Below are 228193 nucleotides of genomic sequence, written 5' to 3' on the forward strand. Positions count from 1 at the left end.
GGTCCCGGACTGTTCCTGGTGTACGCGGTGTGTGGCATCTTCGTGTTCTTCATCCTGCGGGCGCTGGGCGAGCTGGTGCTGCATCGTCCGTCCTCGGGATCGTTTGTTTCCTATGCGCGTGAGTTCTATGGCGAGAAGCTGGCTTTCGCGGTCGGGTGGATGTACTTCTTCCACTGGTGCATGAGCGGGATCGTGGATATCACCGCGATCGCGACCTATGTCCACTACTGGGGAACGTTCCACGTAGTTCCCCAGTGGTTCATCGCGTTCATCGCCTTGGCGGTCGTTGTCGCGATCAACCTGATCTCGGTGCGCTGGTTCGGTGAGCTCGAGTTCTGGGCGGCATTGATCAAGGTGGTCGCGTTGGTCGCCTTCCTGATCATCGGAACCGTCTTCCTCACCGGCAGATTCACCATCCAAGGGCAGTCCACGGGGTTCGGCGTGCTCACCGACCACGGCGGCCTGTTCCCGACCGGTCTGCTGCCACTGGTCACCGTCACCACGGGCGTCGTATTCGCTTACTCCGCAGTGGAATTGGTCGGTACGGCGGCGGGTGAGGCGGAGAGTCCGGAAAAGATCATGCCGCGGGCCATCAATTCGGTCATCGCCCGCATCGCGCTGTTCTACGTCGGCTCGCTGGTGCTGCTCGGCCTGCTGCTGCCCTACACCGCTTTCAAGTCCGGCGAGAGCCCGTTCGTCACCTTCTTCTCGAAACTCGGTGTGGGGGGCGCTGACTCGGTCATGAACCTGGTGGTGTTGACGGCGGCTTTCTCCAGCCTCAACGCAGGCCTGTACTCGACCGGTCGGATCCTGCGGTCGATGTCGATGAACGGCAGTGCGCCCCAGGCGGCCGCGCGAATGTCGAGTGGTGGTGTGCCCTACGTCGGCATTCTCGCCACCGGTGCCATCGCGCTGATCGGTGTCGGATTGAACGCGGTGGTACCCGAGCATGCCTACGAGATCGTGCTCAACATGTCCGCGCTCGGCACCATCACCGCCTGGGCGGCGATCATCCTGTGTCAGCTGAAACTGTGGCATTGGTGGCGCAAGGGCCTGGCCGAGCGTCCGTCGTTCCGGTTGATCGGTGCGCCGTACACGAGTATCGCGACGCTGGTATTCCTCGCCGGGGTGGTCGCGTTGATGGCATCCAGCGACGACAGCGTGCAACGCGGCGCGGTGATCGCGGCGGGGGTGATCATGATTCCAGCCTTGGTCGGCGGATGGTTCCTGACCCGTGGCCGAGTACTCGCCATCGTGAAAGAACGTGAGGTACGCCATGATTCCCGATAGCACTGCGCTCGTCACGGCCGAAAGGATCCGACGGATGAGCCCTGGGGCGCGAGTACGTTTTGTACTCGAATTGTCCGCCATCGTCGGAAAGGCTCACGTCTTCACCCATCCCGATATGACCGCTCGCTATGTCATCGACTGGACCGGCCGTTGGCACGGTGGCACCACAGCGGTGGTGCGTCCCGGCAGCACCGAAGAAGTAGTCCGGATCATGCGACTGTGCCGCGAGTTCGAAGTAGGGGTTGTCGCCCAAGGCGGTAATACCGGACTGGTGGGTGGTTCTATCCCGATGCACGGCGAGATCGTCTTGAGCTCGGAACGTCTCGACTCGATCGAGGCAGTCGATCCGATCGCCCGCACCCTCGCGGCCGGGGCGGGCGCCACCGTCGCCGAGGCACATACGGCGGCACGGAGGGTGGGCCTGACTTTCGGTGTCGACCTAGCCTCCCGCGACTCGGCCACGCTGGGCGGAATCGTGGCAACGAATGCGGGGGGCGTCCGCGTGATCAAGTACGGCGACACCCGCGCCCAGTTGCTCGGCATCGAGGCCGTGATGTCGGACGGCAGTGTGCTCACCCGGTGGAAGAACTTCACCAAGGACAATGTGGGCTACCACCTGCCGGGGCTGCTCGCGGGATCGGAGGGCACGCTGGCGATCATTACCAAGGTCCTGATGAAGCTGCATGTGCCGCCGACACACACCGAGGTGGTGCTGGCCGGGGTCGAAACCGTCGAATCGGCACTGGCTTTGACGGATGCGTTCCGACGGGCGGGGCTCACCATCGAAGCGGCGGAGCTCATGACCGACGACGGGATGACGCTGGTCCTACAGCACCGAAAACTCCGCCACCCCCTCGGCGACAGCGCGCCGTACTATCTGCTCGTCGAAGCATCCGGATCGCCGGATGTCGCCACGGTGCTGCTCGAAACACTGGAGCAGGCAGGCGATCTCGTTGTGGATGCGACGCTCGGGCGCGGCCAGCGGCTCTGGGAATTCCGGGAAAGCCATACCGAATCCGTCAACGCCGCCTCCGCAACGCCTCCGGTCAAACTGGATGTCGCGATGCCGGTTGCGGAGTTGGAATCCTTCATAGATGTTCTCCGTCGTGAGATCGGCTCGGTATTTCCGTCGGTCCGGCTGATCGTTTTCGGCCATCTCGCCGATGGCAACGTGCATGTGAATCTGCTGGATGTGGATCCCGCAGCCGCCCAGCGGATTACCGAGTTCGTATTCGAGCTGGTCGTGGCCCACAACGGAAGTATCAGCGCGGAGCACGGAGTCGGCCGTTCGAAGGCCCCATGGATCCATCTCGGCAGATCCGCGGTTGATATCGACCTGATGAAAGCGATTCGGCACGGCGTGGATCCCGCGCTCATACTCAACCCTCATATCCTGCCAGCGAACAGGCCGGATGCGCCGTCGAGCGCCACCGCTCGCTCGTAGGCTCGACTGCGGCCGTCCACGGTTCGGCGATGCGGAAGGTGCCGTATTGCAAACCTGTTCAGAGGATGCCTTGGCGCGCAGACCGCCACAGATCGACTTCGCCGTCGTTGTCGAGGAGGGTATCGATGTCGGCGAGTTCGGCGGCGTCGAAATCGAGATTGTCCAGCGCTGCGACGTTCTGATCGAGTTGGTCGATGGTGGACGCGCCGATCACCAGCGAGGTCATGCGGTCGTCGCGCAGCGCCCACGACAGGGCCAGTTGCGCCAGCGTTTGTCCACGCTGATCCGCGATCGCGTTCAGCTTGCGCAGCCGCGCGATCATATCGGGGGTGAGCAATTCGGTCTGGAACGACTTGCCTTGTGTGGCACGCGATTTCGCGGGAACGCCATCGAGGTACTTCGAGGTGAGCAGGCCCTGTGCGAGTGCGGTGAACCCGATGACGCCGAACCCTGCTGCCGCGGCGGCGTCGAGCAGCCCTTCGGTCTCGATCCAGCGGTTGAGCATGGAGTACGACGGCTGGTGGATCAGTAGCGGTGTGCCGAGTTCACGCAAGATCGTTGCCATCGCGATGGAATCCTTCGCGTCGTACGACGAAATTCCCACGTATAGCGCTTTCCCTTGGCGGACAGCGGTATTCAGTGCCGCCGCGGTTTCCTCGAGCGGGGTCGTCGGGTCGAATCGGTGCGAGTAGAAGATGTCGACGTAGTCGAGCCCGAGTCGGGTCAGTGACTGATCGAGTGAGGCGAGCAGGTATTTGCGCGACCCGCCACCCTGCCCGTACGGCCCGGGCCACATGTCCCATCCCGCTTTGGTGGAGATGACGAGTTCGTCGCGATACCGCGCGAGATCCTTGCTCAGGATTCGTCCGGCGTTGATCTCGGCCGACCCATACGGAGGGCCGTAGTTGTTGGCCAGGTCGAAATGGGTGATGCCGAGGTCGAAGGCGTGCAGGGCGATCTCGCGCTGGAGGAGGTAGGGACGATCGTCGCCGAAGTTGTGCCAGAAGCCGAGAGAGAGCAGGGGCAGATCCAGGCCGGACCTGCCTGAGCGGCGGTAGCGCATTGCGCCGTCGTACCTGGTGGGCTCGGGAATGTATGTCATTCGGATCTCCTCGTCACCTGTCTCAACCGTCCCATAGTGCCTGATGATCGGCGTCGACTCGGGACAGCGATCGAATCACCGCTGTCGCGGTGGTGCTCGCGGTAGCCGCGACTGTAGTTCTGAGCCGCGGCGTCTCGTAGCTGTCGAACTGCTCGGATTGCTGAGGGCAGGAGCCGAAGCTCACCGGTGGGGATCCGAACTCGGTGATATCGCGGCCCTCATTAGCATGGATGCGGCGAATAGATCGAGGAAATCCGAGGACCTGTGTTGACTACCGAACAACTTGACCGCTGGAACGCTCAGGAAGCCGCCGCGGAGGCGATGATTCCCATTATCGGCAGGTTGTATCGGGCGAAGGGTGTGACGATCCTGCTGCACAGTCGGCCGCTGGTGAACAAGTCGGTGATCAGCATCCTGCGGACGCACCGCTTCGCGAGGCAGATCGAGGGCGAAGAGCTGTCGGTGGACGAGACCCTGCCCTTTCTGCAGGTGCTCGGGGGGCTGGATCTAGGGCCCTGCAAGATCGATCTCGGTCAGTTGGTGATGGCCTATCGCGCCGACGATCGCGGACTGTCGATCAGCGAGTTCACCGCAGCGGTCCTGGCCGAGGTGACCGATGGCAACAAGGCTCGGTCACGGGGCCCGCGGGATGTTGTCCTGTATGGCTTCGGCCGCATCGGTCGTCTGGTCACTCGCCTGCTCATCGAGAAGGCCGGATCCGGCAATGGACTGAACCTGCGTGCCGTTGTGGTGCGCAAAGGCGGCGAGGACGATCTGACCAAGCGTGCGTCGCTGCTGCGCAGGGATTCGGTGCACGGCCATTTCAACGGCACGATCAAGGTCGATACCGACAATGACACGATCACCGCGAACGGGAACGTGATCAAGTTCATCTACAGCAATGATCCGACCGCGATCGACTACACCGAGTACGGGATCGAAGATGCGATCCTGATCGACAACACCGGTAAGTGGCGTGATCGTGACGGCCTGTCGCAGCATCTGCGTCCCGGCATTGCGAAGGTCGTGCTCACCGCCCCCGGTAAGGGCGACGTTCCGAATATCGTGCACGGCGTCAACCACCGCAGCCTGGACCTGTCGCAGCAGATCTTCTCGTGTGCCTCGTGCACGACCAACGCGATCGTGCCGCCGCTCAAGGCCATGGACGACGAGTACGGCATCATCCGCGGTCACGTGGAAACGGTGCACTCGTTCACCAATGACCAGAACCTGCTGGACAACTATCACAAGGCGGACCGTCGCGGCCGGTCCGCGCCGTTCAATCTCGTGCTCACCGAAACCGGTGCCGCGTCCGCGGTTGCGAAGGCGATGCCGGACTTCAAGGCCAAGATCACCGGCAACTCGATTCGTGTCCCCACCCCCGACGTATCGGTGGCGATTCTGAATCTGCAGCTCGAGCGGGAGACGACGAAGGCCGATGTACTCGCGTACCTGCGTCAGGTTTCGCTCGCCGGGCCGTTGAGCCGAAACCTCGATTACACCGCCGCCACCGACGTGGTTTCCAGCGATTTCATCGGATCGCGCGCAGCCTCGATCATCGATGCCAATGCCACGATCGTCGAGGGCGACACCGCGATTCTGTATGTCTGGTACGACAACGAATTCGGCTATTCGTGCCAGGTGGTGCGGACGGTGCAGTACATCTCGGGCATCGAGTATCCGACCCACCCGCAGGTCGGCGCACAGCTGGACCGTGCCGCCGACGCTCGCGTGCTGACGGCGACCGACGCGCGGTAACTCGCGCGGCCGAGATCGATGGCTGCGCGGCACGCCGAAAATCCCCGGTGGGATGCACGCTGATCCAGTTGTGTCGGTGGGTGCCGCTAGTCTGCTGACATGGTCGGACCGGATTCGGCGGTGCGCCGACTGACGCGCGATGCGGGAAAGCTGCTGCAGCCGTACGGCTTTCACGGCTCGGAGGCTACGTGGGTGCGAGTCGTGCCGGGTGGTGTGGCATCGGTCGGCCGCACCCGGACTCTGCGTACCTGGACCGACGGGCAGCAGGTACTCAGATTCGGACTGAGCCTGAGTGCGACACCCACCGCCTGGTGGGAGTTCCGTAACTGGCGCAATGCGCAGCTGGGGCTCCCGGTCACGCCGCTCGAGCAGGCGACCGGCCCCGGGCTGATCAACGACCACGGCATGCCCGAGGAGCTGACCGAGCTGTGGTCGCTGCACCTCGACCCGACACAACCGGGCCGGGTGTTGCAGGCAGACGTCGATGCCATCCGCGCCGAGTTGCCCCGACGCGTGCACGCCTATGCGCGTCGGGCGCTGCGGCTGCTGGAGCCGGACCGCTATCTCGACGAACTGCTGGCTGCCCCGGACCGGCAGATCGCGACCTGGGAAGCGATCGTCGTCCTGCTCGCCGACCGCGGACCAGGACCGCAACTCGACGACGCGTTGATCCAGCTCCGGACGTGCCTTGCGGAGCGGGGCGAGTCGGCTTATGCAGAGGACGTCGTCGCCTACGCACGCGGTCGCGCTGCCCTGGTCTGAGCAGCTACCGGGGCGTGGCGACCTTGCTTCTTGTCCACTCGGCTACGCCACGACATATTCGATGCTTGCGTGATCGAACCGCTGAAAGTCACCCGGTCGGCGCCGCATCCATCGTGGCACTGCTGCTCGATCGTGGCAGAGATCATGGTGGACCCAGGCTCGATCCGCTCCGGTTTCGGTGCTCGGGGCGAGGGCCTCGCGTTCGGCCCTCCGGCACCTACTGACTGTCCAACAATGAGATATTGGCAACGATCAGCGCCCGACAACAGCGGGAGTCGGGCTGTGTCGCGTAGCCCGACCTACCTTCAGGAGGCAGGCAATGATCTTCATCGTCGTGAAATTCAAGACCAAGCCCGAATGGACCGACCGCTGGCTCGACTTCGTCGCACCGTTCACCGCGGCGACCCGTGCCGAGGAGGGCAACCTCTGGTTCGACTGGTCGCGCAGTGTCGACGACCCCACCGAATTCGTTCTCGTAGAGGCCTTTCGAGACCAGGCCGCGGGCGCGGCCCATGTCGGCAGTCCCCACTTCGAGACCGCGATGAAGGAATTGCCGCAGGCGCTCGCGTCGACTCCCCAGATCATCAGCCAGACCATCGACGCCACCGGCTGGTCCGAAATGGGGGAGATGACCGTCGAATAACCGTTGCTCGCGTGGCCTATTCGATCAGGCGCAACGCGTGGGGACCGCGGTAGGGCTCATCTGCCACGCCTGTGCCAGGGCGTCCCGCAAATCATGCTTCAGCCCGCGCACCTCGACGCTGTCGGTCGGTCGTGGGTGCAGCGCCTCGTCCGCCATGTGCAGAAACCGCTGACGGGTCACACCAAAGGTCACGAGCAGTTCGGCGGCCGTGGCGCCGCCGAACGGCGCCCACCGGATCGCGAAGCTGATCAGGGACTGCGCGGTCGTATCGAGGGCCTGCGCGCCCGCCATCCGTTCACACTGGCGAAGCGATGTCCGCACCCACTGCGCGTCGCAGCGACGCTCGACTGCGCGACGATGCGCGTTCGAAGCGCTTGCGCGCCGTGTCGTGGAACGATCGCCACCATCCGAATCGGGCGTCGCGGGGCAGACAGCGAACACCGGAAAGCGATCCACCCGTGGACGCGGCTCGAATTGGACCCGGACCGGCGGATCCGAAACGGGTGCGACATCACCTTCGATCGTCGCGTACACCCACGGACCCTCGTCGAGTTCCACGATGGCGATCGTCAATGGCTCCACCTGGGCCTGCGGACGGCTCACACGACGGTGTACGAGCCGCGACGACACGATCGAACCGAGACCGGACGAAGGCGACCACTCGAGATCCCAGGACCGACACGACGAACATTCGGCGGTCAGCGGCGCGAACAACTTGTCACAGCGCCCACAACGTCGAATCATCATGACGGTTGCGTTCCCCGTGGGGGTGTAGTTGTGCTCGGACATGGAAGACCTCGGTGTGATAGCGATGCATGCTGTCCTCACCGAGCGTCTCCCTCTCGACGCCCGACCGCGACCGTAGAACTACCGAGAGACATACCCATTTCTGCCGAGCGCGCTACGTAGAGACCGCTCCGACAGCCGTCGCGTGCCCAGGTCGAGTGCTATTGCGCTCGGTGTGAACGCGCGGTCAAGGCGGCGATCTGCGCCCGGGTGGAATAGCCGAGTTTGCAGAGGGGACCAGCGCAAGGATTCTGTACAACACGATCCGGCCGCACCGGGCGCTCAGCGACCGAGCACGGCCGACACTGGTGGGATCGCTCGAAGCCGAGGCCACCTCGATAAGCGAGCACCGCCATCACGAGCCGGGGCGGGTCGCCTGATGGACGGCGAGGTCGACCTTGTACCACGTCACTCGGTGGTGCGGTCGTGAACAGAGACGGCGAGGCCGTGCGTTCATGTATTCCTACGACTTGCCGGTGGCCAACCCGCTCAGGAGGTCGTGTACGAGGCTGGCTGCCTGGATGTGCGCCTGTTGCGGATCGTCGGTATCCGCGATTGTCAGTGATAGTTCGGTGAGGGCGCCATAGAAGGCGCTGGCGATCAGTTCGGCGGGATGTGGCTGGATGAGCGCGGCGTCCAGCAGGTTCCGTACCGCTTCGAGGACCAGGCCGCCGAGGTGCTGCTGGTCGAGTTCGCGCCAGCGCTGCCAGCCGAGGGCGATCGGGCCCTGCTGGAGTACGACATGTCGAAAGTCTTGTTCGGCGCACACCGCGAGAAACTCCGCGACGCCGCGGTCGACCCGGTCGAAGGGGTCCGAGACCGATTCGATCGCGGTCCTGATGCGTTGCGCCGCTTGCCTTTCGAGTTCGTCGAAAATCGCTTCGAACAGTCCGCGCTTGCCGTCGAAGTGGTGATACAGCGCGCCGCGGGTGAGGCCCGCGCCACGCACCAGCTCTTCTGCCGAGATGCCCGCGTAGTCACGGGCCGCGAAAAGGCTCAGTGCGGTATCGAGCAGCGTCCGGCGGGTGTTTTCCGCGTACTTGTCGCGCAACGCTTCCATACGTCATGAATATCACATACAGTATGTATGTCAGATACAGAGTGTATGAAGGCGGGTTGTGATGGACAGGTCAGTGGATGTCGTTGTCATCGGGGCCGGGATCGCGGGTCTGGTGGCCGCACGTGACCTGGTGCAGAGCGGTGCCGAGGTGTTGGTGCTCGAGGCGCGCGACCGGGTCGGCGGGCGGCTGCTGAACGACGAACTACCCGGCGGTGCCCCCATCGAGGTGGGCGGCCAATGGGTCGGGCCGGGTCAACATCACGTGCACGCCCTGATCGAGGAACTGGGACTGAGCACCTTCCCCACGTACACCGCTGGTCGCCATATTGCCGAAATCGGGACGGCGCGCTCGGAGTACATCGGTCGGATCCCCAAGGTGAACCCGCTGGCGCTGGCCGATATTGCGCAGATCCAGTGGCGGCTGGACCGCGTGGCGCGCCGGGTCGCGGCCGCAGAGCCGTGGCGAGCCGACCGGGCCGAGGAGCTGGATGCGCAGACCTTCGCCACCTGGCTACGGCGCACCGCCCGGACCGGCGTCGGCCGGTCGTTCTTCCAGATGATCACCGAGGCCGTGTTCGCCACCGAGCCGGAGGACATGTCCGCGCTGTGGGCCGCGTTCTACGTCGGTGCCGCCGGTGGCGTCGACGCATTGATCAATGTCGAGGGAGGTGCGCAACAGGACCGCGTCGTCGGCGGTTCACAGCGCATCGCATCGGCCTTGGCCGAGGAACTCGGTGACCGTGTCGTCCTCGGCGCGGCGGTGACCGAAATCGAATGGGACGCCTCGGGCGTGCGGGTCGTGGCGGGTGGCACAACAGTTCACGCCCGCCGCGCGGTGGTGGCGGTGCCGCCGCCGCTGGTCGCGCGAATCCGTTTCAGCCCGGGTTTGCCCGGTGATCGCAGTCAGCTCGTCCAGCGGATGCCGATGGGGCGGGTGATCAAGGTCAATGTCGCTTACGACGAGCCCTTCTGGCGCACAGCGGGTTCGAGCGGTCAGGCCAACAGTGATCACCGCCCGTTGGGTACCGTCTTCGACAACACCCCGCCCGAAGGTTCGCCCGGCGTGCTCGTCGGCTTCCTCGAAGGACGGCACGCCGATCACGCGGCGCGCCTGGACCTCGCCGACCGTCGCGCCCGGGTGATAGATGACCTCGTCGGCTACTTCGGACCGCAGGCCCGCAACCCCATCGCCTACATCGAACGTGACTGGGCCGCAGAGGAATTCACCCGCGGCTGTTACGGTGCTTTCACCGCACCGAGCACCCTCACCCGCTTCGGTCCGGCCCTGCGCACACCCGTCGGCCCGCTGCATTGGGCAGGCGCCGAAACCGCCATCCGGTGGGCCGGATACATGGACGGAGCCGCCGAATCCGGCCACCGCGTCGCCCGCGAAATTGCCCCAGCCCTTGTTCGTAGCGGTACTCGGTAGCCAGCTGCGACTCCGGCGGTCGGCGGCGAGATCCGAACGATTTCGAGCCGCCGTCACGCGGAGAACTTCAGGTCAGGTAGCGGTCGGCGGCTTTCGCGATTTCGTCGATGGCGTGCAGTGTCTCCGATTCTGGGAGGGTCGGCACGCTGAGGATCAATCGTTGCACCCCGGCCTCGGCGTAGCTGTCGAGTAGGGCCGGATCGGCTGCGGCGAATGCGACTGTGATCGGCAGGTCGTGTCCGTCGAGCAGGGCCAGTTGGGCCGGTATCGCGGCGGGATCGGCCACTGCGGTGGGGATCCAGCCGACACCGTGGCGGATCGCGCGTTCGGCCGCCGACTCGCCGCCGCCGATCAAGATCGGCGGGTGCGGTTGTTGTACGGGTTTCGGCCAGGCGTACATCGGGTCGAAATCGATGAAGCGACCGTGGTATTCGGCGAGGTCCTCGGTCCAGATCTTGCGGATGGCGACTAGTTGCTCGTCGAGTAGCGCGCCGCGGGTGCGGGGGTCGGTGCCGTGATCGGCCATCTCCTCGCGATTCCAGCCAGTGCCGACGCCGAATACGAAGCGTCCGTGTGAGATTCGGTCGAGCGTGGCGACCTGTTTGGCGGTGTGGATGACGTCGCGTTGGATCAGCAGGGTGACCCCGGTACCGAGGAGCAACCGCTCGGTGACGGCCGCAACGGCGCCGAGGGTGACGAACGGATCCAGCGCGCGGTAGTACTCCCGCGGCAGCTCACCTCCGCCCGGGGCGGGGGATTTCCGACTCGCGGGGATATGCGAATGTTCGGGCAGGAACAGCGATTCGAAACCCCGATCCTCCAGTGCCACACCGAGTTTCGGACCGCTGATGCCCTCGTCGGTAACGAAGGTGGTGATGCCTATCTTCATGAACAGAATGTTGAAACCTTCACATGTATGTGATGGTCAAGGCGCGTGTGAGTAGGAGCACAGCCGTTGGTGTCGCGGCCGAGTCGGTGCAGCGCAATATGGCCGATGTGCCCGAGAAATAGCCGCACTGTCGGAGAATGGTTGCGGTTCGTTGATCACGCCCCCGGTCCGATGGGAGCCAGCGTTATGCACGATGACCGTCGGTTGGTCGAGAATCGCCTCGGCCGGGTTCTCGCGGAGCGGATCACTCCGGCGATCTATCCGGAGTCGGTGCCGCTGAAAGCGTCCATCTGGGTTGCACCGGATGAGCCGGTGCCGGTCGCCGAGGGCTTGGCCGCGCCCCGGACGCCGATCGGATCCGGTGCCAGATGGGGTGCACCGTGGGGGACCAGTTGGCTCACGGTCGAGGCGACGGTACCTGCCGCGTGGGCGGGTAAGACCGTCGAGGCGATCATCGATCTCGGTTTCGACCAGAACATGACGGGTTTTCAGTGCGAGGGCCTGGTCTATCGGTCGGATGGATCGCCGGTCAAGGGTTTGCATCCGCGTAACCAGTGGGTGCGGGTTGCGTCTGCGGCGGTCGGCGGCGAGCACGTGGTGTTGCACGTCGAGGCGGCTTCGAACCCGATCATTCCCTTCTCGCCGACCATGCTCGGCGACAAATCCACCGCCGGCGACGAGCCGCAGTATCGACTGGGTCGGCTGGACCTGGCGGTCTTCGACGAAGAGGTCTGGTTGCTGGTCCAGGATCTGGAGGTACTCGGCGAGCTGATGCACGAGATGCCCGAGGATCCCGCCCGCCGCTATGACATCGTGCGGGCGATCGAGCGCGCGCTCGACGCCGTCGATCTGCAGCACGTGAACTCCACGGCTGCTGCGGCGCGCGCGTATTTGGTCGACGTGCTGGCCGCGCCAGCGGTCGTGTCCGCGCACAAGATATCCGCGGTCGGGCACGCGCACATCGACACGGCATGGCTGTGGCCGCTGCGCGAGACGGTGCGCAAGGTAGCGCGCACCACCGCGAATATGACCGCGCTGCTGGCCGAGGAGCCCGAGTTCATCTTTGCGATGTCCCAAGCCGCGCAGTACGACTTCATCAAGCGGCATCGCCCCGAGGTGTATGCGAAGGTCAAGAGTGCGGTATCGGAGGGACGATTCGTGCCGACCGGCGGCATGTGGGTCGAGTCGGATACGAATATGCCGGGCTCCGAAGCGATGGCACGGCAGTTCGTGCACGGCAAGCGGTTCTTCCTGGCGGAGTTCGGTGTCGAGAGCGCGGAGGTATGGCTGCCCGATACGTTCGGATTCGCCGCCGGGCTGCCGCAGATCATTCGGGCCGCCGGGTGCAAATGGCTACTGACACAGAAGATCTCGTGGAGTCAGATCAACCAGTTTCCGCACCACACCTTCCTGTGGGAGGGCATCGACGGAAGCCGGATCTTCACCCATTTTCCGCCGGTCGACACCTACAACTGCTCGCTGCAGGGCCGCGAGATCGCGCACGCCGCAAGGAATTTCAAGGATAAGGGCCGGGCGTCCATGTCGCTGGCACCCACCGGCTGGGGCGACGGTGGTGGCGGGCCGACGCGGGAGATGGTCGCCAAGGCTGCCCGGATGCGGAACCTGGAGGGCTCGCCGAAGGTGGTGTGGGACAAGCCCGCCGACTTCTTCGCCGAGGCCGAGGCCGAATATCAGAACCCGCCGGTGTGGGTGGGGGAATTGTACCTGGAACTACACCGCGGCACGCTGACCAGTCAGGCCAGGACCAAGCAGGGGAACCGGCGCAGTGAGCACCTGCTGCGGGAAGCCGAGCTATGGGCCGCGACGGCGGCGGTGCGGAAGAACCGCGAATACCCCTATGCGGCACTGGACCGGATCTGGAAGACGGTGCTGCTGAACCAGTTTCACGACATCCTGCCGGGTTCGTCTATCGCATGGGTGCACCGAGAGGCGGAGCAGACCTACGCGGCGGTGGCCGCGGAGCTGACGACGGTCATCGAACGGGCCCAATGGGTGCTCGGCGGTGAGCGGACCGGACCGAATATCTTCAACCCGGCGCCGCACACCTGGCGATCGGTCCCGGCCGGTGGGGCGGCCGCGATGGCGGCGGGGCACCCGTGCTCGGTGGCCGAGCGAGCGGGTGGCGGGTTCGTCCTCGACAACAGGCTGTTGCGGGTCGAAGTAGATGACCGCGGCCTTGTCGTGTCGGTATTCGACCTGGAGGCGCGGCGCGAGACGCTTGCGCCGGGTTCGGTCGCGAACCTGCTACAGCTGCACCCGGACTTCCCGAACGCGTGGGATGCGTGGGATGTCGATCTCTTCTATCGAAACCAGGTCACCGACCTCACCGACGCGGATTTCGTTGCGGTGGACACGGATTCGTCAGGTGCAGCGGTGGTGCGGGTGGGGCGCTCGTTCGGGTCCTCCAAGGTAGAGCAGACCTTGGCGCTGCGGCCGGGCGTGCGCGGCCTCGACATCGACACCGGCGTCGAGTGGTGGGAGACGGAGAAGTTCCTGAAACTGGCCTTTCCCCTGGACATCCACGCCGACCGCTATGCCTCCGAAACTCAGTTCGGGCATATGTTCCGGCCCACCCACACCAACACCAGCTGGGAATACGCGAAGTTCGAGGCATGTAACCACCGTTTCGTCCACTTCGCCGAGCCGGGTTGGGGTGTGGCGCTCGTCAACGACTCCACCTACGGACACGACGTCACCCGCACGGTCCGAGCCGATGGCGGGACGACAACAACACTGCGGGTTTCGCTCTTGCGGGCACCGCGCTTTCCCGATCCGGAGACCGACCACGGTGCACACCACTTCCGGCACTCGCTGATCCCGGGCGCATCGATCGGGGACGCGGTACGCGAGGGCTACCGCATCAACCTCACGCCGTTGCGGCCGGGCGTTGCCGAGGCCGTCGAACCGCTGTTCACCATCGACAATGCCGCCGTGGTGACCAGCGCTGTCAAACTCGCCGACGACGGAAGCGGCGATGTAGTGCTACGGGTCTATGAGGCGCACGGTGGTCGTGCCTCGGCGCTGGTGGCCGTCGGCTTCGGATTCGCCGGGTTCCAGGTCTGCGATCTGCTGGAGCGGCCGCTGCCAGGGGACACCCCCGCGAGCCGGGAGGGCACGGGAGTTCGCTTGCGGCTGCGGCCATTTCAGCTTGTCACGCTGAGATTTACCCGTGCCCAGGATCGGACCTCGTCGGAGATCTGAGATGCAGCGGCAGGCATCAGTCGGGTTTGGTCATAGCCAGAGCCGCTGACAAGGCAGGGGCTGTAGCGCTTCGCGCATATCGTGATCGATTTGAATTGTCGCCAATCTCAGTGCATACATTGCTTTTGCGAAAGTGTGCGCTGCTATGGAGTCGGCCCAGTAGTGCATCGGCGGCCAACCCGGAAATCGGACCGTGACATGGCATGACATGGCATTACCTTGATTGTCCGGCGCAATCGACTCAGGACTTCCCTGCACTGCCATTGTCTCAGCGACCGAGCCGGAGCATCTGCTCGAGCCGGCGGTATTCGCCTATTCGCGCTTCGGGATGCGGTTTGGACCGCGCAATCGCGCTGGTCATCGCGGTTCTCCAGTCGGCCCCGCCTACGGGCCACTTGGCTTCGAAATCGGGCGTAGGGGCCAAGTACATCGTTTTCGACGATGGTGCAGCTAGGAACAAGAAGTCCAAAGATCGACCCAGTTGGCGTGTATATCTTTGTACCTTCCTCCAATTTGACGCACGAACCTTCCTGTTCGCCGATTGCTCCGACCCCGGTACGACCGTGGATCCGCGGATAGTCGAAGAATGGAATCGATGTACTGGCGGGCGCGATGAATCTCGGTATCGCGCAGCCTGGTTCGTTGCAATTCAAGTTGATTCTTGAACCTCTGCTCGATGACGCCATCGTAGCGGTTACCACCCGGCGGCCTATTCGGAATTCACCGCGAGCGGGCGGCAGGGACGGCTGGTCCCCGATCGCATCCGGCCGGTGTCCATGCCGCACGACCAGTTGCGCGATGCACCCTGGATCCGACGGCTGTGACCCACCAGCGGCGACGGTGTGGTCGAGATGTCGAAGGACGGTGCCTGGGGCGCCCTATGTCCGCGGCCGAACTCGATTGCGGCCGAGTGGCTGTCGAGATCTGGTCGAAGACGAACCTTCGACATCCGATCACCCAGGCCGTACGTTGGGTGCAAAGACGGTGTAATGGGAGGAATCGCGATGCGTGTCGATATCGAATTCACTAGTGGCGCAGCGACATTACGGGGTTGGCTCTATCGGCCCGAGCAGGCGTCTGGACGCGCGCCGCTGGTGGTGATGACGCACGGCTTCGCGGGCGTCAAGGAGTGGGTTGCGCCGTTCGCCGAGGTGTTCAGCGCTGCCGGTTTGGCCTGTCTCGTCTACGACCACCCTGGATTCGGGACCTCCGATGGTGAACCGCGCTACGAGGTCGACCCCACCGCGCAGATCGAGGGTTACCGCGATGCGATCACCTTCGCGCAGACGCTGGACGGTATCGATCCGGAGCGGATCGGCATCTGGGGAACCAGTTTCGCGGGCGGCCATGTCCTGGTCGTCGCGGCGACCGACCGGCGGGTCCGCGCCGTGGTATCGCAGGTGCCACTTACCAACGGTTGGGCCAACTTTCGCAGTTTGGTGCCCACCATCATGCTGCCCGCCGTGCACGGGGCCATTGCCGCCGACCGCCTGGCTCGCGCTGCCGGGAAACCGTACGAGACGATCAAGGCGGCCTCCGATGACCCGACCGAACTCGTCGCCATGCCCGGTATCGAGGTCTACCACTGGTTGATGGCCAATGGCCCGCAGGTCCCCACCTGGCGCAACGAGGTCACCCTGTCGAGTGTCGACAAGTTCCAGTCCTATGCCCCGGAGGCGTTCCTGCGCCGCGTATCTCCGACGCCCCTGCTGATGGTGATCGCCGATCAGGACACCCTGACACCCACCGATATCGCCCTGCAGAGCTATGCCGAGGCGCTGGAACCCAAACAACTGGCGCTGATCCCCGGCACGCACTTCGCCGTGTACGAGGAGCAGTTCGACCGGGCATCCGGCGCCGCCCGCGACTTCCTGCTCGCCAACCTGAGTCGATAGCGCGTCCGTGGTAGGTGGCGGCCGGGGTGATCGCTACCCCCATCCGATCGCACAGATTCAAACCCTCCTGTCGGTCGGCTTGCGGTGCTGGAGTGGAAGGAGCGCGCGCCGACACCGAATGGAGCAAGCATGACCACAGAGCAGATCGCCGATCGGATCCGGTTCGCCTACCGCGCACGCACACCCTGCACGATCCGGTGCGGTGGAAAGTATCAGCACATCGGCAGGGCATTGCTGCACGACATCGCGCCACCGCCGCACGGCGTGATCTGAGCTGAGCGAGAAGAGGATACGGAAGTGACAGTTACCGTCGTCGTCGGCAATCCGAAGCCCGCCTCCCGTACGCTGACCGCGGCAACGCTGGTCGCCAAGGGTTTGCGCTCGGACGTGGCACCGGAGGTGATCGATTTGGTCTCCTTCGGCGCTGGCCTGCTGTCCTGGGGTGACCCGGATGTCGCCGCTGCTGTGCGCACGGTGGCCGGTTCACAGCTGGTGGTCTTCGCCAGTCCGACCTTCAAGGCCACCTACACCGGTCTGCTGAAGCTGTTCCTCGAACAATTCGACGGCGGTACCGGCCTGGCCGATGTCGTGGCGGTGCCGCTCATGCTCGGCGCGGGCCCGACGCACGCACTCGCGCCGGACCTGCTGCTGAAGCCGGTGTTGGTCGAGCTCGGCGCGACGGCCGCATTGCCCGGTCTTTATCTATCGGACCGCACATTTCCGGAAGACGGCGCGATAGAGCGCTATACCACCCGCTGGCGGCCCGTCGCCGCGGCACTGGGTTCGAAGGCGGCCGACCATGTATGAGCTATTCGAGTTTCCGTCCGATGGCGCCGGACTGCGTCGCGTATTCGCCAGCTTTCCCAGTGGGGTGGTCGCGGTATGCGCCGAAATCGAGGGCACACCACACGGTTTGGCGGTGAGTACGTTCGTGCCGGTCTCGCTGGATCCGCCACTGGTGTCATTCTGCGTGCAGAACAGTTCGGCGACCTGGCCGAAGCTGGATACCGCCACGCACCTCGGTCTGAGTCTGCTCGGCACCGATCAGGAGGATGCGGCTCGGGCACTGAGCAACCGCAACGGCAACCGTTTCCATAATGTGGATGTGCAGCGCGGCGCGGCCGACGCGATCTTCATCGAGGGTGCGACGGCGTGGATCGAAGGCGCGGTCGAAGCCCGCATCCCCGCGGGCGACCACACGGTGGTCATCCTGCGGATCAACCGCCTCGCGGCCCGGGCCGACGCCGAGCCGCTGATCTTCCACGGCAGTAAATTCCGCAGCCTGCACCCACATCGCGAGATCACCGAGATCGCCAGCTGAAAGGTCGGGTCGGCGGGTCCGGTCGCGGCACTTCGCATGATCTCGCGGATGGTGTCAGGGTGTGCTGAGCTGGTCCCACTGCATGCGCGGATCTTCGTTTCCGAAATCGTCGCGAATGGTCACGTAGGACGTGCCCGCGGCATAGGGCACACTGAGTCGGCGACTATCCACTGCGGCCTTGTAGACGGTACTGCCCGTGCCATCTGGGAACAGGACATATTCGAGGGTGAAGTCCTGACGGTAGTTCCCGGTGTTGCAGATGGCCAGGAAGGCCAAACCCCAACCACCCGAGGCATTTTCGATGCATCGGTGTTGCCCCTTCGAATTCTGTTCATAGGTGCTGAACGCAACCGTGTCCGGACTGGTTGTCGCGCGCAGCCACCACTGGCGCCGATCATTGGCATCACAGGGGGCGAACCGAGCAGTGCCACTGATGCCGTTGTTCGGATCGTCCTGGGTGGTCATGCACAGGCCATTCCCCCGGTTGTACATCAGCCAGTAGGCGAATTCGGCGTGCGCGGCCCCGGCCGTACCGACCATGCTGGTGACGGCGGATGCGGCCAAGGCCACGGCGGCCATCCGGACTGCGGCGAAAGTGGTGATCGAGCGTTTCATTGTGTTTCTCCTTGCAGGGTTATCGGATTCGGATCAGTCGGCGAGCAGCCACGCGCGGTGGCCGCCGTCGCGGAGTCGGAGTAGGAATTCGACCCAGCCCGCGATTCCGACCGCGTAGTCGGCGGCGTAGCTCTGAAGCGTTTCGTCGGCGGCCAGGAGTCGACCGCACCGGATGCCGCCCTTTGCGGCCAGGGCGAGCGCAATATCGTTGGCGCGGTCGAGGTATCGGTGGTTGCCGGTGTAGGCGGCAAGGTCGAGTAGTAGTTCACCGGCGCCAGCCAGGCCGTGGCACTGCGATGGTCCGGCGGACCAGCGGCGCGCCCACACGGCTTCGGCCGCGCGGTCGGCCCAGTGCAGCGCGGTGTCATCGCCGCTCGTATGCCATTGGCGGACAAGGAATGTGCCGATCCCCGCGGAGCCGCTGCACCAGTAGTCGTACAACGCGGGGTTCGCGTTCGGTCTGGCCGGCCACCGGGCTCCGGCTTCGGTATCGACTCCGGCGGCGCAGAGGGTGTGTGCGGCTGCCGCCGCGAGTTCGATCCATTCGGGGCGGTTCAGCTGGCGGCCCGCGTCGAGGAGGAAGGTCGCGATTCCCGCTGTGCCATGCGCGAAGCCGTATTCGGTGCGGCCGGTGAGGCGATCGTCGAAACCGGTTGGCATGGGCCACAGCAGTTCTCCGTTGCGACGCTCGGCTCGTTCGGTGAGATGGCTGGCGTACTCGGCGGCTCGATCGCGGTAGGAAGGGACTCCCGTGGTGGACCAGAGCATCAAGGCGGCGTATCCGGCTCCGGCCAGGCCGTGGGTGATATCCGGATTGGTCCAGTCCGACGGGATACGGTCGAACAAATCGGCCCCCGCCTGCTGGATTGTCTTGTCCTCCAGCAGTTTTCCGGCCTCGATCAGCGCAATGGCGGTGCCGGATCTGCCGAAATACAAACCCGGTCGGCTGGGCGCGTCCGGATTCAACCTGTCGATGATCCATGCGGCGGCGGTCGCGACCGCCGCCGTTACGCTGGCCCTCGTGTGGGCAGCCCGAGTGAGGGTGTGCAGCACACCGGCGGCACCGTGGTAGACGCTGAGCGGGTCGCTACGCGTGCCGTATTTGCTCGGTGGCCAGAGGTGTTGGGGATCGTCCGGCGTCATGGTGTCGATGAGATGGTCGATCCCGGCGTCGAGGCGGCGGTCGAGATCCGGGTGCCGCGGAGCGGGTCGTTTCGGTTGCGGGACAGTGCGCTCGGTGAGGAAGCGGCGCACGCGATCGAGATCCCATCGAATATCCGGGTCGTCGTGCAGTAGGCCGAGGAGCATCGGTTTCGCCTGTGCGACAACGTCGTTGTCGGCGGCGATATCGTCGAGCAGATCGGCGAGCCGGGTGCGCATCGGTCGAGCGGGGTGATCATCGGGCGGCAGATCCGGGTCCGCGCCGGTGCACAGCAGGAACAGCAGCGCGCCGAGGGCGAAGCGGTCGGTGGTGTGGTCGGTGATCGCGTGGTGGATCTGTTCGGGGGCGGCATAGCCGGGAGTAAATACCGGAGCAGTCGCCGCGCCCGGTTCGGCGGCGTACTCCAGATCGACCACGGTCATTGTCAGGTCGGGGCGGACCATCACATTCATCGGTGATATGTCCCGCAGCAGCACACCCGCGGTGTGTACGGATGCGACCAGGTCGGTGAGCCGCAGGGCGAGGGAGCGCCACTGTCGAACGCGATGCTGCTCGCTGCGCCAGTCGCGCAGCGTCGATCCGGCGATCCGTTCGGTGACAAGGAACAGGTCGCCGCCCTTCTCGAACACCTCGATTCGGCGCGGCGCAACGCCGAGCGGCGCGAGACGGTCGAGCATTTCGGCCTCATTGCGCAGGGCGACTTGGACATTCCATCCGTTCGGGCCGTCGCCGACCGCCGCGCGAGCCTGTTTGACGATCACCTCGGCATGGGTGGTGATATCCGTGGCCTCGAATACCCCGCCCTTATTGGCATGCCGAATTGCGCGCCGGACCAGGAAACGGTCGCCGAGCAGGACGCTGTCGACATCGGCGGTATCGGTCTCGGGGCCGTCGAACGGATCGCGAGCCCACTCGGGCGCGACGAACCAGGCCTCGCGCCGGTCCTCGACTTTGCTGCCATCGGGCGCGGTGATCACATCGGTGTACTGGCCGTCATTGCCGAGCACGGTATCGCTGGTGAATCCACCGTATCGGTAGTGCACCAGACTTCCCGGCGCATATCGGCGATCCGACAGAATCGCGGGGCCGGACAGTCCGGACGTCACCTCGTGCAGTTGTCGCGCGAGTAAGCGCAACTGGTCGTCATCGGCGGGATAGACCGTCATGAACTTTCCCGCACCACCGCGGGGGTAGCGGGCCGAATTCAGTTCGCGCACACGGTCGATCGAGTGCGCGAATTTGCAGGCGCAGGCCGCGCCGAGTACCACCTCGAGCGCGCGGTCGAGCACATCCGGTGCGGATACGACAGTGGCGGAAACGTGTAACTTCCAGCCTTGTCCGCGGATTGCGTGGTTCTTGGGGCTGAGATGGCACCAGAATTCGTCGGTCCGCAGTGTCCATTCACCGCGCTCGCGCACCCGAGCCTCGATGTGCTCGACCAAGGATTGATTCGATGTCATTTCCTTCTCCTCCCGTGAAGTCGCATCGAATGCGCCCGTGACGGGCGGTGGTTCGCCCGCCACGGGTATCGGTCAGTTCTGCAGGCTGGTGCGGCTGCTGCAGGTACCGGCGTCACAGGTGACGCGCATGGACAGCAATTCCGTGCTGATATTCATTTCCGGAAGTCGTTGCAGCGCGGCCACATCCGTGGTGGTCCGGTCGCCGCGATTTCCCGATGTCGTTGTGCTCATTTTCTTTTCGCCCTTCGGTCTAGTTCTGAATGCTTATCCGGGTGTTGCAGGTATAGCGAAGCTCGAGTGGATCCGACTTCGCATTCAGCTCCGGAAGCTTCTGGAGTGCGGCCACATCCGTGCTGGTCCGTACTTCCGTTGTGCTCGTCGTCATTTCACCTCCTACCATCTATCCGGTGATTCGGTCGGGCCGAGTGATTTCGACGGAACCCCCTTCCTGTCCGCTGCCCGAATACGCCTCCTTCGTCATCGGTTGCGGACAGCATGAATCTTTTCTCCCGCGCGTTTCACGGCGATTTCACCGGCATCTCACCGGATCAGGTGGTGCGGGAGCGGGCGCTATAGCGGTGGGCACGGCCGAGCCGGCGCGCTCGATGCAATAGTCGCGCGATTGGCTGCGCTGAGAGCAACCCGTGTCTGTGAGATCGACACCGGACTGGCCGGTGGATCAGGCGTGAACCGGGAGGAGGCGAATTCTCTACCGCGAGAGTCGAACTGGTCCCGTCGCTGCCGAACAGGGACGGGTACGGCAACGGCACTGGTCCGAGGTGATCGGAACAGTGCCGTTGTGGGAGGCTTACTAAAAGATCAGGCGGCCGGGGAATTGCGTAGTGCGTGGGCGATCGATGCGAATTCGGTCGCGACGCCATTGGCGACGCCGCTGCGCCACCCTTCGGCCAAGACCGCGGACACGGGATCGGGGAAGATATCGTCCTCGTCCGCTTCGAAACCGTCGAAGATGGCTCGCGCCACGTGCGCCGCGGTGGCCTTCAGCGCGTCGAACTCCCGGGACATCTCGGTGTCGGTCGGACCGGTCAACGCGGCGTGTACCCGTATGCCCTGGTCGGCGAGCTGGGCGCGCAGCGATTGCGTCATCGAGAACGCCGCCGCCTTCGAGACCGAATAGCCGGGAACGAGCGGAAAGGCGGCGATTCCGTTCATCGAAATGTTGTTGACGATGGCACCTTGCGAACGGGTCAGCAATGGCAGGAATGCGTGGGCTACGGTGAGTGGGCCGAACAGATTCACATCGAGGTGCTGCTGGATTACCGCCCGGTCGGTCAGATCGTCGTAGATCGCCACGCCCGCGTTATTGACCAGGATATCCAGCGACTCGACCGCATCGACCGCGCGCTGAATCTGGTCCGCGTCGGTGATGTCGAGAGTCAGCGGCGTGACGCGCTCATCCGCGTGCGGCACCGGCACGCGCATCGCGGCGTAAACCCGCCGGGCACCGCGGCGCAGGGCCTCATCGACCAATGCTTTTCCAATGCCACGATTGGCACCGGTGATGAGAATTTCGCTGTCGGAGACTTTTGTCATGATGATGATTCCTTTCTTGCCAACGGCTATTGCAGATGTCGGCGCAGTGCCGCGAGCGGGTCGTCCCAATCGCGGGCCAGCGCGGCCAGGAACTGCTGGGCGACCTGCATGGGACCGGACTGGAGGCGATAGCGGATCCGGCGCCGCTCACCGGGTTCGGCTGCCACCAGACCTGCATCGGCGAGCAGCGCAAGGTGTTTGGCTATGCCCTGCCGGGTGATCGGCAGTTTGGCGGCCAGATCCGTCGCGGTGGTCGGACCGGCCTCCGCCAACGCGGCGAGAATACCGCGCCGGTTCGGATCCGCCAGGGCCGCGAATACAGCTTCCGCGACGGCTTCGGACGCGCGGTCAGCCATGGAGATAGGTGACCAACTTGGCGAATTCCTTCGCCCATCCGTCGGTATTGCCGTCGAATGCCTTGCGGTGGTCGTCCGGCTCGAGCTGTGCGAAGCCGGTTTCGACCACGGTGACGGTGGTGCCGGTGTCGTTCGGTGTCAGCGTGAACTCGACATACGTGCGGCGCGGGTCGCTATCGGGAAGTCCGTGGATGGGCCAGGTGTAGCCGAAGGTCGTCTGCGGTTCGAGTCGTTCGATGCGAAGCTCCGCTGCGTAGCCACCCTCCCAGGCCAGTTTCGCGGTGCCGCCGACGCGCATGTCGACCTCCGCGCTGTCGCCGAACCAACTGCCGAGCCCTTCGGCTGTGGTGATGGCGGCCCACACCCGCTCCAGCGGCTGATCAATGTGCACACTGCGTTCGATTCGATCCGGGAATCCCATCGGGGCACCTCCTTATGTCGCAACCATTCGGTTGCCATAAATCTATAGCAACCGAATGGTTGCGTCAATGTGGTCGTTGACGCAGTGCAGCGCTAGGTGCGGCTGGGCGCAGTTCCGCCGGGGAAGGTGGCTTGGCCGGCGGCGGCGTATTCGGCCTGGATCTTGTAGTAGCGGGTGTCCGGGCCGTAGGCGGCGTAGAAGACGAATCCTCGGGTGTCGGGGTCGGCGAATGGTGCTCCGTCGACGAAACGGGTCAGGACCGGGGCGAGGTGGGTCGGGAAGCTCGATGGCTCGCAGCGCACCGGGAAGCAAATCCGTTGCATGCGTGGGGATGTCCAGGAAAACGTGCGGTAGAGGTTGAAGGTGCGCCCGAGGAGTGCCAGTTCGGCGTCGTCGGCCGGGATGAAGTCGAGTTCGGCCAGAATTCCGGCGATATCCGCGGGAGCGAGGGTGCCCGGCGCGAAGACGTTCGAGTAGAGATTCATTGTGCGGGCGTCGAAATCGACTGCCAATATGCCGATTTGGCCGCCATATCGGGTCAGGTGCTCGGCGCTGGCGCGGGCCGAGTCGGGGATCCCGGCGAATCCGAGAATCTGCTCCACCTCGAGTAGTTCGGGGAAAACCAGCCAGATCTTCTGCACACCACCGGCGAGTGCGAGATCGACACCCGAACGGACCGGCACGGCGGCCGATATCTCGGCGAGCAACTGCTCCATCGGATGTCCGGTGTAGGTGAGAAGTCCGGCGTCACAGAGTCTTTCGATCAGATCGGTGGGGGCACCCGGATGCATCACCCGAGCGTTGACCTCGCGTTCGGGCACCGGATGCGTCGTCGTGCGCACACCGACGACGGAGTTGGTCCACAGATCGGCGAGTGTTTCCAGCACCGGGTCCACGATCGCAGGGTCATAGCGGGCCTCGGCTAGGCGCGCATACTCCTGCAGATCCCTCCGGAGCCGATCGAGCGTGCGTGTGGCGGATTCGGTCATGGCCTTCATCGTCCCGCAGATGGCTGGCCGACGTAGCGGTTTGACCCTGACGCTGCGTCAGGCTCGACGATGTCGTGGTGAGCGAAACCTACCCCGCATTCGATATCAGTCCGGTTCCCGTGCCCGCCCTCGACGCCGTGGCTCCGGAGCTTTTCCGCGGCATCTATGGGATGCCGATGTTCGTCACGGTGCCGACGCCCGATGTGGCTGCGTCGGTGGACTTCTGGGTTCGCGGACTCGGCTTCTTCGACCTGTTCACCGCCCCCGGGCAGGTGACGCATCTGCGGCGCTGGGCGTTCCAGGACGTCTTGCTCGTGCCGGACCAGCGGCCGGCCGAGCCGACGGCGCGGAGCGTGAGCTTCGCGTGCGTGTTGAGTCAGCTCGACGAGATCGCGGCGGCGTGTGAGCGGGTGTTGCCCGGTTGTACGACGGGACCGCGGACGATGCCGTGGAACTCGGTGGAACTGGAGGTCCGCACACCGGACAACACCCGGGTGATCATGACGGCGGCGCGGCCCTACGACCCGAACAGCGCCGAGGCCGGGTGGCTGCGGTCCATCGGAATCGAAGGGCCGAAGCAATGAGGTCGGTGGCATCGCCCGGCGCGAATGTCAGACTGGATGGTGTGAATCTCGATGACGCCGCCGGTCTCACCGTCGGTGCCGCCGCATCCCGGGTGGGCGTCACCATCCGGACGCTGCATCATTGGGATGCCATCGGGCTGGTCTGCCCGTCCGAGCGCACCGCCGCCGGATACCGGCTCTATACGGATGCGGACCTGTCCCGGATCCAACGGGTGCTCACCTACCGTGAGCTGGGCCTACCTCTCGACGACATCAAGTCGATACTGGACGATCCGGCCATCGATGCGTCGGCATCGCTACGTGCGCAGCGCGATTCGCTTCGCGAGCGCGCTGCCCGCCTGCACCGAATGGCGGACGCCATGGACCGCATGATCGAGGCCAGAAAGTCCGGGATCCTGCTCTCGGCCGATGAGCAGGTCGCGATCTTCGGCGAGCAATGGCAACCCGGCTGGGCCGCGCAAGCACACGACCGCTGGGGCGAGACTCACCAGTGGGCCCAGTACGCCGAACGCGCCGCGGGCAGAACCGCCGAAGACTGGCAGCAGATCGCCGACGGCGTGGAGGCATTGAACGCTGATCTGGCCGCGGCCCAGCGCGCGGGAGTGCGCCCCGGAAGCGATCGGGCCAACGCTTTGGCCGAGCGGCACCGCGCATCGATCGACACCTACTTCGACTGCACCCACTCGATGCACGTCTGCATAGCCCGGACATACACCGCCGACCCGGAATTCGCCGCTTTCTACGATGCCATCGAGCCCGGACTGACCACCTGGCTCCGCGACATCATCGATGCCAATGCCCGCGCCAACGGGGTCATCCCGGAATCGGCGAGCTGGGTCTGAGTGCGGACCGGATCCAGTCCCGATAGTCGTCGTGGCCGGGGATCTCGATGGCGGGCTGCCACAAGCGATCCCACTCTGCTGCGGTTCGGCGTGGGCGGCGGCGAAACAACTCCCGCTTCCCACACGCTGCATCATCGGTCGGCGTATACACCTGCATCCACGCATGCGGAACCGATGGCAAACACACCGGTCGATCGGCGCCGGGATGCGCTGCCCCGACGGATCAGCTCGGCCTGACGGTGCATTCGAAACTGGTGTGAGTACTCGGCTGCGCAATCGTCGAGACCCGTCGATCGGCGTGCCACGATGAGGTGAGAAGACCAGTCGCAGGGAGGTGACGAAGTTGTCGGAGCGATCGGGAACCCGCGCCGATGATCCGTTCGGTGGTCGGCATCCGACCAGTCACGAACGGATGACCGGGCTGCCCTGGGATGCGTCGTACCACGACGGTCCAGCGCCTTGGGATATCGACCGGCCGCAACCAGCGATAGTGCGGGTGGCATCCGCAGGCGGATTCGTCGGAGCCGTGCTCGATGCGGGTTGCGGGACCGGCGAGAACGCTTTGTACGTTGCCTCGCTCGGCTTGTCGGTGTTCGGGTTCGATATAGCCGAGACGGCACTGGCGATCGCCCGGCAGAAGGCCCGGGACCGTGGGATCGAGGTCGAGTTCGCCGCGGCCGATGCGTTTCGGCTGGAGCGATTGGGGCGCAGGTTCGACACGGTGCTGGACTGTGGACTGTTCCACACCTTCGACGGGGACGAGCGAGCACGGTACGTGGCGAGTCTGGCGTCGGTGACCGAGCACGGTGGAACGCTGTATGTGTTGTGCTTCAGTGACATTGGTCCCGATACCGGCCCGCACCCGGTCGGTCGGGAAGAGCTGAGTGCGGCGTTCGGCTCCGGCGCTGGTTGGCAGGTCGCCGCCATCGAGCCGGACCGGATTCAGACGCGATTCCACGACGATGGTGCACCGGCCTGGCTCGCAACCATCCAACGGATCTAGACCGCGGAGCTGGTCGGCGAGGTGTGCGATCCCGTTCCGTCACTGACGCATTGGCGGTCCGGGTAGCAGGGATCCGATTGCGTTGATGTTGCTGGAGCAGTCTCGCGGTGCCAGCAAACTTTGGCGAAACAGTCGGCGGCGGTGGCGCGATCTGCTGAGTATGGCCACCGACACCCTGAACCTCGCCGAGCGACGTCAAGCGATCCGCAGACTCGTTGCGCTCTGTCACCAAGTGAATCGGCTGGTGGAGCTGGCCGAGACCGAAGCGTCCGAACCCTTGATCGCACAGGCTCATACCACGCGCCGGGTTTTGCAGGATCTGGTGCTCGATATGGTCGCGGTCGACCGGCGCTCCCAGATCTGAACCGGAATCGTCAGTGCCGCACGGAAATCCAACTCGCTGCACACCGATTCCCATCGGGGTGAGCACGCTGGCCGCACCGGGGCGCAGGCGAACGGTTAGCTGGATGCGCCGCCACCGATGTGCTGCGTTCGCCATCGATGCGCCGGGGATGGTCAGCGATCACGACCTGGCACCGGGCAGGCGTCGGCTGCCTCGGTGACCACCTGTGGTTCGCTCGACGCCACCGGACGCGCACCGTGCTCCCAGCCCGCACCGGTCACGGGCTCGGTCCGGGCCAGCGCAACCAGCTCGGCGTCCTCGAAAACCCGTCCACGACTGAGGAATCGGAGTCCTTCGGGTGATTCCAAACTGAATCCGGAGCCGCGGCCCGGCACCACATCGAGGATGAGCTGAGTGTGCTGCCACGCCGCGAACTGCGGACCCGAAATCCACACCGGCGCACAGTCATCCGGCTCCGGCTCGGTCGTGGGCAGTTCATCGGCGCGCAGGCGCAGATCGAGCAGGCCGAGCAGCACATCGCGATCGCCGACCACGAATTCACCTGCGGGATAACACATCGGCGCCGAACCGTCGCAGCAGCCGCCGGACTGGTGCAGCATCAGCGGCCCGTGCTGCCCGCGGAGGCGACGGAGCAGATCCATCGCCGCCGCGGTGGCACGCACGCGCCGGGGGACTGCGGCCATCAGAAGAAGCCTTGCGCCTTCGATGCGTAACCGACCAGCAGGTTCTTCGTCTGCTGGTAATGCTCGAGCATCATGCGGTGGTTCTCACGTCCGATGCCGGACTGCTTGTAGCCGCCGAACGCGGCGTGTGCGGGGTACTGGTGGTAGGTGTTGGTCCACACCCGACCGGCCTGGATATCACGCCCGGCCCGGTAGGCGACCGCGCCGTCGCGCGACCATACGCCAGCGCCGAGTCCGTAGAGCGTGTCGTTGGCGATCTTGATGGCATCGTCGTAGTCGGCGAACGAGGTCACCGAGACGACCGGCCCGAAGATCTCCTCCTGGAAGATCCGCATCGAATTGCTGCCCGCGAAAACCGTCGGCTGCACGTAGTAGCCGCCCGCCAGATCGCCGCCGAGGTCGGCGCGCTCGCCGCCGGTGAGCAAGGTGGCGCCCTCGGCCTTGCCGATCTCGATGTAGGACAGGATCTTTTCGAACTGATCGTTGCTGGCCTGCGCGCCGATCATGGTATCGGTATCGAGCGGATCGCCCTGCCGCACGGCCTTGGTCCGCACCACGGCCGCGGCCAGGAATTCGTCGTAGATATCGGCCTGGATGAGCGCCCGCGACGGGCAGGTGCAGACCTCGCCCTGGTTGAGCGCAAACATGGTGAAACCTTCCAGGGCCTTGTCCTGGAAGTCGTCGTTCGCGGCGAGGACATCGGAGAAGAAGATATTGGGGCTCTTGCCGCCGAGTTCCAGGGTGACCGGAATCAGATTCTGCGAGGCGTACTGCATGATCAGGCGACCGGTGGTGGTTTCGCCGGTGAACGCGATCTTCTTGATCCGCGGGCTGGCGGCCAGCGGCTTGCCCGCCTCGACGCCGAAACCGTTGACAATATTGACCACGCCGGGCGGCAGCAGATCACCGATCAGGCCGATCAGGAACAGGATCGAGGCCGGAGTCTGCTCGGCGGGCTTGAGTACCACGGCATTACCGGCGGCGAGCGCGGGCGCGAGCTTCCAGGTGGCCATCAGGATCGGGAAGTTCCACGGAATGATCTGGCCGACAACGCCGAGCGGCTCGTGGAAGTGGTATGCGACGGTATCGACATCGATCTCCGACAGCGAACCCTCCTGGGCGCGGATCGCACCGGCGAAGTAGCGGAAGTGATCGATGGCCAGGGGAATATCGGCGGCCAGGGTTTCCCGGATCGGCTTGCCGTTGTCCCAGGACTCCGCAAGGGCGATCGCGTCGAGGTTTTCTTCGATCCGGTCGGCGATCTTATTGAGGATGATGGCGCGCTCGGCAACCGAGGTCCTACCCCACGCGGGCGCGGCGGCGTGCGCGGCATCGAGGGCGAGTTCGATGTCCTCGGCGGTGCCGCGGGCGACCTCGCAGAACGTTTGACCCGTTATCGGAGTGGGGTTTTCGAAGTACTGCCCCTTGACGGGCGCGACCCATTCACCGCCGATCCAGTTGTCGTAGCGGGCCTGGAACGACATGGCGGCATCGGGTGTTCCCGGGCGGGCGAATACGGTCATCGAATCCTCCTCGATCTGCTGACTAAGGTGTGATCCAGAACACTATGAGTGTCCATGTTGCACCACGGTTGCAACAAACTGGTCAGATGCCCAATTTGCGATCGAGCAGTCGCAGCTGTGCCTCTACCTGGGCATACATCGAGGATCGGCGGTCGAGCGAGGAGAGATAGGCGGTCCACGCGGCAATGTCGTCGCGGCCGTCGACCGAACCGGTCCAGCGGGCGAGCAGGCGGCGATCGCCCGCCGTCAACAGGGCCGCGCGCAGCCGGCCACGCAACTCGGCACGCAGTTCATCGATGCCGGGTGCGAGTGAGCGGGGCAGGATCGGACCCGGATAGGCGCGCAATGCGGCCGAGGTATCGCCGCGAGCGAGTGCGCGTCGAACCTCGGCGACATCGGTATCGAGATCCAGCAGCAGCCGATAGGGACGGGAGCCGAGGCCGTTGGCGCCCAGCATCTTTCGCACCCGCGACATTTCCGCCCGCACCGTCACCGGATCCAGCTCCGATTCGTCGAGCAGCATGGCGAGGTGGTCGGCACTGAGGCCCTCGGGATACTCGGCCAGCAGCAATAGGATTTCGGCATGCCGCTGAGACAGGCGGATCGGCTCGCCGTCGCGGGTCAGGGTCGGCCGGTTCGAGCCGAGCACTCGCAGCCGTGCTGCCGGGAGAGCGAGCGGTCGCGGCGAATCGAGCATGAGCAGCCGCAGTTCGGATTCCACGGCCAGCACCGTTGCCCGGATCAGCGACAACATCTCCGGCGCCGCGACTCGCGGGCCGCCGGTGATATCGATGGCGCCGATGATCTGGCCGCCGCGCGGATCGTGCACGGGCGCGGCCGAACAACTCCATTCGTGCACCACCCGGCTGAAATGTTCGGCCCCGAAAATCTGCACATGATGGTCGAGGGCGAGTGCGGTGCCCGGCGCATTGGTGCCGACCCGCTCCTCACTCCAGTCGGCGCCCTCCATGAAATTCATTGCCAGCGCCCGATCTTTGACCTTCGAATCGCCCTCGACCCAGAGCAATCGGCCCCCCGCATCGCTGATCGCGACCAGCAGTCCGGCCTCGGCGGCATCTTCGACCAGCAACTTCCGCACTATCGGCCGAATCAGCGCGGTGGGATGGTTGGCCCGATAGCGCTGCAGTTCCAGATCGTCGATGCCCACCGCATCGCCGAAGCCGTCCGGGTCCACGCCGCAATTGCGGCTGCGCCGCCAGGAATCCAGGACCACCGGACGCACCGAATCACCGTCGGGGCGCACGGTCGGCAGCCGGTCGACGCCGTCGAGGAAGGAGCGGTGCGCCGACGACATCCGCAGTGCCAACTGCGTGAGGTCGTCATCGGGTCGAACGGCCACCCAGGGGTTGCCGTGCGCTGCTGTGCTCAATCGGTTTCCTTCGTGTCTGCCCATAACCACTGTAATGCCGGTCACATATGGCATGGCCAGGGATGGTGACTGCGACGGGCGACGCAGTGACGGTTGCACGTACGCTGACTGTTGCTCTGGGCGGGCCGCATCGATGCACGCCGCTCACCGTCTCTGCTCATCGACTGGAGTTACGTCACTTGACCACGCCAGATTCGGCAACGCACACCCGTTCCTACCCGGTCGCACACGGTTCACCGATCGATACCGACGGTCCCCGAATTGCGCTGTACTCAGCGGAATTCGCCGCGGATCCGCATGCCGCGTACCGCGATATGCGCAGTAGATACGGATCCCTGGTGCCGGTGGAACTGTCGCCCGGCGTGCCAGCCACTCTGGTGATCGGCTACTACACGGCGCTGCGCATCCTCAATGATCCCGATCATTTTCCGGCCGATTCACGGACCTGGCAGAAGAGCGTCCCCGATGACTGCCCGATTCGGCCGATGCTCGAATGGCGTCCGGCCGCAATTCGCAGCACCGGTCTCGAGCACACCCGCTACCGCGAGGCGACCGTTGCCGCACTCGTCGAAATCGACCTGTTCGCTTTGCATTCCACAGTGGAGCAGATCGCCATTCCGCTGATCAACTCCTTCTGCGAGGTCGGCACGGCGGATCTGATCAGCCAGTACGCCTTCCCGCTATCCTTCGCGGTGATCAATGCGATGCTCGGTTGCCCACCGGAAATCGGTCAGCGTGCCGCCGCCGGTATGGCCGCGCTGATCGAGGGCGTAGATGCCGCAGCGGGCAATAAGATGGTCGGCGATGCCATGTTCGACCTGGTCTGCCTCAAACGTGCAGAGCCGGGCGACGATATCGTCTCGCGGCTGCTGGCCCATCCGGCGCAGCTCGATGACGCCGAGATGATCCACCAGGTGCTCAGCTTCTATGGCGCGGGCATCGAACCGACCCAGAATCTGATCATCAATACGCTGCGGTTGATGCTGACCGATACTCGAATCGCGGGCGGCATTCACGGCGGGAGCCTGTCCACCCGCGATGCGTTGGACGAGGTGCTGTTCACCGACCCGCCCCTGTCGAACTACTGCGTCACCTTCCCGAGGCAGCCGATCCTGATCGATGGCGCGTGGCTGCCCGCCCACCAGCCGGTGGTCATCAGCATGACCGGCTGCAATAACGATCCCGCAATCAATACCGGGGTGTACACCGACAATCGCTCACATTTGGCGTGGAGCGCCGGTCCGCATGCCTGTCCGGCCCGATCGCTCGCATCGCTGATCGTCCAGGACGCCATCGATCAACTACTCGACGCCCTCCCGGAAATACACCTCGCCGTCCCCGTCGAGGACCTGAGCTGGCGCCCGGGCCCATTCCAGCGCGCGTTGGTCTCCCTCCCCGTCAGCTTCTCCAAATCCCCTCCGCTGCAAATCCACTGAATCGGTAATCCGGCGCAGCGGCTTCGGCCGCTGCGCCGGGCTAGCGCGCGGGCGACCACCGCTGACAGACTGCAAGCCTCGCTCGACCGGCTCGCCGAGCTCGTCGAGAACTAAGCCCTGGGGCGGACGATCATTCGCGAGCCGCGCGGGGACGCAGCGTCAAATCAGCTCGGCCAAGGTGGCTCGGGATCCTCTGGTGTGCAGTGAACTCAGGGCCGCGGTATAGGCATCGACGAAGCGTGGCTCATCGATCAGATCGCCGAATATCGACCGATCGGTAAGGAATGCGGTGGGATCGTCGCGCTGGCGACGGGCCAGCGGTACCAGGCGCTCGCGCAGCGCGTCGACCACCTCGATCGGTGCGCCGTCTTCGTCGATCCCCTCGGCATAACGCGCCCAGCCCGCGACTACCGTTGCGGCACAGGTGATCTCGCCGCCCGTGGCGAGTTGCCGACGGACCACCGGTAGCAGCCACTTGGGGATCCGGTCCGAGGATTCGGCGCACAGTCTGGCGATGGTATCGCCGATCGCGGGGTTGGCGAAGCGCTCGATCAGGGTGTGCTTGTATCGATCCAGGTCGACCCCGGGCACCGGGTGCAGGGTCGGGGTCGCTTCGCGGTCCATGTAGCGCATCAGGAATCGCCGGAACACCGGATCCTGCGCTGCCTCATCGACCAGCCGGTAGCCGCTCAGATATCCGAGATAGCCGAGTGCCTGGTGGCTCGCGTTCAGCAGACGCAGTTTCATCAGCTCATAGGGCGCGACGTCGCTGACGAATTGCACGCCGACCTCGTCGAGTGCCGGTCGGCCCAGCGAGAACGAATCCTCGATGACCCATTGGGTGAACGGCTCGGTTACCACCGGCCAGCGATCGGTCACGCTGTAGCGCCGCGCGAGCTCCGCCGATGTCCCCGGTGGGGTGACCGGGGTGATGCGGTCTACCATCGAATTCGGGAATTGCACCGCGCGCTCGACCCAGTCGCCCAGTTCGGGATCGCGCAGCCGTGCGAAGGCGCCGAATGTGCGGCGCGCGACGTGGCCGTTGCCCTCGATATTGTCACAGGACAGCACGGTGAACGGTGTGATGCCGCGCGCGCGACGCCGCCTCAGCCCTTCGGTGATCAGCCCGAATACCGTGGCGGGCAAGGCATTCGGGATGAGATCGGCGCGGATCTCCGGATTGTCGGCGATGAATTCGCCGGTGGTCGCCGCGAAGTTGTAGCCGCCCTCGGTAATGGTGAGTGAGACGATCCGGGTCGCCGGGGCGGCCAGTTTCTCGATGACGGCCTCGGGGTCGTCCGGGGCAAAGAGATATTCGATGATCGAGCCGACCACGCGGGTCGTCCGGTCGCCGTCGGGTGCGACGACCGACAGCGTGTACAAGCCGTCCTGTGCCGCGAGCACATCGCGCATGCGCCGATCTTCCTGGCGCACCCCGACCCCGCAGATTCCCCAGTCGCGCGCTCCACCACGCCGCAGCAACTCGTCGAGATAGTTCGCCTGATGCGCCCGATGGAACCCGCCGACGCCGAAATGCACTATGCCGCTGGTGATTCGGGAGCGGTCGTAGTTCGGTGCCGACAGGTCGGCAGGTAGGTCGCCGACGGTCGCGGCACGCAATGTGATCGATGTGGCCTCGCTCATGACACCCCTCCGACTGTTGTGTACGTCACATTCCAATGGTAACCTCTGTGAGCAATAGATCACATGCTGAGCAGATGATCAGAGTCAATGAGGAGCTCGTGTGGCCACCGAACCATCCCGGCCCGGCACGGCGGACGATGTCCGGCTGGCATTGCGGGCCGCGCAGCTCTATCACCTGGAAGGTGCGACGCAGGCCGAAATCGCGGCCAAGCTGGGTGTTTCGCGGCCGACCGCCGGGCGGCTCATCGCCCGTGCGCGAGCGCAGGGACTGGTGCGCATCGAAATCAGCGTCCCCGACGACCTGCGCTCGTCCGTGCACACGGATATCGAAAGCGAGATCGAGGCGGCATTCGGGCTCACCGAGGCGGTGGTGCTCGGAGATATTCCGGACGGCTCGCCATCGGGCCTGCAGCCCCTGGCCCGCGCTGCGGTCGGCGTACTGACCCGGCGGCTGCAGCCGACGCATACGCTCGGATTCACTTGGGGTCCGGAGACGATCGCCGTCGCGCACGAACTGCGCACCAAATCCGCGCACTGCGCGCGCGTCGTCCAACTCGACGGGTCGATGACCTCATTCGACTACCAGACCGGCGTGGACTACACGCTGGGTCGATGTGCGATGCAACTGCAGGCGACACCGGTTCGCCTGCACGCCCCGCTGTACGCCGATCCGGCGACGGTTACCGCGCTGGAACAGGATTCGGTGCTCGGGCGCGCGATCGCGCTCGGCCGCACCGCCGATGTGATGATGTTCGGCGTCGGCCCGGTCTCCACCGCCACCACCCTGTTCGAGGGCAGCTATCTGGACACGGCGATCCTCGACGAACTGCGCGGGCTCGGGGCGGTCGGCGAGATCGGCGGCCGGTTCTTCCACGCCGACGGCAGCGATATCGGGGGATCGCTTGCGCAGCGGACGGTTTCGGTCGGTCTCGACGCGATCCGGCGGTGCCCCGCCACGGTGCTGATCTCCGGCGGGCCGGTGAAACATGAAGCCGTTCTCGGTGCGTTGCGCGGGGGACTGGCCAAGATCCTCGTCACCGACGTCGAGTGCGCGCGGTGGCTGTTGGAAAGGAAGGAGGGCCTGTCCGATGCCTAGACCGAGCCCGATGAGCAGGCGGACCCGATTCGCGAAACCCGCAGTGGCGCTGGCTGTTACGGCCCTACTCGGGGTGTCCGGTTGTGCGGGGGCCGGTTCGTTCACCTCCGGCGGCCGGGACACCGTCACCATCGCCATGGTCTCCAATTCGCAGATGCGCGACGCCATCGCGCTCTCCGGTGAGTTCGAGCGCGAAAATCCCGGCACCAAGCTGAAATTCGTCTCCCTATCGGAGAACGAGGCCCGCGCCAAGATCACCGCATCGGTCGCGACGGGCGGCGGCGAATTCGACGTCGTCATGATCAGCAATTACGAGACGCCGCAATGGGCCGCGAACGGGTGGCTGGTCGATCTGTCGAGCTACGCGCGCCGGACCCCGGGCTATGACGAGCAGGATTTCATTCCGTCGTTGCAAAAGTCGCTGTCCTACAACGGCGATATGTACTCGGTGCCGTTCTATGGCGAATCGTCGTTCCTGATGTACCGCAAGGATCTGTTCGAGCAGGCCGGGCTGACCATGCCCGCCGAACCGACCTGGGATCAGATCGCGCAGGCCGCGGCGAAGCTCGACGATCCGGCCAGCGGGCGCTCCGGCATCTGCCTGCGCGGCAAACCGGGCTGGGGTGAATCACTCGCCCCGCTGAATACGGTCATCAATACCTTCGGCGGCCGCTGGTTCGACGAGAACTGGCACGCCCAGCTCACCAGCCCGGAGGTGGTCGCGGCCGTCGAGTTCTATATCGGCCTGGTCCGCGCGCACGGCGAACCCGGTGCGGCCACCAGTGGATTCGGTGAATGCGCGACACAGCTGTCCCAGGGCAATACCGCGATGTGGTACGACGCGACCTCGGCCGTCGGTGTGCTCGAGGATCCGGCATCGAGCAAGGTGGTCGGCAAGATCGGCTACGTGCTCGCGCCGACGGTGCGCAAACCCAATTCCGGCTGGCTCTATACCTGGTCGCTCGGCATTCCGAAATCCAGCGACAAACCCGACGCCGCATGGAAATTCATCTCCTGGATGACCGGCAAACCCTATATCCAGATGGTCGGTCAGCGACTCGGCTGGTCACATGTGCCGCCCGGCAGCCGCCGGTCCACCTACGAGATCCCCGAGTACAAGGAGGCTTCGAGGGCCTATGGGCCGCTGACCCTGGCGGCGATGTCGGGTGTCGATCCGGAACATCCCACCGTGCAACCGGTTCCGTACACCGGTATCCAGTTCATCACCATTCCGGAGTTCCAGGATCTGGGAACCCGGGTGAGCCAGCAGATCAGCGCCGCGGTCGCGGGCCGGATCAGCGTGCGGGCCGCACTCGACCAAGCACAGCAGTATGCCGAGACCGTCGGCAGGTCGTATCGAGGGAACCAGTAGTCATGTCCGAAACAATCACTGCCCCTGCGGTATCGTCGTCCGCCGGATCCCCGCCCGTGACCGAGCTATCGCATCGGATTTCACGCGCCGAGGCCTGGCGACGCCGCGGACCGCTACTGCCCGCGCTGATCTTCATGATCGTCGTCACCCAGGTGCCGTTCGTCTTCACGCTGTACTACTCGACGCAGTCCTGGAATCTGGTCCGGCCCGGATCCCGGCACTTCACCGGATTGCAGAACTACGCGGATGTGTTCCGCGACAGTCAGTTCCGGCAGGTCGCGTTCAACACCGTGATCCTGATCGTCGGCACCGTCATCATCTCGGTGGTGCTGGGGTTGCTGCTGGCATTGCTGCTGGATCGGGCCTTCTTCGGCCGCGGCGTGGTGCGCACCTTGCTGATCACCCCGTTCCTCGTGACACCCGTTGCGGCGGCGCTGATCTGGAAGACGACGATGCTCGATCCGGTCTTCGGGCTGGTCAATTTCGTATTGAAACCGTTCGGCGTCGGTCAGACCGACTGGGTGAGCAAATATCCGCTGCCCGCGGTGATGGCGGATCTGGTCTGGCAGTGGACGCCGTTCATGATGCTGCTGATCCTGGCGGGGCTGCAATCGATGCCCCGCGACATCGTGGAGGCCGCCAGGGTGGACGGCGCGAATTCCTTTGCGGTCTTCCGAGAACTCACGCTGCCGCATCTACGCCGGTTCATCGAACTCGGTGCGGTACTTGGTGCGATCTATCTGGTCAACACCTTCGACGCGGTGTACATGATGACCTCGGGCGGACCCGGCATCGCCAGTTCCAATCTGCCCTTCTACATCTACCAGCGCGCATTCCTCGGCTTCGATATCGGCCAGGCCGCCGCGATGGGTGTGGTCACCGTCATCGCCACCACCGTGGTCGCAACCTTCGCGCTGCGACTGCTGTTCAAGACATTCACCGGGAAGGAGGCGGCGGCATGAACGCGCGCAAACGGTCCGGCCTGATCTGGAGCGTCCTCGCCTGGGTAGTCGGCATCGGCATGTTCTTCCCGGTGCTGTGGATGGTGCTGACGGCGTTCAAACAGGAGGGCGACGCCTATACCGACCCGCCGAAGCTGTTGTTCACCCCGACGCTGGACCAGTTCTCCGCCGTACTCGACAGTGGCATCGGCACCAGCCTGTTGAACTCCACCTTCGCGACCGTGGTGTCGACGGCGCTGGTACTGGCGCTGGGCATTCCGGCCGCCTTCGCACTGTCGCTGCGACCGGTGCGCAAGACGCGCGACGCGCTGTTCTTCTTCATCGGCACCAAGATGCTGCCGGTGGTCGCGGCGATCGTGCCACTGTATGTGATCGTCGGCGATATCGGACTGCTCGACAATATCTGGGCGCTCGTCATCCTATACACGGCAATGAATCTGCCGATCGCGGTGTGGATGATGCGCTCGTTCTTCCTGGAGGTGCCCGGCGAACTGCTCGAGGCCGCGAGCATGGACGGTGCCAGCCTGGTGACCTCGGTGCGCGAGGTGATCTTGCCGCTGGTCTCACCCGGTATTGCGGCCACCGCGCTGATCTGCGTCATCTTCTCCTGGAACGAATTCTTCTTCGCCGTGAATCTCACCGCGGTGCAGGCCCAGACCATGCCGGTGTTCCTGGTCGGATTCATCACCGGTGAGGGCCTGTACTGGGCGCGGTTGTCCGCGGCCGCCGTACTCGCCGCGCTGCCGGTCGTACTCGCCGGTTGGCTCGCGCAGAACAAGCTGGTGCGCGGGCTGTCCTTCGGCGCCATCAAGTAAGGAAAAGTCAATGGCCACAATCCGTTACGACTCGGCATCCTGCGTCTACCCGGGCGCCGACACGCTCGCGGTCGATGCGCTGGATCTGGATATCGCCGACGGCGAATTCATTGTCCTGGTTGGACCTTCGGGCTCGGGCAAGTCGACCGCCCTGCGCATGCTCGCCGGGCTGGAGGAGATCGACGCCGGATCGATCCGGATCGATGGCGCCGATATGGTCGGTGTGCCGTCCAAGGACCGCGATATCGCCATGGTGTTCCAGAACTACGCGCTCTACCCGAACAAGACCGTCGGGGAGAATATGGGTTTCGCGCTGAAGATGATGAAGGTGCCGTTGGCCGAACGCAAGAAGCGCGTCGCCGATGCCGCCGAATTGCTTGGCCTGACACCATATCTCGACCGCAAGCCCGCCAAACTGTCCGGCGGACAGCGTCAGCGGGTCGCGATGGGCCGCGCCATCGTGCGCGAGCCACGCGTGTTCTGCATGGACGAGCCGCTGAGCAACCTCGACGCCAAGTTGCGCGTACAGACCCGCACCCAGATCGCCGCACTGCAGCGCCGCCTCGGCACCACCACCGTCTATGTCACCCACGACCAGGTCGAGGCGATGACCATGGGTGATCGCGTTGCCGTACTGCGCGATGGCAAGCTGCAGCAGTTCAGCACCCCGGCCGAACTCTACGATCGGCCCGCCAACGCCTTCGTCGCCGGATTCATCGGCTCGCCATCGATGAATCTGTGCACGGTGCCCGTCGTGGCAGACGGTGTCCGGCTCGCCGACACCACCGTCGAACTGCCACGCACCCGACTGGCCCGCCTCGCCGAGGCCGGACTCGACACCGTGACCATCGGCATCCGGCCCGAGCAGCTCGAACTGCGCCGCGACGGAACCGGTTTCGGCGTCACCGTCGAGCTGATCGAGGAGTTGGGCAGCGAATCCTATGTCTACGCCCGCGTCCCCGACTCCCCGCTCACCGGTCTCGACGGTGAACAGCTCACCTTCGTGGCTCGCTCCGCCGACCGGGCGCCCGCCGCGCTGGGTGAATCGGTGACGATGCGCGTGCGTGACACCGCCTCGGTGCACCTGTTCCACCCCGTGCACGGAACCCGGATCCCGGGCTGAGAGGTTATTCACCGACGAATAGCCCCGATCGCCGCGGCCGAATGTTTCGGCGCAATGACATTCGGCGCTCCGGATCGCGTGCACCACAGGGAGTTGCATCACCATCTCGGGCGAGCTCGCGCACAATCGTGGCGACGGGAATATCCTCGAAGTAACTGGTTGATTGTTGTATCGAGGTCGTCGTGGCGCACATCGATCCGCTTTCCACGCAACGCGAGCTGACCTCAGGGTTCGCGGCGGAATTGGACGCTGCCGGGTTCACCGACGCCGTCGAGATCGGACGCGGCGGTTTCGGGGTGGTGTATCGCTGCGCCCAGCCCGCACTCGATCGCACGGTGGCCATCAAGGTGCTCACCGCCGATCTGGAGTCGGAGAATCTCGAACGATTCGTCCGCGAACAACTCGCCATGGGCAAACTCTCCGGACATCCGAATATCGTCAGCGTCTTCGAGGTCGGCTCCACCGCGACCGGACGGCCCTACATCGTGATGCCCTATCACTCGCACGGTTCACTGGACGCCCGCATCCAGCAGCACGGTCCGGTCGGCTGGCAGGAGGCGCTGCATATCGGGGTGAAGATCGCCGGTGCCCTGGAAACCGCGCACCGGCGCGGCATGCTGCACCGCGATGTGAAACCCGGCAATATCCTGCTGACCGAATACGGTGAGCCGCAGTTGGCCGATTTCGGCATTGCCCGGCTGGTCGGTGGTTTCGAGACAACAGCAGGCACCATCACCGGCTCACCCGCCTTCACCGCACCCGAGGTGCTGCAGGGACACGTCCCGGATGTGACCGCCGACATCTACAGCCTGGCCTCGACCCTGTTCTGCGCCAGCACCGGCCACGCGGTCTTCGAACGACGCAGCGGCGAACAATTGGTCGCACAGTTCCTCCGCATCACCAAGCATCCGATTCCGGACCTCGGCGACGCGGGTCTGCCCGCCGATGTGACCGCCGCGATCGAAGGCGCGATGTCCCGCGAGCGCGACGAACGGCCGTCCAGCGCAGCCGATTTCGGTGAACAGCTGCGCGAGATCCAGGAACGGCACGGTCTGCCGCCCGACGAGATGCCGATCCCGCTGCCCGCCGCCGAACCCGTCGGACAACGCCCGACACCCACACCGCCCGCGACCGGTCGCCGCCGCACTTCCGGAATGCGCTCGACCATCACGCCGCCCGTGCCGGCCACGCGATTGCGGCCGCCGGTGGCCAACCGCCCGCTGGTCGACCGGCAGCGGCTCATCGCACTGCTGCAACAGGGACGCAACCGCAGGCTCGCGGTCATCCACGGCGCCACCGGATTCGGCAAGACCACCCTCGCCGCGCAATGGTGCCAGGCGCTGAGCGCGGACGACGTGGCGGTGGCCTGGCTGACCGTCGACAATGACGACAACAACGTGGTCTGGTTCCTCTCCCACCTGATCGAAGCCATCCGCGCCGAACGGCCGTCGCTGGCGCGCGAACTCGGCGAACTGCTCGAAGAACACGGCGACGAATGCGAACGCTATGTGTTGACCTCGCTGATCAACGATATCGACCGGCGCGGTGAACAACTCGTCGTTGTCATCGACGACTGGCACCGCGCCACCGATCCCGCGACCACCCGCGCGCTGCGGTATCTGATCGAAGGCTGTAGTCCGACACTGCATGTGGTGATCACCAGCCGCAATCGGACCGGGCTGCCGATGAGCTCGATGCGAGCCCGCGACGAGCTGGTCGAAATCGGCCCTGACGCACTGCGTTTCGATGTCGAGGAGGCGTACCTTTTCCTGGTGGAGCTGGGCGGGCTGGAGCTGGATCGCGGTGATGTCGAGGATCTCACCGAATCCACCGAGGGCTGGGTCGCGGCACTGCAACTGGCGGCACTGTCGCTGCGCGGCAGCGATGATCCCGGCGAGCTGATCAGCCATCTGACCGGACGCCATCACGCCATCAGTGAATTCCTGGTCGAGAACGTCCTGGACACGCTGGAACCCGGCATGCTCGACTTCATGGTGGCGACCTCGATCACGCCGCGGATCTGCGGTGAACTCGCCTCGGCGCTCACCGGCGAAGTGGATGGGCAGGCCATGCTGGAGCAGATCGAACTCCAGGATCTGTTCCTGCGCAAACTCGATGACGGCAACTGGTTCCGATACCACCACCTGTTCCAGGACTTCCTGCAGCAGCGGCTGGAACGTGATCGTCCCGAACGGATCACCGAACTGCACCGGGCGGCGTCACGGTGGTTGGCCGAGCATAGGCATGTCAGCGAGGCGGTCGATCACGCCCTGCTGGCCGAGGATGAGCAGCGGGCCATCGAGATCGTCGAACGCGACGGTATGTCACTGCTCGAGTACGGGCAGTTCGCCACCCTTATCGGTCTGGTCAACAAACTGCCCGCCAGTATTATCGAAACCCATCCTCGGCTGCAATTGGATCTGGCGTGGGCGAATATCCTGCTGCACCGTGCCGGACCGGCCGCACGCGCACTGCGGCTGGCCGAATCGAATGTGGACAGCGGTGAATTCGACGGGGAAACAACGGCGCGACTGCGTGCCGAGGCCGGTGTGGTGCATGCGGTGGTACAGGTGCGCGCGGATGTGCTCGCCGGTGTCGACGATATGCTGGCCGCCTGCTTCTTCCGGGCCGAAGAACTGTCACCGTATGTGGTCGCGATCGGGGCGAATGTCGCGACCTTCGCCGCCGGCTATCGATACGACTTCGACGAGGCGTTGCGCATTCAGGAGTGGTCCGCGCCGTATATGCGGCAGAACAAGGGTTTCTACAACAACGTCAACGGTTTGTGCTTTCTCGGACTCGCCGCGAGCCTGCAGCTCGATATCACCAGGGCCGAGCAGTACTTCCGCAGGGCGATGAAGGTGGCCAAACAATCCGGCGGAAGTCACTCCTACGGCGCGCGCCTGGCCGGATCCCTGTTGGGCGAATTGCTGTACGAACGTGGGGAAGTCGCGGAGGCGGAACGGTTGCTCGATGAGGGGTACAAACTGGGCCCCGAGGCGGGCGTTGTCGATTTCAAGTTGGCGCGCTACGTCGTCGGGGCCCGCATCAAAGCGTTGCGCGGAGATCGCGCGGCCGCCATTCGCAGGTTGAACGAGGGTGCCCGCGTTGCCCGTTCGATGTCATTGCCGCGATTGGGCGCGGAGGTGGAGAACGAGCGGCTGCGGCTCGGTCTACCGCCGCATCCGGAATTCGGCCCGCTGCCCGTCGTCGAATATGGGAATCGCCGCAAGCCGGTGGACCCGATCGACGAATTCACCATACTGTATGAGGAATTCACCGCGATCCGGCTGCTGCTCACCGCGGGATCGCCGGAAAAGACCGAACTCGCCTGCACCTGGGCGCAGGAGTGGGTCGACCTGCTCGAATCGGTCGAGCGTCCGAGGGAACTGCTGAAGGCGCGCCGATTGCTGATCGCCTGCCTGGCCGCCGCGGGCCGCACCGATGCGGCCAAGACCCTGCTGGTAACGGTGGCCGCCCAGTGTGCCGAACTCGGGTCGGTCCGCTATCTGCTCGACGGGGGACCGTATGTCGTGGCCACGATCGCCGCGGTGCGCGAAGATCAGCTCGCGGACCGCTGGCGTCCCGAATGGCCGGACGTACCAGCCGAATTCCTGCTCGCATTGGTCAATGCCGATGCGGCCCAAACGATCTGACGCAAATATCGTCGGCCCGAATCACTCGCCCGCGGGGACACTGGTCGCGGCGAGCAGATCGGTGACCCGATGGGCGGGCATCGGCCGGTGGAACAGCCAACCCTGCGCGGTATCGCAGCCGAGTGCGGCGAGCCGGTCGGCCTGATACCGCGTTTCGACGCATTCGGCGGTCAGGGTGTAGCCGAGGGCGTGGGTGAGTTCGACGATCGATTCGAGTACGAGCAGATCGGTGGCGCCGGGGGATTCCGGGGTGCGGATGCAGCGGATGAACGGGCCGGCGAGTTTGACGCGTCGAGCATGGTCTGCGCGACCTCGGCCGTCCGGTCGGATGTGTTGACCTGGGGGACCAGGATGACGAATTCATCGCCGTCCATGCGGGCGACGAGCTGGCCGGGACGGGCCCGGGCGCGCAGCCGGGCCGCGGCCTGGATGAGCAGTTCGTCGCCGACCGCGTGCCCGAAGGTGTCGTTGACGAGTTTGAAGTGGTCGAGGTCGATATAGCAGAGGCCGAATGCGGCGCTGGGATCGGCGAAGGCGGCGGTGAGTGCGTCGATGAACTTCGTTCGGTTCGGCAGGCCGGTCAGCCCGACGATATTGATTCCGCGCCCGAACAATCCGGCGCCTACGGTGGTGTCGCCCGCAAGAACTCAGTCGAGGCAGCGCCGTAGCGCAGCAACCACGAAAGGCCATGCGGCGGAAGCGGGATCGATGAGTTCGAAGTGCCCGGTATCCGGCAGTTCGACGAGTTCCGCACCGGATTTCGCGCAGTATTCTCGGGCCATCTCGATCGGCAGGCGCTGGTCCTTATCACCGTGTACGACGACGACCGGGATGTCAGCGGTGCCGAGCAGCGCGGGATCGGTCGCGGCGTAACGCTCGGGCAATTCGTCGGGGCCGCCACCGAGCAATTCGGCCACCGCACCTTCGCCATTGGCGCGGTGATAGGCGTCGACCAGGTTCGCCGCCGGGGCCAAGGCGACGACACCGGCGACTCGCGGTGCGGTCTCGGTGCGCCAGCTCGCGCCGGTCGGCAGGTGATGGCGTAATGCTGCCCAGAGGGCCAGGTGGCCGCCTGCCGAATGTCCGACGTATGCAATGCGGTCCTGGTCGATTCGGCCCGGACGGGCGTCTTCGATCAACGTGGGCAGTACATCGAGCGCCCGCGCCGCATCGTCGAATGTGCCCGGCCATCCGCCGCCGTTGCCGACCCGCCGGTACTCGATACTCGCGACCACATATCCGAGCGCGGCGAACGCCTGTGCCTCCGGGCGGGCATGGGTGCGGTCGATCGCCGCGCGCCAGAATCCGCCGTGCAGGACGAATACCAGGGGTGCCGGATCGTTCGTTGCGGGCAGGTACAGGTCGGCCACCTGGTCGGGGTGGGAGCCGTAGGCGATGGTGGTGTCGATGGTCATCGATCCATCAAACGCCTCGCGGGCGGTGCTACAGGCTGAAGGCGATGGCGCGCAGGACGAGCACGACAATGAAGACCACGGTGAAGGCCAGGTCGATCGATAGCCCGCCCATGCGGATCGGCCGCAGATACCGGCGGACCGGCGCGATCACCGGTTCGGTCCAGGTATGGGTCAGGTCGCGGGCGCGGTTCACCCAGCTGGGGTGGTTCCCATCGGCCAGCACCCCGATCCAATCGAATACCAGCCGGGCGAGTAGCAGCAGGATGAATAGCGTCAGGGCTAACCCGAGCAAAGTTCCGATAAGGTGCATGTCGAACTCCTTCGTGGGTGGCCTTCTACCAGTATCAACGTGCGAGACCGACTGGGAAGTGTCCCATTCGTCGGGTTCTCAGCCGACTATCAGGTCGGTTAGCCTGTCTCGATGCGCCGACCGCTCCGATATCTGCCGATAGCCGTCCTGTTGACCATGAGCTGGTTGCTCGCCACCGGGCCCATCGCGACGGCGCAGGAGGCGTCCCGGTTGTTCACCGTGCAGCAGTCGGGCGTGTTACGGGTGTGCACAACCGGCGACTACCCGCCCTACACCCTGCGCGAAGAGGACGGCACCTACCGCGGCGTCGACATCGCACTCGCGACCGACCTCGCCGCCACCCTTCATGTTGTTCCACAATGGATCTCGACGACCTGGTCCACCCTGACCGACGATTTCCTCGCGCAGTGCGATATCGCCGTCGGCGGCATCTCCGATACCGCGGCCCGCCGCCGCGTCGCCGACTTCTCCATCGCCACATCCATCGACGGCAAGACCCCGGTCACCCGGCGCGCCGATGCCGATTCCTACGCGACCATCGAGCAGATCAACCGTCCGGAGGTTCGGGTGATCGTCAATCGCGGCGGCACCAACGAAGCCTTCGCCCGCGCCAATTTTCCCGCGGCCCAACTCACCATCTGGCCCGATAACCTCACCATTTACGACCAGATCGAACAGCGCAACGCCGATGTATTCGTCACCGATTCGGTCGAGGGCCGTTATCGCCAACGTACCCACCCCACCCTCCAAGTCCTGCACCCGGACGCCCCCTTCGACTCGGCCCCGAAGGCGTACCTCCTGCCGAAGGGCGACACCCTCTTCAACGCCGTCGTCAACACCTGGCTCGAGTCCGAAATCCGCAGTGGCAGAAGCAATCAGCTGCTGACCGACTGGATCGGCTGATACCGGGCTAGGTGTGCGCCGGCAGCACCGGCCCGTTGGCACGCACCCGCAGCTTCTCACCCTGCGGTCCGAAGAGATGCAGGATCTCGACCGTCCGGTCATCGGCGGGACCGAACCAGTGCGGCTCGTTGGTGTCGAACTCGGCGACCTCACCCGGGCGTAGCACAATGTCGCTGTCGCCGAGGATCAGCCGTAGCTCGCCCGCGAGCACATAGAGCCATTCGTATCCGGCATGGGTGACGAGCTTCGGTGGTCGCGGTGCAATGACCTGTTTGAAAACCTGCAGGCGGCCGGGATATTGGGTCAGCGGCACGACAATGCTGCCGCTGCGGCGGTGTCGGCGCGGCGCTAGATGGACGCGCGGATCGCCGGTGGCCGGTGCGGCGATGAGCTGGTCGAGTGCGACGCGGTGTGCCTTGGCGAGTGGCAGCAGTAGCTCGAGGGTTGGGCGTCGCTTGCCGGATTCGAGGCGAGACAGCGCGGTCACCGAGATGCCGGTCACGGCGGACAGGGCCTCGAGAGTCATGCCGCGATCCCGGCGCAGCGTGCGCAGCCGCGGGCCGATGGCGTCGAGTAGCTGAGCCAGGTCATCATCCACTCGACCATTTTGCGGTTTCCGCAAATTAACTGCCAGTTAGACGATCGCTGCCGCGATCATCGGGTGCCCGATTCCGAATCGTCGACCGGAGATGACCATGCCTGTGCACGCCCCACGCCCGCCCATCAGTGCACGCAGGCGGTGGACCCTGCTGGCCGTCTGCTGCCTGAGCCTGTTCCTGGTCGGGCTCGATACGACGATCGTCAATATCGCGCTGCCCTCGATCGGATCCGGATTACGCGTGGGGACACGCGATCTGGAGTGGACGGTGGACGCCTACACCCTGGTGCTGGCGGGTCTGCTGATCTCGTCGGGGGCGATCGCCGATCGTTTCGGACGACGACGAGTGTTCCGATGCGGACTGGTCGTCTTCGGCGTGGCCTCGGTTGCGTGCGCAGTGGCACCGTCGATTGGTGTGCTCATCGCGGCCCGTGTTGTCCAGGGCATCGGTGGTTCGATGCTCAGCCCGGTGGCGCTCGCGATCGTGATCAATGCGATCACCGAACCCAAGGAACGGGCGCGGGCGATCGGGGTGTGGGCGGCGATCTTCGGTCTGAGCATGGCCGTCGGGCCCACGCTGGGTGGTGCGCTCATCGCGGCTCTCGGTTGGCGATCCGTATTCTGGATCAATGTGCCGGTCGTCCTGGTGGCCCTGGTACTGACCACGGTATTCGTGCCGGAATCTCGTGCGGTGCAAGCGCGTCGGCTCGACGGTCCCGGCCAGGTGCTGCTGATCACCGTTGTCGGCGGCTCGGTGGCGGTGCTGATCGAGGGGCCGCGGTTCGGGTGGGGGTCCGGTGCGGCGTTGGTTGGATACAGCTGCGTGGTGGCGGCGACGCTCGGTTTCGTGTGGTTCGAGTCGCGGCGGGACGAGCCGCTGATGGATCTGCACCTGTTTCAGCGGGTTCAGTTCACTGCGGCTGTCGTCGGCGCGGTAGTGCTGTTCGTCGCATTCAGCGCGACGTTGCTGCTGAATACCCTCTATCTGCAGCATGCGCGAGGCATGAGCGCGGTCGCGGCCGGTGTGGTCACCTTGCCACTGGCAGTGGCCGCCACCGTCTGCGCGCCGTTGTCGGGAGTTCTCGTCGGGCGGGTCGGTCCGCGGCTGCCGCTGCTGTTGGCGGGCGGCTTCATCACCGTCGGTGGTCTCTGCCTGGTACGCCTCGATGACCACACCAGTCTTGCCTTACTACTGCTGGCCTACTTCCTGATCGGTGTCGGCTTCGGCTTCGCGAACGCGCCGATCACCAACACCGCGGTGAGCGGTCTGCCCGCCGACCGGGCGGGTGTGGCGGGTGGGATCACCTCCTCCGCAAGGCAATTCGGTGCGGCACTCGGTATCGCCATCGCGGGCGGCATTGTCACCGGCGCGGCGGATAGCGCGCTTGCGCACGCGTCTCGACCGGGGTGGATCGTTGTCGCGGTGTGTGGGCTGCTCGTCGTTGGTGTCGGGAGAGTGTCTGCCCAGCGCGCCGCTGTGCGAACGCCGCGTCAGGTCTCGGTCGCCGGGACACCCGATTGACAGCACCAGGTCGAGCTGCCAACGTATCGAAGGACATCGGGGTCCTGATTCGGCTTGGTGCCTCGGTATCGGCGAATCGGAGAGTGCTTGATGGGGTTTTTCCAACCCGACCTGCCCGTGGTCGATATGGCGGAGTGGAGCAAGGGCACTCGCAGCGAGCGGATCCGCCCGATGGCCCGGCACTGGGCCGAGGTGGGGTTCGGGACGCCCGTCGTGCTGCATCTGTTCTACGTCGGCAAGATCTGTCTCTATATCCTCGGTGGCTGGCTGATCTCCCTGTGCACCAGAGGGATCGATGGATTCACCGGTGTCGGTGACTGGTGGTCCGAGCCGATCGTCTTCGAAAAGGTGGTGCTGTACACGCTGCTGTTCGAGGTGGTCGGGCTCGGTTGCGGCTTCGGTCCGCTGAATAATAGGTACTTTCCGCCGCTGGGATCGATGCTGTATTGGTTGCGGCCCAGGACCATTCGGCTTCCGCCGTGGCCGTCGGTGGTTCCGCTGACCAAGGGGACCGGCCGCACTCCGGTGGATATCGTGCTGTACGCGGCATTGCTGGTGATGACCGCGGTCGCATTGTTCTCCGATGGCACCGGTCCAGTACCGGAGTTGGATACGGCCGTCGGACTGCTGCCGGTGTGGCAGATCGCGGCGATTCTCGGTCTGTTGGCAGTGATCGGGCTGCGCGATAAGGTGATTTTCCTGGCGGCGCGGGGCGAGGTCTATGCGACGCTGGCGGTCACCTTTCTCTTCGCCGCCGATATGGTCGTCGCGGCGAAGTTGGTCTTCGTGGTGATCTGGATGGGTGCGGCGACCTCGAAGCTGAACAAGCACTTTCCGTTCGTGGTCTCCACAATGATGTCGAACAGTCCGGTATTCCGGCGAAAGTCGCTCAAGCGCAAGTTCTTCGAGAATTTTCCCGATGACCTGCGGCCCGGACGCTTGTCGCGCATCTTCGCCCACGGCGGCACGGCCGTCGAGATGGGCATTCCGTTGGTGCTGTTCTTCTCCCATGGTGGCTGGTTGACCGCGGTCGCCGCAATCGTGATGGTGTGCTTCCACCTGACGATCCTGACGGCGATTCCGATGGGTGTGCCGCTGGAGTGGAATGTCTTCATGATCTTCGGCGTGCTGGTGTTATTCGTCGCGCACGCCGATCTCGGTCTCGGCAGTCTGCAGCACCCGGTGCCGGTGCTGCTGCTGTTCCTCGTGATCGTCGGCATCGTGATCGCCGGAAACCTTTTCCCACACCAGATTTCGTTCCTGCCCGGTATGCGCTACTACGCGGGCAACTGGGACACCACGATGTGGTGCATCAAACCCTCGGCCGCCGAGAAGATCAACAAGGGCATTGTCGCGATCGCCAGCATGCCGCAGGCCCAATTGGAACGGTTCTACGGCAAGGACCGAGCGGCGATCCCGATATTCATGGGCTACGCCTTCCGCGCCATGAACACTCACGGCCGAGCCCTGTTCACCCTGGTCCACCGCGCCATGCCAGCGGGCCGCGAGGACGAATACACCATCACCGACGGCGAACGCATCTGCAGCACCGCGGTCGGCTGGAACTTCGGTGACGGCCATATGCACAACGAACAACTCATCGCCGCCATGCACGAACGCTGCCACTTCGCCCCCGGCGAAGTCCGCGTTGTCCTCCTCGACGCCCAACCCATCCACAAACAAACCCAGTCCTACCGCCTCGTCGACGCCGCCACCGGCGAATTCGAGCGCGGCACAGTGCATGTCGCCGATATGGTGACCCGCCAACCCTGGGCCGACGACGTCCCCGTCCACGTCCTGGAGGGCTCCGATGAGCCCTGACCCGCTGGTCCTGTCGCCCGAGGCGACGACGTCCGGACAGACGTGGGATCCGTTGCTACCGCGCCCCGCCCGAGCGCTATCCACTGGCCGCGCCGACGCCGCTGGGGCCACCGTGGTGCCGTACCCGATCGTCGAGAATGCGCTGGTGCAGGTTCGTTCTCGACGTTTACCTGCGTGAGCGCATGGTGATCGCTCGTCCAGGGCGATCCGGCGCGGTTCACCTGCCACGGTGACACCATCCGCGACAGCGGTCTGCCCATTCTCGAATACGGTCGGTCGTTCCGCTCGGGGGAACTGATCTGTGCGAGCCGGACCACCGGCATGAAGTGCGCGAATACCCGCACCGGCCACTGGTTCGAACTCGCGCGAGCGGAGTATCGGCTGGGCTGACCACGCGGCGGCGGGGCCGGAGCGTGTACCGGGTCTCGGTCCTGGCTGGCAGATCCCGGGTAGCGCACGCCGGTCAGTTTTTCGGATACTTCCCACGGCACGGCACGGCACGGCACGGCACGGCACGGCACGGCACGGCACGGCGCGGCACGGCACGGCACGGCACGGCACGGCACGGCACCTTCGATGGGTGGCGTCGGCGCGTCGCGCACGCACATCCGCGACTGGGCGGTGGTGACACGATTGGCGCCCGTCCGTGGCACGGTGGGCGGCGCATATATGTTCGTAGGTGCCGGTCGACGAGAGAGGGCAAGATGCGATGCACTGGGATCAGATGAGTGCCACGCCCGATGATCTGCTCGAGCGGGCGACGCGGGGGCGGCGCAGTGTCGGGCAGCTCGGGGTGCTCGCGTCGATTATCGAGGCGGCGGACGGTCCGTGGCTCGGTGCGCTGGATGCCGATGGGCGGGGTGCGGCGGAGCTGCGGATGCATCTGGCCGGGCGATATCGGCTCACGGCGGTGGTGACCAGTGCCGGGAAGTTCGACCTCGTGCAGCTGAACTCCGCGCAGGGCGGGGAGCGGGTGCTTTCGTCGAAGCCTTCGGTCCGCCGCGGTTGGGATTCCGATGAGCCCATGCCGAAGCAGCCCGGGTGGCTCGATTATGTCGTGAAATGGGTCGGGATCGCGAGTTCGGAGGTCGACCGTCGCGCGGTCGTGGAGTGGCGGCTGCAGGGCGCCGACCGGAAGTTGGCGGCCATGCACGATACGGTCGAGAATCTGCGCGCCAGCCTGCGGGAACGCGAACAGCTGCGCGATGAACTGGCCGCCGAGGTCGCGGCATTGCGCACCGAGCTGGAAGCTCTCACCAGGGGTGAATGAGCGTCATTTGTTCCTGGCGCGATAGGCGGCGACGGCATTGCGGTTGCCGCATGCGGTGCTGCAGTAGCGACGGGATCGGTTGCGCGACAGGTCCAGCACGATGCCGTCGCAGTCGTCGTCGGCGCAGCGGGACAGGCGGCTGAGCTCGTCGGAGCGGATCACATCGATCATGGCCATCGCGGTCTCGACAGCGATGCGGACCGGCAGCGCGGCGTCCAGGGGTACCGCGTGGATGTGGTAGTCGACATCGCCGTGCCGGACCAGCTGCGGCAGGGCTCGATGCTGCGCCAGGGTCTCGTTGATCAGCCGCACCGTCGTATCGCGATCGCTGGTCAGCATCCGGCGTAGGGGCGCGCGGATGGCGCGTACCGCAGCCAGCTCCGCGGCGTCGCGGGAGTGCACGCCGGCGTAGGCGTGTTTGACAAAAAACTCGGTGAGCTGGTCGATTTCGGTCAGCGTATCCGGTGCCTCCGCCGAATTCACCAGCTCGACCGCGGCGACCAGCGACGCTTCGGTGTCATGAGCAAAGACCATATTGACATATTACGCGACCGATTTTAGCGTCATTAGCCATGGCGATTATGACTCATGACAGAGCCGGGCGGCGGCTGAGATCCGGACTGATTCTCGCGGTGCTGTCCGCATCCTCGTTCGGGCTGTCCGGACCGCTGGCCCGGGGCTTGATGAACGCGGGCTGGAGTTCGGCGGCGGTGGTGGCGGTGCGGGTGCTGGTCGCCGCCGCGGTACTTTTGCCGTTCGCGGTGCTGCGGCTGCGCGGTGATTGGGAGCTGTTGCGTCGCAATGCATCCCTGATCGTCGCGTATGGCATGCTCGCCGTGGCCGGTACCCAGCTGGCTTATTTCAATGCCGTGGCGCGTATGCAGGTCGGGGTGGCACTGCTCATCGAATACACCGCGCCGGTTGCCGTGGTGGGCTGGCTGTGGCTGCGTCATCGCCAACGTCCCGGTACCACAACGGTTTTCGGCGCACTGCTGGGGATGATCGGCCTGGTGCTCGTCATCGATCTGCGCTCGGGGCTGAGTGCCAGTGGGGCGGGCGTCGTATGGGCGCTGGCCGCGATGGTCGGGGCCGCTGCCTATTTCGTGCTCTCCGCCCATGGCGATGGCACGCTACCGGGCACGGTGCTCGCGGCCGGTGGTCTGCTCGTCGGCGGACTCGCCCTGCTGGCGGCGGGCGCGGTCGGCATCGTCCCCCTGCACGCCAGCACCGATCCCGTTGTCTTCCAAGACTTCACCGTCTCATGGTGGCTTCCGGTGCTGGCGCTGGGCACGGTATGCGCAGCCATCGCCTATGTCACCGGAATCGCCGCCACCCGCCTGCTCGGCTCCCGCCTTGCCTCGTTCGTCGCCCTGTTCGAAGTCCTTGCCGCGCTGGCCTTCGCCTGGACCCTGCTCGGCGAGGCTCCTCGTCCCGTCCAGTTGCTGGGCGGTGCGCTCATCCTCATCGGAGTCGTCATCGTCCGCCAAGGGGAGACCGATCCCGATACCGCGGTAATCGATAGGTGAACGCCCCCGGCGGGCATCCGCCGAGGGCGATACGGAACTACTGAGCGGCGCTCTGGCGCTTCGGCAGCTTCCAACCCGCCCGCGGGAAGTGGCAGGTGTAGCCGTCCGGGTAGCGCTCCAGGTAATCCTGGTGCTCGGGCTCGGCCTCCCAGAACGCACTTGCCGGGGTTACCTCGGTGACCACCGGGCCCGGCCACAGCCCCGATACGTCGACATCGGCAATGGTGTCCAGCGCGATCCGCTTCTGCTCGTCATCGAGGTAGAAGATCGCCGAACGGTAGCTGGTACCGATATCGTTGCCCTGGCGGTCCTTCGTCGTCGGATCGTGGATCTGGAAGAAGAACTCCAGCAGCGCCCGGTAGTCGGTCAGTGCCGGGTCATAGACGATTTCGATGGCCTCGGCATGCCCCGGGTGATTGCGATAGGTCGGGCGATCGTTGCGCCCGCCGGTGTAGCCGACGCGCGTGGACAGCACTCCCGGCTGCCTACGAATCAGATCCTGCATGCCCCAGAAGCATCCGCCCGCGAGAATCGCCTTCCGCGTGTCGCTCACGCGTCCTCCTTCGTGAAAAGAGTTCGGTACTGCCCATAACCTTCCGCCTCGAGATCGTCGAGGTGGATGAACCGCAGCGCCGCCGAATTGATGCAGTAGCGCAGCCCGCCCGCCGCACGCGGCCCATCGGTGAACACATGCCCGAGATGGCTGTCACCGTGCGCCGAACGCACCTCGGTGCGGATCATCAGATGACTGAGGTCCCGCTTCTCTACCACATTCTCGGTATCGATCGGCTTGGTGAAACTCGGCCACCCGCTGCCACTGTCGAACTTGTCGACCGAGGCGAACAACGGCTCACCGGACACCACATCCACGTAGATACCCGGCTCGTGATTGTCCCAGTATTCGCCGGTGAATGCCCGCTCGGTCCCGTTCGCCTGCGTGACCTGGTACTGCTCAGGCGACAGCGCGGCGATCGCCGCAGGATTCCGGTTGTATTCCCGTGCCACATGACCTCCTCATATCGGCCCCACGTACAACCGGCGTCGAGGCTCGGAAAGTCCCCGCCCGGCCGCGCGTCACACTTCGGTCATAAATCCGGCCGTGCGCGGTTCGAACTGCCATTTTCCGCAGCTCTGATCATCGTTCCATTATCGCCGGATGTGCGGTGCGAGCCGACCGATCCTGTTGTCGGGCCGGGCGCCGGCTGTATCGGGAGGCGTTGTCGACGCAGTCGACACCTTCGACACGACGCGCCCGAACATTCGGGAATCGGCCTGATCGCGCGCCGTGGCCGAGTGGCCTCGCGATGGTTCGGAGGCGTGCGGGAGCGGCGGCGGGCGGCGCCGAAGGGTGGCGTGCCGCGATTCGGCGTGAACGGCCGCCGCCGGGGCGCGGCCGCGGCATAGGGTTCACTCATGACGAGCAACCCGTTCTTCGAGCGCAGTGCGCTGCCGTATGAACTGCCGACGTTCGCCGAGATCGGTGAGGAGCACTATCTGCCTGCGTTCGAACGGGGGATGGCGGAGCAATTGGCCGAGGTGGCCGCCGTCACCTCGGTCGATGCGGCGCCGACATTCGCGAATACGATTGTGGCACTGGAACGTTCGGGGGCAGTGCTGACTCGGGTGTCCAATGTGTTCTTCAATATCGTCGGCTCGGATTCCACGGCGGGGACCGATGCGATCGAGGCCGAGGTGTCGCCGCGCTTGGCGGCGCATTGGGATGCGATCTATCTCGATCCCGCGCTTTTCGGGCGCGTCGATGACCTCTACCAACGCAGGGACGAGCTGGGATTGGATCCCGAAGAGGCGCGGCTGTTGGAGCGATACCACATTCGGTTCGTGCGGGCAGGGGCCCGCCTGGATGCGGCTGGACAGGCGCGGCTGCGTGAGCTGAATGCGGAACTCGCCACGGCGGCAACGGAATTCGGTCAGAACGTGCTGACGGCAACCAATGGTGCGACGGTGCTGGTCGAGCGGGCCGAGGAACTGGCGGGGCTGGGACCGGCCGCGGTCGCGGCGGCCGCCGAAAATGCACGGTCGCTGGGGCAGGGCGGAGTGTGGGCGCTGCGTCTGCAGAACGTTTCCAATCAACCCGTTTTGGCCGAGTTGGCCGATCGGGAGGTGCGGCGGCGGGTGATGGCGGCTTCGCTGGGGCGTGGGCTGGACGACAACGGCCCGCTCGCGGTGCGGATGGCAGCGCTGCGGGCCGAGCGGGCGGCATTGCTCGGGTATTCCGATCACGCGGCGTATGTGGTGGCGGATCAGACCGCGAAAACCGCTGCGGCGGTGGAGGAGATGCTGGGGCGTTTGGTGTCGCCCGCGGTGGCCAATGCCGAGCGGGAGGCGGCCGAACTCGCGGAGACGATGCGGGCCAGCGGCAACGATGGCGAGCTCGAATCCTGGGATTGGCAGTTCTGGTCGGAAAAGGTTCGGGCCGAGCGGTTTTCGGTGGATGGGGAGGCATTGCGTCCCTATTTCGAGCTCGAGCGGGTCTTGCGCGATGGCGTATTCTTCGCCGCCGAGCAGGTGTACGGGATCACCTTCCGTGAGCGTGCGGATCTGGTCGGGTACCACCCGGAGGTCCGGATCTTCGAGGTGTTCGATGCGGACGGCACCGCTCTCGGGCTGTTCCTCGCCGACTTCTTCGCGCGCCCGTCCAAGCGCGGTGGCGCGTGGATGAACGAATTGGTCAGTCAGTCAAGGCTTTTGGGGACGCAGCCGGTGGTGGTCAACAACCTCAATATCGTCAAGCCACCCGCGGGTGAACCCGCGCTGCTCACCTGGGACAACGTCCGGACGCTCTTCCATGAGTTCGGGCATGCGCTGCACGGTCTGTTCTCGAATGTGCGATACCCGTTCTTCGCCGGAACCGCAGTGCCGCGAGATTTCGTCGAATTCCCCTCGCAGGTGAACGAGATGTGGATGTCGCGACCGGAAGTGCTGGCCAACTACGCCAGGCATATCGAAACCGGCGAACCGATGCCCGCCGAACTCGTCGAACGCATGGAGGCCGCGGAGCGATTCGGCAAAGGCTTCAAAACCGTCGAGTACCTCGGCGCGACGCTGCTGGACTGGGCCTGGCACCGCATACCCGCACCCGAGGCGCTGGCCGGGACCGATGCCGAGACCTTCGAGGAGCAGGCACTGCGCAAGGCGGGGCTGGCCATCGATGCGATTCCACCGCGATACCGCACCGGCTACTTCCAGCACATCTTCTCCGGCGGCTACGCCGCGGGCTACTACTCCTATATCTGGAGCGAGGTCCTCGACGCCGACACCGTCGAATGGTTCAACGAAGGCGACGCATCGATCCGCGAAAAGGGCGAACTGTTCCGCCGCGAACTGCTCTCCCGGGGTGGCTCGGTGGACCCCATCGAGGCCTTCGAATCCTTCCGCGGCCGCACCCCGGAAATCGCCCCTCTCCTCATCCGCCGCGGCCTGCTCAACTGACGCCACCAGGCGAATATCGATGCGGCGCGAGGAATCCTGACGCTGGAACCGGCTGTGCTGCAGCCGGTTCCAGCGCCGGTCGGCTATCCGAACAAGCCGCCGAGGACGCCGCCGCTCTGACCGGCCTCCTGGCCGCCGCCGGTGCCGCCGATGAGACCGCCCGGGGGCAGTTCGGAGGGCTGGACGATGACGAAGCCGCGACCGGAGAAGGACAGGGTCAGGCCCTCGCCGGTGCTGCGGCCGATGAGGCGGCCGAGGCCGAAGGAGTCGTTGCGTTTGATGCCGGTGGACAGGCTTGACGACCAGGCGACCGCGGCTTGCGGGTCGGCGTAGGTGGGCTGGTCGACATTGAGGACGACCGGCGAGCCGTGGGTGGTGATGGCGATGCGTCCACGCCCGGTGAAGACGCAGTTGAAGAAGCCCGCGTTGCTGGCGAAACCGGCTGCGCCCTGGACCCTTTGGATGTTGTAGGACAGCGACGTATCGAAGGCGAGCACATTCGCGCCATTGATGGTCAGACCGTCGGTGCCGTCGAGGTCGACGGTGTGCACATCGGCGGCGGCATTGGCGAGGAACAGATCGCCGCGGCCGGAGACCTGCATCAGCGGGACACCCTCGCCGGTGAGGCGCTGTTGGATGGCGCGGCCGATGCCGCCCGAGCCGAGCGCCTTGAAGTGCAGATCGCCCTGGTAGGCGACCATCGACCCGGCCCGCGCCATGGTCTCCCCATTGACGGCGACCTTGATCATCTTGCCGCCCTGCTTCTGGATGCCGATGCCGTTCACTTCGGCGTGGGTCGGATTGAACAGTTCGCTCTGCATCGGCAGCGCTCCTTGCTGGGGTGAAGACATCGGTGGGGGCGGCGGCGCGGCGGGCGGGGAATAGGCGGGCGGCGCGGAATACCCGGCCACGGGCTGAGCCGGAGCAGATGGCGGCATTGTGGGCGCGGGCGGCGTCTCGGGTTCATCGTCGATATTCACACCGAACGCCGTCGCGATCCCGGCCAGCCCATTGTCATAGCCCTGCCCGACCGCGCGCACCTTCCAGGCATCGCCGCGCCGGTAGATCTCCACGCACACCACGGCGGTCTCGGTGCTGAGCCCGGTCATCGGAAAGGACAGTGTCCCGGTATCGGATCCGATCGTCGCGGTCAGCGAACTCGCGCCGGCGAAGGTCGGCGGGCCATTGCCGTCGAGGCTGGCCGTGACCACCACCTTGTCGACATTTGCGGGCAGCGCGGAGGTCACCACATCCACCATGTCGCCCGCGCCGCGCCCGTGTCGGTAGGTGACACCGGGTCCGACCGGCTGATTGAAGAAGACGAAGTCGGCATCGGAGCGGACCCGCCCGTCGGCCCCGAGCAGCAGCGCCGACACATCGACCGGTGCGGCACAGGTGACGGTCACGGTCATCCGATCGCCGGGCGCGGGTCGATTCTCCCCGCGAGCGAGTGCGGTCACGGCGGACCGCCCCGGTCGATATGTCCGAGTGGCATGCGATTCACGGGATCAAGTGTGTCCCGAGTCCGGTCCGCGCGCCACTATCCCGGGCGCGTTCGGTGATGTCGTGGTCACCGCCGCAGCGGGGGGTAGCCCTTCAGGTCCGGCCATGGCGGCCTGCGCAGCACCGCGAGTGTGGCGATGACCGCGGTCAGCAGGCCGATCAGCGCGATTCGCGTCACATCGACCGCGGGCGTCCACACGACCTGCCCGCCATGAACGACGAATACGCCGAGCGGGTACGTGCCGCGCAGTAAACTGCCGGTCCGGGCGACGGTGATGACGGTTGCGCCATCGGAAGTGTCGTATGGCTGGCCGAAGACAAGCGCATCATCCTCGACCGCCGGATGTCGACTCAGCGGGTTTCGAAGCATCTATATCCACTCCTCTGCTCTGGAATCGGCTGGTGCACAACCCCCTTGGAGTATCGACGTGACGGCGAGACGTGGCAAGCCGTGGCACGACATATGTCCAGCTGTGGGGCTAGGTGTGAGTTCGGATGTGGTACCAAGTTGCGGGATCGAGGGTGCGAGGCGAATGGGTTCGGTGGCGAGGCTTATGCGGTGGTTGGTGCTGATAGCGGTCGGGGCCGCGCTGATCATCGTGCCGGGGGCACAGGTCGACCCGGCCCTGCGGTTCGCGCACCAGCGGCTGCACTGGAAGCCTTGCGGTATCGAGGATTTGGACAAGGCGGGGGCCGAATGCGCCGATGTGCTCGTACCGCTGGACTATCTCCGGCCCTACGATCGCACGCTGACGGTGGCGATCTCCCGGGTCAGGGCCACCGATCCGGGCCAGCGCCAAGGGATCCTGCTTGCCAATCCGGGCGGTCCGGGCGCATCGGGTTTGGACAGTGTGGATCTGCTGGGTGACGTGCTTTCACCGCAGGTGCGGGCGCGTTTCGATCTGATCGGCATGGATCCGCGCGGCGTCGGCGAGTCCGGGCGAACTCCGCGCTGCGGGTGGCCCGTCGGCGAAATGATCCATTCGGCGGGACTGGATCCTGCGGGCTTCGCGCGCGAAACCACGCTGGCGGCGAATATGGCCGCGAGCTGTGTTGCCGATGATCCGGCGAAATTACGCCAGCTCACCACCCGCAATACCGCCCGCGATATGGACATCATCCGAGCCGCCCTTGGCGAACCGAAGATCAGCTACTTCGGCGTCTCCTATGGCACCTATCTCGGCGCGGTGTTCACTCAGATGTTCCCGGAGCGCAGCGATCGGATCGTGCTGGACAGCGCGATCGATCCGGACCGGTATTGGGAAGGCCTCGTTCAGGATTGGGGTGCCTCGGATGAGCAGGGGTTCGATGACTGGTCGAACTGGGTTGCAGGACAGGATGATACGTATCACTTCGGCCCGACGCCGACCGAGGTGCGTGCCACGGTGTCGGAGCTCTTGGCCGCGGCGGCACGTCAGCCGATTGTGATCGACGATTTCCCGATCGACGATCATTGGCTGCCATTTCTATTGCACAACATGGTGACCGACTTCCGGCGCAACCAAGCACTGGCCGAGACGATTCGGGAGATCGCGGACGCGGTGGGCGGTCCGCCCGTGGCGGCGCGAGCGCCGCGGCTGCACATCATGCTGCAGGCATTGCGATCCGAGGAGAACTCGGCGCTGGCCCAGATCGCCTGCGGCGATGCCGCGGCGCCAACCGATCCGGCCTGGTACTCGAGAAATATCGAAGCCAGCCGCGCCAGCCAACCGATCTTCGGGGCGTTCGCCAACAATATTCAGCCGTGCGCGTACTGGCCGAGACCCGTCGAACCCGCCACCACCGTTCGGAATTCGGTCCCCGTGCTCATCCTGCAGGCGACCGGAGACGCCAGGACACCGTACGCCCACGGTGTTGGGCTACATCAGCACCTGTCCGGATCTCGCCTGGTCACCCTGCAGGATGTCCGCATCCACATGACATTCCGGCCCGAACTGAGTGCCTGCGTGAACAACGCGATCAATAACTACTACGACACGGGTGTCCTGCCACCCGCCGATATCACCTGCTACGCCGATCGACCAGCCGAATAGGAATCAACCGGGCACCACCGCCCACGAGTGATACGTCGATGCCGCATTCCACAGGAAGAAGCTATTGGTTCCGGCGGCGGCCGCGGCATCGATCTGCGCCTTGACCTCGCCATCGCCGTAATTCACCCCGAGGCTGAAATCCTGCAGCCACGGAATGACCTTGGCCCCGGTGCCTTTGGTCTGCTCGAAGAAGTCGGCCAATGACCGGAACACGATGTCATACGGCTGCGAGTTGGGGTTCCCGACACCGTACTCACCCGGATTCCAGTGCGAGGGATAGAGCATCGGCGCCACATAGTCCACGTACCGAGCGATCGACGGAATGTCCTGTGCGATCTCATCCGGCCGGGTCGCGGCGATACCGAATACCGCGGCGCTGAGGTTGGCGCCATTATCGCGCACCGGATCCCGGCTCTCGTGCAGGAACTCCGCGATCGATGCGCTCGGAGTCTCGGTCAACCCGGGGAACTGCATCTGCGACAGCGGACCGTCTGGTCGCCGGACATAGTCGTACATAATGCCGTCGAATCCGAGCCCGGCCGCCTCGCTCGCGAGATCGATATTGTATTTGCGGATTTCCGGATTGGCGAAGTTGGTGAACGCGATCGCACCGTACTTACTGGCATACGGCTGGCCGGACGGATTCTGAATGACCCAGTCCGGATGTCCTTCGCGCCAAGCCCATCCGGCCATGGTCGGGTCACGGAATGCGACGATCCGGCCGACCACGCGCAGATTCATATCGTGCAGTTGCCGCAGTGCGGCGCGCACATCGTAGATCCCGGCGGCGGCACCGGCTTGCCGTGCCAGCGGCACCTGCGAGTCGTAGCCGATAATGCCGTCCTCGTCCTTGATATCGAGCTGAACGGTGTCGATGCGTCCCTCCCGCGCCATATCCAGCACGGGTTCGCGCAAGCCCGCATAGGCCCATCCGTAGGCGGTCACATGCACGGCTTTGACCCTGGGTGCGTCGACCGATGTCGTAATGGCCTGCGTCGCCTTATTTCCCGCGGCGTCGACCGCGACCACCTCGCCGCCGACCGGCGCGCGCGGCAGTGTGATCTCGAACGAACCGTCCGCGGCCGGCGTCACCGACTGAGTGCCGACCGACACCCGAATCGCACCGGATTCCTTGCCGCGCAACGTGATCGACTGACGATAGGATGCGACGTTGCCCGGCTGGGTCAGTTCGAGTTTCGGCGCTTCGGTATCCACGGTGAAGGTTGCGGTGGCCCCCGGACCGGTGCTCAACAGGCCGAGTATGCCCCCGCGCGGGATCTCGGCGGTGAACCTGTGGTCGCCGTCGGTGAGGTGTCCGGGCCGGAATACCACGGTGTCACCGTCAGCGGTGCCGGTCACCGCTTTGCCGTCGAGTTCGAGTCGCATGGCGTGGGGGTCGTGGCCGTGCGCGTCCACCCGCAACGCCAGACCGGCCAGTGCGTTCGCGTTCACCACCCCATCCGGTAGTCCGGACAGTGCCAGACCCGTGGGTTCGGCCCGATTGGCGCCGATGATCACGGAGGCGATGAGAATTGATAGAGCCGCGATAACCGCTACTGCGGCCAGTCGCCATCGTCCGGTAATTCGGACCAATTTGTCCAACGCGCACACCAACTTTCATCTGTTGCTATCGCCTAACTATCTACCTCGGACAGCGCTGATGGGCGGGCATATTCCGATTCGCAACCGAGATTCCCTGCCGCCGCGTACCGTTCGAACCGTGGTGCGACGCGCGGCTATCGGAGCTCGGGTCGTCCTGTCCGCCTTGATGTTCGCGACCGTCAGCGCATGTGGTTCGGCGGCCGACCCTGTCCCCGCAGCGGTCGAAATCGTGTCCGCTTCGGCGACGACACCGACACCGATGCCGGACCCGGCTTCGGTCGGTGCCAATGAGCTCGGGCTCGTGCCCATCCTCATGTACCACCAGGTCACACCGGCACCGGCTGGCGAATACGACCAGACGCCGGAGAAGTTTCGCGCCGAACTCGAACGGCTGTATCGCGAGAACTATCGTCCGGTGACCGTCGCCGACTACATCGCCGGTCGCATCAATATCCCCGCGGGCACCCACCCGGTGGTGCTGACCTTCGACGACTCCACTGTCACGCAGCTCCGCTTCGCCGAGGACGGAAAGGTGGCCCCCGATACCGCGATCGGAATTCTCGAGGAGTTCCGCGCGCGCCATCCGGACTTCGCACCCACCGCGACCCTCTATGTCAACAACGACCCGTTCGCCGATGACGGGCGCGCACTGCCCTGGCTGGCCGCGCACGGCTACGAGATCGGCGCCCACACCGCGAACCACGCGAACCTCGCCAGCCTGGACAGCACCGGCGTCCAACGGGAACTGGCCGCGAACGTGCGCGCGATCGAGTCCGCGGTGCCCGGCTATCGGGTGCGCACCATGGCGTTACCGCTCGGCATCTTCCCGCGCGAGCGCGGACTCGCCACCGCGGGCAGTTGGGACGGCGAGCCCTACACCTTCGAGGCGGTGCTGCTGGTCGGCGCCGAGCCGGCGCCGTCCCCATTCGGCCGGGTCGATCCCGCCGGTATCCCGCGCATCCGATCCGGGAGGAATGAGGTCGACTTCGCCGCGGCCTACTGGCTCGATCGCCTCGACCAGCATCCGGACCAGCGCTTCACCTCCGACGGCAACCCGAATAAGATCTCGGTCCCCGAACAGCTTGCCGATGAACTGAATCCACGCTGGCGCGATCAGCTCAATCCGTATTGACAAACATCGACTAGCCGATTTGCTGCTGGCTGGGTGTCGGTCGTCCGGCAACCGGTCACCAGCCCGTTTCGAGCTGCGCGGCCATATGTATATTAGCCACCGCAACGAGTTACAGGGGATCAGCGAGTGGGGGCAGATCGCTTGTGGCGCAGTATGCCATCGCTCGACCGGCTCGACTCAGGTTTCGAGAGAACTTCCACCACGGATAGCCGATCAGAACTAGGGCTCAAAATATGACGAATGCGACCACCCAGGCACCGGCAACGCCGCCGGACCTGGATGCCGGTGAGGGTACGTCACTGTCGCACCGGCAGATCCTGACCATCCTGTCCGGTCTGTTGCTCGGCATGTTCCTCGCCGCGCTGGATCAGAACATTGTGAGCGTCGCCATTGTGCGGATTGCCAACAGCCTGGACGGATTCGATGAACAGGCCTGGGCGACCACGGCGTATCTGATCACCGCGACGATCACCACGCCGCTCTACGGCAAACTGGCCGATATCTACGGCCGAAAGCCGTTCTACCTCACCGCGATCGGACTGTTCGTCATCGGCTCGGTGGCCTGCACCTTCGCCACCTCGATGTACGAACTCGCCGGATTCCGCGCCTTCCAGGGTCTCGGCGCCGGCGGGCTGATGTCGCTGGCCTTCACCATCATCGGCGATATCGTGCCCGCCCGGGAGCGGGTGCGCTACCAGGGCTATTTCATGATGGTCTTCGGTACCGCCACCGTGCTCGGGCCGGTGCTCGGCGGCTTCTTCTCCAACTACGACCAGCTCTGGGGTGTCGAGGGCTGGCGCTGGGTCTTCCTGGTCAATGTGCCGATCGGTGTGCTCGCGCTCGGTGTGGTCGCCAAGGTGCTGAATGTGCCGCATCAGCGTCAGCAGCACCGCATCGACTGGTTTGGCGCGGTCGCGTTGACGACCTGCGTGGTGCCGCTGCTGATCGTCGCCGAACAGGGCCGGGACTGGGGATGGGGTTCGCAGCGCGCGCTGATCTGCTACGGGATCGGTGCTGCCGGGTTGCTGCTGTTCCTGCTCGTCGAATTCCTGATGAAGGATGCGGCGCTGATTCCGTTGCGGCTGTTCAAGAATTCGACCTTCAGTGTGACCATTGCGGGCGGGTTCATCGTCGGTGTCGCGATGTTCGGCGCGATTGTCATGGTGCCGCAGTACTTCCAGGTGGTGCGCGGGTATTCTCCGACCAAATCGGGTCTGCTGATGCTGCCGCTGGTGCTCGGCATCATGTTCGGCTCGCAGCTCGCCGGGCTGATCACCAAATTGACCGGGCGCTACAAGGTGCTGCCGGTGATCGGAACCTTCGTCATCGCGGTCGGGTCGGCCCTGTACGGACAGGTGCACTACGACAGCCCGCTGTGGCAGCCGCTGGTCTACGGCGGTGTCATCGGCTTCGGCCTCGGTGGCTGCATGCAGACGCTGATCATCGCGGCGCAGAATGCGGGCCCGCGCTCGGATATGGGTGTTTCGACCGCGTCGGCGACCTTCTTCCGGCAGATGGGCGGCACCCTTGGCGTCGCGGTATTCCTGACCATCCTGTTCAATCTGTTGCCGCACCGGATCATCGATGCGTTCGGCGGAGCGCTGCCCGCCGGATTCGACGCTGCGCAACTGAGCACCATGCAGAGCAATACCAGTGGGATCGCGGCGCTGCCGGACGAACTGAGGGTGCCCATCCTGATCGGGTTCACCGATGCCATGCACGGCGTCTTCTATGTCGCCTCGGGTGTGGCACTGCTTGCCTGTCTGGTGCTGATGTTCATGAAAGAGATTCCGCTGCAGGACAATCCGGTGCCCGCACCGGAGCCGGTCACCTTGGATGCCGAATCGAGCTGGGACGAGGCGCAGGTCTGGGAGGGGGCCGCGGAGGTGGTCTCCGAGCCCGAACCGGTGCTTGTGGGTGCGGTCAGCAGACATGTTTCGGTGGCGCACGACGGCAATGGTGTGTATGTGGCCGCGGTTGTGCCGCAGTCGTTTTCGAGCAGCGAGTACGAAGGCCGCACGATCGGCGGGCGGATCGGGCGTGCGGACGGCAGACCGGTGCCGGGGGCGGTGCTGACCCTCATCGACCAACGCGGCAAACAGGTTTCGCGGACGACCGGCGATGCCGACGGCGGCTACCTCATCGGTGCGCCCGCGGCGGGCAACTATGTCTTGATCGCCTCGGCGACCGGACATCGACCGGAGGCGGTCAGCGTCGCCGTTGGACAGCGGTCACAGCTGCTCGACCTGACCCTCACCGGTTCCGGTGAATTGTCGGGCGTGGTCCGGTCGGCCGGTCGCGGCACTCCGCTATCCGGCGCCACCGTCACATTGACCGATGTACACGGCGAGGTCGTCGGGGCCGCCATTACCGCGGGCGATGGCACCTACGCCTGTCACGGCGTCGTCTCGGGCACCTACACCCTGGTGGCCGTCGCTGAGCACATGCGCCCGAGCGCGATCACACTTACCGTGCCCGACAGCGGTCTGCTGCGCCACGATATCGATATGGCATCGATGGCCGTACTCGCGGGATCAGCCTGGGCCGACGGCGACCGAGCCGTCCCGGATATCCAGATCACGGTGCTGGATGCGGCAGGAGATCTGACCGCCACCGCCCGCACCGATGCCAATGGCCGCTATCTGGTCACCGACCTGGCCGAGGGCCAGTACACGGTGATCGCCCGCGGTTACCCAGCGATCAGCAGCCGAGTCACGGTGTCCGGCGGCGAAGTCACCCACGACGTCCGTCTCGCCTACGAGCCCGACGACGCCGATCAGCACTGACGCAACGCTCGGTCCGCCGCCGCCAGCTGCACGATGCTGCGCATCAGGTCGAGGTTGTCGACGGCGGCCAGGTGCGTCAGCAGCGGTGCGGGCTCGGTGTTATCAGTCGACGTGCGGCAGCACCTCCGCGGCGATCCGCTCCATCTGCGCGGCCTCGTCGAAGAGTGGATTGATCAGGATCATTTCGGCACCGGCCGCGGCCACCTCGCGCAGGCCCCGCACGCAGTCCTTGGGCGTTCCGTGCACCGCGACCGGCAGCAGGGTCTTGCCGAATTCGCCGTAGAAATCGATCAGGGCGGCGGCCATGCGCTGTTCGGCCCGCACGGGGTCGTCGTCCACCGCGATGTAGACGCGCTTGGCGATGCGGAAATCCGCTGGGGCGCCGGAGGTTTCGGCAAGGGTTTCGTGCACGAACCGCACCTGCTCGGCGAACTTCGCCGTCGTGGTCGAGCCCGCGCCGAAGAATCCGTTGCCCTGCCGGACCGCACGCCGCAGCGCGGCGGGCGTGCTGCCGCCGAACCACAGTGGGGGATAGGGCTTCTGGAACGGTTTGGGCTCCATGGTGGCGTCCGACAGCTGCCAGAACCGGCCGTCGATATCGATCCGCGGCTGGGTCCACAGCGCCTTCATGACCCGCAGGTGTTCGTTGAAGCGGGTGACCAGGTTGTCGGCGGGGTCGACGTCGAAGGCGGAGAACATCCGGTTGCGGCCGCCGATGCCGACGCCGATCTCCAGCCGTCCGCGGGTGAGCTGGTCCAGTGTGCTGATGCGTTTGGCCAGGTGGACCGGGTTGTGCAGCGGCGTCACGAACACCGCGCAACCGAAGCGCAGGCGGTCGTTGAGGGCAGCGGCGAAGGTCAGCAGTTCGATCGGACTCAGATTGGGCGCCGAGCCGAGCAGCTGCTCGGTCGTCCACGCGCTTTCGAAGCCGAGCGCTTCGGCTCGGTCCAGATATTCCCGCAGGTAGGCCGGTTGGAAGGTGCCGTCGGGGAGCAGCTGCGGCACCGAGATGGCGTATCGCATCATCTGAGCCTAGCCCGTGTCCGCACCATCCGGACGGGCGATCTTGATGGAGACTTGAACACGCCGGTAACTCGACTGTAACCGCCCGGCGAGCCGAAACCGCGCCGGTGTGGATAATTGTCTGAAAGTCGTTATCCCAGAGAGGAAATCACCGCCGTGCGGCAGTTCTGCAGAGCCGTCTTCTTGGACGCTGACCACGAGCTGATCGGGTATTTGGAACCCAAGGTCGGGTTCATGAAACAGGCCTGGATCGGCGACGATTTCGTCCAGGGGGTGGAGCGCCTGTTGACCGTGCCGACCCGTGTGGTGTGGGCCGGACCGCAGCCCCATCCACAGGGCGTACCGACCGATAAGAGTCTGTACGACAAGGCCGTCTCCGTGGCCCCGCTCGTGGCGCCGCGATACGGCTTCATCGGCCGCTACATCCTCAACCACGACAAACGCACCTATGTCGACAAGGCAGCCGTGCTGGGCGGCGACGGTGAGCGCATCCACCCGCTGCCGATGCTGACCGCCGAGGGCGCGGGTTGCGACGGCGGCCGCACCGGCGGTGATGCCGCGCTGGTCGGTGCGTGGGCGGGAGACCGGATCTCGCTGAGCGCCACGGTGCCCGCCGGATTCGAGCCGCTGAACTACGACCTCGTGCCGAACTAGCCCATGGTCGACGACGGTCGACCATAACCGCTCGACGCGTGGTACGGAGGCATCCCATGCAGGTGCGTTACAGCCCTTACGATTTCGATGTGCACGGAGGGCCCGTACCCGTACTACGCCCGGCTGCGTGACCAGGCGCCGGTCTTCCGCAACGAGACCGACGACTTCTGGACGCTTTTGCGGCACGCGGATGTGCGTGCCGCACTGCGGAATTCGGATCGATTCGGCCAACAACCATGGCTTCGCCGCGCTGCCCACCCCGGTGACGCCGCGCCGACTCACCCTCGCCCGCGCGCCAACCGCGTGAGCTCGACGATCATCCGGTCGATTTCATCGCAGGTGTTGTAGAACGCGAAGGACGGCCGCACGGTCGCTTCCAGCCCGAAGCGCCGCAGGATCGGCTGCGCACAGTGATGTCCGGCGCGCACCGCGATACCCTTCTCGTTCAGCGCCTTTCCGACCTCGAGCGGCTCGTATCCATCCAGCACGAATGAGATCACACTCGCCTTGTCGGCTGCGGTCCCGATCAAACGCAGACCCGGTATCGCGGCCAGGCGCGGCGTGGCATATTCGAGCAGTCCGTGTTCGTAGCGCGAAATATTGTCGATACCGATTCGCTCGACGTACTCGATCGTGCTGCCCAATCCGACCGCGTCCGCGATATTCCCGGTGCCCGCCTCGAATCGGCCGGGCGGTGGCTGGAACAGCGAACGCTCCAGGGTGACATCGCAGATCATATTCCCGCCACCCTGCCACGGCGGCATATCCCGCAGCACGTCGTACTTGCCGAAGACGGCACCGATTCCGGTGGGGCCGTACAGCTTATGGCCGGAGAAGACGAAGAAGTCGGCGTCGATCGACTGGACGTCGATCTTGGTGTGCGGCACCGATTGTGCGCCGTCGATCAGCGCGAGCGCACCCGCTCGATGTGCCTGTGCGACGATCTCGCGCACCGGGGTGATGGTGCCGAGCGCATTGGAGACATGCGCCACGGAGACGAGTTTCGTGCGGTCCGACAACATCCGGGTGTACTCGTCCATCCGCAGCTGGCCGTAGTCATCGGTCGGGATGACCTTCAGCAGTGCGCCCGTTTCCGCGACGAGCATCTGCCACGGCACGATATTGGCATGATGTTCGAGGTGGGAGATGAGGATCTCGTCGCCTTCGCGAATGTTCTTGCGGCCCCAGGTCTGTGCGATCAGGTTGATGCCCTCGGTGGTGCCGCGCACGAAGACGATCTCTTCCGCGGCCGACGCACCGAGGAAGCGTGCCACCGTATCGCGGGCACGCTCATAGGCATCGGTCGAGAGGGCGGCCAGATGGTGTGCGGCCCGATGGATATTCGAATTCTCGTGTTCGTAGAAGTAGGCGATGCGTTCGATGACCGGTCGGGGCTTCTGTGTGGTGGCGGCATTGTCGAACCACACCAGGGGCTGGCCGTTTACCCGTTCCCGCAGGATCGGGAAGTCATTGCGCACGGCGTGCACGTCGAAGGGCGGATGCCGATCGGGCTGGCGCCGATTCGCGGCGTCGAGGAAATAGAACTGCGAATTCGGCTGTGTGTCAGGAGATTCCTGGCGGTCGAGGAAGTTGAACGTCGGAGTTCCGGCGGTCATAGTGTCCATGACACGTGGCGGTGACAGCAGGCCGTCCATCGGTGGCAGTGCTACCAGGAACGGATCGGCGTAGACATCGGCGTTGCGCGCCGCGGAGGTCGGCGGCGGACCGGCCGGAGTGGACATCGCGACGTCCGATCCCCATGTGGGAACCTCGACATCCGGCGTCGGTCCACCGGGCGGCACCGCGCCCTGGGGCGCCGAGCCGTATTGTGACCCGACCCCCTGTTGTGTGCGCGCCGTCGGTAGGTCCAGTGCGGGCGTGAACGTATTGGGAAGTGACACCGGCGAACTCGGCTGCGCGGCACCGAGCGAGGCGATACCTGGCGATGCCGGCAACGCCGAAAAGAACTCGCCCGCCAATCGATTCAGCGTCGCCTCGTCGGGCAGCAGCCAATTCGATACTGCCGCACCGTCGGTCGTCGGATCGTTCGGGTTCAGGGGAGTCGGTCCGTCACTTCCGGTAGGTGTGTGCGTAGTCATGGAACTTGTCCACCTCGGCTCCCTCGAGCAGTGCCACCGCGTCATCGGTCAGGATCGCCAGCGAGCAGTACAGCGACACCAGATACGACGCGATCGCGCTGCGGTCGATACCCATGAACTTCACCGAAAGCCCCATGCCCTGCTCCCCGGCCAGGCCGGGTTGGTACAGGCCGACCACGCCCTGCCGGGATTCGCCGGTCCGGATCAGCAAGAACTTCGTCTTGCCCCGCTCCAGCGGAATCTTGTCCGACGGAACGAGCGGAATCCCCCGCCAGGTCACGAACTGGGAACCGAAGAGGCTGACGGTGGGCGGCGGCACCCCGCGCCGGGTGCATTCCCGGCCGAAGGCCGCGATCCCCTCGGGATGGGTGAGGAAAAAGCCGGGTTCCTTCCAGGCGCGGGCGAGCAGGTTGTCCAGATCGTCCGGTGTCGGTGGTCCGGCGATCGTCGAAATCTTTTGCTTGGATGCGGTATTCGCGATCAGACCGTAGTCCGGGCTATTGATCAGCTCGCCCTCTTGGTGTTCCTTGATCGCTTCGATGGTGAGCCGCAACTGTTGAGCAATCTGGTCGTGCGGACTCGAGTACAGATCCGAGACCCGGGTGTGCACATCGAGGATGGTGTGCACGGCCTTGAGTCGGTACTCCCTCGGCTGCTTCTCGTAGTCGATGAAGGTCTCCGGCAGCGGTGACTCGTCGAAGTTGTCGCACTTGATATCCACGGTGTCTTCGTGGGTAACCCGGTTGCGGCGGTAGATGCCCGCTTCGACCGGCACCCAGTTGAGCAGATGGACCAGCCACCGTGGGGTGATCGATTCCATCTGCGGGACGGTCTTGGTCGCATTCGCGAGTACCCGAGCGGCATCGTCGCCCAGCGCCATCGGTTGCGGAACAGCCTTCGTCATCGGCATCACCTTCGAGTCGGCAAATCGACCGTTACCACCGCGCGTCATGCTATGCGCTGAGCTTGTGGTTGTCGGGAGGTGAGCGTCATCGATCGGGCCGTGTCCTTGGTCAAACGACCAACCTTGATATTCAAGGAGGGACGATTCTCAATCGAATTCGACTTCCCAGCGCTTGATCCCATTGAGCCAGCCGGAGCGCAGGTGTTCGGGCTCGGCGACCTGGTGCAGATTGGGCATGCTGTCGGCGATCGCATTGAACATCAGATCGATCTCGAGGCGAGCCAGATTCGCGCCCAGACAGTAGTGCGTGCCTGCGCCGCCGAACCCGACATGCGGGTTGGGATCGCGCAGGATGTCGAAGTCGAAGGGATTCGCGAAGGCGTCCTCGTCGAAATTCGCCGAGCTGTAGAACAATCCGACGCGCTGGCCCTTGCGGATCAGCTGTCCGCCGAGTTCGACATCGCGGGTCGCGGTCCGCTGGAATACCGAGACGGGCGTGGCCCAACGGACGATCTCATCCGGCGCGGTGCGCGGACGCAGCTTTTTGTAGAGCTCCCATTGGTCCGGATGATCGACAAAAGCCTTCATGCCGTGCGTGATCGAGTTGCGGGTGGTTTCGTTCCCCGCCACCGACAGCAGAATCACGAAGAACGCGAACTCATCCGACCCCAGATGTTCGCCGTCGATATCGGCGTTCACCAATTGCGTCACGATATCGTCGGCCGGGCAGACCCGCCGCTGCTCGGCCATGGTCCAGGCATAGCCGGTCAATTCGAGCTGCGCCGTCGCCGCGTCGCTCGTGTACTCGGGATCATCGGCCCCGATCATCTGGTTCGACCAGGTGAACAGCTTCTTGCGGTCCTGCTGGGGCACCCCGAGGAGTTCGGCGATGGCCTGCAGCGGCAATTCGCAGGCGACCTGCTCCACGAAGTCACCGCTGCCGGACTTCTTGGCCTCGTGCACAATTCGGGTGGCGCGCTCGGTGAGTGCGGCACGCAGGCCCTCTACTGCGCGCGGCGTGAAGCCCTTGGAAACGATGCGCCGATTCTTGGTGTGCAACGGCGGGTCCATATTGAGCAGTATCACCCGCTGCATATCGATCTGCTCGCGGGTGATGTCGGGCTGATAGCGGATGATCGCGCCGTTCTCGGTCGAGGAGAAGATCTCCGGATGCTTCGAAATCTCTTTGATGTCTTCGAGTTTGGTCACCGCCCAATAGCCGCTGTCAGCGAAACCGCTGGATCGATCGTGCTGGGCGCACCACCAGACCGGTGCGGTCCTGCGCAGCTCCGCGAATTCTTCGGTTGGTCTGCGTTTCGCCCACAGATCCGGATCGGTGAGATCGAATCCGGTGGGAATCGACGGCGTGGCCATGGCCACCTCCCAGAGGTAGAACGCGTTCTACAATCGATTGAAGCACAGTGCGTCGCTCCGAAGAGGTGAAACGACTGTGCGGCCCGGCGTGACGCGCGTTCGTGACGAGGTTTTGGCAGCTCGGGGACGGTTTCGGCGGTCAGTGCTCCAGCTTGCGCAGCAGGCCGTGCAGCGTGTTCAGGTCGTCGGGGGAGAGGGCGGCGACCGCGGGCGGTGCGGGATCGGGGGTGGCCATGGCCTCGGCCAGGGCGGCCCGCCCGGCGGAGGTGATGGAGACCTGTTTGCGTCTGCGGTTGGTCGGGTCGATCTCGCGCACCACCAGTCCGAGTTCGTCGAGGTTATTGACCGCGACCGTGGTCGCTGGCGCATCCATGCCGGTGGCCTGCGCGATCTGATTGAGCGTGAGCGGTCCGGGGCGCAGGCGGCGCAGGATGCGAATCCGGCTGAACGGCAACCCCGTTCGTTCGGTGACCGCGCGCTTCCACGAGTCGCGGGTATCCATCACCAGGTGGGTGAGCTGTGCCCACACCATGTCGGCAGTGGGTGCGTCATCCGGCATGCGCGGGGACCCTCTCTTCCAATATCGGGGCGACGCGATCACGGGACCGGGCGGCCCATCGGGTGTTCGCGACTATGCCGAGTATGACGATCCCCGCGGTGAACACCGCGATCAGCCACCACAGACCGGCCCCGGTCAGCGCACCGCACAGTGCGACTCCGATGCTCACGCCCACCTGTCTGCTGGTCGAAGCGACCGCCGCCGCGGCGCCCGCGCGATCCTGCGGCATCCCGCTGACCGCCGATGTCGTGATCGGCGCATTGACCATGCCGAATCCGATGCCGAAGATCGCGAAGACGCTCACCAGCTGCCAGATCGGTGTGGTGGCGTCGAGCCGGGTGAGCAGTACGGCGGCAATGGTCATCGCGGTGCCCGCCGCGAGCAGCGAGGGTTTGGTCCCGTAGCGCCCGACCAGACGTCCGGACAGCGGCGAGAAGATCAGCGTCGCGACCGCCATCGCCAGGTACAGCAAGCCGGTGTGCACCGCCGAATAGCCCCGCACGCCTTGCAGATACAGCGAGCAGGTGAACAGGAACGCGCCGAGTGCGGCGAAGGCGAAGATCGCGGTCACCGTGGCCGAGGCGAACGGCACACTCCGGAAGAACCGCAGATCGATGAACGGATCCGCGCGCCGCGATTCCTGCCACAGGAAGGCCGCGAAAGCCGCCGCCGACACCGCGAACACCACCGGCAGTTGCTCGATCAATCCGAAAACCAAGGTGAGCAGAAAGGCGATCGCCAGCAGCTGTCCGATCGGATCGAGTCCGCGCACCGCGGCGGACTTCGATTCCGGCACGAACAGAGTCGTCAATACCAGCGTGAGCGCGCAGATCGGCAGATTGATCCAGAACACCGACTGCCACCCGAGCGAATCGATCAACACACCGCCGACCATCGGACCCAGCGCCATCGAGATGCCGACCACCGCGCCCCAAATGCCCACCGCGCGAGCGCGTTCCACCCGTCCGGTGAATACCTGCGTAATGATCGACATTGCCACCGGATTGAGCATCGATCCGCCGACGGCCTGCAAAAACCTTGCCCCGATAAGGGTTTCGATCGTCGGCGCGAGGCTGCACGCCAGCGATCCGAGTGCGAATACCGAAAGCCCGATCCGGAATACCCGTCGCCGCCCGAACCGATCGGCGGTCGCCCCCGCGAGCATCAGCAGGCTGGCGAGCGTGAGGGTGTAGATATCGATGATCCACTGCAGCCGGGTCAGCGGCGCATCCAGATCCGCCCGAATCGCAGGCACCGCCACATTCACGATCGTCGAGTCCATCGACACGATCAGCAGGCTCGAACAGCACGTCGCCAGGACCAGCACCTTTCGACGCGGCGTCAGCTCACCAACAGTTGTAACCATACAATGATTGTGTGATTACAACTGTTCCGAATGCAAGAATGTGGCCTCGGATGTGATCCGCGGAACACGGGTTCGGTGCGTTCTCCGAGGATGAGCGGGCGTTTCGCGGCCGACCCGTCCAATTCGGCCTCGGTCGGGCGCGCCGTCCGGCGCCGGTCGGCAGCGCGTCCCTATCTGAGAACGACGCGCGGAAGGCGGCCCCGGCGATCCGTTCCAGCATCTCGCGTGACCGGGCGAGCCCTGCCGCGGGTGGCTCGGCCGCATCCGGCACGTGCGGAAAAGTCCGCGTCGTCACTCCGGACATGCGGGCCACTTCCGCAATCGACCAGGCCACGCCCCCACACCGCCGGATGGAACTCCGCCGCTCTGTCCGGCACTTCGACGCTGAAGCGCCGGGCCATCGGCGGGCTTGCTACACCAACTCGACCTCGTCGAACCCGACTGTCAGGCTGTGCCGCCGCTCCCGCAGCACGCCGCCTTCGCGGTGGACAACGCCCTCGCCGAAATCGATGCGCAACCTGGCGCGACGGCTGTCGACTTCCCGCACGACCCCGCAAACACCGCTGAACGGCCCGCCTGGGAAATAGACGACATCGCCTGGCCCATATTCGGTAAACCCCACGCCGCCACACTACGGCGGGTGTCTACTTCATGAGGCTCAGCAGGCCGAGGCCCGGTTCGAGCGCGCCGTCCTGTCCGAGTGCTAAGAAGTCCGCCTCCACGGCCGAGCGCGTGAGTCTGCCCGCGCGCACCGCGCGGTAGCGCACATACGACCAGAGGAAGACATCGAGGTTGTCGAAGCGGGTGCCGCCTTCGAGTACCTCCTCTTCGTGGAACCACACGGCCACTTGGCCATTGGTGAGCACGACGTACAGATTGCCGCCGCCATCGGCGCCGATCGAGTAGATATCTTCGTCGGTGAGCTCGGTCGTGTAGTCCGAATCGCGTATGCCGCAGTCGTTTGCGGCGAAGTCGAATCCGTAGGACCAGAAGAAGATGTCGAGGAACTGCGGCAGCCGGCCCGAACGCACCCGCCGGTCGAATGCGGCCAGCGCCGCCGCGTCCGCGGGAGCCAGGCGCGCGAGAAACGGTGCCACTGAACGGGTTTGCTCCGGTACGTGGACGGGCGTGGCATCGGGGAACCAACGGACCAGATCGGCATCGAGGTCGCGATCGGTGTAGCCGACCAGGTCGGCGAGGGTGAGCGTCACGCGGGGATTGTATTGGCACCCCAGGACAAGTAGCCGCGATCGTGCGGTCCGAGCGGCTCGTACCATGGTGGCGTGCCCGTCGAGCCGGTTCGTGTCGCTGGGGCTGTGGTGGATATCGCGGTCCCGGCACGGTCGAGCCGCATGGCGGGAGTCAGCATGGCCGGGTTCCGTGGTGCCGCGACGAGCCTGGTCGACCTGCAGTTGGTCCCGTACCCGGCGCTGATGGTGTTCATTGATTTCGGTGACGTGCTGCTCGTCGATGACGCCAGCGGTGCGCGGACGCAGGGCAGCGGCGTTGTCGGCCTCGGCCCCGTCAGCGTTCGAGGGTGTGGGCGAGATGTCGACCTTCTGCAGGTTCGGCTGTCGCCGGTGGTCGCGCACTCGATCCTGGGCACCGCGTCAGAGTTCGGCGGGACGGTGGTCGCCCTCGAGGACCTCTGGGGGCGCGATACCGTGCGAATCCAAGAGCAACTACACGCCACCCGGTCGTGGGACGGTCGATTCGCGATCGCGAAGACCGAACTCGCTCGACGACAGCAGGCGGGCCGGGCGGTCCATCCGGAAGTCGCCTTTGCCTGGGGGCGAATCGTGATGAGCCGTGGGCGGATTCGGGTCGAACGGCTGGCGGCCGAGGTCGGGTGGAGCCGCAAGCGGTTGTGGTCCCGGTTCCGGTCCCAGATCGGGCTGACGCCCAAACGGGCCGCGCAGCTGGTCCGTTTCGACTATGCAGCGCACCGCCTCGCCGGGGGACATAGTGCCGCTCTGGTATCGGCGGAAAGCGGTTATGTCGACCAGTCCCACCTCCATCGCGATGCCATGACCTTCGCCGGGCTGACACCCATAGCGCTGGCTGTTGCGCCCTGGCTCGCGGTCGACCCCGTCGCGTGGTCTGCCCAGGAGTACGTACCCAAGGCGTGACCCCGAGCCAATGCGCTCGGCCATCGCCGCTTCCCGCGGCGCCAACAGCCATAACGGGAACATTTGTCCAAGACTTCCGGTGGTGAGCTGGTGATGCTGACAGTCATATCTGGAATCGCGCGTCGACTTGGGTCACCCATGCGACGCGGTGTGATCGAGGAGGAATGACGTGAACGGAGCAACCGGCATCGAACGGCCGCCGCTCGGCATCCGACTGCTGCATGCCCTGCGAAAGGAGCCGGACTGGCCGACGCTGACGGCCGCCGAGTTGATCACTTATCGCGACGCGGCGAACCGCACGGCAGGCTCCCGTCTCATTCGGGTGATCACCGGGTTTCCCGATCGCGGCGCCACGATCGGTTGGCAGGAGGTTGCGCTGCCCGATCGCATGCTCCGGGTCCGGGTATACCGGCCCACACCCGGGCGCGGTGATGGCACCGCCCTGCCGCTCGTGCTGCACGTGCACGGCGGCGGGTTCGTGGGCACCGCGGCGCAATGCGACTGGGCGAACAGCCATCTCGCGGCGCGGCTGCCCGCGGTCGTCGTCTCGGTCGAGCACCGTCTGCTCGCTCCGGGTACTCCGCTGTCGGAGGCTGTCGACGACGGCTGGGATGTGCTGCGGCACATGGTGCAGCATGCCGCGGAGTGGGGAATCGACCCGGCGCGGATCGCGGTTGCCGGTGAGAGCACCGGCGCGCTGATTTCCGCACTGGCCGCGATCCGGGCCAAGGCGACCGGGCTGCACTTGCAGGCGCAGGTGTTGGTCAATCCCGCCGTGGATCTGACCGAGACGATGTTCGACTACGCCTCGATGACCCAGCACGCGGATAGTCCGACGCTGACCATCGCGAAGCTGAGGCTGTTCCAGCAGTTGGCGGTGCCGCCGGGAGCAGATGCCCGTGCGGTGTCGCCCCTGCATGCCGACGATCCGAGTGGGCTGGCTCCAGCACTCGTCGTGGTGCCGACCCTCGACCCGGTGGCCGATCACGGCCGCCGGTACGCCCAACGATTGCGTGAATTCGCCACGCCCGCACAGGTAACCGAACATTCCGGGGCACCGCACGCGTTCCTCACCCTGCCCGGGGTCGTGCCACAGGCCAAGGCCGCCCGTGCGGAGATCACCGAGTTCCTCCGTGGTCGACTCGCGGGATCACGCGCCGCCGCGGCGGAGCCGACGAAGGCGGAAATACGATGACCACCACATTGGATCTGCGACGTCGCCGGGGTGACTACGGCATCGATGGAGACTTCAGCGTGATTTCAGCGCGTTGGCAGGCGGTGATCATTGCTGCCATCGTCGCAGCGCTCATCGCGCTGACCGTGCGCAATATCGTTACCGGCGCCTTCATCGGTGCCGTGGTGACCGGCTTGCTGACGCTCGGGCTGGTGCTGTTCGTGGGTTCCTATCTGTACACGACCCGAGTCGGCAAGTTCGAGGTATGGGCGCGGATTCTCAACGATTTCCGGCTGCGCGGTGACGAGCAGGTGCTGGACCTGGGCTGTGGACGCGGCGCGCTGCTCCTGATGGCTGCCGAACTGCTGCCCCGTGGCCGGGCGGTCGGCATCGATCTGTGGCACGCCGACCAGACCGGCAACAGCCCGGACGCCACCCGGCGCAATGCCGAGCGCGAAGGCGTCGCCGACCGGGTCGAGGTGGAAACCGGTGACATCACACAATTGCCGTTCGCCGACAACACCTTCGACCTGATCATCAGCAACCTGGTACTGCACAACATCCCAGCTGCCGTCGGTCGGCGTGCCGCCATCGACGACGCCGTCCGCGTGCTCCGCCCCGGCGGTCGACTGGCCATCGCCGATCTGTGGGCCACGAATCGACACCGCGCACGCTTGCACGAACTCGGGCTGACCGACGTGCGGCGACGCAACCTCGGCTGGCGCATGTGGTGGGGCGGCCCATGGTTTCCCACCAGACTCGTCACGGCGACCAAGTCGGCGATGCCCGTCACAAGCTGAGGCACTCGTCTGTCTCGGCCTCGATCCAATGGATGAGAAAAGTGCCCTTCGAGCTGGGATTGTCGCTGTCGTCCAGGCAGCGATCGGTCCGGTTTCAGAAGGGCACTTCGGGTGCAAGTTTCGCGGATTCGAGTGGCCCGGCTCCGGATATTTCGGACGCGAACCATCCGATGCCCGATTCCTGGAACGCCCGGCCATGATGCCACGCCGGCAATGCTCGGATAACGGAACGGAAGGTCGGCTACCGAAATGGAACGACTCGTGTGTTTCAATTTCGGACGGCGTCGGGTCGGGGCAGAACTGCGGCTGTCGGACGCCGGTATCTGGTTTGACTCCACCTCCTGGAAGGCAGGCCGCGATGACCCCCACCACACCCTCGTTCTTCGAGGCACAACTTCCCGCCCTCTTGAGCAGTCGAAGAGACGCACCGGCGTTTTGGATGCTCGATCTGCTGTGGATTCCGCTGCTGGAGGCCCATCAAACTGGGGGCGTTTTTTCGGTCACCGAGCAGCTGATGCCGAAAGACTCTGGCGCACATACCAAGCACGTGCACAATGTCGACGAGTGGTTTTACGTCCTCGACGGCACTGTCGACTTCGAACTCGAGGGCGAAACGTCGTCGGGGCAAGATGGCGACTCGCTGTGGATTCCTCGGGGCACCGTGCACAGTTTCAACGTCACGAGCGATGTCTGCCGTGTACTCAACGGCTATACCCCGGGCGGATTCGAGCAAGTGATCAAGGGGCTCGCGAGACCGGCACCGAAGCGTGAGCTTCCCCCGAGAACTGAAGAGCCAGCGCCAGAAGACATCGCGGCAGCACAGTTCCTGTTCAGCAACTACTGGACCGCACGAGCCGACGACCCCTGGGCGAAATTCTTCGTCCGCTGATCCCGCGCCCGGCGTCCGGGCGAACCCTGCTGTCGCACTGCTGTGTACGTCACCACCCACCTCGGCGTGGCGATGGGCTATGCGGCGCGGTGTCGTCGGCCGGGTTCGATTCGGGCGTGCCAAGCTGGCGGGGTGAAGTCGGAGGCGGCGCAGATACTCGACATCCTCGATCAGGTCATGGCGATCGTGCGGGTCGGACCGCAGGATCTGAGCTGGCAGTCTAGGTATGCGGATGAGGCTGAGCTGGTGGGGGATCTCACCGAGCATTCGGAGCTGATTCGGCGGGGTGACATGAGTCGGTTGCCCGATCTGAAGTTTCTGTTCGTTGCGACCGGCCCGCTGTGTGAGATCGCTGCCAGCAGTGGGTGGTTGGCTACCTACACCGAGCTCGGGAACCGGTTCGATCGGTTGTATGAGCGGTTGGCGTGATGCCCGCTTGGACTGCTCGGACCAACCTCGACCGGCACCCGAACGACATTCTGGCGGCCTACATGGCCTCGGTCGGATGAAGATTTCGCCGGTCTCGTAGGGGAAGTCGGTGATGAAACGGGCACCGGTCCCTGATGTCTCTGGGGCCGGTGCCCGTGCGGCGTCACGGCTCGGCCCGACGGGGCGTGGCCGTGTGTATGGGTGTTATTGCGCTGCGGCGCGGATGATTTCGGCGACGGTTGCGGGCCGGGAGACGTAGACGGCGTGGCTTCCGGGTGTTTCGCGGACGGTCGCCCCCATGCGTTCGGCCATCGACCGCTGTGCGGCCGGTGGGATCATCCGGTCCTCGGTGACGTGCAGGTACCAGCTGGGCTTGACCCGCCAGGCGGCCTCCGTGATGGTGGTGCCGAGCGCGTCGACCCCCCAGGGGACCTGGGAGTCGGCGAGGAAGGCGGCGTCGGCATCGGACAGATCTCCGGCGAAGGAGTCGTGGAACTTCGCCCGATCGAGGAACAGGTAGCCCTCACGCGGCGGCAGGATCGGCGGCTGCGGACCGTCCTGTGGGAAGGTCGCGATCAGGCTGTTGACCGATTCGCCCTTGTCGGGCGCGAAGGCGGTGATGTAGACGAGCGCGGTGACCGCCTCGTGCAGACCGGCCTCGGTGATGACGGCCCCGCCGTAGGAGTGCCCGACCAGCACCGCGGGACCGTCCAGGTCATCGAGGACGGACTTGGCGGTGGCGGCGTCGTCGCCCAGGGACTTGGTGGCGTTCTGCACGACACGGACCCGGTATCCGTCACGGGTCAGCTCGTCGTACACACCGCGCCAGCCGGATCCGTCCACGAATCCGCCGTGGACAAGTACGACCGTCTTATCGGTTGATGGCATATCGGTTTCCTCAGCTCGAAGGATGTCGGACCTGCCCGAGACTAAGGCTGTTGCGGCCGTGCGGAATCCGTCAAATGACGTACGTCGCCGATTCGACGCACTCAGCCCGATACCTGGTCGTCGCTACCCGCCGCACGCTGTAGCGCGTCGCGCAGCGCGCTGCGGCGCGTGACCCCGAGTTTGTGGAACGCACGATGCAGATGTGTGGAGACGGTCCGGGCCGACAGGAACAGCTGTTCACCGATCTGCTTGTTCGTCATGCCCGCCGCCGCCAGTTCGACGACCGCCTGTTCACGCGCGGTGAGCGCAGCCGACCGCACCGACGGCGCAGCCTCGCCAGCGGCGCGGAGCTCGGCGTGTGCCCGCCGCAGCCAGGGTGCCGCCCGCAGCTCGGTGAAAATCTCCGCGGCGGTGCCGAGGTGGACCCTGGCGGCCGCGTTCGCGCGTTCGCGGCGCAGCTGTTCGCCGTAGAGCAGCTCGATCCGCGCTCGATCGAATGTCCAGCGCTCCGTGCCGGGCAGGGCGAGTGCTTCTTCGAAGAGCGATCCGCTGTCGTCCGGGTGCGCGACCGCAAGGGCGGCGGTGGTGACCATGGTCAGCCGGGGCGAAAGCTCCTCCAGTCCTGCCGCTTTCGCCGCCCGAGCGTGTGCTCGAGCGTCCACGGTGCGTCCACCGCGGGCCGCGGCCTCGGTGAGGTCGAGCACCAGCCACAACGCGTGCGGGTTGTGCGGCACGAAGGTCCCGGGTGGATTGACTGCGGCGGCGTGCCGATAGGCGTCGGTGAATGCCGAGTTGCCGAGGGCGTGCAGGCACCGGATATGCGAGGAGTAGTGGGCGAGGGTCAGCAGATTTCGCGGGGCGGCCCACATCAGCAGTTGTTCGGCGAGCTGCTCGACCACCGCCTCGTCCCCACGCGCTGCGGCGACCATGCCGCGCAGAAACTTCCCAGGCCCCGCCGTGGTCAGATATCCGAGCTCGTCGCACAACCGCAGCCCATCGGTGGTCACCTCGATCAGGTGATCCCATGCGCCAGTGAAGAAGTCGTCGATGCCGAGCAGGAAAAGCGCGTCGATCGCCTTGGCGACGGCACCGCCGTCATGGCCGTCGTCGATCACCCGCTGAAGCGGTTCCCGGATACGGCCGATCCGATCCAGATACGCACCCGCGGTCGCGACCCGGACGATTCGTACCGGGTCCGAAGAGAACCGCAGATCGTCCATCGCCGTATCGAGTTCGGCCAGCACCTTCGCACCTGTGTGCACCGGGTCGACGAACGATCCGCCGAGCAGTGACAGCGTGTCGGACGGGTCCGGTAGCACGCGGTCGAGGGCGTTTCGGATATCGGGCCACAGCTCTTGGCGGCCGCTGTAGAACCCGATGTAGAGCAGTGTGTGTAGGGCTTCGACGACCGTGTCCGGGTCATCGTGTCGGGTGTCGTCGGTGCTCTGCAATGCGGCCAACAGCAGTCGGCTCGCGGTCGCGACATCTCCCTCGGTATTGAGCAATTGGAAGGCCGCGGCCAGCGCCACCGCCAGCGATCGGCCGCGTGCCCCGGATTCCGGGACGGTGCGCAGCAATCGGCCGGTACCGGACACCTCGCCGGTGAGCAACGAGCCCAGATACGCCGCTCGTGCCGTGCGGCGCGCACGGTCGGTGTCGGCCGGGCTGAGTTCGGCCGCGCGCAGCATGGTCGCCGTCGCGCGCACGCTGTCCCCGTCCCGCAGCATCTGCTGCGAGACGGTTTCGAGCAGCCCCGCGACCTCTTCGTTCGGGGTGGTGGCGGCTTGACCGAGGTGCCAAGCCCGGCGCTGCGGCGACCGGGTGAATGCATCCGCGAGAATTCGGTGCGCGGTCCTGCGTTCGTCGCTGGTCGACGACTCCACCAGCGCGGAGCGGATCAACGGATGCCGGAACTCGAGCCTGCCGGTTCGCGGATTGGTCCGCACGATCCCCGCCCGCTCGGCTGGCTGCAGCGCACTGCGTCCCTCCGGAGTAGGGGCACAGTCCTCGAGCGCCATCCCGTTCTCGGTACCGGAGAGGACGACGAACAACAGCATCCGCCGGGTTTCATCCGGAAGGTGCTCGAGCCGGTCGGCGAACATTTCCTGCAATCGCCGCGTCAGCGGTGGCAAGTCGAACAGCCGAGCCGAGCCACGCTCGGTTTCCAGAGCCGCGGGCAGCTCCAACAGTGCAAGCGGATTCCCACGCGCATCCGCACGCAACCGCCCCCGCGCTCTCACGGGCATCGCGGGAAACGCCGACACCAGCAGCTCCTCGGCGCTGCGATCATCCAGCGGCGCGACTTCGTGCACGCGAAACCCACTGCGGGTGAACGCATCACCGGCGTCGGTGCGCACTGCCGCCAGCAACCGGGTACTCGCCCCGGTCAGACGCCGCAGTGCGTAGATCAACGCCATACTGCTGGACAAATCCAGCCACTGCACATCATCGACCACCAGCAATACCGGCGAACCCTCGGCGGCAGCCCGCGCCCGCAGCAACGCCAGCGTCGCCGCACCCGCAAGGAGCTGCGAGGGGAGAGTGCCTGCCGCCAAACCCATCACCACGCGCATCGCGTCACGGTGCGGGTCCTCGAGCCTGTCGATGAACTCGACCGTCGGCTGCAGCAACTGGTTCAAGGCCCCGAACTGGAGCTCGGCTTCGAACTCGAGCGCGGCCGCCCGCAATACTCGCGCCCCATGCCACGACGCGACCTCGACAGCGGCATTCAGCAGCGCGGTTTTACCAACACCCGGTTCACCGGTCAGCACGAGCACGTTGTCCCCACCGCACGCGTCCGCGACGAAGGAGGAGAGCAACTCGATCTCGACCTCGCGACCGAACAGCATCGGGCATCACACTCCGAACCTCACACCAGTCTCCCCATGAGGTGATGTCACAGAAGCTTAAGACAATCGCCAAGTCCGCAAGAACAATCGGTTCGCGTGCGAATGACACTGGTTCTGTCGGAACCGGCCACCGGGCTGTGGCCGGTCACCCGGTGCGTAGCGGGCGGGTGGCGCTGTCGGCGTGGTCGATGCCCGACGTATGTGTAGCGCTCTTGTTGTCGGCGATGTTCACCGCGCGGACCGCGAGATTCGACCGCCTGCCGCACCTGAGACGTACCCTCGAATTATCCACATGAGCAGGTAACGCAGTCTCTGCCGCAAACAGGTGAGATGGTTTGCGGTGTATGTGGCGAAAGGATGGTCCTTGGTGTTTTCCGGACCGTTGCGCGGCCGAAGCGAACCGATGACCAGGGCGCTGGCCGTGCTGCGCGGCGCCTGCCGACACGGCGCAGGCGGCATCGTCACGGTCTGCGGCCCGCCCGGTATCGGCAAGACCGCGGTGTTGTCGGAGATCTGCCGCCAAGCCACACGCATGGGTATGCGTGTCGCGTCGAGCCGGTGCGAGGACATCGACGACTCCCGCCCGGGGGCACCGGTGTTCACCCTGCTCCGCAGCGGACGCGACCCGCTCCTCGCCCCGGCCACCTACGACCGCCTCCTCGACTGCGTCGCTGACCCGCTGGTATTCGTCGAGGCGGTGACAACCGAGCTGGCAGCGCTCGCCGCCAGCGCCCCGATGCTCATTGCCATCGACGATCTGCACCGGGCCGACCACGCCAGCCGTTCGATCCTCCGAGAGCTGCTGTCACGGTTGACGGGGTTGCCGATCGTCTGGGTGTTCACCACAGGCAAGGACGATCTCGGCCCCGATCTGCTCGCCTACGACGTGAGCAACGTCGAACGACTGGACCTGGCGCCGTTGACGCGGGCGGGCCTCGTAGCGATCGCCCAGGATCGACTGGGACGCATACCCGGCGAACGGGTGCGCGGATATCTCGACGCCATCGGCGGCAATCCACGGCTGGGCGTACAGCTCATCGACAATGTCGCACGTGCCGCTGCCCGCAACGAATCCGACACCGTGGCAGTCGAATTCAGCGCAGCTGTCGCCGCACGCCTCGCGCAGCTCGGCGATACGGCGCGTGGCATGGTCCACATGGTCGCCGTCGCCGACCGGCCGGTGCCGATACAGCATCTCGTCGCGCTCACCGCATCCACTTCGGCGCAGGGCTGGTCGGAGTCGCTCGCCGAGGCTCTCGAATCCGGTCTCGTGCATGCCGATGCGGACATGCTGACCTGTCGCCACGACGTGGTGCGCGAGTCCGTATACGCCTGCATTCCCAAGACTCGCGCCCGCGCACTGCATCGCACCCTCGCCGACTACTACCTCACCGAGGTCACCGAACCCCTCCGCGCTGCGTCGCATGCGCGTGCGGCGGCCACCCCCGGAGATCTCACCAGCGCGGCGGCACTGATCTCGACAGCCGAGACCCTGATGCCGACGAATCTCGATGAAGCCGGTGAATTGGCCGCGCTCGCCTTCCGAACCGTCGGACCCGACCAGCCCGAATGGCTCGATCTCGGCCGCCGTTGCCTTGCGGTCCTGTGCCGCACCCAGCACTCCGCCGAAGCAATCGCCGTCGCCGACCTGATACTGGCCCGCCTCGATGACGACAACCTCATCGCAGAGGTGGAAACCCAAGCAGCCCAGGCACTCTGGCTGGGCGGCCGCATTGCCGATCTGATCGCGCGCACCGAGCGTGTGCTCCGGCAGCGAACACTGCTTCCCGAGGCCGGTGCGCGCCTGCGGGCCGCCTCGGCCCTGGCGAACACCTACGTGGCGAAGGGCAGCGACGCCATCCGATGCAGCGAAGCCGCGCTCGCCCACGCCCGCACGGTCGACGACCCCAAGGCCATCGCTCTGGCCCTGCAGGCGGCCGGGGAGGCCGCCAAGAACGACGCGCGCCACCGCACCGCGCTCGCCTACTTCCGGGAGCTGCGCGCGCTCGGTGGCGTCTCGTATCTCGCAGAGGAAATCACCGAACTGCAGTTCCTGGATCGATACGACCACGCCCAAGCGCTGCTCGATCAGGCCCGCACCGACCGCCGCACCGCGGTCGAACCGATACTGCCCGCCCTGAGCTGTGCGCAGATGTGGCAGGACTACAACCTCGGCCGTCTCGACGAGGCCGACGCCGCAGCGGGCGCCCTGACCGAATCGAGCCGCCAGCTCGGCAATACGAACCACATCCTCGACGCGATCATGGTGCGCGTCTCGGTGGCGCTGCTGCGCGGTGATACCGATGCCGCCGCCGCGCACATGCTGATCGCCCAGGACATCTCCCGCGGCGACGACAGCACCCGCAGACCTGTCGTCGGCGTCATGAGCGGCTGGGTCGCGGCCGCGCGCGGCGATTTCCCCACTGCCCTCGATATCTGGCGGCCGGTCCTGGACGGCGCCGGTGAATGCAATGGCTACTGGCCGCTGTGGCCCTGCTGGACCGGCGTGTTCTTCAAATTCGGCGATGCGGCACTGGATCGCGAATTCACCTCCGCGGCAACCGATGTCGCGCAAGCAGCCGCGATCCGGAATCCAGGTGTCGCCAGCTTCGAGGGCATGGCGCTGAATCTGCGGGGGCGCAATGCCGGTGATCTGGATCTGATCGGCCGGGCTGCGTTGGTCCTCGCCCGCAGCCCGCGCCCGCTGTTGCGCGCGGGCGGAGCCGAATCCCACGGCCGTGCCCTGCTCGCCGCCGGGGACCGCATCGGCGGACTCACCGCACTCGATCACGCCTGGGACGAATTCCACAGCATGGGTGCCCGGGCCAAGACCACCGAGATCCAGAAGGTCATGCGGGAAGCCGGTGCCCGCCGCGCGAAGTGGTCTGCTGTGCCGACCCGAGCCGCCAACGGCTGGGCAGCGCTGACCCCATCCGAACGCCGGGTCGCCGCCCTCATCGGCGCGGGCCACACCAACAAGTCCGCGGCCGCCGAACTCGGCATCTCCGTCAATACGGTCGGTACTCATCTGCGGTCCGCCTTCGCCAAACTCGGCATACAGTCACGAGTCCAGCTGGCCAACGTATTGCACAGCGTTCCCGCGAGCTGACCTCGCACCCGGCGCCGGGCGGGGTCACGTATGCAGGTGATAGAGCGTCATCCAGCTCGGTCCACGAATTCATCGGCCTTGCCATCGAATAGCCACCCAAGCTCAGAGCCCAGACCGGAACGAACCATCGGAAATCGATTCGCGATTCCATGTCGAGAACCCCGCACCGGCTCCGTCTACCAGGTGCAGGGCTACGAAAGGCGTAGCCCACGACACCGGGAGAGCACCAATGACGATCCAACGCATGGAGAACGTGGGCATCGTGGTCGATGACCTCGAGGCTGCTACTGCGTTCTTTATCGAACTCGGCATGGAGCTGGAGGGCAATGCGCCGGTCGAGGGCCGTTGGGCAGACCGTGTCGTCGGGCTCGACGGCATCCGAGTCGACGTTGCGATGATGCGCACACCGGATGGCCACGGCCGACTCGAGCTGATGACGTTCCGCACGCCGGCAGCGATCATCGCTGAGCCGAAAATCGCACCGGCGAACACGTTGGGCATACGCCGCATCATGTTTGCCGTCCAGGACATCGAGGACGTCATCGCCCGCCTGCACACCCACGGCGCCGAACTCATCGGCGAGCTGGAGCAGTACGAGGACAGCTATCGACTCTGTTACCTCCGCGGCCCCGAAGGCATCATCGTCGCACTGGCCGAGCAGCTCAGGACGGCTTGATGGCTGTCAGGTACTGCGTGCTGTCGAACATTTCCGCCAGCGGCTCGGGGACCGGTGCCAGGGGACGGTCGTAGCGGGTGGCCAGTTCCCGCAGGCCCAGGCTCGAGGTGGTCCAGCCGTGGGTGGTGAGCAATTCGGCCGGATCGGTGCGGTCGTCGGTGTAGAACAGCGAAGCGAGGTCGACCTTGCCGAACGGGGTGTCCTTCAGGAGTTCCGACTCCTGATCGGCGATACGGCAAATATCGACGCTGGTGTCGATGGTCTCCACCGCCAGTCTGCTACCGGGTGCCGAAAGCCGACCGATTCTCGCGAACAAGGCATCCTGTGCGGCGCCTGGCAGATATGGCAGCAACCCTTCTGCCGACCATGCGGTGGGCGAGGTCGGGTCGAAGCCTGCCGCGACGAGCGCCGCGGGCCAGTCGTCGCGCAGATCAACGGCCACCTCGCGCCGGTCCGACCTCGGCTCGGCGCCGGATTCGGCGAGCACCTGACGTTTGAACTCCAGCACTTTGGGCTGGTCGATCTCGAACACGACCTCGTCCCTCGGCCAATCCAGCCGGTAGGCCCTGGCATCGAGCCCGGCAGCCAGGATCACTGCCTGGGTCACTCCGGCCGCCGCCGCGGACAGGAAGAAATCGTCAAAGAACTTACTTCGATATCCGATGAACCCAGAGGTGAACGGGATCTGCGACCACAACGTCGAATCGGTGATCAGTCGGTTCATGTCCGAATCGCTGGATGCCACCACGAACGGGGCGGCGTATTCGTCATGGACCAGGGCATCGGGCCGTTTCGTCTCGATCGCGCGCGCGGCCGCGACGCCGAGCGCGGTCATGCCGACGCTGCTCACAATGTCCCAGGTATCGCCTTCGGTACGCATAATGCCGTCCTCGGAGTGTCCTGAAGGTCATGGCCGACAAGTCGGAATCCAGGGTTGCGCTCGAGCGAGGAAAGGGGAGCCCTCTTGTCGGCGTGGCGAACATGCTGCTGTCGATGGGTAGAGCTGGTTATCAACTTGATCATACGACCCGAGTGGACCGCGGTGTGGACACCCGGATGCAACCGCCCTGCCCTGGGGCAACCTCCCAGTACCGGCAGTCGACCCGAACTGCGACCCGCTCCCGTTGCCCGTTTTGCGGCCCGCACCCGGCGCGCGGCTAGGGCACCAGCAGATACCACTCCGCGAACGGGCCCTGGATCGGCCACGTGTCGGCCATGATCTTGGCGGGTCCCATCCCCATCCACAGGTCAACGGTCACCGTGGCGCCCGGCGCCGCATCGGTGTGCACATACACCTCTTGCGACCGTGCGCCCGCAGAGCCGACCCAGCCCAGCATCACGTGATTGCCGCACGGCCCGCGCTGATAACCCAGTGGTGTCACGTGCGCCAGCACGTGGCCGGGCTGATGCGGCGCGGCCTCCACCGCCACGCTGATCGCGCCGGTACAGAAATTCGCATCGCCGAAGGTGTAGAGCGTGGTGCCGAGCGGCGCCCATTGCGGCAGCGGATCCGCCTCCGCTGGCGTCGCCAGTATTCCGCATACCAACGCACCGACCCCGGCCGTCACCGCGACCCCCGCCGCCGCTCGCCGCACTGTCATCAGTCGATGTCCTTCCCGCGTAACAAAATTCGCGGCCGTACTACCCGCTCCGGCAATATGGCCCGGACGGACCCCGCGACATCGCAGCGGCGCGTAGCGGAAGTCGTTCCGTCAGTTAGCGTATCGAACCAGATCGACCGCGTGAAGCGTTCTCGTAGACGCCGGGGCGTGGCGATCATCTCATCGAGATCCCTTGGCCGGTATCGGTTCTGCCCGATATCGGTGGCCCCGGCGGACACGTTCCACTATCCGGCCACAGTTCTTCCCCCTCGGTTCGTGCGGAATCGACTCGGCTGACCGGCGGGACGTTCGAGTTCGTATCGGTCTTGCCTCGGAGCGTGATACCGAACTCCGCGGCCGACGCCATTGCTACGGCGCGATCGGCCGGGGGTAGGGGCTGTGCATGGTCAGCCAGCGGATGTCGAGGTCCTGTTCGAGGTAGTCCATTCGGTTGTTCCAGAATGCCTGCAGGTGGGGCAGTGCCAGATGTCTGTCGAGGTCGGCTTTCGATCGCCATACCTCGTAGAAGACGAACGTGTCCGGGTCATTCTTGTCCTCGTGGAAGTGGTACTCGAGTGCGCCGTCCTCGGCCCGAGTCGGTGTGACGAACGACAGCAACAGTTCTCGAAGTTCGGCGGCGCGCTCCGGTTTGGGGCGGGCGAAACCGACCAAGGCATAGGGCGTATCGACGGAAGGTACGAAATCTGTCATACCTCGGACGGTAGCGGGGCTCGAGGTACGATGCAAGTCATACCTTGTGTGAGGAGATTTCACCGTGTCGGACAGTGACGAACCGGCCTTGGCGGATATGGATCTAGGCGCGGTGTTCTCCGCATTGGCGGACCGGCACCGTCGCAGGGTGGTACTCACCTTGTTGGCCGCGCCCGATGGAACCGAGCGGCATTGCAGCTCATTCGATCTGCCGGTGTCGAAAGCCACGCTCACGCACCACTTTCGAGTATTGCGTCAGGCCGGTCTGATTCGTCAGGTGAATCGAGGCAACAGCAATATGGCCCAGTTGCGGCGGGGCGAGTTGGAGCAACGCTTCCCGGCCCTGATCGAACTTCTCCGTACCGAGATGCAGACCTCCACGGTGTCAGGCGATCGCGACAGCACTTGACCGGGCCTGCCTCATTCGGTCCGGCCGAGTGCACGGTGCTGAACGAGGTGTCGTTTACTTTGTGCGAGAGCGGTATTCATGCCACCGCTCCGTAGCGGTCTGCACGGCTTCCTCGTCTTCGATTGCGTGCGCCCCAGAAGCACCGGCTGCTCCGAGAACCACCCCGCTATCGGTGATCAGGACGCCACCGGCGAATGGAATGAAGTCGCCGTCGTGGAGGTGTTGGATGCTGTCGACGATCGGGCCCGGCAGCTTGATCAGACCCGATGGCTGCAACGACAGTAATGCAGTGCGCGCCTTGGCCACAGCGATCCGGCTGGTCATCGGCATGCCGCCGTCGGCGCGCCGTAGGACGATCACCGCGCCGCTCACATCGATCACGGCCACTGCCAGTGGCGGGAAGCCGCGTTCGGCGCCGACCGCCAGCGCGGATGCCACTAGCCAGTCGGCATCGGCCAAGGTCAGTCCGGGAAGTCGAGGATTCTCCGTCATGGACTCGAACCTAGTCGGAGCCGAACTGAAGCAAACCAGCCTGGTACCAACAGATGTGACCGTGCGTCGACCCGCCGGAGCCACGTCGCCGCCCACGCCAGGCCCGGCAATATCCGCTGCTGCCGCTGAACGGTCGCGAGTCGCGTGGTCAGAGTATGGGTGCCTTGACCACTGGGCACGGGGTGGTCAGCAGGGCGGGATCGGTGGCGAGTCCGGAGGTGATGAGCGCGGTGGCGGCGAGATTGAGAACGTGGGTGTCGGTGATGTCGGATCGGATAGCGCCGGTGGCGGCGCGGCGTTCGAATTCCTCGGCCGCTGCTCGCGCGTCGGAGATGTGCGGGTCGGTGGCAGTGCGATCCTTGGCGCCCGCCGATACGAACGCCTCCCAGATCAGCAAGTCGAGTGAGCCGTCGAAGAGATCTTCCGCGTCCACTCCGCCGCATATCGGGCGATCGAGCACATGGGCGACCCGGTGCAAGACGTAGGTGGCCTGTTGAACGCCGAATGCGAGTGCGATGGTTCCCGCGCCGGCGCACCAGGGACGCCCTGCCTCACCGACTCGCTGTCGTCCGAGTCCACTTGCTGTGGGAGGGTTCGGGATGAACAGGGGCGCTTCGAATCCGAGTGCCACCGACCGGCCTGCCCGGAGGTCGGTCGCGAGACATGTGACGAGATCATCCAAGTCGCGGCCGCCGCTGGCGTCGATTCCGGCGATTCGCCACCAGCCGACATTCGCCAGTTTGCCGACATCGACCGCGGCGACAACCAAATTCTCCGGTCGCATGTCAGCACCATAGTCCCGAGTGCCCCGCAATCGGCTCGGCCGGACCGGTGCATCCACCCGAGCATTGCTCGATTCTGGCCGACGTAACCGTGCTCCGCACCACAACGCTCGTGCCGAGTGTTGCGGTAGCTGGTTGCGGTTGGCAATATTGGCCGCCGTATGCCGCTGGTTTCCGATTTCGCGTATGACAGTCTTGATGGCTTATCTGTTGGTGATGCGCTGGGTGCTCAGTTCTTCGTGCCCGGCTGCTCCGTAGCTGATCTCCTCGCGGGGCGAACGCCAGCGGCTCCGTGGCAGTGGACCGACGACACCGAGATGGCCTGTTCGGTGTACTCGGAAGTCCGTGGCCGCGGCTGCGTCAACCGGGATGCGCTCGCGGCCGCATTCGCTGATCGGTGCGAACCGTATCGTGGCTACGGCGGCGGCACAGTCGTTGTGCTGCACGAGATTCGCGATGGGCGCCCCTGGGGCGAAGCGGCCGGAGCTGCTTTCGATGGGCGCGGATCGTGGGGAAACGGAGCCGCGATGCGGGTCGCCCCGCTCGGGGCGTACTTCGCTGGAGATCTGCGTCGAGCGGCCGCGCAGGCCGCGCTCTCCGCTGAGGTCACCCATCGGCACCCGGAAGCGATCGTAGGTGCCATGGTGGTCGCCGCCGCGGCGAGCCATGCTGCGGCGACGCGTGGAAAGGGCTGTGTACCAAGTGAATTGCTGCATGTTGTCGAGCCGTATCTGGTCGAAGGTCGGACCGCGGACGGTGTCCGGCGAGCTCGGAAGCTACTCGGCCGATCGGTAGCCGAAGCAGCGTACGAACTCGGCAACGGCGCGCAGGTCAGCGCTCAGGACACGGTGCCGTTCACGCTGTGGGCAGCGGCTACCTTCCTCGATGACTATCCGGCCGCCGTCACCGCATGCGTCGAGGCCGGCGGGGATGTGGACACAACGGCCGCGATCGTCGGTGGAATCGTGGCAGCACACACCGGGATCGGAAGTCGAGGCACGACGCGCGGAATACCGGAACAGTGGTTGTCGGCGCGTGAGCCCCTGCCCGGCTGGGCGACAGCCTGACGCCGATCATCAGCAAACATTCGGTAGTGCCGTATATCGGTTGTCAGCTGGTCCGGGAATTCGTTTGCGGCGGCGAGCCGAGTGTCCCGCCGATCATGAGGCAGATCATTCGATTGCTGTTGTCGGCCATGGCGGCGAACTGTCGACGTCGTTTGTTGATGAAGGCTGGCGTGTTCGGGCCGGTGCCTGTGTGTCGTCAGTTGGTTCGCAGTGGGACGCCGTCGTGGTGGGCTCCGATGACGATGCCGGCGAGGACGGCGGGTTCGTCGTGGTCGTTGCGGCAGCTATGTGGGACGCCGTTGACAATGAGCCAGTCGCCGGGTTGGAGCCGGATGTCGGTGTCTTCCAGGACGAAGACGGATTCGCCGGAGATCTGCATCAGGCAGTCGATGGAGGCGGTGGTGTGCAGGGTGGAGGCTCCCTTGGCGACGCCGTAGCCGTAGGGGTTGGGGTCCTCGACGAGCGGGTGGGTGTCGGGGTCGGTGCCGGCTTTGAACATCGCTTCCCGTGCGGCGGGATCGTCGGTGCCCCAGAGGTCGTCGGGGTTGAAGCGGGGCGGCAGGGTGAACACGGTGATGTGGAAGCCGCCGGGAGCCGGGAGCAAAGGACCGCGGAACGGTGGCGGGGTTCCGTCGTCCGGTAGCCGGACGGGGGCGTCCGCGGCCCAGATGGACCATTTGTCGCCGTGGTCGGGGTTGGTCGATTCGATGCGATCGTCGGAGACGACGGTGGCTTTGCCGTCGGGTCCGTAGCCGGTGACTACTCGCCGGATTCCGGTCATGGATGGCTCCTGGTGTGCGGTCGGTCGGGTGGTGTGATCAGGTGCAGGGCAGTGGTCATCAGCTCGGGAAGGTCGTCGTGCCCGTCGTTTTCGGCCCAGCGCACGATCGCTGCGGTTGCCGCGGCCAGGCAAGCGCCAGTGGCGACCCAGAGTTCGAACTCCTCTTGTGGTTCGGTGTGGTCACCGCGGAGTGCTTCCACGATGTATCGCTGGGTGCGGTATTGCCCGTCCCACATTCGTTCCCGTAGCGCGGGCACCGATAGGCCCAGGTGCAACCGGGTCAGCAGCATTGCCCGGTCGGCTGGGGTGTGCTGGGCGGCTGCCTCCACCAGTGCGGCGCCGATGCGGCGCATCAGCGACTGTCCTGACGGCCGGGCCTGGATCCGTTCGACGATGATCGGGTCGTATTCGTCGGCGAGGACGAGGTCTTCTTTGGTGGGGAAATAGCGGAACACCGTCATCGACGACACCCCTGCCGCGGCGGCGACGTCGGCAACGGTAGTGGCGTCGTAGCCGCGTTCGGTGAACAGGCGCATCGCCTGTTCCTGAATCGTTCGCTGCGTGCGCGCCTTGTGGGTCTCGCGGAGCCCCGGCTTGCTGCCCATATGTTAGACGCTAACAACTGTTAGTGTCTAACACAAGTGAGAATCGGGAACAGGAGCGGCCGAGATCGCCTTCCGCGCCGCCTTTCTCATGCGTGCCTTCATGGGACGGCAGTGGAATGCGTCGATGCCATGGGCCGACCCGAACGCGGTCCACCGCTCGGTTTCGGTCCGCTGGCGGTGAAAGCCCGAGACATTGGCGACGGCAGCCTCGAGGTTGTCGTAGCGGATCCGGCCGGGCATCCCATCGAACACGGAGCAGGCACTCGTCGAGCAGCCGAAATTCGTCGGCAAACCGCGCTGGGATTCACCCGCGAAGTCAATAGTAGAAAATTTCAACTTATAAGTAGTTTTTGTCTACCTTCTTTGCGATACGATGGTGGTATGCGGAGCTACGACCAGTACTGTTCGATCGCCAAGGCGCTCGACGTTGTGGGAGACCGGTGGACGCTGCTGATCATTCGTGAGCTTCTGCTGCAGGGTTCGTGCCGCTTCACCGATCTGAAGAATGGGCTGCCCGGTGTCGCCGCCAACCTGTTGTCGACCCGGCTGCGGGAGCTCGAACAGGTCGAACTGATCAGCCGAGAGGATGCACCGCCGCCTGTAGCGACCACCCTCTATCGGCTCACCGAGACCGGACTGGCACTGGAGCCCGCGCTGAAGGCCTTGGGGCTCTGGGGTCTTCGCTATATGACGGATATGCGGCCCGAGGACGCCTTCCTGGCGCAATGGCTCGCCTACGCACCGGCGTGGTTTGTCGCCGACATCGATCCGGAGGAGCCGTCGGCGATCATTCAGCTCTGCTCGGGCGATACGCATGCCGTCGTCGAGGTCGGCGCGGGGCGGGTCGATTCGCGCATCGGTGAGGTCGCGGATCCCGACCTTGTCCTCGACGGACCACCGCCCGCGGTGCTCGGCGTGCTCACGGGCGTGATCGATATCGAGCAGGCCATGCAGCTCGGGCTGACCACCCGTGGCCGCCGCGACGTGCTCACCCGTCTCCGCCCCGTCGGGAGGGAACCGGGCCATCCGTGAATTGCCCGGCGCAGGCGTCGGTACAACAAGAAAGAACGGATATGACAAATACACAAATCCCGGCCCAGTACGCGACCGGCGTGTCCCGGATCAACATCGAGCGAGCCCTCGTCGCGGCGGGAAAGGACCTCGATCGGCTCGAGACCGCAGATCTCGCGCTACTCGAGGATTACCACGCCAGCGGACGTATCGCGACCCATCAGCTCGCGGAATTGCTCGACCTGACTCCCGCGACCAAGGTGCTCGATGCGGGCACCGGCATCGGTGGCACCGCCCGGTATCTCGCAGCCCGCTTCGGCTGCCGAGTCACCGGCGTCGATATGGTCGCGGAATACTGTGACACCGCGCGATGGCTCAATCGCCTCGTGGGCATGGATGATCGGATCACCATCCGCCAGGCCGACGTAACCGAACTTCCTTTCGCCGCTTCCGCTTTCGAGGTGGTAATCAGCCAGCACGTCCAGATGAACGTGGCCGACAAGGATCGGCTCTACCGCGAGGCACGCAGGGTGACCGCCGAGGGCGGCCGACTCGCCGTGTGGGACATCGTCGCCGGTGACGGCGGCGCGCTGGACTATCCGCTGCCCTGGGCGGAAGGGCCCGAGCACAGTCACCTGGCCACTCCGGAGGAGTTGCGTGCGGTAATCGAGTCGGCCGGCTTCGCCGTCGAGCACTGGGCGGACCTCACCGCGACAACAGTGACAACAATGCGCACCGTGCTGGCGATGCCGCCCAGTCCGCTCGGACTGCACGCATTTGTGCCCAACTTCCGCGCAAGAGCCGAGCACCTCACCGATGCACTGGCCGACGGACGCCTGCGGGCCGTTCAGGCTGTCGCCAGGGCGAAGTAACGAACACGATCCGCGCCCGAGCCGGGGCTGCCGACCGGACGAGAGAGTTCGGCAGTGTCTCGACGCCAGAAAGTTCCGATCGTGGGCAGTATCCTCCCCGCATGGGCCGCCTTCGCTCGATCCTGGGCAGCACTGTGTTCGCGATCGTCGTGCCCGGCACGGTCGCGGGTCTGCTGCCCTGGTTGATCACGGGCTGGCACAGTACGCACGCCCCCGCTGCGCTCCGTCTGGTCGGTGCGGCTCTGATCGTCCTGGGACTTCCGGTCCTGCTGGACGCCATCTACCGGTTCGCCGTGGAAGGATTGGGCACGCCAGCACCGATCGCACCGACCCGACATCTGGTCGTCGGCGGCCCGAACCGCTTCGTCCGCAACCCGATGTACCTCGCGGTCGTGGCGATCGTCTGCGGCCAGGCGCTGCTCCTGGGCCAGTGGTCACTGGCCTGGTACGGGCTCATTATCGCGGCGGGCCAAGCGCTGTTCGTTCGGTTCTATGAGGAACCCACCCTGCAGCGCGCATTCGGTGTCGAATACGAGCGGTACCGGGCGGCCGTACGCCCATGGGTACCTCGGCTTACACCGTGGCACCCGGATGAGGAGACGAGGTAGTCCGCTGGCCTGGCCGGGATTCCGGCGCGGGACCGGGTAGGTGTACCGCACCGAGTCCGGGCCGAAGCGGCGGTTTCGAAGTCGCCGGATGCAACAGGTTGCGCAGTCCAGATGTGGTTGGCAGATAGGTCGCACCGTCCCTCTCGCGAACTACGCCAGGGTGTCTCTTACGAAGGACTGCGGCGCTATCGTCCGGTTCAACGGCAGGATGGAGCCTGCGATGCTGACCTGATCGCTATCGGTCCAGGTTGTCTGCCCTGTCCCGCAGGTAACGCTGTTCGGGCAGGCTTGTGGTACGCCGGGCCGCTACTCGGTAGTTCGCTCGAGCTGCGGCGTATTCGCCTGCCTGCTCTTGTAGGTGGGCGCGGACGGCGTAGAGGCGGTGGTGACCGGTGATCCGGGGATCGCTGTCCAGTGTTTCCAGCAGTTCTAATCCGGCCTGAGGGCCGCGGGTCATCGCGACCGCGACAGCGTAATTGAGTGTGACCATGGGGTTCGGTGCGATCCGGCGGAGAATTCCGTACAGGATGCGAATCTGTTCCCAGTCGGTGTCCTCGGCTCGGGGCGCCTGGACGTGCAGCGCGGCGGTAGCTGCTTGAAGCTGGTACGGACCGAGCGGCGAGGAGGACATCGCATCGGTCACCAGCGCGACGCCTTCGTCGATCAGGGTGGCGTCCCACCGGTTCCGGTCTTGTTCGGCCAACGGCATGAGGGCCCCGCCTGGGCCGGTGCGGGCCGAACGGCGGGCGTCGGTCAGCAGCATCAGCGCCAGCAGCCCGGCGACTTCACCGTCGTCCGGCAAGGATCGGTGCAGCATGCGCGTGAGCCGGATCGCCTCTGCGGTGAGCTCACCGCGGTGCAGGTCGGGTCCGGAACTGGCGGTGTAGCCCTCGTTGAAGATCAGGTAGAGCACATGCAGGACCGCATCCAGCCGCTCAGCCCACTCCTGAGCACCCGGCATCGCGAACGACGCTCCGGTGGCCTTTATCCGCTGCTTGGCACGACTGATCCGCGGCCCCATGGTGGCCTCCGGCACGAGGAAAGCCCGCGCCACCTCGGCAGTGGTGAGTCCGCCGACCGCCCGCAACGTCAGCGCGACCTGCGAAGTAGGGGTCAACGCAGGGTGGCAGCACAGGAACAGCAGCGCGAGCGTGTCGTCCTGATCGCCGGAGTCTTCGTCGCCGGGCGGCGGCAGGAGGTCGGTGTCCGGCGTCTCCCGCATCGCTGCGGTGACCTCGCGGCGGCGGCGTGCCTGCTCGCTGCGTACCTGATCGACCAGTCGGCGGGCAGCGACGGTGACCAGCCAGGACCGCGGGCTCTCCGGGATGCCTTCAACGGGCCACTGGGTCGCCGCGGCGAGCAACGCCTCCTGGACCGCGTCCTCGCACTCCTCGAACCCGCCGTAGCGGCGCAGCAGCGTGCCGAGGACCTGCGGCGCCAGTTCACGCAGCAGGTCCTCGAGCCGTTCGGGCGTGCTCACATCTCCATCCCGGCCGAGTCCATCAGCGGTCGCACCTCCACGCCGCCGATCTCACCGCTCGATATCAGGGTGGCCAGTTCCACGGCGCGCTCCCGGCTTTCGCAGTCGACCAAGTACTGGCCGGCGACATGATCCGGGGTCAGCAGATACGGCCCCTCGGTCACCGTCACCACGCTGTCCCGAACCCGTACCACGGCGCTGATGGACGGATCGGCGAATACGTAACCGCTGATCAGTTCCCCTGTCTGCTCGGCTGCGGCCAGGAACTGCTCGTGGTCGAACTCTGCTCCCGGTAGGGCCGCGGCGCTCAGATAGAGATTCAGCAGGAACTTCACCGCGTGCTCAGCCGTCGGCAGTGCCCGCGAAGACCACCGGCCGCACCTCGATGCCGAGGCCCTCGACGCCGGCGTCCGGGATGAGCGCCGCCAGCTCGAAGGCACGCTTCTGGCTGTCGCACTCCACCAGGTAGTAGCCGCCGAGGTACTCCTTGCTTTCGAGGTAGGGCCCATCGGTCACAGCCGCGACGCCGCCCCGGACCCTGACCACCGCGCTCTGTGACGGGTCGGCCAGCGCGGTGGTGCTGATCATCTCCCCGGACTTCGTGATGGTTTCCATGAACGCGCCGTGGCCGCGCATCACCGCGTTGCGCTCCTCCTCCGTCAGCGCATCCCAGATCTGCGGGTTGCTGTGCATGATCAACAAGAACTTCACGTTGTCTCCTTCGATGGTCGGGCAGCGCCCCTCGGCGCCGTTCACCATCAAGTCGGAGCCGTTAGCGCATTCTTGCGGCAACGCACCGCAAAAATCTGCCGCCGACTCCGACTACCCCTCCGAAGAGCGCCCCACCTGGACGTTTCGAATTAACGGCGATCACCGGAGTATATGAATGAACCTGCCACGCATCGGCGTCAGCCTGCCGTACATCGACCCTTACGCCGGCCCCGACGCAGTCGTCATGGTGGCGCAGGCGACCGAACGGCTCGGATTCCACGCCGTGTCCGCCAGCGACCGGCTTCTGATCCCGACTGGAGAACACTGGAACAACGACGCCGGCCTGCCCGAGTCCCACGCCTGGGACTCACTGGAGATGCTGACCTGGGCGGCCGCGCACACCCGGCGGATCCGCGTGACCACCGACATCGTGAACTCGATCTTCCAGCCGCCCATCATCCTGGCCCGCAGGCTGGCCACGCTCGACCGGCTGTCCGGGGGGCGGCTGGACGTCGGTGTCGGCCAGGGCGGCGGCACGCGGGTGCCGCCGTTCTACATCCCCGAGGAGTTCACCGCCGCAGGCGTGCCGGTCGGCCGCAGAGGAGCCGGATTCGTCGAGCACATCGCCGCGATGCGGGCCTGCTGGGCCCCCGACCCCGTCGAGTTCCGTGGTGAGCACTACCAGATCCCGCCGTCCATGGTCGGCCCGAAACCATCCGGAAACACCATCCCCCTGTTCATCGGCGCGATCACCCGCCAGACCATCGAACGGGCAGCCCGTATCGGAGACGGCTATATCACCACCGCTGTCGACTGGGACGACACCCATACACACGTCAGCTGGTACCGAGCCGCCGGCGGCACTGGCACCGTCGTGGTGAACGTGATCCCGGCCCGTCATCAACTCTCTCCCAATGCCTTCACCGACGCCGTGCTCAACGAACTCGACCAGGCCGCGGCCGTCGGCGCTGATGAGATGCACATCGCGCTCCATCTCCTGTCCTCCGCCCCAGAGCAGCAGGTTGAACTGTTGGAAGCGCTTGCGGCCGAACTCGACCTGCCAACGTTCCCCCGGTGACAGACTCGACCTCATGTCCCATGGACGGCAGAATCGCATCGCTGGATCGGCTGGTTGCCTGAACTACATCCTGTCCGCCGACCTGGCCTCAGCCACATGACATCTCAACCATCGGCATGCCGATGTGTGTGCGTATTCCAGGGCGGACTTCAGCATCGGGCGGCTGCCGTGGTCGTAACCGGATGGTCGGGCCGGTACGACCATCCGGACCAGCCGAGCCCAGGTAGCGCTGTTGCGGCGGCCCGGCCGATACCGCAGGGGGAGGAGTGTCGGTACCACGGTGTGATGTCCGGGAGCGGTTGGTGGGCATACGTTTCCGGCATGCGAGTGGTGATAGTTGCGATGCTGGTTCTGATGTGCGGTGGGATCGGCGGCGGAATGGCCGAAGCGCAGCCTCCGCAAGCGGATCCGGGGCAGGAACAGGTGGCGTTCAACAGCGACGGGGTGACGCTGTACGGCACGGTCTATCGTCCCGCAGGTGCCGGGCAGCATCCGGGGATTGTGCTCGTCGGCGGATCGGGGCCGGGGCCGCGGGCGGAATACCGGCCAGAGGCAGAAGCCTTCGCGCGGGCGGGCATCACCACGCTGGTCGTGGACAAGCGGACGGCCGGATACTCCACTCTCCGCCGGGATTTCGGAGTGCTGGCCGACGATGCGCTCGCCGGGGTGCGGCTGCTGCGGAACCGACCCGACGTAGCTGCCGAGCATGTCGGGTTGTGGGGGTTCAGTGAGGGCGGCTGGGTGGCGATGCTCGCGGCGTCGCGGTCTACGACGGTGGGATTCGTGGTCACCATCGGCGGCTCCGGCCTGACACCCTTGCGCACCCAAACCTGGCTTCTCGCGAATCTGCTACGGCACAAGGGTATTTCGGGAGGCCTGTCGGATGCGGTGAGCGGACCGGGCGCGGCCGTGGTCGACGGAGCCGGGGTGTTCCCGGAGGCGGACTACGACCCGCTGCCGGCGCTGCGGCAGGTGCGTGTGCCGGTACTGGCCCTGTGGGGTGACCACGATGTGAAGGTCCCGGGCGCCGAGAGTGCCACGATCTTTCAGCGGGAACTCGCGACCGCAGGGAATCATTCGGTCACAACGCGTTTCGTGCCGAATGCCGGGCACAATGGGCATCGGACCACTGACGGCTTCGACACGGTCGGAGGAGAGCTGTTCCAGGACAAGCCACTGGGCGAACTCGGCCCCGGCTATGCCGACGTGATCACCGACTGGATCCATTCGGTCGCCGCAGATCAGGCGCCGCCCAGCGGGGCCGCGGCGGCCCCGGCCCAGACCATGAGCAGCCGCGCACCGGGCGACCACCCCAGTCTCGAGTACGCGGCGCTGGCCGCGCTGCTCCTCGGCTTTGCCGTCTATCCGCTGTCGGCTATCGGGCGGATGGTGCTGCGGCGCAAGCTATCCGGGAGTGCGCGGGAAGTTCGATGGGCGGCCCGGGCGGTGTCGGTCACCGGGCTACTGGCGGCGCTGGGCGGCGTGGTCTATGTGGTGGGGATATTGGCGGTGGGTGGTCGAATGCCGCTGACGTCATTCGCGGCCGGGCAGCCGCTGCCTTGGCTGCTGGTGCGCGGGCTGACCTTGGCGGTGCCCGTGGCGGCAGTCGTCCTGGGACTATCGGGGTGGCGGGCGCGAGGCCGGATGGACGCACTGCTGCGCTGGCAGACGATTGTGCTGCTCGCGGCGGCGGCGGCCTTTGTGCCGTGGGCGCTGCACTGGCAGTTGCTCCCCCGATGAGCCGGTTTCTGTCGGTCCATGCGAATGCACTCTCTGCCGCCGGGCGGGCGATCTGAGCAGTGAGATCCACTGCGGTGCAGATTGTCTGCGGTGGAGGATCTGCCACGCATAGAAGCGCGGAAGGACACGTCTGGGGTACCGGCTGCCCATAACGAGCACCTCGTCCGGCTCCAGCCCTAGCCGCGCGGTCATCTCCGCAGCAGACAACGAGGTGCTCCTCACCGAGAAATAGCAGTACTGGCCATCTTCACGGCGAAGATCCCACCAGACACGCGACAGGCCGACGACTCAACTATCTGTCGGCGGACGCATCAATCCATTCGACGATGGTGGCGAAATCATTGCGCTGCAGTCCCATCCGAGGGTCAACGCGATGCAAAAGGGCTCGACCACCGTGATGCGCTGACACCCATTCCCGGTCGCCGTCACCGATCTCGTCGTCGATCCAGATGAATGATCGTCCCGCCGCCCATTCGATCAATGTTCGGGTCTTCCAATGCAGCCCGAACCATTCGTCGATGCGATCGTCCGGTCGCTCAGGCCAGTCCACCACCGCCAGCGTCGGCAAGCCCAGCGCTGGACCGACCGAATGGTTGGCCTCGTGCATCCAGGTCGTTGCCCACACCAACTCGCAGGCAAGGGTCGACAGCAGCGGCCCGAGTCCGGGATCGAGATGCGCCAGAAGCGGATTGGCTCCATCCTGCCACGCGGGAAGGGGCGATGAATCCGACTCATGCCCAGATGCCCCGCCGAACGGGATCAACGGTCCATCGACGTCGAGGAACAGCAGAGGACGATGCAGCCTATCCATCACCATCGCAGGCTAGACCCAGGACTTGGCCGACGAACCATCCAGCCTCGGGCGAATTTCCACACCGGCCAGAAATACTGAGACCCGATGAAGGATCGTGTCTCGATCAATCTGGCCAATCCACAAGGTCAATGGATCTGGCACTGGCCAGATTCATTGAGACAGGACAGCTCGAGTCGGATTCGTGTAGGGCGCGGTTCCCTGGCGTCATGTCCTGTGGCAGTAGATCTTCCTTATTGTCAGTCGATCTTGCTCGTTCCCGTGTCTCTGTCAGTACAGTTTGCTCAACTGCCTGGTTCGAAGGTGTGGCAGGCGAACTCGCCGGGGTCTGGTCCTGCCTGGGCAAGCAATTCACCTGTTGTCGACCAGATGCCCGAACGTCCGGAGGTCCGTGCGAACCCACCGCCAGTCGAGCCGGCGAACGCTGCGGTGGCTGCCCACACGCCGTGCTCGGTCGCCACGTTGCGGGCGCGCTCGCCGAGGAGTGCCGCCTCCTCCGCGCTGTGCACCACACCGGCCACATAGCCGTGGATATCGAGCGCGGCAGTCCGCCGCGCGTGCTCGGCGATCCCGGTGTCTCGGCAGATGGCAAGGCCCAAACGCCAACCGTCGACTTCCAGTGCTGTCGGCTCGCCGGAACGGAAACGGTCGGACTCGCTGCCGTGCAGGTGCACCTTCCGGTAGACGACCGACGCTCCGCGGTGATCGACGGCGAGAATACCGATCGACGGTCCCGGCGTCGGTGCCCCGACCAACGCGATCGTTCCGGTGTCCGCGCACGCGGCAACGATGGGAGCCAGCCGAGTATCTTGCGGCGCAACAATGTCGGCATCCAACTCGAAGCCGGTCAGCGACATCTGCGGGAATACCACCACCCGTGCCCGCGCGGCCCGGATCAGCTCGACATGCGCCTGCACGTTGGCGGCTACCGCATGCGATACGCACCGAGGTTGCGCAACAGCGATCCGCAAGGCTTTCCGCACCGACCCCTCATTTCTCTTCTGCGACAGTGAATCTTGCTCGTTCCGCCAGTTCTGCCACTACGGTTTGCTCGTTGTCTTGATCGTATCGCGCGGGATGGTGGCCGGTGGCCGATGCAGCTGTCGAATGGGGGCAGGCCCCTGGTCGAGGTGGACTTCGTCGATGCGGTCGGCGCCCAGCAGCGGCTGACGCTGTCCTCGTGCACAGCAGTGCGGTTCGAGGATGTGCGGCCGGTGCGCCGGTTCCGCCATCGATCCTCAACACACGCGGATTCGAGCAAGATCTAATGGCAAATCGGCTCGTCCCAAGGCATCTCGGCAGTTCTGATCAGCGTCGTATTGCCAGTCAAGATTCCTCACCGCAGGTCAGAGGCACCCCGACGAGGACGAATCACTGACACAGGACACGTCAGGAAGTCCGGAACGCCCGGCGGTATGCGCCCGGGGTTGTGCCGACCTGAGCGCGAAAGCGGCGACGGAGGTTGACCGCCGAGGTGAGGCCGACGCGGGCCGCGATGGCTTCGACCGGTAGGTCCGTCTGTTCCAGTAGGGTGCGTGCCTCGGCGACCCGGCGCGACAACAACCATGCGCCCGGGCTCGTGCCGAGGTGATCGGTGAAGCGTCGGGCCAGTGTGCGGGGCGAGACGTTGGCGTGTGCGGCCAGATCACGCACCGACAGCGGTGACCCCAAGCGTGTTTCGGCCCAGTCGAGGAGCCCGTCCAGTGCGTTCGTGGGCGCTGCGGGCGGGGCGTATTGTCGCTGGCCGCCGTCGCGGTGCAGCGGCATCACCATGTGTCGCGCGAGGAGAGCGGCGTGCGCGGCCCCGTGGTCCTTTCGGACCAGGTGCAGGCACAGGTCGATACCCGCGCCCGCTCCGGCGCTGGTAGCGACATCGCCGTGGTCGACGTAGAGCATGTCCGGCTGCACACGGATCCGGGGGAACTCCTGCTGCAGCTGCGTCGCGCGAGCCCAGTGTGTGGTAGCCGAGCGGCCGTCCAGCAGCCCGGTGCGCGCCAGCGCGAAAACTCCGGAGCAGATCGTGACCAGCCGCGCCCCACGGGCATGTGCCCGCAGCAGTGCGTGACGCACGGGCGGCGACAGCGGCGCCTGCACCGGCGCCCAGCCGGGTATGAGCACGGTGTCCGCGGATGCGAGTACCGAAAGGTCATGTGCGACCGAGATCGCGTATCCGGCTGTCGTCGGCACCGGGCCGGGTTCTTCCGTGCACACCTCGAACTCGTAGTGCTGCGGCAGCTCGGCCCGCTCGGTGCCGAATACCTCGACGGCGCAGCCGAGTTCGAACGTTGACTGCACCGGCCGCACCAGGGCCACCACGCGATGCATGGCAGAAATGTACCCCTTGATGTCGTATCGGACACTTTCCGACGCCGGTCGCGAACGGCACCGTTGCAGGCATGCACCCCGAGATCCTTGCCCAGGAGGGCTACACCTCTGTTTCCGTCGATGAATCCCCGGTCCGCGACCTCTTCCCAGGGATCCGCGTCCGCCCGCTGTGGACCGGGCCCTCCGGTGCGCACGCCAACATGCTGGAGATGGATCCGGGCACCTCGTGGCCGCGCCGCGACGTCCACGACCCCGGCCCGGAGGAGGTTTACGTGGTCGCGGGCACGTTCAATGACGGCGCCCGCGACTACCCGCCCGGAACCTTTCTGCACGCCCCGGCCGGGTCCTGGCATGTTCCGGCAACCACAACCGGCTGCACCCTGTTCGTGTTCTACCCGGAAGGCTAGAACACGACAATGCCCCACGCCCCTGGGCTCGATGAGGATCCCGCCCCCAACTGCCCCGTCCAATTACCTTGCTGCGCTACCCACTCCGACTGCTCGCCGAGCGTAGTCATTTGGCTGTCGAATCGGCCTGGGCGACCACCCTTCGACTACGTTCGACAGATCTCGGACCCAGGGCTCGATATGGCAGGAGGTATCTGGATGCGGCACTGTCGAACGTTGGCGAGCAGGTCGAGCAATTTTCGCCGCGAGATCATTTGCGCTGCAACGGTTGTCGTGGTTCTCGGGTGATCCGCCTGGCATCATCGTGATCGCGCGCACCTGTGTTCGGTCAGGTGCTTCCGATCAGGTGGGCAGGTCGCGAATCAGCACGTCGAATGTGGGGGCGTCGGGCCAGCTCGGTTTTAGGGTGCCGACCCGATGCCAGCCCCACTTGCGATAGGTGGTGTACGCGCGGGAGTTGTCGGGGCGGACGAGAAGCGTTGCGCGGGGTTCGGGTCGGGCGTCGAGGAGTTCGTTGTGGAGCGCATGGGCTATGCCGCGGCCGGTGAGCTCGGATCGGACCATGATTTCGCTGAGGGCAAATGTGCGGGAACCATTCTCGGCGGTGAACTCGGCTGCGTTTTCCTCGTCCAACTCGAGCCCGCCCCACCACGCGGTGTTCTCGGGCAGTGGCCAGCCCCATGCCTGACCGCACGTGTGCCCGTCGAGTTCTGCGATCACCAACTCGAATCCGGCGGCGCGGCTGGGGCTGGTGTATGCGTCGAAGCGGTGCATAAACGCGTCCGGCGATTCGAACTTCTCGCCGGTGTCGATCGCCCGAATGTAGGAACCGCGGAAGATGTCTTCGACCTCTGTGCGCCGATCGCGGGCCTGTGCGGCCGTCAGGTGGTGGAACACCAGGTTTTCGAGCCCTGTCGCGTTTTGGCCCGGATTCATGCGGTGATGACCTTTCTCGCCAGAACGTCGAATCGTTGTCGGAATTCGTCGGAATACCCCTCGACCGCATCACAAACTGGTGCAAGGAGTTTGAGTGTGCGGGTCGAAGAGATCTCTCGCTCGAGGTCGGTGAGGACCGAAACCCCTTGGGCGGTAGCGGCTTCGATGTCTCCTACATTCGCCAGGGCGGCGGCCCAGCCTGCTCGGTAATTCGCCGCGTTGCGGGCACCTGCCTGCTCGAGCGCGAGTCCCGCAGACAGGGTTGCCGCCTTTTCCAGATCTCCGAGGTCGCCGACACCGCGGGCTTCGTGGGATCGGATCTCGGTAGTCGTGACGAACCGAAGCCATCGTGGGCACTCGTCCGGCGACTCGTGCTCGAGCGCGAAATCGAGTTCACGCCAAGCAGTGGCAACAGCTCTGCCGAATCGGGCACGGTCGCCGAGCACGCCGTATGCTTGTGCTTCGCGGATCGCCATCAGCGCGTGGATGCGGCTCGGTGGGCGACCGCGGCTCAGGTCTTGCGCACGTCCGATAAGTCCGAGTGCGCGGTACGGGTTTCCTCGACCGGTGCGCGACAGGGTGATCGCCTGATGCGCGGCGTTCAGGCATATGTGGACGGTCAGTCCGTCGTCGCCAGCCTGGTTGGCCAATGCGAACCCGTCGGCATAGCAGCGACGCGCAAGAAGGTGCATCTCCGCGTCGAAAGCCAACCAACCCGCGATTGTTGCGAGTTCGCCCGCTGCGCGCATGAACGCCGTGCCTGCTTGCTCGTCGAAGGCGCATGTTTCCAGAGCGGCTTTCGCCCATTCCAGTTCGTCTACGGCTGTCTGCACCAGCGCTGCACCGCCTACTGTCTGCTCGCGCCGGGCGAAGTCCTCAACATTCGCCGCGAGGCGATTGGCCTCGGCGATTCCGAGGCGGCTCGGCTTCGGTGCGGAGTCCAGGGCAGGCAGCGCAATTGCCGTCCCGAGCATGACTCCGAACTCTCGCCGTTTCACTTCGTCGCCCTCGACTTCCCATGGCATGTATCGCGCAGTCATTGCCAGGTTATCGTCGGCTACCGCCGCCCGAAACCGTTGCGCCTGCTGATCATTGAGACGCGCAAGCTGTGAGTCCAGATCCTGTGCAGACTTCCCGCGAACCGGGCGGTCTGCCGTAGTCTTTTCCCACTTCCTGATTGTCGGCGGCTCGTAGCCAACCTTCGCGGCGAAGTCGTCCTGCGTCATACGCAGAGCTGCTATGCGAAGGGCTTTCACCTCCACACCTGTCCATTTGCTGACGATCATCGCCACCCCTGTTCGCGCCAACAACGCTCGGTATCAGAAGCGTATTACTTGTGTGCGGTTCTGTGCCTGGGATCGAACTAGCTGGTCGGCGACGCTTTATGGACATTCGGTACAGGGTGTTGGTTCGTAGCCCTCGCCCGCTGATCCGTTCGCGGCGGGTGGTGTCGGATGCATCGACCGCATCTGAAAGGGGAGGAACAGTGACGAATTCGCAACTGCCGCAGCGAGATCCGTTTGTCGGGCCGCCAGCCGCGTATGAGGGCATTGCGCCCGATGTGGTCGAGCGGTTCGCGGATGCCGTTCGGGAATGGGCTGGCCGATCTCTACTCGCAGAGTCGTCTCGGTGCTGGGGAGTCGATACGAACCGCGAGGGGGAGTGATGCACCGAGATAGGTTGCGTACCACGCAAACCCGGGATGGTCGCAAGGTTGCGGTGTGGCGATTGGTGGGGTGTGCGGCGCGGATCCTGCGCGTGCAGTTCACGTCCGAGTCGTTCACCGCTTATTGCTTGCCGTCGCGCGCGCAGTTCACGGCGGTGCAACCCGGAACGGTGATGTTCGACCCGTATCCCGATCTGGCTGCCGCTCGGGAGTTGCTCCCGAAACATGCGGACCTGTGGGACGCGCTTCGAGACGACTACTGGGCCGCGCTGGTGGATTTGCAGGATCTGCCTAACCCATTGGAGGCGTAAGCCGGATGTTCGAGGTAGCTCCGTTCCCGGCGAATGAGATCGCTCCGTCCGTGGGCGCATTGCTCGCGGCATTCCACGAGGACACACACCACAAGCTGGACCTCGCCCCTGTCGATAGCGTTCCGATCTATCAGCGTGTGTCCGACGGCTGGCTGAGCCCGGTCGGCGAAGGCGGTTGGATTTCGGACTCCGATGCAGATCTGGACAGAGCCGACGCGATAGCGATCACGCCGATCAGTGTTCGCGATACGGAGAACTCCTGAGCGTGCGACATCTGGCATCTCGAACACACTGGCGGACAAGCGGATTCGACCTTCCGCAGGGTGCAGCCCGCGACGACGCAGATCTCGACCGCTTCGGGCACACCGACGCTCGATTACGGCGCGTCGACTGTCCACCCAGACGAGCATCCGGTCTGAAACTCCCCACACGCTTCGAGCGATTCAGTCCTCCGGCAATCCGGCGAGCTGTTTGACATAGCGGTGGGCAGGAACGGGGACCGGGCCGTCGGGGCCGGGGGCTTGATGGGTGAACCGGCCCCCATCGGTCCAGCCGTTGCGGGTGTAGAAGGCGCGGGCACGGGCATTGCCCGGGACTACGGCCAGCCAGGCCTGCGCATGGCCGCTGCCGGATATGCGCTGTTCGGCGGCCGCGAGTAGGGCCGGTGCGGTGCCGGTGCCGCGGTGGCGGCGGGAAAGGTAGACCTGGTCGATTTCGTCGTCGAGGACCATGATGAAACCGGCCACCTCGTTATCGATGATCGCGACGGTGGTATCGGCGATCCGTTGGGTGGCCCGCGGTGCGAACGACTCCTGCGGGCGGACGGCGATGAGTTCGTTGGGGACATTGCCCAGGTGGGCGTCGCGCCAGCCCTCGTACCAGATCGCCGCGATGGCTTCGGCATCGTCGGGGCGGGCCGGGCGCAGGTGCGGGGAATCGGTCATCTGGGCAATGTAGCGCGGTGGGCCTTGACATGAACCGGGGTTGAGGTTGAAGGCTGGGGGGATGAATCGACCTCCTGAGTTCTGGGATTCCGTTTATGAGGATGGATCCGCGCCATGGGTGATCGGGGAGCCGCAGCCCGCGGTGCTCGAGTTGATCGAGCAGGGGTGGATTCGGGGTGCGGTGCTCGATGTCGGGTGCGGGGCCGGTGAGCACACCATCAGGCTGACCGAGCTCGGCCATGACGTGCTCGGGGTCGATCATTCGTCGAGTGCGATCGCGTATGCCATGGCCAATGCGCGCGAGCACGGGGTGCTCGCGCGGTTCGAGGTGGCCGATGCGCTGAAACTGGGGGATGAGCCCCGCTACGACACCATTCTCGACAGCGCGTTGTTCCATGTCTTCGCCTTCGACAATGGCGATCCGACCGAATACGTCCGTAGTCTGCACCGGGTCCTGAAGCCCGGTGGGCTGCTCCATATCCTCGCGCTCTCCGATGCCGAACCGGGCTTCGGCCCGCGCATCAGCCGCACCGCGATCGCCGAAGCCTTCGGTGCAGGATGGGAATTGGAGGAACTGAAGCCCGCCCGATATCGCGGACGCGTCAGCGCGGCGGTCGTCGAGGCTGCGGAACTCGGCCTGACGCCGGGCAGCATTGTCGATGAGGCGGCCTGGTTGGCCCGAGTGCGCCGCCGCGATATTTCCTACAGCGTGTCTTCCAACCGAATCATTTGATGACACCACCCTTCTCGGGTGTTCGAACCCATCGCCACAACCATGGTGTGGGTGTCGGTTTCCGCATCATCCGAGACGGTTTCACCCACACCGGAGTGTGGGCCAACGCCGTCTCGTTGGCGGACGTTGATGACCGGGGCTCGTGCTCCGGGCTCCCGGACCTGGGCTAGATGATGTGTCTCGCTCTGGGCGGCGAGATTGATCGCGGCGTTGTGATCACGATCCGGGCGGTGGCCGCAGTCGCAGGTGAACATCCGATCTGCCAGCGTCAGTGCGCGATTCGCATTCCCGCAACGAGAACACGTGTGACTGGACGGGAACCAGCGATCGGCCAGCAGCCCTGTCCGCCGCGCCAGCGCTGTTTGTAGCCCACCCGGCGGCCGAACTCGCCCCATCTGGCATCGCTCATCGCATGGGCCAGATGCCTATTGGCCAGCATTCCGGCGGTATTGAGGTCTTCGAGGACCAGCCGGTCGTGGGTATTGACCAACCGAGTGGAGACCTCGTGCAGAAAATGCCGCCGCCGGGTGGCGACGTGCGCGTGGTGCCGTGCTGATCGCGCTGCAGCCCGGCTCCAGTTGTTGGACCCCTTACGTTTTCGCGTGACGGCTTTGGCCAGGCGACGCTGCCGCCGCAGCCCCGCCACGAGCGCCCGCGGGGCGTCGGTGGTCCGGTGGAGTTCACGGCCGTCACTGGTGGCGGCGACTGGGCAGCAAACTCGCGGCCCCGATTTGGGGCGCGATCGCCCGTCGCTATGTCGATGTGTTGGACGGTTCCGCCGGCGCCGATCGGCAGCATGATGAAATTTCAACTCCTCGTTGAAATCTTCAACAATGGAGAGTAATTTCGCTGCCACACAAGAGAACGGAGGTCCGCAATGCCGCGAACCCATGCCCTGCCCCTCGGTCTGCTGGCGGCCCTGGTCGGCTGTCTCGTCGCCTGCGGCAGTGAATCCGATGGCGCCGGTGGCACATCCGTCGCATCGAGCGCACCCATTCCCGACACGACCGCGATCATCGCGTCGGTGACCAAGGACGCGCAGCTGAACGCAGCGCTCCCGGCCTCGATCACCCAGGCCGGTGCGCTGCACCTGGCGTCGTACATCCAGTCCGCGCCCAACAACTTCTACGCCGCGGACGGTAAGACCCCCATCGGGTACGAGGTCGATCTGTCCAAGGCCATTGCCGCGAAACTCGGTGTGGGCGTGGAGCATCAGGACATGGCGTTCGGTTCGCTCATCACGAGCCTGCAGTCCGGCCGCATCGACGCGACCATGGCGGCGATGAGCGACACCAAGGTGCGCCAGCAGCAGATCGACTTTGTCGACTACTTCACCTCGGGCATCGCGATCATGATCCGCAAGGGCAACCCCGACTCGGTCAGCGGGCCGGATACGTTGTGCGGCAAGGTGGTAGCGGTGGTGCAGGGCACCAGCCAGCAGAAGTTCGTCACCGAGCAGAGCGGCAAATGCGCCCAGGCAGGCAAGTCCGCCATCACCATCACCGAGACCGAGAGTGACAACCAGAACCAGACCCAGTTGCGCACCGGCCGCGTCCAGGCGATCGTGAATGATCTGCCGACCGCCGTCTATGTCTCGCGCACCGCTGGTGACGGCAAGTTCTTCGAGGTCGTACCGGGTGAGCCGATCGACGGCGGCCCCTTCGGAATCGGTGTCACCAAACAGAATCGGGCACTTGCCGAAACGCTGCGGAGCGCCGTCAACGGACTGATCGCCGATGGCACCTACGGCAAGATCCTGCGGGCGTGGGGCGTCGAGAAGGGTGCGGTCAAGGAGGCCGTCATCAATGGCGGAAACTGAGCTGCCGATCGTTCGGCTGCGGCACTGGGGGCGCTGGATCGCGGGCGCGATCATTCCAGTCCTGCTGGTGCTGCTGGGCATTGCGCTCGGTAATGCCGAGATCGAATGGCCCCGGGTACCGGACTTCCTCTGGTATCAGGTGATGCTTACCGGTCTGGTCAATACCATTGTGCTGGCGGTGTTTTCGCAGGGCGTGGCGATCGTGCTCGGTATTGTCGTCGCCCTACTGCGGCGCAGCGCCAATCCGGTGGCCCGCTGGTTCGCGGGCGGCTACGTCTGGCTGTTCCGCGGTCTGCCGGTGCTGTTGCAGATCCTGCTCTGGTACAACCTGGCGCTGGTGTTCCCGGTGATCGAGATCCCGTTCTTGCTGCACGCCCAGACCAATACTGTGATCAGCGCGTTCACCGCGGCCTTCTTGGGTTTGGCGCTCAATGAGAGCGCGTATATGGCCGAAATCGTGCGCGCCGGGCTGAACAGCGTCGACAGTGGCCAGACCGAGGCCGCGAAGGCGATTGGCATGACCCCGGCGACGACCCTGCGCCGGATCGTATTGCCGCAGGCCATGCGGGTGATTATCCCACCCACCGGCAACGACTTCGTCAATATGCTCAAAGGCACCTCGATGGCCTCGGTGATCGGCGTGACCGAGCTGATCCACGCGGCCAACAACATCTCCTCCAGCAACCTGCTCGTCATGGAGACCTTGCTGGCGGCGGCGGTGTGGTACATGGTCGTGGTCACCATCGCCGGGGTGGGCCAGCATCAGCTCGAGCGCGCCTTCGGCGCAGACCGATCGGGGGTCATGGCACGCGCCGCCAAGGCGCTGCGCGGCTCCCCGCTGAAGCGGAGGGCTCATGTCTGACCCGCTGTTGCGCGCGGTGAACGTGCGAAAGAGCTACGGCCACAACGAAATTCTGAGCGGAATCGACCTGGAGGTGCACAAGGGGCAGGTGGTCTGCCTGCTCGGACCCTCCGGCGCGGGCAAGAGCACCTTCCTGCGGTGTATCAACCACTTGGAAACGATTGACGGCGGCCGGATCTGGGTCGATGGTGAGCCGATCGGCTTCCGGCTGCACGACGGCAAACTGCACGAGCTTCGTGAGCGCGAGGTCGCCCGGCAGCGCCGCGATATCGGCATGGTCTTTCAGCGCTTCAATCTGTTCGCCCACCGCACGGCGCTCCAGAATGTGATCGAGGGGCCGGTCCGGGTGCTGGGCGCCGACCCCGTGACCGCCCTGCGGCAGGGCTTGGAGCTGCTCGAGCGAGTCGGTCTGGGCCATCGCGCCGATGCCTACCCGGCGCAGCTCTCGGGCGGGCAGCAGCAACGGGTGGCGATCGCGCGGGCGCTGGCCATGCGGCCCAAGCTGATGCTGTTCGACGAGCCGACTTCGGCGCTGGACCCCGAATTGGTGGGCGAGGTGCTGGAAGTGATGAAAACGCTGGCGGAAGAGGGGATGACAATGGTCGTCGTGACGCATGAGATGAGCTTCGCCGCCGAGGCCGCGGACGAGGTAGTGTTCCTCGCCGACGGTGTGGTGCTGGAGACGGGGCCGCCCGCGCAGGTGTTGCGCGCGCCGAAACACGAACGCACGCAACAGTTTCTCGCCAGGATCCTGCAGTGAGCCCGGCCACGCGGATCTCGCCGCGCTATCTGCTGCAGTTCGGCGAGCCCGCGGGGTACCTCGACTTCGCACGCTTCGGCCCGCCCTCGCATGCGGTGCTCGAAACCACGGCGAGCCTGCTGCACGAGTCCACCACGGCCGGTCCGGATACAGTGGATCAGCTACTGCGGCAAGAGATTCGGGCCCGGGCGGCGGTGGCGCGGCTGTGCGGGTCGGACACCGATCACACCGTGCTGCTGCCGAGCACCAGCCTCGGATTGTTCCAGGCGGCCTTCAATTTCGGTGGCGAGGTGCTGGTCTCGGCGTCGGAGTTTCCGGCCAACACCTATCCGTGGGCGCGTGCCGAGCAGGTCGGCCGCCGAGTGGTGCGGCGATTGTCCGGCGGGTACGCGACACCGGAGCGGATCGCGGCCGGACTCACCGATGACATCACCACGGTGACCGTGAGCGCCGTCGACTTTCGCACCGGCTATCGCGCCGATCTGGCCGCGCTGCGCGAGGTGGTCGGCGACCGGCTCCTGGTGGTGGACGGCATTCAGGGATTCGGTGTCACCGAGGAGCCCTGGCAGGTCGCGGACATTCTGGTGGTGGGCGGCCAGAAGTGGCTGCGCGCGGGGTGGGGGACCGGGTTCGCGGTGCTCTCGGACCGTGCCCTGGAGCGGATGGATCCGGTGTTGTCGGGCTGGTCCGGCGCGCGTGATCCTGGCCTGTTCGACGATGAGATTCACGCGCCCGACGCGACAGCGAGCGCGTGGTCGCTGACCCATCTGAGCCCGATCACGGCCGGCGGGTTCGCCGCGGCGCTGGAGTTGGTCGAAGAGGCCGGGCCCGGCGTGATCGCGGCCCGGATCGCGGAGCGGATCGGCGGATTCTCCGATGTGCTGGCAGGTTTGGATGCCGAGATCGTGTCTGCGGTGGACCGGCGCGCGGGCATTCTGGCGTTCACGATGCCCGGTCACTCCGCCGAGTCGGTAGGTGCGGCGCTGACCGCGGCGGGCATCTCCGCGACGGTCCGACCCGAGCACGTGCGGTTGTCCCCGCACGCATCGACCCCGTCCGCCGCGGCGGATCTGCTGCGCTCAGCGCTCGAGACACTGCGCCGCCCACGGACCGCGTCGCGACTGCCCGCCGCCGCGGTGGCCACCCACGATGTGCTGACCGCGCTGATTCCGGCGGTGCCCAGTCTGGCCGCCATGCTCGGGCCCGGTAATGAAGTGCTGCTGCATGATCTGAGCAAGCTGCCGGATTCGATCATCGCGATCGCGGGTGAGGTCACCGGCCGCAGTACCGGCGGCCCGATCACCGACCTGCTGCTCTCGCTGGTCCGCCGCAATACGACTCAGGATCTGACGAACTACCGCACGCATGGCCCGGACGGCCGCCCGATCCGCTCATCGACCCTGTTTCTGCACGATGCGGACGGCGTCGCGATCGGTTGTCTGTGTATCAATAGCCTGGACACATCGGCCCGCGCCGACGGCGACGGCCAGCCGGTGGAGTCCTTTGTGGCCGATGTCGACAGCCTGCAGCGCTTCCTGGTCGATCGTGCCATCGGTAAGGTCGGCATCCCGGTGGATCTGATGAAGAAGACCCATAAGGCGTCGGTCGTGCGCGAACTGGACGAGGCCGGTTTCTTCCTCATCAAGGACGCCGTCGATCACCTGGCCGGCCGCCTCGATGTCACCCGCTACACGATCTACAACTACCTCAATGAGATTCGGGCCTGACCCCGCGCCAACCAGGAGGAGACATCACTGTGGACGCGGAAGCACTGATCACCGGCGACCAGTCCGTGTCCGCGAACAGCGACAGGTTCAGGCGGACTCGGCGAACTCTCGCGGACGGGCGCACGACGGATCGGCTGACCCATGAACACGGGCAATGGGACAGGCGCCACGCTGCCAGACCCGGCAGATTCCTAGCGCTGTGCAAACACCGGGCCTGGTGGACTGTGCATCGGGTCGCGGCACTGCCGCCGTGATCCGATCGCCAATGGAAAGGGTCACTCGTAATGACATTCACCCGTACCGGAATCATGCGAACCGCCGTTGCGCTCGGCGGTCTGCTGGCGGCGGGGGCGCTACTGGTTCCCGCGACGGCTTCGGCGCAGCCGGGTGTCGGCGGCGGACTGATCGACACGACATGCACCTTCGCCCAGGTGGACGCGGCCATTCACGCCGAGGCACCCAAGCTGGCCGAACGCCTGGACAGCCATCCCGATCGCAAGGCGAAGTTGCAAGAGTTCCTTGCGCTGCCGGTCGACCAGCGCAAGCAGCGCGCTCAGCAGTGGCTCGACAACCACCCGGATGCGCAGACCAAGATCGAGGAGAAGCGCAACTCGCCCGAGGGCCAGCAGAAGATCGATAAGCTGCGCGAACTCGCGAACAGCTGCCACAACTACTGACCCGAGTGCGGGCGGCGCTGCCCGGCGCCGCCCGCCCGGTCAGTTCGGCAGGGTGACGGTGACCATCAGCCCGCCCTCGGGTCGTGCGGCCGCCCGGACATCGCCGCCGTGCGCATGCACGACCGATCGCACGATCGACAGTCCGAGTCCGGCACCGCGAATGTTCGGCGTATGGCCGGATTCGGCGATCCGATCGCCGGTGGCCAGTCGACGGAAGGGTTCGAAGAGTCCGTCGACCTCGAAGGCCGGTACCACCGGGCCGGAATTCTCTACCACCAGTTGGCCTTTCCCCTCTAGGCTCACCGATCTGATTGCAACCCAACTATTTTCGCTGACGTTGTAGCGAATCGCATTGTCCACCAGGTTCTGCGCCAGACGTTCCAGCAGTACCGGATCGCCGGAAACCGGAGCCGCCGTGAGTTCGGTGCGGATCTCGATACCGGCCCGCTCGGCGGCGTCGCTGGCGATGGTCACCACCCGCCGGACCACAGCGGACAGGTCGACCCGGCTGCGTTCGATCAGCCGTTCCGCACTGCTCGCGAGCACCAGGAGTCCGTCGATCAGCTGCTCATGCCGATGATTGACCTCCAGGAGCGTGGCTCCGAGCCGACGCGTCGAGTCCGCCGCGTCGGGATCATCGAGTGCCACCTCGATGAGTGTGCGATTGATGGTCAATGGTGTGCGCAGTTCGTGCGAGGCATTGGCGACGAAGCGCCGCTGACCGTCGAAGGCCCGATCCAACCGCTCCAGCATGGCGTCGAAAGTGTCGGCCAGATCCTTGATTTCGTCATCGGGTCCGGTCAGCGCGATCCGCTCGTGCAGGCTGCGATCGGCCACCCGGCGCGCGGTCGCGGTGATCTGCTGCAGTGGATGCAATGCCCGCCCGGCCAGTAGCCAACCCAGCCCACCGGCCGCGATCCCGATCGCGCCCAGCGAAACCAGCGACCAGACCAGCATCGCCTCCAGGGTGTCGCGCCGTTCCTTGGCGGCCTGGGCGGTCAGTGCCTGATACAACTCCTCGGACACGATCGGGCGGTTGCGCTTGGCCAGATACTCGCGCACAAGTATCTGGGCGCCCATCCCGTGGCGCCGCCCCAGCGACCGATCGAGATAGAAGTAGGTCAGCGCGACCAGGATCGCCCCGGCGATAAAGAACGCGCCCGCATACAGCAGAGTCAGCCGCAGTCGAATGGTGCGGCCTCTCACCGGATGCGGTACCCCACGCCCGCTTCGGTCTCGATCACTGGCGGATCGCCCAACTTCCGGCGCACCATCATGATCGTGTACCGCACCACCCCCGTGAACGGATCGATGTTCTCGTCCCATGCCTTCTCCAGTAACTGCTCCGCCGACACCACCCCGCCGTCGGCACGCAACAATTCGGCGAGCACGGCGAACTCCTTGCGCGACAACGAGATCGGCTCGCCATCGCGAGTGACCGCCAGCCGATGCGGGTCGAGTCGAATGCCGGCCCGTTCGAGTACCAGCGGCGTTGCAGGCCGGGACCGCCGCCCCAGCGCCTGAATCCGGGCGACCAGTTCGGCGAAGGCGAACGGTTTGGTCAGATAGTCGTCGGCGCCGAGTCCGAGTCCGGCGACCCGCTCGGCCACCGCCGTCGCGGCCGTCAGCATCAGAATCCTGGCGTCGCTTCCGACCTCGGTCAGCGAGATACAGACGGTATCGCCGGATACCGTCGGCAGATCGCGATCCAAAACGATCACGTCATAGTCGTTCACGCCGACCCGCTCCAGCGCATCGGCCCCGTCGTACACCACATCGACCGCCATCGCATGCCGTCGCAGCCCATCGGCTATCGCATCGGCCAGCAACCGCTCGTCCTCGACCACCAGTACCCGCACCCGACAATCGTGCCTGTTGATGCTGTTGGGTCGCTGTGAGTGCGACATGTACCGATCAACTTCGCGATTTCGGCGCATGTGCCGATGGGTAGTGATTCAATCTGCTCGGTGTGTGCTCTGTAGTAGCTGATAGCAGTGAAAGGAGTTCAGATGACCTTGTCGGTCGCCGACCGCATATTCGTCCGCGTCAGCCGATTCCATACGGAACGGATCGCTGCCGCTTGGGGCGGACGGCATTTGCTGCACGGTCGTAGACCCGTGCCGGGCGATGTCGTGCTGACCAGCAGCGACTATCTCGCCCTTGCCCGTGAACCGCATATCATCGGCGCGATGTGTGCGGCGTTGCAGAACTACGGCGGCGCGGCGCCGCCGTCGGGTATCTTCGTGCACGGCCCCGACCACCCGCAGATCGCGCTGGAAATGGCGCTTGCCGAGCATATGCGGGCGGCCGCCGGAATTCTGTGCCAATCCGGCTGGGATGCCACCGCCGGGTTGATGCAGTCGATCGCCGATCCGCACACCCCGGTCTATGTCGATCACATCGCGCACATGTCGCTGTGGCACGGTGCGAAAACGGCTGGTGCGCCGGTGTATTCGTTCCGGCACAATTTTCCGGGCCATCTGCGTGAGGAGATACGCAAATACGGTCCCGGCATCATCGCGGTGGATTCGATCTACAGCACCAATGGCAGTCGCTGTCCGCTGACCCAGATCTGTGACGTGGCCGACGAGACCGGCAGCGTGCTGGTCGTCGACGAATCGCATTCGCTCGGCACCGACGGCCCCTACGGTGCCGGCACGGTGGTCGCGCTCGGCCTCGCGGACCGGGTGCCGTTCCGAATCGCCAGCCTCGCAGCGGCTTTCGCCGGACGTGCCGGATTCATCGCGGCGAACAATATCGATTTCGTCGACTACTTCAAGATGGAGTCCGATCCATCGGTCTTCTCCGCGACGCTGCTGCCGCACGATATCGCGGGCCTGGCCGCAACGCTCGAGGTCGTCCGCGTCGACGATTGGCGGCGGATCCGGCTGCGCGAGATCTCCGCTGTCGTACGCCGTGCCCTGATGGCATTGGAATTCGATCTGGAGGGTTCGGCCAGCCATATCGTCGCACTGCAGACCGGCCCGGATCAGCGCACCATCGCCATCCGTGACTTCCTGGAGGCCCGTGGCATTTTCGGCTCGGTCTTCTGCTGGCCCGCCACCGCGCCCGAACGCTGCCTCATCCGGTTCTCGCTGCATGCCGGGCTGACCGATATGCAGGTGGACCGACTCATTCAGGTCTGTGCCGAGGTTCGCGACACCTTCGGCGCGATAGCGCCGTATCATCCCGATCAGCCGAGGTCCGTAACGAATCCGGCGCAACCGTCGCTGGTGCCGACCTCATGAGGCCGCGCCGCGGTGCTATACCCGAGCCGCTTCGGCGGATACTGCCATCGGCCGGATATCGCGCGGCAGGATCACCGTGAAGGTCGCGCCGCTGCCCGGTTCGCTGTGCACGCTCACCCGGCCGCCGTGTGCCACCACAAGGGCCTGCACGATCGATAGGCCCAAACCCGTTCCGCCGCTGGCTCGGGTGCGGGAATCGTCGGTGCGGTAGAACCGCTCGAATACTCGGGCGGCGGCCTCCGGTGTCAGGCCGGGGCCGGCGTCGATGACGTCGATGCGCACGGTGTCGGCGGATGGGGTGAGCCGCACGGTGATCGCGGCGGCGGCCGGGGTGTGGGCGAGGGCATTGCCGAGCAGATTCGCCAGCACCTGGCGCAACCGTGCCTCGTCACCGGTCACATCCATGGTGCCGACCCCGGAGCTGATCTCCAGGGTGATCGGGCGTTGCGGGTCGGTCTGCTGCTGCGCCGCCATGGCCTGTGCGTTGTGCACCGCATCGCCCGCGAGCGCGAGCAGATCCACCGGACTGCGGTCGAGTGGGCGTTTGGCATCCAACCGGGCGAGCATCAGCAGATCCTCGACCAGCAGGCCCATCCGCTCGGCCTCACCCTCGATGCGGCCGACGATCATCTGTGCGTCGGTGCTCGCGCCCTGGCGATAGAGTTCGGCGAAACCGCGAATCGTGGTGAGTGGGGTACGCAATTCGTGGCTGGCGTCGGCAATGAATTGCCGCATCCGGCGTTCCGAACGCCGGGCGTCCTCTTCGGATGCCTCGGTGGCGGCCACGCCGTGCTGGATCTGTGCGAGCATTGCGTTCAACGACCGCGCTAGCCGGTCGACCTCGGTGTCGACATCGCGCACCGGGACGCGCCGGTGCAGGTCGCCGCCCGCGATCGCGGCCGCGGTCTCCTCGACCGTGCGCAGCGGGCGCAGGCTGCGTCGGACAACGAAATAGCCGACGACGCCGAGGGCGAGCAGTGCCGCCGCGCCGATGCCGAGTTCGAAGTAGATCAGCCGCGATACCGTCTCCTGGTTATCGGTGAGCGGCAGCGCGATGGTGGTCGAGCCGAATTGGTTGCTGGTGGTCAGCACGCGCCACTGCACCGAGGAGTCGTCGGTCGAGCCGACCGTTATCGGGACCGCTGCCGTGTGCCCCACCACATCCGGGGTCGTATCGGCGCCAGCGATCGTGCCGGGAGTGCCCGAGTAGAGCTGTCCCTCGGGGCCTTTGCGCAATTCGTAGAACCGGCGCGGTTGATCGATGAACGGTCGGGCAACGGGCCGGGTATCCGCCAACTCGGCCGGAATCCATAAGATCGCACCGTCATTCGTGACGATCTGGCGCATCGGGCGCGGCTCTGCCCACGAACGAGCCGCATCGTAGAGCTGCTCATCGGTTCGCGCGGTCAAGGATCGGCTCAGCGCGGAGGTGACCGCGAACCCCGTCGCCATCAGCACCAGGGCGGCCAGGAAGACGAGGGCGACGACGAGTCCCACCCGCAGCGGAATGGCCGATACCCGCCGGGCCAGCGCCTCGTGCAGCCTCATGTCCGGCTCGGCCGGGGTTCGCGCAGCACGTAACCGACGCTGCGCAGCGTATCGATGACTTTCGGCTCGGTGGTATCGACCTTGCGCCCGCTGGTCGCCGTCTGCACCTCGAACCCCTGAAATCGCAGACTCACCGCAAGGAGTTCGACGATCATCGGTTCATCGTCGACGACGAGAACGCGCGCTTGCGGATCGACTCTGCTCATTACCTCAGCGTGGCGCGACCAGTGTTGCCGAAGCTCAGGACCAGCTGGGGGTTTCCTGTGAGCTGCTCCGGAGCTCGGTTCGGTCGCGCCGTTCGCCGAGAGTTGTGCTACTGGGGCTGGGGCTCAGGGTGGAGTATGCGTTCGGCCGCGTGGATCAGGGTGGCGCTACTGTCCGGATCCTCCACATGGATCGCGAAGGCCAGCTCACCCATATTCGCCAGCAGCCAGCCCTGTCCGCCCGTGATGGCGACATATCCGGAGCCGCCGAGCATCGGACGGAGCTGGTCGACCACCGCGGCGGGTAGCGGCGCCGATTCCTCCGAAGCCGTTGCCGGGTGTCCGATTTCGATCATCGGCCGAACAATGCGGCCGCTGGCGATGGTGGCCGCGACGATCGCCATGCCGTAGGCACTGGCCTGGATCTCGCTGGCCTGACCGCCGCGGCGGACCTGTTCGGTGCCCGGTGTCGGGATCCGTGAGGTCACCTTGTCCAGGCCCGTCAGCCCGAAATCGACGCCGATACCGAGCATATGGGCGGCCTTGGTGACCTCATCCACGGATACGTCCTGCGGTGCCTTCCGCGCGATTTTCGCCGCAGCCGTGCGCAGCAATTCGGTAGTGCCGCCGATCGGGGCGAGTCCGGTGAAGGCCGATCCGTTCGTGCTGACCGCGTTGTTCTCCGCGGCGGCGACAATGGCTCCGGTCGCGGAGTTGATGACGACGGCGGTCGTCGCGTTCCCGACATAGTTCACCGCGTCCTGGGCGGCGCTCTGCCAGTGTCGATCCAGCGTCGCGGCGACGTCCGGACCCGGTGTGCCCGGCTGCCCGGTGAGATAGGCGATCGGAAGGCCGTCCAGGCTCGACAGCTGAACCGCCCAACCCGCGCATCTGTCGCGGTTGTCCTGCCACACCACGCGCAATGCATCGAGCATCGGCGACTGCACCCGGCGGTCGGCGGCGATCAGCCGTGGCTGGGCCTTGGTCACTACTCCCGGTATCGGCGCGATATCCGGTTCCAGGACCGCGAAATCGGACTCCCGCAGGTTTACCGCGACGACCGGCTTGCCCTGCGCGGCGGCCAGTTGCTCACGCAAGGACGGTCCTGTGATCACGGACGCGATCGGCTCGATGGCCTTGGCCAGCGCGTCGGTGGTGGCGATCGGATCGGTAATGTGGGCGGGATCGAGCTTGACCACATCGATGGTCTGCTCGGTCATGAGGGTCTGTCCGTGGCCGTCCTTCACGATGGGTGGCGGTGGTGCGTATGCGCGGACCAGTTGAACCGTGTGGGTGTTGTCCAGATGCGGAATAACGATGGTGGGATCCCAGGAGATGCGCCAGCCGGTCGCCAATTTCCGCACCGTGCCCTGGGACTCATAGCTCCAGTTCCGATCCTGTCCGAATGCCCATGCCCCCTGCAGAGTGAAGATCGCCTCCGTGCTGTCCAAGACGATGAATTGGACCACCCGGAACTCCGGCGTCCCGGGGCCCAGTCCGTCGAATATCTGCCGTAAGGACACGATGGCATTGTTGGGCTGGGAGGTCAGGTTCGCGGCATTGTCCGCTTTCCGTTTATTGAGCAGTTCGGTGAACTCGTCGACTGTAACCCTGGCGTCGTCGGGGTACTTGGCGAACGAATATGCGCACCCGCCGATCCCCACCGCGAGCACCACCGCGGCCAGCGCACTGAGCAGACGACCGCACCTCATCGGCGGCGGTCCGGTGTTGTGTCTGCCATCGGCCAACTCTCCATCGCGAACCTCGATTCTCGAGATCAAGCGTGCGATTTCAACGGCCAGATGATGGCCACCCGGATCCGGTAACTCCCTGGAAGTCAAGTGATTCGAGGATAACGGGGGGCCGTGGACGTTTCAGCGCCTCGATCCGATAGCTGCCAAAAAGCTATGGAGTCGAAACGCATCGCCATGGCGATGCGACGGACTGTGTCGCGGACCCGAGTGATATGGGTGTGCGCCGAAGGGGCGGAGGCTGACAGCTCCGCCCCCTGTCTAGCGCCGGATCACGACTGCGGCGGCGGGCTGAAGATGCCGAAGTCGTTTCCGGAGGTGTCCTGGATGTGGGCGAAGATCAGCCCGTCCTTGCCGGTAACCGGTGGTACCGACACCTTTCCGCCGAGTCGTTCGGCGGCGGCGACGGTGGCCGCCACATCCTGCACGACCACAAAGAAGGTGGCGTGATTGCCCGAGGCATCGGGGGTGTGCGCGATGCCGCCGCTCAGGCCCTCGCTGTCGGGATAGCTGACGAGGTCGTAGGCATCGGCATTGGGGTCTGCGTCGAAGGTCCACCCGAACAGGTCGCCGTAGAACTTCTTCACCTCGCCGGGCTTATCGCTGCCGACCTGGAACCAGGCCACCGTGTTGAAGGGGGGAGTGCTCACTTGTCGTCTCCTCGGGATCGGTGATCGTTGTCTTGCCCGACCACGATCACCCGGCTGCGCGACACCCCCCTGTCGGTGTTTTCCGCGATATTTCACAGCGCGACGGTGCGCAGCTGGAGATCGTCGGGGATATCGGATCCGGTGCCTTCGAGGGGGCGCTGCGCTATCGGCAGATCGGTCATTGTCACCGCGCCGATGCGGTCCAGCCGGAAACTGCGGGACTGCTCGCGCAGCCGACACCAGGCAACGAGGTACCAGCCATTGGAGCCGCTGAGGAATGCGTTCGGCTCGACCTCGCGTTCACTGTATGCGCCGAAGCGATCCGAATAGCTGATCCGCAGCACCCGTCCGGCTTCGATCGATTGTGCGATGACCGACGGGATCGCTTGGGCGGGTGGCGCGTCCACCGGTTCCATCAGCCGAATCCGCGCGGCCAGCGCGCGAGCGGCGGCGGCGTTCTGATCCGACATCACCGCGAGAATCTTGCGCAGGGCGCTCTGCCCGGCCTGGTCGAACGGCGTCGCCGCACTGCGCGCCAATGCGACGGCGAGTGCGACGGCCTCGGCCGGGGTGAAGTTGAGCGGCGGCAGCGACATGCTCTTCTCCAATGCGTACCCGCCGCGTCTGCCGACATCCGCGTAGACCGGAATGCTCGCCTGCTGCAGGGCCGCGATATCACGTTCGATCGTGCGAACGCTCACTTCGTACCGTTGCGCCAATTCACGTGCGGTCCGCACGCGCGGCGCCACCGCCCGCAACTCCTCGACGATCGCATAGAGCCGATCCGTACGGTTCACGCCGCCACCGTAGCGCCTGCCACCGACAGCAAGATGTGCCGTTGGTGCGCGATCGGTCGTCTATCGGACACCGTCTCGACTCTTGTGCGCCCCACCGCGGGATCGGAATTCATGGGTCGGCGGCGCAAGTGCGTTGCCGTATTCGTTGTAGGCCGCGAGACGGCCGGTTCCCAGCGGGTGTCATGCCGTCTGCGCGATTTCGCGCGCTCGTTTATCGCCGTCGCCGCATACATCGCCCCCGCCCCGAGAATTACTCCGCCGAGCGTCAGCAGCTGCTGAACTGTTGTCCCCACCACCCGAGTTTGTGCCCAGGGCAACACATTTGGGTATCGGTCAGAGTGAACACAGCGGCTGTCGCATATCCGGTGGCAGCCTCGAACAGTGCGGCGTATGCAAGGGTGCCACCAGATATGCGACAGCGGCTGATGGATCGGCTATCGCCGGGAGACGAGCATGGGCTCGTGTAGGTCGAAGAATTCGACCTCGCCCATGAGTTCGCTCTCCTCTTCGAACAGCGACCGCAGATCGTCGGGGATCTCCAGCTTTTCGTGCTCGCGGGCTTCGGCTTCGGAGGTGAAGTACACGGCCTCGACATATCCGTCGTCGCCGTAGGTCGCCAGGGTGCCGCCGATGATCTCCGGGCGCAATTGCTGGATGCGATCGGTGCCCTGCGAGAGGAGTTCGCGCATGCGGCGCTGATCGGAGGTATGGCCCTCCATGATCTGTACGAAACCGGCCTGATCGGAGCCGCCGCCCAGCCACTGTGTCACATCGGGGCAGTCCATGAAGGTGACCGGACCGTCGAAGCACTGTTCGGTTTCGGCCCACCACGCACCCTGCTCCGGACGGTCGCTATTGCGCCGCGCCGCTTCCTCGGATTCGAATCGTGCCATGGCGATGAACGTCCCGTCGTTGCACAACCCGCTGGTCGTGCCGAGGTAGCCGGTGGCGCCCGGTTGCAATTCCTCGTTCCACCGATCCATACATCGACGCAGTCGATCGGCATCCGCGACCTTGCCTTGAATGACTTGGATGAACATCGAGTCCTCCTCGTGCGGAGGGATCACTCCGCTGTGTCGCGGGGGCGATGCGTCGTGGTCCACCGAGGGCATTGGGACCGCACGGCCCGCGAACGCGGCCACCGCACAGCTAATGGTTCGCCGCCACGCAGCCGAGCGCAAGAGCGGGGCCGCGGCGGCAAGCGGACCGGTGGCGGGTCAGCGCAGGGCGAGGGCCAGGAAGAAGTCGACGCGATCTTCGAGGCGGGATAGGTCTCGGCCGGTCAGCTCCTCGATGCGCTGGATCCGGTAGCGCAGGGTGTTCACGTGGACGTGCAGTAGCTCAGCGCATTTGGTCCAGGAGCCGGAGACCTGGAGGAAGGTTTCCAGGGTGTGGACCAGGTCGGCGCGGTTCTCCTGGTCGTAGCTGCTGAGGGGGTCCAGCAAACGCAGGCGGAACATGCGGCGGACCTCGTCGGGGACGCTGGCCAGCAGCAGCATATGGGTGGCCAGTTCATCGTGGCCGACGACGCTGGTGGGTTGGTGACGGCCTTCGGCGAGGCGGCGGGCATAGCGGGCTTCTTCGACCGCGCCCCGTAGGCCTTCGCCGTCGACGATGCCGCTGACGCCGATCGATAGGCGGGCGCCGCGTAGGCCGGGTTCCAAAGCGGTTACCGCACGGTGGATTTCGGTGATGATGGTGCCATCGGGATCGGCGGGGATCAGGGCAATGGCTTCGCCGTCCACGACACCCGCGGCTGGCCTTTTGCCGTAAAGGATTTCGCGGAGCAGGACGCGTAATTCGCCGGGGCGCAAGGCTTCTGCTTCGGCTCCGGCGGCCACGGCGATATAGGTCTCGGCGGGGCCGAGGCCGGTCAGTTCGAGGCGGGAAATGATTTCGGCCGGTTTGGCATCGGAGACGATGAGTTCGATGAGCTCCTGGGCCAGGCGGCCTTCGGCGCTCTGCCGGTCGTCGATGCGCGCGCGTTCGAGCGAGACGACCGCGGCGAGTTCGCCGGTCAGCGTGCGGCGTTCTTCCGGCCAGTCCCTGCAGTCGCCCTCGAAGACCATGAACCAGTCGGCCGCGCGGGAGGTGCTGTGCTCGTCGACCGCGAACAGTGAGTAGCGGGCCCTATCGTGAACCAGCACGTGGGGCAGGCGGCGCGCGTTCAAGAAAGCGGCGGTGACCTCGACCGGCGGCGGCGACACCGGCCCGGCCACCACGCGTCCGGTCGAGGAGACCACCCAGCATCGCATTCCCAGATCGCGTTCGATCAGCTCCAGCACCGATCCGAGGCCGGTACCCGAGACGAGCTGGCGGTGGCGGTCGAGGATGGCGGTCAGATCGGCGGCCCGGCCGGTGGACAGATTGCGCGTCAGCGTCTCGGTGACCTGGGCGAACGCGACGTCTTCGCGCACACGGAACAGCGGGATCCGGTGCCGCTGACAGGCCTCGACGACATCGGGCGGCGCACCGCCGTAGCGGGCGTCGCCCGCGGCGAGTCCGGCGACTCCGGCCCGGGCCAGCGCGCGCACGAAGATCTCGCTGTCCTCGGGCTCGAGCCGCCATTGCAGGCCGGTCAGCACCAGCTCACCACCGGAGAGATAGCGGCTCGGATCGAGCATGTCGGTGGTCACGACCCAGCGCACGAAGCGGTCGAGCTCGTCCTCGCCGGTGACGAGCTCGAGACCGAGATCCATGGTGAGAAGTGATCTAAGTCGCACAGCGCCGAGGCTAACAGCCGATTCTGAGCCCGCCCGAAGACGCTTTGGATATTCGCACAAAACGGCCCGTGTGAACTGGCGCACACTTCAGATTTCTGGGTCCTAGCAGCGCTGATGAACGGCGGGTGTACTTACTCCCATCGCAAAACAAGCTCGAAATGGAGATCGGATGTCAGGTGAGATCGGATGGCTCAACTCGCTGCCACCGGATCAGGCCGAGGCGGAATTGCTGACCTGCTGTGCCTCGCATGTCTGGGCGCAGAAGGTGGCGGCGCACCGGCCCTACGTGGACAGCACGAGCCTGATGGCCGCCGCCGTCGCCGGGGTGCGGGAGCTGAGTTGGCCGGATATCGAGCAGGCGCTGTGCGCGCATCCGCGCATCGGCGACCGCGCGAAGGCGGGTACGCACGAGCGCGAGGCGAAGTGGTCCGCCGGTGAGCAGTCGGCGACCGCGAATGCCGACCGGCAGGTCCTCGCCGATATCGCCGCGGGCAACCTGGCCTATGAGCAGCGGTTCGGACATGTCTTCCTGATCCGCGCCGCCGGCCGCTCGGCCGAGCATATCCGCGCCGAACTGCGCAGGCGCCTGGCGAATACCGCCGAGGGTGAACGCATCGCGACCCAACGCGAACTCGCCGATATCACCCGGCTGCGCATCCGAAAGCTGTTGGAGGACAAGTGAGTCTGTCCACCCATGTGCTGGACGCGGGGTCCGGCCGCCCGGCCGCGGGGCTGGCGGTGCGGCTGGAAAGGGCCGACGGCACCGTGCTCGCCGAGCGTCGCACCGACGACGACGGGCGCGTCAAGGATCTGCCCGCTCCCGAAATCGGTGCGCACCGGCTGATTTTCGACACCGGTGACCTCAGCCCGTTCTACCCGTCGGTGACCATCGACTTCCGCGTCGCCGACCCAGCCGAGCACTACCACGTGCCGCTGCTGCTCAGTCCCTACTCCTACTCGACCTACCGAGGTAGCTGAACAATGTCGATCAAGCTCGGGCCGAATAGATACGGCAAAGCGGAAAACCGGGTCGTCCGGGTGACGAAAACCGGTGGCATCCACGAGATCCGGGATCTGAACGTCGGTGTGGCGTTATCCGGTGACATGGACGAGGTCCACCTGACCGGTGACAATGCGACGGTCCTGCCGACCGACACCCAGAAGAACACCGTCTTCGCCTTCGCCAAGGAGCACGGCATCACCTCGCCGGAGGCGTTCGGTCTGCTGCTGGCACGGCATTTCGTCGACTCGCAGCCGCCCATCCACCATGCGCGGGTCTCTCTGGAGGAGTACGCGTGGGAACGCATTGTGGTGGGCCCCGGCGACAAGCAGCATTCGTTCGTGCGCTCCGGCCAGGAGACTCGCACCGCGCGCGTGCACTACGACGGCGAAAACGCCTGGGTGGTATCGGGTTTGACGGGTTTGGTGGTGCTCAATTCCACCGGCTCGGAATTCCATGGCTACCTCGAGGACAAGTACACGACCCTGCAGGAGGCCTACGACCGGGTGCTGGCCACCGAGGTCAACGCGGAGTGGCGTTTCGCGAGCGAACCGGGTGATTGGGACAAGGCCTACCGCGAGGTCCGCGGCGCGCTGCTGGAGGCATTCGCCGACACCTACAGCTACTCGCTGCAGCAGACCCTCTACGCCATGGGCGACCGGGTGATCAGCGCGGTACCGGAGGTCTGTGAGGTGCGGCTGTCGCTGCCCAATAAGCACCACTTCGTCGTGGATCTGTCGGGCTTCGGACTGGCGAACGACAACGAGGTGTTCTTCGCCGCGGATCGGCCCTATGGCCTGATCGAAGGCACCGTGCTCAGCGAGGATGCCCCCGCGCCCGGACCGGCCTGGGAGTGACGATGGATTTCCTACGACCCGATACCTGGGCCGAGGCGCTTGCGCTGAAGGCCGCGAATCCGGAGGCCAAGCCCATCCAGGGCGGCACCGACGTGATGGTGGAACTCAACTTCGACCACGGCCGCCCGGCGGCACTGCTCGACCTGAACCGCTGTCGCGATCTGTTCGACTATTCGACCGAGGCCAACGGTCGAATCCGGATCGGCGCTGGCGTCCCGTACGTGCGCATCATCAACCGGCTCGGCCAGCAGTTGCCCGGTCTGGCACAGGCGTCGCGCACGGTCGGTTCGCCGCAGATCCGCAACCGCGGCACGGTCGGCGGCAATCTCGGCGGCGCGTCTCCGGCCGGGGACGCCCATCCCGCGCTACTGGCGGCCAATGCGGTGATCGAAGTGGAGTCCGCCGCGCGTGGTACCCGCATGATCCCGATCGACGACTTCTACGTGTGGGTGAAGAAGAACGCACTGGAGCCCGACGAGCTGATCCGCGCCATCTGGATCGAGCCCGCCACGGGACCGCAGTACTTCTCCAAGGTCGGCACCCGCAATGCCATGGTGATCGCGGTCTGCGCGTTCTCGATCGCGCTGCACCCCGATACCCGCACGGTCGGCACCGGCATCGGTTCCGCCGGACCGACCCCGCTGCGGGCGGGCCCGGCCGAGGAGTTCCTGGCCAGCACCCTCGACTGGGATGACCCGTCCCCGTTGCCTTTCGAGGTCATCCGCGAATTCGGCGAACTGGCCTCCGCCGCCGCCAAGCCGATCGATGACGTGCGCGGCACCGCGGAATACCGCAAACATGCCCTGACGGTGCTGGCCCGCCGCACCCTGTCCTGGGCGTGGACGGACTACCTGGCAGAAAGAAGGAGGGCAGCCTGATGCGTGTGACCTTCGACGTCAACGGCTCGCAAGAGACCGTCGACAATGTGTGGGAGGGCGAGAGCCTCCTCTATATGCTCCGCGAGCGGATGGGCCTGCCCGGCTCCAAGAACGCCTGCGAGCAAGGCGAATGCGGTTCGTGCACAGTCTATTTGGACGGCACCCCGGTGTGTTCCTGTCTGGTGGCCGCGGGGCAGGTGCAGGATCGCTCGGTGCGTACGGTCGAGGGGCTGGCCAAGGGGGCGAAGCTCGATCCGATGCAGGAGGCGTTCGTCGAGGCCGGTGCGGTCCAGTGTGGTTTCTGCACACCGGGTCTCATCGTGCAGGCGCACGACCTCATCCAACGCAATCCGAATCCCTCCGATGTGGAGATCCGCGAGGCGCTCGCCGGAAACCTCTGCCGTTGTACGGGATACGAGAAGATCCTCGACGCGGTGCGACTGGCCGCGGCACGTAAGGCGGACAAATGAAGACAGCATCGCGCAGTGATTCCGTGAGGGGTGGCGGTCGGGTGACGGGTGGGCAGACAGCATCGCGCAGTGATTCCGTGAGGGGTGGCGGTCGGGAGACGGGGCGTAAGACCATCATTGAGAACGCGTATATCGCGCCGGTCGTCGGTGACGAGATCGCGTCCGGATATGTCGTCATCGCCAATGGCCGTATCGAATCCCTCGGGACTGGCCCCGCGCCGATCGTGCCCGATGCCGAAAGGATCGACGGCACAGGCTGTTTGGTCACGCCCGGCCTGGTCAACACCCACCACCATCTCTACCAGTGGGCGAGCCAGGGTCTGTTCCAGGACTCGACCCTATTCGAATGGCTGACCGGCCTCTACCGCACTTGGGCGCGCATGGACGCGGACGTCGTCTACGGCGCGGCCTCCGCTGGCCTGGGCTGGCTGGCGCTGACCGGCTGCACCACCAGCAGCGATCACCACTACATCTTCCCGAAGGGTCGCGGCGATCTGTTCGAGGCCGAGGTGTGCGCGGCCGGCGAGATCGGCCTGCGCTTCCACCCGTGCCGCGGTTCCATGGACCGCGGGCAGAAGGACGGCGGTCTGCCGCCGGACGAGGTGGTCGAGAGCCGCGATGAAATCCTTACCCACACTGCCGAAGTCATCGATAAGTACCACGATCCGTCGTTCGACTCGATGCTGCGGGTCGCGGTGGCACCCTGCTCGCCGTTCTCGGTCAGCGAAGGCCTGATGGTTGATTCCGCCACCCTCGCACGCGCCAAAGGCGTTCGGCTGCATACCCATCTCGCCGAGACACTCGACGAGGAAGAACACTGCATCGAGCAGATGGGCTGCACCCCGGTCGAATATATGGAAAAGCTCGGCTGGCTCGGTGAGGACGTCTGGTTCGCCCACACCGTGCATCTGCACGACGCCGATATCCGTCGCTTCGCCGAAACCGGCAGCGGTTCCGCGCACTGCCCGAGCTCGAATGCCCGGCTCGGTGCCGGTATCGCCCGGGTCAGCGATCTGGTGGCCGCCGGTGCGCCGGTGGGCCTCGGAGTCGACGGCGCGGCCTCGAGCGAACTCACCTCGATGGCCGGAGAAATGCGCCAGGCCATGCTGTTCCAGCGCGCGGTCAATGGGCCGACCGCCTTCACCGCGCGCCAGGCACTCGAGATCGGCACGCTCGGCGGCGCCCGCAATCTCGGCCGCCACCACGAGATCGGCAGTATCGAACCCGGCAAACTCGCCGATCTGGCCATCTGGCGGGTCGACGGCTTCCGGTCGGCGATCGAAGATCCGGTCTGCTCCTTGGTTTTCGGACCGACGCCCCCGCTGGCCCGACTACTGGTGGGCGGACGCACCGTCGTGGAAAACGACGAATTGCGCACCGTCGCACAGGATGTCGTCGGCCGAGCCGGTGTCGCGGCCCGGAAACGGCTGATGCGACAGGAGGCATGATGACCATCCCACGGACCACCCGCTTCCCGGGTGAGGTCGCCGCGCCGGGCAAAGGCGGCATCGGCGAGAGTCCGCTGCGTCCCGATGGCACCTTGAAGGTCAAGGGCGAGTTCGCCTATTCCTCCGACCTGTGGATCGACGGCATGCTGTGGGGCGCGACCCTGCGCAGCCCGCATCCGCGGGCGATTATCCGCAGTATCGACATCGCGCCCGCACTGGCCATGACCGGTGTGCACGCCGTGCTCACCCATGAGGATGTGCCCGGCCGCAAGGTGTATGGCCTCGACCACACCTGGGATCAGCCGGTCCTGGCCATCGGTGAGGTGCGCCACCACGGTGAACCCATCGCCCTGGTCGCCGCCGACCACCCCGAGATCGCCCGGCGTGCCCTGGCCGCCATCGACATCGATTGGGAGGTACTGGAACCCATTACCGATCCGATGGCGGTGATCTCGGCTCCGAATCGGCTGAAGGTGCAGGAACGCGGCGGTATCGCCCGCCACCAGCCGGTGCGCGTCGGCGATATCACCGTGGGCCGCGCACTGGCGACCGTGGTGGTCGCGGAGGAATTCGAGGTCGGCATTCAGGACCAGGCATTCCTCGGCCCCGAATCCGGCTTGGTGATTCCGGCCGAGGACGGCGGGCTCGACTTCTACGTCGCCACCCAGTGGATGCACAATGATCTGTCCCAGATCGGCCCGTGCCTCGGCCTGGCCGACGACCAGATCCGCATGACCATGGCCGGTGTCGGCGGAGCCTTCGGCGGCCGTGAGGACCTGTCCATGCAGATCCACGCGGGCATGCTGGCCATGCACACCGGCAAGCCCGTCAAGATGGTGTACAACCGCGAGGAGTCGTTCTTCGGGCACGTGCATCGGCACCCGGCGAAGATGCTCTACGAATACGGTGCCAATGCCGTCGGAAAGCTCACTTACGCAAAGGTTGTCATCGTCCTCGACGGTGGCGCGTACACCTCGGCAACGCTGAATGTCACCGGTAACGCGTCCTCGCTGGCGGTCGGCCCGTATGAGATCCCGCATATCGAGATCGACGCCTACGGTGTCTACACCAACAATCCGCCGTGTGGCGCGATGCGTGGATTCGGTGCTGTCCAAGCATGTTTCGCACATGAATCGATGATGGACAAGGTCGCCGAGGCACTGGATCTCGATCCGGTGCACGTGCGTCAGATCAACGCGGTATCACAGGGGTCCAAGCTGGCGACCGGTCAGGTGCTGCACGCGCCGACGCCGATGGCCGAGATGCTGGGGCAGTTGCGCGATATGCCGATGCCCCCGGAGTTGGACGCCTCGGATATCCGCAATCTGCCCGGTGGCGCATCGCAGACCACGCACGGCGAGGGGGTGGTGCGTGGTGTCGGCTACGGCGTCGGCATCAAGAACATCTGCTTCTCCGAGGCCTTCGACGACTACTCGACCGCGCGGGTGCGGCTGGAAGTCATTGCGGGAGAACCGGTTGCGCTGGTGCACACCGCGGCCGCCGAGGTCGGCCAGGGGCTGGTGACGGTCGAGGCGCAGATCGCACGCACCGAACTCGGCATCGAACGGGTCACCATTGCCCCGGCCGATAACCAGATCGGCGACTCCGGTTCGTCATCCGCCTCCCGGCAGACCTATATGACCGGTGGCGCCGTGAAGGCGGCGTGTGAAGCCGTCCGGCAACGCGTACTCGCGCTGGCGCAGGCCAAATTCGGGCCGTCGCTGGGGCTGCGTCTGGTCGGCGGCAAGGTGGTCTCGAGCCGGGGGGAGGTACTCGCGGCGATCGTCGATGTCCTGGATGAGGGGGTTGTCGAAGAGACCCGCGAGTACCACCACCGGCCGACCACCGGTATGGATCCCGTTACGGGACAGGGAAATAGCCACACCCAACTGGCTCTCTGCGTACACCGCGCCGTGGTGGACGTGGACACAGACCTCGGCCTGGTCAAGGTCGTCTCCCTGGACGCGGTCCAGGACGTGGGCAAGATCATGAACCGCCTGTCCCTGGAGGGCCAGATCCACGGCGGCTCCGTTCAGGGGCTCGGCCTGGCGGTCATGGAGGAAATTCAGGTCAAAGACGGCAAGGTGCGCAACCCGTCCTTCACCGACTACCTGATCCCGACGATTCTCGACACGCCGTCACAGCGGCTGGAGATTCTCGAAAATGCCGATCCGCACGCCCCCTACGGGCTGCGCGGCGCCGGAGAGCCGCCCACGCTCTCCTCCACCCCCGCGATTGCCGCCGCGATCCGTGACGCGTGCCGATCACGGGGTGGAAACGTGCACATCAACCGAGTGCCGGTGCGACCGGAAGACATCATCCGGAGCAGTTGATCAACAGGGGCAGCCAGGGCACCCATCGGTGTCCGGGAGAGACCCCACAACAGCAGTACCCGAACCGAGCGGTCTGGATGAGAAGTCCCGACCGTAGGTCGGCTACGCCCCGAGGAGGGCACGCCAATGACCCAGATACAGACCAAGCCCAGCACACCAGAGCCGGTAGCAGGAAGGTCTGCGCTCGACCGGTTCTTCCGGCTGAGCGAACGCCGAACCACCGTTTCCCGCGAAATCCGTGGCGGCATTACCACTTTCGTCGCCATGGCCTATGTCATCCTACTGGTACCGCTGATTCTCGGCGGCGTCGCGGATGTCAACGGTGACAAGCTGAGCATCGCTCAACTCACCACGGCCACCGCATTTTCCGCGGGACTCAGCACCATCCTGATGGGCGTTGCGGGCAATGTGCCCCTGGCGCTCGCCGCGGGTCTCGGTGTGGTTCCGGTGGTCGCCTTCCAGGCCGCACCACATATGACCTGGCCGCAGACCATGGGTTTGGTCGTGCTGATGGGCGTGATCATCGTGATCCTGGCCGCGACCGGATTGCGGACGATGATCATCAACGCCATTCCGCTCGGTCTCAAGAATGCCATCGGCGTCGGGATCGGCATGTTCATCGCCATGATCGGGCTGGTCTCGGCCGGGGTGGTGGGACACGGCGCGCAGACCGGTCCGCCGGTCACCCTCGGGGCCGGTGGTCATCTATCCGGTTGGCCCGTGGTGGTTTTCGCGGTCGGCCTGCTGGTCATGCTGGCGCTGTTCATCCGCAAGGTGCCCGGTGCGATTCTGATCAGCATCGCCATCGCGACGGTGCTCGCCATCATTGTCAACGCGGCGGCCGAGATCGATCCACAGACCTGGGGTCCGGTGGTGCCGGAGAAGCCGAAGGGTTTCTTCGCCGCACCCGATTTCGGACTGGCACTGCATATCGACCTGTTCGGCGGATTCGCCGAGGCGGGCGGGCTGGTTGCGGGGGTCGTGCTGTTCACCCTGGTGCTGACCGGGTTCTTCGACGCCATGGGAACGGTTTTCGGCGTCTGTGACGAGGCCGGTCTGCTCGATGAGAAGGGCACCATGCCCAGCCTCGGCAAGGTCCTGACCATCGACGGTGTCGCGCAGATCATCGGCGGTGTCAGCGGCGGCGCGGGCAATACCGTGTACGTCGAGTCCGCGACGGGTGTCGGTGAGGGTGCCCGTACCGGTCTGACCAGCCTGGTCACCGGTGGACTGTTCTGCCTCGCAGTATTCTTCACCCCGCTCGCCGCGGTGGTGCCGATCCAGGCCGCCGCTCCGGCGCTGGTGATCGTCGGTGCGCTGATGATGACCCAGGCCCGCAAGATCGACTGGAACGATCTGGAGGTGGCGGTACCCGCCTTCCTGACGATCGTGCTCATGCCGTTCACCTACTCGATCACCAACGGTGTCGGCGCTGGCCTCATCGCCTTTGTGGTGATCAAGGTGGCCCGCGGCAAATTCCGTGAAATCCATTGGCTGATCGGGGTGGTGAGCCTCGTCTTCGCCGGTTACTTCGGCATCTCGGCCATCGAACTACTCCTGGGCGGATAGCACCATGCGCGACCTCACGGCAGAACTTCGGAAATGGCATGCGGCGGACAAGGATTACGCCGTCGCCACCGTCATCGGCGTCACCGGCAGTGCCCCGCGGCCGCCAGGTGCGGCGCTGGCGGTCGACGCCGACGGCATTGTCATCGGAAGTATCTCCGGTGGCTGTGTCGAGGGCGCGGTATACGAACTCTGCCGTGAGGTCCTGCGCACCGGGCAGCCGATGCGCGAAACCTTCGGATACAGCGATGATGACGCCTTCGCGGTCGGATTGACCTGCGGCGGCGAACTCGAGGTCTTCGTCCAGCCGATCACCGCGGTCGAGCGGGTCGCCATCGAGGCGATCCTGCGCACCGACGAGCCGGTCGCGTTGGTACGGGATCTGAAAACCGGTGCGGCCATGGCGATCGGCTCCTGGTGGACCGTCGGCGCGGCGTTCGACGGGCCGGTTGTGGTCGAGGCCAGGGCAATGCTCGAGATGGGCGCCACCGGTATGCGCGAGATCGGCTGTGGTGCAGGTGAAGTCACGGTTTTCGTAGAATCCTACGTACCGCCGCCGCGCATGATCGTCTTCGGCGCCATAGATTTCGCGGCCGCCGTCACTCGGATCGGACGATTCCTCGGATATCACGTCACGGTATGCGATGCTCGCCCGGTCTTCGCCACCCGTGCGCGCTTCCCGGATGCCGATGAGATCGTCGTGCAGTGGCCGGACCGCTATCTGGCACGCACACAGGTCGACTCGCGCACCGTGCTGTGTGTGCTCACCCATGATGCCAAATTCGATATTCCACTGCTCGAAGTGGCGCTGCGACTGCCGGTGGCCTATGTGGGCGCGATGGGTTCCCGTCGCACCCATGAGGACCGCATGGCCCGCCTGCGCGCCGCTGGTGTGCCGGAATCCGAACTGGCCCAATTGCATTCACCCATCGGCCTGGATCTGGGCGCGCGCACCGCGGAGGAGACCGCGGTATCCATCGCCGCCGAGATCGTCGCGATCCGCCGTGGCGGTTCGGCCCAACCGCTCACCACCACCGGCGGACCGATCCACCGGGACCTGGTCCCGGTCCGGTGAGCCGCGCACCCCGCCGTGCATCCGTACACCCGGTACGCGGGGTGCGTGGCTTCGGCGTCGAGTCCGCGGCTGGAGCATCCTACGAAATCGACTTCGGGATATTCGATCGGCTTCGTGCTCATTACCGCTGTTCCGACAGTGCGGTCGGCCAACATAATTGACGAAATTGCGAACAAAGGAACCGCTGAATGCCGCTGATATTTCTGAATGGTTCCGCCATGCGCGGCGGACCGCTCAATCATCTGCTGGACGGTGCACCTTTCGCGGGAGAAGCGAAAACCGCACCGCGCTATCGTTTCTATTCGGTCGGCAACCGGTTCCCGGGTCTGGATCCCGCCGCGGACGGCGGCGACTCGATCTCCGGCGAACTCTTCGACGTCCCGATGGAGGTGCTACGGCAGCGGCTGCTACCAGCCGAACCGCCCGAACTCGAACTCGGCGCAATCGAACTCGACGACGGCCGTTCGGTCCTGTCGATGCTGCTGCGCCGACCACCCACCTCATATCCGGAGCTGATCGACATCACCGCCATCGGCAGCTGGCGGAAATACCGTGAAGGAGCTGAATGACCAAGCACGCCGAGAGCGTCGCATTCCCGAAATTCGACGTCAATTGTTCGATTCTGTTCACCGATCTCCCGCTGCTCGAACGGCCCGCCGCGGCAAAGCGAGCCGGATTCGACGCGGTCGAATTCTGGTGGCCGTTCGGGGACGATCCGGCGCCGGGCGATAAGGAGATCGACGGATTCGTCCGCGCGATCCGCGATGCCGGTGTGGAATTGGTCGGGCTGAACTTCATCGATCTGATTCCGGCGGGCGGTCGCGGGCTGGTCTCGATTCCGAGCGAGATCACCCGGTTCCGCGACAATATCGATGTCGCCGTCGGCATCGCCGAGGAGACCGGCTGCCGCGCGCTGAACGCCCTGTATGGCAACCGGGTCGAGGGCGAGAGTCCGGAGAAGCAGGACGAACTCGCGCTGGAGAACCTGCGCTCGGCCGCACAGGCGGCTGGTGTCATCGGTGCCACGGTCCTGCTGGAGGCGCTGAATTCCTTTGAGTCGCCGAACTATCCGATCGTGAGCGCGGCGCACGCCGTGCAGATCATCGAGCAGACCGGCGCGCCCAATGTGCGCTTCCTCTGCGACCTCTACCACCTCGCGCGGATGGGCGAGGAGCTGCACTCGGTAATCCGCACGCACGCACCGCATATCGGCCACGTACAGATCGCCGACAATCCGGGGCGCGGCCGTCCCGGCACCGGCGAACTCGACTTCGCCGCGCTGTTCCAAACCCTCGCCGAGAGCGGCTACGACGGCTGGATCGGCCTCGAATACAAAGACCCCGAGCTGAATTGGAAGTGGATCAAATGAGTACAGTATCGCGAAGCGATTCCGCGGGGGGCGCGATGGGTGGGCGCAAGATCGGCTTTATCGGCCTGGGGATCATGGGCAGCCCGATGGCGGGCCACCTGGTCAAGGCCGGACACGAGGTGACCGGCTACGATATCGGCCCAATCGGTCTGGAGAAGCTGAAGGCCGCAGGTGGCTCGACCGCCTCCGGTGTCGCGGAAGCGGTGCGGGACAAGGACATCGTCATCACGATGCTGCCCCAGGACGAGCACGTCGAGGCGGTCTTCGCCGATGTCCTGGAACACGCCGCCCCCGGCACGCTCTACATCGACTTCTCCACCATTACGCCGAAGACCGCACGCTGGACCGCTGAGCAGGGCGCCAAGAAGAGCCTGCGTGTGCTCGATGCCCCGGTCTCCGGCGGTGAGCCCGGCGCGATCAATGCCGCGCTGTCGATCATGGTCGGCGGTGCCGAGGCCGACTTCGCCGCGGCCACCCCGATTTTCGAGGCGGTCGGCAAAACCTTCGCGCTGGTCGGCCCGAACGGCGCCGGTCAGGTGGTCAAGGCCGCCAACCAACTCGTCGTCGGCGGCACCTACGCGCTGGTGGCCGAGGCGATCCTGCTGATGGAGAACCTGGGCGCCGATGCCGAGAAGGGGCTGGATGTGCTGGCGGGCGGACTCGCGGGCAGCAAGATCCTCGAACTCAAGCGCGCGTCCATGCTGAAGCGCGACTTCAAGCCCGGCTTCCGTATCGACCTGCACCACAAGGATATGGGCATCATCCTGCAGGCCGCCCGCGACGCGGAGGTGTCGATCCCGATGGGCGCGCTCACCGCGCAGCTGATCGCCGCCGCCCGCGCCATGGGACACGGTTCGCTGGACCACTCCGGTCTGCTGAAGGTCGCCGAGGCACTGTCGGGGCGGGGCGGGGAGAACTGACCATGGCACGCATGCGCACCGTGGACGCCGCGGTTCTGATTCTCGAAAAGGAAGGTGCGACACAGGCATTCGGTTTGCCCGGTGCCGCGATCAACCCCTTCTACAGCGCCATGCGCGCGCACGGCGGCATCAGGCATGTGCTGGCCCGCCACGTCGAAGCGGCCTCACATATGGCCGAGGGCTACACCCGTGCCACGCCCGGCAATATCGGTGTCTGCATCGGGACCTCGGGTCCGGCGGGCACCGATATGATCACCGGTCTGTACTCGGCCAGTGCGGATTCCATTCCGATCCTGTGCATCACCGGTCAGGCGCCGGTGGCCAAATTGCACAAGGAGGACTTCCAGGCCGTCGATATCGCCTCGATCGCCGCGCCGGTCAGCAAGTGGGCCGTCACGGTGCTCGAGCCCGCGCAGGTGCCGGGCACCTTCCAGAAGGCGTTCCGGTTGATGCGGGAAGGGCGTCCCGGTCCGGTGCTGATCGATCTGCCGGTCGATGTGCAGCTCGCCGAAATCGAATTCGATATCGAGACGTACGAGCCGCTAGCGGTGCTTCGTCCGGCCGCGACGCGGGCGCAGGCGGTCAAGGCCATCGAGATGTTGAGCGCGGCGCAGCGTCCGCTCATTGTCGCTGGCGGCGGCATCGTGAATGCCGATGCCGCGGCATTGCTGGTCGAATTCGCCGAACTGACCGGCGTTCCGGTGGTGCCGACCCTGATGGGCTGGGGCACGATTCCCGATGACCACGCACTGCACGCTGGCATGGTCGGTCTGCAGACCTCGCACCGGTACGGCAATGCCACCCTGCTGGAGTCCGATTTCGTCCTCGGCATCGGAAACCGTTGGGCCAATCGGCATACCGGCGGTGTGGACACCTACACCAAGGACCGAACCTTCGTACACGTCGATATCGAGCCGACCCAGATCGGCCGCGTCTTCGCACCGGATTTCGGTATCACCTCCGATGCGGGTGCCGCGCTTCGGATCTTTATCGAGGTCGCGCGGGAACTCGCCGCGGCCGGGCGGCTGCCGGATCGCAGCGTGTGGGCCGAGCAGTGCCGCAACCGGAAACAGGTGGGGCTGCGCAAGACGCACTTCGACGATATGCCGATCAAACCGCAGCGCGTCTACGAGGAGATGAACAAGGCGTTCGGACCCGATGTGCGCTACGTCAGCACCATCGGCCTCTCGCAGATCCAGGCGGCGCAGCTGCTGCACGTCTACCGGCCGCGGCACTGGATCAATGCGGGTCAGGCCGGACCGCTGGGCTGGACCGTGCCAGCGGCCATCGGTGTCGCCACCGCCGATCCCGAATCAACCGTGGTGGCGCTGTCGGGTGACTACGACTTCCAGTTCCTGATCGAAGAATTGGCGGTTGGCGCGCAGTTCAATATCCCGTACATCCATGTCGTGGTGAACAACTCGTACCTGGGCCTGATCCGTCAGGCACAGCGGGCCTTCGATATGGACTACTACGTGCAGTTGGCCTTCGACAATATCAACAGCCCGGAGCTGGTCGGGTACGGCGTCGATCATGTGAAGGTCGCGGAAGGCCTGGGCTGCAAGGCGATTCGGGTATTCGATCCGGCCTGGATCGGTCCCGCACTGGATGAGGCGAAGAAGCTCGTCGCCGAATTCCGGGTGCCGGTGGTCGTCGAGGTCATTCTCGAACGCGTCACGAATGTGTCGATGGGACTCGAGATCGACAATATCGTCGAATTCGAGGAACTGGCCCAGTCCGCCGCCGACGTGCCCACCGCGACCGCACAGCTGGACTGAGCGTCATGGCTCGAGTCCTGATCGCGTCCGACAAGTTCAAGGGGTCGTTGACCGCCGCTCAGGTCGGTGCCGCGGTCCGCACCGGCATCCACCGCATTCGGCCCGATACCGAGGTGTCGGTGGTGCCGATCGCGGACGGTGGGGACGGCACCGTCGCCGCCGCCTTGGCCGCCGGGTACGGGGCGGTGCCGGTGACCGCGCCCGGACCCACCGGCGAACCGGTGAGCACGGCATATGCCCGCCGCGACGATATCGCCGTGGTGGAGTTGGCGGATGTATCCGGACTCGTGCGACTGCCGGGCGGTGAGTTCGCGCCGATGACCGCGACCAGCCGGGGCACCGGTGAGGTCATTGCCGCGGCGATCGAGGCCGGATGCCGCCGGGTGCTGCTCGGCATCGGCGGTAGCGCTGGCACCGATGGCGGCGCCGGACTGCTGCGGGCGCTCGGTGCGCGGCTGCTCGATGCCGACGGGGCCGAAATCGGTGACGGCGGTGCGGCCTTGGCGCGGCTGCACACGATCGACCTTGCGAAGGTGCGGGAACGGCTGGCCGGGGTCGAAATCACCGTCGCCTGCGATGTCGACAATCCGCTCACCGGTCCGCGCGGTGCGGCGGCCGTCTACGGTCCGCAAAAGGGCGCCGATGGTGACCAAGTGGCGGCGCTGGATGCGGCGCTCACGCATTGGGCCGACTGTGTCGCGGCCGCAACCGGCACCGATCTGCGTGATCGTGCGGGTGCCGGTGCGGCGGGCGGGGTCGGATTCGCCGCTGTCACCGTGCTCGGTGCTCGGCTGCGTCCCGGGATCGAATTGGTGCTGGAGCTGGTCGGTTTCGGCGAACGGGTGGCCGGTGCGGATCTGGTGGTGACCGGGGAGGGCATGCTCGACGAGCAGACCCTGTACGGCAAGGCACCGGCTGGTGTCGCTACCGCCGCGCGGTTTTCCGGTGTGCCGGTAGTCGCCGTCTGTGGCCGGAATGTGCTGCCCACCGAGCGATTGCGTGCTGCGGGGTTCGCCGCCGCATACGCCCTTGCCGATATCGAACCGGATATCGCGCGCTGCCTCGCGGAGGGTGAACTGCTGCTCGAGCGGCTGGGTATGCGGATTGCCGCCGAACATCTGGCGCCGGATCCGATGACCGAGCGGCCATCTGCCGGGCGCCGGTCGCCGGACCAACTGTCGACAGACCATGCCGCCGAGCCGCGTCCGCAGCGCACGGTGGCGGACCTGGCCGATGACATTATCGCGGCCGCCTCCGACAACGGCGATGGCGCGAGGACCTTCGACGGGAGATTTCGATGAACAACGACAGAGTCGCGTGATGCGGAAAAACTCTGAGATCAAGACGATTTCACCGGTCCCCGCCCACCTGGATCTGGTAATCCGTGCGCAGCGGATCATCGGGACGTCGGGGGAGACCAGCGGCTCGGTCGGCGTGCGCGACGGCCGGATCGTGGCGGTCGAGCCGCTGGACTCCGCCTTGGCCGCCAAATCGGTTGTCGAACTGGCCGCGGACGAGGTGCTGCTGCCCGGTGTCGTGGATGCGCATGTGCACGTCAACGATCCGGGCCGCACCGCATGGGAGGGCTTCCCGAGTGCAACGAAGGCGGCCGCCGCCGGTGGTGTCACCACGATTATCGATATGCCGCTCAACAGCATTCCGCCGACCTGCGATCTCGCGGCACTCGAGGTCAAGCGCAAGACCGCGCGGGATCGGGTGTACGTCGATGTCGGGTTCTGGGGCGGGGCGATCCCGGGGAATGTGGCGGATCTGCGCCCGCTGCAGGATGCCGGTGTATTCGGCTTCAAATGCTTTCTGCTGCACTCCGGCGTCGACGAATTCCCGGCACTGGACGCCACCGGGCTGGAGCTGGCGATGCGCGAGATCCGATCGTTCGACGGACTGCTCATCGTGCACGCCGAAGACGCGCATGCGATCGAGCACGCACCGATTCCAGAGGGGGACAAGTACTCCGGATTCCTGCGTTCGCGTCCGCGCGGTGCGGAGAATCTGGCCGTCGCTCAGGTGATCGAACTGGCTCGCTGGACCGGCTGCCGCGTGCATATTCTGCACGTATCGAGTTCGGATGTGCTGCCGATGATCGCCTCGGCCCGCCGCGATGGCGTCCGGATCACCGCCGAAACCTGTCCGCACTATCTGTCGTTCGCGGCCGAGGAAATTCCGGACGGGGCAACACAATTCAAATGCTGCCCGCCGATCCGTGAGAGCGGCAATCGCGAGCTGCTCTGGGCCGGGTTGCGCGATGGCACCATCGACATGGTGGTCTCGGACCACTCGCCATCGACCGCGGACCTGAAGTGTTTCGACACCGGTGACTTCGCCCGCGCGTGGGGCGGGATCTCCTCACTGCAGCTCGGCCTTTCGGCCGTATGGACCGAGGCGCGCCTGCGCGGGTTCACCCTGGTCGACCTCGCCCGCTGGATGAGCCGAGCACCGGCCCGATACGCCGGTCTGCGCCACAAGGGTGCCATCGAGGTCGGCTACGACGCGGATTTCTGCGTCTTCGCACCCGATGATGCCTTCGTTGTCGACGCACACCGCCTGCACCACAAGAACGCCGTCACGCCGTACGCGGCCCGCCCGCTGGCGGGTGCGGTGCGCGGTACCTGGTTGCGCGGCAACCGAATCGATATCGACGACGAGCCGCAGGGGCGGCTCCTGGCCCGAGGAGAAGTATGACCGATCGAACCGCCCCCGCCTTCACCCGACTGCCCGATCTCGCCTCCCGCGCGCTCGCGGGCAGTGTGGTCTACGCCAATGACGAATTGTTCGCCGAACGGGAGAACCTGATCCGGCCCGGCCGTGCGGTTTTCAGCACCGAGGACTTCGGCCACAAGGGCAAGACCTACGACGGCTGGGAGACCCGCCGTCGTCGCGAGACCGGCAACGACTATGCGCTGATCCGGCTCGGTGTGCCCGGTCGGGTGCACGGTGTCGTCATCGATACCGCCTGGTTCATCGGCAACTATCCGCCCTTCGCCTCGGTCGAGGCGACCAGTGTGGAGGGACAGCCGTCCCCGGCCGAACTGCAGCAGGCCGATTGGGTGACTTTGGTCGCGAAGTCCGAAATCGAGGGCAATACCGATAACTTCTTCGAGGTCACCGACGAGCGTCGGTTCACCCACGTGCGGCTCTCGATCTACCCGGACGGCGGCGTCGCCCGCTTCCGGGTGCACGGCACCGCGCTGCCGGATCCCCGTTTCCTCAGTGGCACAGTCGATCTCGCCGCAGTAGAGCACGGCGGCCAGGTCGTCGACTGCTCGAATATGTTCTTCTCCGCGCCGACCAATATCCTGTTGCCGGGCCGGTCACGGCAGATGGACGAGGGCTGGGAGGGCGCGCGCCGCCGCGACTCCGGCAACGATTACGTCAGCGTGCGGCTCGGCGCGCGCGGTGCGGTGCGGCGCGTGGAGATCGACACCTCGAATTACGTTGGCAATGCGCCGGGTTGGGCGGTGCTGCGCGGTGCGGACGTCGCGTCCGGCGCGGATCTCGACGATCCGTCGAGTTGGACCGAATTGCTGCCGCGGACCCGGCTGCAACCCGACGCCCGCCACTTCTTCCGGATCGGTGCGGGCGAGCCGGTCACCCATGTGCGACTCGATGTCTATCCCGACGGCGGCGTGGCCCGACTCCGGGTCCACGGTGAGATCGATCCGGCCACCTTGGTCGCCGATGCCGTCGCCTGGCTCGACGCCCTCCCGGAACCGCATGCGCTTCAGGTGCTCGCCACCGATGGCGGGTTGGCTCACGACGATGCGAGGAAGTTGCTCGCGCAACGCCCCTTTGCGAGTCCCGATGCAGTTCCGTCGGCTGTGATCGACGCGCTCCTCGCACGGTAGTCGCGGCGGGAGCGGCCGCAGCGCCCATTCCCGAGCCGAATCGATATGGTGACGTCGGCACGGGAATGGGCGCTGAGCCCGAAGCGCTCCGGACCGGCCCGACCATCTGGACAACCCCGAGCACCCGGACCAGGGCGTGGTCCGAAATCCGCTGGCGATCGGGGCCGAGTTGATCTAGCGTTCGCCGCATGGTGCGCGATGATGGGTCGGCTGATCGGCAAGCCATTGCCGCGGCGGCCGTGGCGGTGGTGCTGTGGGCTTCGGCCTTCGTCTTCATTCGCGCAGCGGGACACGATTTTTCGCCGGGCGCGCTGGCGTTGGGGCGATTGCTCGCGGCCTCGGTCACGCTCGTCGCCGTGCTGGTCATCAGAGGGGAGGGCCTGCCGGTTCGAGCCGCATGGCCGGGCATCATCGTCTCCGGGGTGCTGTGGTTCGGCGTCTATATGGTGGCGTTGAACTGGGGGGAGCGCAATGTCGACGCCGGGACCGCGGCGATGGTCGTCGGCATCGGACCGGTATTGATCGCGGTACTGGGCGGTTTGGTGCTGCGGGAGGGCTTTCCGGCCCGGCTGATGGCGGGTATGGCGGTCTCGTTCGCGGGCACGATCGTGGTCGGATTGTCGACCACCGACGGCGGTGGCGCCGCGGTGCTCGGTGTCGTGCTGTGTCTGATCGCCGCGATCGTCTGGGCCGCATCGACCATCGCGCAGAAGCCCGCGCTCGCGAGCGCATCCGCCTTGCAGGTGACCACCTTCGGCTCCGTCATCGGAACGATCGTCTGTCTGCCGTTCTCCGGGCAACTGATCACCGAGGCCGCCGCAGCACCAGTGTCATCGACGCTGAGTCTGGTGTATCTGGGCGTCTTCCCGACGGCATTGGCGTTTACCACCTGGGCCTACGCGTTGGCGCGCACCACCGCAGGAAAGATGGGCGTGACCACCTATGTCGTTCCCGCACTTGTTGTTGTGATGTCGTGGATCGCGCTCGACGAGGTACCTGGCCCGCTGACCATCGTCGGCGGCGTGCTGTGTCTGGCGGGTGTAGCGATTACCCGGGCTCGTCCACGCGTCGCCGCGCCCGTCGATCCCGAGGCTGCCGAAACTACTGCGTGAATCGCAGATGCCGGGCACCGGAAGGTCCGATCGGAGCTCGGCGCGTGTTCGGTCACGTGAGCGGTGGTTGCGGGGCAGAATCGACGGTTGTGGACACTTCTGATCCCACCGTTGACCTGATGGACCGCGCACTGAGGCAGATGGGCGAAGTCATCGCGGCGATTCGCCCGGAGCAGGCGACACTGCCGACGCCCTGTACAGACTGGGATGTGCAGGCGCTCGTGCGCCACGTCATCGGGCAAGACCTGCGGAATTTCCTGGTCTCCGTGCGCGGCGAGATGGCCGATTGGGCGGCCCCGCCCGAGGAACTCGGACCGGACTGGGCGGCGCAGTTCCGCGCCGCGGCCGCACCGGTGCTCGATACCTGGCGCTCCGCCGATCTGGACCGCCCGGTCTCGGGGCCCGGCGGCCGGGAAGCCCCACTGCGCAGTCGTGCCGACCAGCAGCTGACCGAATTGGCCATGCATGCCTGGGATCTGGCCCGCGCGACCGGCCAGGACCGGGAACTGGATCCGCACATCGCCGAACACGGCCTGGCCTGGTCGCATACCATGCTGCGCCCCGAATTCCGCGGTCCCGATAAGGCCTTCGGCCACGAGGTGCCCGTCCCCGCCGACGCGCCCACGTACGAACGACTCGCCGGTTGGTTCGGCCGCGATCCCGAGTGGAAGTCGCCCGGCGCGGCGGGCTGAGCACCGCGCCCAGTGCGCAGCCGTGCTGGTCTATCGAGCCAGCGCAATAGGTAGCTCGAACGCGCCACGGTGCCGAAATCCGAAGCGCTACTGGGTATTCCGCGCATCGCATGCGAAGGTCGCGGTGGCGCGGGCGATGAACAGCCGATCGAGCGCACGCTTCCTGCGATAGTGCGGTGCCGCGCAGACACGCCGTTCCAGCGGTGCCGAACACTGGGTGTGGTGAAGATCTCGGAATGTGCTGGTCATCTGGCCGAGGAGGTGCAAGGCTTAACCGGTGACACATCCTCCGGATACAGCGTCGGTGGGGGCGGATCCCGCGACCGACAAGCTCGACCTCGCGGTCTTCAAGGTGGCAGGGGTGGTCGTGCTCGGCGCGATCATGTCCATCCTCGACATCACCGTGGTGACCGTCGCGATCCCGAAGTTCCAGAACGAATTCCACACCACCACCGCGATCGCGGCCTGGTCGATGACCGGCTACACGCTGGCCCTGGCCAGCGTCATTCCGCTCACCGGATGGGCGGCGGACCGATTCGGCACCAAGCGGCTGTACATGCTCGCGCTGACGCTGTTCGTGCTCGGCTCGGTGCTGTGCAGCCAGGCCTGGAGTATGGAATCGCTCATCGGCTTCCGCGTGGTCCAGGGCCTGGGCGGCGGCATGCTGATGCCGCTCGGCATGACGATCATGACCCATGCGGCGGGTCCGCAGCGGATCGGCCGGGTGATGGCGGTGCTCGGTGTGCCGATGCTGCTCGGCCCGATCTGCGGCCCGATCCTGGGCGGCTGGCTGATCGATAGCCACGGCTGGAAGTGGATCTTCCTGATCAACCTCCCGGTCGGCGTCGTCGCTCTGATCCTGGCCTTCGTCGTATTCCCCGCCGACAGGCCGGAACCGTCGGAATCCTTCGATTTCCTCGGTATGCTGCTGGCCTCGCCCGGTTTGGCACTGTTCCTTTTCGGTGTCTCGTCGATTCCGGGTGAGGGCACGGTCATCGCGGCCAAGGTACTCATACCCGCCGTCATCGGCCTGGTGCTCATGGTGCTGTTCGTGCTGCACGCGCTGCGTATCGAACATCCGCTGATCGATCTGCATCTGTTCCGCAACCGGTCGCTGACCTTCGCGGTGCTCACCATGGTGCTGTTCGCGACCGCGTTCTTCGGCGCCGGTCTGCTACTGCCGACCTACCTGCAGCAGGTGCGCGGTGAGACGGCCATGGCGGCCGGTCTGCTGATGGCGCCGCAGGGCCTCGGCGCGATGTTGACCATGCCGATCGCGGGTCGACTCGTCGACAAGATCGGTCCCGGCAAGATCGTCATGACCGGCATCTCGCTGCTTTCGCTCGGCACGGTGTTCTTCGTGCAATTGAAGGCCGATACGCCGTATTCGTTCATGCTCGGCGCATTGTTCGTCATGGGACTCGGCATGGGCTGCACCATGATGCCGATCATGACCGCGGCGATCCAGACGCTGACCCATCAGCAGGTCGCCCGTGGTTCGACACTGATGAACATCATCAACCAGTCCGCCGGATCGATCGGCACCGCAACCATGTCGGTGGTACTCAGCAGCCTGCTGAACCGGCAAACATTCGCCAAACCTGCGATCGCGTCGAATTACGATCCATCGATCGCGGCCAAGCTGCCGCCGGGTGCGGTCGATACGGGATTGAGCCAGGCCGCGTCGGCATTCAGCCACACTTACATCGTGGCGCTGGTACTCATCGTGCTGACCCTGATTCCTGCGTCGTTCCTGCCGCGTACCAAGCCGAAGGCGGATGCGGTGGCGGAGGCACCGGCACTGGTCCATTAGTCGCGGGCTCCGAGTTCGCCTGGGTGCCAGGCGAACTCGGAGCTACCGCTGGGCCGCGTGCAGAAATTCCAGGACGAGGGGGCTCGCGGTGTCGCGGAATTCGTCGAAATAGGCGTGCCGCGCGCCCGGGATCAATGCGAGCCGAGCGCCCGGTATGCGCTCCACCAACAGCGGCGCGTTCGCCGCGGGATTGAATCGGTCGTCGGTCCCGTGTACGACCAGCGTGGGAACCGCGATATCCGGCAGCACATCCCATGCGTCGTGCTTATTGCTCGCGTAGAGATGCCTGCGTTTGGCGTAGGCGGGCATCTCCGGATCGCCGAGGGTATTGAACGGGCCGAATGTGCTCGCCAGATACCCGGGCGTGTACATCAATTCCAGCAGCGCCTGCCGTACCGCCGCCGGATCGGCCTCGGACAGCGACTTTCGGACCCCGGCGCCACGTTCCACCGCGTGCCGACCACCCGGCGAGGTGCAGCCGAGCACCAGCGTATGGACCCGATCCGGAAATCGCGCGGCCAGCCACTGCGCAACCCGCCCACCCATCGACGTGCCGTACACGGCGACCCGGTCGATGCCGAGATCGTCGAGCACCGCGATGGCATCCTCGGCGAATCCCATGGTGCTGTACCGGATATCCGGCTTATCGCTGTCGCCGGTGCCGCGATAGTCCAGCGAGACGGTGCGATACGCGGTCTCGAAGTCCGTACGGATCCCGTCCCACCAGTGGTGGTTGTTCGCCTGTCCGCCGAGCAAGAGCAGCGGCGAGCCGACACCGGCGGTCTGATACGCGATCCGCGCGCCATCCGCGGCCTTGGCATACGGCATGGTGCGAACTCCCCTCAGCCGTAGAGTGCGACGAAGCGCTCCAGCGAGCGCTCGATATCACCCTTGAGCGCACGGGCGACGCCGGAACCGATCGGACCGAACAGCGGCGCGCCGCCCAGATCGATATCGACGGTGACCTCCGAGCCCGCGCCCTTCGGGGCGACGAGCAGTTCGAGCTTGAACTTGGTGCCGCCCTTGCCCGCGCCGCTCAATGCCAGTCGCCGGGGCGGTTCGGCGGCCTTGACGGTCCAGGTCACCCGATTGCGCAACCCCTTGACCGAGGCGACGCCGATGAGTTGGGTGCCGACGGTGAGTTCGGCGGGCACCTCATTGCGCCACGCCTCGTGCATGGTGAGCCATTTGTCGAGCTCGCTCAGATCGGAGGTGTGCGACCAGGCCTCCTGTGGGGTGATCGGCACATCGACGGACACCTTCAGCTTTGCCATTCGCGCATGGTATCCGGTACCTGCGGTTCGCTATACGTGGGCACGTGCGGCATCGACGATAGCGATCGGCTACTGCGCCGCTCGCGCGATGGCCCTGCACGGGTGAAATTCGTGCAGGCCAAGGGATCCGGAAGGCGGCGTGCGAAATGGCCGGGGGCGCTGGCGGTTCGAGGAATCGGAATGTGGTTTTCGGATCGAGAGAGACTTCGCTGCGATGCTGCTACTGTGGGCGGGTCGTCGGGTGCTGGGCAGTCGGCTCGGCTCGATCCGTTCGGTCGGTGGTTCCCTGGAATCACTTGCCCTGCGGGCACTCTGGGGCGGTACTGGTGTGCGTGCGGTCGTGGCCGCAAAGGTGCTCCGGTACGCCGACGTGGCCGCATTCGACGAGTGTTATTCCTGGTCGGCGTCGCGAGAAAGGCGAAACAAACCGCTGCGACACCGGCTGTCGCAACGACGAGAGAGCTGATGAATCAAGATATCGCCGTGGTGCTTTCATGGATCCTCGCCCCCGCTCTCATTATTGCCGTGGCGGCGGCGGTGTATATAGCGCAATACGCGAAACAACAACGGGCCAGAGCCGAGACTCTCAGTAGGGAGAGCCGCGCGCACGAGGAGATTCTCGAGCACTTCGCCGGAAAGACTCTTCCGGCGATGTCGGAGGCGGTGCGCCGCTTCGAGGCGCCGGTGTCGGCGATCGAGGTGCCGACGGGGCTGGAGAATTCCCGCTTCGCCCAGTGCCTGCAGTGGGTCTCCGAGCGCTTCGCCGATGACCTACGGGTCGTGCAGTCCGAGACGCACGAGCAGGTCGTCCGCGAGTCCGACGACAAGGCCCAGCAGGTCGTCCAGACGACCCAGGACGCCACCCGCGCCGAGGTGGAATCCGCCTCGCGGGCGGCGACCAGTGCGGCGGTGCGCTCCTTCGGCACCTCCGTGGTCAGCCTCGGCGCCGACGTCAGTCAGGTGGTGAGCGCCGCGTTGCGCGAGCACCGCGACGACGAGGTCTACGCCACCCTCACCCGCATCGACCACACCGTCCAGCAGATGCTGCGGCAGGCCCAGTCGTATGTGATCGTCTGTGGTGGTCTGCCGGGTCGGCGCTGGCCGGCGCAGTCGCTCACCGATGTCGTCGGTGGTGCGATCGGACGTGTTCGCGACTATCTGCGGGTGCGCCCTGCGCAACTCGACCGCACCGTGATCAGCCGTGCGGTGGAGCCGTTGGTGCACACCCTGGCCACCCTGCTCGACAACGCGCTGCGCTACTCCCCGCCAACGTCTTTCGTCGACGTGAGCTTCCAGGAGGGCCACCACGGCGTCACCGTCATCATCGACGACGCCGGTGTGCGGATGAACGCCGAGCAGATGGAAGAGGCCAGGCAGGTGCTCGCCAACGAGCGCCCGATCGACATCCACCAGCTCGGCCCGTCGCCGCGCGTCGGCTTCCCCGGCATCGCGGCACTGGCGCGGCGTTACGGGTTCACCGTCTACATCGATGGCCCGAACATCTACGGCGGCATGCGGGCCATGGTCTACATCCCCGAGGCGCTGCTCGTCACCGCGCCCAGGACCGTCGCCGAACCGGCCGCGCCCACTGTCGCGCCCGCCCCGGCGCCGAGCGCCAACGAGAAGCCCTTCGAACTGTCCCCGGTTCCGGTCTTGGCCGGGGTGAGCGAACAACCCGCCGAGAACGAGGAATTCGCTGTGCACGAGATCACGAGTGGTGGCCTACCCAAACGACGCCGCAGAGCGGTGGCACCGGTACCGGCCGCCAATGCGGGCACTGAATCCGACGCGGGACAGGCTCGCCCGGAGATCGCCTCCGCATGGCAGACGGGTTCCAAGAGCGGCCGTGAGGCCGCCGCCTCCGACAACAGCGAAGGGATGTCATCCTGATGAGCACAGTGACCGACAGCAGCAATAGGCTGGGTTGGCTACTCGAGGATCTCAGCAGTGTGCCCGGTGTTCGGTTCGCGGTGCTGCTGTCCGACGACGGACTGCGGATCGCGCACTCCGACGGTGTGACCAAGGACGATGCCGAGCGTTTCGCCGCGGCCGCTTCGGGTCTGCGCTCGCTGGGTAAGGCGCTCGGCGAGTTCTGCGGCGGTGTCGATAACGGCGTGCGGCAGAACATGACCGAGTACGACCAGGGCATGATCCTCATTACCGCCGCGGGGGATGGTGCGCTGCTCGGTGTTTCGACGACGCCGGAAACCGATATCGGGCTGGTCGCGCACCGCATGAACGAACTCGCCGGGCGGGTCGGGCACGAGTTAGGCGCCCAGCCGCGCGGGAGAGTTGAGGGCGGCCTGTCCTCATGACCAGGTCCCGGCGAGACCCCGACCTGGTCCGGGCCTATGTGCGCACCGGGGGACGAATCCGTCCCAGTCGTGAGCTGGACCTGGTCACCCTCGTCGTCGCCGCCAAGGACCCGGCACCTGGCGCGACACCCGACGCGCGCCAGGTCCTGAACCTCTGCAGCCGTCGCAGCGCGCTGTCCATTGCGGAAATCGCCGCATATCTAGACCTGCCGCCGTCCGTGGTGAAGATCGTCGTTGCCGATCTGCTGGACAGCGAACATCTGGCTACTCCTACCCCGGCCGAAACCATGCCGGAGATCACCCTGCTCGAGGAGGTACTCAATGGGCTCCGTGCTCTCCCGGCCTGAGCGCAATGTCGACTATGTGCCGGAGACCGTGACACGGTCGGTAAAGCTCCTGGTAGCAGGCAATTTCGGCGTTGGCAAAACGACGTTCGTGAACAGCGTCTCCGAGATCCGGCCGCTGCGCACCGAGGAGACGATCACCGAGGCCAGTGTCGGCGTCGACGATATGGCCGGACTGCCCGGCAAAACCGAGACCACCGTGGCCATGGATTTCGGGCGCATCACGCTGAATCCCACACTCGCGCTGTACCTGTTCGGCACGCCGGGACAGCGGCGCTTCGTCCCGCTCTGGGAGGAGTTGGCCCGCGGTGCGCTCGGCGCGCTGGTCCTGGTGGACACTCGGCGCATCGAGAAGGCCGATGAGGTGCTCTCGGTCCTGGAGGAGCGCGGTGTGGCATATTCGGTGGCGGTCAACCAGTTCGAGGGCGCCACGCGCTATCCACTCGAGGAGATCCGCGATGCGCTGGACCTCGCACCGGATACCCCGCTGACCTCACTCGATGCTCGGCAGCGCAGCACCTGTCTGCGCTCGCTGATCACTCTTGTCGAATTCCTGTTCCATCGGCAGGAATCCCGGAGATAGCTATCGCATTGCAGCCCGATCGAACCCATTCCCGCCCGGTCGCCCTCGGGTCGCCGATCGATATCGATGGCCCGCGGGTGGCGCTCTACACCGAGGAATTCGCCGCCGATCCGCATCGGGCATACCGCGAAATGCGCCGCCAGTATGGATCATTGGTGCCGGTGGACCTATCGCCTGGTCTACCGGCCACTTTGGTGATCGGCTATCACACCGCCGTGCGAATACTCAATGATCCGGACCACTTTCCGGCCGATCCGCGCACCTGGCAGCAGCATGTTCCCGGCGAATGCCCGGTGCTGCCGATGCTGGAGTGGCGCCCGAATGCGCTGCGCAGTGCGGGATTGGAGCATTTGCGATATCGGCAGGCGAATGTCGCGAGCCTCGCCGAGGTCGATCTGCACGCGATGCACGCCATCGTCGAAGCGGCCGCCGTCCCGCTGATCAATGCCTTCTGCGGCGACGGCGCTGCGGATCTGATCAGCCAGTACGCATTTCCGCTCACCTTCCAGGTGCTCAATGTGATGCTCGGCTGCCCGGCAGAGATCGGCCAGCAGGTCGCCAGTGGGATGGCGGCGATCTTCGAGGGCGTGAACGCGGATAAGGGCAATGCGATGCTCTCCGACGCGCTGTTCGATCTCGTCACCCTCGAGCGCAAGAGCCCGGGCGACGATGTCACCTCGCGTCTGCTCGCACATTCCGCCGAGCTCACGGATGTGGAGATGATCCACCAGCTCGTCACCCTCTACGGCGCGGGTATCGAGCCGCAGCAGAATCTGATCACCAATACGCTGCTGCTGATGATGACCGACGACCGGTTCGCGGGCAATGTGCACGGCGGCAGCATGTCGACCCGCGATGCACTCGACGAAGTGCTGTTCACCGACCCGCCGCTGGCGAACTACTGCGTCTCCTACCCTAGACAGCCGATCCTGATCGACGATGTCTGGCTACCCGCGCATCAACCGGTCGTCATCAGCATGTCCGGGTGCAATAACGACCCAGCCATCGGGGTAAGCGAATTCGGGCCCAACCGTTCGCATCTGGCTTGGAGCGTGGGACCGCATGCCTGCCCGGCGCGGTCGGTCGCCTATCTGGTCGTCCAAGACGCCATCGATCAGCTGCTCGACGCGCTTCCCGAAATGCGTTTGGCGGCAAAGCCCGAAGAACTCACTTGGCGGCCGGGGCCTTTCCATCGGGCCCTGGTATCCCTACCTGTCACCTTTCCCAAATCCCCTCCGCTAGCCATGCTTTAAGGAGATTTCTGTGGATCAACACCCTATTACCCTGGATCCGACGGGAACCGATATCCAGGGCGAATCGGCGCGCCTGCGTGAGTGTGGGCCGGTGGCGCTGGTGGAACTGCCCGGCGGTGTGCGGGCCTGGTCGGTAACGGATGCGGGGCTGCTGAAGAAGCTGCTGGTCGACCCGCGGGTGTCGAAGGACGCGAGCCAGCATTGGCCAGCATTCATCAATGGCGAGATTCCGCACGACTGGCCGCTTTTCCTGTGGGTCGCGGCCAACAATATGTTCACCGCCTACGGTGCGGACCACAAGCGGCTGCGCAAGCTGGTCGCGCCCGCGTTCACCCACCGTCGCACCGAGGCGATGCGCGCGCAGATCGAGCGGATCACCGAGGAACTGCTCGCCGGACTCGCGACGACGCCTGCGGGCGAATCGGTTGATCTGCGTGAGGCTTTCGCGTATCCGCTGCCGATTCAGGTCATCTCCGAATTGATGGGCGTGCCCGAAGAACTCAATCCGGGCCTGCGTAAATGCGTCGACGGTATTTTCGACACCTCACTCGGTCCGGAGCAGTCGCAGGCCAACTACATGGAGATGTATCGCATTCTCGGTGAATTGGTGGCGTATCGGCGCGACAATCCTGGCGACGATATGACCAGTCTGCTGATCTCACATCGCGACGAGGAGGACGGATCGCAGCTCACCGAGCAGGAATTGATCGATACGTTGCTGCTGGTCATCAGTGCCGGGCATGAGACCACGGTCAACCTGCTCGACCAGGCGATCTTCGCGCTGTTGACCAATCCGGAGCAGCGCGCCGCGCTGGGCGAGGAGCGGGCGACCTGGGCCGATCTGGTCGAGGAGGCATTGCGGGTGGAGGCGCCCGTAGCACATCTGCCGCTGCGGTTCGCGGTCGACGACATCGAGGTCGACGGGGTGCATATCGCCAAGGGGGAGCCGATTCTCCCCTCGTACGCGGCCGCCAACCGTGATCCGAAGGTCCACGGTGACACCGCCGATCTGTTCGATGTGGCGCGAGACAATAAGGAGCACTTGGCTTTCGGGTACGGTGCGCACCATTGTCTCGGTGCGCCGCTGGCTCGGCTCGAAGCGCTGGTGTCGTTGCCCGCGATCTTTTCACGGTTTCCGAATATGCGGCTGGCAGCGGATCCGTCCGAGTTGGGGAGCGTGGTCAGCTTCATCTCCAATGGGCATGCCAGGCTGCCGGTGACGTTGGTGTAGTCGCCGGTACGAGTCAGCGCAAAGCGTCGAGGCGGCCCTGCTTTCGGGCCTGGGCCAGCCCGCGGCGGGCCATGAAGCCGTTGGCCAGCAACAGGAGTGTCTTGTTCGGAGGTGCGATGAATCCGGATCGGGTGTGCGGGGCGTAGGTCGCGTCGGTGCCGTCGACTTCGATCCAGCCGGTGTGCTGGCGGCATTCGAGTCCGACGAGTTGCGGACGATAGGTATGCGTGAGCAGACCCGCGCGGCGACCGCCCTGGGCGACTCCCGCTGGGACCGTGAGGCTTATGCCCGCCGAACTCGAATCGCCGACCCGCACCGGGACCACGGCCGGATAGCCGTCGGACTGTCGATAGGCGAGCAGCCGATGCGGCAGTTTCGCGGCGCTCGCCGCGGCCTTGGCGCTGTCCATCCGCGGGCCGGTGCCTTTCGCCGGTGGCTTCTGGGCGTCCGCGGTATCGGGTAGCGGTTCGCCGTATACCTCTGGTTCGCCGGTCGCATCCAGGTTCGGCCACGCGATGATCCGGGTGACCGTGACCGTCACCAGTACTCGGTCGGCGTAGTACGCACTGAGCCAGCGATCCCAGAATCGTCCGCGTCGCGGTGCGCCGAGATACGGCGTGGCCTGTTCACCGATTCGGTCCAGGACGGTCTGGTCGGGCTCGGCATCGAAGGTCGCCAGGCCCTGTACTACGACGAAGCGCTGATTGGCCGGATCGCCCAACCCGTGCTCACGCGCATGGTATGCCAGCGCGACCTTCGGCTCCCGTTTCATCCGATCCAGCTTGCGGCCGAAGCCGAGTGAGGTCGTGAACCCGACCGTCCCCAACTCCCGATCCCGCAACCCGATCGGTGACACCGCGGTCACCACCGCCCCACCCGCCGGAGTGATGTAGGCCAATCCAGCGGTGAGGTCACCGCGCAGGACATCGTCGATATCATCCGGCCACGTAACTGCCATGGCCGCACATTACCCGATCCGTGGCTCATGTGGCCTATGTGAAACTAACCCGGCTTCAGTTGCTCTGCACCGCGATTCGGATGCCGAGGGCGACCATGAACGTGCCCATGGTGGCATCGATCGCGCGGCGGACGGACCGGCGATCGAGTACGTGGCGCAGAGCGCCGACACCGACTGCGAGCAGCGAGAACCAGGCCAGGCAGACGGTTGCGGTGACGATGCCCGCTTCAAGAGTGTCCAGGGTGCTGGGCTCAGCGGGCAGGAACTGCGGCAGCAAGGCGATGAAGAAGACCGCCACCTTGGGGTTCAGCAGATTGCACAGCAGGCCCTGGCGAAATGCGTGGGCCGTGCCACGCGATTTCAGCTCCGGCGTCTCGACCGGATAGTTCCCCCGCCGCGCGGCCAACAGCGCCCGCAGCCCGAGCACGGCCAGATACCCAGCACCGATGAGCTTGAGCACGGTGAACGTCACTGCTGATGCGGCCAATACCCCCGCGATCCCGACCGCGGTCACCATCGACCACACGAACACCCCCAACGCGATCCCAACCGCACTGGCAACCCCCACCCGCCGTCCCGAAACCGCGGCATTGCGCGTCACGATCACAAAATCCGGCCCTGGCGACATACTCCCCACCAGCATCACCCCACCGAGCACCAGCACCTGCGCAGTCGACATCATCCAGCCAGTCTAGGAATGCGGACCGAGCCGAGCACCTGTGGGGCGACGGGGTGGGACAACGGCTTGTCTCGAAATTATTCTCATAATTAGTTCTGCTTGCCGAGGTGTCGGTAGAGGGTGGCGCGGGAGATGGCGAATTCGGCGGCGATTTCGTCGATGGGTCGGCCGGAATCGCGCATGTGGCGGGCGGATTCGACCATTTCGGTGGTCATGGCGCCTGGGCGGCCGCGGCGGATCGGGTGGGTGGGGGAGTCCGGGATCGGTGGTGATCGGTGGGCGGGGGCGTGGTGGGCGGCCGGAGCGCCGAGTAGGCGCCGGGCGCCGTCGAGGACGGCCGCGCGGAGTTCGTCGGTCGGACGGTCGGCGAAGATGACCACCGGGTCGCTGAGTGCCGCGTAGACCTGCGCCGCACGGACTCTGGTGGTGAAATCGGCGTCGGGGCCGGCGATCAGGTCCTGCGCGGACAGCGCGATGGTCCGCAATCGCGCGAAGGTCGCCTCGTCATTGGATAGCGCCTGGTCCTGCATGTGCATTCGCAACAGTTGACCGTGTGCGAGCCATACATCGAGCAGTCCTGCCACCACCGCCCAGCATTGCGACCGCGCATCGCGCTGGTGGCCCGCGGCTTCGAGCACCGCCTCGCTGTCGGCCAGCAAGGGCTCCACGAGCGCGGCGACGATATCCCTCTTGCTCGGGAAGTGATACAGCACTGCGGTTTTCGTGAGCCCGACCCGCTCGGCGATTTCACGCACGGAGACCGCGTGGTATCCGCGTTCGGCGAAGAGGTCGAGCGCGGATACCAGGATGCGGGCACGTGAATCGTCGGCCATGGTGACCGATCCTACCCCTTGACTGACCAACGGTCAGCGCCGTACAGTACTGACCATCGGTCAGTCGATTTCGAGACAGGGAGTGGGCAATGCGAAACGAGCAGGTTTTGATCTCAGGTGCGAGCATCGCCGGGCAGACATTGGCGTATTGGCTTGTGCGACACGGATTCCGGCCGACAATTGTCGAACGGGCAGCCGGCCTGCGGGTCGGCGGCCAAGGGGTGGATGTGCGCGATCAGGCGATCGAGGTCGCCGAGCGCATGGGCATCATGTCGCAGCTCCGCTCGGCCGCCGCCGACGTCACCGGCATGCAGTTCGTGAACGTCACCGGCGATCCCATCGCCCGCGTGGACACGCAGAAGATCAAGGACAAATACGACAGCGCCGAGGTGGAGATCATGCGCGGCGATCTCGTCCGGATCCTGCACGACAGCAATGCCGGTGTGGAATACCTTTTCGGCGATTCGATCCAGGCCCTCGACCAGGACGACGACGGTGTCACCGTCACCTTCGAGCACGGTCCGCGACGGCGATTCGACCTGGTGATCGGTGCGGACGGCCTGCATTCGACCGTCCGGCGGCTGGCCTTCGGCCCGGAGCGGGACTTCGTCCGCCACCTGGACCACTACTTCGCCTTCGGCAATGCCGATGCGGCGCTCGGACCCGACCGCTGGGTCACCGTCTACAACACACCGGGTGCGATGTCCGGAATCTATCGGTCCGGCAACCACGCACAGGCCAAGGCCTACTTCATGTTCCGCAGCCCACTGCTCGACCTCGACCCGCGTGATGCGGCGGCGGCCCGCGCGGTGCTGGCCGACCGGTTCGGCAACGAATCCGCCTGGAACGTGCCAGCACTGCTCGACGGCGCACTGGCCGATCCGGAGTTGTATTTCGACTCGCTCGGCCAGGTCCATATGACGTCGTGGTCTGCCGGACGCATCGCCCTGGTCGGTGACGCCGCCTACTGCGCTTCACCCGTCTCCGGAGCCGGTGCCGAACTGGCGCTCGTCGGCGCATACCGGCTCGCCGGTGCCCTCGCCGCCGCGAACGGCGAGCACCACCAAGGCTTTCACGATTACGAGCAGAGCCACCGCGCACTGGTCGACCGCAAACAGCAGATCGGACCGAACCTTCGACTCATGGTGCCCAAGACCCGCCCGGGCATGGCGATTCGAAACGCCCTTACCCGCCTGTCCGTGCTGGAATCCATGGCGGGCATGGAACGCATCATGGCACCGAAGGCGAGCGACCCGCTGCCGGATTACCCACGGACGCAGCCCCTTTCACCCAGCACGATAGGCTGCTCGCGCTGAGAACCGGCGTAGGGTCCCGAGTATGGCGTTCTCAGTCGAGCGGTTCGACCACATTGTCATCAACTGTGCCGATGTCGAGGCAACCGCGGCGTGGTATGCGAAAGTCCTCGGCATGCGGGTGGCGACGTTCGGCCCGACCGGCCGCACCGCGCTGTACTTCGGCAATCAGAAGATCAACCTGCGACCGGTCGGCGCGCTCGCGCGCGACCCGAATTGGGTGACGGCTCGCACGGAAGCGGCAGGGTCGCAGGATCTGTGCTTCATCACCCGGGCCTCGCCGCGGCAGGTGCGAGATCATTTGGTGGACTGCGGAATTGAAATCACCAGCGGTCCGGTCACCAAATCGGGTGCGCTCGGTGACATGATCTCGCACTACTGCCGCGACCTGGATGGCAACCTCGTCGAGATCGCGGTCTACCCGGAGGGCGACTGAGGTCGCGAGTCAGCGGCGCAGGAATTCCAGGGTGGCGCGTTCGAAGGCCGCCTTGGCCTCGATCATGACCCAGTGTCCGCTGTTCGGAAAGACGTGCAGTTCCGCATTGGGGATCAGCCGCATCGGCACGAGCGCCATATCCGGCGGGCTGACGCGATCGTCGAGACCCCAGGTCAGCAGCGTCGGGCACTGCACCTTGTGCAGCATCGACCAGTACGGCGGAGTTTTCGAGTTCGCCAGGAACTTCTGCTGCATCGCCCAGGCCGCCGAACCGTACATCATCGCGGCGGTCTTCTGGGTGTCCGGATGCTGCGCGGCCTCCCAGCGTTCCTCGATGATCTCGTCGGTGATCACCGCGGGGTCGTAGACCATGCTCCGCAACCAGCGCAGCAGCTTGTCCCGATCGGGTTTGTCGGCGAATTCCTGCAGCAGCCGAATCCCTTCGCTCGGGCTGGAGCTGAAGATATTCGGGCCGATACCCCCGATGGTGACGAGTTTGCTGACCCGCTGCGGATGCTGGATCGCGAGGTTGGCCGCGACCACACCACCCATCGAGTTGCCGACCATGGCCGCCGATTCGATGCCGAGTCCGTCCATGAAGCGCAGCACCGCCGCGCCCGCGGTGAGCACGGGGTGCCCGTCCACCGCGTCGCTCACGCCGAAGCCGGGAAATTCGAGTATGTAGCAGTGGAAGTGCTCGGCGAAGACCGCGAGGTTGCCACGATAATTGCGCCACCCGTTCACACCGATCCCGGACCCGTGCAGCAGCAAGAGCGGCGGTCCATCGCCCGCCTCGTGATAGCGCAGCACCCCCTGATCGGTGCTGAGCTCCCGCTTCGTGCCTTCGTATGTCACGTCCATGAGATCACGTTAGAACACGTTCTAGATTGTGCAAAGCATGGGAACAGGCGGGTGAGCGTGAAAATCGGCGCGGTAGCACCGCAGCAGAAAACTGACCGTCTGGTATGTAATTGCGAAACGCTGGGCGATTCGCGGATATCGACGGCCGCTATGGGGTAACGATCGATGCAACCCACTGGCAACTCGCATCCGGCGCCGCACCAGGAGGACCGAATCATGAGCTACCGAACAATCACGATCGCCACGCTGTTCGGCGTCGCCGCTGTCACGCTGACCGGCGTCGCGCCGAACGCGAGTGCCGTTGTGACCCGGATGGGCGTCATGCCGGATTCGAATTACGGCCTGGCGACCAACTACGGCACCGACTGTGCGGCCACCGCCGAGGCCTATGTCGATAATGCGGCCGAGCCGGTTTCGTTCTACGACAACGGTGTACTGCTCGGCGTGGTCCGTCCGCTCGGCGGCATCGCGCTGTTCACCTGGTTTCCGGCGACCACCGGCCCGCATACGCTGAGCGCCGTCCAGGCCCCGGACGTCACGCCCATCGCGACGGTGGACGTCCGGGTCGGCACCGGTGTGCACGTCGGCTTCGCCTGCCTGGTCTTCGGCAGCTGAACTCAGCGGGTCCCTTCGGCTCCGCGCCGGGCCACCGAATCGATGGCGACCGATACGGCCAGCACCGTGCCGGTGACCATGAAACGCACCGACGAGTCGACGTTCAGCAGCAGCATGCCGTTCGTAATCGATTGGATGACAAGGATTCCCAGTAGTGCGGCATAGGCGCGCCCGCGTCCGCCGAAGAGGCTGGTGCCGCCGATGACCGCCGCCGCGATGGCATTGAGCAGTATGTCGCTGCCACCGGAACTCTGGTTGACGGCCACCAGGCGGGACGCCGCGAGGACGCCGCCGACCGTCGCGAGCGCGGAGCATCCGATGAATGCGGCGATGCGCACCCACGTCACATTGATTCCGGCGCGCCGTGCGGCCTCGGCATTGCCGCCGACGGCGTAGATGCGCCGCCCGAAGACGGTGCGCCGCAGCACCAGATCGACGGCCAGTACCAGTCCGCCGAAGATCACCAGGGTCAGCGGCACCCCGCGATCGGAATTCAGCACCACCACGGTGGCGGCCAGCAGCAATGCCAGCGCACCCGAACGCAGCGCGATCCACCCGGGAGCCGACACCGTCAGCTCGGCCATCGCCCGCTGCCGCCTGGTGCGCACACTCGCGACCAAGTGCCCACCCGCGAGCAGCACCACCAACAGCCACGCCAGCCACGGCGGCAGCCAGGTATCGCTGATCGTCGCGATCCCGCGATCGAACGGCAGATTGACGGTCCCTTCCTTGCCGAGCAGATACAGCATCAGTCCCTGCCAGCCGATCAACCCGGCCAGCGTCACCACGAAAGACGGCATGTTCAGCTGGGTCCGCATCACCCCGTGCAGCAGTCCGATCGCCGCGCCCACCGCGACTGCGGCGAGCACCGCGACCACCGGATGCCAGCCATGGTGCACATACAGTTGGGTCATCACCACGGCCGTCAGCCCGCTGACCGATCCGGCGGACAGGTCGATCTCACCGAGCAGCAGCACCAGCACGATGCCGAGTGCGATGGTGCCGGTCGCGGCCATCTGCAAGGCGAGGTTGGTGAGATTCTCCGCGGACAGGAAGTGCGCATTGAGACGGTTGAACACCACCGCGATGACGACGAGTCCGACCGCGACCGGAATGGATCCGACATCACCGCGGCGCAGCCGGTCCGCCGCCGCATCGGCCCATCCGCGAAACGGATTTCTTTGCAGCGCAGGTTGTTTCATGGCGAGCTCACTCATCACACGGCCCCCGTGATCGCGGCGACAATGGCCTCCTGACTGGCCTGCGCGGTCTCGAACTCACCGGCATTGCGGCCGAGACGCAAGACGACGACACGATCGCTGACGGTCCGGACATCGACCAGATTGTGCGAAATCAGCAGCACCGCGAGGCCGTGCTCGCGCAGTCGGCCGATCAGCGCGAGCACCTGCGCGGTCTGTTCGACGCCGAGCGCCGCGGTCGGTTCGTCGAGGATCACCATCTTGGGCTGCCCGAGCAGCGCCCTGGCGATCGCGACGGACTGCCGCTGCCCGCCCGAGAGCGCGGACACCGGCGCCCGCACATCCTTGATCTTCACATCCAGCGACCGCAGTAGATCCCGCGCGCTGCGCTCCATCGCGATTTCGGAGAGCACGCTGAACGTTCTTGTCTCCGTGCCGAGATGCAGATTGGCAACCACATCGAGGTTGTCGCACAGTGCGAGATCCTGAAAAACCGTGGTGATCCCGAGCGCCTGCGCATCCTGGGGCCGGGTGATCCGAACCGGGGCCCCGGCGAAGGTGATCTCCCCCTCATCGGCGATGATTGCCCCGGAGATCACCTTCACCAGCGTCGATTTGCCCGCGCCGTTATCACCGACGAGGGCGACCACTTCACCGGCCCGTACCTCGAGATCGGCACCGGCCAGTGCCTGTACCGCACCATAGCGCTTGACGATGCCGCGTGCGGCGAGAATCGTTGTCGCCGCACTCATTTGAGTCCCGCGGCCTGGCATGCCGCCGCGACATCGGGCGTGCAGATCTCGGCGACGGAGTAGAGGCCGTCCTTGACGATGGTGTCCTTCAGGTTGTCCTTGCTCACCGCGATCGCGTCCAGCAGGAACGAGGGGATCTTCGCGGAGCCGTTATCGGTTGCCGCTGGGGCCGCAGGCTTTTCGCCCTTGCCCAGCGCGACCGCGAGTTCGGCCGCCTGTTCGGCCTGGGCGCGATAGTTGAGATAGATGGTCATCGTCTGCTCACCGGTGAGGATTCGCTGTACCGCGGTGAGTTCGCCGTCCTGACCGGTCAGCGGGGGCAGCGTTGCATAACCCGCCCGCTTCAGGGCCGCGATCACACCGCTGGCCATGCCGTCATTGGCCGAGTAGACACCGACGATGGAATCCTTGCCAAGTGCGGTGATCGCCTGTTCCATCTCCTGCTGCGCCTTATCCGGCGACCAGTCGGGAGTATCGAATTCCCTGGCGACCTTCACCTTTCCATCCAGCGCCTGGTGTGCGCCCTGCTTGTAATCGCCCGCGCTCGGATCGGTCGGCGCGCCGTTGATCATCACCACCTGCCCCTTGTCGACGGTGCCGCGTTTGGTCAGCTCGGCCAGCAGGGCCTCGCCCTGCACCCTGCCGACCTTTACATTGTCGAAGGAGACGTAGTACTCGTAGCCGATGCCGGAGATCAGCCGGTCATAGGCGATCACCGGGATCTTCTTCTGCTTGGCCTGATTGACCTGTGGCGCAACGGCATCGGCGTTCACCGCGTCGAGCACGATGACATCGGCACCCTGGGTGAGCGCGGATTCGAACTGGCCCTGCTGCTTGGCCGCATCCTGATCGGCATTGAAGTAGAGCACCCGGCAACTCGCGCACAGCTGCCTGGTCTTGGCTTCGAACAGCGGCCGGTCGAAGGCCTCGTAGCGGGTGGTCTTGGATTCCGGGAGCAGAAGCGCGATCGTCGGGTTGTCGCCGCCCGACTTCGCGTCGCCGGTGCCGGAGCTACAGCCCGCAGCCAGGACGAATGCGGCTGCCGCCGCGGTGATGAGCAGAATTCGACGCATGAGAATCACCGTGCCGAGAGGGGATTGAAAGGTGCGCCCGGTTGAGCGTTGATAAGAAAGGTAGTTTACTAACCACGGGGTGTCCAGTGGTTACGCGGAGGAGGATCAGTGAGTAAGGTCGGCAATCCCCAACTGCTGCGCACAATGAACGAGCGGCTGCTGCTCGACCACCTCCGGCTGCACGGACCGTCCTCGCGCGGCGAGCTGGCCAAGGCGAGCGGACTGTCCAAACCCACCGTCTCGGCGGCGCTTTCGGGCCTGGAGGAGGCCGGATTGGTGCAGCTCGTCGGCTCGCTGAGCGGTCGGCCGGGCCCGACGACGGCGATCTACGACGTGAATGTGCGCGCCGGTGTGGTGGCCGGGGTCGATATCGGCCGCCACTGGGTTCGGCTCGCGATCGCCGATCTGCGCGGTGAATTCATCGCCCGCCGCGATATCCGCAATTCGGCCCGCTCGGCCGTCGACCTGGTGCGCCGGGTTCGCACGCTGGCGCACAAGGTTGCCAATGACGCCGGAATGGATTGGGCAGCAGTGGATTACGCGGTGATCGGCAGTCCGGGCGTGCTCAACACCGCCACCGGTCGGCTCGACTACGCCCCGAATCTGCCCGGTTGGGGCCGGTCCGGACTGGTCGGACAGTTGCGCGATGCGCTGGAAGTCGATTCGGCGATCGAGAACGACATCAATCTCGCGGCGGTCGGGGAACTCACCTACGGCGCGGGTGTCGGCGTGCGCAACTTCGTGCTGGTCTCGATCGGCACCGGCGTCGGTATGGGCATCGTGATCAATGGCGAACTCTATGTCGGCAGTACCGGCGCGGCTGGCGAGGTCTCGTTCCTGCCCGCCACCGAGGTCGACGCGGCACCCGATGACGCCCGGCACCGCGGGATGACCGAAACGGTGGCCGCCGCGGGCGGCGTCACCCGCACCGCGCGGCAGGCCGGGCTGAGTCCGGCGTCGGCGAAGGACATTTTCGCGGCGGCCGTGGCGGGTGAGGCGCGGGCGCGCTCGGTGGTCGAGGCCGAGGGGCGCCGCATCGGTGCGCTCATCACCGCGGTCGCGGCGATTCTGGACCCGGAACTCGTCGTACTCGGCGGCGGCATCGGCCACAATGTCGACCTGCTCGGCGACGCTATCGCCCGGCGCATGGCCGAACTCGGGCCGCTGCGTCCGCGCATTGTCGCCAGCACGCTCGGCGATGACGGCGTGCTCAGCGGTGCGGTCTCCCGCGCGCTCGATATCGCGCGGGACCGGCTCTTCGATCGGCGCGCACCGGGCGGGTGATGTGGGAGGTGGCCTCGGGGTCGATCAGAGCAACCCGATGGCCTTGAGCAGCAGCAGCGTCAGGCCCGCGGTACCGGCGAAGGCGACGCCGCCGTCGCGGATCACGATGCCCGTCGGTGAGCCGCTGACTTTGGACAGGATTGCGGATATCACCGCGACGATGATGCCGACGAGCACGGCGACGACAACGAACAAAACCCGAACGGTAGTGGACACTCGACGCTCCCTCGATGTGGATCGTCGCAGTGTAATAGTGCAATGGCTATCTTGTAGCAAAGCGGCGGGATGCGGTGCGGCTACGCGGGTTTGGTGGCCGCCAATCCGTACAACAACGGCAGGATCGGGTCTGTTGGCGGCAGTCGGAACCAGTCGTTGTCGGTCCGGATCATGCGGGACCAGCGCGGCCACGGCAACATCTCGGTTTCGGTGAGATCGGTGATCCGCAGACCGGCGGCGATCAGGGCATCGACCACCTCGCCGAGACCGTGGCGCCACTCGTAGGCCGTGGTGTCGGTGGTCAGTGCCGGGCCGTCGGTGTAGGTGTGGTCGCTGTCGCGGCGTTGTGCGCCCCGGCCCGCGAGGTAATCATCGTGCAGGACAAGCGAATTCGGATCGACTTCGGGCGGTGGGGTGGGGCCGAGTGCGTGCAGTAGCGGGTGGAATTCGACGATATAGACCAGGCCGCCCGGGCGAAGTAGTTCGGCGAGTACGCTCGCCCACCCGGCCAGATCGGGCAGGTAGCAGAGCGCGCCCTTGCCGGTATAGACGATGTCGAATTGCCGGTGCCCCACCGCATTCGGCGCGTCGTACACGTCCGCGCAGACGTACTCGACGGCATTCGCTGCCAGTTCGCGGGCGTGCCGGACGGATGCGGGGGAGAAGTCGAGACCGACCGCGCGCGCCCCGCGTTTGGCGAATTCGACCGTTTCGGTGCCGAGGTGGCACTGTAGATGCAGTATGTCGCGGTCGCGCACGTCGCCGAGGATGTCCCATTCGAAGGGTGCGAACCAATGCGACGAGTCATGATCGCGATAGAACCCGCTGGCCGCGTGGATCGGTGCGCGCGCGTCCCAGTTCCCCCGATTCACCAGCAGCGGATCGAGGCCTTCTTCGATACTCACCGCGCCATCGTATTGCGATTCACAGGAATCCCTTGGGAAATTTTGGCACGCTATTTGGGGTATCGCGGTTCACTGGATTAACGACAGATGTGCGGATCGGCAGGATGGGGCAGGTCCAGCCCGAGGGAGGACAGACCGTGCACACAACCGCTTCGATCGCAATCGTCCGGCCCGATGACCGAGGGCGCGGCGGCATCACCCCCGGTGGAGTGAGCAGGAGGGGGCGGCGTTCCCTCAATGCCGACGCCTTCGCCACCTTTACCGACCCGACCGTCGGCCGCACCGCCTTCGTCGTGGCCGACGGTATCGGTGACAACCTGCTCGCGGCCAGGGCCGCGCGCACGGCCGCCTCGTTCGCCGCCCGGATGGCCGCGCGCGGTGGTGCGGTCGCCGGTGTGCTCGCGGCCCAGCAGGAACTGCTGCGACAGTTCCCGGAGCAGCAGGCCGACTGTGTGCTCGTGGTCGCGGTGCTGCCCGCCGCCGGACAACCCGACGGACCGTGCGATATCGCGTGGGTCGGCGACTGTCGCGCCTACCGCTGGAACGGCCGGGTGCTGCACCAGATCACCACCGACCACACCGTCGCCGAGTACATGCGTGCAAAGGGGATCGCACCGTCGGGGCGGATGGACCATCTCGTGACCACCTCGACGCGTACCGTGCGTCCGGCCGCCATCGGGCGCGCTGCCACCGGATCCAGCCGTGGCCGACTGCTCTTGAGCACCGATGGCGTGCACAAGCGACTCGATATGGTCGAGATCAAGGCGATGCTCGCCGCCGACGAGACCGCGGGCAGCATCGCGGAAGCGTTGGTGGACAGCGCATTACAGGCCGGGAGCACCGACAATACGACCGCACTCGTCGTGGACTGCCGGTAGTCGCCTTTCCTGCTAGAACTGACTCGACACAGTGTGCCGAGTGGAGTGGGGATATGCGGGCGATTCAGATCAGTGAACTAGGTGGACCTGAGGTACTGCGTGCGGTGGAGCTCGATGCTCCGGATCCCGGTCCGGGTGAGGTCGCGATCGATATCGCGTATGTCGGGGTGAACTTCGCCGACCTGCAGGCGCGTTCGGTGGGATATCGGGTGACGGAGCTGCCGTTCGTGCCGGGACTGGAGCTCTCGGGGCGGGTGCGCGCGCTCGGCGCGGGTGTGGACGGGTTGGCCGTGGGCCAATCGGTGGCGGCGATCACCGAGGGCGGCGCATACGCCGAGGTCGCCGTGGTGTCCGCCGCGACGGTCTTCCCGGTGCCCGATGGCGTCGACTTGCGCACGGCTGCAACGCTTCCCACAGTTCTGCCGACCGCCTACGCCCTGGTGAACACCGTCGGGAAGCTGCAGCCCGGTGAGACCGTTCTGGTGCAGGCCGCGGCGGGTGGGGTGGGCACCGTGGTCGGCCAAGTGGCCAAGCTCGCGGGCGCGGGCGCGGTCTACGGCGTGGTCTCCAGCGAGGCCAAGGCCGAGTATGCGCGCAAGCTCGGCTACGACGATGCCTTCTTGGCTGATACCTTCACCGCGGACGTGCAGGAGGCGACCAATGGCCGCGGTGTCGATATCGTGCTCGATCCGGTCGGCGGCCAGACCCTGCGGCGCGGTCTGGAATCGCTGGCCATGTTCGGTCGGCTCATCTCCTACGGCAATGCCAGTGGTGAGCCGGGCTGGCAGATCGGCCAGCCGGAGCTCTACCCACGGGGACTGTCGATCTCCGGCTTCTCGATTCTCGGACTCACCACCGCTGCGCCGAAGGTATTGCGCGAGATCGCCGACCGTGCCTTCCGTCTGGTCACGACCGGCCAGGTGGAGCTGCCGATCACCGCGGAGTTCCCGCTTGCCGAGGCCGCCGAGGCGCACCGCCTGATGGGCGGGCGCACCTCGACCGGCAAGCTGGTCCTCGCGGTGAACGGCTGACGGTCAGCTCCGCACCGCCGCCATGATCAGTGCGCGCACCGCCTCGGGCACTGATATGGCGACCGCGTGCGAGGCCGCGACCTCAACCGTGCGCGCACCCGCCCGTTCGGTCATGAACCGCTGGGCCTCGATCGGGATGTCCTTGTCCGCGGTCGTCAGCAGTGCGAACGACGGAACCGACCGCGACGGTGTCGCGGTCGCCGGTTCCTCGACTGCGGCCCGGGCCACTGCGTCACGGCCATCAGGCGCGCGGTCGGCGCGGGCACGGGTTCGACGGGTGCGATCACGCGTTGTACAGCGCGGCCTTCAATACGGAGACTGCTTGTGCCACAGCGGCTTTGGCGGCATAGGTGTCGTGCATGGCGTTGACCATCACGAAATCGTGGATGATCGCCCCGTACCGCACCTGCGTGACGGGCACGCCCGCCGCGCGCAGCTTGCCCGCGAACGCTTCGCCCTCGTCCCGGAGCACATCGGCCCCGGCGGTGATGACCAACGCCGGGGGCAGTCCGGCCAACTGCTCGGTGCTGGCCCGCAACGGCGAGGCGGTGATCTGCGCGCGGTCCGCTTCGCTGGTGGTGTACTGATCCCAGAACCAGCGCATACCCTCGCGGGTGAGGAAGTAGCCCTCGGCGAACTCCTGGTAGGAGCCGGTATCGAAATTGGCATCGGTCACCGGGTAGAACAGCACCTGCTGGCGGAACGAGACATCGCCGCGCTCCTTCGCCATGAGGGTCAGCGCGATGGCCATATTGCCACCGACCGAATCGCCCGCGATGGCGATCCGCGAGGAGTCGAGACCGTGCGTTGCGCCGGAGGTGGTGACCCATTGCGCGACTCGGTAGGACTGTTCGTTCGCGACCGGGTAGCGCACCTCCGGTGAGCGGTCGTATTCGGGGAAGACGACGGCCGCGTCCACCCCGACGGCCAGGTCGCGCACCAGCCGGTCGTGGGTGTGCGCATCGCCGAATACCCACCCCGCGCCGTGGGTGTAGATGATCACCGGCAGCACACCGGTAGCACCCTTCGGCTTGACGATGCGCACCTGCACCGAACCGGTGGGGCCGCCCTCGACGGTGATCCACTCCTCATCGATCTCCGGCTTCGCGATGGGGCTGTCCTGCACCCCGTCGACGGCCTTGCGGCCCTCTTCCGGGCTGAGCTGGTAGAGAAACGGCGGCTCGGAGGTCGCGTCGACGAACTCCTGTGCCGCCTGTTCGAGCGAGATACCGTGGGGGTTTCCTGCCATCATCTTGCCTTCCTGTGTGGGTGCGCTGCTGTGTGGGCGCGTTCAGTCTTGGGCAGCGGCCGACCGGTCCGCCCCGCTGTGCGGGCCACAAATCCCCCTGATCAGGACGCGGCCGTGGCGTCCTCCAACAGCGCGGTCGTACCCGTCGTTCGGAAGCGCTGCTGATACTTGCTCGGCGAAATACCAAGGCGCGCAACGAATGCACGGCGCATGGCTTCGCTACTGCCGTACCCGGCGGCCATCGCCGCCTCGGTCACACTGTACCCGGCGTGCAGCTTGTCCCGGGCCAGACCGAACCGAATGAAGGCGACGTATTCGGCGGGCGAGCTCTCCAATTCGGCCCGGAACAATCGCGTCAAATGCCTTGGGCTGACCCGGGCGTGCGTGGCGAGGGTCTGGACGGTATGCGGATAGCTTGGATCGGCGCAGATCAGATCCGCGACCGTGCGTACCAGCGGGCTGCGCGGCACCGGAGCGCGTAGCGCCGCCGAGAACTGCGATTGACCTCCCGACCGTTGCATATAGATGACCAGCAACTGGGCGACCGACCGGGCGATATCGGCGCCGTGGTCGGCTTCGACCAGCGCCAGCGCGAGATCCATCCCGGCCGCCACACCTGCGGAGCTGTAGAGATTTCCGTCGCGCACGAAGATGGCATCCGGCTCGATCTTGGCGTCCGGGAATTGGCGCGCCAGATCCTTCGCGAATTTCCAGTGCGTAGTCGCGCGCCTGCCATCGAGGAGTCCGAGATACGCCAACACGGACGCGCCGCTGCAGATGGATGCCAGGCGGCGGGTGTTGGCGGCCAGTTGACGGGCGGCGGTCAATACCTCGGGGGTCACGAACTTCGCCGGCGGCAGTTCGCTACCGGGAATCACCACGGTGTCGAAGCGCCCGGCGTCCGCTGCGGCGCACGCCACGGCGACACGGGCGCCGATGGAGGTCTGCACATCCCGGCCGTCGGCGGAGACCAGCACCACCTCATAGTTGCACCCGGCCTGGTTCGCCTCCACGAAAACCTCTGCGGGCCCCACGAAGTCGAGCATCTTCACACCGTCGAAGAGCAAGATGCCCACTCGTCGGCGGGATGGAGTCATTGCATTGGAGGACATGTCAGGCATTATTCTGGAGCCATGCCTCCAGAATCAAGCGTTGTGCGCGATCCCTCCTCCGCGTTGGTAGCGTGAGCAAATGGGACGTTCGCGACGGTTCGATGAATCGGACCTACTCGATGCCGCGACGGAGCTGTTCTGGGCGAAGGGGTTCGACAGCACCTCGATCGAGGATGTGTCGGTGGTGACCGGCATCGGAAACGGCAGTATCTACGCCGCCTACGGCAGCAAGAAGGGGCTGTTCCTGGCCGCGTTCGAGCGCTATTGCGAGCGCCGCGCGCAATTCGTCCGCGAGGTGATCCGGTCCGCGCCCGGATCCGCCCGCAGCGCGGTCCGGGCGCTGCTGCGGGCGGTCATCGATGACTGCGCCGCCCAACCGGACCGGCGCGGGTGCCTGATGCTCAACAGCATCGCGCAGCTCGGGATGCGGATGCCCGAGGTGGTCGCGATCAGTACGCGCTGCACCGACGCGATGGAGGACGGTATCGCCGCGCGCCTGCGCCCAGCTGTACTACTCGGCGGCAATGAGCGCGATCTCTCCGCGCTCAGCGCGAATATCGTGGTGGTGGCCCAGGGGTTGATCCAATTCAGTCGGCTGGATATTCCGGCCGCCCGGCTGCGCGATATCGCTGATGTCTCGTGTGACGCGCTGCCGTCCGCCTGGGCCGATGCACCGTTAGCGGTCGGCGAGCCAGTTTCCGTGGAAGCCGTAGGGCACTCGGCTCGGTAGGTGGACGGTGGCGACCGGTGTGGCGGCCAGATCGGCCCCGTCCAGGATGACGAGGTCGCTGCGGTCGGTGTCGGCGTTGTAGACGTAGGTCATGAGATAGCCTTCGCCGCCGGGGTGTTCGTTCGCGGCCGCGAAGGCGGCCTCGGCGGGGATGCGGCCGGGGCCGAATTCGTGGGCGGTGTTCGCGCCGGTGTGCAGGTCGTAACGGATCAGCGCGCCGCTGTCGCGGGAGACGGTGGCGTGGCCGAAGCGGGCGTCCAGACCCGCGAGCCGATCGTCGATGCGGGGGAACTCGGCGGCGCGGTCGTCGAGTTGTTCCTCGATGACGGTGCCGGAGGTCAGATCGATGGTCCAGCGCCAAAGGCTCGCTTGTTCGCGGGTGGGCGAATCCTGCCGCCACATACTGGGATAGCGCATCACGTGCAGCACGATTCGGCCCGGTTCGTCGTGGGCATTGAGCGCGTGGAAGACATAGCAGGGATCGATCGGGAACCACCGCACCGCGCCGTGCGGATCGTCGCGGCGCAGCACGCCCAGCCGCGCTTGGTAGTCGTCACTCCACCGATAGGGCATGCCGCCACCGGATAGTGCGGTCTCGAGGTCGAAAACCACTGGCAGGTCCATGAATACGATATGCCCGCCGGTCAGGTTGAAGTCGTGGTGCATGGTCGGCCCTGGCACGTCGATGGGGCGGCTGAGCAGCAGATTGCCCGCGGCGTCGGCGCGGTGGTAGGTCAGGTAGGGCTCGGCGGTGGCGTAGCCGAAGAAGTGCAATTCACCGGTGGTCGGGCAGGTCTTCGGATGTGCGGTCATGGCGGTGTGCAGTTTGCCGTCGAAATCGTAGGGGCCGACGGTGTCCAGCTCACAGGTCAATTCGTGGGGGTAGGACCCTTCTTCCAGTGCCAGGGTGCGTCCGGCGTGCCGGATGACGTGGGTGTTGGCGAATCCGCCCGTGAGATCGTAATTGCCATCGGCGTCGCGGACCTGTGCGCCGTTGGTGAAGGTGGAGGTGCGGACCCACCGGTTGCGATAGGACACCGCACGGCCCTGCTCGAGCCGCACGCCGTGCACCATGCCATCGCCGAGGAACCAGTGCGCGGAGGCGGCGGCGTGCGGATTCGGGCCATTGCGCAGGTACCAGCCGGTCAATTCGGGGGGGATCGTTCCGGTGACCGGTAGTTCGTAGGCGGTGAGCTCTTCGGTGACGGGGGCGTAGTTGCCGGTGAGGTGTGGAAGCGAGGTGGTCATGAGGGGCGCCGATCTGTTGTGGGTTTTCAGGATGCGGACTCGTTGAGCAAGTTCGCCTTCGACTGGATGTGGGCGACGTAGCGGATGGTGAAGATCACCGGGAGGGTGAAGGCGAGTACCTGCGCGATGGTGCGCACGCCCGAGGAGGAGTGCGCGAGCGCGGTCATCGCGATGCACCCGATGACGAAACTCGCGGTCCATACCGAGGTGATGACATAGCTGGTGCGGATGAAGACGGGGTGATCCCAAACCTCCTGCGGCGTGGTCCGTTTGGCGATCGGCAGGGTGAACGGCATGCGTACGGCCAGTGATGCGCCTGCGACCAGGGCGAGCACGCCCGAGGACAGTGCCGGGGTGTAGGGGTGCAGCGCGGTGTCCGGATCGGCGAAGGCGAGCACGGCCACCGCCGCGAAGAAGGCGACGGAACCGATGTCGATGATCATCGCTTCCATGCGTTGACCCGCCCGGATCTGCTGGGTGATGCCGAGGGCCGAAACGCCAAAGGCCGCCAGTGCGGCCCACTGCCAGTACTGCGGCGGGACCACCGCGAAGACGATCCAGGGGGCGAAGGTACGCAGGTACGACATTTTCGGAGGCTCCTAGTGGGGCGACATTCCAGTTTTGACATGTCTAAATTAGAGTCTGCTCTATCGACATGTCAATAGTGGAAGGTAAGGTGATGTCATGAGTCTTCGGTATGTGCTACTCGGACTGTTATCCGATCGCCCGGCCAGCGGCTATGACCTGGTGCAGCGCTTCAAGGTGTCCCTGGCCAATGTCTGGCCCGCCACCCAGAGTCAGATCTATACCGAACTCACCAAGCTTGCCGATGCGGGCTCGATCGCGGTGTCGGATGAGGGTCCGCGCGGCCGCAAGGAGTACACGATCACCGACGCGGGCCTGGCGGATCTGCGCGAATGGCTCACCACGACCAAGCCGAAACGGCCGGCGCGCAATGAAGTGCTGCTGCGCGTCTTCTTTCTCGGTGTGGTTCCCCGCGCGTACGCCCGCGACTATCTGTCCGATATCGAGACCGCGAGCACGGAGGGCCTAGCCGAACTGGCCGCACTCGAGGCGTCGATCGACTGGGACGACGATGACCTGTCCGTCTACGGCCGCATCGTGATGGAGTGGGGTAAGCGCTTCCAGGTGATGAGGCGGGAGTGGGCCGAGTGGGCGCTGACGCAGATCCCGGAGCGCTAGTGCGTTGATCACGAATGTTCGCCGGTCGGGCTCCTGTTCGGGGTCGGCCTCAGTGCTGTCGGCGTTCGCTGCGGAACGGTCCCGACTCTCGACTCGGTTGCGGCGGAACGGCTTTCAGGATTCGTAGCCGCGTATGAGCGGTAGGTACACCGTATCCACGATGTCGACCAGGACCTCGTCGGGCACGGTGGGCACACCGCGCGTGACGAATTCATTGCGCAGCAGGTCGATCGGGACCGCGGCGACGCGCGGATGACGTGCGGCCGCGGGCGCCTGCCCGCGTGCGATGGCCCGGTCGAGAACGGTGAGCCACGGCCCCGCTCCGGCGTCTCCGGATTGATCGCGCAACTGGGCGAGTCGCCCCGGTTCGTGCGCTAGCTCGGCGAGCAGGCTGCGCAGGATCTCGCCGAGCGGAGAGGCGAGGTGAGAGTTGGCGCGCCGCAATAGCTCCAGCGCGTCCGTGCGCAGGTCGCCGGTGCCGGGAAGGTCGAGGGTGGTGGCGGTCAGCTGTTTGTAGGCGGCGACACCAAGGGCCGCCCGGTTCGGCCAGCGGCGGTAGATGGCGTTCTTGTTGGTGCCCGCGCGTTTGGCGACGGTGTCCATGGTCATGCCCGGGTAGCCGGATTCCAGGAGTTCGTCTGCACGGCTTCTTCCCCGGCGACGATTTCGAGCAGCGGGCCGCCGCTCTGGCTACCCCCGCAGGTCAGGCGGCCATGGCGGAAATGCCGACCCGATTCAACGAATTCCTCGGCCGCGCGGCCGAAATCGCGCGAGCCCGGTTCCGCGGCAGGCTCACCTACTGCTGCCTGCCCTTCGAACGGGTGAACTGGGAACTGTTCGATATCCTCGCCACCGATGCCGGATACCGCTCGGCCGCGCTGGCCGACCGCTACCCGGACCTCATGCGCAGTTACGTCGGCGAGGGCGCGAAACTCGGAAAACCGGTGGCCGTCACCGAATTCGGCTGCGTCACCTACCGCGGCGCGGCCGATATGGCCGATCGCGGCGCGGACATCCTGCAATGGGACCCTCGTACCGCCACCCCGCTGCGCCTCGACGGCGTATACGAGCGCGACGAGCAGGCCCAAGCCGCCCACCTGCTCGAAGTGTTGAACATCCTGGACGAAGTCGGCATCGACACCGCCTTCTGGTACTGCTTCTCCCGCCCCGACCTCATCCACCGCGACGATCCGACCCTGGACCTCGACCTGGCCAGCGGCGGCCTGGTGAAGATCTTCGACAGCGTCGACGGCGCGGCCAAGACCTGGGAACCGAAGCTGGCCTTCGCAGCGTTGGCGAAGCGGGTCCGCTGACCGGCCTCGGCCTGTCTCATCCGGTCTCCGGCGCGCGTTCGATCAACTCGCGCCACTCCCACGTCACGACTTCCATAGTCGCGTCACCGAACCGGGTGAACGTTCCTGGTCGACGCGCCAGCCGAATATGGTTCGGATCAGCCGGTCGAGGAGTTCGGAAATCTGAATATCAAGATGCTTGCCCAACTGATTTGAGAACTATCTTCACTGATATGGATCTGATCTTGCAGGATCTTCATACTCACACTGAGGTGATCGAACAGGTCACATGTCGCCAATCCACCGGATCGACGTACAGGAGTGTTGATGAAGATCGGAATCCCCCGCGAGGTCAAAAACCACGAGTACCGGGTCGCGTGTACCCCGGCCGGTGCGCACGAGCTGGTTGCGCGCGGACATGAGGTGTACATCGAGGCCGGAGCGGGGCAGGGGTCGGCGTTCGAGGATATGGCGTATGCGGCCGTCGGGGCGCGGGTGCTGGACAGCGCCGATGCGGTCTGGGACACCGCGGATATGGTGCTCAAGGTGAAAGAGCCGGTGGCCGAGGAATATTCGCGGATGCGCGAGGGGCAGCTGCTGTTCACCTACCTGCATCTGGCCGCGTCCAAGGAGTGCACCGATGCGCTGCTGAACTCCGGTATCACCTCGATCGCCTACGAGACGGTGACCGCCGCGGACGGATCGCTGCCGCTGCTCGCCCCGATGAGCGAGGTCGCCGGACGGCTGGCGCCGCAGGCCGGTGCGTATCACCTGATGCGTAGCGGCGGTGGCCGCGGTGTGCTGATGGGCGGTGTGCCGGGTGCGCGTCCGGCCAAGGTGGTCGTGCTCGGCGGCGGCGTTTCGGGCAGTAATGCGATCGCCGTCGCGGTCGGCATGCACGCAGACGTGACCGTGCTCGACCTGAATATCGCGCGCCTGCGCGCCCTGGACGAGCAGTACCGGGGGCAGGTCCGCACCATCATCTCCAATCGCTTCGAGGTGGAAAGCTTGGTCCGCGAGGCCGATATGGTGATCGGCGCGGTGCTGGTGCCCGGTGCGAAGGCGCCCACTCTGGTCTCCAATGACCTTGTCGCACAGATGAAGCCGGGTTCGGTACTGGTCGATATCGCCATCGATCAGGGCGGCTGCTTCGAGGACTCGCGCCCGACCACCCATGCCGAGCCGACCTACCGGGTGCACAATTCGGTCTTCTACTGCGTTGCCAATATGCCCGGCGCGGTGCCGTACACCTCGACCGTCGCGCTCACCAATGCCACACTGCCGTATGTGATTTCGCTGGCCGACCGCGGCTGGCGCGATGCGGTCGCCGCGGATCGGGGGCTGGCCGCCGGTCTGAGCACGCACCGCGGCCAGCTGCTGTCCGAATCCGTCGCGGCCGCACACAACTACGCGGCCGAGACGCTCGCCGCCTAGGGCATCGGACGGGTTCTGGGTCGCACATGCTCGAAGATGAGGATCGTCTCGGTCGAGGCGACGGCGGGATGTGCGCTCAGATGTTCCAGTACGAAGACCCGTAGTCCCTCGGAGTCGGCGGTGGCGACATGGATCAGATAGTCGTCGGCGCCCGCGATGAAGTAGACGTTGAGCACCTCGTCGAGATCGGCCAATTGATCGCCGAACTCGGCGAGGTGCGGACGTGCGTTGGCGTGCACCCGGACCGCGATCATGGCTTGCAGATTCCGGCCCAGCGCGGCCGGGTCGATATCGGCGTGGAATCCGCGGATCACGCCGCGTTCCACCAGTGCCCGCACCCGTCCCAGACACGTCGACGGTGCGATACCCGCGACATCGGCGAGCGCGCTATTGGTCATCCGGCCGTCGCGCGCGAGCTGATCGAGCAGAATCCGGTCGATATCGTCGAGCGCAACGGCGGGTCGAGGTGGATTCCGGACAGCGGCGGCCGGACCTATCGGTGAATCGATCTTCCTCACAGACCCAACCCTATCGAAGATCCTTCGACGTAGGGCAAGCCCGAAAACTTATGTTCGGCGGTCATTCGCCGGTGTGAACTCGATCCGGAGGTGGCGATAGGATCGGCGCGTGGACATCTACTGGCACGCTGTTACGCCGCCGCCGTGCGCCTGATCGGGCGCACCTGCTGAATCTGGAGATTTCGCGTTCCCGGCTGACTTCTGTAGGCAGCCTCGGGGCGATGCCGTGCGCCCGTTTCGAATCCCTATTGAATTCGATGACGGAAGTGCATGGCCTTGTCCGATTCCAAATCTGTTGTTGTAGTTGAGCGTTCGGGTGTCCGGGCGCGCTCGCCGCTGAGTGGGCCGGTGCCCATCCTGGTCGCGGCGATGTTGTGGGGGACCACCGGGACCACCAGTTCGCTGGCGCCCGCGGGTGCGCCCGCGGCGGCGATCGGGTCGGCCGGGTTGGTGCTCGGCGGGCTGTTGTTGTATTTGTCCACTGGCGCTGCGCGTCTGGTGTGTACGCGCGGCGAATGGTGGCTGGTTATCGCCGGTGCGCTCGCGGTGGCGGGGTATCCGGTCACCTTCTATCCGGCCGTGGCGCGGACGGGGGTGGCCGTTGCGACGGTGATCGCGCTCGGCAGTGCGCCGGTTTTCGCGGGACTATTGGCCTGGGTTGCCGGGCAGGGCAGGCCGACCGGACGCTGGGTCGGTGCCACCGCGGCGGCGGTGCTCGGCTGTGTGGTGCTCGTCCTCGGTCCTCAATTGACGGGTGGGACCGCGCCGGTCGACCCGCTCGGCATCGTGCTCGCGGCCTTCGGGGGACTCACCTACGCCGTCTACTCGCTTATCGGTGGCAGACTCATCGCGCACGGGCATTCGTCGAATGCGGTACTCGGCACGATGTTCGGCATCGCCGGGTTGTTGGTGCTGCCGGTTGTGTTGTGCGCCGACACAACCTGGTTGCATTCCGGGCGCGGCATTGCGGTGGCGGCGCATCTCGCGGTGTTCACCACGTTCGTCGCCTACCGCCTGTTCGGCTACGGGCTGCGGCATACGACGGCGCAGGTCGCGACGACATTGACGCTGGCCGAGCCCGCCGTTGCGGCGGTGCTCGGTGTGGTCGTCGTCGGTGAGCGATTGCCGATCGTCTCGTGGTGCGGGCTGGTCGTGCTGGCACTCGGGCTCGCATTCCTGACACTCGGCGGGCGCGACCGGCGCTGACGGGTGCGCGACGCCGCCGCTTCGCGGTTACCGATTCGCGTGGGCCAGTGCGGATTCGGCGGCGTCGAGCACCTTGCCGAAGGCATAGCGGACCACCGGCTTCGCGAGCATGCCGGGTCAACCAGGCGACGGCGAATGGCGGCCGCTATTGAACCGGCGCGGGTGCTTTGGTGCGCAGCACCTCCATGAAGGCCCGCATCCACAGCGGGTGATCCGGCCAGGCCCGGCCGGTCACGATATTGCCGTCGACGTGGGCGGGGCTGTCTTCCCATTGCGCGCCAACGGCATTCAGGTCAGGCGCCAGTGCCGGGTAGGCACTCGACGAGCGGCCGCTGAGTGCGCCGACGGCGATGAGGATCAAGGGGCCGTGGCACAGCGCCGCGATCGGCTTGTTCTCGTCGACGAAATGTTTGACGACTCTGCGGCATTCCGCATTGCCGCGCAGATATTCCGGAGCGCGCCCACCCGGCAGCACCAATGCCGCGTACCGGCTCGGGTCCACATCGGCCAGCGCGATATCGGCGGGCCAGGTGTGCCCGGCCTTCTCGGCATAGGTATCGAAACCGTCGACGAAATCGTGCACGACGAACTGCAACTTCTTGACGGTGGGGGCGGCCACGTGGACCTCGTACCCCTCCTCGAGCAGCCGCTGGTACGGGTACATGACTTCCAGGTCCTCGGCCGCGTCTCCGGTGATCAGCAACACGCTTGTCACGGCACATCACCTCCGGGGCGAATTTTATCGGCAATCGCCGTGCGCCCAGGGGCTTTCGCGACTAAAACGGGCGTGGATGCGGCCGGACCTGCTCGAGTTGCGCGGCCACCGACAGGATCGTCGGCTCACCATTGGCCGGTCCGACCAGCTGCACCGCCAGTGGGAGGCCGTCGGTGGCGACGCCCGCTGGCAGGGAGGCGGCCGGATGTCCGGTCGCATTCCACAGTCCGGTGTAGGCGACCATGGGAACCGAGGCGAGCTGTGCCCGGATGGAATTCGCGCCGTCGAGGACACCGAGCGGCGGCGGGCGGTGCGCGATGGTCGGGGTCAGCAGCAGATCGCACTGTTCGAAGATGCGATCGACCTTGCGGGCCGCGACCTCGCCGCGGCGCATGGCCCACTCGACCACCGGCCGCCGCGCCCACGCACCGAGTGCGGTGGTCTGGCGGGTGCGGCGTTCGAGCCGCTCCGGATGGTCGACGAAGGGGATCTCGGCACGCACACCGCCATAGAACTGCGGGTAGAAGGCGAAGGTGAAGTCGGGGTAGCGCGGGTTGATCTCGAAGACCGTATGGCCGAGTTGGGCGAGGAGTTGGGCGGTGTCGTGTACCGCGCGCACATGTTCCGGATCCGGTCCGGCCAGCACCGTCGGCGATTTCGTGCTGTAGCCGATGCGCAGGCCGGTGAGGGTGCGCCGCGCCGCCTCCTCGAACGACAGCACCGGATCGGGGGCGCGGAATCGGTCGACCGGCGTGCTGCCGCGGATCACGTCGTAGACGATCGCGGAATCCTGGACGCCACGGGTCAGCGGGCCGAGCACGCCGAGCGCCCACCACAGGTGTGGGTACGGCGCGGTCGGTACCCGTCCGCGCTGGGTTTTGAGGCCGAAGAGCCCGCAGCAGGCCGACGGAATCCGGATCGAGCCGCCGCCGTCGCCGCCGAGTGCGACCGGCACCAGTCCCGCCGCCACCGCGGCGGCGGAACCGCCGCTGGAGCCGCCCGCCGAGCGGGTCCGATCCCACGGATTGCGGGTAAGTCCGTAGGTGCTGGATTCCGTGTAGGGCCATTGACCGAATTCCGGCATGGTGGTCTTGCCGACAATGACCGCGCCCGCCGCCCGCAAGCGCCGCACCACTTCGGCATCGACGGCCGCCGGGGTGGTGTTGGCGCGAGTGCCGAAGGTGGTCACGACCCCCGCGACGTCGATTTCGTCCTTCACCGCGATCGGGATGCCGTGCAGCGGTCCGAGGTCTGTGCCTGCGGCGCGCGCCCGATCCCGTTCGATGGCTTCGGCGATCGCCTGTTCGTGCAGCACCGTGGTGAAGGCGTTGAGGTCGCCCGCCTGTTCGATCCCGTCGAGGGTCGTTTCGATCAGTTCGCGGGCCGATAGCGCCCCCTGTTCGAGCAGTTCTCGCTGTTCCCGCACACCCGAGGCGACGACCTCGCGAAGGTCCATCTCTACCGCTCCTCCCGACCTACCTGCCGTGGTGTTCCGAGCGAGCTGCGAGCAGCCGCCCGACAGGCGTGACCTGTGGAATCAGTCATTGATTCGAGCACCCGACAGTAGCTAGTCGACTGACCATTCCGCAATCGATACGCGGGTCGCGGCCGCCGGGTTCAATATCGCCGATATCAATTTTCCGCCCATGCGCAAGCGGTAGCGCTACAGCCAGGGCACCCCGGCCCGGAGCAGCACATTGGCGTAGGGCCGGGCCTCGCCGGTACGCACCACGAACCGGCAGGCCCCGATCCGCTGTTTGAAGTCGTCGTGGTCGATCAACTCCGCGTTCAGGCGGTGGCTGAGCAGTGTCGCGGCTTCCGGATTCTGCTCGGCAACCTCGCGGCTGCCCCAGGCGGCCTCGACGGTGACTTCGTCGAGGATCAGGTCGAGGATGGGCTCGAACCGGGGGAATCCATAGCTGATGCCCAGGTCGATCACCGGCACGCCGACAGGTGTCGGCAGACCGGAGTCGCTGACGGCGAAGAGGTCGGTGTGGCGCAGTGCCGTGAGCGCCGAGAGCAATTCGGCGTGAATGAGTCCACTGGTACGCAAGGTTCGGATCCTTCTCGAAGGGGGATGCCCGGTCAGACGAGTGGCCGGGCCGCGGGGATGGCCGCGAGCGCGGTGCCGATCTGGGCCGCGGTGGGGTAGGAGGCATGGGTTCCCGGTGCCTGCACGGCGAGCGCACCGGCCGCGGTGGCATAGGCCACGGCGGCGCCCAACTGCCTGCCATCGGCGAGTGCGGTGGCCAGCGCACCGACGAAGGCGTCGCCCGCGCCGGTGGAGTCCACCGAATTCACCTGTGGCGCAGCCTGATATCCGCCAGCGACCGGTGCTGGCACATCGCAGCGGTGTGCCCAGACCGAGCCGGCGGCGCCCAGGGTGGCGACGACGGACGCCACCCCGCGCAGGCAGAGCGAGCGGGCCAGGTGGAATGCCTGCTCGGGTGTCTGTGCGGTGGTCCCGGTCAATGCCGACAGCTCGGATTCGTTGACGACCAGCGGATGGCAGCTCAGCAGCAGTTCATCGGGCAGCGCCGCCGCCGGTGCGGCGTTGAGGACGAACCGGCGGGCGTGCCGCGCCGCCCAGGCCACCACGCGCGGCGGCACCTCCAACTGTGCGACAACGACTTCCGCCGACCGCAGCAGCTCGGCCTCGTCCATGGTGTCGAGTTCGGCGTCGGGTTCCCAGCGGAAGTTGGCACCGGAGTCGACCACGATCTGATTCTCGCCGTCGGCGACGGTGATGTAGGCCGTGCCGGTCCGCGCATCTTCGACCTCGCGCAGGGTGGTGAGCCCAACACCATAGTCGCGCAACGATTTCCGCAGCTCGGGATCGGCATCGCGGCCGATCCTGGCAATGAATTCGACGCTGCCACCGGCTCGGGCCGCCGCGACGGCCTGATTGGAACCCTTGCCGCCCAGGTTGGTGCGTGCGCGCAGTGCCAGTACGGTTTCACCTGGGCGCGGCAGCCGTTCCACCTCACACACGATGTCCTGGTTGACCGATCCGAGGACGACTACCGTCACGACTCGGCCCCGGCGTCGGCTACCTCCAGATTGCCGGGTGCGGCACCGGTGATCAGCGCGACCAGCCGGTCGCCGTCCACCTCGTCGATCCGGTGTGCGGCAACGGATCTGCCGCGCCGAAGCACTACGACGTTATCGCAGATCCGCATGACCTGCGCCAGGTCGTGGCTGATGATCAAGACGGTGATCCCGCGCTCGCGCAGGCCGCGCACCAGCTTCTCGACCGCCGCGGTCTCCCGTACGCCGAGCGCGGCGGTCGGCTCGTCCATGATCACCATGGATTTGCCCCAGGCCACCGCACGGGCGATGGCGATGCTCTGGCGTTGGCCGCCGCTCATCCTGCGCACGGTGGTGCGCACCGAGGGCACATCGACATCCAGGTCGCGCAGGATCTCGCCGCTGCGGGCGATCATCGCCCTGCGGTTGACGATGCCGAGCGGATAGACCAGCTCCCGGTTGAGAAATAGGTTCTGCCACACCGCGAGATCGTCGATGAGGGCGAGATCCTGATACACGGTCTCGATGCCCATCTTGCGCGCGTCCTCTGGCGAACGCAGGCGCACCGGCTCGCCCTTGAACAGGATGTGCCCGGTATCCGGTGCCTGCACGCCGGTGAGGCAGCGCACCAAGGTCGATTTGCCCGCGCCGTTATCGCCGACCAGGGCGGTGACCTCACCCTCCGGAATCGTCAGCGAGACTCCGGCCAGCGCGCGGACCGAATCGAACGATTTGGTGAGTTCGCGCGCCTCGAGTAGTGGAATCGTCATGTCCTGGGACCTACTTTCGGAAGCGGGCGATGCCGGCGGCCAGCAGCAGCACCGCGCCGACGGCGACCGGCTGGTAGTACTGCGAGATGCCGAGAATGGTGAACCCGTTGATCAGCGAGGTGAACAGCACCGCACCGCAGACGGTGCCGAGCACCGACGCCTTGCCGCCCGACAGCGACGAACCGCCGAGCACCACCGCGGCGATCGAGCTCAGCAGATAGGTGGTCTGCAGTGACGGATCCGCGCCGCCATTGCGGGCGACCAGCATGACACCGGCTATGCCGCACAGCAATCCGGACATGGCATAGGCGAACAGCCGGATCCGGTTCACCGAGATACCGGTGTCGCGCGCGGCCTCGAGTCGCCCGCCGGTGGCGAGCAGGTGGGTACCGATTCGGGTCCGGAAGATGATCCCGGCCACCACCAGCGCCGCCACCAGTGCCAGCAGCCAGAACCAGCGCACCGGTCCGATGCCGTCGAGTGCGAGCCGTTGCAGGAACCGGGAACTCACGGCCTCGGTATTGCCGTGCGTCAGCAGCAGCGTGATGCCATTGAGCACGCTCAGCATGCCGAGCGTGACGACGAAGTCGGTCATATGCAGTCGGCCGATGAGCACACCGTTGACGACGCCGACCGCCAGCCCGCTGAGGATCGCCGCCGCGATGGCGACCGCCATCGGATAGCCGTGGCTGGCGAGGTAGCCGAGAACGGCTGCCGCCCAGGGGAGATTGGCGCCGACCGACAGATCGATGCCGCCCACTGTGATCGCGAACTGCTGGCCGAGCGCCAGCACCGTCAGGATCGTCGAGGCGACCAGCAGATCGCCGATATTGTCCGCCGTCAGGAAGTCCGGGGTGGCGATGAAGAACGCCACCCACAGCACCACCAGGGCCAGCGGCGCCGCGAATTCGGCGACCTTGGCGAGGATTTCCGGGCGCCCCTCACGCGCACGGAGCTCGGCGGGTGCCTGGGCTGTCACTTCTTCAGCAGTCCTTCCACTGGGTTGTCGAATGCGACGATCGGACGCGGGAACGCGGAGATCTGCTGATCGACATTGTCCTTGCCGATGAAGGCGATGGGGGAGACCACGCGCTCGGGCAGCGCCTTGCCCTGGTGCTTGGCCAGGCAGCTCTGCACCGCGAGTTGTCCTTCCGCATACGGGTATTGGGTCACCGTGCCGGTCAGGGTGCCCGCCTTGACGGCGTCGAGCGCGGCCTGGATGCCGTCGACGGAGATCACCTTGATCTGGCCGGTCTTGCCCGCGTTCTTGATCGCCTGTGCCGCGCCGAGGCCCATGGTGTCGTTGGCGGCGAAGATGCCGGTGATCTCCGGATGCGCCTTCAGGATCGCCTCGGTGACCTGCAGGCCCTTGTCCTGTTCGTAGTCGGCGGGCGCCTTCTGGACGATGTCCAGCTTGCCGGCGACGGCGTCGGTGAAGCCCTTATCGCGATTGATGCCGTTCTGCTCGCCAGCGATGCCCTGCAGGATGGCGACCTTTCCGGTGCCGCCGAGTGCGTCGAGCATCTTCTGTCCGGCAATCCGGCCCGCGTCGAGATTGTCCGAACCGATGAAGCTCGCATAGGACACCCCGGCCTGCTCGGAGGCCTTCGCGTCGATCTGGGTGTCCAAGTTGAGGATCGGAATATTCTTGCGCGCCACCGGCGTCAGCGGCGTGATCACATTCGTGGCGTTGACCGGTACCACCCCGAAGCAGTCATAGCCACGCGCGGCCAGGGTGGAGATCTGGGCGTTCTCACCGTCGGCGTCCGTCTCGGACTGCCCGGCCTGCACCGTGACCTTCACCCCGAGCCGCTGCCCCTCCGCGAGTGCGCCGTCGCGCAGCGCCGCCCAGTAGGGGTTGGTGAAGTTCCTGGTGACGATCGCGATCTTGAAATCGCCGTCACCTGCGTCCTGCCCACCGCGACCGCAGGCAGCGGCGGCGAGCGCGCCGATGAGGACAAGCGGCGCCATTGCACGCCTGAATCGAGCATTCATCGTGAGTTCGACCTATCCGTCTCAGGTATCAACTCGTGTTGATTTACGCGAGTTGATGAGTAGTGTGTGACCCGAGTCACCGGCTGTCAAGTGGTGGTGTGGAGTGCTTGGATGGACGGTCGGAGCGAGGAGAGGTTTCGGATGGCAGTCACACGAGCCGACGTGGCGCGGCTCGCCGGTACGTCGCCGGCGCTGGTGAGCTATGTGCTCAATGGGGGGCCGCGGCAGGTCGCGCCCGCGACGAGGGCCCGCATCGAGGCCGCCATCGCCGAACTCGGCTACCGGCCCAATATGTCGGCGCGCAGTCTGCGCATGAACCGCGGGCACGCGCTCGGCATGGTGATCCCCGACGGGGCCAACCCGTTCTTCGCCGAACTGTCCGCGGTCATCGAGGCGGCCGCCTTCGCGCGGGGGTATCCGCTGTTCGTCGGCAATGCCGCCGGGGACCAGGAACGCGAACGCGCCTACGTGCGCACCTTTATCGATCGCAGAGTCGAAGGGCTGCTTGCGATTTCGTCATCCTGGGAGACCGGCGTCGCCGACGCCTGCGAGGAGGCAGGAATGGTGCTCGTCGCGCTGGACCGCGTCATCGATCCGGTGCGTTGCGCGCATGTGATGTGCGATTCGGTCGCGGGCGCAGAGCAGGCCGTGGCGCATCTCATCGGGCATGGGCACCGCGGTATCGCCTGCCTCAGCGGCCCGCATGTGTCCACCGCCGAGGACCGCGTACAGGGCTACCGCAATGCGCTGGCGGCCGCCGGACTGGCCGAAGGACGCATTGTGCGAACGGATTTCGGCGGTGCCGCCGGCTACCGCGCACTGGCCGAACTCATGGCCGACCCGCGCCGCCCCACCGCGGTATTCGTGACCAGCGACCTACAGGCGATGGGTATGCTGCGCGCGGCCTATGACGCCGGACTGCGGGTACCCGACGACCTCGCGGTGGTCGCCTTCGACGGCATCGAATACTCCCGCTACACCCGACCCGGCCTGACCACCATGGTGCAGCCCACCCGGCGCATGGGTGAGACCGCGGTCGACCTGCTGCTCCAACAGATCGAGGACCACACCGTCCGGCCGGGGGTGGTGAATCTGGAGGCGGTGCTGCACACCAGGGGCTCATGCGGTTGTCCGGACGAGTTCTGAAAGTTCCTGCTCACCAAGATGCGTTGTGCAGCAAGAGAATGCCGGTCTTCCAAGTTGTCCGGTCGGTCGCCTCTCCGGTCATCTCTTCGGTAGTTCGGCCGAGATCGGCGCATCGCTGCCCGGGTCAGTATTTGGGTGAGCTCGGCGTCCGATAGGTCGGGTCGACCAGGCGCATGGCGGCGATGTCATCGCGGTTGTGCCACTGCGGCATGGCGTTCCAGCGGTCGTGCAGGCGCGCGAGCGCGTCCGGATCGAGGTCGACGCCGAGCCCGGGTGCGTCGGAGATGGCGATCGCGCCATCGCTGATGACGATCGGGTCGACGATCACATCCTCTGATTGCCATGGGTAGTGGGTATCGCAGGCGTAGTCGAGGTCGGTGACGGTGGCCGCCACCTGGGTCATGGCGGCGAGGCTGATGCCGAGATGGCTGTTGGAATGCATCGAGATGCCCTTTTTGTATGCTCGACACACTGCGGCCAGATCGCGGGTCGCCAGCAGACCGCCCCAGAAGTGGTGGTCGGACAGCACGATCTGTACCGCGTCGCGGTCGAATGCCGGTTTCACCTCATCGAATGCGGTCACGATCATATTCGTGGCCAATGAAATTCCGGTGCGGCGATGCACTTCGGCCATATCGTCGACGGTGGCGGTCGGATCCTCGAGGTATTCCACGACACCGGTCAGTTCCTCCGCGACCTGTAGCGCCGTCTTCAGCGACCAGCCGCCGTTCGGATCCAAACGCAAAGGCGAGTCGGGGAATTCGGCGGCCAGCGCTCGGATCGCGGCAATCTCCGCATCCGGCGGCATGACCCCGCCTTTGAGCTTGAATGAGCGGAAACCGCCGTGGGCGAAGAACTTTCGTGCCTGAGCGACCAGGCCCGCTGGATCCAGTGCCGCACCCCACTCATCCGTGGCCTCCGGCGCCAAGGGATGCTCTGCCCACTTGTAGAACAGGTAGCCCGAATACTCGACACGGTCACGCACCTTGCCCCCGAGCAGGACATGTACCGGCACCGCCAAGTGGCGTCCCAGCGCGTCCAGTGCGGCGACCTCGAAGGCGGACACCACGCTGAGCCGCACCTTGTCCGTGGTCAGCGCGCCGCGCAGGCCACTGGCCGCGGGCGCGGAATCCAGGAGGGTGCTCGTACCCTGTCCGAGCCCGGTGATCGCCGTGAGTGCGCCGACCGGCATACCGATCAGTTCGCGTGCCAACTCGGCCGCGCGCTCCAGATAGACGGTGTCACCGTAGGTTTCGCCGAGGCCGACCACGCCACTGTCGGTGACGACCTCGACGATCAGCCGTGGCGTATAAGGCTGATGGACACCGGACAGATTCAACAGCGGGGGATCAGAGATCAGGATCGGGGTCAATCGGACATCGGTGATGACGGGTGTCATCTCAGTCTCGCTTTCCGTCGACGCGACGCGGCAGCCGCCACGGATTGGCTTCGCGCAGGGCGGGTGGGAGGAGTTCATCTGGGAAGCCCTGCCAGGCGATCGGCCGCAGGAAGCGGGCGATGGCGGCGGTTCCCACCGATGTTGTGGTCGGCGCGGTCGTCGCGGGGTACGGGCCGCCGTGCTGCTGGGCCCAGCTCACCGTGACACCGGTGGGCCAGTCGTTCCACAGCAGTCGACCGGCGAGCCCGATGAGGGCGGGCAGCAGTTGGCGCACGTCATCGACTTCGGTGTCCTCCGCGACAATGGTCGCGGTCAGGCCCGGTTCGAGCTGGCGCAGAACTTGTTCCAGCTCAATGGGATTCGCGTATTCGACAACCAATGCCGCGGGGCCGAAGCATTCTGCCTGCACGGCATCTCCCGCGGCCAGGAAGTCGGTGGCGGATACGCTCAGCAAGGTGGGTGCGAGCAGATCGTCATCGATGGCGGGTGCCGAAATAGCGGCGACGGAGGGGGATTCGCGCAGGGTCGTCACGCGCGATCGAAAGCCATCGGCGATGTGCTCGTTGAGCAAACGCTGTCCCGGCACCGTGGCGACCGCGGCGGCCAGCGTGTCGGTAAGCCCATGGCCCGAAGGCAGTAGCAGCACACCGGGTTTGGTGCAGAACTGTCCAGCGCCGAGGGTGAACGATCCGACGAAACCCTCGACGATCCGCGGTCCGCGCGCGCGGACCGCACCGGGCATGACCACCACCGGATTGACGCTGCCGAGTTCACCGTAGAACGGGATCGGGCGCGGCCGTGACGATGCGATATCGAACAGCGCCCGGCCACCCGCCAGTGAACCAGTGAACGACGCGGCGGCGATATCCGGGTGGCGCAGTGCCGTGATGCCCGCCTCGACGCCGTGGATGACGGCGAAGGCGCCCGCTGGGGCACCGGCCGCGCGCAATGCCCCGCGCACGATCTCGCCGGTCCGCTCGGACAGCCGTGGGTGGCCAGGATGTGCCTTCAGGACCACGGGACATCCCGCGGCCAGGGCCGAGGCGGTGTCACCGCCCGCGACGCTGAATGCGAACGGGAAATTGCTCGCGGCGAAGACGAGCGTCGGTCCGATCGGGACCAGGCTGCGTCGAATATCGGGTCGCGGTCCCATCGGCCAGCTCGGATCGGCGTGATCCACGGTGGCGGCGAGGAATTCGCCATCGGCCAGCACCTCGGCGAAAAGGCGCAACTGAAAGGTGGTGCGGGTTAATTCGCCACGCAGGCGCGGTGTTTCGGGCAGATGTGTTTCCACTGCGGCGAGTGGGACGAGTTCGTCGGCCGCGGCATCCAGGGCATCCGCGATCCGGGTGAGCCACGCCGCCCGCTCGGTGGGTGTGGTGTCGGCGAGACGACCCGCGGCCTGCGCCGCTGCGGCGATGATCGGCTGTAGTTCGTCAGGGGTGGTATCCACAAAGGCTCCTGAAGGTAGTGGGTTACGCCCGCACCGTGTGTTCGGCGGTCTGGGCGCGCATTCGATCGCTGATGGTCACGCCGAGACCGGGGTCGAAACGGTGGCCTCGGTGATCCGGTCGAGGGTGGCCGCGCCGTTCATGCGATCGTGGCCACCAGTGCGGTCAGTTCGGCGAGTTCGGGCTCGGTGAGGTCGGTCAGCGGTGGCCGGACCGGTCCGGGCGGGCGTCCGATGGCCGTCAGTCCGGCCTTGACGATCGACACCGCATACCCGGGCACACGATCGCGGATACCCAGGTAGGGGATGACGAATTCGCGCAGCCGCCGGTAGACCTCGTCCCGGTCGCGGGCCCGCACCGCCCGATAGAAGTCGAGTGCGAACTGCGGCACAAAGTTGAAGATCGCGGAAGAGTAAGTGGTGACACCCATTTCGGTGTAGGGCAGGGCGAAGGTCTCCGCTGTCGGCAGCCCGCCGATATAGGTGAGCCGGTCGCCGAGCCGGGCGTAGATCCGGGTCATCGTCTCGATATTGCCGACACCGTCCTTGAACCCCACCAGATTCGGGCAGCGCTCGGCCATCCGCGCCAAGGTCACGTCATTGCAGGTGGCATTGGCGCGACTGTAGAAAATGACGCCCAGTGACGTGGCCGCGCAGACGGCGGCGACATGTTCGACCAGCCCGTCCGGCCCCGCCTCGGTCAGATACGGCGGCATCAGCAGGATGCCCTCGGCCCCGGCGGCTTCGGCCGAGCGGGCCTGCTCGATTGCCGCCGCGGTGCCCGCGGTGGCCGGTGCGACCACCGGGATCCGACCGCCGGTCTCGGCGACCGCGGCCCGTACCACCTGATCGATCTCGGGTGGTGTCAGGGAGAAGCCCTCACCCGTACCGCCCGCCGCGAATAGACCTGCCACCTCGTACTGGGCCAGCCAGGCAATGTGTTTGCGGTAGGCGGCCTCGTCGAAGGCCAGGTCGGCGTCGAAATGCGTGACGGGGAAGGACAATAGCCCGCGGCCCAGCGCGGGACCCAACTCGTCGGCGGACAGATGTGACATATGGTTCCTCTCAGTGAGCCGGCGGCAGCGAGTCGAGCAGTTCGATCACTCGGTGCAGTGCCGGATTGGCGCAGTCGCGTCGCCAGACCGCGTGCAGGACAACGGCTTCCTCGACGCCGTCCAGCGGCCGGAACCGCACGCCGTCGGGATGCAGGTGGGTGGACGTTTCGGGGACCAGGGCCAGGCCGCGTCCGGCGGCCACCAGCGCGAGCATGGTGTGCACCTGGGTCAATTCATGGGTGGCGGTGTAGGGCACGGCGGCGAGGATGCCGGAGACCAGATCGGCGAAATAGCGGGCCGGACCGGGTGCGTACACCAGCAGCGTCTCGCCGCCCAGTTCGTCGATCGCGATCGGACCGTCCGCGGCGAGCTTGTGCTGTTGCGGCACGGCCAGCATCAACCCTTCGGAATGCACCAGCCGCGAATCGAATTCGGTGCGGTCGAAGGGTGGACGGGCGAGTGCGAGATCGAGGCTGCCGCTGCGCAGGTTCTCGAATTGATCCGAACTCACCATCTCGCGCAAAACCACCTCGACGCGGTCCAGCCCGGCCTCGATGTGGTTGAGGCTCGCCTCGATTTGATTAAGGAAGGGTCCGAGGAAGCCGAAGCCCGAGGCCGCTGTGAAACCGATGCGCACCGTGCCGGCCCCGCCCGCGGCGACGAGGCGGGCGGTGCCGGGCGCGGCGCTGGCCAGGGCCAGCAGACGGCGCGCCTCGGTCAGGAAGACCTCCCCGGCCGGGGTCAGCTGGACCTGCCGCTGGGTGCGATCGAAGAGTTCGACACCGATATCGCGTTCCAATTTCTGGATCTGGCGGCTCAGCGGCGGCTGCGTCATCCGCAGGCGCTCGGCCGCCCGGCGGAAATTGCCCTCCTCGGCCACCGTGACGAAGCCGCGGACCTGCTCCAGCGACAGTATCGACATCGTTCTCCTCCTGCGTTGCGGCGCGCACTCCGCCTCGCCCGCAGATTGCCGTATCCGCAGGTTATGGCCCGCCAGTGATACTCGTCCAACGCCAATTCAGCATCAACCGATACCCGAAAGGTATTCATTGGAGGTCGACGATTTCGACCCAGTTGGGGTCGCGGCCGACGCCGAGCCGATGCCGTGGGGTGAGCGAGCCGGTCTCGGGATCGATGGCGTAGCTGGTGACGGCATGGGACTGCTGACCGGCGGCCACCAGAAAACGCCCACTCGGATCGATGGCGAATCCGCGTGGTCGGGCCTCGGTGGGTGTGTGTCCGAGCGGGTCGAGCAGTCCGGTTGCCGGGGCGATACGGAATCCGGCGAGCGTGCTCGAAGTCCGTTCGGCCACATAGAGATAGCGGCCGTCCGGGGTGAGCCGCAGTTCCGATGTCCACGGTGGGCCAGCCGTGGACGGCAGCACCGTGGCCGAGGCGACGAGTGTGAGTGTGCCCGTGGCGGATTCGAATCGGTAGGTGTTCACCGTGCCGTCCAGCTCGTTGCTGCCGTAGGCGGTCGATCCGTCGGGATGGAATACCAGATGTCGCGGACCGGCTCCGGGGGCCGTCTCGACGAGTGGCGGCTGATTCGGTGTGAGCCGTCCGGAGTCGGCGTCGAAGCGGTACTGCAGGATCACATCGCCGCCGAGCGCCGCCGCGAACAGGTATCGGCCGGACGGATCGGTCACAATCGAATGAGCGTGCGGTGGTGTTGATTTCACCTCTATGGGCGGTGCGACACCGCCGTCGGATGTGATCGGATTGATGGCGATCTTATTGCCCGAATACGAGGCGCTGAGCAGAAACCGCCCGCCTCGGTCCGTCGAAAGATAGGCCATATTGTCGGGCAGCGGGGCGGTCGACAGCGGCGTCAGCCGCCCCGTTGCCGGATCTGTGGCGAATACCGCCACCGCGAACGGGGCCGAGCGCAGCGATGCGTAGAGGTACCGGTGGTCCGGGCTCATCGCCAAGGGCATCACCGCGCCGTGCACCGGCTGCGACTCGACGGGTGTCAGCGCACCGTCGTCGTCGAGTCGCAGTACGGAGATCTCGCGACTTTCGGCATTCGAAACATAAACGGCGTAGGCCATATTCACGCCGTCTCGGCGGACTTGCCGCTGACTCGCGCCCGCAGCTCCAATTCGATCTGTTCCAGGCTGCGTCCATTGGTCTCCGGCACGAATCGCTGCACCAGCATGAACATCACCACGCTGACCCCGGCGAAGATCCAGGCCGAATAGCCGAGTCCAAGATGGTCGTTCATCACCGGGAACAGGAAGGTGATGGCGAAGGTCGAACTCCACAGCACCACACTGCCGACACCCATGCCGACCCCGCGCACCCGCAGCGGGAAGATTTCCGCCATCATCACCCATACCACCGCGCCCCAACCCAATTCGTAGCCCGCGAGGTAGACATTGAGCAGGATCAGTGTCGTGATGCCGGTAATGGTGTGGTTGTGCACGCCGAGCACGATGGCGCCGAGCAGGAACAATGACGAGGCCATACAAACATTGCCGAGCAATAGCAATGGCTTTCGGCCCCAGCGGTCGACAACGAAGATCACCCAGGCCGTGAATGCCACCTTGATCGCGCCGAGCACAATCGAAGCCAGCAGGGAAGTCGAATTTCCGAAGCCGAGATCCTTGAACATGGTCGGTGCGTAGACATTCACAGCATTGACACCCGAGAACTGTTGTCCGACAGCGAGAATAAGTGCCACTACCAGGGCCGGTCGTGCCCATGGCGCCAGCAGATCGCGCAGCCGCCCCTTCTGCTGCTCATCCAATTGGATGACCGAGCGGATACTGCTCATCTCGGATTCGATCTCGTCGGCGCGGTGCGTGCCGGCCAGTACGGCACGCGCCTCCATCTCCCGCCCGGCGTGCACCAGCCAGCGCGGCGTCTCCGGCAAGACCGACATGCCTGCCAGCAGCGCCACTGCCGGAATCGTGGCGACCGCGAACATCATCCGCCAGTTGCCGGATCCGGACAGCGCCCAGTCCACGATGTAGGCGATCAGGATGCCGGAGACGATCATCAGCTGGTTCAATGTCGACAATGCGCCGCGCGCCCTGGTCGGGGCGAGTTCGGACAGATATGTCGGCACGGTCGCCGACGAACATCCCACCGCGATGCCGGTAATGAATCTGGCAACTACCAGCACGGCGACATTGGGCGCCAGCGCACAGCCCAGCGCGCCGACCGCGAAGACCGCGGCCGCGATCATAATGGTGCGCCGCCGCCCGAGCCGATCGGTGATCCGTCCGGCAATGGCCGCGCCGATCACCGCACCGGCGGCCAAGCAGCCGCCGATCACGCCCTGTGTCACCGAGGACAGATGCCAGGACTTTTTGATGAACAGCAACACCCCGGAGATGACACCGAGGTCGTAACCGAACAGGATGCCGCCGAGGGCGCCGAAGAAATAGAGAAATTTGACATTGGACGCGAGCGTCGATTTCGGTCCGGTCGTCGTTGACTTGAATTGCATTGTGCTGCGCTTCTTTCGCGGTGGAGCAAAGTGCCATCAGCGTCACATGCCGCTGATGCGAAATTCGTCAGAAGTGCGATTCCGTCTGGGTATCGCATGATGCGTTCTTCGCGGCATTCAAAGCGGATTCGGTTTTCCCAGCGGAGTTTCCACGAAAGGTCCGCCGATCAGCCAAGGACCCGGATCGGGGACGGCGGAAATGTCGGCGGCGAACTGTTCGGCATCGTCTTCGCTGCGGTAACCGAGCTCCTCGGCCTCGCGCAGGGAGACGACCGCGCGGGTATTGGCGGATACGCCCCAGATCACCCGGTACCCGGGCCGTTCGGCGGCCAGGCAGGCCTCGAACAGTCGCGCACAGTCGTTGGGGGACAACCACATCGACAGTCCGCGGGCATCATGCGGGCGTTCGAAACACGAACCGATCCGAATGCAGATCACGTCCATGCCGAAGCGGGAGTGATAGAGACTGCCCAGCGCCTCCACCGCCACCTTGCTGACGCCGTAATAGGTATCGGGCCGGGGCGCGGCGTCACCGGGGATGGGATCGGCGCCGACGGCGTGGAAGCCGACGGCATGATTGCTCGACGCGAGGACGACCCGCGGCACCCCGGCCTGCCGCGCCGCCTCCAGTACGGTGTGCGTGCCGTCGATATTGGCGGCCAGTACGTTGTCCCAGCTGTCTTCTCGGCTGATCCCGCCCAGATGGATGATCGCGTCCACCTCCCGGCACGCCGCGGCCATGGTGGCGGGATCGGTGAGTGATCCGGTGACGATCTCGACCCGTTCGCCGGATGTCGGCGCGGGGAGTTCGGTCAGATCCAGTAGCCGCAGTACGCGATCGGGGCGTCGCAGGCGCGGGCGCATCAGCGTGCCGATGCCGCCGGCCGCGCCGGTTATCAGAATTCGGTGATCATTCATGCGGCATCGGTCTCGCTCGCGTAAGCGAAAATATCCGCAGAGCCGTGGTTTTCGCACATGGTGTCCTCCTGTGGTGCGAGCGGAGTGTGGGATGGGTCACTCGCCGCTCGAACGTGTCAGAAGGTTATGGCGCAGAAATGATGCCTGTCCAACACCGTTTCTGTATCGACCGATGCTTTCAGGGCATCGGTTGTGGGCCGCATAAACGCGAATTGGGCGAGTGGCCAATTGTCCACTCGCCCAATCCGATTCGCGCTTACTTCGCCAGCTCGACGTCCGTCGCGCCGCGCTCCAGCTTGGAGTTCATCCGCGAGTATCCGAAGTACACCGCGAGTCCGATCACCAGCCACACCACGAACCGCAGCCAGGTCTCCCACGGCAGCGACCAGATCAGATAGACCGAGAAGCCGATGCCGATCAGCGGCACCACCGGCATCAGCGGCAGTTTGAACGTGCGCGGTTCGTCGGGCCGGGTGCGGCGCAGCACCATCACCGCGACCGAGACCACGATGAAGGCCATCAGAATGCCGATATTGGTCAGCTCGGCAACCACGGTGATATCGAGCAGACCGGCCATCGCCGCGGATCCGATGCCGACGATCCAGGTCACTCGGGTCGGCACCTTGCGGACCGGATGGGTCTTGGCGAACCACTCGGGCAGCAGTCCATCGCGGCTCATGGCGAACCAGACGCGGGTTACGCCGAGCATGAAGGTGAGCACAACGGTGACGATGCCGACAATGGCGCCGATCGCGATGATATTCGCGACGCCGGGCATGCCGACCGATTCGAAGGCGGTGGAGAAGCCGCTCGTCGGGCTGATCTCGGTGTACTTCTGCATACCGGTCAGTACCAGCGTGGCCAGCACGTACAGCACCATCGCGATGGCCAGCGAGTAGATGATCGCCTTGGGCAGATGCTTCTTGCCGTCGGTCGATTCCTCGGCGGCGGTGCTCATTGCGTCATAGCCGAAGACGGCGAAGAAGACGGTGGCCGCACCGGTCCAGACCGCGCCAGTGCCGAAGGGGAAGTACGGGGTGTAGTTGGAGCTGTCGATATGGAAGACGCCGAGCACGATGATCAGCACGACCAGTGCGACCTTGATGCCCACCGCGACGGTTTCGAAGCGGCCGACGCTCTTGATACCGCGCGATAGCAGCCAGGCGGTGCCCAGACAGAACAGCACCGCGAATACGTCGATGACATGGCCGTTACCGGTGCCGTGCGCACCCATCATCCAGTCGGGCAGTGTGACGTCGATCTGTCCGAGCAGGAATTTGAAGTATCCGGAGACACCGATCGCGACGACCGCCGCCACCGCGACGTATTCGAGCAGCAGATCCCAGCCGATGAACCAGCCCGCGATCTCGCCGAGCGAGACATAGCCGTAGGTGTAGGCGGATCCGGCCTTCGGGACCATCCCGGCGAATTCGGCGTAGCACAGCGCCGCGCAGGCGCTGGCGACACCGGCGATCAGGAATGAGATGAGTACCGAGGGACCCGTGACGGAGTGCGCAACCGAACCGGCGAGGGCGAAGATGCCCGCGCCGATGATGCCGCCGACGCCGATCGCCGTGAGCTGCCACAGGCCGAGCGACCGCTTCAGCTGCTCGTCGGCGGGTGTCTCCTCCTCGACTTGCCCGAGGGGTTTGCGGCGCAACATCTGGATGCGCAACTCCGCGAGGGACATGGGTCTTCCTTTCATCCTCTGCGATACGCGACGGTGCAGTAGCGCAGATCACATTCTGAGCAGCACTCAGCTAATCCGACCACGAAAGCGCTGTGATCGGCGAATTGGATAAATAAAGTTCGGCGGCCTTGTCCGACTGCACAGACAAGACCGCCGAGCGGAGCGTCAGCGCTGGCTGCCAGGGCGCAGCGAGCGCAGGAAGAACGCCATATTGGCGGGGCGTTCGGCGAGGCGGCGCATGAAGTAGCCGTACCACTGATCGCCGTAGGGCACGTAGACCCGGACGTGATGCTCGGCCTCGACCAGTCGGCGCTGTTCGGCGTCGCGGATGCCGTAGAGCATCTGGAACTCGAAATCGTCGGACTTGCGCGCGGTGGCCTTGGCGAATACGCCGGCGGCCTCGATGAGCGCCGGATCGTGGGTGGCGACCATCGGATAGCCGTCACCCTTCATCAGGATCCGCAGACAGTCCAGATAGGACTGGTCGACCTCGGCCTTGCCTTGGTAGGCCACCGACGCGGGTTCGCGATATGCGCCCTTGCACAGGCGAATGCGCGAGCCCGGACCGGAGAACTCCCGGCAGTCGGCCTCGGTGCGCCGCAGATAGGCCTGTAGCACGGTGCCGAGCGAGGGGAAGTCGGCGCGCAGTTCACGCACGATCGACAGCGTCGAATCGGTGGTGGTGTGGTCCTCGGCGTCGATGGTCACCTGTACGCCCGCATCGGCGGCGGCCGTGCAGATCTGATGGGCGTGCGCACGGGCGATCGCGTGACCGTCCTTGGGCAGGGATTGCCCGAGCGCCGAGAGCTTGAGCGAAACCTCCAGCGGCCCGACAGATCCGGTGTCCGAACTGCGCAGCAGCGATAGCAGCGCCAGATAGTGCGACACAGTACTGCGCGCCTGCTCGATATCGGTGGTGTCCTCGCCGAGATAGTCGACGGTGATATAGCGACCGGAATTCAGCAGAGTTTCGACGGCCGCCACCGCATTCGGCTCGGCTGCTCCCGCGACGAAGCGGTCCACCAGCTTCTTGGTGGTCGACATCCGCGTGACGGTGCGCTCGAGCCGCGGCGACCGCGAGGCCGCGAGCATGGCGGGGCGTAGCAGACCGGAGATTGCCATCAGTTCTCCTCGGGTGCCTGGTGCGGATAGGTGTGCTCGGTCGGCGGGACGAAGGTCTCCTTGATGGTGCGGGCCGAGGTCCAGCGCAGCAGGTTCTGCGGTGAGCCCGCCTTGTCATTGGTGCCCGACGCGCGGGATCCGCCGAAGGGCTGCTGACCGACGACCGCGCCGGTGGGTTTGTCATTGATATAGAAGTTGCCCGCGGCGAACCGCAGCCGCTCGGTCGCCGCGGCAACGGCGGTGCGGTCATCGGCGATGATCGCCCCGGTCAGGCCGTAGGCCGAACCGCCGTCGACCAGTTCGAGCGCTGATTCGAAGGATCCGGCGACGGCATCATCGTAGACGTGGATCGCCAGGATCGGGCCGAAGTATTCGGTGCTGAACGCCGCATCGGTGGGGTCGTCGCCGAGCAGGATGGTCGGGTCGACGAAGTAGCCGACGGAGTCATCGGTATGTCCGCCGGTCGCGATGGTGAGGCCAGGGGTGGCCTTCGCCCTGGCGATGGCATCGGCATTGCGGTCGAAGGCGCGCTGATCGATGACCGCGCCGCCGAAATGCGCGAAGTCGGTGACATCGCCGTAGCTCAGCGTGCCGACCTTATCGATGAGGTCGCGGCCCATCTTGCTCCACACCGACTTCGGGATGAACGCGCGCGAGGCGGCCGAGCACTTCTGGCCCTGGTAGTCGAAGGCACCGCGGATCAGCGCCGTGGTCAGCACATCCGGATCCGCGGAACTGTGCGCCAGCACGAAGTCCTTCCCGCCGGTCTCACCGACCAGTCGCGGATAGGTGTGGTAGTCGCCGATATTCGCCGCGACCGCACGCCACAGATGCTGGAATGTCCCCGTGGAACCGGTGAAATGGATGCCGGCCAGCCGCCGGTCGGCCAGCGCGACATCGGAGATCTTCGGTCCCGCGCCGTGCACCATATTGATGACACCGGGCGGCAGCCCCGCGGCCTCCAGCAGCTTCATCGTCCAATAGGCCGCCACCGCCTGGGTGGGCGACGGCTTCCACAGCACCGTATTGCCCATCAGGGCGGGCGCGGTCGGCAGATTGCCCGCGATCGCGGTGAAATTGAACGGAGTGATCGCATAGATGAAGCCCTCGAGCGGGCGGTATTCGACCCGGTTCCACACACCCGGGGTCGAAATCGGTTGGTCGGCCAGGATCTGCCGGGCGAAGTGCACATTGAAGCGCCAGAAGTCGATCAGTTCGCACGGCGCGTCGATCTCGGCCTGGTACGCCGTCTTGGACTGTCCCAACATGGTCGCGGCGGCAATGGTTTCGCGCCACGGGCCGGACAGCAGATCCGCGGCCCGCAGGAAGATCGCGGCGCGATCCTCGAACGAGAGCGCTCGCCAGCCGGGCGCCGCGGCGGTAGCGGCGGCGATCGCGTCCTCGACATCGCGGGCCTCGGCCGTGGTGAGGGTGCCGAGTACCGCGCCGTGGTTGTGCGGCTGCACGACATCGATGGTCTTGCCCGAGGTGCGCCGATGTTCACCGCCGATGACATGGTGGATCTCGGTCGGCGTGGCGGCGAGTTCGGTCAGCTTCGCCTGCAGACGGGCGCGTTCGGCGCTGCCCGGGGCGAAGCTGCCGACCGGCTCGTTGACCGGCTGGGGCGTGGACACGATGGCGTCCATGAGTCCTCCTTGCTGGTATATGAGGGTGAGCCGAAGTCAACACGGCAAAGCTGCCCGCAGAATCGGACAAGCGGACAAAGATGGAATAACCGTATTGGCGAGTCGTATGAAAGTGGGCGGTGGTCGTGGCTAGGAAAGGTGAGCTGGTGGCCGCAGACCTCGACCTGTTCGGACTGGCGCATATGCTGGCCCAGAATGCGGGCGGGATGGTCTCCATCGAGGACCCGCAATCGCATGTGCTGGCGTATTCGGCATCGGATCAGACGGCCGACCAGATGCGAGTGCTTTCGATCCTCGGCCGCGAAGGGCCGCGCGACTATCTGCGGGTGCTGCGCGAGTGGGGTGTATTCGATCGGCTGCGCAGTACCGACGAGGTCATCGATGTCCCGGCGCACGAGGAGCTCAATATCAAGCGCCGCCTGGTGGTGAGCATCCGCGCGCACGCCGAGGGGAGTGCGCCGCGGATGCTCGGCTCCATCTGGCTGCAACAGGGCGACCGGCCGTTCAAACCGGATGCCGCGGAAATCCTGCGCGGCGCGTCGGCCATCGCCGCCCGACTCATATCGCGCAGTCTGGATGCGCCGACCGGCGAGGCACTGCTGATCCAGCGGTTGTTCGGTACCGGCGGCGGCGCTGCCGATGTGCCCACCGTCGCCAATGCGCTGAACCTGCCGCTGACCGGTCCGGCCGCGGTGGTCGGATTCGCGCCGTCGCCCGGTGCGAACGCGCCGTCGCCCGCGACGCTCGGCAATATGCTTCGCTTGCGCGCCAGCTCATTTCGTGGCGATTCGGTCACCACCGTGCTCGACGACCGGGTCTATGTGCTGCTGCCGCAGTACCGATCCGCGGAAGCCGTGACCGCGTGGACCCGCCAGCTGGTCGAGCAGCTCGAATCGAAGCGCGCGCTCGAATTGCGCGCCGCCATCGCCTGTCCCGTTCCGGATCTGGCCCACGTCGCCGGTGCGCGCGCCGAGGTGGACCGGGTACTCGACAGCACCGCGGCGACCTACCAGAAAAACCGGGTGACCACGCTGGCCGAATCGCGCACCGCGGTGCTGCTCGGCGAAATCCTCGATCTCGTCGGTGACCGGCCGCATCTGCACGATCCGCGCCTGTACAAGCTGCTGGACTACGACCGGAAGCATTCGGCGAATCTGCGCGAGAGCGTCGAGACCTATCTGCGCGAACACGGCGACGTGCGCAATGCCGCGACGGCCCTGCAGGTGCATCCGAATACGCTGCGCTACCGGATCCGCCGCGTCGAAGAGATCATCGGGATGGACCTCGCCGACCCCGCCGACCGACTGCTGCTCGAACTCCAACTCGCACTGCACCGCAGTCGATCACCCGGCCCGGTGGTGCGCGGCGAGCGATGATTATCCGAGCTCCGGTTCGTCTGATCTGGTGACGCAGTAGTTACCGACCAAGGAGATCCGATGCGGAAAATCACCGCGGGACTGTTCATCGCACTCGACGGCGTCGTCGAGAACCCGCAGGACTGGCACTTCCCGTACTTCAATGAGGAGATGGCCACGGCCGTGGACCGTCAGCTCGGTGTGGCGGACACACTGCTGTTGGGGCGCAAGACCTATGACGGCTTCGCCGCGGCGTGGCCGGAGCGGGAACTCGCGGGCGATGTGGACGCCGAGATGGCCAAGCGGCTCGGCGACGCGCGCAAGATCGTGGTCTCGCATCAGGATCTCGCCTTCACCTGGCGCAATTCCGAGGTACTGAAGGGTGATCTGGTGGAGGCGGTCGCGGCACTGAAGAACGAGCCGGGCGAGACGCCCATCGGTATGAGTGGATCGGTATCTGTCGTCCGCCAGCTGCTCGAGGTCGGCTTACTCGACGAGTTGCATTTGCTGGTGCACCCGATCGCGGTGCGCAAGGGTCTGCGACTGTTCGAGGAGACCGACTCCGCGCTTCCGCTGCAACTGCTTTCCTCCGACACCTTCAAAACCGGTGTCGTACATCTGGTCTACGCGAAGGCGACGGCCGAAGGCACCGAAGGGTACGAGTACGCGAAACAGTTCCTGGGCCAGGAGGACAGCTAAGCCTCGATCCACGAACGTAATTGGGCTGTAGAGGTGTCTCGCGGAGGCTCACTACGGCCGGCCCCCTTCTCCCTGCCACGATCGCCTCGCGGACGAAGCGCTCGAATGCGGCCGGTTCCCGGCCGAGGACCTGCTGCACGCCGGTGTACGGAACGCGGAGCACCGCGTGCAGGATCTGCTCGACGTATGCCGGGATCGGTCGCCGACGGCGCGGTGGGCGATGGCGAGTTGTGGGTGGGCTCTCATGTGGTCATGGTCGTGGGCGCCTGTCGGTCACCGCCCGCGACCAGACCGTGGCACTATCGTCTGCGTTCATTCCGCATCGAGGACTTTGCTTGCGCGGCGGTAGTTCTCATTGCGCTCCGCACTTCCATTGCTACCGCCGTTGATCGTATGGGTGATCGCATCGATATCGGATTTATCCGCGTCGTCGTTCAAATCCTTGGAATCCCAATACCATCCCGCAGTGGCGAAGGCGTACTTCGGGTCTTTGGCCAAGTCGGGGTTTCCGACGAAATCGACCTCGAGAGCATCGCTTGCCTTCCGGTAGTTGGTGCGGCCGGTCAGCTGCAGGCCGCCTCGACCGTGGAAGCGGGCGCCGTCACCGGCCCGGTCGTTTCCGAGGTCCTTACGCGACCCGTAGTTCTGCTCGAAATAGGCCTTGCCACCGTATTCTTCGAGGGTCTTCAAATTGTCGGTCTCCACTCCGACCTGTGCGAGGAATGCGGCCGCCCGCTTGGGCGTGTCCATCCCGTAGTCGCGCATCGCCTGGTCGAGGAAGGGAAGGTACTTCTCCAGGGTGGACTTGGGTGTGTCGGGGAAGATCTGCTCGAGTTGGTCCAAGCTCACCGGGTTCATATGCCCGGCCCGCTCCGAGTTGCTTCCGATGATGTCGGCGAATTCGTTCTCCAGACGCACGACCCTCGTGACAATATCGGTCAACAGCGACATTTCCTCACTCGCAGTCAGCTTGCCCGATCCCGCGGAGGCAACCATCGAAGCCGCTTGCAGTACCAACCCCAGCAGTTCCGCCTCGTCCCGGATCTCCTTGGCCATCTTGGCGCTATCGCCTGCCACATCCCCGACTTTGCAGGAGAGCTTGGTATCCCGCTCTTTCAAACCCGCGGTCAGCTCCGACAGTTTTGCCGATTTCGTGTTGTAGTGCGCGGTTACTACGGACTTATTGGCCACATCGTAGAGGTTCGCCGCATCGAGCAGGGCCGTCAGATCAGGCAAATCAGCGGGGTTGCCGCTGCCGAGTTGGTCGACCATCAACCCAAACGCGGTTCGAGCGAACTCGACCGCGCGCTGCACAATGTTCGAAGCACCAGGCGGCGCGGCGAGCTTGTCGATCGCCGCGCGGGCATCCACCATAACCTGCGATACGGTCTGCTTCGGCGCTGTCGGCGGTAGCAGTCCATATCGTGCTCCCCCCCAAGGACGATCGGCGATCGGGTCGTACTGGGGGCCCATGCGCGGGATTGTCACACAACCCGCTCAATCCTTTCGGCCCTCGAGTCCCCAGTCATGGGCGGCGCACCTGGGCTCTAGGGGGTTCCGTACCTGATTTCGGCGCGGGTGATCCGCGCTGGCCCGGTCACGGTGGTCCCTCGTGGGCGTAGAGCAGGCATGAGCCGCGCCCGCCAACTGGCAAACCCAGGCCCCAGCATCTCCGTCTTGGGTGGCAATCAACACTCGCTCACGATCAGCGGATTACCCGCAGGCAGGGACCCGTCGGGATGCCAGGTCGGCGGCCTCTTCAAGCTGTCGCGGCGAGGGTGTCGTCGAGCCAGTCGTAGATGCGTGCTTGGGACAGGCGCATCGCGCCCGGGTGGCAGTGGGCGCCCGCGCCTTCCTCGGCGGTGAACACCATCAGGGTCTTGGGGCAGGTCAGGTGGTCGTAGAGCTGCTCGGGCTGGCCCTTGAAGAACTCGTCCTCGGCGGCGTCGCACACCAGGGTGGGGCACTGGATCCGCTCCGCGATGCCGTCGGCGAGGGTGTAGTCGAGGTAGGAGGCATTGAAGGCCCGAGGGGTGTCGACGCCCATGACGTACATGCCGTGGTTGATCGCCCAGCGGGCGGTTGCGTCAGTGGACATGAGCTGCCGGAGGGCGTCATCGAGTTCGGGGGCGGATTCCGCGCGCAGGATCCGTTCGGCTTCCTTGCGGTCGCCGGGGATGTTCCGCGTCGATATCTGGCCGAGGTCGTAGACGCCGTCGACGGCGATCAGCGCGGCCAGGCGGTGCTCGAAGGCCGCAGCCCTGGGGGCGAGGACGCCGCCCATGCTGATACCGACAAGTGCGATGCGGCTGTTGTCGACTTCCGGGATGGTCTCGGCGAAGTCGATCACGGGGGTGATGACGTTCTCCCAGTCCGGGCGGAAGACCATGCCCTGATGGTGGCGTGGTCCGGGCATTCCGGGGCCGTCGAAGACCAGCACGGTGTAGCCACGCTCGACGCCGGCCATGGCGCCGAAGAAGTGCAACTCCTCGGCGGTGCCGTCGAAGCCGTTGTGCATGATCAGGGTCGGCCGCGGGGTACTGGTGGTGTCGGCCCGGTAAAGGTAGCCGGGCAGGGTGGTGCCCTCGTAGGGGATGCGGACCGGCTCGATGATCGGGGTGAACAGCGCCGCCGCGGACTGGAAGCAGGCCACGCTGCGGTCGTAGGCGTGGTCGTGGCGGGGGTCGCAGGGTTGGCCGTGGAGGAAGAACTCGGCCGAGCGGTAGTAGTTGGAGGCCCGCAGGAAGCCGTCCCGCGCACTGACCGGGTGGCCGGCGTCCAGTGCCTTCTGCGCCTCGCCGGCCACGCGGTCGGCGGTGGCCAGCCACTCGGTGTACCAGCTGTCGTAGTCGCCCTCGACGATGCGCTCGCCGGTGGAGACCACCTCGCCGAAGTCGGCGCCGCCGTAGGCGATGTGGCTCATCGAGCGCAGGGTCTCGTACCAGAACTGGGGGTTGTTGGGGAACAGCAGCTGCTTCATCGTCCGTACTCTCCTCGGGCAGTAAGCACAGATCTGTGCTTGTGCAGAACTGTAGACCAGCCGAGGATCAATAAGCAAATATCTGTGCTTACGATGAGGGGGTGACTTCGAAGCAGCCGACCGCGCGCATCCGCAAGAGCCCTGAGCAGGTCCGCTCGGCCGTCCATCAGGCGGTCATCGACCTGCTGTCCGCACCCGGGGGCGCAGAGCTCACCATCCCCGCGATCGCTCAGCACGCCGGGGTCAACCACACCAGCGTCTACCGGCGCTGGGGCAGCCGTGAGGCGCTCCTGGCCGACGTAGTCACCACCCGCCTGGAACGAGACTGGCCACTAAAGGACACCGGCACCCTGCGCGGGGACCTCACCGCCTGGGCGCAGGCGGGGGTGGCGAGCATCCGCACACCCGAAGGCCGTCTCCTCGTACGAGCCGTCGCCCTGTCCATGCCGAGCAGTGCCGACGCACAGGCGGAACGCGCACAGCACTTCCAGCGCCGCCTCCACGCCATCGAGCGCATCCGTGAGCGGGCCGTTGCCCGCGGCGAGAACCCCCCACCCGTGGAGCAGATCCTCGACCAGCTAATCGCACCGCTCTACCTGCGGGCGATCTTCGGCATCGACCCGCCGGCCTCCGGCTACCCCGAACTCCTCGTGGACAGACTGCTCCGCAACACCGATGCGCCTGGCACAAGCTGAGTGTGGCGCGCACCTGAACCTCCGGCGCCTACTGAAGGCAGCACACGCCGCAGTCGTTACCGGTGGTCACCAATGTGAGCGCCAATACGCACCACCCTGGCCGCCCGCGGGCTGATCGCCCGTGCCTGGCGGCCCACCACCCTCGGACGGATGCACACCGTCACCCTCACACGCGAGGGCCGCGCTGCCGCCCGCGCCGGAATCAGCCTGCGCCGCCTATACCCGGCTGAGGAAACATAACCGCTGATTACCCACCCGGCCTCCTATCAGCCGACATCCCGAACTTCGTCGGATTTTCGGCGATTAGGAACCCTCTATGGCGTGACGATCGCGAAGTTCGGATCGGGGCGGTCGAAGAGGCCGTTGAGTTTCTGCAGGGCGGCGATATTGCCGTCGACCTTGATCTGGCCCTTGATGATCGCGTCGGCGACACTGCCGCCCGCGAGCATGGCGTTGGCGAATGTGGCGCGGGTCAGCGTGAGGGTGGCGTCGGGGGCGGGCAGACCGTCGTCGGGGGTTCGGGCGTAGTGGATCAGCACGCCATTGCGCAATTCGACGCGCTGCGTGCGGTTTTCGGCATCGGTGAAGCGCCAGTCGGTGGTGGCCTTGACGTCCCAGGCCTTGGGGCCGTTGACGAACAGTGAGATGGCATCGAAGGCCTGGTCGATGGTCAGTGCCGCCAGCATGCCCTGTGCGTTGGCCTTTGTGGGGGTGCCGAACGGTCCATTGCGCAGTTCGTGGGCGCCGCTGAGGTAGAAGTTGCGCCAGGTGGCGTTTTCCGCGCCGTACGCGAGTTGTTCGAAGACGCTGGCCTGCAGGTGTTTTGCCGTGGTGTTATCCGGATCGGCGAAGATCACGTAGTTGACCAGTTGCGTGGCCCACCGGTAATCGCCGGCGTCATAAGCCTTTTGCGCCTTCTTCAGCACCTCCTTCGCACCGCCCATGGCATCGACGTGCCGCTTGGCCGATTCGACCGGCGGATGTTCCCACAGATGTGCCGGATTGCCGTCGAACCAGCCCATATAGCGCTGGTAGATGGCCTTGACGTTATGGCTGACCGACCCGTAATAGCCATGGGTCGACCACTCCTTCGTGATCCCGGGCGGCAGCTGCAGCATTTCGGCGATCTCGCTGCCGACATAGCCCTGGTTCAACAGGCGCAGCGTCTGATCATTGAGGTAGGCGTACAGATCCCGTTGTACCGCAAGGAATTCCACGATCCGGTCGGTGCCCCAGACCGGCCAGTGGTGCGAGGAGAAGACCAGATCGGCATTGCGGCCGTACAGGTTGATCGACTCGGTGAGGTAGCGCGACCACACATGCGGGTCGCGCACCAGCGCGCCGCGCAGCGTGACGATATTGTGCAGCGTGTGGGTGGCGTTCTCGGCCATGCACAGCATGCGGCGGTCCGGAAAATAGAAGTTCATCTCCGACGGCGCCTCGGTGCCCGGCGTCAGCTGGAACACCATGCGCACACCGTCGACGACCTCCTCCTGGCCGGAGTGCGTGATATCGAGGGTCGGGTCGATCAGTGTCGTGGTGCCGGTCGAGGTGGTTTGGCCCAGGCCCGCACCGACCTGCCCCTTGGGGCCGCGGGGGAGGGCCGCGCCGTACATATAGGCCGCACGTCGGGACATCGCGGTGCCCGCGTAAATATTCTCGGCAACCGCGTGTTCGAGGAAGCCGGACGGCGCGAGCACCGGACAGCGCCCCGCCGCGACGTCCTCCCGGGTGGTGACGCCGAGCGCGCCGCCGAAGTGATCGACATGCGAATGCGAGTAGATGAGACCGGTGACCGGGCGATTGCCGCGATGGGCGCGGTAGAGCGCGAGTCCGGCGGCCGCGGTCTGGGTCGAGATCAGCGGATCGATGACCACTACGCCGGTATTGCCTTCGATCAGCGTCATATTCGACAGGTCGAGACCACGGATCTGGTAGCAGCCCGGTGCAATTTCGTACAGGCCCTGCTTGACCGTCAGCTGGGATTGCCGCCACAAGCTCGGATTCACCGACAGTGGACAGGGTTCACGCAGGAAGGCGTAGGAGTCGGTGTCCCACACCACCTTTCCGCTGGCGTCCTTGACCGCGCCGGGCTCGAGCGAGGCGATCCAGCCGCGGTCGGCGTCCGCGAAATCGGTGGTGTCGGAGAAGGGCAGCGTTGTGGCGACCCGCTTATTGGCATCGGCGATGTGATCGCTCGGATCGGTGGGTGCGGTGGCGGGGTTCACCTCATCGGAGTCGCCGCACGCGGTGAGACCGACGCCGACACCAGCCACCGCGAGTGCCGCCGCTCCGACCCCGAATACTCCGCGGCGCGACACCCGTGGTGTCCGGTTGTCGTCGTTGTCCTGGTGCTCGACCATCGTCTCTCCTGTCCGTCCTCGGCGAGCCCACCGTAACCACTATTGCAGCGTGACTGCAATAGTGGTTACGGTAGATGCCATACCAGCGGATGTGCTCATGGGGTCGCTGTGATCGGATGCGGATATGAATGAGAGCACTGCGGGCGCCCGACGCAGACGCAATCCGGAACAGACGCGCGCCGCGATTATCGCCGCGCTGCTCGCGGCGATTCAGGACGGCGAACTCGATCCGACCGGTAGGCGCATAGCGGCCAGGGCCGGGGTCTCCGAGCGCAGCATCTTCGTGCACTTTCCCGGACGCGATGACCTGCGGGTAGCGGTCGTCGAGGTGCAATCGGAACGGGTCGAGGCATTGATCGCGACGCCGGATCCGCGACTGCCACTGGCCGAGCGCATCGACGCGGTGGTGCGCCAGAGCGCGGCGATCTTCGCACTGCAGCGCAATCCCCGGCTGCTCGGGCTGCTCGAATCGCATACCGTGCCCGGAGTGGACGAGCGAATGCGGTTGACCGACCGGCGGATTCGCGATGCGCTGGCCCGTACGTTCGCAGCGGAACTGACCGTCGACGGCGGCATCGACGAGGAACTGCTCGATCTCGTCGACGCCGCCGTCGGTTGGCCGACCCGGCACCACCTCGTCGAACGCCGAGGCCGCTCGCAGGCCGAGGCGTCCGCGGCTATCCGCCGGACCTTGTTCGCGCTGCTGGGTTAGGCGTTGGCAGTGGCCTCGGCCTCCGGTTCGGGCGGAGCCTCGACCGTGCGCTTGGGTCCGGTGAACCAGTGCTTGGCCGATACCGCCCACCAGATACCGATCGCGCCGACCACCCCGACCAGGGTGATCGGTGCGTAATTGACAGTGTTCCAGGTGAATTCGCTGTTCCACGGGTAGCCGCGGTCATCGGTCGGCAGTATGAACAGCACACTGATCAATACGATCCAGACCAGGGCGATCACACCAACCGGTCGATACCAGGGACCGAGTTGCCAAGGGCCGGTATGGAATCGGCTGCCGTGCAACTGGCGCAGCAGAATCGGGATGCCATAGGCGATATAGAGGCCGATGGTGGCGACCGAGGTGGCCGCGGCGTAGGCGGTCGGCGCATTCACCGCGGGCACCAGCATCGAGGGAATCAACAGCACGAACGAGAAGAACGAGATGAACAGCACGGCGTGCACCGGTACCTTGCGGGCCGAAAGTCGCGACCAGTAGGCCGATCCCGGTACCGCGCCGTCGCGGGAGAACGCGAACAGCATGCGCGAGGCCGAGGTGACCGAGGCATAACCGCAGAACAGCTGCGCGATCGCGGCGATGATCAGCAGCAGACCCGACCAGAACGAATTCAGCGAGTTCTCCAGGATATAGATCACCGGATAGCCGCTGTTCTTGTTCGGATCCAACGCATCGTCGAGATTCGGAATGGCGAAGGTGACCGCCATGATGAGCAGATATCCGGCAACGGCGGAGACGATGATGGTATTGATGATGCCCTTGGCCGCCGTGCGCGCGGCGTCGTGGGTCTCCTCCGACATATGCGCCGAGGCGTCATATCCGGTGAAAGTGTATTGCGCGTGCAGCAATCCGAGCAGGAAGCTGAACGCCACGCCACCGAAGCCAACCGCGCTGTTGTCGACGGTCTCGGTGAAGACGAACCCGACGCTCTGATGGTGGCTCGCGCCGAAACCGAGCACGATGACGAAGATCGCCACGCCGCCGACATGCCACCAGGCCGAGATATTGTTGATCACCGCGGACAGGTGCGGGCCGATCGCGTTGAGCACGGCGTGCAGGATCAGGATCACGGTGAAGACGAGAAAGATTGCGGTGCGGTCGGTTCCGATGTCGATGCCGATGACGTTCAGCACCGCGGTGGTGAAGATCGCCGCACCGTAATCGATGGCGGCGGTCACCGCGATCTGGCCGATGAGGTTGAACCACCCGGTGAACCAGCCCCAGACCGGACCGCCCAACTCCGACGCCCACCAGTACAGACCGCCGGAAGTCGGGTAGGCCGAGGCCAATTCGGCCATTGCCAGCCCGACGAACAACACCATCACCGAGACCAGCGGCCAGCCCCATGCCATGGTGATCGGACCGCCGTTGGCCAGACCGATGCCATAGCTGGCCAAACCGCCGGTCAGGATCGAGACGATGGTGAAACTGATGGCGAAGTTGGAGAATCCGGACCAGGACCTGGCCAGTTCTTGTTTGTAGCCGAGTTCGGCGAGGCGACGTTCGTCGTCGGATGGTGCGTTGGCTTCGGTCATGATCGCTCCCGGGTGAAAACGCCGCCCTCATACAGCGTTTGCCAGAAACTAAGTGTGAAGTGAGCGCTGGTCAATCGCAGGGAAATATGGAAACCCGGCCGTAATTTCCCCGCAATCGTCCGCCGCCACCGCAATCCCCGGAATCCGTGATAGGCAGGACAGATGAAACCGATGCGCTCCTCCTATGACGTGGTGGTGGTCGGCGGTGGCCATAACGGGTTGGTGGCCGCCGCGTATCTGGCGCGGGCCGGGCGATCGGTGCTGGTGCTGGAGCGGCAGGAGCACACCGGTGGGGCCGCGGTCTCGGAGCGGGTGTTCCCGGGGGTCGATGCGCGATTGTCGCGGTATTCGTATCTGGTGAGCCTGCTGCCGCGCCAGATCGTCGAGGAGTTGGGTTTGCGATTCGCGACGCGACGCAGGCGGATCTCGTCGTATACGCCGGTCGGGGACGGCGGGTTATTGGTCGACACCGCATCCGAGGCTCGGACCAGGGACAGTTTTGTGCGGCTCACCGGATCCGATCGTGATTTCCGGGCATGGCAGCGGTTCTACGGCGCGACCGGTCGGCTCGCGCAACGGGTGTTCCCGACGCTGACCCAGCCATTGCCGTCGCGGTCGTCGCTCGAGCGGGTGGTCGACGATGCCACCACCTGGGCGGCACTATTCGAGCGGCCGCTTGGGGAGACGGTCGAGTCGACCTTCACCGATGACACCGTGCGCGGTGTGGTGCTCACCGATGCGCTCATTGGGACCTTCACCCATGCGCACGACCCGAGCCTGCGGCAGAACCGCTGCTTCCTCTACCACGTGATCGGCGGTGGCACCGGCGACTGGGATGTGCCGATCGGCGGTATGGGCGCGCTCACCGACGCACTCGCCGACGCGGCCCGCGCGGCCGGGGCCGAGCTGATCACCGGCAGCGAGGTGACCGAGGTCGAATCCGACGAGGTCACCGCGGAAGTGCGCTATCGGGACGGCGCGGTCGGCGCACGGCATGTGCTGGTCAACGCGGCACCACACGAGCTCACGCGGTTGCTCGGCGTCCCGGCGGAGCCGAAACCCGAAGGCGCGCAACTGAAGGTGAATATGGTGTTGCGGCGGCTACCCCGGCTGCGCGACATCGCGACCGATCCGCGCGAGGCTTTCGCGGGAACATTCCATATCGCCGAATCGTATTCGCAACTGGAACAGGCCTATCGCGAGGCCGCCGCCGGACGGATCCCGTCCGCCCCGCCGTCGGAGATCTACTGTCACACGCTGACCGATCCCTCGATCCTCGCGCCCGACTCCCGCATGCATACCCTCACACTGTTCGGATTGCACACTCCGGCAAGGCTTTTCGAGTCAGACCCGGAAGCGGCGAAGGTAATGGCGGTGAAAGCCGCACTCGCCCAACTGGATGCGGTACTCGCCGAACCTCTCGTCGACTGCCTCGCCGCGGACGAGTACGGCGCACCCTGTATCGAAGCGAAATCGCCACTCGACCTGGAGCGCGAGGTCGGCCTGCCCGGCGGCCACATCTTCCACCGAGACCTGGCCTTCCCGTACCGCACCGACGAAGCCGATACCCCTGCGGCTCGCTGGGGCGTGGCGACCGATGTGCCGAATGTCTTCCTCTGCGGTGCCGGCGCGGTACGCGGCGGCGGAGTCAGCGGTATCCCCGGTCACAACGCAGCCATGGCGGTCCTCGAAACGCGCTGACTACGTCGGCCCGGGGGAGTGTGCTGTCTGCGTCCACTGTGTGCGCAGTCCCACGGAACAGTTCAATGATGCTGATTCTGCATAACTTCCTCATTTTGGGCGTCTGGAATCGGATGTTCTGTGGCTGTTTTCGCTGGAGGATTCGTGTTTGTCCATGATGGATCCCGGTTGCGCCGTTCGGAATTCCCGCGTCTGATGCCCACTACTCGGCGGCGGCTCGCATCCCTCGAGCCGGTCTCCGATGTAATGCCGATCACATCAGGATTGATGCTCGAATAAGCCAATGGCAATTAATGAGCAAACGTTAACGATTGAGTCACGTTCAGTTCTCGTACAGCGGTTTTGCTGGGCTCGCTTCCCGATGTCCACCTTATGAGGAACAAAAGTATGTTGATGAGGAAATTCGCCGCGACCTCGGCGCTGCTGATCGCGGCGCTCGGTGCCACGGCCGGAACCGCTTATGCCGCACCCGAGTCCGACAGCGGTGCCGTGAACTACTCGGCCACCGCCACCCCGACCTCGACCATCATCAAGACCGAGGCCGGTTCGCTCGTTGACGAGAACGGTGTTTTCAAGATCAAGGCCGCTGACGGCACCACCCTTGCGGGCACCGAATTGTCCTTCCGGGTGGACGACTTCGTCTTTCCGATCGCCGCGGACATCCAGGATCGCACTGCGACGCTGACCCCGCAGTTCGATATGGCACACGCGGCCTACAAGCCGGTCGCGCTGCCCTTTGAGGACAAGGCTCCCTGGAAGTCCGAATACGACCGTGAGCAGGCCGCCTTCAACCGCATGAAGGACACCATCGCCATGGGCGCCACCATCGGCACCCTGGTCGGCGGTCTCGGCGGCGGCGCCATCGGCTGCGTCCTCGGCGGTATCGCCGGTGCGACCGTTGCCTCGGCGGCCATCGTCGGTCTGTTCGGTGCGTTCATCCCGGCCGCGGCCATCGGCTGCATCGGCGGCATCGTCGCCATCGGCGCACTCGGCACCATTGCCGGACAGCTGTTCGTCACCGCTCCGGTCGCTATTGCCGCCGCAGTCCAGTACTTCACCACGATCAATGCCCCATTCCAGGGTAAATGATCTGAATTCGAGGCTCCGACAAGCGGTTCTACGAACCGTGTGGACCTGACCGCAGAACAGCCCCCGGTGCTGTGAGAATAGCTCACTCGGCACCGGGGGCTGTAGCTTGCCGCCCCGTTGTCGGACCGCCACGTTGCCAGTCGTGAGATCACCGACAGCAGGTGATCCACTGCCGGGCAGCTCTGTCTGGAGGCCGGCGTCGTAGATGGTGCGGTGCGGCTGGCCGGCCCCCGCTCCGGTGGGCGGGCGCCGGATGGGGCGCCGATAGCCGCGGTCAGATGTCGATGGGTGCGCTCGTAGGCATCGCGCTCGAGGTCTTGCGCGCCGACCACTGGCATCTCCTCAGCGCAAGTGCGAAGCGTCCCGCGGGCGACTCGCACTCACCTACTCATTTTCGGAGCTGCATCCGCACCCCTCGAAGGAGCGACAGTGGACTGCTCGTCATGGGTTTCGTGTGCGGCGGCGATCGCATCTCCGTGTCTGTCGGCCCAATCTGTCAACGCCAACAGAGTCTGATAAAGCTCTCGGGCCATCGATGTCGCTTCGTATTCGGTCTTCGGAGGGATCGTCGGATAGACCGTCCGGCTCAGCAGGCCCTCGCGTTCGAGGTTGCGCAGAGTGAGTGTGAGCATTCGCCTACTGACACCGTCGATTTCGCGCTCGAGTTCGGTGAAGCGCATCGGTCGCTGGGTAATCAGCAGCAAGATACCGATAGCCCATTTGCCGCTGACTCGATTGAGGACTTTCAGAACGGAACACGCCTGGTCGAGCGAGGAGTCCGGCGAGTCACCTTCGGCGGCGACCATATCCACCTGCACAGGAACATCGTTGTGCCCCTGGAACATAAAAGTGCCTCCTTCCACCCGACCTGCCCGTGACAGATCATGCACTCAGTAGAAAATAGTGCACCATTACAGCGGAGGGTCTCCATGACCAACATCCAGGAATCGACGTACGAACCGGGCCGAGGAGCGTCCCCGACTCGACTGAGTACGCAACGGTTGGACAGTTTTCTCACTGATCATCGGATGGGAGCGCTGGCAACCATCAAACGCGACGGATATCCGCACCTGTCGACCGTTGCCTACCAATGGAATCCAGCCACACGCGTGATTTCGATCGGCTCGACAGCCGATCGTGTGAAAGTCCGCCAGCTCACCCGCGATCCACATGCCACGCTCTACGTGAGCAGCATGGATCATCTCACCTTCGCGGTAGCCGAGGGCACGGCGCAGATCTCTCCCGTCAGCACCGTCCCCGGGGACGCCACCGGCCGCGAAATGCTCGCCATGTTCCCCGAATTCGACAACCGCGACGATGCCCCGATCTTCCTCCAGAACATGGTCGAAGACAACCGACTGGTCATACGGCTCCAAGTCACCAGGCTTTACGGCGACACTCTCGCTGCCGAACTGCACGGATGAACGTAATCAGAGATCCGCTATAGGGCTACAGATCTCCCAGCATGAACGGCACATTGATCTTGCCGAGCACCACCGCGCCCGCGGCCGTCACTCGTGATACCGCAAGCGCGTCCTCGGCCGGAACATCGGTCTCGAGGCCCGGCACACCCCAGGTCGTGGGCAGCCCGGCGACATTGTAGGACTCCTTGACCGTCACCGGAATGCCGAGCAATGGCCGGTCCTCGCCGCGGGCACGCGCCTCGTCGGCATCGTGCGCGGCCACCCGCGCACGGTCGAAGTCCGGCACACAGATCGCGTTGGTCGCCTTGTCGTCGCTCTCGATACAGGCAATCGCCTCGTCGGTCAGGACCGATCCTGGCGACGGCAGCTGAACGTCCGGACACGCCGATTACCGGACGTGTCCGGTGGGAAGGGCGACCCGGCCGGGCTTTGCCGTCATCGACCCGGTCAGTGTGGAATGAGTCTGGAAGGGCGGGGCCCGGACCGCGACGTCAGGTGGGCTTCGATTACCTGCGCCACCTGGTAGGCGTGATCGGTCGGCTCGAGGAGCGGCAGGTATTCGACCGTGCGCGCCAGTGCCGGGAGATCGACGGCCAAGTACATCGCCATGAGCGGGTTCACGAACAGCTCCGTGCCGCGGGTGCGGTCGGTGGCTTGGACATCGCCGAATTCCCCGCGCAACGCGCTGGCGATCTGGGAGTGGACAATGCTTGGGCGCAAAGGTGTTTCGGCCAATGAGTGGACGACTGCCGCGAGATAGGCCGCGCCTTCCGGGCTGTCCAGCGGTATGGAGAGAGCTCCGAGGAACGCGTTCTGCCGTTGCAGCGCCGCGAGATTCTCCAGCACATGTGCGTGACAGACACCGTGATAAGCGTCGACGCCGAAACCGACCGACACCACCAGGCAGGCGATGTTGTCCAGCCCCGCCACGGCCGCGAGGCTGGTCATGTCCTCTTGCGGGGTGCCCAGGCCGGCCTCGTCGCCGCGCAACAGGATGTCTGTGCCACCATCCACCAATACGAGGGCGTCCACGTCGAGTTGCTCGACAAGTGCGGTATAGGCCGCGCGTAAGGGCCGGACACCGGATTTGGGGAACGCGTACACGACCGGCTCGCGACCAGTGATTGCCAGCCATCGCGCCAGGCTGCGTTCGGGGAAGTAATCATCATTGCCGACGGTTTCGGGATTGACGGCGGCGACTCCCGGCACCAGCCAGTCTTCAAGCGGGGTCCGGCGCAGGTCGCTGAACGACAGGTTCGCCAGATACACCTTTTTGCCGAGCCCTTCCAGTGCCACGGCGAGCGGCAGACCACCGTACACATCGAATCCACCGCCCGCCCCGGCGATCAGCACGTGCGAGGCGTCGCGCAGGCGAGTGAACAGCGGCGGCTCGGCCAAGTGATACGAACTCACCTCGCCATCATGGCCACGGCGACAACATGGCGCCAGAAGTCTTTATCCCCGCCCGCCGTTGCGCCGAATGTCGCACGTTCATGGCTCTCCCTATGTCAAGGGGCGGTTGGGAGTTCGGCGTTAGGCTGGTTTGCGGCGCCCGGATAGCCACCTGGCACCATGCTGCAGAGCGGGCACCCCGTACGCGGGGTGCCCGCTCTGCTGATTGGCCAGCCGAGAGTTCGCGGGAATCCAGGGAATGGTCGAGGAAATGGCGGTCGACCGACTGGCCACGATGCCCACTGATCACCGGTTGGACTCCGACCGGGCTAGCATGCTCAGGCTGTTCCAGAAACTCTGGAAGCAGAAGAGGATAGCGATGAACTTCGAAACCAAGCGTGTTCCGCGGATCGCCCTACTCTCCGCAATGGCCGGTGCCGCAATGCTGATCGGCGCTGGCACCGCCGCCGCCGATGACTGGCCCTCGGACGGCGGCGCATTCGAGGTATATGAGACCAAGAATTTCGCGGTCCAATCCGACCCCGACTACTGGAACCCCCTCTCCGACCGAAACCGCCTGACCTCCCCCTACGGCACCAACACCCGCATCGTCTGCACCAGCTTCCATGGCGTACAACAGGATTGCTGGCAAGCCGACCCCAACGGCAACCCCCACAAACTCACCACCGCCCCCCTCGACGTCCCCTACGCCGGCTCCAGCGGAACCGGCCACTTCCCCCCCAAACACTACATCTACCCCAGCTAACCCAGCCCTAGTCGCGAGAATGCGCTGATGCAGGTTGCTCTCGACGTTTACCTGCATCAGCGCATGGTGATCGACTGTCCAACGGGGTATTTGCGCGGGTGAATTGGGTTTGTTGGCAAGGGAGTTCGTGGGGTTGGTTTTGTGGGGGGCCAACCGGTAGTTGAGGAGTTCGCGCTGTGGAGTTGCGGCAGTTGCGGTATTTCGTCACTGTGGCTGAGGAATTGCATTTCGGGCGGGCGGCTGAGCGGCTGCATATTGCCCAGCCTGCGGTGAGTCAGCAGGTGCGGCGGCTGGAGCGGGAGTTGAAGGTCCAGTTGCTGGATCGGTCACCGCGGCGGGTGCGGCTGACGGAGGCTGGGGTGCGGTTTCTGCCCGCGGCGAGGAGTGTGCTGAGCGCGGCCGATCAGGCTCGGGCATCGGTGGCCGATCTGGCCGGTGCGCGGGCGGAGGTATTCCGGCTGGGCACGGTGACCGGGCTGGGTGCGCGGCTGGACACCATCCTGGATGCCTTTGCCGAGCGCCTTCCGCAGGTGCGGATCGAGTTGGTCACCCTGCCGGTGCGTGAGCGATTGGCGCAGGTGGCCGACGGTCGACTCGATGCCGCCTTCGTGCGCGCGCCCGCCATCGAGGACACCGCCGACCTGGAGTATCTGCACGCGTGGGACGACCAGCTCGTCGCGGCTCTGCCCGCCCGGCACCCGCTGGCGGCGCAGGAGACGGTGCGATTGGCCGATTTGGCGTCGGTGCCACTGCGGATGACCGAGCGGCGCAATCATCCAGCGCTGGTGGATCTGGTGCTGATGTCTTGTCAGCGTGCGGGTTTCGAGCCGGTGCCGGCGCCGACCGCGACCACCCTGCAGGACAATTTGGCCGCGATCGGCACCGCCGCGGCCATGTGGACAGTGATCTACGCCGCCAACGCCGACCAGGTGCACAACCCCCGGGTGGTCTTCCGGCCGTTCGCGGACGGTGGCATGAGCCTGCCGATCGCCGTGGCCCTGCGTGCGGGAACCGATGCCCCCGGTTCGGAGCTACTTCGGACGCTCCTACCGGCGGAAAGCGCGCGGTACCTCGAACAATAAGGACTCGTTATCGCTGTGCGAACGAACTGACCCTTGGTCGATGATCTTCGATCGGGTGAACTGATGACAGGCCGCCGAACCGGGCGGGAACCCACAGTGGAAAGCCCGGATGTGGTCTGTCCCAACCCTTTTCAGTGAGGAGAGTCAGTCATGCCCATTGTCACCGTGCAGCAGGGCCCGCGCACCGTCGAACTCAAGCGGGATCTGGTCCGCCGGATCACCGATGCCTTCGTCGACGCCTACCGGATTCCCGCCGAGACTGTGCAGGTCTGGATCCACGAGACGCCCGCCGACAGCTGGGGTGCGGCCGGGCAGTTGACCGCCGATAAGAAATAGCCGACCGAGGGACGCCGATGCCCGGCCGATACCGTCGCGGTTATGCAGATGAAGCATGAACGTCCGTGGCGGTTGCCGGTCGGGCCGACGGTGCTGGTCTTGCTGTCGGCCGGAGCGGGTGCGACGGATGGGTTGGTATTCACCGAGCTGGGCAACGTGTTCGCCAGCGTGTTGACCGGCAATCTGGTGCTGCTCGGTGCGGCCCTCGGTATATCCGGCATCGAGTTGACACCGCCGCTGGTGGTTCTCGTCAGCTATTTCGTCGGTGTCGCGGCGGCGGCGCGCTGGTGTCGCGCCATGCCTGCGGGGCCGCTGCGCATCGCACGTCTGCGTCACTGTCTGGCGGGCGAGGCGGCATTGATGGTCGTGCTAGCCGCGGTTGCCGTATTCGCCGGTGCGGTCGGTGTCGTTCGCCTGCTGCTGCTCGGTGCGGCCGCGCTGGCGATGGGTGTCCAGTCGGCCGCTGTCCTTATTATTGATCGCCGATCGCCCACGACCTACATGACCAGCACCTTCACCGGTCTCGTCAGCGATCTTGTCGCCGCCCGCCGCATCGAACCGCTCGCCGTCGCCCGTATCGCCGCCGTGGTACTCGGCGCCGCCGTCGCAGTGGCACTCTATTCGGTAAGTGCCCATTGGGGTTTCGTCATTCCCGCCGCGTTGATCGCAGCCGCGGCCGGTCTCGCCTATACCCACTGGTGGCTCGAGGGCGCGCTACCGGCCATATCGACGTCGGACGAATAGTCACGCCGCGTCGATGCCGGAGCTCGGCGACGGCAGGCTGAATCAGTGGCTCGGCTTCGATTCGGGCGAATCCGGTCCGAGTTGCTTACGCCGGAATCGGATTTGCTGTTGCAGGAATAGGACCCGGTCCCTGGTAGTGCGGGTGTCCGGATGATCCGAACCGAGAATGCGCTCTTGGTCGGCGAGTAGTTGCTCGTTCTCGGTGAGGGCCCGCTGCATGTCCTGGCCACCGCGATTGGCCGCGATATTGCTTCGGGTGGTGAGCGTATCGACGTGGTCGGGCCCCAGAATGCGCTCACGGTCGATGGCTACCTGCTCGAATTCGGCAATGGCACGGTCGAGGTCGCCGGACTTGCCGAGCCAGTATGCGATGCTGTGGCGGGTCTGCAGGGTGCTGGGGTCGTCGGGGCCGATGACGCGTAAATGGTCGGCCAGGAGGTGCTCGAGTTCGGAGATTGCTCGCGGAATATCACCGTTTTCGCCGTGCAAGTAGGCGATGCTATGGCGGGTGTTCAGGGTGTCGGGGTGGTCCGGGCCCAGCACGGAAGTCTGATCGTGCAGAATCCGTTCGTATTCGGCTGCGGCTGCGGCCGGTTCGTCGCTTTCGCTGGACCAGTAGGCGAGGCTATAGCGGGTGTTGAGGGTATCCGAGTGGTCGGCGCCGAGGATGCGGACTTGATCGGTGAGTAGCTGCTCCAGTTCGGCGATGGCGCGCGCGACGGCGCGCGCGGCGGTGTCGTCGAGACCGAGCAGGCTCCTCGGGTCGTGCGCCGCCTCGGCGACGTCGTACAGGCCGCGCACGTTGGTGAGGTTGTGGCGAGTGGTCATGGTACGAGGATCATCGGGACCGAGCACGCGCAAATGGTCGGTCAGCACCGCGTCGAGTTCCGCGACGGCTCCTCGCATATCGCCGCTTTGACCACGCCAATAGGCGAGCTGGTGCCGGACGGTCAGCGTGACGGGGTCGTCGTGACCGCACGCCTCGACAAACGATGGCAGCCACACGGCATACATATCGCGATTGCTCGCAGGCCGCACTGTTTCCATGCCGAGGAGCAACTCTTTGGCCGACTCGGCATCGCCGTAGCCGAGGTAGTGCCGGGCACCCGAGCCGCGGATGTATTCGACTGCCTGCTCAGAGATCTGGGTTCCGCTCGTGACCGCCGATTCGATCGCGATCCCGATCGCCGCCGCAATCGCGCCGTGTGCCTGGGTGCTCTCCCAGTCGAGCCGCTCGGCCTCGGCCGCTAGCGTCGGAAGCAACGCAGCGTGCTGAATTCCAAGAGATTCCCGCGCGGTACCGGCCCGGCTGCGAGTGACCAGCACGCCCAGTTCGACGACGAGGTCACGGATCAGGGCCGTATGCAATCCGGAGACGGCGAACTGTGCCAGAGCGGATTCGAGCAACTCCATCGGCAGCACTGGACCCTCCCCGGCCGCGACCAGAATGGCGAGCAAGGCCCCGAGAACCTCGGCGGTATCGGGATCGGTGGCGTGCAGTGTGCCGCGAACTCGGTGCAGCACAACGGTTTCGAGCCCGATGCCGGCGGCAATGTCCGCATCGGTAATGCTGGAGTTGACCTCGATGAGCAGTCGGGCCAGCAGCCACCCGCCTGTGACGGCACGCGAATGACCGATGTTCGGTGCTTCCATAGAAAAGCTGGTAGGGGTTTGCACGAGCAAAGCATCGATCCAGCGCACCCACAATCGCGGATCGGCCGGTTCGAGCTGGTGCCGAGCGGATTCGAGCACCATGGCTGAGATGTCCTCGGCACTCGGCGGTAGCAGTTCGATCCGGTGCAGATGCGCGAGCTCCGGCAACTCCGCGACGCCCGTACCCGCACGCACGCCGAGAATCACACGCACATGGGTGAATTCGTCGACGCGGGTCAGCTCGGCGACATGCCGGACGAGGTGTTCCCGGGTTCCGGGCTCGAGCTGGTCCATGCCGTCGAAGACGATGGTGATCCGGCGACCGGGTGCCCGGAGCCGGGCCAGCGGCCGCTGGACCTCGATATCGAACAGGTCGAGTTCGGCGGCGTCGGATTCGACGACGACATCGGCGGCATCGCGAAATCCGGGAACCCGGTGCGACAGCTGCGCGGACAGTTCGCCGGTCACCGACTCGAGCGAGCTGCCGACCGTGAGAAATACTGCCGCGGTGACATATTCGGGTGCGATCGCCAGCCCCTCGACCAGACTCGGTCGAATGAGCATGGCCAGCAGCGTGGACTTCCCGGATCCTGCCGGGCCGACGATAGCGCGCAGACGATGGCCACCGGTTTCGACGATCTCGACGAGACGTTCACGAATGACATCGGTGAGCAACAGTCGACGGGTGAGCTGATCGACGAACCCTGCTGCGGGACGGCCGGTTACGGCATCGCGCCGTCGAGCGGCATTGGGCACCAGCCAGAGTCCGGGATCGCCGCCCGCGATGGTCGACAAGGTGCCGGAGGTGAACGAAAGATGTTGCGGATGTTGGCGTTTGCAGGTGTTGCCGATGGGCTCGACCAGATCGGATGGCAGCAGGTTCTCACCGCGCAGCGGCAGGCCGCCGGTAAAGGTGTCGACCATGGTCCGGGTGAAGCAGCCCGCGTAGGCGGGGCCTTCGCCGGAGGCGACGAGGAGTTCCATCCGTCCGGATGAGCGGGTGAGCATGTCGGTCCAGCGGCGGGCCGCACCCTGCACACCCTCCCCGCTCTCGCAGGCATCGATGAGCACGATCAGACCGTCGAGCGTGGATGCGTTGAGTAGTTCTCGAATGCCCTGCGTCAGGTGGAATGCGGTGCGCGAGTTGGGGAATACCGGCGGTGAGTCGTGCGCGAGCAGGAAGAAGTCCTCACCGGCGGTTGCCACGCCGTGCCCGACGAAGCCGAACAACAGGGTCGCCCGCTGCTCCGAAGCGGCGGCGAAGGCATCGTTCACTGCCTCGGTCAACTCGTCTGCAGTCGGATCCAGTACCGGCCCCTGCTGCGTGGTGGCAGGTTGCCAGCCGCCCGCGGCGCTGAGATTCGCATAGAGTTCGGTGGCCAGCTCGCCCGGAAAGCCGAGTCGGGGCAGCGCGGCGCACTCGGACCCCACGACCAGCGCCAGCCTGCCACCCATAGACGAAAACATAGCCGAGCCGGGCGAAACCGTCGGCGCGTCTGCGGCTAGGGAACGCTGACGGATTCGTCGCAGCTGTCGGGTGGGTCGACCAGTCCGCATTCGACCGGTGCACGGGTCGGGCGGTAGTCGGCCGGAACGCCACCGGACCGGATGATGCCGCGGTAGACGTCTACCGCGTCCGTGGGTTGGCGGGTCAGGGTGGGGTCGGTCCGCACATCGACGGTGTAGAGGCCGAAACGCGGTGTGTAGCTTCCCCATTCGTAGTTGTCGGTGAGGCTCCAATAGTTGTAGCCGATGACATTGATGCCATCGGCCTTGGCGCGCTGCAGCCAGTAGACGGTGTCGCGGAGGTGGTCGGAGCGGGTGTAGCCGTCGGTGCGCGGCTTACCGTCCTCGGTGGGCATGCCGTTCTCCACGACATACAGTGGGCGATCGGGAAATAGCTTCGCGTAGTGACGCAATGCGTAGTAGATGCCCTCGGTGTGAATGGGCAGTTCCCAGATCGGCGGACCCTCGTTCGAACCGCCCTGCACCGCTTTGCTGGTTTCCGGCACCGGCGCGAAATAGTAGTCGACGCCGATGAAGTCGAGCTTATCCGCGATCCGATCCACAATCGGCTGATTCACCTCGGTCTCGGCACCCGCGACATAGCCGAGATTGCTCGTCACCTCCGCGTCGGGCATGTTTTTATGAATGGTGTCATAAATCGCGTTGTGCGCCTGGGTAATTCGGTCCAACATCGCGGGCGCATCATCGGGGGTGATCGCGCCGATGCGCAACTCCGTGCCGATATAGGCGGCCGGCTCGTTGAAGGTGACCCACAGTGGATTGCGAGAGGTATAGCGGTTCACCACTTTTCGCATATTGGCCAGCCAATCCTCGACCATGCCCGGATTGCGCCAGCCGCCGCGATCGGCGGCCCAGCCGGGATACACCCAGTGATCCAGGGTGAGCATCGGCCGCATACCGGCGGCGAGAATGCGCGCGATCACATTGTCGTAGAAGCCGAATGCCGCCTCGTCCCAGGTATCGGGTTGCGGCTGCACGCGCGCCCATTCGATGCCGATCCGGTACACCCGCACCCCGAGGCGGGCGGCCAGATTGATATCGGAGATATAGCGCCGGTAGAAGTCGACCGAATTCTCGTAGTCGTCCCCGGCCTTGCCGGAATCGATGTAGCGGGTCCAATTGCTGTCCGGCGCGTGGCCCTCGGATTGGAAGCCGGATGATGCTACGCCCCAGAGGAATTCGCGGCCGAACGGTGCGATGGAGGCGTGTGCGCTCGGCATGGCGACACCGGGCAGCAGCAGTGCGGTCGCGATCATGGCGAGTGCGACGAGGGCACGTCGGCGCATCGGTGTTCGCATCGAGCTCCTGTCCCGATCCGGCACTGTTCGGTCGTGCGTCACCGGCGCAGCGCCGCGCCGGCCGATGATCTGCCAGCGTAACCATCGGATAGCTGAACCTTGGGCTGCGCGCCGGTGTGTCGCGAATGCTGCCGGAAGTGCCTTGAAAAGACGGACGAGACGTGGCATCACAACGATTGCTCCCTGTTCGCGTACGGACAGGGCTGATCCTCAGCTCACCCGCCCACCGATGCGCCGAGTGAGATCGTCTGCGGTGTTGCGCACCTGGGCGGCGAGATCGGCCCAGTCGGCGGCGCAGGGAATCCGCTCGCAGTGGTGCCGCAATGTCACGCTGATCGCCGCGATCGGCCGATGGTCGTGATCAAAGGCTGGATAGGCGACCGAGGCGAATCCGGCGGTGACATGGCCGTCCTCGCTCGCCCAGCCGCGACGGCGCTCGGCCGCCAGAATGCCGCGCAGCGCGGCGAGGCTGGTCGGCCCGCGGTCGGTGCGGCGCACGAAGGCCGCCGCCGACGGGAACAGCGCTCGTACATGGGCGGCGGGCAGATGCGCCAGGATCGCCCGGCCCGATGCGGTGAGCTGCGCGGGCAACCGCACGCCGACATCGGTGACCAGCGTCTCCGGGCGCGGCGGGCGTTCCTTGATCAGATACAGCAATTCGTTACCGTGCAGGACTCCGAGGTGCGCATTGTGCCCGACCCGCCCGGCCAGCTCGCGCAGCAACGGTCCGGCCACCCGCTCCAGCGGATCGTGGCGCAGATAGGCCGAACCCAGTTCGAAGGCGGCAATGCCGAGGCCGTAGCGCCGCTCGGCGGGCAGCCGGGTGACGAAGCGAGCCTCCTCCAACTCCGCGAGCAGGTGATATGTGGTGGAACGGGGGATGCCGAGCTCGCGCGCGATGGTCGACGCGGCGATCGGCCCCGCCCTGGTCGCCATCAGCTGCAGCACGGCGAGGCCGCGCCGAAGTGCCGGAATATCGCTGCTCGTTCCCATGTCTCTTCCTGCGATTGTCTCGGATACCAGACAGAACCTGGCCCAGCCTCATTCTCCACCCGCCTTCGTGGTTGTGGAATGGGCCTATGCCGGAAACCACGCAGTTACCGCCCGTGGAGTTGGACGGGCCGCTGACCGTCGAACGCATCGTGGCCGTCGCCCGCCGCGGCGCCGGGGTGCGATTCAGCGCGGCCGCCGAGAAGCGGCTGACCGACGCGCGCGAGCATGTCGACGCGCTGGCGGCGGGGACGGTCCCGACCTACGGCGTGTCCACCGGCTTCGGCGCGCTGGCCACCCGGCACATACCACCGGAGAGCCGGGCCGCGCTACAGCGGTCGCTGATCCGTTCGCATGCCGCTGGCGCGGGTGCGGCGGTCGAGACCGAGGTGGTGCGCGCCATGATGGTGTTGCGGCTGCGCACGCTGGCCACCGGACATACCGGGGTGCGTCCGGAGACGGCACTCACATTGGCCGCGTTGATCAATGCGGGCATTACGCCGGTGGTGCACGAATTCGGCTCGCTCGGCTGCTCCGGTGATCTCGCGCCATTGGCGGCGGTCGCGCTGGCGCTGATGGGGGAGGGGGAGGTCACCGACTCGTCCGGCAACCTGGTCTCGGCGGCAGATGCGTTGCGCGCCAAGGGGATCGAACCATTGACACTCGCCGAGAAGGAGGGCCTCGCGCTCACCAATGGCACCGACGGCATGCTCGGCATGCTGGCGCTGGCGATCAACGATCTGGGGGAACTGCTCGACGTCGCCGATATCACCGCCGCCATGAGCGTGGAGGCACTGCTCGGCACCGACCGGGTCTTCGCCGACGATCTGCAGGCGCTGCGTCCACATCCGGGACAGGCACTCTCGGCGCGGCGCATGGCGGCCGCGCTGGCGGGCTCGGATATCGTTGCCAGCCACCGCGGTCCGGACTGCAACCGGGTGCAGGACGCGTATTCGCTGCGCTGTGCACCGCAGGTGCACGGTGCCGCCCGCGACACCCTCGCCCATGCCGGAACGGTCGCCGATCGGGAAATGGCCTCGGCGATCGACAATCCCGTGGTGCTCGCCGACGGCAGGCTCGAGTCCAATGGCAACTTCCACGGTGCGCCGGTGGCGTATGTCCTCGATTTCCTCGCCATTCCGGTCGCCGATGTTGCGAGCATGGCCGAGCGCCGCACCGACCGAATGCTGGATGTCGCGCGCTCACACGGCCTTCCGGCCTTCCTCGCCGCCGATCCGGGTGTTGATTCGGGCCATATGATCGCCCAGTACACGCAGGCGGGCATTGTCAGTGAGCTCAAACGCCTCGCCATGCCCGCCTCGGTGGATTCGATCCCGAGCAGCGCGATGCAGGAAGACCATGTGTCGATGGGCTGGTCGGCCGCCCGCAAACTGCGCCGGGCCGTGCACGGGCTGAGTACCGTGCTTGCCATCGAATACCTCACGGCGGCAAGGGCATTGGATTTGCGGGCCCCGCTGCGGCCCGGTCCGGCCACCGCGGCGGCCCGTGCGCTGCTGCGCACCAGGGTCGACGGTCCGGGACCGGACCGGCACCTGGCACCGGAGATCGCCGCCGCGGCCGAACTCATCCGCTCCGGCGAGCTGCTGGCCGCCGTCGCGCCACACCTCGGCTCCTGACGGGCCATTCGCTGATATGGAGGGAATTTGATGACACGAACGATTCGGGCGGCGCGTGGGTCGCGGCTGACGGCCAAGAATTGGCAGGCCGAGGCCGCCATGCGGATGCTGCACAACAACCTCGATCCGGAAGTGGCGGAGCGGCCGCAGGATCTGGTGGTGTACGGCGGTACCGGTAAGGCCGCGCGCGATTGGGCCAGCTTCGACGCGATCACGCGCACGCTCACCACGCTCGATGCCGATGAGACCCTGTTGGTGCAGTCGGGTAAGCCGGTCGGGGTATTCCGGACACACGAGTGGGCGCCGCGCGTACTGATCGCCAATTCGAATCTTGTCGGCGATTGGGCGAATTGGCCGGAATTCCGCAGGCTGGAATCGCTCGGGCTCACCATGTACGGGCAGATGACCGCCGGGTCGTGGATCTACATCGGCACCCAGGGCATCCTGCAGGGCACCTACGAGACGTTCGCGGCGGTGGCGGATAAGCGCTTCGGCGGCACCCTCGCCGGAACCCTCACCCTGACCGCGGGATTGGGTGGTATGGGCGGTGCGCAGCCGTTGGCCGTCACCATGAACGGCGGGGTGGCGCTGGTCGTCGAGTGTGATCCGGCGCGCGCCGAGCGCCGGGTGCACGACCGCTACCTCGATGAGATCGCCACCGATTTCGACGATGCCGTACGTCGGGTCTCGAAGGCGCGCAAGGAACGAAAGGCGCTGTCGGTGGGGCTGATCGGCAATGCGTCCGAGGTCCTGCCGCGACTGCTCGCGGCCGGTGTCGAGGTCGATATCGTCACCGACCAGACCTCCGCGCACGATCCGCTGGCGTATCTGCCGCGCGGGGTCGAGCTCGCGGACTGGGCCGACTACGCGGCCAAGAAGCCCGACGAATTCACCGACCGCGCCCGCGAATCCATGGCCGATCACGTCGATGCCATGCTCGGCTTCCTCGACCGGGGTGCGGAGGTCTTCGACTACGGCAATTCGCTGCGGGGGGAGGCCGAACTCGGTGGCTGCGCGCGGGCCTTCGACTTCCCCGGATTCGTACCGGCCTACATTCGGCCACTGTTCTGCGAAGGCAAGGGGCCATTCCGCTGGGCGGCGCTGTCCGGCGATCCGGCTGATATCGCCGCAACCGACCGCGCGATGCTGGAACTGTTTCCCGAGAACGAATCTCTGCGCCGCTGGATCACTTTGGCCGGGGAACGCGTTGCCTTCCAAGGGCTTCCGTCCCGCATCTGCTGGCTCGGCTACGGCGAGCGGCATCTGGCCGGTCTGCGCTTCAACGAGATGGTCGCCAGCGGTGAACTGACGGCGCCGGTGGTCATCGGCCGTGACCACCTCGACTCCGGCAGCGTCGCATCGCCGTATCGCGAAACCGAGGCAATGGCTGATGGCTCCGATGCCATCGCCGACTGGCCGCTGCTCAACGCGATGGTCAATACCGCCTCCGGCGCGAGCTGGGTCTCGATCCACCATGGCGGCGGCGTCGGCATGGGCCGCTCCATCCACGCCGGACAGGTCTGCGTTGCCGACGGAACGGCATTGGCCGGACAGAAGATCGAGCGCGTGCTCACCAACGATCCCGGTATGGGTGTGATTCGGCATGTGGACGCCGGCTACGACCGCGCCAACGCGGTCGCCGAGGAGCGCGGCGTGCGAATCCCCATGCGGGAGAACCGGTGACGGCGGCCGGCGGCGGCGCGAACGGCCTGCTCACCGAAATTGCCGAGGTGGGCCGGGATGCGCGGCGCGGCGGATACTCCCGGCACGTCTACGACCGCGCCGAGCTGGAATTGCGGGACTGGTTCACCGAACAGGCGGCCCGACGCGGCCTGGATGTGACCACCGACCGCAACGGCAACATCTGGGCATGGTGGGGGGCTCCCGGTGCCGGTGCGGTGGTCACCGGAAGCCATCTGGACTCGGTGCCCGGCGGCGGTGCGTTCGACGGCCCGCTCGGCGTGACGAGCGCTCTCGCCGCCGTGGATATCCTGCGCGCCAAGGGTTTCGCGCCCGCGAAACCGCTCGCGCTATTGGTTTTTGCGGAGGAGGAGGGCGGGCGCTTCGGGGTGCCGTGCCTGGGGTCCAGGCTGCTCACCGGTGCCATCGATGCCGACCGCGCCCGCGGACTGCGCGACGCCGCCGGGATCACCTTCGCCGAGGCCGCGGCCGAGGCGGGGCATGATCCGCGGCGATTCGGCGCGGATCCTGATGCGCTGGCGAATATCGGCTGCTTCGTCGAATTGCATGTCGAACAGGGGCGCGGGCTGATCGGCCTGGACAGTCCGGTCGCCACCGGCAGCAGCATCATCGCGCACGGCCGCTACCGGTTCTCCTTCACCGGCCAGGGCAATCACGCGGGTGCGACCCGTATGCCCGATCGGCACGATCCGATGTTGCCCGCGGCCGCGGTGATCGCCGCCGCCCGCCGTGTTGCCGCGGCCACCGACGATGCCAGGGCCACCGTAGGCAAACTGATACCGACACCGGGTGGCACGAATGTCATCGCCTCGACGGTGGATCTCTGGCTGGACGCGCGCGTTGCCGGAGACGGACGCACGGCCGCGCTGGTCGAGGATATTGCCGGATTCGCCCGGGAGGCCGCGGCCGCCGAGGGATGCGAGGTCACGGTGACCGAGGAATCGTATTCCGACGATGTCGTTTTCGACGACGCGCTGCGCGGCCGCATGGACGGCGTGCTCGGCGGTGTCCCCGCGCTGCCCACCGGTGCCGGGCACGATGCGGGCATTCTGGCGGCACATGTGCCGTCGGGCATGCTCTACGTGCGCAATCCAACCGGGATCAGCCATGCGCCGCAGGAACACTCCGAACCTGCGGACGTGGATTTCGGCGCAGCGAGCCTCGCTCGCGTGCTCGAGGACTTGGCGACATGAGCGTGCAGTGCGAGGTGCGCATGCCCGGGGATTCGGATGTTCGCGCGAACCCGATGTGCAGGGATTCGATCCGATGAGCGGGTACTGGGCCGAATTCGCCTGGCTACCGGATGGATTGGCGGAACGGGTGACGATCGAGGTCGCCGGATCGTCGATCCGCTCGGTGCTACCGGGGACCGAGCCGAGCGGAAAGGTGTTGCGCGGGCTGACCGTTCCCGGCTTCGCGAATGCGCATTCGCACGCCTTCCATCGCGCGCTGCGCGGCCGTACCCACCACGACCGCGGCTCGTTCTGGACCTGGCGGGAACGGATGTACGCCATCGCGGACCGGCTCGATCCGGATTCCTACTACCGCCTCGCGCGCGGGGTATACGCCGAGATGGTGCTCGCCGGATACACCAGCGTCGGTGAATTCCACTACCTGCACCACGCGCCGGGCGGGATGCCGTACCGCGATCCGAATGCCATGAGTACCGCACTGGCCGCGGCCGCCGAGGACGCCGGAATCCGGCTCACCCTGCTCGACACCTGTTACCTCACCGGTGGATTCGGCCGAATGCCGGACGAACACCAGCGCCGCTTCAGTGACGGTGACGCGACTGCATGGGCCGAGCGCGCCGCCGCATTCAAACCCGAATCGGAGCTGGTGCGTACCGGTGTGGCCGCGCATTCGGTGCGTGCGGTGCCGCCGCAGGCGCTGGCGGTGATCGCCGAACAGGCCGACGGACGGCCGGTGCACGTCCACCTGTCCGAACAGCCCGCGGAGAACAGCGATTGCCTTGCCGCACATGGGCGGACGCCGACCACATTGCTGTCCGAAGCCGGGTTGCTCGGGCCGGATACGGTGGCCGTGCACGCCACGCACATGAGCGCCGCCGATATCGGTCTGCTCGCCGCGGCACGGGCGCGGGCCTGCTTCTGCCCGACCACCGAACGCGATCTCGGCGACGGCATCGGACCGGCCCGCGAACTCCTCGATGCCGGAGTTCGGCTATGTCTCGGCAGTGACAGTCATGCCGTCGTCGACGGCTTCGAGGAATGGCGTGCGCTGGAATTGAACGAGCGCCTTGCCGCCCGCGCGCGCGGACGCTTCGATATGGCGCAGTTGTTCACCGCGGCAACCGATCACGCGTCGATCGGCTGGCCGGAGGTCGGACGCATCGAGGCCGGTGCCGCGGCGGATCTGGTCACCGTTGAGCTCGATTCCATCCGAACCGCGGGCGCCGAACCGGCCGCCGCGCTGTTCGCCGCCACGGCAAGCGATATCCGCGAGGTACTGGTTGCCGGGCGAGAGGTGGTCTCGGACGGCCGCCATCTGCTGATGGCGCAACCCGAAATCACACTGCGCGACGAGATTCGGGCCTTGTACGCACCGTGAGGTCATTGTCCACCGACGGAAAGGAAGCCGTGTCCACCCTCATCACGGGAATCGGTGAGCTCACCACCAACACATCGGACGGGCCGCTGCACAATGCCGCCGTGGTGATCGACGGTGCGCGCTTCGGCTGGATCGGTCCGGCCGCCGCCGCGCCCGCCGCCGATCGCAAGGTCGATATCGGCGGCCGCGCGGCACTGCCCGGCTGGGTGGACAGTCACACCCATCTGGTCTTCGCCGGTGACCGCACCGCCGAATTCGAGGCGCGAATGGCCGGTCAGCCCTATCGGGCCGGTGGCATCGCGACCACCGTCGCCGCCACCAGAAGTGCCTCGGACGAACAGCTTTCGGCCAATCTGCGGCGGCATATCGCCGAGGCCTACCGGCAGGGCACAACGTGTCTGGAGACCAAGACCGGATACGGCCTGAGCGTGCTCGATGAGGAGCGCGCGGCCCGCATCGCCGCTGCCACCGTCGATGAGGTGACCTATCTCGGTGCGCATCTGGTACCGCCAGATACCGATGCGCGATCCTATGTCGACCTGGTCTGCGGCCCCATGCTGGATGCGGTCGCGCCACATGTGCGCTGGGCCGATGTCTTCTGTGAGACAGGAGCTTTCGACGAGGATCAGTCCGATCGCGTGCTGCGCGCAGCTGCCGCACGCGGTCTCGGACTGCGCGTCCACGGCAACCAGTTGGGCACCGGTCCCGGCGTGCAGTTGGCGGTCCGCCACGGTGCCGCCAGCGTCGATCACTGCACCCACCTCACCGATGCCGATATCGAGGCCCTGGCCGCCTCGGACACTGTCGCCACCGTGCTGCCCGCCTGCGACCTGTCCACCCGTCAGCCGCTTGCCCCGGCCCGCGCACTGCTCGACGCGGGCGCGACCGTCGCCCTTGCCACCAATGCCAATCCGGGCAGCTCCTACACCACCTCGATGGCCTACTGTGTGGCCACCGCCGTACTCCAAATGGGTCTGTCGGTGGCCGAAGCGGTATACGCGGCAACCGCGGCGGGCGCGAAGGCCCTGCGCCGCAACGATGTCGGTGTCATCGAGGTCGGTGCGCGCGCCGATCTCCAGGTGCTCGATGCGCCGTCGGCCACACACCTGGCCTACCGGCCCGGCGTCCCGCTGACCCGCGCGGTGTGGCGGCTCGGCGCGCGCGTTCCGGTTGCTGTTGCCGAATTATCGGATACCGCAGGGTGATTCGTCTACCGCAGAAGTGCTCGGATCTACGGTGTTCCATCCAATGACCGCAGTGCCGAATCCACCAGCGTGCTCGCGGTGTGGGCGCACACATCCACGGCCGCATCGGGCGCGAGTCCGCGCACATCGATCAGCACGATGAACGCCTCCCAGCCGACCACCACGGCAATGCTCGAAACGAGATCGTCGAACTGCCGCTGGGAGATCTGTTCACGCACTGGTTCGAGCGCCCACTCGATCCAGCGCACCCGGCGCAGTCCGGGGCGCGGTGCGTCCGCTGCTGGCGGGTCGGCGGACAGCTTCACCAGCCGCCGACCCATCGGTAGTAGTTCGGTGATCTCGGCTCCCATCGCCCGCACCAGTTCGGCTATGCGCACGCGCGGGTCCGCGGAGTGGATATGTGTCAGCGCCGCATCGGTATTCGCGCTGAGCAGCCCGATGGTCGCAGCGAGCATCAGCTGGTCGAGGGTGGGGAAGTGCAGGTAGACGGTGCGCCGGGAGACCTCGGCCGCGGCGGCGATGTCATTGACCGACGGTTCGATGCCGCGGTGCAACAGGGTCATGGAGGCGTCGACGATGGCCTTGCGGGTGCGTCGGCGTTGGGCGACGCGGCCCGAGGTGAGTTGGGTGGCTTCGTCGACCTGAACGCTGAGCCGAGTGGTATTGCTGAGCTGAGTGGTGTTGCTGAGTTGGGAATCGCTGAGCTGGGCGGAATCGCTGACACGGGCTCGGTGCTCGGTCATTCGAGGATGGTCCTCCATTGTCATCTCGACAGGGCGCATTGTCATCTTGACGGGGTGCGCGCGGCCAAACCTATACTAGGTTGCACTTATTGCACTGGAGT

The 228193-nt window shown here is 65.8% G+C and carries 218 protein-coding genes and 6 pseudogenes; 113 read left to right on the forward strand and 111 right to left on the reverse strand.

Annotated elements, in window-relative coordinates:
• Both ABZ293_RS13725 and ABZ293_RS13730 read left to right on the forward strand, forming a co-directional pair.
• Positions 1-1290, forward strand: a 1290-nt coding sequence (locus ABZ293_RS13725; RefSeq protein ID WP_355180387.1) for an amino acid permease, incomplete at its 5' end; no start/stop codon positions are given.
• 34 nt (positions 1291-1324) lie between these two features.
• Positions 1325-2734 carry an FAD-binding oxidoreductase gene (locus ABZ293_RS13730; RefSeq protein ID WP_355180389.1) on the forward strand — a complete coding sequence of 470 codons (1410 nt, stop codon included), beginning with the start codon at positions 1325-1327 and terminating at the stop codon, positions 2732-2734.
• Between the two features lie 58 nt (positions 2735-2792).
• Here the strand turns inward: ABZ293_RS13730 and mgrA are convergent, their stop codons facing one another.
• A complete protein-coding gene (mgrA, locus tag ABZ293_RS13735; RefSeq protein ID WP_355180391.1) occupies positions 2793-3836 on the reverse strand; it encodes an L-glyceraldehyde 3-phosphate reductase in 1044 nt (347 codons plus the stop codon).
• Between the two features lie 267 nt (positions 3837-4103).
• On the opposite strand from mgrA, the gene ABZ293_RS13740 reads away from it, so the two are divergent.
• From ABZ293_RS13740 to ABZ293_RS13750, 3 genes are all read left to right on the forward strand, one after another.
• Complete coding sequence (locus tag ABZ293_RS13740) at positions 4104-5594, forward strand: glyceraldehyde-3-phosphate dehydrogenase (RefSeq protein ID WP_355180393.1); 1491 nt, start codon at positions 4104-4106, stop codon at positions 5592-5594.
• 99 nt (positions 5595-5693) lie between these two features.
• Positions 5694-6356, forward strand: coding sequence for a hypothetical protein (locus tag ABZ293_RS13745; RefSeq protein ID WP_355180395.1), 663 nt, complete (start codon positions 5694-5696; stop codon positions 6354-6356).
• Positions 6357-6675: 319 nt separating this feature from the next.
• On the forward strand, positions 6676-6999 hold the full coding sequence (locus tag ABZ293_RS13750) for a putative quinol monooxygenase (RefSeq protein ID WP_355180397.1): 324 nt from the start codon (positions 6676-6678) through the stop codon (positions 6997-6999).
• A 24-nt stretch (positions 7000-7023) separates the two neighbouring features.
• Here the strand turns inward: ABZ293_RS13750 and ABZ293_RS13755 are convergent, their stop codons facing one another.
• The 3 genes and pseudogenes from ABZ293_RS13755 to ABZ293_RS13765 all read right to left on the reverse strand — a co-directional run bounded on the left by ABZ293_RS13755 (position 7024) and on the right by ABZ293_RS13765 (position 8845).
• Positions 7024-7290 (reverse strand): hypothetical protein, encoded by a 267-nt coding sequence (locus ABZ293_RS13755; RefSeq protein WP_355180771.1) that lies wholly within the window; start codon positions 7288-7290, stop codon positions 7024-7026.
• Positions 7291-7482: 192 nt separating this feature from the next.
• Positions 7483-7788: pseudogene (locus ABZ293_RS13760) on the reverse strand (OB-fold domain-containing protein); the annotation flags it as partial.
• Positions 7789-8248: 460 nt separating this feature from the next.
• A complete protein-coding gene (locus ABZ293_RS13765; RefSeq protein WP_355180399.1) occupies positions 8249-8845 on the reverse strand; it encodes a TetR/AcrR family transcriptional regulator in 597 nt (198 codons plus the stop codon).
• Between the two features lie 61 nt (positions 8846-8906).
• On the opposite strand from ABZ293_RS13765, the gene ABZ293_RS13770 reads away from it, so the two are divergent.
• Positions 8907-10274 carry a flavin monoamine oxidase family protein gene (locus ABZ293_RS13770; protein WP_355180401.1) on the forward strand — a complete coding sequence of 456 codons (1368 nt, stop codon included), beginning with the start codon at positions 8907-8909 and terminating at the stop codon, positions 10272-10274.
• 67 nt (positions 10275-10341) lie between these two features.
• Here the strand turns inward: ABZ293_RS13770 and ABZ293_RS13775 are convergent, their stop codons facing one another.
• Positions 10342-11163 carry an LLM class F420-dependent oxidoreductase gene (locus tag ABZ293_RS13775; protein ID WP_355180402.1) on the reverse strand — a complete coding sequence of 274 codons (822 nt, stop codon included), beginning with the start codon at positions 11161-11163 and terminating at the stop codon, positions 10342-10344.
• 186 nt (positions 11164-11349) lie between these two features.
• On the opposite strand from ABZ293_RS13775, the gene ABZ293_RS13780 reads away from it, so the two are divergent.
• The 5 genes from ABZ293_RS13780 (at position 11350) to ABZ293_RS13800 (ending at position 17601) form a co-directional block, all read left to right on the forward strand.
• Entirely contained in the window at positions 11350-14385 is a 3036-nt protein-coding gene (locus ABZ293_RS13780) for a glycoside hydrolase family 38 C-terminal domain-containing protein (protein WP_355180404.1), read from the forward strand.
• Between the two features lie 1004 nt (positions 14386-15389).
• Positions 15390-16280: an alpha/beta fold hydrolase gene (locus tag ABZ293_RS13785; RefSeq protein ID WP_355180406.1), complete on the forward strand. Its 891-nt coding sequence runs from the start codon at positions 15390-15392 to the stop codon at positions 16278-16280.
• A 129-nt stretch (positions 16281-16409) separates the two neighbouring features.
• Positions 16410-16553: a hypothetical protein gene (locus tag ABZ293_RS13790; protein ID WP_355180408.1), complete on the forward strand. Its 144-nt coding sequence runs from the start codon at positions 16410-16412 to the stop codon at positions 16551-16553.
• Positions 16554-16577: 24 nt separating this feature from the next.
• The gene (locus tag ABZ293_RS13795) at positions 16578-17087 is read left to right on the forward strand and encodes an NAD(P)H-dependent oxidoreductase (RefSeq protein WP_355180410.1); all 510 of its coding nucleotides are present in this window, start codon (positions 16578-16580) and stop codon (positions 17085-17087) included.
• Positions 17080-17601, forward strand: coding sequence for a flavin reductase family protein (locus ABZ293_RS13800; RefSeq protein ID WP_355180412.1), 522 nt, complete (start codon positions 17080-17082; stop codon positions 17599-17601). The genes ABZ293_RS13795 and ABZ293_RS13800 overlap by 8 nt, the downstream gene beginning before the upstream one ends.
• A gap of 54 nt (positions 17602-17655) precedes the next feature.
• On the opposite strand, the gene ABZ293_RS13805 is transcribed toward ABZ293_RS13800, so the two are convergent.
• The 7 genes from ABZ293_RS13805 to ABZ293_RS13835 form a co-directional block, all read right to left on the reverse strand.
• Positions 17656-18216, reverse strand: a complete 561-nt coding sequence (locus ABZ293_RS13805) for a hypothetical protein (RefSeq protein WP_355180414.1) — start codon at positions 18214-18216, stop codon at positions 17656-17658.
• Between the two features lie 33 nt (positions 18217-18249).
• On the reverse strand, positions 18250-20838 hold the full coding sequence (gene lanL, locus ABZ293_RS13810) for a class IV lanthionine synthetase LanL (RefSeq protein WP_355180416.1): 2589 nt from the start codon (positions 20836-20838) through the stop codon (positions 18250-18252).
• A 72-nt stretch (positions 20839-20910) separates the two neighbouring features.
• Positions 20911-21069 carry a hypothetical protein gene (locus ABZ293_RS13815; protein WP_355180418.1) on the reverse strand — a complete coding sequence of 53 codons (159 nt, stop codon included), beginning with the start codon at positions 21067-21069 and terminating at the stop codon, positions 20911-20913.
• Between the two features lie 588 nt (positions 21070-21657).
• Positions 21658-22392, reverse strand: coding sequence for an SDR family NAD(P)-dependent oxidoreductase (locus tag ABZ293_RS13820; protein WP_355180420.1), 735 nt, complete (start codon positions 22390-22392; stop codon positions 21658-21660).
• Between the two features lie 26 nt (positions 22393-22418).
• Positions 22419-22748, reverse strand: coding sequence for a metalloregulator ArsR/SmtB family transcription factor (locus tag ABZ293_RS13825; RefSeq protein WP_355180422.1), 330 nt, complete (start codon positions 22746-22748; stop codon positions 22419-22421).
• Positions 22741-23169: an SRPBCC domain-containing protein gene (locus tag ABZ293_RS13830; RefSeq protein WP_355180424.1), complete on the reverse strand. Its 429-nt coding sequence runs from the start codon at positions 23167-23169 to the stop codon at positions 22741-22743. The genes ABZ293_RS13825 and ABZ293_RS13830 overlap by 8 nt, the downstream gene beginning before the upstream one ends.
• Before the next feature lie 92 nt (positions 23170-23261).
• Positions 23262-24158 carry an aromatic prenyltransferase gene (locus ABZ293_RS13835; protein ID WP_355180426.1) on the reverse strand — a complete coding sequence of 299 codons (897 nt, stop codon included), beginning with the start codon at positions 24156-24158 and terminating at the stop codon, positions 23262-23264.
• A 77-nt stretch (positions 24159-24235) separates the two neighbouring features.
• Between ABZ293_RS13835 and ABZ293_RS13840 the strand changes: the two genes are divergently transcribed.
• From ABZ293_RS13840 to ABZ293_RS13855, 4 genes are all read left to right on the forward strand, one after another.
• Positions 24236-24742: a VOC family protein gene (locus ABZ293_RS13840; protein WP_355180428.1), complete on the forward strand. Its 507-nt coding sequence runs from the start codon at positions 24236-24238 to the stop codon at positions 24740-24742.
• A 41-nt stretch (positions 24743-24783) separates the two neighbouring features.
• Positions 24784-25584 carry a MerR family transcriptional regulator gene (locus ABZ293_RS13845; RefSeq protein ID WP_355180430.1) on the forward strand — a complete coding sequence of 267 codons (801 nt, stop codon included), beginning with the start codon at positions 24784-24786 and terminating at the stop codon, positions 25582-25584.
• A 343-nt stretch (positions 25585-25927) separates the two neighbouring features.
• The gene (locus ABZ293_RS13850; RefSeq protein WP_355180432.1) at positions 25928-26587 is read left to right on the forward strand and encodes a class I SAM-dependent methyltransferase; all 660 of its coding nucleotides are present in this window, start codon (positions 25928-25930) and stop codon (positions 26585-26587) included.
• 160 nt (positions 26588-26747) lie between these two features.
• On the forward strand, positions 26748-26951 hold the full coding sequence (locus ABZ293_RS13855; RefSeq protein WP_355180434.1) for a hypothetical protein: 204 nt from the start codon (positions 26748-26750) through the stop codon (positions 26949-26951).
• Between the two features lie 152 nt (positions 26952-27103).
• Here ABZ293_RS13855 and ABZ293_RS13860 read toward each other — a convergent pair whose 3' ends face one another.
• From ABZ293_RS13860 to ABZ293_RS13870, 3 genes are all read right to left on the reverse strand, one after another.
• Positions 27104-27634: a DUF779 domain-containing protein gene (locus tag ABZ293_RS13860; protein WP_355180436.1), complete on the reverse strand. Its 531-nt coding sequence runs from the start codon at positions 27632-27634 to the stop codon at positions 27104-27106.
• A complete protein-coding gene (gene adh / locus ABZ293_RS13865) occupies positions 27634-29157 on the reverse strand; it encodes an aldehyde dehydrogenase (protein ID WP_355180438.1) in 1524 nt (507 codons plus the stop codon). The genes ABZ293_RS13860 and adh overlap by 1 nt, the downstream gene beginning before the upstream one ends.
• 82 nt (positions 29158-29239) lie before the next feature.
• Positions 29240-30472, reverse strand: coding sequence for a transcriptional regulator (locus ABZ293_RS13870; RefSeq protein WP_355180772.1), 1233 nt, complete (start codon positions 30470-30472; stop codon positions 29240-29242).
• Positions 30473-30726: 254 nt separating this feature from the next.
• On the opposite strand from ABZ293_RS13870, the gene ABZ293_RS13875 reads away from it, so the two are divergent.
• A complete protein-coding gene (locus ABZ293_RS13875) occupies positions 30727-31983 on the forward strand; it encodes a cytochrome P450 (protein ID WP_355180440.1) in 1257 nt (418 codons plus the stop codon).
• A gap of 159 nt (positions 31984-32142) precedes the next feature.
• On the opposite strand, the gene ABZ293_RS13880 is transcribed toward ABZ293_RS13875, so the two are convergent.
• Positions 32143-33627, reverse strand: coding sequence for a mannitol dehydrogenase family protein (locus ABZ293_RS13880; RefSeq protein WP_355180442.1), 1485 nt, complete (start codon positions 33625-33627; stop codon positions 32143-32145).
• A 100-nt stretch (positions 33628-33727) separates the two neighbouring features.
• Between ABZ293_RS13880 and ABZ293_RS13885 the strand changes: the two genes are divergently transcribed.
• The 6 genes from ABZ293_RS13885 (at position 33728) to ABZ293_RS13910 (ending at position 42651) form a co-directional block, all read left to right on the forward strand.
• A complete protein-coding gene (locus ABZ293_RS13885) occupies positions 33728-34723 on the forward strand; it encodes a sugar-binding domain-containing protein (protein ID WP_355180444.1) in 996 nt (331 codons plus the stop codon).
• A 10-nt stretch (positions 34724-34733) separates the two neighbouring features.
• Positions 34734-36095 (forward strand): sugar ABC transporter substrate-binding protein, encoded by a 1362-nt coding sequence (locus ABZ293_RS13890; RefSeq protein WP_355180446.1) that lies wholly within the window; start codon positions 34734-34736, stop codon positions 36093-36095.
• A 2-nt stretch (positions 36096-36097) separates the two neighbouring features.
• A complete protein-coding gene (locus ABZ293_RS13895) occupies positions 36098-37057 on the forward strand; it encodes a sugar ABC transporter permease (protein ID WP_355180448.1) in 960 nt (319 codons plus the stop codon).
• On the forward strand, positions 37054-37872 hold the full coding sequence (locus ABZ293_RS13900) for a carbohydrate ABC transporter permease (RefSeq protein ID WP_355180450.1): 819 nt from the start codon (positions 37054-37056) through the stop codon (positions 37870-37872). Before ABZ293_RS13895 ends, ABZ293_RS13900 begins: the two co-directional genes overlap by 4 nt.
• A 10-nt stretch (positions 37873-37882) precedes the next feature.
• On the forward strand, positions 37883-38995 hold the full coding sequence (locus ABZ293_RS13905) for an ABC transporter ATP-binding protein (protein WP_355180452.1): 1113 nt from the start codon (positions 37883-37885) through the stop codon (positions 38993-38995).
• Between the two features lie 182 nt (positions 38996-39177).
• Entirely contained in the window at positions 39178-42651 is a 3474-nt protein-coding gene (locus ABZ293_RS13910; protein WP_355180454.1) for a protein kinase, read from the forward strand.
• A 21-nt stretch (positions 42652-42672) separates the two neighbouring features.
• On the opposite strand, the gene ABZ293_RS13915 is transcribed toward ABZ293_RS13910, so the two are convergent.
• Genes ABZ293_RS13915 through ABZ293_RS13930 form a run of 4 tightly spaced genes read right to left on the reverse strand, consistent with a single transcriptional unit; the run spans position 42673 to position 44376 of the window.
• Positions 42673-42918, reverse strand: coding sequence for an EAL domain-containing protein (locus ABZ293_RS13915; protein ID WP_355180774.1), 246 nt, complete (start codon positions 42916-42918; stop codon positions 42673-42675).
• A complete protein-coding gene (locus ABZ293_RS13920; RefSeq protein WP_355180456.1) occupies positions 42822-43265 on the reverse strand; it encodes a GGDEF domain-containing protein in 444 nt (147 codons plus the stop codon). The genes ABZ293_RS13915 and ABZ293_RS13920 overlap by 97 nt, the downstream gene beginning before the upstream one ends.
• Positions 43266-43298: 33 nt before the next feature.
• Positions 43299-44066, reverse strand: a complete 768-nt coding sequence (locus tag ABZ293_RS13925) for an alpha/beta hydrolase (protein ID WP_355180458.1) — start codon at positions 44064-44066, stop codon at positions 43299-43301.
• 28 nt (positions 44067-44094) lie between these two features.
• On the reverse strand, positions 44095-44376 hold the full coding sequence (locus tag ABZ293_RS13930; protein ID WP_355180460.1) for a YggT family protein: 282 nt from the start codon (positions 44374-44376) through the stop codon (positions 44095-44097).
• Positions 44377-44487: 111 nt separating this feature from the next.
• Between ABZ293_RS13930 and ABZ293_RS13935 the strand changes: the two genes are divergently transcribed.
• Positions 44488-45279 (forward strand): transporter substrate-binding domain-containing protein, encoded by a 792-nt coding sequence (locus ABZ293_RS13935; RefSeq protein ID WP_355180462.1) that lies wholly within the window; start codon positions 44488-44490, stop codon positions 45277-45279.
• 7 nt (positions 45280-45286) lie between these two features.
• Here the strand turns inward: ABZ293_RS13935 and ABZ293_RS13940 are convergent, their stop codons facing one another.
• Complete coding sequence (locus tag ABZ293_RS13940; RefSeq protein WP_355180775.1) at positions 45287-45865, reverse strand: helix-turn-helix transcriptional regulator; 579 nt, start codon at positions 45863-45865, stop codon at positions 45287-45289.
• A 109-nt stretch (positions 45866-45974) separates the two neighbouring features.
• Here ABZ293_RS13940 and ABZ293_RS13945 point away from each other — a divergent pair, with 109 nt between their 5' ends.
• From ABZ293_RS13945 to ABZ293_RS13965, 5 genes and pseudogenes are all read left to right on the forward strand, one after another.
• Positions 45975-47399 (forward strand): MFS transporter, encoded by a 1425-nt coding sequence (locus ABZ293_RS13945; protein WP_355180464.1) that lies wholly within the window; start codon positions 45975-45977, stop codon positions 47397-47399.
• Between the two features lie 90 nt (positions 47400-47489).
• Positions 47490-49220 carry a DUF3556 domain-containing protein gene (locus ABZ293_RS13950; protein ID WP_355180466.1) on the forward strand — a complete coding sequence of 577 codons (1731 nt, stop codon included), beginning with the start codon at positions 47490-47492 and terminating at the stop codon, positions 49218-49220.
• Positions 49210-49398: a hypothetical protein gene (locus tag ABZ293_RS13955; RefSeq protein WP_355180468.1), complete on the forward strand. Its 189-nt coding sequence runs from the start codon at positions 49210-49212 to the stop codon at positions 49396-49398. The genes ABZ293_RS13950 and ABZ293_RS13955 overlap by 11 nt, the downstream gene beginning before the upstream one ends.
• A 53-nt stretch (positions 49399-49451) precedes the next feature.
• Positions 49452-49610 (forward strand): annotated as a pseudogene (locus tag ABZ293_RS13960) (DUF6636 domain-containing protein); the annotation flags it as partial.
• Between the two features lie 334 nt (positions 49611-49944).
• Complete coding sequence (locus tag ABZ293_RS13965) at positions 49945-50490, forward strand: hypothetical protein (protein WP_355180471.1); 546 nt, start codon at positions 49945-49947, stop codon at positions 50488-50490.
• Between the two features lie 3 nt (positions 50491-50493).
• On the opposite strand, the gene ABZ293_RS13970 is transcribed toward ABZ293_RS13965, so the two are convergent.
• Positions 50494-51024, reverse strand: coding sequence for a CGNR zinc finger domain-containing protein (locus tag ABZ293_RS13970; RefSeq protein ID WP_355180473.1), 531 nt, complete (start codon positions 51022-51024; stop codon positions 50494-50496).
• Between the two features lie 38 nt (positions 51025-51062).
• Between ABZ293_RS13970 and ABZ293_RS13975 the strand changes: the two genes are divergently transcribed.
• Positions 51063-52016 carry a DMT family transporter gene (locus tag ABZ293_RS13975; protein WP_355180474.1) on the forward strand — a complete coding sequence of 318 codons (954 nt, stop codon included), beginning with the start codon at positions 51063-51065 and terminating at the stop codon, positions 52014-52016.
• A gap of 37 nt (positions 52017-52053) precedes the next feature.
• Here ABZ293_RS13975 and msrA read toward each other — a convergent pair whose 3' ends face one another.
• Both msrA and msrB read right to left on the reverse strand, forming a co-directional pair.
• The gene (gene msrA, locus ABZ293_RS13980; protein WP_354951254.1) at positions 52054-52569 is read right to left on the reverse strand and encodes a peptide-methionine (S)-S-oxide reductase MsrA; all 516 of its coding nucleotides are present in this window, start codon (positions 52567-52569) and stop codon (positions 52054-52056) included.
• Positions 52566-53021 carry a peptide-methionine (R)-S-oxide reductase MsrB gene (msrB, locus tag ABZ293_RS13985; protein ID WP_354951252.1) on the reverse strand — a complete coding sequence of 152 codons (456 nt, stop codon included), beginning with the start codon at positions 53019-53021 and terminating at the stop codon, positions 52566-52568. Before msrB ends, msrA begins: the two co-directional genes overlap by 4 nt.
• A 408-nt stretch (positions 53022-53429) precedes the next feature.
• Between msrB and ABZ293_RS13990 the strand changes: the two genes are divergently transcribed.
• Positions 53430-55466: a M3 family metallopeptidase gene (locus tag ABZ293_RS13990; protein WP_355180476.1), complete on the forward strand. Its 2037-nt coding sequence runs from the start codon at positions 53430-53432 to the stop codon at positions 55464-55466.
• An 83-nt stretch (positions 55467-55549) separates the two neighbouring features.
• On the opposite strand, the gene ABZ293_RS13995 is transcribed toward ABZ293_RS13990, so the two are convergent.
• Both ABZ293_RS13995 and ABZ293_RS14000 read right to left on the reverse strand, forming a co-directional pair.
• Positions 55550-56926: an AIM24 family protein gene (locus ABZ293_RS13995; protein WP_355180478.1), complete on the reverse strand. Its 1377-nt coding sequence runs from the start codon at positions 56924-56926 to the stop codon at positions 55550-55552.
• 110 nt (positions 56927-57036) lie between these two features.
• Positions 57037-57339, reverse strand: a complete 303-nt coding sequence (locus ABZ293_RS14000; protein ID WP_355180480.1) for a hypothetical protein — start codon at positions 57337-57339, stop codon at positions 57037-57039.
• A gap of 163 nt (positions 57340-57502) precedes the next feature.
• On the opposite strand from ABZ293_RS14000, the gene ABZ293_RS14005 reads away from it, so the two are divergent.
• A complete protein-coding gene (locus tag ABZ293_RS14005; RefSeq protein WP_355180482.1) occupies positions 57503-59002 on the forward strand; it encodes an alpha/beta fold hydrolase in 1500 nt (499 codons plus the stop codon).
• Positions 59003-59005: 3 nt separating this feature from the next.
• Here the strand turns inward: ABZ293_RS14005 and ABZ293_RS14010 are convergent, their stop codons facing one another.
• Positions 59006-60520, reverse strand: a complete 1515-nt coding sequence (locus ABZ293_RS14010; protein ID WP_355180484.1) for a putative glycoside hydrolase — start codon at positions 60518-60520, stop codon at positions 59006-59008.
• 202 nt (positions 60521-60722) lie between these two features.
• On the opposite strand from ABZ293_RS14010, the gene ABZ293_RS14015 reads away from it, so the two are divergent.
• Together ABZ293_RS14015 and ABZ293_RS14020 are read left to right on the forward strand one after the other, a co-directional pair.
• On the forward strand, positions 60723-61736 hold the full coding sequence (locus tag ABZ293_RS14015) for a polysaccharide deacetylase family protein (protein WP_355180486.1): 1014 nt from the start codon (positions 60723-60725) through the stop codon (positions 61734-61736).
• 233 nt (positions 61737-61969) lie between these two features.
• Entirely contained in the window at positions 61970-64522 is a 2553-nt protein-coding gene (locus ABZ293_RS14020) for an MFS transporter (protein ID WP_355180488.1), read from the forward strand.
• Between the two features lie 102 nt (positions 64523-64624).
• Here ABZ293_RS14020 and ABZ293_RS14025 read toward each other — a convergent pair whose 3' ends face one another.
• Entirely contained in the window at positions 64625-65545 is a 921-nt protein-coding gene (locus tag ABZ293_RS14025; RefSeq protein ID WP_355180490.1) for an LLM class flavin-dependent oxidoreductase, read from the reverse strand.
• A 183-nt stretch (positions 65546-65728) separates the two neighbouring features.
• Here ABZ293_RS14025 and ABZ293_RS14030 point away from each other — a divergent pair, with 183 nt between their 5' ends.
• Entirely contained in the window at positions 65729-66199 is a 471-nt protein-coding gene (locus ABZ293_RS14030; protein WP_355180492.1) for a hypothetical protein, read from the forward strand.
• A gap of 56 nt (positions 66200-66255) precedes the next feature.
• A pseudogene (locus ABZ293_RS14035) lies at positions 66256-66394 on the forward strand (cytochrome P450); the annotation flags it as partial.
• Between the two features lie 83 nt (positions 66395-66477).
• Here the strand turns inward: ABZ293_RS14035 and ABZ293_RS14040 are convergent.
• The 7 genes from ABZ293_RS14040 to ABZ293_RS14070 form a co-directional block, all read right to left on the reverse strand.
• Positions 66478-68298, reverse strand: a complete 1821-nt coding sequence (locus tag ABZ293_RS14040) for a family 2A encapsulin nanocompartment cargo protein cysteine desulfurase (RefSeq protein WP_355180494.1) — start codon at positions 68296-68298, stop codon at positions 66478-66480.
• Positions 68270-69202, reverse strand: a complete 933-nt coding sequence (locus ABZ293_RS14045) for a family 2A encapsulin nanocompartment shell protein (protein WP_355180496.1) — start codon at positions 69200-69202, stop codon at positions 68270-68272. The genes ABZ293_RS14040 and ABZ293_RS14045 overlap by 29 nt, the downstream gene beginning before the upstream one ends.
• Before the next feature lie 147 nt (positions 69203-69349).
• Positions 69350-70576: a cytochrome P450 gene (locus tag ABZ293_RS14050; RefSeq protein WP_355180498.1), complete on the reverse strand. Its 1227-nt coding sequence runs from the start codon at positions 70574-70576 to the stop codon at positions 69350-69352.
• Positions 70577-70715: 139 nt separating this feature from the next.
• A complete protein-coding gene (locus ABZ293_RS14055; protein ID WP_355180499.1) occupies positions 70716-71135 on the reverse strand; it encodes a MarR family winged helix-turn-helix transcriptional regulator in 420 nt (139 codons plus the stop codon).
• Positions 71125-72501 carry an MFS transporter gene (locus tag ABZ293_RS14060; RefSeq protein ID WP_355180501.1) on the reverse strand — a complete coding sequence of 459 codons (1377 nt, stop codon included), beginning with the start codon at positions 72499-72501 and terminating at the stop codon, positions 71125-71127. The genes ABZ293_RS14055 and ABZ293_RS14060 overlap by 11 nt, the downstream gene beginning before the upstream one ends.
• A gap of 412 nt (positions 72502-72913) precedes the next feature.
• Positions 72914-73123, reverse strand: coding sequence for a hypothetical protein (locus tag ABZ293_RS14065; RefSeq protein ID WP_355180503.1), 210 nt, complete (start codon positions 73121-73123; stop codon positions 72914-72916).
• A gap of 22 nt (positions 73124-73145) precedes the next feature.
• Positions 73146-73712 carry a hypothetical protein gene (locus ABZ293_RS14070; protein WP_355180505.1) on the reverse strand — a complete coding sequence of 189 codons (567 nt, stop codon included), beginning with the start codon at positions 73710-73712 and terminating at the stop codon, positions 73146-73148.
• A gap of 72 nt (positions 73713-73784) precedes the next feature.
• Here ABZ293_RS14070 and ABZ293_RS14075 point away from each other — a divergent pair, with 72 nt between their 5' ends.
• From ABZ293_RS14075 to ABZ293_RS14095, 5 genes are all read left to right on the forward strand, one after another.
• Complete coding sequence (locus tag ABZ293_RS14075; protein WP_355180507.1) at positions 73785-74630, forward strand: helix-turn-helix domain-containing protein; 846 nt, start codon at positions 73785-73787, stop codon at positions 74628-74630.
• A 169-nt stretch (positions 74631-74799) separates the two neighbouring features.
• On the forward strand, positions 74800-75825 hold the full coding sequence (locus tag ABZ293_RS14080) for an alpha/beta hydrolase (RefSeq protein WP_355180509.1): 1026 nt from the start codon (positions 74800-74802) through the stop codon (positions 75823-75825).
• A 14-nt stretch (positions 75826-75839) separates the two neighbouring features.
• Positions 75840-76604, forward strand: coding sequence for a class I SAM-dependent methyltransferase (locus ABZ293_RS14085; protein WP_355180777.1), 765 nt, complete (start codon positions 75840-75842; stop codon positions 76602-76604).
• Between the two features lie 358 nt (positions 76605-76962).
• Entirely contained in the window at positions 76963-77493 is a 531-nt protein-coding gene (locus ABZ293_RS14090; RefSeq protein WP_355180511.1) for a cupin domain-containing protein, read from the forward strand.
• A gap of 132 nt (positions 77494-77625) precedes the next feature.
• The gene (locus tag ABZ293_RS14095) at positions 77626-77922 is read left to right on the forward strand and encodes a hypothetical protein (protein WP_355180513.1); all 297 of its coding nucleotides are present in this window, start codon (positions 77626-77628) and stop codon (positions 77920-77922) included.
• Positions 77923-78126: 204 nt separating this feature from the next.
• Here the strand turns inward: ABZ293_RS14095 and ABZ293_RS14100 are convergent, their stop codons facing one another.
• Together ABZ293_RS14100 and ABZ293_RS14105 are read right to left on the reverse strand one after the other, a co-directional pair.
• Positions 78127-78810, reverse strand: coding sequence for an alpha/beta hydrolase (locus tag ABZ293_RS14100; RefSeq protein ID WP_355180515.1), 684 nt, complete (start codon positions 78808-78810; stop codon positions 78127-78129).
• A 101-nt stretch (positions 78811-78911) separates the two neighbouring features.
• A complete protein-coding gene (locus ABZ293_RS14105; RefSeq protein ID WP_355180517.1) occupies positions 78912-81659 on the reverse strand; it encodes an AAA family ATPase in 2748 nt (915 codons plus the stop codon).
• A gap of 367 nt (positions 81660-82026) precedes the next feature.
• Between ABZ293_RS14105 and ABZ293_RS14110 the strand changes: the two genes are divergently transcribed.
• Entirely contained in the window at positions 82027-84768 is a 2742-nt protein-coding gene (locus tag ABZ293_RS14110; RefSeq protein WP_355180779.1) for an AAA family ATPase, read from the forward strand.
• A gap of 229 nt (positions 84769-84997) precedes the next feature.
• Positions 84998-85444, forward strand: coding sequence for a VOC family protein (locus tag ABZ293_RS14115; protein ID WP_355180519.1), 447 nt, complete (start codon positions 84998-85000; stop codon positions 85442-85444).
• Here the strand turns inward: ABZ293_RS14115 and ABZ293_RS14120 are convergent.
• The 3 genes from ABZ293_RS14120 to ABZ293_RS14130 form a co-directional block, all read right to left on the reverse strand.
• Positions 85431-86324: a class I SAM-dependent methyltransferase gene (locus ABZ293_RS14120; protein ID WP_355180521.1), complete on the reverse strand. Its 894-nt coding sequence runs from the start codon at positions 86322-86324 to the stop codon at positions 85431-85433. The two genes, ABZ293_RS14115 and ABZ293_RS14120, sit on opposite strands and share 14 nt — an antisense overlap.
• A 277-nt stretch (positions 86325-86601) precedes the next feature.
• A complete protein-coding gene (locus tag ABZ293_RS14125) occupies positions 86602-87045 on the reverse strand; it encodes a hypothetical protein (RefSeq protein WP_355180523.1) in 444 nt (147 codons plus the stop codon).
• Between the two features lie 369 nt (positions 87046-87414).
• Complete coding sequence (locus ABZ293_RS14130; RefSeq protein ID WP_355180525.1) at positions 87415-87756, reverse strand: putative quinol monooxygenase; 342 nt, start codon at positions 87754-87756, stop codon at positions 87415-87417.
• A gap of 64 nt (positions 87757-87820) precedes the next feature.
• Between ABZ293_RS14130 and ABZ293_RS14135 the strand changes: the two genes are divergently transcribed.
• Entirely contained in the window at positions 87821-88165 is a 345-nt protein-coding gene (locus ABZ293_RS14135) for an ArsR family transcriptional regulator (protein ID WP_355180527.1), read from the forward strand.
• A gap of 54 nt (positions 88166-88219) precedes the next feature.
• Here the strand turns inward: ABZ293_RS14135 and ABZ293_RS14140 are convergent, their stop codons facing one another.
• Positions 88220-88657: a heme-binding protein gene (locus ABZ293_RS14140; RefSeq protein WP_355180529.1), complete on the reverse strand. Its 438-nt coding sequence runs from the start codon at positions 88655-88657 to the stop codon at positions 88220-88222.
• A 148-nt stretch (positions 88658-88805) separates the two neighbouring features.
• Complete coding sequence (locus tag ABZ293_RS14145) at positions 88806-89441, reverse strand: hypothetical protein (protein WP_355180531.1); 636 nt, start codon at positions 89439-89441, stop codon at positions 88806-88808.
• A 159-nt stretch (positions 89442-89600) separates the two neighbouring features.
• Between ABZ293_RS14145 and ABZ293_RS14150 the strand changes: the two genes are divergently transcribed.
• A complete protein-coding gene (locus ABZ293_RS14150) occupies positions 89601-90506 on the forward strand; it encodes an ADP-ribosylglycohydrolase family protein (protein ID WP_355180533.1) in 906 nt (301 codons plus the stop codon).
• A 196-nt stretch (positions 90507-90702) separates the two neighbouring features.
• On the opposite strand, the gene ABZ293_RS14155 is transcribed toward ABZ293_RS14150, so the two are convergent.
• Positions 90703-91287, reverse strand: a complete 585-nt coding sequence (locus ABZ293_RS14155) for a hypothetical protein (RefSeq protein ID WP_355180535.1) — start codon at positions 91285-91287, stop codon at positions 90703-90705.
• Positions 91284-91892, reverse strand: coding sequence for a TetR/AcrR family transcriptional regulator (locus ABZ293_RS14160; RefSeq protein ID WP_355180537.1), 609 nt, complete (start codon positions 91890-91892; stop codon positions 91284-91286). Before ABZ293_RS14160 ends, ABZ293_RS14155 begins: the two co-directional genes overlap by 4 nt.
• A 381-nt stretch (positions 91893-92273) precedes the next feature.
• On the opposite strand from ABZ293_RS14160, the gene ABZ293_RS14165 reads away from it, so the two are divergent.
• The 3 genes from ABZ293_RS14165 to ABZ293_RS14175 all read left to right on the forward strand — a co-directional run bounded on the left by ABZ293_RS14165 (position 92274) and on the right by ABZ293_RS14175 (position 94383).
• A complete protein-coding gene (locus ABZ293_RS14165; protein WP_355180539.1) occupies positions 92274-92924 on the forward strand; it encodes a helix-turn-helix domain-containing protein in 651 nt (216 codons plus the stop codon).
• Positions 92925-92965: 41 nt separating this feature from the next.
• Positions 92966-93775, forward strand: coding sequence for a class I SAM-dependent methyltransferase (locus tag ABZ293_RS14170; protein WP_355180541.1), 810 nt, complete (start codon positions 92966-92968; stop codon positions 93773-93775).
• A gap of 101 nt (positions 93776-93876) precedes the next feature.
• A complete protein-coding gene (locus tag ABZ293_RS14175) occupies positions 93877-94383 on the forward strand; it encodes an isoprenylcysteine carboxylmethyltransferase family protein (protein ID WP_355180543.1) in 507 nt (168 codons plus the stop codon).
• A 235-nt stretch (positions 94384-94618) separates the two neighbouring features.
• Here ABZ293_RS14175 and ABZ293_RS14180 read toward each other — a convergent pair whose 3' ends face one another.
• From ABZ293_RS14180 to ABZ293_RS14190, 3 genes are read right to left on the reverse strand one after another with little or no spacing between them, the layout of a single operon-like run.
• Positions 94619-95863, reverse strand: a complete 1245-nt coding sequence (locus tag ABZ293_RS14180; RefSeq protein ID WP_355180545.1) for an RNA polymerase sigma factor — start codon at positions 95861-95863, stop codon at positions 94619-94621.
• Positions 95860-96198 (reverse strand): hypothetical protein, encoded by a 339-nt coding sequence (locus ABZ293_RS14185; RefSeq protein WP_354951170.1) that lies wholly within the window; start codon positions 96196-96198, stop codon positions 95860-95862. Before ABZ293_RS14185 ends, ABZ293_RS14180 begins: the two co-directional genes overlap by 4 nt.
• 7 nt (positions 96199-96205) lie before the next feature.
• The gene (locus ABZ293_RS14190; protein WP_355180781.1) at positions 96206-96622 is read right to left on the reverse strand and encodes a YciI family protein; all 417 of its coding nucleotides are present in this window, start codon (positions 96620-96622) and stop codon (positions 96206-96208) included.
• Between the two features lie 127 nt (positions 96623-96749).
• Here ABZ293_RS14190 and ABZ293_RS14195 point away from each other — a divergent pair, with 127 nt between their 5' ends.
• Together ABZ293_RS14195 and ABZ293_RS14200 are read left to right on the forward strand one after the other, a co-directional pair.
• A complete protein-coding gene (locus tag ABZ293_RS14195; RefSeq protein WP_355180547.1) occupies positions 96750-97652 on the forward strand; it encodes a TIGR03619 family F420-dependent LLM class oxidoreductase in 903 nt (300 codons plus the stop codon).
• A gap of 321 nt (positions 97653-97973) precedes the next feature.
• A complete protein-coding gene (locus tag ABZ293_RS14200; RefSeq protein WP_355180549.1) occupies positions 97974-99392 on the forward strand; it encodes a prolyl oligopeptidase family serine peptidase in 1419 nt (472 codons plus the stop codon).
• 108 nt (positions 99393-99500) lie between these two features.
• On the opposite strand, the pseudogene ABZ293_RS14205 reads toward ABZ293_RS14200, so the two are convergent.
• The 3 genes and pseudogenes from ABZ293_RS14205 to ABZ293_RS14215 form a co-directional block, all read right to left on the reverse strand.
• A pseudogene (locus ABZ293_RS14205) lies at positions 99501-99614 on the reverse strand (DUF4279 domain-containing protein); the annotation flags it as partial.
• 70 nt (positions 99615-99684) lie between these two features.
• Positions 99685-100203 (reverse strand): HAD domain-containing protein, encoded by a 519-nt coding sequence (locus ABZ293_RS14210; protein ID WP_355180783.1) that lies wholly within the window; start codon positions 100201-100203, stop codon positions 99685-99687.
• 284 nt (positions 100204-100487) lie between these two features.
• Positions 100488-101186 (reverse strand): carbon-nitrogen hydrolase family protein, encoded by a 699-nt coding sequence (locus tag ABZ293_RS14215; RefSeq protein ID WP_355180551.1) that lies wholly within the window; start codon positions 101184-101186, stop codon positions 100488-100490.
• A 111-nt stretch (positions 101187-101297) separates the two neighbouring features.
• On the opposite strand from ABZ293_RS14215, the gene ABZ293_RS14220 reads away from it, so the two are divergent.
• A complete protein-coding gene (locus tag ABZ293_RS14220; RefSeq protein WP_355180553.1) occupies positions 101298-101471 on the forward strand; it encodes a hypothetical protein in 174 nt (57 codons plus the stop codon).
• A 121-nt stretch (positions 101472-101592) separates the two neighbouring features.
• Here the strand turns inward: ABZ293_RS14220 and ABZ293_RS14225 are convergent, their stop codons facing one another.
• Positions 101593-102528, reverse strand: coding sequence for a helix-turn-helix domain-containing protein (locus ABZ293_RS14225; RefSeq protein WP_355180555.1), 936 nt, complete (start codon positions 102526-102528; stop codon positions 101593-101595).
• A 71-nt stretch (positions 102529-102599) separates the two neighbouring features.
• On the opposite strand from ABZ293_RS14225, the gene ABZ293_RS14230 reads away from it, so the two are divergent.
• Positions 102600-102935: a cupin domain-containing protein gene (locus ABZ293_RS14230; RefSeq protein ID WP_355180557.1), complete on the forward strand. Its 336-nt coding sequence runs from the start codon at positions 102600-102602 to the stop codon at positions 102933-102935.
• 342 nt (positions 102936-103277) lie between these two features.
• Here ABZ293_RS14230 and ABZ293_RS14235 read toward each other — a convergent pair whose 3' ends face one another.
• Together ABZ293_RS14235 and ABZ293_RS14240 are read right to left on the reverse strand one after the other, a co-directional pair.
• Positions 103278-103871, reverse strand: coding sequence for a GNAT family N-acetyltransferase (locus ABZ293_RS14235; protein ID WP_355180559.1), 594 nt, complete (start codon positions 103869-103871; stop codon positions 103278-103280).
• Positions 103868-104911: a hypothetical protein gene (locus tag ABZ293_RS14240; protein ID WP_355180561.1), complete on the reverse strand. Its 1044-nt coding sequence runs from the start codon at positions 104909-104911 to the stop codon at positions 103868-103870. Before ABZ293_RS14240 ends, ABZ293_RS14235 begins: the two co-directional genes overlap by 4 nt.
• Positions 104912-105629: 718 nt before the next feature.
• Here ABZ293_RS14240 and ABZ293_RS14245 point away from each other — a divergent pair.
• Entirely contained in the window at positions 105630-105848 is a 219-nt protein-coding gene (locus ABZ293_RS14245; RefSeq protein WP_355180563.1) for a hypothetical protein, read from the forward strand.
• A gap of 5 nt (positions 105849-105853) precedes the next feature.
• Positions 105854-106111: a hypothetical protein gene (locus ABZ293_RS14250; RefSeq protein WP_355180565.1), complete on the forward strand. Its 258-nt coding sequence runs from the start codon at positions 105854-105856 to the stop codon at positions 106109-106111.
• 180 nt (positions 106112-106291) lie between these two features.
• Here ABZ293_RS14250 and ABZ293_RS14255 read toward each other — a convergent pair whose 3' ends face one another.
• Entirely contained in the window at positions 106292-106792 is a 501-nt protein-coding gene (locus ABZ293_RS14255) for a GNAT family N-acetyltransferase (RefSeq protein WP_355180567.1), read from the reverse strand.
• Positions 106793-106853: 61 nt separating this feature from the next.
• On the opposite strand from ABZ293_RS14255, the gene ABZ293_RS14260 reads away from it, so the two are divergent.
• The gene (locus tag ABZ293_RS14260; protein WP_355180569.1) at positions 106854-107525 is read left to right on the forward strand and encodes a class I SAM-dependent methyltransferase; all 672 of its coding nucleotides are present in this window, start codon (positions 106854-106856) and stop codon (positions 107523-107525) included.
• Here ABZ293_RS14260 and ABZ293_RS14265 read toward each other — a convergent pair.
• Together ABZ293_RS14265 and ABZ293_RS14270 are read right to left on the reverse strand one after the other, a co-directional pair.
• Positions 107495-107881, reverse strand: coding sequence for a zinc ribbon domain-containing protein (locus ABZ293_RS14265; protein WP_355180785.1), 387 nt, complete (start codon positions 107879-107881; stop codon positions 107495-107497). The two genes, ABZ293_RS14260 and ABZ293_RS14265, sit on opposite strands and share 31 nt — an antisense overlap.
• The gene (locus tag ABZ293_RS14270; RefSeq protein ID WP_355180571.1) at positions 107794-108417 is read right to left on the reverse strand and encodes a transposase; all 624 of its coding nucleotides are present in this window, start codon (positions 108415-108417) and stop codon (positions 107794-107796) included. The genes ABZ293_RS14265 and ABZ293_RS14270 overlap by 88 nt, the downstream gene beginning before the upstream one ends.
• Between ABZ293_RS14270 and ABZ293_RS14275 the strand changes: the two genes are divergently transcribed.
• The 5 genes from ABZ293_RS14275 to ABZ293_RS14295 all read left to right on the forward strand — a co-directional run bounded on the left by ABZ293_RS14275 (position 108403) and on the right by ABZ293_RS14295 (position 113370).
• A complete protein-coding gene (locus tag ABZ293_RS14275; protein WP_355180573.1) occupies positions 108403-109344 on the forward strand; it encodes an ABC transporter substrate-binding protein in 942 nt (313 codons plus the stop codon). The genes ABZ293_RS14270 and ABZ293_RS14275 overlap by 15 nt on opposite strands.
• On the forward strand, positions 109331-110206 hold the full coding sequence (locus ABZ293_RS14280) for an amino acid ABC transporter permease (protein ID WP_354951138.1): 876 nt from the start codon (positions 109331-109333) through the stop codon (positions 110204-110206). Before ABZ293_RS14275 ends, ABZ293_RS14280 begins: the two co-directional genes overlap by 14 nt.
• Positions 110199-110966, forward strand: a complete 768-nt coding sequence (locus ABZ293_RS14285) for an amino acid ABC transporter ATP-binding protein (protein WP_355180575.1) — start codon at positions 110199-110201, stop codon at positions 110964-110966. Before ABZ293_RS14280 ends, ABZ293_RS14285 begins: the two co-directional genes overlap by 8 nt.
• A complete protein-coding gene (locus tag ABZ293_RS14290; RefSeq protein ID WP_355180577.1) occupies positions 110963-112693 on the forward strand; it encodes an aminotransferase class V-fold PLP-dependent enzyme in 1731 nt (576 codons plus the stop codon). The genes ABZ293_RS14285 and ABZ293_RS14290 overlap by 4 nt, the downstream gene beginning before the upstream one ends.
• A 284-nt stretch (positions 112694-112977) precedes the next feature.
• Positions 112978-113370 (forward strand): hemophore-related protein, encoded by a 393-nt coding sequence (locus ABZ293_RS14295; protein ID WP_355180579.1) that lies wholly within the window; start codon positions 112978-112980, stop codon positions 113368-113370.
• 39 nt (positions 113371-113409) lie between these two features.
• Here the strand turns inward: ABZ293_RS14295 and ABZ293_RS14300 are convergent, their stop codons facing one another.
• Together ABZ293_RS14300 and ABZ293_RS14305 are read right to left on the reverse strand one after the other, a co-directional pair.
• Positions 113410-114576 carry an ATP-binding protein gene (locus ABZ293_RS14300; RefSeq protein WP_355180581.1) on the reverse strand — a complete coding sequence of 389 codons (1167 nt, stop codon included), beginning with the start codon at positions 114574-114576 and terminating at the stop codon, positions 113410-113412.
• Positions 114573-115229, reverse strand: a complete 657-nt coding sequence (locus ABZ293_RS14305; RefSeq protein WP_354951129.1) for a response regulator transcription factor — start codon at positions 115227-115229, stop codon at positions 114573-114575. The genes ABZ293_RS14300 and ABZ293_RS14305 overlap by 4 nt, the downstream gene beginning before the upstream one ends.
• A 150-nt stretch (positions 115230-115379) precedes the next feature.
• Between ABZ293_RS14305 and cqsA the strand changes: the two genes are divergently transcribed.
• Entirely contained in the window at positions 115380-116618 is a 1239-nt protein-coding gene (cqsA, locus tag ABZ293_RS14310; RefSeq protein ID WP_355180583.1) for an alpha-hydroxyketone-type quorum-sensing autoinducer synthase, read from the forward strand.
• A gap of 15 nt (positions 116619-116633) precedes the next feature.
• Here cqsA and ABZ293_RS14315 read toward each other — a convergent pair whose 3' ends face one another.
• The 7 genes and pseudogenes from ABZ293_RS14315 to ABZ293_RS14345 form a co-directional block, all read right to left on the reverse strand.
• Positions 116634-118166, reverse strand: a complete 1533-nt coding sequence (locus tag ABZ293_RS14315; RefSeq protein ID WP_355180585.1) for a HAMP domain-containing sensor histidine kinase — start codon at positions 118164-118166, stop codon at positions 116634-116636.
• A 95-nt stretch (positions 118167-118261) separates the two neighbouring features.
• Positions 118262-118372 (reverse strand): annotated as a pseudogene (locus ABZ293_RS14320) (DNA-binding response regulator); the annotation flags it as partial.
• Between the two features lie 107 nt (positions 118373-118479).
• A complete protein-coding gene (locus ABZ293_RS14325) occupies positions 118480-120150 on the reverse strand; it encodes an NTF2-like N-terminal transpeptidase domain-containing protein (RefSeq protein WP_355180587.1) in 1671 nt (556 codons plus the stop codon).
• A 242-nt stretch (positions 120151-120392) separates the two neighbouring features.
• Entirely contained in the window at positions 120393-120770 is a 378-nt protein-coding gene (locus ABZ293_RS14330) for a VOC family protein (protein ID WP_355180589.1), read from the reverse strand.
• 92 nt (positions 120771-120862) lie between these two features.
• A complete protein-coding gene (locus ABZ293_RS14335) occupies positions 120863-121567 on the reverse strand; it encodes a WYL domain-containing protein (RefSeq protein ID WP_355180591.1) in 705 nt (234 codons plus the stop codon).
• A gap of 434 nt (positions 121568-122001) precedes the next feature.
• Positions 122002-122607, reverse strand: a complete 606-nt coding sequence (locus tag ABZ293_RS14340; protein WP_355180593.1) for a hypothetical protein — start codon at positions 122605-122607, stop codon at positions 122002-122004.
• Positions 122608-122784: 177 nt separating this feature from the next.
• Positions 122785-124290 carry a PucR family transcriptional regulator ligand-binding domain-containing protein gene (locus tag ABZ293_RS14345; protein ID WP_355180595.1) on the reverse strand — a complete coding sequence of 502 codons (1506 nt, stop codon included), beginning with the start codon at positions 124288-124290 and terminating at the stop codon, positions 122785-122787.
• Between the two features lie 169 nt (positions 124291-124459).
• On the opposite strand from ABZ293_RS14345, the gene uraD reads away from it, so the two are divergent.
• From uraD to ABZ293_RS14440, 19 genes are all read left to right on the forward strand, one after another.
• Positions 124460-124972 (forward strand): 2-oxo-4-hydroxy-4-carboxy-5-ureidoimidazoline decarboxylase, encoded by a 513-nt coding sequence (gene uraD / locus ABZ293_RS14350; RefSeq protein ID WP_355180597.1) that lies wholly within the window; start codon positions 124460-124462, stop codon positions 124970-124972.
• A complete protein-coding gene (gene uraH / locus ABZ293_RS14355; RefSeq protein ID WP_354951114.1) occupies positions 124969-125268 on the forward strand; it encodes a hydroxyisourate hydrolase in 300 nt (99 codons plus the stop codon). Before uraD ends, uraH begins: the two co-directional genes overlap by 4 nt.
• 3 nt (positions 125269-125271) lie before the next feature.
• Positions 125272-126147 (forward strand): factor-independent urate hydroxylase, encoded by an 876-nt coding sequence (gene pucL / locus ABZ293_RS14360; RefSeq protein WP_355180599.1) that lies wholly within the window; start codon positions 125272-125274, stop codon positions 126145-126147.
• A 2-nt stretch (positions 126148-126149) separates the two neighbouring features.
• Positions 126150-127025 (forward strand): FAD binding domain-containing protein, encoded by an 876-nt coding sequence (locus ABZ293_RS14365; RefSeq protein WP_355180601.1) that lies wholly within the window; start codon positions 126150-126152, stop codon positions 127023-127025.
• On the forward strand, positions 127025-127495 hold the full coding sequence (locus tag ABZ293_RS14370; RefSeq protein WP_355180603.1) for a (2Fe-2S)-binding protein: 471 nt from the start codon (positions 127025-127027) through the stop codon (positions 127493-127495). Before ABZ293_RS14365 ends, ABZ293_RS14370 begins: the two co-directional genes overlap by 1 nt.
• A gap of 113 nt (positions 127496-127608) precedes the next feature.
• Positions 127609-128943, forward strand: coding sequence for an 8-oxoguanine deaminase (locus ABZ293_RS14375; protein ID WP_355180787.1), 1335 nt, complete (start codon positions 127609-127611; stop codon positions 128941-128943).
• Positions 128943-131276, forward strand: coding sequence for a molybdopterin cofactor-binding domain-containing protein (locus ABZ293_RS14380; protein ID WP_355180605.1), 2334 nt, complete (start codon positions 128943-128945; stop codon positions 131274-131276). Before ABZ293_RS14375 ends, ABZ293_RS14380 begins: the two co-directional genes overlap by 1 nt.
• Positions 131277-131402: 126 nt before the next feature.
• Entirely contained in the window at positions 131403-132845 is a 1443-nt protein-coding gene (locus ABZ293_RS14385; RefSeq protein WP_355180607.1) for an NCS2 family permease, read from the forward strand.
• Between the two features lie 4 nt (positions 132846-132849).
• Entirely contained in the window at positions 132850-133917 is a 1068-nt protein-coding gene (locus ABZ293_RS14390) for an XdhC family protein (RefSeq protein ID WP_355180609.1), read from the forward strand.
• 188 nt (positions 133918-134105) lie between these two features.
• The gene (locus tag ABZ293_RS14395; protein ID WP_354951098.1) at positions 134106-134486 is read left to right on the forward strand and encodes a gamma-glutamylcyclotransferase; all 381 of its coding nucleotides are present in this window, start codon (positions 134106-134108) and stop codon (positions 134484-134486) included.
• Entirely contained in the window at positions 134483-135286 is an 804-nt protein-coding gene (locus ABZ293_RS14400; RefSeq protein ID WP_355180611.1) for a TIM barrel protein, read from the forward strand. The genes ABZ293_RS14395 and ABZ293_RS14400 overlap by 4 nt, the downstream gene beginning before the upstream one ends.
• Complete coding sequence (locus ABZ293_RS14405) at positions 135283-136206, forward strand: NAD(P)-binding domain-containing protein (RefSeq protein ID WP_355180613.1); 924 nt, start codon at positions 135283-135285, stop codon at positions 136204-136206. Before ABZ293_RS14400 ends, ABZ293_RS14405 begins: the two co-directional genes overlap by 4 nt.
• 2 nt (positions 136207-136208) lie before the next feature.
• A complete protein-coding gene (gcl, locus tag ABZ293_RS14410; protein WP_355180615.1) occupies positions 136209-137984 on the forward strand; it encodes a glyoxylate carboligase in 1776 nt (591 codons plus the stop codon).
• Between the two features lie 5 nt (positions 137985-137989).
• On the forward strand, positions 137990-139285 hold the full coding sequence (locus ABZ293_RS14415) for a glycerate kinase (protein WP_355180617.1): 1296 nt from the start codon (positions 137990-137992) through the stop codon (positions 139283-139285).
• 19 nt (positions 139286-139304) lie between these two features.
• Positions 139305-140684, forward strand: coding sequence for an allantoinase AllB (gene allB / locus ABZ293_RS14420; protein ID WP_355180619.1), 1380 nt, complete (start codon positions 139305-139307; stop codon positions 140682-140684).
• Positions 140681-141847 carry an allantoicase gene (gene alc, locus ABZ293_RS14425; protein WP_355180621.1) on the forward strand — a complete coding sequence of 389 codons (1167 nt, stop codon included), beginning with the start codon at positions 140681-140683 and terminating at the stop codon, positions 141845-141847. The genes allB and alc overlap by 4 nt, the downstream gene beginning before the upstream one ends.
• A 188-nt stretch (positions 141848-142035) precedes the next feature.
• Entirely contained in the window at positions 142036-142959 is a 924-nt protein-coding gene (locus tag ABZ293_RS14430) for a DMT family transporter (protein ID WP_355180623.1), read from the forward strand.
• 119 nt (positions 142960-143078) lie between these two features.
• Positions 143079-143651, forward strand: a complete 573-nt coding sequence (locus tag ABZ293_RS14435) for a TIGR03086 family metal-binding protein (protein WP_355180624.1) — start codon at positions 143079-143081, stop codon at positions 143649-143651.
• 304 nt (positions 143652-143955) lie between these two features.
• A complete protein-coding gene (locus ABZ293_RS14440; protein WP_355180626.1) occupies positions 143956-145464 on the forward strand; it encodes a DHA2 family efflux MFS transporter permease subunit in 1509 nt (502 codons plus the stop codon).
• Between the two features lie 42 nt (positions 145465-145506).
• Here the strand turns inward: ABZ293_RS14440 and ABZ293_RS14445 are convergent, their stop codons facing one another.
• Positions 145507-146292 carry an alpha/beta fold hydrolase gene (locus ABZ293_RS14445; protein ID WP_355180627.1) on the reverse strand — a complete coding sequence of 262 codons (786 nt, stop codon included), beginning with the start codon at positions 146290-146292 and terminating at the stop codon, positions 145507-145509.
• Positions 146293-146306: 14 nt separating this feature from the next.
• Positions 146307-146738 carry an SRPBCC family protein gene (locus ABZ293_RS14450; RefSeq protein ID WP_355180629.1) on the reverse strand — a complete coding sequence of 144 codons (432 nt, stop codon included), beginning with the start codon at positions 146736-146738 and terminating at the stop codon, positions 146307-146309.
• Between the two features lie 465 nt (positions 146739-147203).
• On the opposite strand from ABZ293_RS14450, the gene ABZ293_RS14455 reads away from it, so the two are divergent.
• From ABZ293_RS14455 to ABZ293_RS14480, 6 genes are read left to right on the forward strand one after another with little or no spacing between them, the layout of a single operon-like run.
• Positions 147204-148628, forward strand: coding sequence for a sensor histidine kinase (locus ABZ293_RS14455; RefSeq protein WP_355180630.1), 1425 nt, complete (start codon positions 147204-147206; stop codon positions 148626-148628).
• On the forward strand, positions 148628-149053 hold the full coding sequence (locus tag ABZ293_RS14460) for a roadblock/LC7 domain-containing protein (RefSeq protein WP_355180632.1): 426 nt from the start codon (positions 148628-148630) through the stop codon (positions 149051-149053). The genes ABZ293_RS14455 and ABZ293_RS14460 overlap by 1 nt, the downstream gene beginning before the upstream one ends.
• Positions 149050-149400, forward strand: a complete 351-nt coding sequence (locus tag ABZ293_RS14465) for a DUF742 domain-containing protein (RefSeq protein WP_354951071.1) — start codon at positions 149050-149052, stop codon at positions 149398-149400. The genes ABZ293_RS14460 and ABZ293_RS14465 overlap by 4 nt, the downstream gene beginning before the upstream one ends.
• Positions 149375-149980 (forward strand): ATP/GTP-binding protein, encoded by a 606-nt coding sequence (locus tag ABZ293_RS14470; protein ID WP_355180634.1) that lies wholly within the window; start codon positions 149375-149377, stop codon positions 149978-149980. The genes ABZ293_RS14465 and ABZ293_RS14470 overlap by 26 nt, the downstream gene beginning before the upstream one ends.
• A gap of 8 nt (positions 149981-149988) precedes the next feature.
• Entirely contained in the window at positions 149989-151233 is a 1245-nt protein-coding gene (locus ABZ293_RS14475; protein WP_355180636.1) for a cytochrome P450, read from the forward strand.
• Positions 151234-151243: 10 nt separating this feature from the next.
• A complete protein-coding gene (locus ABZ293_RS14480; protein ID WP_355180637.1) occupies positions 151244-152464 on the forward strand; it encodes a cytochrome P450 in 1221 nt (406 codons plus the stop codon).
• Positions 152465-152477: 13 nt separating this feature from the next.
• On the opposite strand, the gene ABZ293_RS14485 is transcribed toward ABZ293_RS14480, so the two are convergent.
• The 3 genes from ABZ293_RS14485 to ABZ293_RS14495 all read right to left on the reverse strand — a co-directional run bounded on the left by ABZ293_RS14485 (position 152478) and on the right by ABZ293_RS14495 (position 154934).
• The gene (locus tag ABZ293_RS14485; RefSeq protein WP_355180639.1) at positions 152478-153422 is read right to left on the reverse strand and encodes a hypothetical protein; all 945 of its coding nucleotides are present in this window, start codon (positions 153420-153422) and stop codon (positions 152478-152480) included.
• Between the two features lie 55 nt (positions 153423-153477).
• A complete protein-coding gene (locus ABZ293_RS14490; protein WP_355180641.1) occupies positions 153478-154104 on the reverse strand; it encodes a LysE family translocator in 627 nt (208 codons plus the stop codon).
• An 86-nt stretch (positions 154105-154190) separates the two neighbouring features.
• Positions 154191-154934, reverse strand: a complete 744-nt coding sequence (locus ABZ293_RS14495; RefSeq protein WP_355180643.1) for a TetR family transcriptional regulator — start codon at positions 154932-154934, stop codon at positions 154191-154193.
• Between the two features lie 89 nt (positions 154935-155023).
• Between ABZ293_RS14495 and ABZ293_RS14500 the strand changes: the two genes are divergently transcribed.
• Both ABZ293_RS14500 and ABZ293_RS14505 read left to right on the forward strand, forming a co-directional pair.
• Complete coding sequence (locus ABZ293_RS14500) at positions 155024-156250, forward strand: FAD-dependent monooxygenase (protein ID WP_355180645.1); 1227 nt, start codon at positions 155024-155026, stop codon at positions 156248-156250.
• A 22-nt stretch (positions 156251-156272) separates the two neighbouring features.
• Positions 156273-156683 (forward strand): VOC family protein, encoded by a 411-nt coding sequence (locus ABZ293_RS14505; protein ID WP_355180647.1) that lies wholly within the window; start codon positions 156273-156275, stop codon positions 156681-156683.
• Between the two features lie 9 nt (positions 156684-156692).
• On the opposite strand, the gene ABZ293_RS14510 is transcribed toward ABZ293_RS14505, so the two are convergent.
• Positions 156693-157544, reverse strand: a complete 852-nt coding sequence (locus ABZ293_RS14510; RefSeq protein ID WP_354951054.1) for an alpha/beta hydrolase — start codon at positions 157542-157544, stop codon at positions 156693-156695.
• Between the two features lie 216 nt (positions 157545-157760).
• Here ABZ293_RS14510 and ABZ293_RS14515 point away from each other — a divergent pair, with 216 nt between their 5' ends.
• Entirely contained in the window at positions 157761-158159 is a 399-nt protein-coding gene (locus tag ABZ293_RS14515; protein WP_355180649.1) for a hypothetical protein, read from the forward strand.
• Positions 158160-158161: 2 nt separating this feature from the next.
• On the opposite strand, the gene ABZ293_RS14520 is transcribed toward ABZ293_RS14515, so the two are convergent.
• From ABZ293_RS14520 to ABZ293_RS14530, 3 genes are read right to left on the reverse strand one after another with little or no spacing between them, the layout of a single operon-like run.
• Positions 158162-159361, reverse strand: coding sequence for a sugar ABC transporter permease (locus ABZ293_RS14520; RefSeq protein ID WP_355180651.1), 1200 nt, complete (start codon positions 159359-159361; stop codon positions 158162-158164).
• 14 nt (positions 159362-159375) lie between these two features.
• Complete coding sequence (locus tag ABZ293_RS14525) at positions 159376-160110, reverse strand: ATP-binding cassette domain-containing protein (protein WP_354951049.1); 735 nt, start codon at positions 160108-160110, stop codon at positions 159376-159378.
• On the reverse strand, positions 160107-161183 hold the full coding sequence (locus tag ABZ293_RS14530) for a sugar ABC transporter substrate-binding protein (RefSeq protein ID WP_355180653.1): 1077 nt from the start codon (positions 161181-161183) through the stop codon (positions 160107-160109). Before ABZ293_RS14530 ends, ABZ293_RS14525 begins: the two co-directional genes overlap by 4 nt.
• A 108-nt stretch (positions 161184-161291) precedes the next feature.
• On the opposite strand from ABZ293_RS14530, the gene ABZ293_RS14535 reads away from it, so the two are divergent.
• Positions 161292-162467 carry an ROK family transcriptional regulator gene (locus tag ABZ293_RS14535; RefSeq protein WP_355180655.1) on the forward strand — a complete coding sequence of 392 codons (1176 nt, stop codon included), beginning with the start codon at positions 161292-161294 and terminating at the stop codon, positions 162465-162467.
• A gap of 24 nt (positions 162468-162491) precedes the next feature.
• Here ABZ293_RS14535 and ABZ293_RS14540 read toward each other — a convergent pair whose 3' ends face one another.
• On the reverse strand, positions 162492-162683 hold the full coding sequence (locus ABZ293_RS14540) for a hypothetical protein (RefSeq protein WP_355180657.1): 192 nt from the start codon (positions 162681-162683) through the stop codon (positions 162492-162494).
• 80 nt (positions 162684-162763) lie between these two features.
• Positions 162764-163588 (reverse strand): class I SAM-dependent methyltransferase, encoded by an 825-nt coding sequence (locus ABZ293_RS14545; RefSeq protein ID WP_355180659.1) that lies wholly within the window; start codon positions 163586-163588, stop codon positions 162764-162766.
• A 137-nt stretch (positions 163589-163725) separates the two neighbouring features.
• Between ABZ293_RS14545 and ABZ293_RS14550 the strand changes: the two genes are divergently transcribed.
• Positions 163726-164466, forward strand: a complete 741-nt coding sequence (locus ABZ293_RS14550; RefSeq protein WP_355180661.1) for a protein phosphatase 2C domain-containing protein — start codon at positions 163726-163728, stop codon at positions 164464-164466.
• 53 nt (positions 164467-164519) lie between these two features.
• Positions 164520-165497 carry a zinc-binding dehydrogenase gene (locus ABZ293_RS14555; protein WP_355180663.1) on the forward strand — a complete coding sequence of 326 codons (978 nt, stop codon included), beginning with the start codon at positions 164520-164522 and terminating at the stop codon, positions 165495-165497.
• 3 nt (positions 165498-165500) lie between these two features.
• Here the strand turns inward: ABZ293_RS14555 and ABZ293_RS14560 are convergent, their stop codons facing one another.
• From ABZ293_RS14560 to ABZ293_RS14570, 3 genes are all read right to left on the reverse strand, one after another.
• Positions 165501-165725: a hypothetical protein gene (locus ABZ293_RS14560; protein WP_355180665.1), complete on the reverse strand. Its 225-nt coding sequence runs from the start codon at positions 165723-165725 to the stop codon at positions 165501-165503.
• Positions 165726-165780: 55 nt separating this feature from the next.
• The gene (locus ABZ293_RS14565; protein ID WP_355180789.1) at positions 165781-166746 is read right to left on the reverse strand and encodes an alpha/beta hydrolase; all 966 of its coding nucleotides are present in this window, start codon (positions 166744-166746) and stop codon (positions 165781-165783) included.
• 101 nt (positions 166747-166847) lie between these two features.
• Complete coding sequence (locus ABZ293_RS14570; protein WP_355180667.1) at positions 166848-167858, reverse strand: GlxA family transcriptional regulator; 1011 nt, start codon at positions 167856-167858, stop codon at positions 166848-166850.
• Between the two features lie 79 nt (positions 167859-167937).
• On the opposite strand from ABZ293_RS14570, the gene ABZ293_RS14575 reads away from it, so the two are divergent.
• Positions 167938-168588, forward strand: a complete 651-nt coding sequence (locus tag ABZ293_RS14575; RefSeq protein ID WP_355180669.1) for a TetR/AcrR family transcriptional regulator — start codon at positions 167938-167940, stop codon at positions 168586-168588.
• Here ABZ293_RS14575 and ABZ293_RS14580 read toward each other — a convergent pair.
• The gene (locus ABZ293_RS14580) at positions 168535-169836 is read right to left on the reverse strand and encodes a carotenoid oxygenase family protein (protein ID WP_355180671.1); all 1302 of its coding nucleotides are present in this window, start codon (positions 169834-169836) and stop codon (positions 168535-168537) included. The genes ABZ293_RS14575 and ABZ293_RS14580 overlap by 54 nt on opposite strands.
• Positions 169837-169862: 26 nt before the next feature.
• Positions 169863-170423, reverse strand: a complete 561-nt coding sequence (locus ABZ293_RS14585) for a hypothetical protein (protein ID WP_355180673.1) — start codon at positions 170421-170423, stop codon at positions 169863-169865.
• A gap of 97 nt (positions 170424-170520) precedes the next feature.
• Between ABZ293_RS14585 and ABZ293_RS14590 the strand changes: the two genes are divergently transcribed.
• The gene (locus tag ABZ293_RS14590) at positions 170521-171039 is read left to right on the forward strand and encodes a PadR family transcriptional regulator (RefSeq protein WP_355180675.1); all 519 of its coding nucleotides are present in this window, start codon (positions 170521-170523) and stop codon (positions 171037-171039) included.
• A gap of 114 nt (positions 171040-171153) precedes the next feature.
• Here the strand turns inward: ABZ293_RS14590 and ABZ293_RS14595 are convergent, their stop codons facing one another.
• The gene (locus ABZ293_RS14595; RefSeq protein ID WP_355180791.1) at positions 171154-171669 is read right to left on the reverse strand and encodes a TetR/AcrR family transcriptional regulator; all 516 of its coding nucleotides are present in this window, start codon (positions 171667-171669) and stop codon (positions 171154-171156) included.
• Positions 171670-171752: 83 nt separating this feature from the next.
• On the opposite strand from ABZ293_RS14595, the gene ABZ293_RS14600 reads away from it, so the two are divergent.
• Entirely contained in the window at positions 171753-172352 is a 600-nt protein-coding gene (locus ABZ293_RS14600) for a hypothetical protein (RefSeq protein WP_355180677.1), read from the forward strand.
• A gap of 306 nt (positions 172353-172658) precedes the next feature.
• Positions 172659-173765: an alanine dehydrogenase gene (ald, locus tag ABZ293_RS14605; RefSeq protein ID WP_355180679.1), complete on the forward strand. Its 1107-nt coding sequence runs from the start codon at positions 172659-172661 to the stop codon at positions 173763-173765.
• Here the strand turns inward: ald and ABZ293_RS14610 are convergent.
• Positions 173762-174274, reverse strand: a complete 513-nt coding sequence (locus ABZ293_RS14610; protein WP_355180793.1) for an Lrp/AsnC family transcriptional regulator — start codon at positions 174272-174274, stop codon at positions 173762-173764. The two genes, ald and ABZ293_RS14610, sit on opposite strands and share 4 nt — an antisense overlap.
• 279 nt (positions 174275-174553) lie before the next feature.
• Here ABZ293_RS14610 and ABZ293_RS14615 point away from each other — a divergent pair, with 279 nt between their 5' ends.
• Positions 174554-175489 carry an EamA family transporter gene (locus tag ABZ293_RS14615; protein ID WP_355180681.1) on the forward strand — a complete coding sequence of 312 codons (936 nt, stop codon included), beginning with the start codon at positions 174554-174556 and terminating at the stop codon, positions 175487-175489.
• Positions 175490-175634: 145 nt separating this feature from the next.
• On the opposite strand, the gene ABZ293_RS14620 is transcribed toward ABZ293_RS14615, so the two are convergent.
• The 7 genes from ABZ293_RS14620 to ABZ293_RS14650 all read right to left on the reverse strand — a co-directional run bounded on the left by ABZ293_RS14620 (position 175635) and on the right by ABZ293_RS14650 (position 181972).
• Complete coding sequence (locus ABZ293_RS14620; protein ID WP_355180683.1) at positions 175635-176204, reverse strand: DJ-1/PfpI family protein; 570 nt, start codon at positions 176202-176204, stop codon at positions 175635-175637.
• 61 nt (positions 176205-176265) lie between these two features.
• Positions 176266-177660 carry an amidase gene (locus ABZ293_RS14625; protein ID WP_354951015.1) on the reverse strand — a complete coding sequence of 465 codons (1395 nt, stop codon included), beginning with the start codon at positions 177658-177660 and terminating at the stop codon, positions 176266-176268.
• A 207-nt stretch (positions 177661-177867) separates the two neighbouring features.
• Entirely contained in the window at positions 177868-178257 is a 390-nt protein-coding gene (gene rbsD / locus ABZ293_RS14630; RefSeq protein WP_354951014.1) for a D-ribose pyranase, read from the reverse strand.
• A gap of 32 nt (positions 178258-178289) precedes the next feature.
• On the reverse strand, positions 178290-179234 hold the full coding sequence (locus ABZ293_RS14635) for a ribokinase (protein ID WP_355180685.1): 945 nt from the start codon (positions 179232-179234) through the stop codon (positions 178290-178292).
• Positions 179231-180001, reverse strand: a complete 771-nt coding sequence (locus tag ABZ293_RS14640) for an ATP-binding cassette domain-containing protein (protein ID WP_354951010.1) — start codon at positions 179999-180001, stop codon at positions 179231-179233. The genes ABZ293_RS14635 and ABZ293_RS14640 overlap by 4 nt, the downstream gene beginning before the upstream one ends.
• 10 nt (positions 180002-180011) lie before the next feature.
• Positions 180012-180980, reverse strand: a complete 969-nt coding sequence (locus tag ABZ293_RS14645) for an ABC transporter permease (RefSeq protein ID WP_355180687.1) — start codon at positions 180978-180980, stop codon at positions 180012-180014.
• Positions 180977-181972: a substrate-binding domain-containing protein gene (locus tag ABZ293_RS14650; RefSeq protein ID WP_355180689.1), complete on the reverse strand. Its 996-nt coding sequence runs from the start codon at positions 181970-181972 to the stop codon at positions 180977-180979. The genes ABZ293_RS14645 and ABZ293_RS14650 overlap by 4 nt, the downstream gene beginning before the upstream one ends.
• Before the next feature lie 165 nt (positions 181973-182137).
• On the opposite strand from ABZ293_RS14650, the gene ABZ293_RS14655 reads away from it, so the two are divergent.
• Positions 182138-183142, forward strand: coding sequence for a LacI family DNA-binding transcriptional regulator (locus tag ABZ293_RS14655; protein ID WP_355180691.1), 1005 nt, complete (start codon positions 182138-182140; stop codon positions 183140-183142).
• A gap of 124 nt (positions 183143-183266) precedes the next feature.
• Here ABZ293_RS14655 and ABZ293_RS14660 read toward each other — a convergent pair whose 3' ends face one another.
• From ABZ293_RS14660 to pruA, 10 genes are all read right to left on the reverse strand, one after another.
• Complete coding sequence (locus ABZ293_RS14660) at positions 183267-184541, reverse strand: enolase C-terminal domain-like protein (RefSeq protein WP_355180693.1); 1275 nt, start codon at positions 184539-184541, stop codon at positions 183267-183269.
• Position 184542: 1 nt separating this feature from the next.
• Positions 184543-185994, reverse strand: a complete 1452-nt coding sequence (locus tag ABZ293_RS14665) for an aldehyde dehydrogenase (NADP(+)) (RefSeq protein ID WP_355180695.1) — start codon at positions 185992-185994, stop codon at positions 184543-184545.
• A gap of 137 nt (positions 185995-186131) precedes the next feature.
• Positions 186132-187046 carry a 5-dehydro-4-deoxyglucarate dehydratase gene (gene kdgD / locus ABZ293_RS14670; protein ID WP_355180697.1) on the reverse strand — a complete coding sequence of 305 codons (915 nt, stop codon included), beginning with the start codon at positions 187044-187046 and terminating at the stop codon, positions 186132-186134.
• Positions 187047-187056: 10 nt separating this feature from the next.
• The gene (locus ABZ293_RS14675) at positions 187057-187968 is read right to left on the reverse strand and encodes a LysR family transcriptional regulator (protein ID WP_355180699.1); all 912 of its coding nucleotides are present in this window, start codon (positions 187966-187968) and stop codon (positions 187057-187059) included.
• A 124-nt stretch (positions 187969-188092) separates the two neighbouring features.
• A complete protein-coding gene (locus ABZ293_RS14680; protein ID WP_355180701.1) occupies positions 188093-189097 on the reverse strand; it encodes a beta-propeller fold lactonase family protein in 1005 nt (334 codons plus the stop codon).
• A 2-nt stretch (positions 189098-189099) separates the two neighbouring features.
• On the reverse strand, positions 189100-190500 hold the full coding sequence (locus ABZ293_RS14685) for a sugar porter family MFS transporter (protein ID WP_355180703.1): 1401 nt from the start codon (positions 190498-190500) through the stop codon (positions 189100-189102).
• A gap of 117 nt (positions 190501-190617) precedes the next feature.
• Complete coding sequence (locus ABZ293_RS14690; RefSeq protein ID WP_355180705.1) at positions 190618-191418, reverse strand: NAD(P)-dependent oxidoreductase; 801 nt, start codon at positions 191416-191418, stop codon at positions 190618-190620.
• Positions 191419-191674: 256 nt separating this feature from the next.
• Complete coding sequence (locus ABZ293_RS14695) at positions 191675-193108, reverse strand: amino acid permease (protein ID WP_355180707.1); 1434 nt, start codon at positions 193106-193108, stop codon at positions 191675-191677.
• A 165-nt stretch (positions 193109-193273) separates the two neighbouring features.
• Entirely contained in the window at positions 193274-194230 is a 957-nt protein-coding gene (locus tag ABZ293_RS14700) for a proline dehydrogenase family protein (RefSeq protein ID WP_355180709.1), read from the reverse strand.
• A complete protein-coding gene (gene pruA, locus ABZ293_RS14705) occupies positions 194230-195876 on the reverse strand; it encodes an L-glutamate gamma-semialdehyde dehydrogenase (protein ID WP_355180711.1) in 1647 nt (548 codons plus the stop codon). Before pruA ends, ABZ293_RS14700 begins: the two co-directional genes overlap by 1 nt.
• Positions 195877-196016: 140 nt before the next feature.
• On the opposite strand from pruA, the pseudogene ABZ293_RS14710 reads away from it, so the two are divergent.
• Positions 196017-197252 (forward strand): annotated as a pseudogene (locus ABZ293_RS14710) (helix-turn-helix domain-containing protein); the annotation flags it as partial.
• Positions 197253-197312: 60 nt separating this feature from the next.
• Positions 197313-197930 (forward strand): dihydrofolate reductase family protein, encoded by a 618-nt coding sequence (locus ABZ293_RS14715; protein WP_355180713.1) that lies wholly within the window; start codon positions 197313-197315, stop codon positions 197928-197930.
• 312 nt (positions 197931-198242) lie between these two features.
• On the opposite strand, the gene ABZ293_RS14720 is transcribed toward ABZ293_RS14715, so the two are convergent.
• Together ABZ293_RS14720 and ABZ293_RS14725 are read right to left on the reverse strand one after the other, a co-directional pair.
• Positions 198243-199403 carry a glycoside hydrolase family 19 protein gene (locus ABZ293_RS14720; protein ID WP_355180715.1) on the reverse strand — a complete coding sequence of 387 codons (1161 nt, stop codon included), beginning with the start codon at positions 199401-199403 and terminating at the stop codon, positions 198243-198245.
• A 286-nt stretch (positions 199404-199689) separates the two neighbouring features.
• The gene (locus ABZ293_RS14725) at positions 199690-200910 is read right to left on the reverse strand and encodes an alpha/beta fold hydrolase (RefSeq protein ID WP_355180716.1); all 1221 of its coding nucleotides are present in this window, start codon (positions 200908-200910) and stop codon (positions 199690-199692) included.
• Positions 200911-201011: 101 nt separating this feature from the next.
• On the opposite strand from ABZ293_RS14725, the gene ABZ293_RS14730 reads away from it, so the two are divergent.
• The gene (locus ABZ293_RS14730; RefSeq protein WP_355180717.1) at positions 201012-201605 is read left to right on the forward strand and encodes a TetR/AcrR family transcriptional regulator; all 594 of its coding nucleotides are present in this window, start codon (positions 201012-201014) and stop codon (positions 201603-201605) included.
• Positions 201606-201919: 314 nt separating this feature from the next.
• On the opposite strand, the gene ABZ293_RS14735 is transcribed toward ABZ293_RS14730, so the two are convergent.
• Positions 201920-203968: an alkyl sulfatase dimerization domain-containing protein gene (locus ABZ293_RS14735; protein WP_355180718.1), complete on the reverse strand. Its 2049-nt coding sequence runs from the start codon at positions 203966-203968 to the stop codon at positions 201920-201922.
• Positions 203969-204092: 124 nt separating this feature from the next.
• Here ABZ293_RS14735 and ABZ293_RS14740 point away from each other — a divergent pair, with 124 nt between their 5' ends.
• Positions 204093-204680 carry a TetR/AcrR family transcriptional regulator gene (locus ABZ293_RS14740; protein ID WP_355180720.1) on the forward strand — a complete coding sequence of 196 codons (588 nt, stop codon included), beginning with the start codon at positions 204093-204095 and terminating at the stop codon, positions 204678-204680.
• Here the strand turns inward: ABZ293_RS14740 and ABZ293_RS14745 are convergent.
• Entirely contained in the window at positions 204677-206233 is a 1557-nt protein-coding gene (locus ABZ293_RS14745; protein ID WP_355180722.1) for an amino acid permease, read from the reverse strand. The genes ABZ293_RS14740 and ABZ293_RS14745 overlap by 4 nt on opposite strands.
• Positions 206234-206395: 162 nt before the next feature.
• On the opposite strand from ABZ293_RS14745, the gene ABZ293_RS14750 reads away from it, so the two are divergent.
• Positions 206396-207934, forward strand: coding sequence for an NAD(P)/FAD-dependent oxidoreductase (locus ABZ293_RS14750; RefSeq protein WP_355180724.1), 1539 nt, complete (start codon positions 206396-206398; stop codon positions 207932-207934).
• Positions 207935-208321: 387 nt separating this feature from the next.
• Positions 208322-209023: a hypothetical protein gene (locus tag ABZ293_RS14755; RefSeq protein ID WP_355180726.1), complete on the forward strand. Its 702-nt coding sequence runs from the start codon at positions 208322-208324 to the stop codon at positions 209021-209023.
• Between the two features lie 380 nt (positions 209024-209403).
• Here the strand turns inward: ABZ293_RS14755 and ABZ293_RS14760 are convergent, their stop codons facing one another.
• Positions 209404-209868: a helix-turn-helix domain-containing protein gene (locus tag ABZ293_RS14760; RefSeq protein WP_355180727.1), complete on the reverse strand. Its 465-nt coding sequence runs from the start codon at positions 209866-209868 to the stop codon at positions 209404-209406.
• An 84-nt stretch (positions 209869-209952) separates the two neighbouring features.
• Between ABZ293_RS14760 and ABZ293_RS14765 the strand changes: the two genes are divergently transcribed.
• Complete coding sequence (locus ABZ293_RS14765; protein WP_355180729.1) at positions 209953-210447, forward strand: TIGR03618 family F420-dependent PPOX class oxidoreductase; 495 nt, start codon at positions 209953-209955, stop codon at positions 210445-210447.
• A gap of 25 nt (positions 210448-210472) precedes the next feature.
• On the opposite strand, the gene ABZ293_RS14770 is transcribed toward ABZ293_RS14765, so the two are convergent.
• Positions 210473-210814, reverse strand: a complete 342-nt coding sequence (locus tag ABZ293_RS14770) for an amidase family protein (protein ID WP_355180795.1) — start codon at positions 210812-210814, stop codon at positions 210473-210475.
• 80 nt (positions 210815-210894) lie between these two features.
• The gene (locus ABZ293_RS14775) at positions 210895-211860 is read right to left on the reverse strand and encodes a DUF1152 domain-containing protein (RefSeq protein WP_355180731.1); all 966 of its coding nucleotides are present in this window, start codon (positions 211858-211860) and stop codon (positions 210895-210897) included.
• Between the two features lie 358 nt (positions 211861-212218).
• Between ABZ293_RS14775 and ABZ293_RS14780 the strand changes: the two genes are divergently transcribed.
• The 4 genes from ABZ293_RS14780 (at position 212219) to ABZ293_RS14795 (ending at position 214767) form a co-directional block, all read left to right on the forward strand.
• Entirely contained in the window at positions 212219-212605 is a 387-nt protein-coding gene (locus ABZ293_RS14780) for a hypothetical protein (RefSeq protein ID WP_355180733.1), read from the forward strand.
• Between the two features lie 176 nt (positions 212606-212781).
• A complete protein-coding gene (locus ABZ293_RS14785) occupies positions 212782-213687 on the forward strand; it encodes a LysR substrate-binding domain-containing protein (RefSeq protein WP_355180735.1) in 906 nt (301 codons plus the stop codon).
• 150 nt (positions 213688-213837) lie between these two features.
• The gene (gene dmpI / locus ABZ293_RS14790; RefSeq protein ID WP_354950967.1) at positions 213838-214023 is read left to right on the forward strand and encodes a 4-oxalocrotonate tautomerase DmpI; all 186 of its coding nucleotides are present in this window, start codon (positions 213838-213840) and stop codon (positions 214021-214023) included.
• A gap of 42 nt (positions 214024-214065) precedes the next feature.
• Positions 214066-214767 (forward strand): YoaK family protein, encoded by a 702-nt coding sequence (locus tag ABZ293_RS14795; RefSeq protein WP_355180737.1) that lies wholly within the window; start codon positions 214066-214068, stop codon positions 214765-214767.
• A 42-nt stretch (positions 214768-214809) separates the two neighbouring features.
• Here the strand turns inward: ABZ293_RS14795 and ABZ293_RS14800 are convergent, their stop codons facing one another.
• From ABZ293_RS14800 to ABZ293_RS14810, 3 genes are all read right to left on the reverse strand, one after another.
• Entirely contained in the window at positions 214810-217875 is a 3066-nt protein-coding gene (locus tag ABZ293_RS14800) for a tetratricopeptide repeat protein (protein ID WP_355180739.1), read from the reverse strand.
• 47 nt (positions 217876-217922) lie between these two features.
• Positions 217923-219245, reverse strand: coding sequence for a family 1 glycosylhydrolase (locus ABZ293_RS14805; protein WP_355180741.1), 1323 nt, complete (start codon positions 219243-219245; stop codon positions 217923-217925).
• Between the two features lie 210 nt (positions 219246-219455).
• A complete protein-coding gene (locus ABZ293_RS14810; protein ID WP_355180743.1) occupies positions 219456-220238 on the reverse strand; it encodes an IclR family transcriptional regulator in 783 nt (260 codons plus the stop codon).
• Between the two features lie 86 nt (positions 220239-220324).
• Between ABZ293_RS14810 and hutH the strand changes: the two genes are divergently transcribed.
• From hutH to hutI, 5 genes are all read left to right on the forward strand, one after another.
• A complete protein-coding gene (gene hutH, locus ABZ293_RS14815) occupies positions 220325-221872 on the forward strand; it encodes a histidine ammonia-lyase (protein WP_355180745.1) in 1548 nt (515 codons plus the stop codon).
• Between the two features lie 30 nt (positions 221873-221902).
• Positions 221903-223555: a urocanate hydratase gene (gene hutU / locus ABZ293_RS14820; protein WP_355180747.1), complete on the forward strand. Its 1653-nt coding sequence runs from the start codon at positions 221903-221905 to the stop codon at positions 223553-223555.
• On the forward strand, positions 223552-224766 hold the full coding sequence (locus tag ABZ293_RS14825) for an allantoate amidohydrolase (RefSeq protein WP_355180749.1): 1215 nt from the start codon (positions 223552-223554) through the stop codon (positions 224764-224766). Before hutU ends, ABZ293_RS14825 begins: the two co-directional genes overlap by 4 nt.
• Positions 224767-224839: 73 nt before the next feature.
• The gene (locus tag ABZ293_RS14830) at positions 224840-226144 is read left to right on the forward strand and encodes a formimidoylglutamate deiminase (RefSeq protein WP_355180751.1); all 1305 of its coding nucleotides are present in this window, start codon (positions 224840-224842) and stop codon (positions 226142-226144) included.
• 29 nt (positions 226145-226173) lie between these two features.
• Complete coding sequence (gene hutI, locus ABZ293_RS14835) at positions 226174-227349, forward strand: imidazolonepropionase (RefSeq protein WP_355180797.1); 1176 nt, start codon at positions 226174-226176, stop codon at positions 227347-227349.
• Between the two features lie 26 nt (positions 227350-227375).
• Here the strand turns inward: hutI and ABZ293_RS14840 are convergent, their stop codons facing one another.
• Complete coding sequence (locus ABZ293_RS14840; protein ID WP_355180753.1) at positions 227376-228092, reverse strand: TetR/AcrR family transcriptional regulator; 717 nt, start codon at positions 228090-228092, stop codon at positions 227376-227378.
• Positions 228093-228193 lie beyond the last annotated feature (101 nt).

The sequence above is a fragment of the Nocardia sp. NPDC005998 genome (assembly GCF_040614395.1).
Taxonomy (GTDB): domain Bacteria; phylum Actinomycetota; class Actinomycetes; order Mycobacteriales; family Mycobacteriaceae; genus Nocardia.

Bases quoted from the DNA above. Each gene is read 5' to 3' on its own strand.
- ABZ293_RS13730 (WP_355180389.1), top strand. From the start codon at position 1,325: ATGAGCCCTGGGGCGCGAGTACGTTTTGTACTCGAATTGTCCGCCATC.
- mgrA (WP_355180391.1), bottom strand. From the start codon at position 3,836: ATGACATACATTCCCGAGCCCACCAGGTACGACGGCGCAATGCGCTAC.
- ABZ293_RS13745 (WP_355180395.1), top strand. From the start codon at position 5,694: ATGGTCGGACCGGATTCGGCGGTGCGCCGACTGACGCGCGATGCGGGA.
- ABZ293_RS13750 (WP_355180397.1), top strand. From the start codon at position 6,676: ATGATCTTCATCGTCGTGAAATTCAAGACCAAGCCCGAATGGACCGAC.
- ABZ293_RS13755 (WP_355180771.1), bottom strand. From the start codon at position 7,290: ATGGCGGGCGCGCAGGCCCTCGATACGACCGCGCAGTCCCTGATCAGC.
- ABZ293_RS13765 (WP_355180399.1), bottom strand. From the start codon at position 8,845: ATGGAAGCGTTGCGCGACAAGTACGCGGAAAACACCCGCCGGACGCTG.
- ABZ293_RS13770 (WP_355180401.1), top strand. From the start codon at position 8,907: ATGGACAGGTCAGTGGATGTCGTTGTCATCGGGGCCGGGATCGCGGGT.
- ABZ293_RS13775 (WP_355180402.1), bottom strand. From the start codon at position 11,163: ATGAAGATAGGCATCACCACCTTCGTTACCGACGAGGGCATCAGCGGT.
- ABZ293_RS13780 (WP_355180404.1), top strand. From the start codon at position 11,350: ATGCACGATGACCGTCGGTTGGTCGAGAATCGCCTCGGCCGGGTTCTC.
- ABZ293_RS13785 (WP_355180406.1), top strand. From the start codon at position 15,390: ATGCGTGTCGATATCGAATTCACTAGTGGCGCAGCGACATTACGGGGT.
- ABZ293_RS13790 (WP_355180408.1), top strand. From the start codon at position 16,410: ATGACCACAGAGCAGATCGCCGATCGGATCCGGTTCGCCTACCGCGCA.
- ABZ293_RS13800 (WP_355180412.1), top strand. From the start codon at position 17,080: ATGTATGAGCTATTCGAGTTTCCGTCCGATGGCGCCGGACTGCGTCGC.
- ABZ293_RS13805 (WP_355180414.1), bottom strand. From the start codon at position 18,216: ATGAAACGCTCGATCACCACTTTCGCCGCAGTCCGGATGGCCGCCGTG.
- lanL (WP_355180416.1), bottom strand. From the start codon at position 20,838: ATGACATCGAATCAATCCTTGGTCGAGCACATCGAGGCTCGGGTGCGC.
- ABZ293_RS13815 (WP_355180418.1), bottom strand. From the start codon at position 21,069: ATGAGCACAACGACATCGGGAAATCGCGGCGACCGGACCACCACGGAT.
- ABZ293_RS13820 (WP_355180420.1), bottom strand. From the start codon at position 22,392: ATGACAAAAGTCTCCGACAGCGAAATTCTCATCACCGGTGCCAATCGT.
- ABZ293_RS13825 (WP_355180422.1), bottom strand. From the start codon at position 22,748: ATGGCTGACCGCGCGTCCGAAGCCGTCGCGGAAGCTGTATTCGCGGCC.
- ABZ293_RS13830 (WP_355180424.1), bottom strand. From the start codon at position 23,169: ATGGGATTCCCGGATCGAATCGAACGCAGTGTGCACATTGATCAGCCG.
- ABZ293_RS13835 (WP_355180426.1), bottom strand. From the start codon at position 24,158: ATGACCGAATCCGCCACACGCACGCTCGATCGGCTCCGGAGGGATCTG.
- ABZ293_RS13855 (WP_355180434.1), top strand. From the start codon at position 26,748: ATGGCCACCGACACCCTGAACCTCGCCGAGCGACGTCAAGCGATCCGC.
- ABZ293_RS13860 (WP_355180436.1), bottom strand. From the start codon at position 27,634: ATGGCCGCAGTCCCCCGGCGCGTGCGTGCCACCGCGGCGGCGATGGAT.
- adh (WP_355180438.1), bottom strand. From the start codon at position 29,157: ATGACCGTATTCGCCCGCCCGGGAACACCCGATGCCGCCATGTCGTTC.
- ABZ293_RS13870 (WP_355180772.1), bottom strand. From the start codon at position 30,472: ATGTCGTCGGCGCACCGCTCCTTCCTCGACGGCGTCGACCGGCTGCCG.
- ABZ293_RS13880 (WP_355180442.1), bottom strand. From the start codon at position 33,627: ATGAGCGAGGCCACATCGATCACATTGCGTGCCGCGACCGTCGGCGAC.
- ABZ293_RS13890 (WP_355180446.1), top strand. From the start codon at position 34,734: ATGAGCAGGCGGACCCGATTCGCGAAACCCGCAGTGGCGCTGGCTGTT.
- ABZ293_RS13895 (WP_355180448.1), top strand. From the start codon at position 36,098: ATGTCCGAAACAATCACTGCCCCTGCGGTATCGTCGTCCGCCGGATCC.
- ABZ293_RS13900 (WP_355180450.1), top strand. From the start codon at position 37,054: ATGAACGCGCGCAAACGGTCCGGCCTGATCTGGAGCGTCCTCGCCTGG.
- ABZ293_RS13905 (WP_355180452.1), top strand. From the start codon at position 37,883: ATGGCCACAATCCGTTACGACTCGGCATCCTGCGTCTACCCGGGCGCC.
- ABZ293_RS13925 (WP_355180458.1), bottom strand. From the start codon at position 44,066: ATGACCATCGACACCACCATCGCCTACGGCTCCCACCCCGACCAGGTG.
- ABZ293_RS13930 (WP_355180460.1), bottom strand. From the start codon at position 44,376: ATGCACCTTATCGGAACTTTGCTCGGGTTAGCCCTGACGCTATTCATC.
- ABZ293_RS13935 (WP_355180462.1), top strand. From the start codon at position 44,488: ATGCGCCGACCGCTCCGATATCTGCCGATAGCCGTCCTGTTGACCATG.
- ABZ293_RS13945 (WP_355180464.1), top strand. From the start codon at position 45,975: ATGCCTGTGCACGCCCCACGCCCGCCCATCAGTGCACGCAGGCGGTGG.
- ABZ293_RS13950 (WP_355180466.1), top strand. From the start codon at position 47,490: ATGGGGTTTTTCCAACCCGACCTGCCCGTGGTCGATATGGCGGAGTGG.
- ABZ293_RS13955 (WP_355180468.1), top strand. From the start codon at position 49,210: ATGAGCCCTGACCCGCTGGTCCTGTCGCCCGAGGCGACGACGTCCGGA.
- ABZ293_RS13965 (WP_355180471.1), top strand. From the start codon at position 49,945: ATGAGTGCCACGCCCGATGATCTGCTCGAGCGGGCGACGCGGGGGCGG.
- ABZ293_RS13970 (WP_355180473.1), bottom strand. From the start codon at position 51,024: ATGGTCTTTGCTCATGACACCGAAGCGTCGCTGGTCGCCGCGGTCGAG.
- ABZ293_RS13975 (WP_355180474.1), top strand. From the start codon at position 51,063: ATGGCGATTATGACTCATGACAGAGCCGGGCGGCGGCTGAGATCCGGA.
- ABZ293_RS13990 (WP_355180476.1), top strand. From the start codon at position 53,430: ATGACGAGCAACCCGTTCTTCGAGCGCAGTGCGCTGCCGTATGAACTG.
- ABZ293_RS14000 (WP_355180480.1), bottom strand. From the start codon at position 57,339: ATGCTTCGAAACCCGCTGAGTCGACATCCGGCGGTCGAGGATGATGCG.
- ABZ293_RS14005 (WP_355180482.1), top strand. From the start codon at position 57,503: ATGGGTTCGGTGGCGAGGCTTATGCGGTGGTTGGTGCTGATAGCGGTC.
- ABZ293_RS14020 (WP_355180488.1), top strand. From the start codon at position 61,970: ATGACGAATGCGACCACCCAGGCACCGGCAACGCCGCCGGACCTGGAT.
- ABZ293_RS14025 (WP_355180490.1), bottom strand. From the start codon at position 65,545: ATGCGATACGCCATCTCGGTGCCGCAGCTGCTCCCCGACGGCACCTTC.
- ABZ293_RS14040 (WP_355180494.1), bottom strand. From the start codon at position 68,298: ATGACTACGCACACACCTACCGGAAGTGACGGACCGACTCCCCTGAAC.
- ABZ293_RS14045 (WP_355180496.1), bottom strand. From the start codon at position 69,202: ATGACGAAGGCTGTTCCGCAACCGATGGCGCTGGGCGACGATGCCGCT.
- ABZ293_RS14050 (WP_355180498.1), bottom strand. From the start codon at position 70,576: ATGGCCACGCCGTCGATTCCCACCGGATTCGATCTCACCGATCCGGAT.
- ABZ293_RS14055 (WP_355180499.1), bottom strand. From the start codon at position 71,135: ATGCCGGATGACGCACCCACTGCCGACATGGTGTGGGCACAGCTCACC.
- ABZ293_RS14060 (WP_355180501.1), bottom strand. From the start codon at position 72,501: ATGGTTACAACTGTTGGTGAGCTGACGCCGCGTCGAAAGGTGCTGGTC.
- ABZ293_RS14090 (WP_355180511.1), top strand. From the start codon at position 76,963: ATGACCCCCACCACACCCTCGTTCTTCGAGGCACAACTTCCCGCCCTC.
- ABZ293_RS14100 (WP_355180515.1), bottom strand. From the start codon at position 78,810: ATGCCATCAACCGATAAGACGGTCGTACTTGTCCACGGCGGATTCGTG.
- ABZ293_RS14105 (WP_355180517.1), bottom strand. From the start codon at position 81,659: ATGCTGTTCGGTCGCGAGGTCGAGATCGAGTTGCTCTCCTCCTTCGTC.
- ABZ293_RS14115 (WP_355180519.1), top strand. From the start codon at position 84,998: ATGACGATCCAACGCATGGAGAACGTGGGCATCGTGGTCGATGACCTC.
- ABZ293_RS14120 (WP_355180521.1), bottom strand. From the start codon at position 86,324: ATGCGTACCGAAGGCGATACCTGGGACATTGTGAGCAGCGTCGGCATG.
- ABZ293_RS14125 (WP_355180523.1), bottom strand. From the start codon at position 87,045: ATGACAGTGCGGCGAGCGGCGGCGGGGGTCGCGGTGACGGCCGGGGTC.
- ABZ293_RS14130 (WP_355180525.1), bottom strand. From the start codon at position 87,756: ATGACAGATTTCGTACCTTCCGTCGATACGCCCTATGCCTTGGTCGGT.
- ABZ293_RS14140 (WP_355180529.1), bottom strand. From the start codon at position 88,657: ATGACGGAGAATCCTCGACTTCCCGGACTGACCTTGGCCGATGCCGAC.
- ABZ293_RS14145 (WP_355180531.1), bottom strand. From the start codon at position 89,441: ATGCGACCGGAGAATTTGGTTGTCGCCGCGGTCGATGTCGGCAAACTG.
- ABZ293_RS14150 (WP_355180533.1), top strand. From the start codon at position 89,601: ATGCCGCTGGTTTCCGATTTCGCGTATGACAGTCTTGATGGCTTATCT.
- ABZ293_RS14155 (WP_355180535.1), bottom strand. From the start codon at position 91,287: ATGACCGGAATCCGGCGAGTAGTCACCGGCTACGGACCCGACGGCAAA.
- ABZ293_RS14160 (WP_355180537.1), bottom strand. From the start codon at position 91,892: ATGGGCAGCAAGCCGGGGCTCCGCGAGACCCACAAGGCGCGCACGCAG.
- ABZ293_RS14165 (WP_355180539.1), top strand. From the start codon at position 92,274: ATGCGGAGCTACGACCAGTACTGTTCGATCGCCAAGGCGCTCGACGTT.
- ABZ293_RS14170 (WP_355180541.1), top strand. From the start codon at position 92,966: ATGACAAATACACAAATCCCGGCCCAGTACGCGACCGGCGTGTCCCGG.
- ABZ293_RS14175 (WP_355180543.1), top strand. From the start codon at position 93,877: ATGGGCCGCCTTCGCTCGATCCTGGGCAGCACTGTGTTCGCGATCGTC.
- ABZ293_RS14190 (WP_355180781.1), bottom strand. From the start codon at position 96,622: ATGGTGAACGGCGCCGAGGGGCGCTGCCCGACCATCGAAGGAGACAAC.
- ABZ293_RS14195 (WP_355180547.1), top strand. From the start codon at position 96,750: ATGAACCTGCCACGCATCGGCGTCAGCCTGCCGTACATCGACCCTTAC.
- ABZ293_RS14200 (WP_355180549.1), top strand. From the start codon at position 97,974: ATGCGAGTGGTGATAGTTGCGATGCTGGTTCTGATGTGCGGTGGGATC.
- ABZ293_RS14210 (WP_355180783.1), bottom strand. From the start codon at position 100,203: ATGGATAGGCTGCATCGTCCTCTGCTGTTCCTCGACGTCGATGGACCG.
- ABZ293_RS14220 (WP_355180553.1), top strand. From the start codon at position 101,298: ATGCAGCTGTCGAATGGGGGCAGGCCCCTGGTCGAGGTGGACTTCGTC.
- ABZ293_RS14225 (WP_355180555.1), bottom strand. From the start codon at position 102,528: ATGCATCGCGTGGTGGCCCTGGTGCGGCCGGTGCAGTCAACGTTCGAA.
- ABZ293_RS14230 (WP_355180557.1), top strand. From the start codon at position 102,600: ATGCACCCCGAGATCCTTGCCCAGGAGGGCTACACCTCTGTTTCCGTC.
- ABZ293_RS14235 (WP_355180559.1), bottom strand. From the start codon at position 103,871: ATGAATCCGGGCCAAAACGCGACAGGGCTCGAAAACCTGGTGTTCCAC.
- ABZ293_RS14240 (WP_355180561.1), bottom strand. From the start codon at position 104,911: ATGACTGCGCGATACATGCCATGGGAAGTCGAGGGCGACGAAGTGAAA.
- ABZ293_RS14250 (WP_355180565.1), top strand. From the start codon at position 105,854: ATGTTCGAGGTAGCTCCGTTCCCGGCGAATGAGATCGCTCCGTCCGTG.
- ABZ293_RS14255 (WP_355180567.1), bottom strand. From the start codon at position 106,792: ATGACCGATTCCCCGCACCTGCGCCCGGCCCGCCCCGACGATGCCGAA.
- ABZ293_RS14260 (WP_355180569.1), top strand. From the start codon at position 106,854: ATGAATCGACCTCCTGAGTTCTGGGATTCCGTTTATGAGGATGGATCC.
- ABZ293_RS14275 (WP_355180573.1), top strand. From the start codon at position 108,403: ATGCCGCGAACCCATGCCCTGCCCCTCGGTCTGCTGGCGGCCCTGGTC.
- ABZ293_RS14270 (WP_355180571.1), bottom strand. From the start codon at position 108,417: ATGGGTTCGCGGCATTGCGGACCTCCGTTCTCTTGTGTGGCAGCGAAA.
- ABZ293_RS14280 (WP_354951138.1), top strand. From the start codon at position 109,331: ATGGCGGAAACTGAGCTGCCGATCGTTCGGCTGCGGCACTGGGGGCGC.
- ABZ293_RS14285 (WP_355180575.1), top strand. From the start codon at position 110,199: ATGTCTGACCCGCTGTTGCGCGCGGTGAACGTGCGAAAGAGCTACGGC.
- ABZ293_RS14295 (WP_355180579.1), top strand. From the start codon at position 112,978: ATGACATTCACCCGTACCGGAATCATGCGAACCGCCGTTGCGCTCGGC.
- cqsA (WP_355180583.1), top strand. From the start codon at position 115,380: ATGACCTTGTCGGTCGCCGACCGCATATTCGTCCGCGTCAGCCGATTC.
- ABZ293_RS14315 (WP_355180585.1), bottom strand. From the start codon at position 118,166: ATGAGGCTGCACGAGGCGCTGGCCCGGCGGGTATCGGCCATTCCGCTG.
- ABZ293_RS14340 (WP_355180593.1), bottom strand. From the start codon at position 122,607: ATGTTCATCCAAGTCATTCAAGGCAAGGTCGCGGATGCCGATCGACTG.
- uraD (WP_355180597.1), top strand. From the start codon at position 124,460: ATGTCAGGTGAGATCGGATGGCTCAACTCGCTGCCACCGGATCAGGCC.
- pucL (WP_355180599.1), top strand. From the start codon at position 125,272: ATGTCGATCAAGCTCGGGCCGAATAGATACGGCAAAGCGGAAAACCGG.
- ABZ293_RS14365 (WP_355180601.1), top strand. From the start codon at position 126,150: ATGGATTTCCTACGACCCGATACCTGGGCCGAGGCGCTTGCGCTGAAG.
- ABZ293_RS14370 (WP_355180603.1), top strand. From the start codon at position 127,025: ATGCGTGTGACCTTCGACGTCAACGGCTCGCAAGAGACCGTCGACAAT.
- ABZ293_RS14380 (WP_355180605.1), top strand. From the start codon at position 128,943: ATGACCATCCCACGGACCACCCGCTTCCCGGGTGAGGTCGCCGCGCCG.
- ABZ293_RS14385 (WP_355180607.1), top strand. From the start codon at position 131,403: ATGACCCAGATACAGACCAAGCCCAGCACACCAGAGCCGGTAGCAGGA.
- ABZ293_RS14390 (WP_355180609.1), top strand. From the start codon at position 132,850: ATGCGCGACCTCACGGCAGAACTTCGGAAATGGCATGCGGCGGACAAG.
- ABZ293_RS14395 (WP_354951098.1), top strand. From the start codon at position 134,106: ATGCCGCTGATATTTCTGAATGGTTCCGCCATGCGCGGCGGACCGCTC.
- ABZ293_RS14400 (WP_355180611.1), top strand. From the start codon at position 134,483: ATGACCAAGCACGCCGAGAGCGTCGCATTCCCGAAATTCGACGTCAAT.
- ABZ293_RS14405 (WP_355180613.1), top strand. From the start codon at position 135,283: ATGAGTACAGTATCGCGAAGCGATTCCGCGGGGGGCGCGATGGGTGGG.
- gcl (WP_355180615.1), top strand. From the start codon at position 136,209: ATGGCACGCATGCGCACCGTGGACGCCGCGGTTCTGATTCTCGAAAAG.
- ABZ293_RS14415 (WP_355180617.1), top strand. From the start codon at position 137,990: ATGGCTCGAGTCCTGATCGCGTCCGACAAGTTCAAGGGGTCGTTGACC.
- allB (WP_355180619.1), top strand. From the start codon at position 139,305: ATGCGGAAAAACTCTGAGATCAAGACGATTTCACCGGTCCCCGCCCAC.
- alc (WP_355180621.1), top strand. From the start codon at position 140,681: ATGACCGATCGAACCGCCCCCGCCTTCACCCGACTGCCCGATCTCGCC.
- ABZ293_RS14430 (WP_355180623.1), top strand. From the start codon at position 142,036: ATGGTGCGCGATGATGGGTCGGCTGATCGGCAAGCCATTGCCGCGGCG.
- ABZ293_RS14435 (WP_355180624.1), top strand. From the start codon at position 143,079: ATGGACCGCGCACTGAGGCAGATGGGCGAAGTCATCGCGGCGATTCGC.
- ABZ293_RS14445 (WP_355180627.1), bottom strand. From the start codon at position 146,292: ATGCCGTATGCCAAGGCCGCGGATGGCGCGCGGATCGCGTATCAGACC.
- ABZ293_RS14450 (WP_355180629.1), bottom strand. From the start codon at position 146,738: ATGGCAAAGCTGAAGGTGTCCGTCGATGTGCCGATCACCCCACAGGAG.
- ABZ293_RS14455 (WP_355180630.1), top strand. From the start codon at position 147,204: ATGAATCAAGATATCGCCGTGGTGCTTTCATGGATCCTCGCCCCCGCT.
- ABZ293_RS14460 (WP_355180632.1), top strand. From the start codon at position 148,628: ATGAGCACAGTGACCGACAGCAGCAATAGGCTGGGTTGGCTACTCGAG.
- ABZ293_RS14465 (WP_354951071.1), top strand. From the start codon at position 149,050: ATGACCAGGTCCCGGCGAGACCCCGACCTGGTCCGGGCCTATGTGCGC.
- ABZ293_RS14470 (WP_355180634.1), top strand. From the start codon at position 149,375: ATGGGCTCCGTGCTCTCCCGGCCTGAGCGCAATGTCGACTATGTGCCG.
- ABZ293_RS14485 (WP_355180639.1), bottom strand. From the start codon at position 153,422: ATGGCAGTTACGTGGCCGGATGATATCGACGATGTCCTGCGCGGTGAC.
- ABZ293_RS14490 (WP_355180641.1), bottom strand. From the start codon at position 154,104: ATGATGTCGACTGCGCAGGTGCTGGTGCTCGGTGGGGTGATGCTGGTG.
- ABZ293_RS14495 (WP_355180643.1), bottom strand. From the start codon at position 154,934: ATGGCCGACGATTCACGTGCCCGCATCCTGGTATCCGCGCTCGACCTC.
- ABZ293_RS14500 (WP_355180645.1), top strand. From the start codon at position 155,024: ATGCGAAACGAGCAGGTTTTGATCTCAGGTGCGAGCATCGCCGGGCAG.
- ABZ293_RS14505 (WP_355180647.1), top strand. From the start codon at position 156,273: ATGGCGTTCTCAGTCGAGCGGTTCGACCACATTGTCATCAACTGTGCC.
- ABZ293_RS14510 (WP_354951054.1), bottom strand. From the start codon at position 157,544: ATGGACGTGACATACGAAGGCACGAAGCGGGAGCTCAGCACCGATCAG.
- ABZ293_RS14515 (WP_355180649.1), top strand. From the start codon at position 157,761: ATGAGCTACCGAACAATCACGATCGCCACGCTGTTCGGCGTCGCCGCT.
- ABZ293_RS14520 (WP_355180651.1), bottom strand. From the start codon at position 159,361: ATGAAACAACCTGCGCTGCAAAGAAATCCGTTTCGCGGATGGGCCGAT.
- ABZ293_RS14525 (WP_354951049.1), bottom strand. From the start codon at position 160,110: ATGAGTGCGGCGACAACGATTCTCGCCGCACGCGGCATCGTCAAGCGC.
- ABZ293_RS14530 (WP_355180653.1), bottom strand. From the start codon at position 161,183: ATGCGTCGAATTCTGCTCATCACCGCGGCGGCAGCCGCATTCGTCCTG.
- ABZ293_RS14555 (WP_355180663.1), top strand. From the start codon at position 164,520: ATGCGGGCGATTCAGATCAGTGAACTAGGTGGACCTGAGGTACTGCGT.
- ABZ293_RS14565 (WP_355180789.1), bottom strand. From the start codon at position 166,746: ATGGCAGGAAACCCCCACGGTATCTCGCTCGAACAGGCGGCACAGGAG.
- ABZ293_RS14570 (WP_355180667.1), bottom strand. From the start codon at position 167,858: ATGTCCTCCAATGCAATGACTCCATCCCGCCGACGAGTGGGCATCTTG.
- ABZ293_RS14575 (WP_355180669.1), top strand. From the start codon at position 167,938: ATGGGACGTTCGCGACGGTTCGATGAATCGGACCTACTCGATGCCGCG.
- ABZ293_RS14580 (WP_355180671.1), bottom strand. From the start codon at position 169,836: ATGACCACCTCGCTTCCACACCTCACCGGCAACTACGCCCCCGTCACC.
- ABZ293_RS14585 (WP_355180673.1), bottom strand. From the start codon at position 170,423: ATGTCGTACCTGCGTACCTTCGCCCCCTGGATCGTCTTCGCGGTGGTC.
- ABZ293_RS14590 (WP_355180675.1), top strand. From the start codon at position 170,521: ATGAGTCTTCGGTATGTGCTACTCGGACTGTTATCCGATCGCCCGGCC.
- ABZ293_RS14600 (WP_355180677.1), top strand. From the start codon at position 171,753: ATGGCGGAAATGCCGACCCGATTCAACGAATTCCTCGGCCGCGCGGCC.
- ald (WP_355180679.1), top strand. From the start codon at position 172,659: ATGAAGATCGGAATCCCCCGCGAGGTCAAAAACCACGAGTACCGGGTC.
- ABZ293_RS14615 (WP_355180681.1), top strand. From the start codon at position 174,554: ATGGCCTTGTCCGATTCCAAATCTGTTGTTGTAGTTGAGCGTTCGGGT.
- ABZ293_RS14625 (WP_354951015.1), bottom strand. From the start codon at position 177,660: ATGGACCTTCGCGAGGTCGTCGCCTCGGGTGTGCGGGAACAGCGAGAA.
- ABZ293_RS14640 (WP_354951010.1), bottom strand. From the start codon at position 180,001: ATGACGATTCCACTACTCGAGGCGCGCGAACTCACCAAATCGTTCGAT.
- ABZ293_RS14650 (WP_355180689.1), bottom strand. From the start codon at position 181,972: ATGGCGCCGCTTGTCCTCATCGGCGCGCTCGCCGCCGCTGCCTGCGGT.
- ABZ293_RS14655 (WP_355180691.1), top strand. From the start codon at position 182,138: ATGGCAGTCACACGAGCCGACGTGGCGCGGCTCGCCGGTACGTCGCCG.
- ABZ293_RS14660 (WP_355180693.1), bottom strand. From the start codon at position 184,541: ATGACACCCGTCATCACCGATGTCCGATTGACCCCGATCCTGATCTCT.
- kdgD (WP_355180697.1), bottom strand. From the start codon at position 187,046: ATGTCACATCTGTCCGCCGACGAGTTGGGTCCCGCGCTGGGCCGCGGG.
- ABZ293_RS14675 (WP_355180699.1), bottom strand. From the start codon at position 187,968: ATGTCGATACTGTCGCTGGAGCAGGTCCGCGGCTTCGTCACGGTGGCC.
- ABZ293_RS14680 (WP_355180701.1), bottom strand. From the start codon at position 189,097: ATGGCCTACGCCGTTTATGTTTCGAATGCCGAAAGTCGCGAGATCTCC.
- ABZ293_RS14685 (WP_355180703.1), bottom strand. From the start codon at position 190,500: ATGCAATTCAAGTCAACGACGACCGGACCGAAATCGACGCTCGCGTCC.
- ABZ293_RS14690 (WP_355180705.1), bottom strand. From the start codon at position 191,418: ATGAATGATCACCGAATTCTGATAACCGGCGCGGCCGGCGGCATCGGC.
- ABZ293_RS14695 (WP_355180707.1), bottom strand. From the start codon at position 193,108: ATGTCCCTCGCGGAGTTGCGCATCCAGATGTTGCGCCGCAAACCCCTC.
- ABZ293_RS14700 (WP_355180709.1), bottom strand. From the start codon at position 194,230: ATGGCAATCTCCGGTCTGCTACGCCCCGCCATGCTCGCGGCCTCGCGG.
- pruA (WP_355180711.1), bottom strand. From the start codon at position 195,876: ATGGACGCCATCGTGTCCACGCCCCAGCCGGTCAACGAGCCGGTCGGC.
- ABZ293_RS14715 (WP_355180713.1), top strand. From the start codon at position 197,313: ATGCGGAAAATCACCGCGGGACTGTTCATCGCACTCGACGGCGTCGTC.
- ABZ293_RS14720 (WP_355180715.1), bottom strand. From the start codon at position 199,403: ATGGGCCCCCAGTACGACCCGATCGCCGATCGTCCTTGGGGGGGAGCA.
- ABZ293_RS14725 (WP_355180716.1), bottom strand. From the start codon at position 200,910: ATGAAGCAGCTGCTGTTCCCCAACAACCCCCAGTTCTGGTACGAGACC.
- ABZ293_RS14735 (WP_355180718.1), bottom strand. From the start codon at position 203,968: ATGGTCGAGCACCAGGACAACGACGACAACCGGACACCACGGGTGTCG.
- ABZ293_RS14740 (WP_355180720.1), top strand. From the start codon at position 204,093: ATGAATGAGAGCACTGCGGGCGCCCGACGCAGACGCAATCCGGAACAG.
- ABZ293_RS14745 (WP_355180722.1), bottom strand. From the start codon at position 206,233: ATGACCGAAGCCAACGCACCATCCGACGACGAACGTCGCCTCGCCGAA.
- ABZ293_RS14750 (WP_355180724.1), top strand. From the start codon at position 206,396: ATGAAACCGATGCGCTCCTCCTATGACGTGGTGGTGGTCGGCGGTGGC.
- ABZ293_RS14755 (WP_355180726.1), top strand. From the start codon at position 208,322: ATGTTGATGAGGAAATTCGCCGCGACCTCGGCGCTGCTGATCGCGGCG.
- ABZ293_RS14760 (WP_355180727.1), bottom strand. From the start codon at position 209,868: ATGTTCCAGGGGCACAACGATGTTCCTGTGCAGGTGGATATGGTCGCC.
- ABZ293_RS14765 (WP_355180729.1), top strand. From the start codon at position 209,953: ATGACCAACATCCAGGAATCGACGTACGAACCGGGCCGAGGAGCGTCC.
- ABZ293_RS14780 (WP_355180733.1), top strand. From the start codon at position 212,219: ATGAACTTCGAAACCAAGCGTGTTCCGCGGATCGCCCTACTCTCCGCA.
- dmpI (WP_354950967.1), top strand. From the start codon at position 213,838: ATGCCCATTGTCACCGTGCAGCAGGGCCCGCGCACCGTCGAACTCAAG.
- ABZ293_RS14795 (WP_355180737.1), top strand. From the start codon at position 214,066: ATGCAGATGAAGCATGAACGTCCGTGGCGGTTGCCGGTCGGGCCGACG.
- ABZ293_RS14800 (WP_355180739.1), bottom strand. From the start codon at position 217,875: ATGGGTGGCAGGCTGGCGCTGGTCGTGGGGTCCGAGTGCGCCGCGCTG.
- ABZ293_RS14805 (WP_355180741.1), bottom strand. From the start codon at position 219,245: ATGCGAACACCGATGCGCCGACGTGCCCTCGTCGCACTCGCCATGATC.
- ABZ293_RS14810 (WP_355180743.1), bottom strand. From the start codon at position 220,238: ATGGGAACGAGCAGCGATATTCCGGCACTTCGGCGCGGCCTCGCCGTG.
- hutH (WP_355180745.1), top strand. From the start codon at position 220,325: ATGCCGGAAACCACGCAGTTACCGCCCGTGGAGTTGGACGGGCCGCTG.
- hutU (WP_355180747.1), top strand. From the start codon at position 221,903: ATGACACGAACGATTCGGGCGGCGCGTGGGTCGCGGCTGACGGCCAAG.
- ABZ293_RS14830 (WP_355180751.1), top strand. From the start codon at position 224,840: ATGAGCGGGTACTGGGCCGAATTCGCCTGGCTACCGGATGGATTGGCG.
- ABZ293_RS14840 (WP_355180753.1), bottom strand. From the start codon at position 228,092: ATGACCGAGCACCGAGCCCGTGTCAGCGATTCCGCCCAGCTCAGCGAT.